General features: G+C 64.0%; 223 protein-coding genes, 4 tRNA genes and 1 pseudogene (2 of these 228 only partly in view). 121 read left to right on the top strand and 107 right to left on the bottom strand.

Features of this window, described 5'->3' with window-relative positions; all coding sequences use genetic code 11:
• The 11 genes from nuoH to AAG591_RS04155 form a co-directional block, all read left to right on the top strand.
• Positions 1-940: the 3' portion of an NADH-quinone oxidoreductase subunit NuoH gene (nuoH, locus tag AAG591_RS04205; protein ID WP_342529736.1), read on the top strand. The gene continues 116 nt to the left of window position 1, outside the view; only the last 940 of its 1,056 coding nucleotides appear in the window; the start codon falls outside the window, past its left edge; it ends in the stop codon at positions 938-940.
• Positions 937-1,422 (top strand): NADH-quinone oxidoreductase subunit NuoI, encoded by a 486-nt coding sequence (nuoI, locus tag AAG591_RS04200; protein ID WP_342529735.1) that lies wholly within the window; start codon positions 937-939, stop codon positions 1,420-1,422. Before nuoH ends, nuoI begins: the two co-directional genes overlap by 4 nt.
• A 39-nt stretch (positions 1,423-1,461) precedes the next feature.
• Positions 1,462-2,082, top strand: a complete 621-nt coding sequence (locus tag AAG591_RS04195) for an NADH-quinone oxidoreductase subunit J (RefSeq protein ID WP_342529733.1) — start codon at positions 1,462-1,464, stop codon at positions 2,080-2,082.
• A complete protein-coding gene (gene nuoK / locus AAG591_RS04190; RefSeq protein WP_342529732.1) occupies positions 2,079-2,384 on the top strand; it encodes an NADH-quinone oxidoreductase subunit NuoK in 306 nt (101 codons plus the stop codon). The genes AAG591_RS04195 and nuoK overlap by 4 nt, the downstream gene beginning before the upstream one ends.
• 121 nt (positions 2,385-2,505) lie before the next feature.
• Positions 2,506-4,566: an NADH-quinone oxidoreductase subunit L gene (nuoL, locus tag AAG591_RS04185; protein ID WP_342529731.1), complete on the top strand. Its 2,061-nt coding sequence runs from the start codon at positions 2,506-2,508 to the stop codon at positions 4,564-4,566.
• Positions 4,566-6,161 carry an NADH-quinone oxidoreductase subunit M gene (locus AAG591_RS04180; protein ID WP_342529730.1) on the top strand — a complete coding sequence of 532 codons (1,596 nt, stop codon included), beginning with the start codon at positions 4,566-4,568 and terminating at the stop codon, positions 6,159-6,161. The genes nuoL and AAG591_RS04180 overlap by 1 nt, the downstream gene beginning before the upstream one ends.
• Positions 6,161-7,624 (top strand): NADH-quinone oxidoreductase subunit NuoN, encoded by a 1,464-nt coding sequence (nuoN, locus tag AAG591_RS04175; RefSeq protein WP_342529728.1) that lies wholly within the window; start codon positions 6,161-6,163, stop codon positions 7,622-7,624. The genes AAG591_RS04180 and nuoN overlap by 1 nt, the downstream gene beginning before the upstream one ends.
• 22 nt (positions 7,625-7,646) lie before the next feature.
• On the top strand, positions 7,647-8,366 hold the full coding sequence (locus AAG591_RS04170; RefSeq protein ID WP_342529727.1) for a biotin--[acetyl-CoA-carboxylase] ligase: 720 nt from the start codon (positions 7,647-7,649) through the stop codon (positions 8,364-8,366).
• Entirely contained in the window at positions 8,366-9,148 is a 783-nt protein-coding gene (locus AAG591_RS04165) for a type III pantothenate kinase (protein WP_342529726.1), read from the top strand. The genes AAG591_RS04170 and AAG591_RS04165 overlap by 1 nt, the downstream gene beginning before the upstream one ends.
• A 1-nt stretch (position 9,149) precedes the next feature.
• Positions 9,150-10,799 (top strand): ribonuclease J, encoded by a 1,650-nt coding sequence (locus AAG591_RS04160; RefSeq protein WP_342529725.1) that lies wholly within the window; start codon positions 9,150-9,152, stop codon positions 10,797-10,799.
• A gap of 1 nt (position 10,800) precedes the next feature.
• The gene (locus tag AAG591_RS04155) at positions 10,801-11,079 is read left to right on the top strand and encodes a DUF1467 family protein (RefSeq protein WP_342529724.1); all 279 of its coding nucleotides are present in this window, start codon (positions 10,801-10,803) and stop codon (positions 11,077-11,079) included.
• 31 nt (positions 11,080-11,110) lie between these two features.
• Here the strand turns inward: AAG591_RS04155 and AAG591_RS04150 are convergent, their stop codons facing one another.
• Positions 11,111-13,570, bottom strand: a complete 2,460-nt coding sequence (locus AAG591_RS04150) for a coiled-coil domain-containing protein (protein ID WP_342529723.1) — start codon at positions 13,568-13,570, stop codon at positions 11,111-11,113.
• A gap of 71 nt (positions 13,571-13,641) precedes the next feature.
• Here AAG591_RS04150 and AAG591_RS04145 point away from each other — a divergent pair, with 71 nt between their 5' ends.
• From AAG591_RS04145 to AAG591_RS04135, 3 genes are all read left to right on the top strand, one after another.
• Entirely contained in the window at positions 13,642-13,953 is a 312-nt protein-coding gene (locus AAG591_RS04145; RefSeq protein WP_342529722.1) for an Hpt domain-containing protein, read from the top strand.
• Between the two features lie 198 nt (positions 13,954-14,151).
• Positions 14,152-15,126: a hypothetical protein gene (locus AAG591_RS04140; protein ID WP_342529721.1), complete on the top strand. Its 975-nt coding sequence runs from the start codon at positions 14,152-14,154 to the stop codon at positions 15,124-15,126.
• Positions 15,127-15,131: 5 nt separating this feature from the next.
• Positions 15,132-16,514, top strand: coding sequence for a sensor histidine kinase (locus AAG591_RS04135; protein WP_342529720.1), 1,383 nt, complete (start codon positions 15,132-15,134; stop codon positions 16,512-16,514).
• Positions 16,515-16,579: 65 nt separating this feature from the next.
• On the opposite strand, the gene AAG591_RS04130 is transcribed toward AAG591_RS04135, so the two are convergent.
• The gene (locus AAG591_RS04130) at positions 16,580-17,866 is read right to left on the bottom strand and encodes a citrate synthase (protein WP_342529719.1); all 1,287 of its coding nucleotides are present in this window, start codon (positions 17,864-17,866) and stop codon (positions 16,580-16,582) included.
• 11 nt (positions 17,867-17,877) lie between these two features.
• Positions 17,878-19,323, bottom strand: coding sequence for a glutamate--tRNA ligase (gene gltX, locus AAG591_RS04125; protein WP_342529717.1), 1,446 nt, complete (start codon positions 19,321-19,323; stop codon positions 17,878-17,880).
• 30 nt (positions 19,324-19,353) lie between these two features.
• Between gltX and AAG591_RS04120 the strand changes: the two genes are divergently transcribed.
• A complete protein-coding gene (locus tag AAG591_RS04120) occupies positions 19,354-21,579 on the top strand; it encodes a ComEC/Rec2 family competence protein (RefSeq protein ID WP_342529716.1) in 2,226 nt (741 codons plus the stop codon).
• A 35-nt stretch (positions 21,580-21,614) separates the two neighbouring features.
• Here the strand turns inward: AAG591_RS04120 and lexA are convergent, their stop codons facing one another.
• The 10 genes from lexA to AAG591_RS04070 form a co-directional block, all read right to left on the bottom strand.
• The gene (gene lexA / locus AAG591_RS04115; RefSeq protein WP_342529714.1) at positions 21,615-22,301 is read right to left on the bottom strand and encodes a transcriptional repressor LexA; all 687 of its coding nucleotides are present in this window, start codon (positions 22,299-22,301) and stop codon (positions 21,615-21,617) included.
• Between the two features lie 76 nt (positions 22,302-22,377).
• Positions 22,378-23,565, bottom strand: coding sequence for a molybdopterin molybdotransferase MoeA (locus tag AAG591_RS04110; RefSeq protein WP_342529713.1), 1,188 nt, complete (start codon positions 23,563-23,565; stop codon positions 22,378-22,380).
• A complete protein-coding gene (gene moaC, locus AAG591_RS04105; RefSeq protein WP_342529712.1) occupies positions 23,562-24,044 on the bottom strand; it encodes a cyclic pyranopterin monophosphate synthase MoaC in 483 nt (160 codons plus the stop codon). The genes AAG591_RS04110 and moaC overlap by 4 nt, the downstream gene beginning before the upstream one ends.
• A gap of 180 nt (positions 24,045-24,224) precedes the next feature.
• Positions 24,225-25,013: an indole-3-glycerol phosphate synthase TrpC gene (trpC, locus tag AAG591_RS04100; RefSeq protein WP_342529709.1), complete on the bottom strand. Its 789-nt coding sequence runs from the start codon at positions 25,011-25,013 to the stop codon at positions 24,225-24,227.
• Between the two features lie 117 nt (positions 25,014-25,130).
• Positions 25,131-26,123 (bottom strand): anthranilate phosphoribosyltransferase, encoded by a 993-nt coding sequence (gene trpD / locus AAG591_RS04095; RefSeq protein WP_342529708.1) that lies wholly within the window; start codon positions 26,121-26,123, stop codon positions 25,131-25,133.
• Entirely contained in the window at positions 26,120-26,725 is a 606-nt protein-coding gene (locus AAG591_RS04090; protein WP_342529986.1) for an anthranilate synthase component II, read from the bottom strand. Before AAG591_RS04090 ends, trpD begins: the two co-directional genes overlap by 4 nt.
• A 119-nt stretch (positions 26,726-26,844) precedes the next feature.
• Positions 26,845-27,801, bottom strand: a complete 957-nt coding sequence (gene pip / locus AAG591_RS04085) for a prolyl aminopeptidase (protein ID WP_425341638.1) — start codon at positions 27,799-27,801, stop codon at positions 26,845-26,847.
• Positions 27,801-28,676, bottom strand: coding sequence for a phosphodiester glycosidase family protein (locus tag AAG591_RS04080; RefSeq protein WP_342529706.1), 876 nt, complete (start codon positions 28,674-28,676; stop codon positions 27,801-27,803). The genes pip and AAG591_RS04080 overlap by 1 nt, the downstream gene beginning before the upstream one ends.
• Positions 28,673-30,076 (bottom strand): anthranilate synthase component I family protein, encoded by a 1,404-nt coding sequence (locus tag AAG591_RS04075; RefSeq protein ID WP_425341637.1) that lies wholly within the window; start codon positions 30,074-30,076, stop codon positions 28,673-28,675. The genes AAG591_RS04080 and AAG591_RS04075 overlap by 4 nt, the downstream gene beginning before the upstream one ends.
• 116 nt (positions 30,077-30,192) lie before the next feature.
• On the bottom strand, positions 30,193-32,127 hold the full coding sequence (locus tag AAG591_RS04070; RefSeq protein WP_342529704.1) for a peptidyl-prolyl cis-trans isomerase: 1,935 nt from the start codon (positions 32,125-32,127) through the stop codon (positions 30,193-30,195).
• 257 nt (positions 32,128-32,384) lie between these two features.
• Here AAG591_RS04070 and tpiA point away from each other — a divergent pair, with 257 nt between their 5' ends.
• The 3 genes from tpiA to AAG591_RS04055 all read left to right on the top strand — a co-directional run bounded on the left by tpiA (position 32,385) and on the right by AAG591_RS04055 (position 35,358).
• Entirely contained in the window at positions 32,385-33,155 is a 771-nt protein-coding gene (gene tpiA / locus AAG591_RS04065; protein WP_342529703.1) for a triose-phosphate isomerase, read from the top strand.
• Positions 33,156-33,235: 80 nt separating this feature from the next.
• Entirely contained in the window at positions 33,236-33,631 is a 396-nt protein-coding gene (secG, locus tag AAG591_RS04060) for a preprotein translocase subunit SecG (protein WP_342529702.1), read from the top strand.
• 92 nt (positions 33,632-33,723) lie between these two features.
• On the top strand, positions 33,724-35,358 hold the full coding sequence (locus AAG591_RS04055) for a CTP synthase (RefSeq protein ID WP_342529701.1): 1,635 nt from the start codon (positions 33,724-33,726) through the stop codon (positions 35,356-35,358).
• Between the two features lie 334 nt (positions 35,359-35,692).
• On the opposite strand, the gene AAG591_RS04050 is transcribed toward AAG591_RS04055, so the two are convergent.
• Positions 35,693-36,181: an Hsp20 family protein gene (locus tag AAG591_RS04050; RefSeq protein WP_342529700.1), complete on the bottom strand. Its 489-nt coding sequence runs from the start codon at positions 36,179-36,181 to the stop codon at positions 35,693-35,695.
• 144 nt (positions 36,182-36,325) lie between these two features.
• Between AAG591_RS04050 and grxC the strand changes: the two genes are divergently transcribed.
• The 5 genes and pseudogenes from grxC to AAG591_RS04025 all read left to right on the top strand — a co-directional run bounded on the left by grxC (position 36,326) and on the right by AAG591_RS04025 (position 38,977).
• Positions 36,326-36,586: a glutaredoxin 3 gene (grxC, locus tag AAG591_RS04045; protein ID WP_342529699.1), complete on the top strand. Its 261-nt coding sequence runs from the start codon at positions 36,326-36,328 to the stop codon at positions 36,584-36,586.
• A 12-nt stretch (positions 36,587-36,598) separates the two neighbouring features.
• Complete coding sequence (locus tag AAG591_RS04040) at positions 36,599-37,426, top strand: carbon-nitrogen hydrolase family protein (protein WP_342529698.1); 828 nt, start codon at positions 36,599-36,601, stop codon at positions 37,424-37,426.
• Positions 37,423-37,893, top strand: a pseudogene (locus tag AAG591_RS04035) (DUF1178 family protein). The gene AAG591_RS04040 and the pseudogene AAG591_RS04035 overlap by 4 nt, the downstream one beginning before the upstream one ends.
• Before the next feature lie 44 nt (positions 37,894-37,937).
• Positions 37,938-38,014: transfer RNA gene (locus AAG591_RS04030), tRNA-Arg, on the top strand.
• A gap of 228 nt (positions 38,015-38,242) precedes the next feature.
• On the top strand, positions 38,243-38,977 hold the full coding sequence (locus AAG591_RS04025; RefSeq protein ID WP_342529696.1) for a DUF1499 domain-containing protein: 735 nt from the start codon (positions 38,243-38,245) through the stop codon (positions 38,975-38,977).
• Positions 38,978-38,981: 4 nt separating this feature from the next.
• Here AAG591_RS04025 and AAG591_RS04020 read toward each other — a convergent pair whose 3' ends face one another.
• The 3 genes from AAG591_RS04020 to hppD all read right to left on the bottom strand — a co-directional run bounded on the left by AAG591_RS04020 (position 38,982) and on the right by hppD (position 41,792).
• The gene (locus tag AAG591_RS04020; protein WP_342529694.1) at positions 38,982-39,905 is read right to left on the bottom strand and encodes a mechanosensitive ion channel family protein; all 924 of its coding nucleotides are present in this window, start codon (positions 39,903-39,905) and stop codon (positions 38,982-38,984) included.
• A 54-nt stretch (positions 39,906-39,959) separates the two neighbouring features.
• The gene (locus AAG591_RS04015) at positions 39,960-40,550 is read right to left on the bottom strand and encodes a VOC family protein (protein WP_342529693.1); all 591 of its coding nucleotides are present in this window, start codon (positions 40,548-40,550) and stop codon (positions 39,960-39,962) included.
• Positions 40,551-40,673: 123 nt separating this feature from the next.
• On the bottom strand, positions 40,674-41,792 hold the full coding sequence (gene hppD / locus AAG591_RS04010) for a 4-hydroxyphenylpyruvate dioxygenase (protein ID WP_342529692.1): 1,119 nt from the start codon (positions 41,790-41,792) through the stop codon (positions 40,674-40,676).
• A 234-nt stretch (positions 41,793-42,026) separates the two neighbouring features.
• On the opposite strand from hppD, the gene AAG591_RS04005 reads away from it, so the two are divergent.
• The 3 genes from AAG591_RS04005 to AAG591_RS03995 all read left to right on the top strand — a co-directional run bounded on the left by AAG591_RS04005 (position 42,027) and on the right by AAG591_RS03995 (position 45,074).
• Positions 42,027-42,386 (top strand): FtsB family cell division protein, encoded by a 360-nt coding sequence (locus tag AAG591_RS04005; RefSeq protein ID WP_342529690.1) that lies wholly within the window; start codon positions 42,027-42,029, stop codon positions 42,384-42,386.
• A 187-nt stretch (positions 42,387-42,573) separates the two neighbouring features.
• Entirely contained in the window at positions 42,574-43,662 is a 1,089-nt protein-coding gene (pdhA, locus tag AAG591_RS04000; RefSeq protein ID WP_342529689.1) for a pyruvate dehydrogenase (acetyl-transferring) E1 component subunit alpha, read from the top strand.
• Positions 43,663-43,664: 2 nt separating this feature from the next.
• A complete protein-coding gene (locus AAG591_RS03995) occupies positions 43,665-45,074 on the top strand; it encodes a pyruvate dehydrogenase complex E1 component subunit beta (protein ID WP_342529688.1) in 1,410 nt (469 codons plus the stop codon).
• Between the two features lie 12 nt (positions 45,075-45,086).
• Here the strand turns inward: AAG591_RS03995 and AAG591_RS03990 are convergent, their stop codons facing one another.
• Genes AAG591_RS03990 through AAG591_RS03980 form a run of 3 tightly spaced genes read right to left on the bottom strand, consistent with a single transcriptional unit; the run spans position 45,087 to position 48,150 of the window.
• Positions 45,087-45,776 carry a TadE/TadG family type IV pilus assembly protein gene (locus AAG591_RS03990; RefSeq protein ID WP_342529687.1) on the bottom strand — a complete coding sequence of 230 codons (690 nt, stop codon included), beginning with the start codon at positions 45,774-45,776 and terminating at the stop codon, positions 45,087-45,089.
• A complete protein-coding gene (locus AAG591_RS03985; protein WP_342529686.1) occupies positions 45,767-46,357 on the bottom strand; it encodes a TadE/TadG family type IV pilus assembly protein in 591 nt (196 codons plus the stop codon). The genes AAG591_RS03990 and AAG591_RS03985 overlap by 10 nt, the downstream gene beginning before the upstream one ends.
• A gap of 17 nt (positions 46,358-46,374) precedes the next feature.
• On the bottom strand, positions 46,375-48,150 hold the full coding sequence (locus AAG591_RS03980) for a TadE/TadG family type IV pilus assembly protein (protein ID WP_342529685.1): 1,776 nt from the start codon (positions 48,148-48,150) through the stop codon (positions 46,375-46,377).
• A 169-nt stretch (positions 48,151-48,319) separates the two neighbouring features.
• On the opposite strand from AAG591_RS03980, the gene AAG591_RS03975 reads away from it, so the two are divergent.
• Both AAG591_RS03975 and AAG591_RS03970 read left to right on the top strand, forming a co-directional pair.
• On the top strand, positions 48,320-48,994 hold the full coding sequence (locus tag AAG591_RS03975; protein WP_342529684.1) for a hypothetical protein: 675 nt from the start codon (positions 48,320-48,322) through the stop codon (positions 48,992-48,994).
• Positions 48,995-49,034: 40 nt separating this feature from the next.
• Positions 49,035-49,493, top strand: coding sequence for an EF-hand domain-containing protein (locus AAG591_RS03970; protein ID WP_342529984.1), 459 nt, complete (start codon positions 49,035-49,037; stop codon positions 49,491-49,493).
• Here the strand turns inward: AAG591_RS03970 and trmFO are convergent.
• Positions 49,490-50,857 carry a methylenetetrahydrofolate--tRNA-(uracil(54)-C(5))-methyltransferase (FADH(2)-oxidizing) TrmFO gene (trmFO, locus tag AAG591_RS03965; RefSeq protein WP_342529683.1) on the bottom strand — a complete coding sequence of 456 codons (1,368 nt, stop codon included), beginning with the start codon at positions 50,855-50,857 and terminating at the stop codon, positions 49,490-49,492. The two genes, AAG591_RS03970 and trmFO, sit on opposite strands and share 4 nt — an antisense overlap.
• A gap of 78 nt (positions 50,858-50,935) precedes the next feature.
• Between trmFO and AAG591_RS03960 the strand changes: the two genes are divergently transcribed.
• Positions 50,936-51,580, top strand: a complete 645-nt coding sequence (locus AAG591_RS03960; RefSeq protein WP_342529681.1) for a lysoplasmalogenase family protein — start codon at positions 50,936-50,938, stop codon at positions 51,578-51,580.
• A gap of 84 nt (positions 51,581-51,664) precedes the next feature.
• On the opposite strand, the gene gyrA is transcribed toward AAG591_RS03960, so the two are convergent.
• The gene (gene gyrA / locus AAG591_RS03955) at positions 51,665-54,490 is read right to left on the bottom strand and encodes a DNA gyrase subunit A (protein WP_342529680.1); all 2,826 of its coding nucleotides are present in this window, start codon (positions 54,488-54,490) and stop codon (positions 51,665-51,667) included.
• A gap of 302 nt (positions 54,491-54,792) precedes the next feature.
• Here gyrA and AAG591_RS03950 point away from each other — a divergent pair, with 302 nt between their 5' ends.
• Positions 54,793-56,085, top strand: coding sequence for a tetratricopeptide repeat protein (locus AAG591_RS03950; RefSeq protein WP_342529679.1), 1,293 nt, complete (start codon positions 54,793-54,795; stop codon positions 56,083-56,085).
• A 59-nt stretch (positions 56,086-56,144) separates the two neighbouring features.
• Here the strand turns inward: AAG591_RS03950 and AAG591_RS03945 are convergent, their stop codons facing one another.
• Positions 56,145-56,861 (bottom strand): NYN domain-containing protein, encoded by a 717-nt coding sequence (locus tag AAG591_RS03945; protein WP_342529982.1) that lies wholly within the window; start codon positions 56,859-56,861, stop codon positions 56,145-56,147.
• A gap of 93 nt (positions 56,862-56,954) precedes the next feature.
• On the opposite strand from AAG591_RS03945, the gene lipA reads away from it, so the two are divergent.
• Together lipA and AAG591_RS03935 are read left to right on the top strand one after the other, a co-directional pair.
• The gene (lipA, locus tag AAG591_RS03940; RefSeq protein WP_342529678.1) at positions 56,955-57,911 is read left to right on the top strand and encodes a lipoyl synthase; all 957 of its coding nucleotides are present in this window, start codon (positions 56,955-56,957) and stop codon (positions 57,909-57,911) included.
• Complete coding sequence (locus AAG591_RS03935) at positions 57,911-58,369, top strand: type II toxin-antitoxin system RatA family toxin (protein WP_342529677.1); 459 nt, start codon at positions 57,911-57,913, stop codon at positions 58,367-58,369. The genes lipA and AAG591_RS03935 overlap by 1 nt, the downstream gene beginning before the upstream one ends.
• Here AAG591_RS03935 and AAG591_RS03930 read toward each other — a convergent pair.
• Genes AAG591_RS03930 through AAG591_RS03920 form a run of 3 tightly spaced genes read right to left on the bottom strand, consistent with a single transcriptional unit; the run spans position 58,330 to position 60,562 of the window.
• Positions 58,330-58,830 carry a CinA family protein gene (locus AAG591_RS03930; protein WP_342529676.1) on the bottom strand — a complete coding sequence of 167 codons (501 nt, stop codon included), beginning with the start codon at positions 58,828-58,830 and terminating at the stop codon, positions 58,330-58,332. The genes AAG591_RS03935 and AAG591_RS03930 overlap by 40 nt on opposite strands.
• Entirely contained in the window at positions 58,827-59,396 is a 570-nt protein-coding gene (locus AAG591_RS03925) for a hypothetical protein (protein ID WP_342529675.1), read from the bottom strand. Before AAG591_RS03925 ends, AAG591_RS03930 begins: the two co-directional genes overlap by 4 nt.
• Positions 59,393-60,562 (bottom strand): bifunctional 2-C-methyl-D-erythritol 4-phosphate cytidylyltransferase/2-C-methyl-D-erythritol 2,4-cyclodiphosphate synthase, encoded by a 1,170-nt coding sequence (locus tag AAG591_RS03920; protein WP_342529674.1) that lies wholly within the window; start codon positions 60,560-60,562, stop codon positions 59,393-59,395. Before AAG591_RS03920 ends, AAG591_RS03925 begins: the two co-directional genes overlap by 4 nt.
• Positions 60,563-60,622: 60 nt before the next feature.
• On the opposite strand from AAG591_RS03920, the gene dusB reads away from it, so the two are divergent.
• The 6 genes from dusB to AAG591_RS03890 all read left to right on the top strand — a co-directional run bounded on the left by dusB (position 60,623) and on the right by AAG591_RS03890 (position 68,339).
• Complete coding sequence (gene dusB / locus AAG591_RS03915; protein WP_342529672.1) at positions 60,623-61,642, top strand: tRNA dihydrouridine synthase DusB; 1,020 nt, start codon at positions 60,623-60,625, stop codon at positions 61,640-61,642.
• A gap of 116 nt (positions 61,643-61,758) precedes the next feature.
• Positions 61,759-63,978 carry a sensor histidine kinase gene (locus AAG591_RS03910; RefSeq protein ID WP_342529671.1) on the top strand — a complete coding sequence of 740 codons (2,220 nt, stop codon included), beginning with the start codon at positions 61,759-61,761 and terminating at the stop codon, positions 63,976-63,978.
• Positions 63,979-64,006: 28 nt separating this feature from the next.
• Positions 64,007-65,386, top strand: coding sequence for a nitrogen assimilation response regulator NtrX (gene ntrX / locus AAG591_RS03905; protein ID WP_342529669.1), 1,380 nt, complete (start codon positions 64,007-64,009; stop codon positions 65,384-65,386).
• Positions 65,387-65,550: 164 nt separating this feature from the next.
• Positions 65,551-66,159: an RNA chaperone Hfq gene (gene hfq, locus AAG591_RS03900; protein ID WP_342529667.1), complete on the top strand. Its 609-nt coding sequence runs from the start codon at positions 65,551-65,553 to the stop codon at positions 66,157-66,159.
• A 44-nt stretch (positions 66,160-66,203) separates the two neighbouring features.
• The gene (hflX, locus tag AAG591_RS03895; RefSeq protein WP_342529666.1) at positions 66,204-67,526 is read left to right on the top strand and encodes a GTPase HflX; all 1,323 of its coding nucleotides are present in this window, start codon (positions 66,204-66,206) and stop codon (positions 67,524-67,526) included.
• Positions 67,527-67,556: 30 nt separating this feature from the next.
• Positions 67,557-68,339, top strand: a complete 783-nt coding sequence (locus AAG591_RS03890) for a Stf0 family sulfotransferase (protein ID WP_342529665.1) — start codon at positions 67,557-67,559, stop codon at positions 68,337-68,339.
• On the opposite strand, the gene mazG is transcribed toward AAG591_RS03890, so the two are convergent.
• The 10 genes from mazG to AAG591_RS03840 form a co-directional block, all read right to left on the bottom strand.
• Complete coding sequence (gene mazG / locus AAG591_RS03885; RefSeq protein ID WP_342529981.1) at positions 68,336-69,103, bottom strand: nucleoside triphosphate pyrophosphohydrolase; 768 nt, start codon at positions 69,101-69,103, stop codon at positions 68,336-68,338. The two genes, AAG591_RS03890 and mazG, sit on opposite strands and share 4 nt — an antisense overlap.
• Positions 69,104-69,213: 110 nt before the next feature.
• Positions 69,214-69,381, bottom strand: coding sequence for a hypothetical protein (locus AAG591_RS03880; protein ID WP_342529664.1), 168 nt, complete (start codon positions 69,379-69,381; stop codon positions 69,214-69,216).
• On the bottom strand, positions 69,378-70,145 hold the full coding sequence (locus AAG591_RS03875; RefSeq protein WP_342529663.1) for an MBL fold metallo-hydrolase: 768 nt from the start codon (positions 70,143-70,145) through the stop codon (positions 69,378-69,380). Before AAG591_RS03875 ends, AAG591_RS03880 begins: the two co-directional genes overlap by 4 nt.
• Complete coding sequence (locus AAG591_RS03870) at positions 70,142-70,936, bottom strand: TatD family hydrolase (RefSeq protein ID WP_342529662.1); 795 nt, start codon at positions 70,934-70,936, stop codon at positions 70,142-70,144. Before AAG591_RS03870 ends, AAG591_RS03875 begins: the two co-directional genes overlap by 4 nt.
• Positions 70,936-72,498 carry a methionine--tRNA ligase gene (gene metG, locus AAG591_RS03865; RefSeq protein ID WP_342529661.1) on the bottom strand — a complete coding sequence of 521 codons (1,563 nt, stop codon included), beginning with the start codon at positions 72,496-72,498 and terminating at the stop codon, positions 70,936-70,938. The genes AAG591_RS03870 and metG overlap by 1 nt, the downstream gene beginning before the upstream one ends.
• The gene (locus AAG591_RS03860) at positions 72,491-73,450 is read right to left on the bottom strand and encodes a DNA polymerase III subunit delta' (RefSeq protein WP_342529660.1); all 960 of its coding nucleotides are present in this window, start codon (positions 73,448-73,450) and stop codon (positions 72,491-72,493) included. The genes metG and AAG591_RS03860 overlap by 8 nt, the downstream gene beginning before the upstream one ends.
• Entirely contained in the window at positions 73,447-74,106 is a 660-nt protein-coding gene (tmk, locus tag AAG591_RS03855; protein WP_342529657.1) for a dTMP kinase, read from the bottom strand. The genes AAG591_RS03860 and tmk overlap by 4 nt, the downstream gene beginning before the upstream one ends.
• Positions 74,103-75,281: a D-alanyl-D-alanine carboxypeptidase family protein gene (locus AAG591_RS03850; RefSeq protein WP_342529656.1), complete on the bottom strand. Its 1,179-nt coding sequence runs from the start codon at positions 75,279-75,281 to the stop codon at positions 74,103-74,105. The genes tmk and AAG591_RS03850 overlap by 4 nt, the downstream gene beginning before the upstream one ends.
• Positions 75,282-75,341: 60 nt before the next feature.
• The gene (locus AAG591_RS03845) at positions 75,342-76,478 is read right to left on the bottom strand and encodes an SPOR domain-containing protein (protein WP_342529655.1); all 1,137 of its coding nucleotides are present in this window, start codon (positions 76,476-76,478) and stop codon (positions 75,342-75,344) included.
• Positions 76,462-77,481 carry a lytic murein transglycosylase gene (locus AAG591_RS03840; protein WP_342529654.1) on the bottom strand — a complete coding sequence of 340 codons (1,020 nt, stop codon included), beginning with the start codon at positions 77,479-77,481 and terminating at the stop codon, positions 76,462-76,464. The genes AAG591_RS03845 and AAG591_RS03840 overlap by 17 nt, the downstream gene beginning before the upstream one ends.
• Before the next feature lie 230 nt (positions 77,482-77,711).
• Here AAG591_RS03840 and AAG591_RS03835 point away from each other — a divergent pair.
• Together AAG591_RS03835 and AAG591_RS03830 are read left to right on the top strand one after the other, a co-directional pair.
• Positions 77,712-77,801 (top strand) — tRNA-Ser (locus AAG591_RS03835).
• A 97-nt stretch (positions 77,802-77,898) separates the two neighbouring features.
• The gene (locus tag AAG591_RS03830; RefSeq protein WP_342529653.1) at positions 77,899-78,054 is read left to right on the top strand and encodes a DUF1328 domain-containing protein; all 156 of its coding nucleotides are present in this window, start codon (positions 77,899-77,901) and stop codon (positions 78,052-78,054) included.
• A 34-nt stretch (positions 78,055-78,088) separates the two neighbouring features.
• On the opposite strand, the gene AAG591_RS03825 is transcribed toward AAG591_RS03830, so the two are convergent.
• The 6 genes from AAG591_RS03825 to AAG591_RS03800 all read right to left on the bottom strand — a co-directional run bounded on the left by AAG591_RS03825 (position 78,089) and on the right by AAG591_RS03800 (position 82,689).
• A complete protein-coding gene (locus AAG591_RS03825) occupies positions 78,089-78,280 on the bottom strand; it encodes a hypothetical protein (protein ID WP_342529652.1) in 192 nt (63 codons plus the stop codon).
• Positions 78,281-78,311: 31 nt separating this feature from the next.
• Complete coding sequence (gene lpdA, locus AAG591_RS03820) at positions 78,312-79,724, bottom strand: dihydrolipoyl dehydrogenase (protein ID WP_342529651.1); 1,413 nt, start codon at positions 79,722-79,724, stop codon at positions 78,312-78,314.
• Between the two features lie 158 nt (positions 79,725-79,882).
• On the bottom strand, positions 79,883-80,302 hold the full coding sequence (locus AAG591_RS03815) for an acyl-CoA thioesterase (protein WP_342529650.1): 420 nt from the start codon (positions 80,300-80,302) through the stop codon (positions 79,883-79,885).
• 88 nt (positions 80,303-80,390) lie between these two features.
• The gene (locus AAG591_RS03810; RefSeq protein WP_342529649.1) at positions 80,391-80,855 is read right to left on the bottom strand and encodes an endonuclease domain-containing protein; all 465 of its coding nucleotides are present in this window, start codon (positions 80,853-80,855) and stop codon (positions 80,391-80,393) included.
• Positions 80,855-81,391, bottom strand: a complete 537-nt coding sequence (locus AAG591_RS03805) for a hypothetical protein (protein WP_342529648.1) — start codon at positions 81,389-81,391, stop codon at positions 80,855-80,857. The genes AAG591_RS03810 and AAG591_RS03805 overlap by 1 nt, the downstream gene beginning before the upstream one ends.
• Entirely contained in the window at positions 81,388-82,689 is a 1,302-nt protein-coding gene (locus tag AAG591_RS03800; protein ID WP_342529647.1) for a pyruvate dehydrogenase complex dihydrolipoamide acetyltransferase, read from the bottom strand. Before AAG591_RS03800 ends, AAG591_RS03805 begins: the two co-directional genes overlap by 4 nt.
• A gap of 151 nt (positions 82,690-82,840) precedes the next feature.
• Between AAG591_RS03800 and AAG591_RS03795 the strand changes: the two genes are divergently transcribed.
• Positions 82,841-83,299, top strand: a complete 459-nt coding sequence (locus AAG591_RS03795; RefSeq protein ID WP_342529980.1) for a universal stress protein — start codon at positions 82,841-82,843, stop codon at positions 83,297-83,299.
• A gap of 28 nt (positions 83,300-83,327) precedes the next feature.
• Here the strand turns inward: AAG591_RS03795 and rnr are convergent, their stop codons facing one another.
• From rnr to radA, 9 genes are all read right to left on the bottom strand, one after another.
• Entirely contained in the window at positions 83,328-85,685 is a 2,358-nt protein-coding gene (gene rnr, locus AAG591_RS03790) for a ribonuclease R (RefSeq protein WP_342529646.1), read from the bottom strand.
• A gap of 84 nt (positions 85,686-85,769) precedes the next feature.
• Positions 85,770-86,312: a DUF805 domain-containing protein gene (locus AAG591_RS03785; protein WP_342529645.1), complete on the bottom strand. Its 543-nt coding sequence runs from the start codon at positions 86,310-86,312 to the stop codon at positions 85,770-85,772.
• Between the two features lie 21 nt (positions 86,313-86,333).
• Positions 86,334-87,878: a proline--tRNA ligase gene (gene proS / locus AAG591_RS03780; protein WP_342529644.1), complete on the bottom strand. Its 1,545-nt coding sequence runs from the start codon at positions 87,876-87,878 to the stop codon at positions 86,334-86,336.
• Positions 87,879-88,027: 149 nt separating this feature from the next.
• Positions 88,028-88,597 (bottom strand): polyhydroxyalkanoate synthesis repressor PhaR, encoded by a 570-nt coding sequence (phaR, locus tag AAG591_RS03775; protein ID WP_342529643.1) that lies wholly within the window; start codon positions 88,595-88,597, stop codon positions 88,028-88,030.
• Positions 88,598-88,617: 20 nt separating this feature from the next.
• Positions 88,618-89,727, bottom strand: coding sequence for an alanine racemase (gene alr / locus AAG591_RS03770; protein ID WP_342529642.1), 1,110 nt, complete (start codon positions 89,725-89,727; stop codon positions 88,618-88,620).
• Positions 89,724-91,358: an MFS transporter gene (locus AAG591_RS03765; protein WP_342529641.1), complete on the bottom strand. Its 1,635-nt coding sequence runs from the start codon at positions 91,356-91,358 to the stop codon at positions 89,724-89,726. The genes alr and AAG591_RS03765 overlap by 4 nt, the downstream gene beginning before the upstream one ends.
• A 33-nt stretch (positions 91,359-91,391) precedes the next feature.
• Complete coding sequence (locus AAG591_RS03760; RefSeq protein ID WP_342529640.1) at positions 91,392-91,817, bottom strand: iron-sulfur cluster assembly scaffold protein; 426 nt, start codon at positions 91,815-91,817, stop codon at positions 91,392-91,394.
• A gap of 8 nt (positions 91,818-91,825) precedes the next feature.
• Positions 91,826-92,386, bottom strand: a complete 561-nt coding sequence (locus AAG591_RS03755) for a CvpA family protein (protein ID WP_342529638.1) — start codon at positions 92,384-92,386, stop codon at positions 91,826-91,828.
• A 40-nt stretch (positions 92,387-92,426) separates the two neighbouring features.
• Positions 92,427-93,788 (bottom strand): DNA repair protein RadA, encoded by a 1,362-nt coding sequence (radA, locus tag AAG591_RS03750; protein ID WP_342529637.1) that lies wholly within the window; start codon positions 93,786-93,788, stop codon positions 92,427-92,429.
• An 85-nt stretch (positions 93,789-93,873) separates the two neighbouring features.
• Here radA and AAG591_RS03745 point away from each other — a divergent pair, with 85 nt between their 5' ends.
• Positions 93,874-96,195 carry a patatin-like protein gene (locus tag AAG591_RS03745; protein WP_342529636.1) on the top strand — a complete coding sequence of 774 codons (2,322 nt, stop codon included), beginning with the start codon at positions 93,874-93,876 and terminating at the stop codon, positions 96,193-96,195.
• Positions 96,196-96,231: 36 nt separating this feature from the next.
• Here AAG591_RS03745 and dnaJ read toward each other — a convergent pair whose 3' ends face one another.
• Positions 96,232-97,350 carry a molecular chaperone DnaJ gene (dnaJ, locus tag AAG591_RS03740; RefSeq protein ID WP_342529635.1) on the bottom strand — a complete coding sequence of 373 codons (1,119 nt, stop codon included), beginning with the start codon at positions 97,348-97,350 and terminating at the stop codon, positions 96,232-96,234.
• A gap of 83 nt (positions 97,351-97,433) precedes the next feature.
• Complete coding sequence (dnaK, locus tag AAG591_RS03735) at positions 97,434-99,386, bottom strand: molecular chaperone DnaK (protein WP_342529634.1); 1,953 nt, start codon at positions 99,384-99,386, stop codon at positions 97,434-97,436.
• Between the two features lie 172 nt (positions 99,387-99,558).
• On the opposite strand from dnaK, the gene AAG591_RS03730 reads away from it, so the two are divergent.
• From AAG591_RS03730 to AAG591_RS03720, 3 genes are all read left to right on the top strand, one after another.
• Positions 99,559-100,023: a copper chaperone PCu(A)C gene (locus AAG591_RS03730; RefSeq protein ID WP_342529633.1), complete on the top strand. Its 465-nt coding sequence runs from the start codon at positions 99,559-99,561 to the stop codon at positions 100,021-100,023.
• A 22-nt stretch (positions 100,024-100,045) separates the two neighbouring features.
• Positions 100,046-100,573 (top strand): vgr related protein, encoded by a 528-nt coding sequence (locus AAG591_RS03725; RefSeq protein ID WP_342529631.1) that lies wholly within the window; start codon positions 100,046-100,048, stop codon positions 100,571-100,573.
• Positions 100,574-100,652: 79 nt separating this feature from the next.
• Positions 100,653-101,828, top strand: a complete 1,176-nt coding sequence (locus AAG591_RS03720; RefSeq protein WP_342529629.1) for a PrnB family protein — start codon at positions 100,653-100,655, stop codon at positions 101,826-101,828.
• A gap of 53 nt (positions 101,829-101,881) precedes the next feature.
• Here the strand turns inward: AAG591_RS03720 and AAG591_RS03715 are convergent, their stop codons facing one another.
• The 5 genes from AAG591_RS03715 to AAG591_RS03695 form a co-directional block, all read right to left on the bottom strand.
• On the bottom strand, positions 101,882-102,175 hold the full coding sequence (locus AAG591_RS03715) for a hypothetical protein (RefSeq protein WP_342529628.1): 294 nt from the start codon (positions 102,173-102,175) through the stop codon (positions 101,882-101,884).
• 70 nt (positions 102,176-102,245) lie between these two features.
• Positions 102,246-102,860, bottom strand: coding sequence for a nucleotide exchange factor GrpE (locus AAG591_RS03710; protein ID WP_342529627.1), 615 nt, complete (start codon positions 102,858-102,860; stop codon positions 102,246-102,248).
• Positions 102,861-102,882: 22 nt separating this feature from the next.
• Entirely contained in the window at positions 102,883-103,923 is a 1,041-nt protein-coding gene (gene hrcA / locus AAG591_RS03705) for a heat-inducible transcriptional repressor HrcA (RefSeq protein WP_342529626.1), read from the bottom strand.
• Positions 103,924-103,971: 48 nt separating this feature from the next.
• The gene (locus AAG591_RS03700; protein WP_342529625.1) at positions 103,972-104,451 is read right to left on the bottom strand and encodes a hypothetical protein; all 480 of its coding nucleotides are present in this window, start codon (positions 104,449-104,451) and stop codon (positions 103,972-103,974) included.
• A gap of 36 nt (positions 104,452-104,487) precedes the next feature.
• Positions 104,488-105,006: a DUF6438 domain-containing protein gene (locus tag AAG591_RS03695; RefSeq protein ID WP_342529624.1), complete on the bottom strand. Its 519-nt coding sequence runs from the start codon at positions 105,004-105,006 to the stop codon at positions 104,488-104,490.
• 112 nt (positions 105,007-105,118) lie between these two features.
• Here AAG591_RS03695 and rph point away from each other — a divergent pair, with 112 nt between their 5' ends.
• From rph to AAG591_RS03675, 4 genes are read left to right on the top strand one after another with little or no spacing between them, the layout of a single operon-like run.
• Positions 105,119-105,832, top strand: a complete 714-nt coding sequence (gene rph / locus AAG591_RS03690; protein ID WP_342529623.1) for a ribonuclease PH — start codon at positions 105,119-105,121, stop codon at positions 105,830-105,832.
• A gap of 9 nt (positions 105,833-105,841) precedes the next feature.
• Positions 105,842-106,468: an RdgB/HAM1 family non-canonical purine NTP pyrophosphatase gene (gene rdgB / locus AAG591_RS03685; RefSeq protein ID WP_342529622.1), complete on the top strand. Its 627-nt coding sequence runs from the start codon at positions 105,842-105,844 to the stop codon at positions 106,466-106,468.
• 40 nt (positions 106,469-106,508) lie between these two features.
• The gene (hemW, locus tag AAG591_RS03680) at positions 106,509-107,672 is read left to right on the top strand and encodes a radical SAM family heme chaperone HemW (protein WP_342529621.1); all 1,164 of its coding nucleotides are present in this window, start codon (positions 106,509-106,511) and stop codon (positions 107,670-107,672) included.
• A complete protein-coding gene (locus AAG591_RS03675; RefSeq protein WP_342529620.1) occupies positions 107,669-108,577 on the top strand; it encodes a tyrosine recombinase XerC in 909 nt (302 codons plus the stop codon). Before hemW ends, AAG591_RS03675 begins: the two co-directional genes overlap by 4 nt.
• Here the strand turns inward: AAG591_RS03675 and AAG591_RS03670 are convergent.
• Positions 108,574-109,179: a DedA family protein gene (locus tag AAG591_RS03670; RefSeq protein ID WP_342529619.1), complete on the bottom strand. Its 606-nt coding sequence runs from the start codon at positions 109,177-109,179 to the stop codon at positions 108,574-108,576. The genes AAG591_RS03675 and AAG591_RS03670 overlap by 4 nt on opposite strands.
• Before the next feature lie 206 nt (positions 109,180-109,385).
• On the opposite strand from AAG591_RS03670, the gene AAG591_RS03665 reads away from it, so the two are divergent.
• Positions 109,386-110,126, top strand: coding sequence for an SIMPL domain-containing protein (locus AAG591_RS03665; RefSeq protein ID WP_342529618.1), 741 nt, complete (start codon positions 109,386-109,388; stop codon positions 110,124-110,126).
• Positions 110,127-110,251: 125 nt separating this feature from the next.
• On the opposite strand, the gene gshB is transcribed toward AAG591_RS03665, so the two are convergent.
• From gshB to rsmI, 3 genes are all read right to left on the bottom strand, one after another.
• Positions 110,252-111,232: a glutathione synthase gene (gshB, locus tag AAG591_RS03660; RefSeq protein WP_342529617.1), complete on the bottom strand. Its 981-nt coding sequence runs from the start codon at positions 111,230-111,232 to the stop codon at positions 110,252-110,254.
• A 113-nt stretch (positions 111,233-111,345) separates the two neighbouring features.
• The gene (locus AAG591_RS03655; RefSeq protein ID WP_342529616.1) at positions 111,346-111,702 is read right to left on the bottom strand and encodes a YraN family protein; all 357 of its coding nucleotides are present in this window, start codon (positions 111,700-111,702) and stop codon (positions 111,346-111,348) included.
• Positions 111,699-112,565 (bottom strand): 16S rRNA (cytidine(1402)-2'-O)-methyltransferase, encoded by an 867-nt coding sequence (rsmI, locus tag AAG591_RS03650; protein ID WP_342529615.1) that lies wholly within the window; start codon positions 112,563-112,565, stop codon positions 111,699-111,701. The genes AAG591_RS03655 and rsmI overlap by 4 nt, the downstream gene beginning before the upstream one ends.
• A gap of 27 nt (positions 112,566-112,592) precedes the next feature.
• Between rsmI and AAG591_RS03645 the strand changes: the two genes are divergently transcribed.
• Positions 112,593-113,810 carry a penicillin-binding protein activator gene (locus tag AAG591_RS03645; RefSeq protein ID WP_342529614.1) on the top strand — a complete coding sequence of 406 codons (1,218 nt, stop codon included), beginning with the start codon at positions 112,593-112,595 and terminating at the stop codon, positions 113,808-113,810.
• Between the two features lie 79 nt (positions 113,811-113,889).
• Complete coding sequence (gene parE / locus AAG591_RS03640; protein ID WP_342529613.1) at positions 113,890-115,878, top strand: DNA topoisomerase IV subunit B; 1,989 nt, start codon at positions 113,890-113,892, stop codon at positions 115,876-115,878.
• A 100-nt stretch (positions 115,879-115,978) separates the two neighbouring features.
• Here parE and AAG591_RS03635 read toward each other — a convergent pair whose 3' ends face one another.
• Complete coding sequence (locus AAG591_RS03635; protein WP_342529612.1) at positions 115,979-116,320, bottom strand: endonuclease domain-containing protein; 342 nt, start codon at positions 116,318-116,320, stop codon at positions 115,979-115,981.
• Positions 116,321-116,450: 130 nt separating this feature from the next.
• Between AAG591_RS03635 and AAG591_RS03630 the strand changes: the two genes are divergently transcribed.
• Positions 116,451-116,966: an RNA polymerase sigma factor gene (locus tag AAG591_RS03630; protein WP_342529611.1), complete on the top strand. Its 516-nt coding sequence runs from the start codon at positions 116,451-116,453 to the stop codon at positions 116,964-116,966.
• A complete protein-coding gene (locus tag AAG591_RS03625) occupies positions 116,963-117,535 on the top strand; it encodes a hypothetical protein (RefSeq protein WP_342529610.1) in 573 nt (190 codons plus the stop codon). Before AAG591_RS03630 ends, AAG591_RS03625 begins: the two co-directional genes overlap by 4 nt.
• Positions 117,536-117,543: 8 nt before the next feature.
• Here the strand turns inward: AAG591_RS03625 and AAG591_RS03620 are convergent, their stop codons facing one another.
• The gene (locus tag AAG591_RS03620) at positions 117,544-118,755 is read right to left on the bottom strand and encodes a bifunctional alpha/beta hydrolase/OsmC family protein (protein ID WP_342529609.1); all 1,212 of its coding nucleotides are present in this window, start codon (positions 118,753-118,755) and stop codon (positions 117,544-117,546) included.
• Between the two features lie 90 nt (positions 118,756-118,845).
• Between AAG591_RS03620 and AAG591_RS03615 the strand changes: the two genes are divergently transcribed.
• Both AAG591_RS03615 and AAG591_RS03610 read left to right on the top strand, forming a co-directional pair.
• Complete coding sequence (locus tag AAG591_RS03615) at positions 118,846-120,159, top strand: serine hydrolase (RefSeq protein ID WP_342529608.1); 1,314 nt, start codon at positions 118,846-118,848, stop codon at positions 120,157-120,159.
• 71 nt (positions 120,160-120,230) lie between these two features.
• Positions 120,231-121,079 (top strand): AAA family ATPase, encoded by an 849-nt coding sequence (locus AAG591_RS03610; protein ID WP_342529607.1) that lies wholly within the window; start codon positions 120,231-120,233, stop codon positions 121,077-121,079.
• A gap of 16 nt (positions 121,080-121,095) precedes the next feature.
• Here the strand turns inward: AAG591_RS03610 and AAG591_RS03605 are convergent, their stop codons facing one another.
• Positions 121,096-122,133 (bottom strand): L,D-transpeptidase family protein, encoded by a 1,038-nt coding sequence (locus AAG591_RS03605; protein WP_342529606.1) that lies wholly within the window; start codon positions 122,131-122,133, stop codon positions 121,096-121,098.
• A 364-nt stretch (positions 122,134-122,497) separates the two neighbouring features.
• On the opposite strand from AAG591_RS03605, the gene AAG591_RS03600 reads away from it, so the two are divergent.
• Together AAG591_RS03600 and AAG591_RS03595 are read left to right on the top strand one after the other, a co-directional pair.
• Complete coding sequence (locus AAG591_RS03600) at positions 122,498-123,385, top strand: DUF817 domain-containing protein (RefSeq protein ID WP_342529979.1); 888 nt, start codon at positions 122,498-122,500, stop codon at positions 123,383-123,385.
• The gene (locus AAG591_RS03595; protein ID WP_342529605.1) at positions 123,385-124,569 is read left to right on the top strand and encodes a vWA domain-containing protein; all 1,185 of its coding nucleotides are present in this window, start codon (positions 123,385-123,387) and stop codon (positions 124,567-124,569) included. Before AAG591_RS03600 ends, AAG591_RS03595 begins: the two co-directional genes overlap by 1 nt.
• Positions 124,570-124,596: 27 nt before the next feature.
• Here the strand turns inward: AAG591_RS03595 and AAG591_RS03590 are convergent, their stop codons facing one another.
• From AAG591_RS03590 to AAG591_RS03580, 3 genes are read right to left on the bottom strand one after another with little or no spacing between them, the layout of a single operon-like run.
• Positions 124,597-125,850, bottom strand: a complete 1,254-nt coding sequence (locus AAG591_RS03590) for a M24 family metallopeptidase (protein WP_342529604.1) — start codon at positions 125,848-125,850, stop codon at positions 124,597-124,599.
• Positions 125,851-125,863: 13 nt separating this feature from the next.
• Positions 125,864-127,060: an exo-beta-N-acetylmuramidase NamZ family protein gene (locus AAG591_RS03585; protein ID WP_342529602.1), complete on the bottom strand. Its 1,197-nt coding sequence runs from the start codon at positions 127,058-127,060 to the stop codon at positions 125,864-125,866.
• Complete coding sequence (locus tag AAG591_RS03580; protein ID WP_342529601.1) at positions 127,057-127,620, bottom strand: DOMON-like domain-containing protein; 564 nt, start codon at positions 127,618-127,620, stop codon at positions 127,057-127,059. Before AAG591_RS03580 ends, AAG591_RS03585 begins: the two co-directional genes overlap by 4 nt.
• Before the next feature lie 49 nt (positions 127,621-127,669).
• Between AAG591_RS03580 and tyrS the strand changes: the two genes are divergently transcribed.
• From tyrS to cysK, 4 genes are all read left to right on the top strand, one after another.
• The gene (gene tyrS, locus AAG591_RS03575; RefSeq protein WP_342529600.1) at positions 127,670-128,893 is read left to right on the top strand and encodes a tyrosine--tRNA ligase; all 1,224 of its coding nucleotides are present in this window, start codon (positions 127,670-127,672) and stop codon (positions 128,891-128,893) included.
• Positions 128,894-129,033: 140 nt separating this feature from the next.
• The gene (locus tag AAG591_RS03570) at positions 129,034-129,366 is read left to right on the top strand and encodes a PilZ domain-containing protein (protein ID WP_342529599.1); all 333 of its coding nucleotides are present in this window, start codon (positions 129,034-129,036) and stop codon (positions 129,364-129,366) included.
• Between the two features lie 71 nt (positions 129,367-129,437).
• On the top strand, positions 129,438-130,757 hold the full coding sequence (locus tag AAG591_RS03565; RefSeq protein WP_425341632.1) for an MFS transporter: 1,320 nt from the start codon (positions 129,438-129,440) through the stop codon (positions 130,755-130,757).
• A complete protein-coding gene (gene cysK, locus AAG591_RS03560) occupies positions 130,754-131,674 on the top strand; it encodes a cysteine synthase A (RefSeq protein WP_342529597.1) in 921 nt (306 codons plus the stop codon). Before AAG591_RS03565 ends, cysK begins: the two co-directional genes overlap by 4 nt.
• A 112-nt stretch (positions 131,675-131,786) precedes the next feature.
• Here cysK and AAG591_RS03555 read toward each other — a convergent pair whose 3' ends face one another.
• From AAG591_RS03555 to AAG591_RS03535, 5 genes are all read right to left on the bottom strand, one after another.
• Positions 131,787-132,569, bottom strand: a complete 783-nt coding sequence (locus tag AAG591_RS03555) for a class I SAM-dependent methyltransferase (protein WP_342529596.1) — start codon at positions 132,567-132,569, stop codon at positions 131,787-131,789.
• A gap of 166 nt (positions 132,570-132,735) precedes the next feature.
• Positions 132,736-134,541, bottom strand: coding sequence for an acyl-CoA dehydrogenase C-terminal domain-containing protein (locus tag AAG591_RS03550; protein WP_342529595.1), 1,806 nt, complete (start codon positions 134,539-134,541; stop codon positions 132,736-132,738).
• 30 nt (positions 134,542-134,571) lie between these two features.
• The gene (locus AAG591_RS03545; RefSeq protein ID WP_342529594.1) at positions 134,572-135,021 is read right to left on the bottom strand and encodes a MerR family transcriptional regulator; all 450 of its coding nucleotides are present in this window, start codon (positions 135,019-135,021) and stop codon (positions 134,572-134,574) included.
• A 31-nt stretch (positions 135,022-135,052) separates the two neighbouring features.
• On the bottom strand, positions 135,053-135,433 hold the full coding sequence (gene hisI / locus AAG591_RS03540) for a phosphoribosyl-AMP cyclohydrolase (RefSeq protein WP_342529593.1): 381 nt from the start codon (positions 135,431-135,433) through the stop codon (positions 135,053-135,055).
• A gap of 294 nt (positions 135,434-135,727) precedes the next feature.
• Positions 135,728-136,510, bottom strand: coding sequence for a ComF family protein (locus AAG591_RS03535; protein ID WP_342529591.1), 783 nt, complete (start codon positions 136,508-136,510; stop codon positions 135,728-135,730).
• Positions 136,511-136,654: 144 nt separating this feature from the next.
• On the opposite strand from AAG591_RS03535, the gene AAG591_RS03530 reads away from it, so the two are divergent.
• Positions 136,655-137,305: a hypothetical protein gene (locus AAG591_RS03530; protein WP_342529590.1), complete on the top strand. Its 651-nt coding sequence runs from the start codon at positions 136,655-136,657 to the stop codon at positions 137,303-137,305.
• A gap of 8 nt (positions 137,306-137,313) precedes the next feature.
• Here AAG591_RS03530 and ppdK read toward each other — a convergent pair whose 3' ends face one another.
• From ppdK to AAG591_RS03510, 4 genes are all read right to left on the bottom strand, one after another.
• On the bottom strand, positions 137,314-139,986 hold the full coding sequence (gene ppdK / locus AAG591_RS03525) for a pyruvate, phosphate dikinase (RefSeq protein ID WP_342529589.1): 2,673 nt from the start codon (positions 139,984-139,986) through the stop codon (positions 137,314-137,316).
• 162 nt (positions 139,987-140,148) lie between these two features.
• On the bottom strand, positions 140,149-142,698 hold the full coding sequence (gene glyS, locus AAG591_RS03520; protein WP_342529588.1) for a glycine--tRNA ligase subunit beta: 2,550 nt from the start codon (positions 142,696-142,698) through the stop codon (positions 140,149-140,151).
• Complete coding sequence (locus AAG591_RS03515) at positions 142,695-143,480, bottom strand: alpha/beta fold hydrolase (protein WP_342529587.1); 786 nt, start codon at positions 143,478-143,480, stop codon at positions 142,695-142,697. The genes glyS and AAG591_RS03515 overlap by 4 nt, the downstream gene beginning before the upstream one ends.
• Positions 143,477-144,412, bottom strand: a complete 936-nt coding sequence (locus AAG591_RS03510; RefSeq protein ID WP_342529586.1) for a glycine--tRNA ligase subunit alpha — start codon at positions 144,410-144,412, stop codon at positions 143,477-143,479. Before AAG591_RS03510 ends, AAG591_RS03515 begins: the two co-directional genes overlap by 4 nt.
• A 201-nt stretch (positions 144,413-144,613) precedes the next feature.
• Here AAG591_RS03510 and AAG591_RS03505 point away from each other — a divergent pair, with 201 nt between their 5' ends.
• The 15 genes from AAG591_RS03505 (at position 144,614) to AAG591_RS03435 (ending at position 155,776) form a co-directional block, all read left to right on the top strand.
• A complete protein-coding gene (locus AAG591_RS03505; RefSeq protein WP_342529585.1) occupies positions 144,614-145,534 on the top strand; it encodes a TraB/GumN family protein in 921 nt (306 codons plus the stop codon).
• Between the two features lie 187 nt (positions 145,535-145,721).
• Complete coding sequence (locus tag AAG591_RS03500) at positions 145,722-145,847, top strand: hypothetical protein (RefSeq protein WP_342529584.1); 126 nt, start codon at positions 145,722-145,724, stop codon at positions 145,845-145,847.
• Positions 145,848-145,849: 2 nt separating this feature from the next.
• Entirely contained in the window at positions 145,850-146,236 is a 387-nt protein-coding gene (locus AAG591_RS03495) for a hypothetical protein (RefSeq protein WP_342529583.1), read from the top strand.
• The gene (locus AAG591_RS03490; RefSeq protein WP_342529582.1) at positions 146,233-146,430 is read left to right on the top strand and encodes a helix-turn-helix transcriptional regulator; all 198 of its coding nucleotides are present in this window, start codon (positions 146,233-146,235) and stop codon (positions 146,428-146,430) included. Before AAG591_RS03495 ends, AAG591_RS03490 begins: the two co-directional genes overlap by 4 nt.
• A gap of 52 nt (positions 146,431-146,482) precedes the next feature.
• Entirely contained in the window at positions 146,483-147,418 is a 936-nt protein-coding gene (locus AAG591_RS03485; RefSeq protein ID WP_342529581.1) for a TraB/GumN family protein, read from the top strand.
• Positions 147,419-147,425: 7 nt separating this feature from the next.
• Positions 147,426-148,334: a TraB/GumN family protein gene (locus AAG591_RS03480; RefSeq protein WP_342529580.1), complete on the top strand. Its 909-nt coding sequence runs from the start codon at positions 147,426-147,428 to the stop codon at positions 148,332-148,334.
• Positions 148,335-148,457: 123 nt separating this feature from the next.
• Positions 148,458-149,135: a 50S ribosomal protein L25/general stress protein Ctc gene (locus AAG591_RS03475; protein WP_342529579.1), complete on the top strand. Its 678-nt coding sequence runs from the start codon at positions 148,458-148,460 to the stop codon at positions 149,133-149,135.
• 148 nt (positions 149,136-149,283) lie between these two features.
• Positions 149,284-149,670: a hypothetical protein gene (locus tag AAG591_RS03470; RefSeq protein ID WP_342529578.1), complete on the top strand. Its 387-nt coding sequence runs from the start codon at positions 149,284-149,286 to the stop codon at positions 149,668-149,670.
• 31 nt (positions 149,671-149,701) lie between these two features.
• Entirely contained in the window at positions 149,702-150,271 is a 570-nt protein-coding gene (pth, locus tag AAG591_RS03465) for an aminoacyl-tRNA hydrolase (protein WP_342529577.1), read from the top strand.
• Positions 150,272-150,279: 8 nt separating this feature from the next.
• Entirely contained in the window at positions 150,280-150,894 is a 615-nt protein-coding gene (locus AAG591_RS03460; RefSeq protein WP_342529576.1) for a CPBP family intramembrane glutamic endopeptidase, read from the top strand.
• A gap of 64 nt (positions 150,895-150,958) precedes the next feature.
• Positions 150,959-152,059, top strand: coding sequence for a redox-regulated ATPase YchF (gene ychF, locus AAG591_RS03455; protein ID WP_342529575.1), 1,101 nt, complete (start codon positions 150,959-150,961; stop codon positions 152,057-152,059).
• Between the two features lie 52 nt (positions 152,060-152,111).
• Positions 152,112-153,668 (top strand): alkaline phosphatase D family protein, encoded by a 1,557-nt coding sequence (locus AAG591_RS03450; protein WP_342529574.1) that lies wholly within the window; start codon positions 152,112-152,114, stop codon positions 153,666-153,668.
• A gap of 51 nt (positions 153,669-153,719) precedes the next feature.
• Positions 153,720-154,526 (top strand): DUF1206 domain-containing protein, encoded by an 807-nt coding sequence (locus AAG591_RS03445; protein WP_342529573.1) that lies wholly within the window; start codon positions 153,720-153,722, stop codon positions 154,524-154,526.
• A 31-nt stretch (positions 154,527-154,557) separates the two neighbouring features.
• Entirely contained in the window at positions 154,558-155,295 is a 738-nt protein-coding gene (locus tag AAG591_RS03440; RefSeq protein ID WP_342529572.1) for a MauE/DoxX family redox-associated membrane protein, read from the top strand.
• A 19-nt stretch (positions 155,296-155,314) separates the two neighbouring features.
• Positions 155,315-155,776, top strand: a complete 462-nt coding sequence (locus AAG591_RS03435) for a MaoC family dehydratase (RefSeq protein ID WP_342529571.1) — start codon at positions 155,315-155,317, stop codon at positions 155,774-155,776.
• Between the two features lies 1 nt (position 155,777).
• Here the strand turns inward: AAG591_RS03435 and AAG591_RS03430 are convergent, their stop codons facing one another.
• From AAG591_RS03430 to mutL, 3 genes are all read right to left on the bottom strand, one after another.
• Complete coding sequence (locus AAG591_RS03430; protein WP_342529570.1) at positions 155,778-156,296, bottom strand: hypothetical protein; 519 nt, start codon at positions 156,294-156,296, stop codon at positions 155,778-155,780.
• Between the two features lie 178 nt (positions 156,297-156,474).
• Positions 156,475-157,113 (bottom strand): DUF3885 domain-containing protein, encoded by a 639-nt coding sequence (locus AAG591_RS03425; protein ID WP_342529569.1) that lies wholly within the window; start codon positions 157,111-157,113, stop codon positions 156,475-156,477.
• Positions 157,114-157,223: 110 nt separating this feature from the next.
• Positions 157,224-159,080 (bottom strand): DNA mismatch repair endonuclease MutL, encoded by a 1,857-nt coding sequence (gene mutL / locus AAG591_RS03420; protein ID WP_342529568.1) that lies wholly within the window; start codon positions 159,078-159,080, stop codon positions 157,224-157,226.
• A 191-nt stretch (positions 159,081-159,271) separates the two neighbouring features.
• Here mutL and AAG591_RS03415 point away from each other — a divergent pair, with 191 nt between their 5' ends.
• The 9 genes from AAG591_RS03415 (at position 159,272) to AAG591_RS03375 (ending at position 167,345) form a co-directional block, all read left to right on the top strand.
• Positions 159,272-160,315 (top strand): rod shape-determining protein, encoded by a 1,044-nt coding sequence (locus tag AAG591_RS03415; protein ID WP_342529567.1) that lies wholly within the window; start codon positions 159,272-159,274, stop codon positions 160,313-160,315.
• 30 nt (positions 160,316-160,345) lie between these two features.
• Complete coding sequence (gene mreC / locus AAG591_RS03410; protein ID WP_342529566.1) at positions 160,346-161,284, top strand: rod shape-determining protein MreC; 939 nt, start codon at positions 160,346-160,348, stop codon at positions 161,282-161,284.
• On the top strand, positions 161,281-161,838 hold the full coding sequence (gene mreD, locus AAG591_RS03405; RefSeq protein ID WP_342529565.1) for a rod shape-determining protein MreD: 558 nt from the start codon (positions 161,281-161,283) through the stop codon (positions 161,836-161,838). Before mreC ends, mreD begins: the two co-directional genes overlap by 4 nt.
• Positions 161,838-163,910, top strand: a complete 2,073-nt coding sequence (gene mrdA / locus AAG591_RS03400; RefSeq protein ID WP_342529563.1) for a penicillin-binding protein 2 — start codon at positions 161,838-161,840, stop codon at positions 163,908-163,910. Before mreD ends, mrdA begins: the two co-directional genes overlap by 1 nt.
• Entirely contained in the window at positions 163,907-165,028 is a 1,122-nt protein-coding gene (gene rodA, locus AAG591_RS03395; RefSeq protein ID WP_342529561.1) for a rod shape-determining protein RodA, read from the top strand. The genes mrdA and rodA overlap by 4 nt, the downstream gene beginning before the upstream one ends.
• A 107-nt stretch (positions 165,029-165,135) precedes the next feature.
• Positions 165,136-165,211 (top strand) — tRNA-Lys (locus tag AAG591_RS03390).
• Between the two features lie 73 nt (positions 165,212-165,284).
• Positions 165,285-166,553 (top strand): 3,4-dihydroxy-2-butanone-4-phosphate synthase, encoded by a 1,269-nt coding sequence (ribB, locus tag AAG591_RS03385; protein WP_342529559.1) that lies wholly within the window; start codon positions 165,285-165,287, stop codon positions 166,551-166,553.
• 4 nt (positions 166,554-166,557) lie between these two features.
• A complete protein-coding gene (gene ribH, locus AAG591_RS03380; protein WP_342529557.1) occupies positions 166,558-166,980 on the top strand; it encodes a 6,7-dimethyl-8-ribityllumazine synthase in 423 nt (140 codons plus the stop codon).
• 56 nt (positions 166,981-167,036) lie between these two features.
• Positions 167,037-167,345, top strand: coding sequence for a hypothetical protein (locus AAG591_RS03375; RefSeq protein ID WP_342529556.1), 309 nt, complete (start codon positions 167,037-167,039; stop codon positions 167,343-167,345).
• A gap of 24 nt (positions 167,346-167,369) precedes the next feature.
• On the opposite strand, the gene AAG591_RS03370 is transcribed toward AAG591_RS03375, so the two are convergent.
• On the bottom strand, positions 167,370-169,454 hold the full coding sequence (locus AAG591_RS03370; protein WP_342529555.1) for a M13 family metallopeptidase: 2,085 nt from the start codon (positions 169,452-169,454) through the stop codon (positions 167,370-167,372).
• 128 nt (positions 169,455-169,582) lie between these two features.
• Positions 169,583-170,869 (bottom strand): phosphopyruvate hydratase, encoded by a 1,287-nt coding sequence (gene eno / locus AAG591_RS03365; protein WP_342529554.1) that lies wholly within the window; start codon positions 170,867-170,869, stop codon positions 169,583-169,585.
• A gap of 165 nt (positions 170,870-171,034) precedes the next feature.
• Here eno and AAG591_RS03360 point away from each other — a divergent pair, with 165 nt between their 5' ends.
• The 6 genes from AAG591_RS03360 to AAG591_RS03335 all read left to right on the top strand — a co-directional run bounded on the left by AAG591_RS03360 (position 171,035) and on the right by AAG591_RS03335 (position 173,751).
• Positions 171,035-171,580 carry a hypothetical protein gene (locus AAG591_RS03360; protein WP_342529552.1) on the top strand — a complete coding sequence of 182 codons (546 nt, stop codon included), beginning with the start codon at positions 171,035-171,037 and terminating at the stop codon, positions 171,578-171,580.
• Between the two features lie 23 nt (positions 171,581-171,603).
• Positions 171,604-172,047, top strand: coding sequence for a phage holin family protein (locus tag AAG591_RS03355; RefSeq protein WP_342529551.1), 444 nt, complete (start codon positions 171,604-171,606; stop codon positions 172,045-172,047).
• Positions 172,044-172,352, top strand: coding sequence for a hypothetical protein (locus AAG591_RS03350; protein ID WP_342529550.1), 309 nt, complete (start codon positions 172,044-172,046; stop codon positions 172,350-172,352). Before AAG591_RS03355 ends, AAG591_RS03350 begins: the two co-directional genes overlap by 4 nt.
• Positions 172,353-172,431: 79 nt before the next feature.
• Positions 172,432-172,911, top strand: coding sequence for a hypothetical protein (locus AAG591_RS03345; protein WP_342529548.1), 480 nt, complete (start codon positions 172,432-172,434; stop codon positions 172,909-172,911).
• Positions 172,912-173,009: 98 nt separating this feature from the next.
• Positions 173,010-173,255 carry a DUF4170 domain-containing protein gene (locus AAG591_RS03340; protein ID WP_342529547.1) on the top strand — a complete coding sequence of 82 codons (246 nt, stop codon included), beginning with the start codon at positions 173,010-173,012 and terminating at the stop codon, positions 173,253-173,255.
• Between the two features lie 7 nt (positions 173,256-173,262).
• A complete protein-coding gene (locus AAG591_RS03335; RefSeq protein ID WP_342529546.1) occupies positions 173,263-173,751 on the top strand; it encodes a GNAT family N-acetyltransferase in 489 nt (162 codons plus the stop codon).
• Between the two features lie 34 nt (positions 173,752-173,785).
• On the opposite strand, the gene greA is transcribed toward AAG591_RS03335, so the two are convergent.
• The 5 genes from greA to carA all read right to left on the bottom strand — a co-directional run bounded on the left by greA (position 173,786) and on the right by carA (position 179,452).
• Entirely contained in the window at positions 173,786-174,253 is a 468-nt protein-coding gene (gene greA / locus AAG591_RS03330) for a transcription elongation factor GreA (RefSeq protein WP_342529544.1), read from the bottom strand.
• 120 nt (positions 174,254-174,373) lie between these two features.
• Positions 174,374-177,694 carry a carbamoyl-phosphate synthase large subunit gene (gene carB, locus AAG591_RS03325; protein WP_342529543.1) on the bottom strand — a complete coding sequence of 1,107 codons (3,321 nt, stop codon included), beginning with the start codon at positions 177,692-177,694 and terminating at the stop codon, positions 174,374-174,376.
• Positions 177,694-178,044 (bottom strand): hypothetical protein, encoded by a 351-nt coding sequence (locus tag AAG591_RS03320; RefSeq protein ID WP_342529542.1) that lies wholly within the window; start codon positions 178,042-178,044, stop codon positions 177,694-177,696. Before AAG591_RS03320 ends, carB begins: the two co-directional genes overlap by 1 nt.
• Positions 178,044-178,268 (bottom strand): hypothetical protein, encoded by a 225-nt coding sequence (locus AAG591_RS03315; RefSeq protein WP_342529541.1) that lies wholly within the window; start codon positions 178,266-178,268, stop codon positions 178,044-178,046. Before AAG591_RS03315 ends, AAG591_RS03320 begins: the two co-directional genes overlap by 1 nt.
• Before the next feature lie 2 nt (positions 178,269-178,270).
• Positions 178,271-179,452, bottom strand: coding sequence for a glutamine-hydrolyzing carbamoyl-phosphate synthase small subunit (gene carA, locus AAG591_RS03310; protein ID WP_342529540.1), 1,182 nt, complete (start codon positions 179,450-179,452; stop codon positions 178,271-178,273).
• Between the two features lie 176 nt (positions 179,453-179,628).
• On the opposite strand from carA, the gene AAG591_RS03305 reads away from it, so the two are divergent.
• From AAG591_RS03305 to rpoD, 5 genes are read left to right on the top strand one after another with little or no spacing between them, the layout of a single operon-like run.
• Complete coding sequence (locus tag AAG591_RS03305; RefSeq protein WP_342529539.1) at positions 179,629-180,081, top strand: GatB/YqeY domain-containing protein; 453 nt, start codon at positions 179,629-179,631, stop codon at positions 180,079-180,081.
• Positions 180,078-180,791, top strand: a complete 714-nt coding sequence (locus AAG591_RS03300) for a hypothetical protein (protein ID WP_342529538.1) — start codon at positions 180,078-180,080, stop codon at positions 180,789-180,791. Before AAG591_RS03305 ends, AAG591_RS03300 begins: the two co-directional genes overlap by 4 nt.
• A gap of 59 nt (positions 180,792-180,850) precedes the next feature.
• The gene (locus AAG591_RS03295; protein ID WP_342529537.1) at positions 180,851-181,165 is read left to right on the top strand and encodes a GIY-YIG nuclease family protein; all 315 of its coding nucleotides are present in this window, start codon (positions 180,851-180,853) and stop codon (positions 181,163-181,165) included.
• A 10-nt stretch (positions 181,166-181,175) separates the two neighbouring features.
• Positions 181,176-183,077, top strand: coding sequence for a DNA primase (gene dnaG / locus AAG591_RS03290; RefSeq protein WP_342529536.1), 1,902 nt, complete (start codon positions 181,176-181,178; stop codon positions 183,075-183,077).
• Positions 183,078-183,080: 3 nt separating this feature from the next.
• Positions 183,081-185,078: an RNA polymerase sigma factor RpoD gene (rpoD, locus tag AAG591_RS03285; RefSeq protein WP_342529535.1), complete on the top strand. Its 1,998-nt coding sequence runs from the start codon at positions 183,081-183,083 to the stop codon at positions 185,076-185,078.
• Positions 185,079-185,115: 37 nt separating this feature from the next.
• On the opposite strand, the gene AAG591_RS03280 is transcribed toward rpoD, so the two are convergent.
• Positions 185,116-185,655, bottom strand: a complete 540-nt coding sequence (locus AAG591_RS03280) for a hypothetical protein (RefSeq protein ID WP_342529534.1) — start codon at positions 185,653-185,655, stop codon at positions 185,116-185,118.
• A 92-nt stretch (positions 185,656-185,747) separates the two neighbouring features.
• Here AAG591_RS03280 and AAG591_RS03275 point away from each other — a divergent pair, with 92 nt between their 5' ends.
• The 5 genes from AAG591_RS03275 to AAG591_RS03255 are packed head-to-tail and all read left to right on the top strand — an operon-like array spanning position 185,748 to position 189,587.
• Positions 185,748-186,845, top strand: a complete 1,098-nt coding sequence (locus AAG591_RS03275) for a winged helix-turn-helix domain-containing protein (protein ID WP_342529533.1) — start codon at positions 185,748-185,750, stop codon at positions 186,843-186,845.
• 26 nt (positions 186,846-186,871) lie between these two features.
• Entirely contained in the window at positions 186,872-187,321 is a 450-nt protein-coding gene (gene rpiB / locus AAG591_RS03270) for a ribose 5-phosphate isomerase B (RefSeq protein ID WP_342529532.1), read from the top strand.
• A 4-nt stretch (positions 187,322-187,325) separates the two neighbouring features.
• Positions 187,326-188,648 (top strand): serine hydroxymethyltransferase, encoded by a 1,323-nt coding sequence (gene glyA / locus AAG591_RS03265; RefSeq protein WP_342529531.1) that lies wholly within the window; start codon positions 187,326-187,328, stop codon positions 188,646-188,648.
• Between the two features lie 4 nt (positions 188,649-188,652).
• Positions 188,653-188,874: a hypothetical protein gene (locus AAG591_RS03260; protein WP_342529530.1), complete on the top strand. Its 222-nt coding sequence runs from the start codon at positions 188,653-188,655 to the stop codon at positions 188,872-188,874.
• A 14-nt stretch (positions 188,875-188,888) separates the two neighbouring features.
• Positions 188,889-189,587 (top strand): RNA methyltransferase, encoded by a 699-nt coding sequence (locus AAG591_RS03255; protein WP_342529978.1) that lies wholly within the window; start codon positions 188,889-188,891, stop codon positions 189,585-189,587.
• Here the strand turns inward: AAG591_RS03255 and AAG591_RS03250 are convergent.
• A complete protein-coding gene (locus AAG591_RS03250) occupies positions 189,584-189,856 on the bottom strand; it encodes a chorismate mutase (RefSeq protein ID WP_342529529.1) in 273 nt (90 codons plus the stop codon). The two genes, AAG591_RS03255 and AAG591_RS03250, sit on opposite strands and share 4 nt — an antisense overlap.
• Positions 189,857-190,115: 259 nt before the next feature.
• Between AAG591_RS03250 and rpsD the strand changes: the two genes are divergently transcribed.
• On the top strand, positions 190,116-190,730 hold the full coding sequence (gene rpsD, locus AAG591_RS03245; RefSeq protein WP_342529528.1) for a 30S ribosomal protein S4: 615 nt from the start codon (positions 190,116-190,118) through the stop codon (positions 190,728-190,730).
• 55 nt (positions 190,731-190,785) lie between these two features.
• On the opposite strand, the gene AAG591_RS03240 is transcribed toward rpsD, so the two are convergent.
• Positions 190,786-191,823, bottom strand: a complete 1,038-nt coding sequence (locus AAG591_RS03240) for a hypothetical protein (RefSeq protein ID WP_342529527.1) — start codon at positions 191,821-191,823, stop codon at positions 190,786-190,788.
• A gap of 47 nt (positions 191,824-191,870) precedes the next feature.
• Between AAG591_RS03240 and AAG591_RS03235 the strand changes: the two genes are divergently transcribed.
• The gene (locus AAG591_RS03235; RefSeq protein ID WP_342529526.1) at positions 191,871-192,827 is read left to right on the top strand and encodes a TauD/TfdA family dioxygenase; all 957 of its coding nucleotides are present in this window, start codon (positions 191,871-191,873) and stop codon (positions 192,825-192,827) included.
• On the opposite strand, the gene tgt is transcribed toward AAG591_RS03235, so the two are convergent.
• Positions 192,824-193,948: a tRNA guanosine(34) transglycosylase Tgt gene (tgt, locus tag AAG591_RS03230; RefSeq protein ID WP_342529525.1), complete on the bottom strand. Its 1,125-nt coding sequence runs from the start codon at positions 193,946-193,948 to the stop codon at positions 192,824-192,826. The two genes, AAG591_RS03235 and tgt, sit on opposite strands and share 4 nt — an antisense overlap.
• 110 nt (positions 193,949-194,058) lie before the next feature.
• On the opposite strand from tgt, the gene AAG591_RS03225 reads away from it, so the two are divergent.
• Positions 194,059-194,568 carry a hypothetical protein gene (locus AAG591_RS03225; protein WP_342529524.1) on the top strand — a complete coding sequence of 170 codons (510 nt, stop codon included), beginning with the start codon at positions 194,059-194,061 and terminating at the stop codon, positions 194,566-194,568.
• Positions 194,569-194,628: 60 nt separating this feature from the next.
• On the opposite strand, the gene AAG591_RS03220 is transcribed toward AAG591_RS03225, so the two are convergent.
• From AAG591_RS03220 to AAG591_RS03175, 10 genes are all read right to left on the bottom strand, one after another.
• Positions 194,629-195,183 carry an outer membrane protein gene (locus AAG591_RS03220; protein ID WP_342529523.1) on the bottom strand — a complete coding sequence of 185 codons (555 nt, stop codon included), beginning with the start codon at positions 195,181-195,183 and terminating at the stop codon, positions 194,629-194,631.
• Between the two features lie 238 nt (positions 195,184-195,421).
• Positions 195,422-196,366 carry a DUF481 domain-containing protein gene (locus tag AAG591_RS03215; protein ID WP_342529522.1) on the bottom strand — a complete coding sequence of 315 codons (945 nt, stop codon included), beginning with the start codon at positions 196,364-196,366 and terminating at the stop codon, positions 195,422-195,424.
• Positions 196,367-196,384: 18 nt separating this feature from the next.
• Entirely contained in the window at positions 196,385-197,152 is a 768-nt protein-coding gene (locus AAG591_RS03210) for an ABC transporter permease (RefSeq protein ID WP_342529521.1), read from the bottom strand.
• On the bottom strand, positions 197,149-198,096 hold the full coding sequence (locus AAG591_RS03205) for an ABC transporter ATP-binding protein (protein ID WP_342529520.1): 948 nt from the start codon (positions 198,094-198,096) through the stop codon (positions 197,149-197,151). The genes AAG591_RS03210 and AAG591_RS03205 overlap by 4 nt, the downstream gene beginning before the upstream one ends.
• A gap of 61 nt (positions 198,097-198,157) precedes the next feature.
• Positions 198,158-198,778 (bottom strand): hypothetical protein, encoded by a 621-nt coding sequence (locus AAG591_RS03200; protein ID WP_342529519.1) that lies wholly within the window; start codon positions 198,776-198,778, stop codon positions 198,158-198,160.
• Positions 198,775-199,824 carry a tRNA preQ1(34) S-adenosylmethionine ribosyltransferase-isomerase QueA gene (gene queA, locus AAG591_RS03195; RefSeq protein WP_342529518.1) on the bottom strand — a complete coding sequence of 350 codons (1,050 nt, stop codon included), beginning with the start codon at positions 199,822-199,824 and terminating at the stop codon, positions 198,775-198,777. Before queA ends, AAG591_RS03200 begins: the two co-directional genes overlap by 4 nt.
• Before the next feature lie 33 nt (positions 199,825-199,857).
• Positions 199,858-200,538: a peptidylprolyl isomerase gene (locus AAG591_RS03190; RefSeq protein ID WP_342529516.1), complete on the bottom strand. Its 681-nt coding sequence runs from the start codon at positions 200,536-200,538 to the stop codon at positions 199,858-199,860.
• Between the two features lie 91 nt (positions 200,539-200,629).
• Positions 200,630-201,142 (bottom strand): pantetheine-phosphate adenylyltransferase, encoded by a 513-nt coding sequence (coaD, locus tag AAG591_RS03185; RefSeq protein ID WP_342529515.1) that lies wholly within the window; start codon positions 201,140-201,142, stop codon positions 200,630-200,632.
• Positions 201,139-202,065: a polyprenyl synthetase family protein gene (locus AAG591_RS03180; protein ID WP_342529514.1), complete on the bottom strand. Its 927-nt coding sequence runs from the start codon at positions 202,063-202,065 to the stop codon at positions 201,139-201,141. Before AAG591_RS03180 ends, coaD begins: the two co-directional genes overlap by 4 nt.
• Entirely contained in the window at positions 202,062-202,313 is a 252-nt protein-coding gene (locus AAG591_RS03175) for an exodeoxyribonuclease VII small subunit (protein ID WP_342529513.1), read from the bottom strand. Before AAG591_RS03175 ends, AAG591_RS03180 begins: the two co-directional genes overlap by 4 nt.
• 71 nt (positions 202,314-202,384) lie before the next feature.
• Here AAG591_RS03175 and AAG591_RS03170 point away from each other — a divergent pair, with 71 nt between their 5' ends.
• The 3 genes from AAG591_RS03170 (at position 202,385) to AAG591_RS03160 (ending at position 206,189) form a co-directional block, all read left to right on the top strand.
• Positions 202,385-203,032 carry a hypothetical protein gene (locus AAG591_RS03170; protein ID WP_342529512.1) on the top strand — a complete coding sequence of 216 codons (648 nt, stop codon included), beginning with the start codon at positions 202,385-202,387 and terminating at the stop codon, positions 203,030-203,032.
• A gap of 45 nt (positions 203,033-203,077) precedes the next feature.
• Positions 203,078-205,330: a phosphoribosylformylglycinamidine synthase subunit PurL gene (purL, locus tag AAG591_RS03165; protein WP_342529511.1), complete on the top strand. Its 2,253-nt coding sequence runs from the start codon at positions 203,078-203,080 to the stop codon at positions 205,328-205,330.
• Between the two features lie 187 nt (positions 205,331-205,517).
• Positions 205,518-206,189, top strand: a complete 672-nt coding sequence (locus AAG591_RS03160) for a nitroreductase family protein (RefSeq protein WP_342529509.1) — start codon at positions 205,518-205,520, stop codon at positions 206,187-206,189.
• 90 nt (positions 206,190-206,279) lie between these two features.
• Here the strand turns inward: AAG591_RS03160 and AAG591_RS03155 are convergent, their stop codons facing one another.
• Together AAG591_RS03155 and serB are read right to left on the bottom strand one after the other, a co-directional pair.
• Positions 206,280-207,131: a Coq4 family protein gene (locus tag AAG591_RS03155; RefSeq protein WP_342529508.1), complete on the bottom strand. Its 852-nt coding sequence runs from the start codon at positions 207,129-207,131 to the stop codon at positions 206,280-206,282.
• A 77-nt stretch (positions 207,132-207,208) separates the two neighbouring features.
• Positions 207,209-207,988: a phosphoserine phosphatase SerB gene (serB, locus tag AAG591_RS03150; RefSeq protein WP_342529976.1), complete on the bottom strand. Its 780-nt coding sequence runs from the start codon at positions 207,986-207,988 to the stop codon at positions 207,209-207,211.
• 97 nt (positions 207,989-208,085) lie between these two features.
• On the opposite strand from serB, the gene miaA reads away from it, so the two are divergent.
• From miaA to AAG591_RS03135, 3 genes are all read left to right on the top strand, one after another.
• Positions 208,086-209,021, top strand: coding sequence for a tRNA (adenosine(37)-N6)-dimethylallyltransferase MiaA (miaA, locus tag AAG591_RS03145; protein ID WP_342529507.1), 936 nt, complete (start codon positions 208,086-208,088; stop codon positions 209,019-209,021).
• 226 nt (positions 209,022-209,247) lie between these two features.
• Complete coding sequence (locus tag AAG591_RS03140) at positions 209,248-210,303, top strand: amidohydrolase family protein (protein WP_342529506.1); 1,056 nt, start codon at positions 209,248-209,250, stop codon at positions 210,301-210,303.
• 71 nt (positions 210,304-210,374) lie between these two features.
• Complete coding sequence (locus tag AAG591_RS03135; RefSeq protein ID WP_342529505.1) at positions 210,375-211,355, top strand: NAD(P)H-dependent flavin oxidoreductase; 981 nt, start codon at positions 210,375-210,377, stop codon at positions 211,353-211,355.
• On the opposite strand, the gene AAG591_RS03130 is transcribed toward AAG591_RS03135, so the two are convergent.
• Positions 211,352-212,104: a hypothetical protein gene (locus AAG591_RS03130; RefSeq protein ID WP_342529504.1), complete on the bottom strand. Its 753-nt coding sequence runs from the start codon at positions 212,102-212,104 to the stop codon at positions 211,352-211,354. The two genes, AAG591_RS03135 and AAG591_RS03130, sit on opposite strands and share 4 nt — an antisense overlap.
• A 105-nt stretch (positions 212,105-212,209) precedes the next feature.
• A complete protein-coding gene (locus AAG591_RS03125; RefSeq protein WP_342529503.1) occupies positions 212,210-212,695 on the bottom strand; it encodes a flavodoxin family protein in 486 nt (161 codons plus the stop codon).
• A 108-nt stretch (positions 212,696-212,803) separates the two neighbouring features.
• Here AAG591_RS03125 and recJ point away from each other — a divergent pair, with 108 nt between their 5' ends.
• The 9 genes from recJ to AAG591_RS03080 all read left to right on the top strand — a co-directional run bounded on the left by recJ (position 212,804) and on the right by AAG591_RS03080 (position 221,610).
• Positions 212,804-214,579, top strand: a complete 1,776-nt coding sequence (gene recJ / locus AAG591_RS03120; RefSeq protein ID WP_425341630.1) for a single-stranded-DNA-specific exonuclease RecJ — start codon at positions 212,804-212,806, stop codon at positions 214,577-214,579.
• A 107-nt stretch (positions 214,580-214,686) separates the two neighbouring features.
• Positions 214,687-214,761: transfer RNA gene (locus tag AAG591_RS03115), tRNA-Glu, on the top strand.
• Between the two features lie 142 nt (positions 214,762-214,903).
• Positions 214,904-216,142, top strand: a complete 1,239-nt coding sequence (locus AAG591_RS03110) for a sensor histidine kinase (RefSeq protein WP_425341636.1) — start codon at positions 214,904-214,906, stop codon at positions 216,140-216,142.
• Between the two features lie 185 nt (positions 216,143-216,327).
• Complete coding sequence (gene pstC, locus AAG591_RS03105; protein WP_342529498.1) at positions 216,328-217,713, top strand: phosphate ABC transporter permease subunit PstC; 1,386 nt, start codon at positions 216,328-216,330, stop codon at positions 217,711-217,713.
• Positions 217,713-218,978: a phosphate ABC transporter permease PstA gene (gene pstA / locus AAG591_RS03100; protein WP_342529497.1), complete on the top strand. Its 1,266-nt coding sequence runs from the start codon at positions 217,713-217,715 to the stop codon at positions 218,976-218,978. The genes pstC and pstA overlap by 1 nt, the downstream gene beginning before the upstream one ends.
• 14 nt (positions 218,979-218,992) lie before the next feature.
• Entirely contained in the window at positions 218,993-219,763 is a 771-nt protein-coding gene (gene pstB, locus AAG591_RS03095) for a phosphate ABC transporter ATP-binding protein PstB (RefSeq protein WP_342529975.1), read from the top strand.
• Positions 219,760-220,431 (top strand): phosphate signaling complex protein PhoU, encoded by a 672-nt coding sequence (gene phoU / locus AAG591_RS03090; RefSeq protein ID WP_342529495.1) that lies wholly within the window; start codon positions 219,760-219,762, stop codon positions 220,429-220,431. The genes pstB and phoU overlap by 4 nt, the downstream gene beginning before the upstream one ends.
• A gap of 55 nt (positions 220,432-220,486) precedes the next feature.
• On the top strand, positions 220,487-221,176 hold the full coding sequence (gene phoB, locus AAG591_RS03085; protein WP_342529494.1) for a phosphate regulon transcriptional regulator PhoB: 690 nt from the start codon (positions 220,487-220,489) through the stop codon (positions 221,174-221,176).
• Positions 221,173-221,610 (top strand): hypothetical protein, encoded by a 438-nt coding sequence (locus AAG591_RS03080; RefSeq protein ID WP_342529493.1) that lies wholly within the window; start codon positions 221,173-221,175, stop codon positions 221,608-221,610. The genes phoB and AAG591_RS03080 overlap by 4 nt, the downstream gene beginning before the upstream one ends.
• Here AAG591_RS03080 and AAG591_RS03075 read toward each other — a convergent pair.
• On the bottom strand, positions 221,607-222,371 hold the full coding sequence (locus tag AAG591_RS03075) for an extensin-like domain-containing protein (protein WP_342529491.1): 765 nt from the start codon (positions 222,369-222,371) through the stop codon (positions 221,607-221,609). The genes AAG591_RS03080 and AAG591_RS03075 overlap by 4 nt on opposite strands.
• A 2-nt stretch (positions 222,372-222,373) precedes the next feature.
• On the bottom strand, positions 222,374-225,829 hold the 3' portion of the coding sequence (locus tag AAG591_RS03070; RefSeq protein ID WP_342529489.1) for an error-prone DNA polymerase. 216 nt of this gene lie beyond the right edge of the window; only the last 3,456 of its 3,672 coding nucleotides appear in the window; the start codon falls outside the window, past its right edge; the stop codon is at positions 222,374-222,376.

Genomic DNA, 225,829 nt, shown 5'->3' with positions numbered 1-225,829 from the left:
CCTGATCGACCGCAAGGTCTGGGCCGCGATCAACCTGCGCAAGGGCCCCAATGTGGTCGGCCCGTTCGGCCTGCTGCAGAGCTTTGCCGACGGTCTGAAGGTGTTCCTGCAAGAGACCATCATTCCAAGCGCGGCGAACAAGGGCATCTTCATCATCGCGCCGATCATCACCTTTACGGTGGCGTTGGCGGCATGGGCGGTGATCCCGTTCGCAGACGGGGTCGTGCTGGCGGACATCAATGTGGGCCTGCTCTACATCCTCGCGATCAGTTCGCTGTCGGTTTACGGCGTGGTGATGGCCGGGTGGGCGAGTAACTCGAAATACCCGTTCTTCTCCGCGATGCGCGCCGCGGCGCAGATGATCAGCTACGAAGTCTCGATCGGCTTCATCCTGATCTGCGTCGTGCTGTGGGCGGGCAGCTTCAATCTGACCGCAATCGTCGAGGCGCAGCGTGGCCATGGCCTCGGCATCGTCAACGGATTCTATTTCAACCTGCTGCTGTTCCCGATGTGGGTGGTGTTCTTCATCTCCAGCCTCGCGGAAACGCAGCGTGTCCCGTTCGACCTGACCGAGGCGGAGAGCGAGCTGGTTGCCGGGTACCAGACCGAATATTCCAGCATGGCCTTCGCGCTGTTCTGGCTGGGTGAGTACGCCAACATCCTGCTGATGTGCGCGCTGAACACTCTGCTGTTCTTTGGCGGGTGGCTGCCCCCGATCGACTGGGCACCGCTGTACTGGGTGCCCGGAATCATCTGGTTCCTGCTGAAGACGCTGTTCTTCTTCTTCATGTTCAGCTGGGTGATGGCGACCGTACCGCGCTACCGCTACGACCAGCTGATGCGGCTTGGCTGGAAGGTGTTCCTGCCGATGAGCCTGATCTTCGTTTTCGTCATCAGCGGCTACCTGATGGCCACCGGACATTTCGGAACCCCCGCATGAGTATCGCCCAGACCATCAAGGCTTTCACCCTCTACGAGTTCGTGAAGGCCCACGCGCTGACGCTGAAGTACCTCTTCAAGCCCAAGGCGACGATCAACTATCCGTTCGAGAAGAACCCGCTGAGCCCGCGTTTTCGCGGTGAGCATGCGCTGCGTCGTTACCCCAACGGGGAAGAGCGCTGCATTGCGTGCAAGCTGTGCGAGGCGGTGTGTCCGGCGCAGGCGATCACGATCGAGTCGGAGCCTCGGGCGGACGGTTCGCGCCGCACCACGCGCTACGACATCGACATGACCAAGTGCATCTATTGCGGTTTCTGCCAGGAAGCGTGCCCGGTTGATGCGATCGTCGAGGGTCCGAATTTCGAATATTCGACGGAAACCCGCGAAGAACTGCTTTACGACAAGGCCAAGCTGCTCGCCAATGGTGACAAATGGGAACGTGCCATCGCAGCCAACCTTGAAGCCGACGCGCCCTACCGCTAGGCGCGCCACAGACCACTCGCGGGGCACTTTTTCAAAGCCATGATCCAGGCCATAGCCTTCTACCTTTTCGCAACGATGGTGATCGCCAGTGGCGTGCTTACCATCATGAGCCGCAATCCGGTGCATTCGGTGCTGTGGCTGATCCTGGCGTTCTTCAACGCGGCGGGCCTGATGGTGCTGCTGGGCGCGGAATTCATCGCGATGCTGCTGGTCGTTGTTTACGTCGGTGCCGTGGCCGTGCTGTTCCTGTTCGTGGTGATGATGCTCGACGTCGACATGGCGGAGCTACGCGCCGGGTTCATCAAGAACTTCCCGCTGGGGATCGCGATCGCGCTGGTCCTGTTGGCGGAGCTGGTGCTGGGCATCGGCGCCTTGCGTGCAGGTGCGCTCGAGCTGGGCACGGCGACGGGCGAGAACGCGCCGAACCTTGCGGTCAGCAACATCACCAATATCGGTGCGCTGCTCTATTCGAAGTACATCTTCGTGTTCGAGGCGGCAGGCCTGATCCTGCTGGTGGCGATGATCGGCGCGATCGTGCTGACCCACCGCGACCTCAAGACCACGCGCGGCCACCAGAACATCACCAAGCAGGTGCGTCGCAACCCGAAGGAAGCAACCCAGATGAAGCAGCCGACGATCGGCGAGGGGGTCGAGCTATGATCGGCATCCAGCATTACATCATCGTCAGCGCGATCCTGTTCGTGCTCGGCGTGCTTGGCATCTTCCTCAACCGCAAGAACGTGATCGTCATCCTGATGGCGATCGAGCTGATCCTGCTGGCGGTGAACATCAATCTCGTCGCGTTCAGCGCCTTCATGGGCGACCTGACCGGCCAGATCTTCGCGATGTTCGTGCTGACCGTGGCGGCGGGCGAAGCGGCCATCGGGCTGGCGATCCTCGTCATCTTCTTCCGTGATCGCGGGACGATCGCGGTCGACGATGTGAACCGGATGAAGGGGTGATCGGTATGGAACCCCACGATCCGTTCGCCCTGAGCTTGTCGAAGGGCTGTTCTTCACTTTTGGCCCGAGAAACAAAGAAAAAGCAGTGCTTCGACAAGCTCAGCACGAACGGAGTCTCTAGGTGAGTACCCAGATCCTCCTCATAGTCTTCCTGCCCCTGCTGGCTGCCGCGATTGCGGGCCTTTTCGGCGGCGTTCTCGGCAAGACAGGTTCCAAGCTGATCACCACCGGCGCGCTGTTCGCGTCGTGCGCGCTGAGCTGGCCGATCTTCCTCGGCTTCCTCGGCGGCACTGCCGAAGCGCAGGTCGTCACCGTGCTGCAATGGGTCGCCTCGGGCGATCTCGCGTTCGACTGGGCGCTGCGCGTCGACACGCTGACCGCGGTCATGCTGGTGGTCATCACCAGTGTCTCCGCACTCGTCCACCTCTATTCGTGGGGATACATGGACGAAGACCCGAACCAGCAGCGCTTCTTCGCGTACCTTAGCCTGTTCACCTTCGCGATGCTGATGCTGGTGACGGCGGACAATCTGGTGCAGATGTTCTTTGGTTGGGAAGGCGTCGGCCTCGCGTCCTACCTGCTGATTGGCTTCTGGTACAAAAAGCCCAGCGCCAATGCCGCCGCGATCAAGGCCTTCGTGGTCAACCGCGTGGGCGACCTCGGCTTCATGCTCGGCATTTTCGGCACCTTCCTCGTGTTCGGTACAGTCTCGATCCCCGCGATCCTCGAGGCGGCGCCTTCGATGAGCGGCAGCTCGATCACCTTCATGGGCATGCGCCTGATGACGATGGACATCCTGTGCCTGCTGCTGTTCGTCGGCGCGATGGGCAAGTCTGCACAGCTGGGCCTGCACACCTGGCTGCCCGACGCGATGGAAGGCCCGACCCCGGTATCCGCGCTGATCCACGCCGCCACGATGGTGACCGCGGGCGTGTTCATGGTCTGCCGCCTCTCGCCGATGTTCGAAGCCGCACCTGTGGCGCTGACCGTCGTCACGGTCGTTGGCGGGGCAACCTGCCTGTTCGCCGCGACGATTGGGACCACGCAGTGGGACATCAAGCGGGTGATCGCCTATTCGACCTGCTCGCAGCTCGGCTACATGTTCTTCGCCGCCGGCGTCGGCGCATACGGTGTGGCGATGTTCCACCTGTTCACGCACGCCTTCTTCAAGGCGCTGCTGTTCCTCGGCGCGGGCGCGGTGATCCACGCGATGCACCACGAGCAGGACATGCGTTACTACGGCGCGCTGCGTAAGCGCATCCCGATCACCTTCTGGGCGATGATGGCGGGTACGCTCGCGATCACCGGCGTTGGCGTGGTCGATGTGTTCGGCTTCGCGGGCTTCTATTCCAAGGACGCAATCCTCGAAGCGGCATTTGCGCGCGGCACCAGCGCTGGCAATTTCGCCTTCTGGGCTGGCGCGATCGCGGCGATGCTGACCAGCTTCTATTCCTGGCGTCTGATGTTCCTGACCTTCTGGGGCAAGCCGCGCTGGGCCGATAGCGAGCATATCCAGCACGCTGTCCATCATGGTCATGACGAGCCGGAAGACCACAATCCTGCGGCGCAGGAAGATGCCGGGCACAGCGTTGCGCACCACGTTCCGTCCACCGACGAGAAGGACGGCACCGCCGGTTACCATCCGCACGAGGCACCGTGGGTGATGCTGATCCCGCTCGTCGTGCTGAGCATGGGCGCGATCTTTGCCGGTTTCGTGTTCTACGAGCCCTTCGTGAATGCCGAAGGCTTCTGGAACGGTGCGGTGTTCTTCAACGAGAACCTCGTCCACACGATGCACGGCGTGCCGATGTGGGTGAAGCTGACCGCGACGGTTGCGATGCTGCTTGGCCTGCTGACCGCATGGTATTCCTACATCCGCAACCCCGATGTGCCTGAGGCTGCGGCACAGCAGCTCGGCCCGATCTACCGCTTCTTCCTGAACAAGTGGTACTTCGACGAGCTGTACAACTTCCTGTTCGTGAAGCCTGCCTTCTGGCTGGGCCGCGTATTCTGGAAGGTGCTCGACATCGGGATTATCGATCGCTTCGGGCCTGACGGCGCGGCGTGGGTGGTCCGCCAGGGATCGGTCGGGGCCAAACGTTTCCAGTCGGGCATGCTCAATACCTATGCGCTGATCATGCTGCTCGGCCTTGTCGCCGCTATTACCTGGGTGCTGCTGTAATGGAGGGCTTCCCGATCCTTTCGCTGATGCTGCTGGTGCCGCTGGTCGGCGCGCTGCTGTGCATGTTCGTCAATGCGTCGACCGCTCGCTGGGTCGCGCTGATCGCCACGCTGATCGATCTGGTTCTGGGCATTATCCTGTGGGCGAGCTTCGATATCGGCGGCGCGCAGTGGCAGTTCACCGAGCGCGCGAACCTCTTCGCGGGCTTTGAATACAAGCTGGGGATCGACGGTATCGCGCTGATGCTCATCATGCTCAGCGTGTTCCTGATGCCGATCTGTATCCTCGCCAGCTGGACCAGCATTACCAAGCGTGTCGGCGAATACATGGCGGCCTTCCTGGCGATGGAACTGCTGATGATCGGCGTGTTCGCCGCGCAGGACATCATGCTGTTCTACATCTTCTTCGAAGCCGGCCTGATCCCGATGTACCTTATCATCGGCATCTGGGGCGGGGCGGACCGCATTTACGCGAGCTTCAAGTTCTTCCTCTACACGCTGCTCGGTTCGGTCGTGATGCTGATCGCGATGCTGTGGATGATCAACACAGCGGGCACGGGGGACATCCCGACGCTGCTGCAGTACGATTTCCCGCCGGAGGCACAGACCTGGCTGTGGCTGGCCTTCTTCGCCAGCTTCGCGGTGAAGATGCCGATGTGGCCGGTCCACACCTGGCTGCCCGCCGCGCACGTGCAGGCACCGACCGCCGGTTCGGTGATCCTCGCAGGCGTGCTGCTGAAGCTGGGCGGTTACGGCTTCATCCGCTTCAGCCTGCCGATGTTTCCCGAAGCCTCCGCGCAGTTCATGTGGCTGGTTTTCGGCCTCAGCATGGTTGCGGTGGTGGTCACCAGCCTGATCGCGCTCGTTCAGCACGACATGAAGAAGCTGATCGCCTATTCGTCGGTCGCGCACATGGCGATCGTGACCGCGGGCCTGTTCGCCTTCAATTCGCAGGGCATCGAGGGCGCGATGGTAATGATGCTGTCGCACGGTCTCGTCTCGGGCGCGCTGTTCCTGTGCGTGGGCGTGATCTACGACCGGCTGCACACGCGTGAGATCGACCGTTACGGCGGGCTTGCGACCAACATGCCGCGTTATGCGCTGTTCTTCATGCTGTTCACCATGGCGAGCATCGGCCTGCCGGGGACCAGCGGCTTCGTCGCGGAGTTCATCAGCCTTGCCGGCGTGTACCAGGCGTCGAGCACAACAACCTTCGTGCTGACCACCGGGATCATCCTGGGCGCAGGTTACATGCTGTATCTTTATCGCCGGGTCGTGTTTGGCGAACAGAAGAACGCAGACGCCGCCGCAATGCCCGATCTGAACGCACGCGAGTGGCTGATGCTCGCGCCCGTTGCTGCTGCGGTGCTGTGGATGGGCGTCTATCCCGAGAGCTTCCTCGCGCCGATGCGGACCGATATTGCCGCGATCGAGGCACGCATCGCACGCGCTGCGCCGCAGGGCGACGCAGAGCTGGTGGCGGGTAAGCCGAACGCGCACGAAGCGAATTACATCGCTGGCGAGCATGGCACTGGTGAACATGGCTCCGGCGAGGGCGAACATGGCGGTTCCGATGGAACCGAGGGCGAGCATTGATGGATTACGCAACTTCCTTTGGCCGGGTCATTCCCGAGCTGGTGCTGACCGGCTCCGGTCTGGTGCTGCTGATGATCGCAGCTTTCGGCGGCGAGAAGGCGAGCCGTCTCGTCTCGATTCTTGCAGCAGTGGCGCTTGGTCTGGCTGCGGCCCTCACAATTCCCGCGCTGGCGAATGGTGCGGGCGGTGAAAGCGCGAGCGCGTTTTACGGCCAGATCAGCGCGGACGCCTATTCCTCGTTCGCAAAGCTGCTGATCTATCTCGCGGCCATCGCCTGCCTGATGATCGCACCGGCGTTCTTCACCCGGCTGCGCTCGATGCGGCCCGAATACCCGGTGCTCGTGGTGTTCGCGACGCTCGGCATGAGCATCATGGTTTCCGCAACGGACCTGATGACTCTCTATGTCGGGCTCGAGCTCAACAGCCTCTCGGCGTACGTGCTGGCCAGCTTCCTGCGCAACGACAGCCGTTCTGCCGAGGCGGGCCTCAAGTATTTCGTGCTCGGCGCGCTTGCGAGCGGCATTCTTCTCTACGGGATCAGCCTGACCTACGGGTTCACCGGCACGACCAGCTTTGCGGGCATTCGTGCGGCGCAAGAGGCCGGCCTTTCGACCGGGGCGCTGTTCGGGCTGATATTCGTGCTTGCCGGACTCGCGTTCAAGATCAGTGCCGTGCCGTTCCACATGTGGACGCCGGACGTCTACGAAGGCGCGCCGACGCCGGTGACGACTTTCTTCGCCACTGCGCCCAAGGTGGCAGCGATTGCCCTGACGGCGCGCGTCGCGCTCGACGCGTTCGGATCGCAGGCCGACGCGTGGCGGCAGATTGTGATCTTCGCCGCGCTCGCCTCGATCGTGGTCGGCGCGCTGGGCGCGATCGGCCAGAACAACCTCAAGCGGCTGCTCGCCTACTCCTCCATCAACAATGTTGGCTTCATCCTGATCGGGCTCGCTGCTGCGACACCCGCCGGGACCAGCGCGATGCTGTTCTACCTCGCGGTCTATGTCGTGATGTCGCTCGGTAGCTTTGCGGGCATCCTGATGTTGCGGAACGGCGATGGCGACAACCTCGAAACCTTCGATGATATCGCCGGACTTTCCAGCACGCGGCCCGCTATTGCATGGTGCCTGCTCATTTTGATGTTCAGCCTGGCGGGTATTCCGCCGCTGATGGGCTTCTTCGCCAAGCTGGAGGTGTTCCGCGCTGTGGTCGAGGCCGATCTGATCCCGCTCGCGGTGATCGGGATCGCGGCCAGCGTGATCGGTGCGTTCTACTACATCAAGTTCGTCAAGGTGATGTTCTTCGACGAAGCGGTGGACCGCGTGACCAAGAGCGCAACCGCATCGCAGTGGGCGATCCTCGGCATCTGCACGATCCTGATTTCGCCGGTGGGCTGGTTCCTCTCGCGCGGGCTCGAAACGATGACCACGGCCGCGGCTGCGGGGCTGTTCGCAGGCGTGTAAGCCTGCCGACGCCCGCCGCGCCTTGATCCGAACAGTCCCCGAAACCGGCTCGACCAACGCCGACCTTCTCGCTGCGCTACGCAGCGGCGAGCCACTGAACGAGGGCGACTGGTTGATTGCAGACCGCCAGAGCGCCGGTCGCGGTCGTCAGGGGCGGGGCTGGCAAGATGGCCATGGTAACTTCATGGGGTCGACGATCGTTCGCACTCAGCCGGGCCAGCCGCCTGCGCATACCCTGTCGCTGCTCGCGGCAGTCGCGCTGTTCGATACGATCCACGCGCTACTCCAGAGGCCACATCGGCTTGTGCTCAAGTGGCCGAACGACCTTCTGATCGGCGATGCAAAGCTTTCTGGCATCCTGCTTGAGGCAGAGCGCGACGCGGTCGTTATCGGTATCGGTGTCAATCTGGTGTCCGCTCCCGACCTGCCCGACCGCAAGAGCGCGGCGCTCACCCAATTCGGTCCCGCGCCCGATCGTGACGCTTTCGCCGAAACCCTCGCCGCGCATTTCGCGACCGAACTGCAACGCTGGCGCACCTACGGCCTCGAACCGCTTATCCGTAGCTGGAACGCGGCGAGTATGCCCAAAGGTACGCCTATCAGCGTGCATGAGCCCGATGGAGGTCAGGTTGGCGGTCTTTTCGACGGGATCGAGCCCGACGGATCGATGCGACTGCGCTTGGCCGATGGCAGCGTGCGTGTCATTCACGCAGGCGATGTGATCCTGGCGGAGAACAACTGATGCTTCTCGCAATCGATGTCGGCAATACCAACCTCGTCTTCGCGCTGTTCGACGGCGACGATCTGCGCGCGCGCTGGCGGATTTCGACCGATGGCCGCCGCACTGGCGACGAGTATGCGGTGTGGCTGTTGCAGCTGCTTTCCGTCGAGGGCGTTGCCAGGGAAGATATCACGCATATCATCTTCGGCTCGGTCGTCCCGCGCGCGAACCATAATCTGACTACCCTGTGCGAAAAGTACTTCGGGATCACGCCGATCGTAGCAGGGCAGGGCGACGCGGCGTGGAATTTCGAGATCGACGTGGATTTGCCCAGCAGCCTCGGCGCCGATCGCGCGCTCAACTGTATTGCAGCGCACGAGCTGGTCGGCGGGGACATGATCGTGGTCGATTTCGGCACCGCGACCAAGTTCGAGGCGGTCGATTTCAACGGTGCCTACAAGGGCGGGATCATCGCGCCCGGCATCAACCTGTCGCTCGACGCGCTTGTCGGCAAGACCGCGAAGCTGCCGCGTATCGCCATCCACGCGCCCGACACCGACAGCGTGATCGGCCGTAATACCGAGGATCAGATGCTGATCGGCGTGTTCTGGGGCTATGTCGCGATGATGGAAGGCCTGATCGCGCGGATGAAGAAAGAGATCGGTCGCCCGGTCAAAGTGGTCGCTACCGGGGGCCTCTCGGTCTTGTTCGACGACCATACCGACATATTTGATGTGGTAGACACCGATCTGACGATCCGTGGCCTGCACCTGCTTGCCCGTCGTACGATCGCCAAAGGATAATATGAAAAAGAACTTCAAGCCGGAGAACGAGCTGCTCTTCCTCGCGCTCGGTGGATCGGGCGAAATCGGGATGAACGTCAACCTCTACGGCTGCGATGGCAAGTGGTTGATGGTCGACTTGGGTATGACCTTCGGTGCCAACGAATACCCCGGGATCGAGCTGGTTTTCGCCGATCTCGAATTTATCGAGGAACGGGCCAAGGATCTGCTCGGCATCGTGCTGACCCACGCGCACGAGGATCATATCGGCGCGGTCCCATATTTTGCCGCCGATCTCGGCGTGCCGCTCTACGCAACCCCGTTCACTGCCGAGCTCGTCCGCCGCAAGTTGCAGGAAGCAGGCTTGCAGGATGAGGTGCCCCTGTATGTCGTCCGCGAAGGCGACGATGACATGCAGATCGGGCCTTTCGGCATTCGCTACCTGCCGCTGGCGCACTCGATTGCAGAGGGCAATGCGCTGCTGATCGACACCCCCTACGGCAAGGTCTTCCACACGGGCGATTGGAAGCTCGATGAAGATCCGATCATCGGCGAGCCGACCACCGAAGAGGAACTTCGCGAAATCGGCGAGGAGGGTGTGCTCGCACTGGTGTGCGACAGCACCAACGTCTTCAATCCGGAGGCGAGCGGATCTGAAGGGGCCGTGTTCAAGGGCCTGCTGGAGCAGGTGCAGAACTGGCCCGACCGCCGCGTCGTCGTCACCACCTTCGCCTCCAACGTCGCGCGCCTGCATACGCTGGGCGAGATCGCCAAGGAAACGGGCCGCGAGGTCGTGATCGCGGGCCGCTCGCTCGACCGGATCATCGAAGTCTCGCAAGGCTGCGGCTATCTCAAGGATTTCCCGCAGCCGGTGGACTGGAATACCGCGATGGGCATGCCGCGCGGCAAGGTGTTGATCCTTGCCACCGGCGGGCAGGGCGAACCGCGCGCCGCGCTTGGCCGGATGGCGGACAACAACCACCCGCTCGAGCTTGCGCGGGGCGATGTGGTGCTGTTCTCCAGCCGCCAGATTCCTGGCAACGAGATCGCGATCGGCAAGGTGATGAACCAGCTGGCCGAGCGCGGGATCGTGATGGTCACCGACCGGCAGAGCATGATTCACGTATCAGGCCACCCCGGACGCCCCGAATTGCAAGCGCTTTACGAGTGGCTGAAGCCCGAGGTGCTTGTGCCTGTGCACGGCGAAATCCGCCACATGCAGGAACAGGCGCGGCTCGGCTTGGCGGAAGGCATTCCCCACGCAGTTTTCCAGAAGAACGGCGACATCGTCAGCCTGGCTCCGGGCGAGCCGGGCAAGATCGCCAAGGTGCCGACCGGGCGCCTGGTGCTTGATGGGGACATCATCGTCCCCGCCGATGGCGGTGCGATTACCGAACGTCGGCGCCTTGCCCGCGACGGAGTGCTGATCGTGGTGCTCACCGGCAAGGACGACATTACGATCCGCGCGCTGGGCATACCGCTGGACGAAGACTTCGACGATTTCGTGGCCGAGGCGACCAGCGATGCGCAAGCCGCGCTGCGGCGTTTGCGCGGTCGCGAAGCAAGCGAGCCCGGGGCCCGGCAGGAAGCCGTAAGGCTCGCGACACGGCGCGCGGCAAACCGCTGGTCTGGCAAGCGCCCGCAGGTTCAGGTCGTAATCCCGGAGGCGTGATATGCAATTCTGGTCGATCGTTGCGATCTACTTCCTCGTCTGGATTTTCGTCGCGTTCGTGATGCTTCCCTTCGGCGTGCGCACGCACGAAGAGATGGGAGAGGAACTGACTCCAGGTCAGGCGGAGAGTGCGCCGGCCAATTTTCGTCCGTGGCGACTGATCGTGCGGGCGGCGGTGATCGCCGCTGTGTTGACCGCGATCTGGGTGCTCAACTGGGAAAATGGCTGGATAACCCGCAGCACGTTCGACTTCATGCTTCCACCCAGCCAGCGAAGCTAACCGGCGATCGGAAAGCCAGCGCAGGTGCGCGTCAGGCGGTGCGCAGTCGCTCCAGTGCCTGCGCCATCGCAACGTAAAGCTTGCCCACTTCCGACCCCAGCAGCGTTACCGCGAGTGCATTGCCGTCGCGCGTCGACAGGAGCGTGCGCAGCATAGCCTCGAAATCGTGGATGTAGCGATTGACGTTGGCCCGGAAATCATCGTCCTCGTCATAGAGTTCGGCAATTTCGCGCGCCTGCATGTTGTCGAGGAGCCGCACCGCACGTCGGGTGAAGATGCCTCGATCGCCCCGAAGATAGCTCGCCCACGCCGTGTCCGTGACCTCTTCCGAGAGCGATTTGGCGATGTCGATCGAATTGGAATTGAGGCTTTCTGTAATCAGCGCCACCCGGCGGGCGAAGTCATTGTCGACCTGTTCTTCGGCACGCTCGCGCGCAACCGCGACGCGCGTTTCCAGATTACCCGCAAGCTCGTTCACGAGTGCGAGCTGATCGCGCAACTGACGGGCTGCTTCCCGCGCCGCATCGGCCGAACGTGCGGTGGCCTCCCGCAATTCTTCGATCGCTCCGTCGGCTTGCGCGCGGATTGCCGACGAAACGGCGTCGCCAGCGTTCTGACCGATCTTGTCGCCCAGTGCCTTTCCATCTTCGTCAGAGTATTTTTGCATCGCATCGCGCGCGCGTTCCGCAGCGGTTTCCAGCTGGCCGACGGCATCTGTCAGGTTCTTGGCCAGCTCCTCTGAAACTACGCCTGCCTCTTCTTCCAGCAGGGCGAGGGCGGTGCGCAGGGAGGCAATATTCTCCGTCATCGTATCGCGTGTTTTCGCAAGGCGATCGTCGATCCGATCCGCGACACCGAATATCTCTTCACCCTTTTCGCGTGTTTCGATCACGTAAGCGGACAAATGCTCGCTGCGTTCGACTCCCTCGTCGATGGTCCGGCGCAATTTTTCGCCGCTTTCCTGCAGCGCTACCAGTCTCGCCTCGGCGACCGCCATCGCTTCGGGCAAGACGTCGCGGCTGTGTTCCGCGCCTGCCTGGATCAGCTCGAGCAGGCGAACGCTTGCCTCGGTCGCTGTATCCAGCGTGCCTTGCAGCGCGGCCAGATCGGTGGCGCCGCTGTCCAGCCGCCCTTCCAGCGAATCGGTCGCTGCAAGCACCGTGTCGCGCGCGTCGGTCGCGGTAAATGCGATCTCCGCCATTCGCTCGCTCGCCTCGGCGAGACGTGTCGCTGCCGCATCGCCAGCTTCGGCGATATCTCTTGCGATGGCGGCGTGGCTCTCCCGTCGCTCTTCGACTGCGCTGTCGATCGATGCGAGCCGCACTTCGAGCGCCTCCAGCGCGAGCTGCTCCACCTCGTTCAGCCGGGCCCGCCGTGCATCGACCCACTCCACGAACTCCTTGTCGCGAGCCTTCATCGAAGTGTCGATCTGTTCCGCTTCCGCGCGCAATGCCGAAAGGCGCGCCTGCGCAGATGCCATAGCACCATCGTCGATCGCCTGTACTTCCCCGATCGCGTCGGTCAGCCGTTCGCGTAGTTTCTCGATCCGGCCCTGAGCAGCGGCAAGCGCCTCCACTTCGCGGCCATCGAGATCGGCACGGAAACTCTCGCTCTGTTCGCGGAGAGCAGTGAAGCGAGCATCTGCCATCGCTTCCAGTTCGGATACGCGGTCGGCCAGCGTTGTCAGTGTGCGGTCCACCTGGCTGCGGAAATGTTCGACATGTCGATCGCTCGATGCGCCGAATTCGTTGATCTGCGTAAGCCCGGTTTCCAGCTGCCTGAGCGCGGTTTCCGCACGCTCACCCGCCGATCCGACGGCATTGGCTGCATCGCGCGAAGCGCTGGTGATGACCGGCAAGTCGTCGCGAAGCCGCGTCATGTTGGCGAGCGCGGTTTCCGATACCCGCGCGATCCGCTCTACCTCTTCGCCATTCTCGGCCACCAGCGTTTCTATCCGATCCGCATTTTCCGTCAGACGAGAGGCGGCAACCCGGCCCAGCGATTCGAGCTCGCGTGCCTGCTGTCCGAGAAACTCACGAGCCAGGCTGAGTTCGCGGTTGATTTTCGAGAGTCGGCCTTCCAGCTCCGTAACGTCGGACGCGGCGGCCGCGGCGATGCCCCGGACCAGCGCGCTTTGCCTGCCGATCCGCTGGCTCACCGCATGCCATACGAACACGATGAGCAGCGAAGGGACGGCCCAGGCGGTGATCGCCTCGCTCCATCCCGGCAAATCCATCGAGACGAAGCTTTCCGGACTGCGGGCGATGACGAAGAAGGCCGTCCATCCGACCAGCGCCAGCAGCGCGATTCCTGCGGCCACAGGACTGACGATCAAGGGCGTGCGGGGCGCGGTACTCTCTGGTGCGTCATCGAATGCATCATCTTCGGTAAGGCTCAGCGGTGAATCTTCCGTACGCGGCGCGTCCGCTGCTGCACCCTCTGCCACGGGCCCATCCTGCCCTACCGCTCTGATCGACGAACCCCCGCTCATACCTAACGACCTATCATGTTTCCAATGGGGTTAAACCCCGCGTTAACCGTTCGGTCCGTACTGCACGGCCTATGGCTTTCGAAAATGCCGCCTTCGCCGCCACCTTGTCCGCTGCCGCGGGAGACGACCCCGTGCTGCTCGCAGAGCTGCGCGGTGCATTTCGTGAAAGCCTTGCTCAACAGATCGATCTTCTGCGCCGCGCGCGCTGCGATGGCAACTGGTTGATCGCAGCCCAGCGGATCAAGGGCCTCGCCGCTACCTTTCACGCGGACGAGCTGATCGGCCTTGCGCAGGGCGCCATCGACGCTGCACCGGGCGATCCGGTCGCGCTGCGCGGGCTCGATGCCTTCCTTGCCGATTTCGACAAGGTGGCTGTCGGTTAAGCCGATATTGCGTTTGCCATCGACTGGTTTGATCGCAGCGAAATCATCCTAAATTCCGGTATATCGAAAGATGCACAGGCACGACAGCGCAGGGCCTGCGCTGTTTCTCTGCATGTGCTAAGGGAATGCGCGCTTTCGATCAGGGATAATTCGCCCTTAACGATAGCAGGCTAAGCAAGGACGGTGACAGAAAGTCAGATGACCAGCGTGCCGGATGCGATCCCCGAATCGATCCACGCCGACCAGCAGGTCGACGCGTCGCTGCGTGCCGAATTGGCGCGCGGGGATATGGCGCTGTCTACGCTCACCCCCGTTCTCACTCATTTCCTCAATACGCAGGACCGGTCGCTGTTCAGCGATTCGATTGTCGCGCGCGTACGCGGGATGCTGCGCAGCGCGTCGTACCGGTTGCTCAGGGTCGAAGCCGAAGAAATCGGCGCCAATGATGTGTTCGCCTATGCCGAGGCGCGGGCCGACATGCTTGCCGAAGAACTGGCGCGCCATGCGGGCTTCCTCGGCCATTGCCACGCGTTGTCGATCGAGTGGCAGCTGGCCGACCGGTTGCGCTCGCGCAATGGGATCGATCCGATCCTGTCGCCCCTGCTGCAATCGCTGATCGCCACGGGAGACGCGCAATTGTCAGACGCGGCGATGGGGACGCTGGCGGCTCAGGCGCGTTTCATCGAACAGCAAAAGCGCATGGAAATGCCGCTGGCAGAGCTGCCGGAAGAACAGTTCGTCAACTTCATTTCGGTCTGGCGCCGTCAGCGCGAGGATCTGAGCGACGATCTGGCCGGCAGCGTCGAGACGCGCATCCGCCAGATGCGGGCGGATAACGAGGCGCGCCTCTCTTTGCTCGAACGCACGGCGGCGGGCCTTGGCGCGCGCGCAGACGTGGCACTGTCGCTGGCCCATGCCGGTGCCGCACTGTTCCTGACCACGCTCGCGCACAAGGCGGGGCAGGACCGCGACATTGCCGTAGTGTCGACCAATGATCGCCAGCTGGTGCGGTTTGCGCTTTCGCTGCGCGCCGCGGGGCTCAGCCCTGCGGAAACTCGCGCGCAACTGCGCTGCCTGCATCCGGATGCCTCAATGCCTGCCGCAATCGCGCAGGTCAGCCGCGCGGATGCGCGCGCGCTTCTCGAATCTTCGCCCTTCGGGCATGCCGAGTAGGGACGATGGAAGAGCAGACGTATATTGCGCACGCGCGCACCGACGCAAACGACCGCCTGGTGGCCGCCGATGAGCCTCTGGCCGCGTTGCAGCGCCGTTGCGGGGGCGAAATTCCCGGAACGATCGCCATCCCCGAGCTGCGCGAACAGGTGCGCAAGGCGCGCCGCACCAACCTGCGGCTAGGGCGCACAATCCACGCATACGACGGCAGCGACCGGATCAAGGCGTGGATGGAGATCGTGCCCGGCGATCAGGGCGACAGCCGCGAGACGGGCTGTTCCATCGGCATCGTAACCTGGCAGGCCAGTCCGCCTCCGGTAGAGCGTGACGACGACGCAGCCCAACGCCGCGATGCGATCGACGATGCGTTGGCCGAACTCCATGCGCGGCTTGACCCGGACCAGCGGGTACTAACGGTTCATACCGAAGCGGAGGATCTAAAGCCTCTCTATGCCCGGATGAGCGAGAACCTGGGCAAGGTGTGGACCGATTTCGTCCAGATCGACGGCAGCCAGCACGCGCAGCCGCTGCACTGGAGATTGCTCGACCAGGCGCGAGTCGTGATCGACGGCAGTCCGCGCAACTGGACCGCACGGTTGATACCGCTGGGCGAGCCGACGCCCGGATCGCAAGGTTTCGAGCTATACCTGATCGCCAATCGCGCGTGGGTTCACCGTGCCGAACGGCGCGATCGCCGGGCCGAGGACGGGGCGTCCATCGGCCGTGACCTCACCCCGATCCTGCGCCAGCCGATTGCCCGCATCGTCGCCAATGCAGAGACCATCCGTTCGCGTCTCGCAGGCCCTATCGGCGACGAGTACAGCGACTACGCGCGCGACATCGTCAACGCCGGGCAGCATCTGCTTTCGCTGGTGGACGACCTGACCGACCTCGAAGTGGTCGAATCCGACGGCTTTCGCGCGGCACCCGACGCCATCGATCTGGCTGACGTCGCCCAGCGCGCAGCGGGCATTTTGGCGGTCCGTGCACAGGAGAAGCGCATCACCATCGCTGCGCCCCCGCAAGGAGCCACGCAGCCTGCTACTGCGGAATTTCGCCGCGTGCTGCAAGTGCTGCTGAACCTGGTCGGCAATGCTATCCGCTATTCGCCCGAAGGGTCGACGATTACCATCGCGCTCGGTAGCGACGGTGCGAAGGCGCATGTGTCCGTGCGCGACGAGGGACCGGGGCTCGACGAGCAGGCACAGCGGATCGTGTTCAACAAGTTCGAGCGTCTGGGCCGCAGCGGTGGCGGCGGCTCGGGGCTAGGGCTCTATATTTCCAAGCGGCTCGCGCACGCAATGGGCGGCGATCTGACCCTGCAAAGCAGGCCGGGGGAGGGCGCGACCTTCACGCTCTCCGTTCCGATCGGGGATGCTGCGGGCTAGCTGCGAGGGGCTTTTTCCGCTCATGAACGGTAAATGGGCCAGACATCTCTGCCTGGCCCATCAATTCAACGCTTGTCGACCGGCACGTAATCGCGCTGCGTCGGGCCAGTATAGAGCTGGCGCGGACGGCCGATGACCTGCGCAGGATCGGAAATCATCTCGTTCCACTGCGCGACCCAGCCCACGGTACGGGCCAGCGCGAACAGGGCGGTGAACATGGTGGTCGGGAAGCCGATCGCCGACAGGATGATGCCCGAGTAGAAATCGACGTTGGGGAACAGCTTCTTCTCGATGAAGTAGTCGTCGTTCAGCGCCATTTCTTCCAGCCGCAGCGCGGTTTCGAACACGGGATCGTCCACCTTGAGCGCGTTGAACACCTCGCGCACCGTATCCTGCATCACGGTCGCGCGGGGATCGTAGTTTTTGTAAACGCGGTGGCCGAAGCCCATCAGGCGGAACGGATCGTCTTTGTCCTTTGCACGCTCGATATAGTGCGGAATCTTGTCGGGCGTACCGATCTCGCGCAGCATGTTCAGCGCGGCTTCGTTCGCCCCGCCATGCGCCGGGCCCCACAGGCAGGCAATGCCCGCAGCGATACACGCGAAGGGGTTCGCGCCCGACGATCCGGCCAGACGAACCGTGCTGGTCGATGCGTTCTGTTCGTGGTCGGCGTGGAGGATGAAAATCCGGTCCATCGCCTTTTCGACTTCGGGAATGACCTCATATTCCTCGGCCGGGACGCCGAAGGTCATGCGCAGGAAATTGCCCGTGTAGCTGAGCGAATTGTCCGGCTGCATGAAGGGCTGGCCGATCGAGTACTTGTACGCCCAAGCTGCAATGGTCGGCATCTTTGCGATCAGGCGGTGGCTCGAAATCTTGCGATGCTCGGGATCGGCGATGTCGGTGCTGTCGTGATAAAACGCGGAGAGCGCGCCGACGACGCCGCACATGATCGCCATCGGGTGCGCATCGCGTCGGAAACCCTGATAAAACTGGCGTAGCTGATCGTGCAGCATGGTGTGCCGCGTGATCGTGTAGGTGAACTCGTCCAGCTCATCCTGGCTCGGCAGCTCGCCGTTGAGCAGCAGGTGGGCGACTTCCATGAAGCTGGAATGCTCGGCCAGCTGCCCGATCGGATACCCGCGGTGGAGCAGGACGCCTTCTTCACCATCGATGAAGGTCAGCGCGCTTTCACATGATGCGGTTGACTTGAAGCCGGGATCGTAGGTGAACTTTCCGGTGCTGCCGTAGAACTTGCGGATATCCATCACTTCGGGGCCGCAACTCCCTTCCATGATCGGGAATTCCTGCGTGGTTCCGGCAATGTCCAGCTTCGCGGTGTTGTCCGCCATGGGGGTTCTCCTTAGTCGTGTGTCTGATCTGCCCGAGCCGCCTGCGCTTCGATCCGCGCGAGCGACTCTTCTTTTCCAAGAAGGGCGAGAACGTCGAAAATTCCTGGGCTTGTCGTGGAACCGGTCAGGGCCGCCCGAAGCGGCTGCGCCAGCTTTCCGAGACCGAGCTCAAGCCGCTCCGCAAGCGCTTTCGTGGTCGCTTCCAGCCCGTCGGTCGTCCAGTCGGTTTCAGCCGCCAGCGCATCATGAACCTGCCCCAGCCGCACGCGCGCCTCGTCATCGAGCAGGGCAGCGGCCTTGTCGGTCATCTGAAGCGGGCGCTTGGCGAAGAGGAACCGGGCGTTTTCAGTAAGTTCGTGCGTATCCTTCGCACGCGTCTTCAGCACCGGCATGGCCCGCGCCAGCAGCTCGCGATCGATATCACCGGTACCGCTGGTCGCCAGCTCGGCGGCGACGAGATCGGCCAGTCGCGCATCGTCCGCCTCGCGGATGTAGTGCCCGTTCAGGTTCTGCAATTTCTTCAGATCGAAGCGCGCGGGGCTCCTGCCCACGCCATCCAGATCGAACAGCTCGATCGCTTCGGCCTGCGTAATTTCCTCGCGGTCGCCGTGGCCCCAGCCAAGACGCAGCAGGTAGTTGAACAGCGCCTCGGGCAGCACGCCCAGCTCATCGCGATAGGCCTCCACACCCACCGCGCCGTGGCGCTTGGAAAGCTTGGCCCCGTCGCTGCCGTGGATCAGCGGGACGTGCGCGTAGACGGGATCGTTCCAGCCACCTTCGATCTGCTGCATCGCGCGGTAGATCGGCAGCTGACGGAAGGCATTGTTCAGGTGATCGTCGCCGCGGATGACGTGGGTGACGCCCATATCGTGATCGTCGACCACCACCGCGAGCATGTAGGTCGGCGTGCCATCGGCGCGCAGGATGATGTAATCGTCGATTTCTTCGTTCTTGACCGTCACCGTCCCCTGGACTTCGTCGACGATCTTCGTCTCGCCTTCTTTGGGCACTTTCAGACGTACCGTGAAGGGTGCACCTTCCTGTTCGGGGCCGGGCTCCCGATCACGCCAACGCCCGTCATACCGCATCGGCTGCTTGTTCGCGCGCTGTTCGGCGCGCATCGCCTCCAGCTCTTCCGGCGTGGCGTAGCAGCGATAGGCGTGGCCATGATCGAGGAGCATGTGCGCCACTTCGGCATGGCGCTCGGCCCGGTCGGTCTGGAAAACCGGAGGCCCGTCGAAATCGAGCCCGAGCCATTCTAGTCCGGCGAAAATCTTGTCGATCGCATCCTGGGTGGAACGTTTCGCGTCGGTATCTTCGATCCGAAGCAGCACCTTGCCGCCGTGATGGCGCGCGTAGAGCCAGTTGAACAGCGCGGTGCGGGCGCCGCCAAGATGCAGGTAGCCGGTCGGCGATGGGGCGAAGCGGGTAATGATCGTGCCGGTTTCGCTTGCCATCGAAGCGTGCTTCCTTTCCATTTCGCGATTATGGCGACGCAGCACCCGTATGATCCAACGAACGGTCGCGAAACTCGATCCGAACTCGCGGTCCGCGCGGGCAATGGTGCAGCGCAGCGGCGGCTTTGGCAGGTGGTCGGGCTCGTGTCCAGCCCGGCGGCATGGGCTCGCCGTCTACCGAACCTCGTCGATGCTGCACTTTCGCGCGCCGGGCTGGAGCGGGGGCCGTGGCTGATCGTCGCAGCGATTGCCGGAGTGTCGCTGTGGTTCGTTCTGCCTGACGCTACGGCTTGGCTGATCTCGCTCGCCGCGGCGCTGGCAGTCGCGGGCCTGGGGGCATGGCTTCTGGCAGTGAATCGGGTCCCCGATCTGGCACTGGCACTGCTGGGTGCGGGGCTCGCCATAGCTTTCGGAATTGGGCTCATCTGGGCTCGTTCGGAGGCCGTCGGGGTGTCTGCGACCGAGCATCCGCAAATGCAGACGATGAATGCGCGAATCCTCGAGCGGGAGGAGCAGCCTGCGCACGACAGGATCAGGCTGATACTGGCGGCGCGCGAGCGGGACACTGGTGAAGCGATCAAGCTGCGGGTCAACGTGCCGCTCGACACGATAGGCCTCGATGCTGCGCCCGCTTTGCAGAAGGGCGCAGTGATCCGTCTGACCGCGCGGCTGATGCCACCCGCACCGCCGCTCGTCCCCGGGGCCTACAACTTCGCGCGGACCGCATGGTTCGAAGGGCTGGCGGCAACCGGATCGCTGGTCGGCCCGATAGAGGTGATCGAGCCGCCACCGCCGGGGTGGGGCGGGATCGCCCAGGTGCAGCGCGATCTCTCCGCACATGTGCGCTCGCAGCTGGGCGGATCGGCGGGGACTATCGCAGCGGCTTTTGCCAGCGGAGACCGCGGCGCGATTGCCGAGTCCGATGAAGAGGCAATGCGCGATGCAGGCCTCACCCACCTGCTGTCGATCAGCGGGTTGCACGTGAGCGCGGTGATTGCCGCGGCGTATTTCCTCGCGATCAAACTGCTCGCCCTGTGGCCGTGGCTGGCGCTGCGCGTTCGCCTGCCGGTGGCAGCGGCGGCGTTCGGCGCGCTCGCAGGGCTGGGATACACCCTGCTGACCGGTGCCGAGGTGCCGACGGTACGAAGTTGCACCGCTGCCGTGCTCGTCCTGATTGCACTGGCGTTGGGGCGAGAGCCGCTGACCTTTCGTCTGCTGGCAGTGGCGGCGGGCTTCGTGCTGCTGCTGTGGCCGGAGAGCGTGGTGGGGCCGAGCTTCCAGATGAGCTTTGCCGCCGTGCTTGCCATCGTCGCCCTGCACAACAGCGCACCGGTGCGCGCGTTCCTCGCCCCGCGGGAGGAGCCATGGTGGATGCGTCCGCTGCGCGGTGGGGCGATGCTGCTGGTGACGGGGCTGGTGATCGAAATTGCCTTGATGCCGATCGTCCTGTTCCACTTCCACCGTGCAGGGATGTACGGGGCGCTGGCCAACATGGTGGCCATTCCGCTGGTCACCTTCGTCTCGATGCCGCTGATCGCGCTCGCGCTCGTGTTCGACCTCGTGGGAGCGGGTGCGCCGGTCTGGTGGCTCGCGGGCCGGTCGCTCGACCTGCTGCTCGGCATTGCGCATCTCACGGCGGGCCAGCCCGGTGCGGTCAAGCTGGCGCCGCATATGGGTGGGCTGCCCTTCTTCCTGTTCGTGTGCGGTGGACTATGGCTAGCCTTGTGGAGCGGGCGGGGGCGCTTCTGGGGGTTTGTTCCCGTCGCCTGCGCGACTGTCCTCACCATCGCCACGCCGCGGCCCGACATCCTCGTCTCGCGCGATGGGCGCGACATCGCGATCATCGAGGACGACACGCTCCTGAGCCTGCGCGAGAGCCGATCCTCCTACGCGAGCGACACGCTGGCCGAACTCGGTGCGCTCGACGGGCCGCCGCACCCATTGGCGCAATGGCCTGGAGTGCGGTGCAGCGCGGAGTTCTGTATTGCGACCGTAGAGCGCGATGGCCAGACCTACCGCCTGCTGCTCGCGCGCGGCCGCGAATACGTGACCGAGCGCGATCTGGCGGCGGCCTGTGCGCGGGTCGACATCGTAGTTGCGGACCGCTGGCTGCCGTGGAGCTGTCGCCCGCGCTGGCTCAAGGCCGACCGGCGGATGCTGGAGCAGACTGGCGGGCTCGCGATCCACCTGGCTTCGCGCGAGGTCGAGACGGTCGCGCAAGGGCAGGGCGAGCATGGCTGGTGGCGCGGAGGCTAGGAAGCGCGTCCGCGCCCACCGACCAGCAATCGCCCTTAGTGATAGCGGCGCAGCAGCCCCGCCAGCTTCCCCTGAACCTGCACGCTGCGCGCATCGTAAACCTGCGGTTCGTAGCTCGCGTTGGCCGGATCGAGCCGCACCTGGCCGCCTTCGCGCCACAGGTACTTGAGCGTCGCTTCCTCGTTATCGACCAGCGCGACCACGATATCGCCATCGCGCGCGCTGTCGGCGCGGCGAATCAGCGCGTAGTCGCCATCGAAAATGCCCGCTTCGATCATCGAGTCGCCGGACACTTCCAGTGCGAAATGCTCGCCCGGGCCGAGCAGCGCGGCAGGCACCGGCAGGCTGCGATGCTCTTCCAACGCCTCGATCGGGGCGCCGGCGGCAATCCTGCCATGGAGCGGAATGTCGATCACATCGTTCGCCGCCTCGGGAATGTTGGCGGGTACGCTCGTGGTCCGCGCGCCCAGATCGTTGGCCGGCTTGGGCATCGACCCTGCCACCGCGCTCTCGGGCATCTTGAGCACTTCCAGCGCCCGCGCACGATTGGCAAGACGGCGGATGAAACCGCGTTCCTCCAGCGCCGAAATCAGGCGGTGAACGCCCGACTTGCTCTTGAGGTCGAGCGCCTCCTTCATCTCCTCGAAAGAGGGCGAGATGCCGGTCTCTTCCAGACGATCATGGATAAACCGGAGCAATTCATGCTGCTTGGCCGTCAACATCGCGTCCACTCTCCGCGTAACCTGTTCGCATCAGTGCGAACGAATGCGGAACAATTAGGCAACCCTTTTTTGCAAGTCAAGCATATGCGCCATTTCGGAGCGGATAACATGGAACAAACGCACCCGTCTCCATGGCATCGGCATGGCGCGGCCGGTCGATCAGGACGTCAGCCTGGGCGAGGGGGACGAGTGCCGAGCTGTCTTGCTGGGGAAACGCTCGCACACCCTCTGCACTCCATGCGGCGCGCAGGAATTCGCGGCGCCCGCCACCTTCGGGTATCGGCTCGGCAAGCGGCAGGGCGAGTGCTCGTGGCAGGCAGTCGCGCGCACCGGCGAGCTTCAGGATCGCAGGGAGCATAAACAGGAAGCCGGTGACGAAGCTCGACACCGGATTGCCAGGCAGGCCGAGGACCACCGTATCCCCGCGCCGCGCCACCAGCAGTGGCTTGCCCGGCTTGATCGCCACCCGCCAGAACTCGAGCGTGAAGCCCGCAGCTTCGAGCGCCGGTTTGACCAGATCATGCGGACCCACCGATGCACCCCCGCTGATCACCACCAGCGCCGCGTTCCCGCTTGCCTCCAGGATCGTGCGGGTGATGGCGTCGGCATCGTCGGGCAACGGGCCGTAACGAGCGATATCCGCGCCCGCATCGCGCGCCATTTCCCCCAGCATCGCACCATTGGTCGAAGGGATCAGACCGGGCGGGCAGTCGGTGGGGTCCGCGCAAAGCTCGTCCCCGCATTCGATGATCGCCACTTTGGGCCGATCATGCACCACGACCTGTGACAAACCTCCCGTGCGAGCGAGCGCGATCTGTGCAGCGCCCAGACGCATGCCGGGTTCCAGCAGCGTGGCACTCGCCTGGAAATCGAACCCGGCACGGCGGATGTTGCGCGGCGTCGGCGGCTCGATCGCGACCAGTCGATCATCCTCGATCCGCGCGTTCTCCTGTATCAGCACCGCGTCCGCCTTGAACGGCATCTGCGCGCCGGTCGAGATGCGCACGGCCATGCCATTGCTCAGGGCCTTGGGAAACGGCGCGCCGGCCCGCGATTCTCCTGCCAGCTCCCACGGGCCATCGCCGACGGTCGCGTAACCATCCATCGCGGACAGGTCCGTCGGGGGCTGGGAGCGTCGTGCCGTGACCGGCTCTGCCAGGAACAACTGCGCCGCGGAGTCGACCGGGCGAGGGCGCGAAGCCCTGGGCGATAGCAGGTCGAGCAGCCGCTCCCGCGCGTCTTCGAGTTCGAGCGGCGCGATCATCCTCGCGCCTCGTCCGCGCGCCAGTCGCCCGATTTTCCGCCGGTTTTGGAAAGCAGGCGCACCTCCTGGATGACCATGCCTTTGTCGAGCGCCTTGGCCATGTCGTAGATCGTCAGCAGCGCGACGTTGCACGCGACCATCGCCTCCATCTCGACCCCGGTCTTGCCGGTGAGCGAAGCGGTCGCAGTGACGCGCACGGCATTGTCTTCCACCGTGCAATCCACGCGCACGCTATCGAGCGAAAGCGGGTGGCAGAGTGGGATCAGCGAGCCGGTTTGCTTGGCAGCCATGATACCCGCGATGCGCGCTGCGGCGAAGACATCGCCCTTGGGCACGGCATCGTCGCGGATCGCAGCAATCGCGCCCGGGTTCATGGTGATGCGCCCAGTCGCAGTGGCGGTGCGGGCGGTTTCGGCCTTGTGACCGACATCGACCATGCGCGCCGAACCCGATTCGTCGAGATGGGTGAGGCCGGTCAAAGGAACGCTCCGTGGTGGGGCCTGACACACCTGACACAGTGTCCAGGGGCGAAAAAACTCTCCCGCCTGTCAGGGGTGAGACGTGGAGCGATGGAACGGCGATTGGGCGGTGTTCGGGCCATGCACCGATTATGTCACGAGCGAAGCGCGTAGGACAGGGCCTCGAAAGCGGACAGGGATCTATCGGGCAAGCAGTGCGCGCGTCGCCGCCTCGACATCCGCCTGCCGCATCAGGCTTTCCCCGACGAGGAAGCCGTGCGCGCCTGCCGCCTCCAGCCGCGCACAATCCGCCGCCGTGGCAATGCCGCTTTCCGAGACAAGGAGTGCGCCTTCGGGGGCAAGCGGGATCAGCGCTTCGGTAGTTGCAATATCGGTCGTGAAGCTGCGCAGGTCGCGGTTGTTGACCCCGATCAGGCATGACTTGAGTTTGTGCGCGCGCTGCATCTCGGCTGCGTCGTGGACCTCCACCAACACGTCCATGCCCAGTTCGATTGCGGCCTCTTCAATCTCGGCGGCTTGCGTATCGGACAGCGCGGCGACGATAATCAGGATCGCGTCCGCGCCCATCGCGCGCGCTTCGCCGCACTGCCACGGGTCGACCATGAAATCCTTGCGCAGCGCGGGGAGGTCGCATGCCTCGCGCGCAGCTTTCAGGTAGTCGGCGTGGCCCTGAAAATAGGGCGCGTCGGTGAGTACGGAGAGGCAGCTCGCGCCCGCAGCGGCATAGGCCTTCGCGTGCTCGGCGGGCTGGAAATCCTCTCGAATCAGGCCTTTGGAGGGCGAAGCTTTCTTGATTTCTGCGATCAGCGCGCGGTGGCCATCGGCGTGCTTCTTGCGCAGCGCAGCCTCGAACCCGCGCGGCGGAGCCTGCGCGGTAATGCGGGCGATCAATTCGCTGACTTCGGTTTGCGCCTGCCGCTCGGCGACTTCGTCACGCTTGGTGGCGCAGATTTCTTCGAGTTTGTTCATATCAGAGCTTCGTCACCCCCGCGCAGGCGGGGGTCCCGCTGACTTCGGTCTGGCAATGTCGTAGGTTAAGCGGGATTCCCGCCTGCGCGGGAATGACGAACGAGGGGCCAAGATGTCTCACTTCGCCATCGCAATCCAGCGCTCGAGCAGCCGCTGCGCGCCGCCGCTGTCGATCGCCTCGGCAGCAGTAGCGACGCCCTCCTTCCAATCCTCGGTCTCCCCCGCCGCGATCAGTGCGGCGGCGGAGTTGAACAGCACCGCATCGCGGTACGGCCCCGCCGTGCCTTGGAGCAATGCGCTGAGCGCCTTGGCATTGTGTTGCGGGTCGCCACCCCGGATCGCCTCGACCGGCGCATGTTCGAGGCCCGCCATCCCAGCATCGACGCGGCGCATCGCGAATTCATGGCCGGTGACGTCCGCCATCTCGTTCCCGCCGGCGAGGCTCAACTCGTCGAGACCTTCGTCGCCCGAGACGATCAGCGTGCGCTCGGTACCGAGGCGTGCTGCCGCTTCGCCATAGATCGAGACATAGCCGGGGCGCGCGATGCCGATCAGTTGGCGCTTGACGCCGACCGGGTTCGACAGCGGGCCCATCAGGTTGAAGATCGTGCGGCGGCCCAATTGTTTGCGGATCGGCTGAATGCGCCGCATCGCCGGGTGATGATTGGGCGCGAAGAGGAAGCAGATGCCGATCTCGTTCAGCGTCTTTTCGGCGGTATGCCCGGCGGCTTCCATGTCGAGGCCGAGCACTTCCAGCGTGTCCGCCACGCCAGAGAGAGAGGAAATCGCGCGATTACCATGCCGCGCCACGGGCACGCCGCAGGCCGCGACCACCAGCCCGACGGCGGTCGACACGTTCAGAGTGTGGTGCCCGTCGCCGCCGGTGCCGCACACGTCGATCGCGTTATCGGGACCATTTACCGGGATGTAGCGCGCGCGCAATGCCCGCGCGGCGCCCGCGATCTCGTCGGCGGTTTCGCTGCGTTCGGTCATCGCGAGCAGGAAGCGGGCGATTTCCTGATCGCTGGCTTCCCCGTCGAGGATCCAGCCGAATACCTCCTCGGCCTCGGCCTCGCTCATGTGCGGGACGGCGAGCGGGAGCGATTTCATGCCGCCTGCCTTTCGCGCGCTTCGATGCCGCAGATTGCGAGGAAATTGGCGAGCAGATCGTGCCCGTGCTGGGTGGCGATGCTCTCCGGGTGGAACTGCACGCCGTGGATCGGCAGCTCGGCGTGGCGGAAGCCCATCACGCTGGTGCCGTCGAGCCCGGGTGTCTCGCTGGTCGCGTTGACCTGCAATGCCTTGGGAATGTCCTCGACCACCAAGGAGTGATAGCGGGTGGCGTTGAAGGGGCTGGGGAGCCCCGCAAACACGCCGCTGCCGTCATGCGTCACCGCGCTGGTCTTGCCGTGCATCAGCCCGCCCTGAACCACGCGCCCGCCGAAATGCTGCCCGATCGCCTGATGGCCAAGGCACACACCCAGCAGAGGGAGCGCCGCATCGGCGCAGGCAGCCACGGTATCCAGCGTGATGCCCGCCTCGGTCGGCGTGCGCGGGCCGGGCGAGAGCAGAATACCCTTCGCCCCGCTACCCACTGCCTCACGCGCGGTTAGCGCGTCGTTGCGCTCCACCCGCACCTCGGCTCCCAGTTCCTGCAGGTAATGGACCAGGTTGAAGGTGAAGCTGTCGTAATTGTCGATGACGAGGATCATGGGTTTATCGAGTTCTTCGCTTTCCATTCCGTTCGCCCTGAGCTTGTCGAAGTGCTGCACTTTTTCTTCAACAAATACAGTGCTTCGACAGGCTCAGCACGAACGGATCGAGGGATTGGCTAGTTGCCCGCCAGCTTGTCCGTCGCGCGCACCAGGCCGTCGATGATGCCCGGCTCGCCCGCCGAGTGGCCACCATCGTGGACGATCCACAGCTCGGCTTCGGGCCAGGCCTTCTTCAGTTCCCATGCGGAGACGGGTGGGGTGCAGACGTCGTGGCGGCCCTGCACTATGATGCCGGGAATGCCCTTCAGCTTGCCGACATCGCGCAGCAGCTGGCCTTCTTCGAGGAAGAAATTCTCGAGGAAGAAGCGTGCGCAGATGCGGGCGAAGGGGACGGCCTTGGCGGGGCTGGCGAAGTTGTCGAGCAGTTCCTTGTTGGGCAGCAGCGTCACGACGTTGCCTTCCCACAGCGACCATTGCTTCGCCGCGGCGAGGCGGGTTTCCTCGTCTTCGCTGGTCAGCCGCTTGTGGTAGGCCGCAACCAGATCGCCGCGCTCTTCCTCGGGGATCAAGCCGGTGAACTTGTCCCACTGTTCGGGCATGATCTCGCTTGCGCCGTAGGTGTAGAGCCAGTCCTTTTCCTTCTGGCGACCGAGGAAGACGCCACGAAGCACGATCTCGCTGGTGCGTTCGGGATAGGTCTGCGCGTAGGCGAGAGAGAGCGTCGCGCCCCAGCTGCCGCCGAAGACCTGCCATTTCTCGTGCCCGCACATTTTGCGCAAGCGCTCGATATCCTCGACGATCCGCCAGGTGTCGTTGTTCTCGATCTCCGCAAACGGCGTGGACTTGCCGCAGCCGCGCTGGTCGAACAGCAGGACGTCGTACTTCTCGGGGTTCCACTGGCGGCGGTGGTCGGGGCTCATCCCGCCGCCGGGGCCACCGTGGAGGAACACCGCAGGCTTCGCACCCGGCGTGCCGACCCGCTCGTAATAGAGCGAATGGCCTTCGCCGACATCGAGCATGCCGGTCTCGTAAGGTTCGATTTCGGGATAGAGGGTGCGTTCGTATTCCATCATCATTCCTTGGTTTCGACGACCACCAGCGGGCCGAGGTCGGCGCGGGTGTCCATGCGGCCTCGCGCAGGGTCCCACAAAGAGGACACGGTGCCGTCGAGATAGAGCGCGTTGGGCGTCTTCGCCACATCGCGGAAATAACGCGCGAACTGCCCGAAGCTGACCGGGCTGGCGGTGATGACGAAATGCGCCTTGCCGTCCCTGTCGACGCCCACCCCGTTGCGGATGCGCTTGGAGGGGCCGTCTTCCGAAATCTGCGGATGGACCTTGCCCTCGATCAGCAGCATCGGGCCGCTCTGCGTGCCGAAATCGGGCCGGTCGCCAACGGTGCTGTAGAAATCCTCGCTGGTCTTGATCCGCCAGGTGCCTCCGGTACCGTAGAACACGCCGTTGGGCTTCATGTGGAAATTGCCCGACCCGTCGTTGAGGTTAAGCTCGTGCAACCGCTCGCGGTTCTCGACGAAATAGCCGATGGCCTTGCCTTCGCCGTCGAACATGCCCGCGTTCATCGCGAAGACGACCGGCGGGGCATCCTTCGCCAGCGAGGCGGAGAATTTCGCGAGGCTGCGGTAGGGCGGCGAGCCGAGCACCATGCGCACGTGATGTTTGGCCGGGTCAGCGACGCATTCGGTGAACATCGCATCTTCGAAGCGAACCGGCTTGCACGCGGAATCTTCCGGCGTGGCGGTTTCGCTCGGCGTGGCGGTCGGGCTGGGGGATGGCGCAGCCTTCGTACTCTCGTCGGCGCGTGCGATCTCCTTGCCCTTCTCGCCGCTGATGTCGGTCCGGATGACCGGGTCGCCGGGTTGGGGCTGGTCGCATGCGGACAGACCGAGGACCAGGATGCAGGCGGCTAAGAGAGGCTTTGTGTGGATCATTGCCCGAACCCCGGTTCGTTCGCTACCCGAACGGCCTCGCGCGCTGCGGCAAGCAGCGCGCCGGCCTTCGCCTCGCACTCGCGTTGCTCGGACGCCGGATCGCTGTCCGCAACGATGCCCGCCCCGGCGGTCACGTGCAGCGTGCCGTCCTTCACCAGCCCGGTACGTAGCACGATGCACGAATCGAAACTGCCGTCGGGCGCGAAATAGCCTACGCCGCCTGCGTAGGGTCCACGCTTTTCCTGCTCCAGCTCGGCGATGATTTCGCATGCGCGGATCTTGGGCGCGCCGCTGACCGTGCCCGCGGGGAAGCCCGCAAACAGCGCGTCGAGCGCATCCTTGCCTTGCGCAATGCTGCCGGTGACGTTGCTGACGATGTGCATGACGTGGCTATAGCGCTCCACGGCGAAACTGTCCGTCACTTCCACGCTTCCCGCTGTAGCGACGCGGCCCACATCGTTGCGCCCCAGATCGAGCAGCATGAGGTGCTCGGCGCGTTCCTTCGGGTCGGCCAGCAGCTCGCGCTCCGCCGCTCGGTCTGCCTCCGGCGTTGTGCCGCGCGGGCGCGTGCCCGCGATCGGGCGCACCGTCACCTGGTCTTCTCTGAGCCGGACGAGGATTTCCGGGCTCGATCCGACGACGCCGACGTCAGGCAGGTCGAGCAGGTAGAGGAAGGGCGAAGGGTTCACCCGCCGCAATGCGCGGTAAAGCGCCATCGCGGGCAGCGCAAAGGGGGTGGTGAAACGCTGCGCCAGCACCACCTGAAAGATGTCGCCCGCGACGATGTAATCCTGCGCGCGTGCGACCCGCGCCGCGTAATCCTCGGCAGCGACCGTGGGAGTGAAGCGAATGTCGTCAACCGAAATCTGCGGTGCAGACGGGCCGCTTTGTGCCGCGCCAACAGGCTGTGCCAGCCGCCGGAGCGCCTCCTCGATCCGTTCGGACGCTGCCTCCAGCAGCGCATCGGGTTCGCCCTGCGATGGCCAGACCGGGGCGATCACGAAGACTTCATCTGTCAGCGCATCGAACACCAGCACGAGCCCGGGCCGGGTGAAGACCATGTCCGGCAGGTCGAGCGGGTCGGCCTCGGCGCGCGGCAGCTTCTCGACCAGCGCGATCGTCTCGTAACCGAAATACCCCACGAGGCAGGCGAGTGCGGGGGGCAGCGCCTCGGGCATCGGCATGGAAATTTCCGCAAGCAGCGTCCGCAAAGCGGAAAGGCCATTGCCCGATGCCTCGGTGAAGGCGGCACGGTTGGCGCGCCAGTCGCGATTGATCCACGCGCTGTCGCCTTCGGCCCGCAGCACGAGATCGGGATCGATCCCCAGCAGGCTGTAGCGCCCGCGAATCTCTCCACCCTCGACCGATTCGAGCAGGAAGTCGCCCCGGCCTTCTTCCATCAGGGCCAGTGCGGCACCCACCGGCGTCACCGTGTCGGCGACATGCCGCTGCCACACCAGTGCGGGCAGGCCTTGGGACAGCCGCTCGCGCGCTGCGTCGAGGTTGTCCGGCACGCCTAGCGGTTCGCGCCGGTCAGATCGCGCCGGACGGTTTCGATGGCATCGGGGTTGCGCTCGACACCCACTTCCTTGCGGATGGCGATGCGCAGCTGATCGCCAAGCTCGCGGCTCAGGATGTTCCCGTAGCCGGTGGCTGCCTGCTTGATCAGCGGATCGTCTTTTTCGACCTTGCCGGCGATGATCTTGTCCAGCGAGACGAGGTAATAGCCCGCGTCTGCCGAAGCCGCGAGCCGCTTGGCGCTCTTCGCGGACATGGCAAACATCAGTGCGAGCGGGGGGCTGCCCTGCTGCTGCATCAGCTCTTCGCGCGAGACGTTGACCGGCTGCACGCCGGGAAGGGGCTTCTTCTCGGCTCGCACCGCCTCGGCCAGCGTGCTTCCCTCGCGAACCCGCTTGAGGATGCGATCGGCAGCCTTTTTCGCTTCCTTCGCGCCCTCGGCCAGCTTCCAGCCGTCGACGACCTCGTCGCGAATTTCCTTGAGCGGCGGGGTCGCGGCTCCGGTAATTTCTGACGCTTCGAAAAGGGCGAAGGCCTCGCCGGGGCGAACCTCTGCGATCTGGGGCTTGCCCTCGCGCATCTGGAATGCGGTGGAGACCAGCGGCATCACGATGTCGGGCGCACGTTCTCCGCGTGCGCCGTCGAACACCGCGCCCGACGACAGCAGTGGATCGGTGGTCTTCACGTCGAGCTTCAGGCCCTTGGCGATATCGTTCAGCGATTCGCCGCTATTGACCCGCGATTCGATGTTGGCGGCCAGTTCGGTGAGCGCGGTGCGCTGCTTTTGCGCGCGCAGTTCGTCCGCGATTTCCGAGCGTACCTGGTCGAGCGTGCGGGCGCTGGTGCGCTTCACATTGTCGATCCGGACGACGTGATAGCCCAGCGGGCTGCGCGCGACCTTGGCCACACCGCCATCCGCAGCGGCGAACACTGAGTCGGCGACCGCGCTGTTGGTGGAACGCGACAGATCGTCCTTGGTTACCGGGCCGATGCTGGCGGTTTCCAGTCCGGCTTCCTCGGCGACCTGGCCGATCGAGGCCCCGTCGGCGATCCGCTTGGCAAAACTTTCGGCGGCCTGCCTGGTGGGCACGATCACCTGGGTGAAGGTGCGTTCTTCGCGCGCGGCATAGGCGCTGGCGTTGGCCTTGTAGCGCTGGGCGATCTCCGCGTCGGTCGGCTCGATATTCGCGCTGACAGCCTCGGGACCGAACTCGGCATAGCGAATCGTGCGGCGTTCGGGCCGGCGGAAGTCTGCCTTGTTCGCCTGGTAGAAGGCTTGCAGCTGCTTGTCGGTCGGATCGGCGTCGGGCGCATAGGCGGCGGCGGGAATGATCCCGATCGATCCCTCGCGCCGTTCCTTGAGCTGGCTGACATAGCGAGTGACCATCGAATCGGGCAATTTCGCGCCGAACACTGCCGGTATCAGCACCTGACGGGCAATCAGCCCGTCGGAAAGGTCCTCCCGCACGATCTGATCGGTCAGGCCCTGGCCGCGCAGCGTCGCCCGGTAGACGTCATCGCTGAAATTTCCATCGGGGCCGCGAAACGCCGGGATCATCTGGATTTCGCTATTGATCAGGTTCGTCCCCGCGCGCAGCCCCAGCATTTTCCCGAACTCTGTCACTGCCGCCCGGTCGAGCAATGTGTCGAGCACCTGCTTCAGCCCGCCCTCGGCAAGGAAGCTGTCGATCGTCGTGGTCGGATTTTCGCTCTGGACCTGGCGCAAGGCGTTGGTTGTCGCTTCGCGCAGTTCGGCGGTGGTCACATCCTCATCACCCACAACCGCGACGCTGTTCGTGCCGGAAAGTCCCCCGAACGTACCCGTGTTGCCGATGTCGCCCGCGGCAAACGCCAGCGCAATCAGGACGAGGAAGCCGATCGTCAGCCCGAGGCCGAGCTTGGACTGGAAGAACGAGCGGAAAAAATTGATCATCGAATGGTGGGCCTTGGCGGTAGGGCGGGGCTGGCGGGTTCGAGGCTGCCTTCACGGGGAAATATAGCCCGCGCAAGCTGGCGCGACCCTTAATTCGGCAGCGGTGTTGCCGCAAGGCATGCGTTAGGCGATTCGACGGGGGTGATCGTCCAGAGGGTTTTGACTGTCTGCGCGACCTTCGCTACCGAGCCGCTCTCGTGTTTGGGTATCAGCCCCATCGCGGCTATATTTCTTAAAACAACAGGACACTTACCGGAATGGCGAGCCGCCCTTTCATCGTTGGCAACTGGAAAATGCACGGCACGCGCGCGATGCTGTCGGAAGCGCGCGCGATCGATCGCGCAGCGCAACGGCTCATGCAGGTCGAAATCGCGCTTGCCCCGCCGTTCACCCTCATCCACCCCGTCCGCCGCGAAGCCGAGCAGATCGGCGTCGGTGCGCAGGATTGCCATCCCGCGGACGGCGGCGCGCATACCGGCGATATTTCCGCCGCGATGGTCGCCGATGCGGGCGCGGGCTTCGTCATCCTCGGACACAGCGAGCGCCGCGAGGGGCATAACGAGAAAGACAAGCTGATCGCCGAAAAGGCCGCCGCTGCGTTCGACGCGGGCCTGAAGGTCATTCTCTGCTGCGGCGAACCGATGGAGAAGCGCGAGGCAGGCAAGGCCGTCGATCACGTGCTGCGCCAGCTCAAGGCTTCGCTGCCCGACAACGTTCCCGAAGCGGGCGAACGCCTGACGGTCGCATATGAACCGATCTGGGCGATCGGCAGCGGCGAGGCTGCGAGCATTGAAGATATCGTCGCGATGCACAGCGCGATTCGCGAATTCCTGGTGAAGACCTTCGGCGAAGAGGACGGGACTGCGATCCGCATCATCTACGGCGGCTCGGTCAATCCGGAGAACGCCGCAGAAATTATCGCCGGGGACGAAGTCAACGGTGCGCTGGTCGGCGGGGCGAGCCTGTCTGCCGAGAGTTTCATGAATATCGTGCTGGCCGCGCAGGACGTTATCGCCAGCCAGTCCTGAGCAACGGGACACCCGCTTGCGCTGTGCGCGGCGGGTTCCTAATTGCCGCACAACCAAGTTTTCCGAAAGCAGCTATTCCGATGTTCCTTTTTCTCACCGTCCTTCAGGCCCTGGTCGCGGCAGCGCTGGTCGGGGTCATCCTGATGCAGAAATCCGAAGGCGGTGGCCTGGGGATCGGTGGTGGCGGTTCGCCCGGCGGGATGATGAGCGCGCGCAGCGCGGCCGATTTCCTGACTCGCGCGACTCGCTGGCTGGCTGGTGCTTTCGTGGTGCTGTCGATCGTCCTCGCCGCCATGGCGGTGGATATGTCGGGCGGCGATGCGATCGAATCGACGCTCGACCGGACGGTCGCCCCTGCGGCTCCGGCCGACCCGCTGGCGCAGGATGACGCGCAAAGCGACGCGGCTCCCGCCGATTCGGCCCCCGCAGCCACTCCGTCGGGCAACCCGGACCCGCTCGGTAGCGCAACCGACTAAGCCCCTTTTTTCCAAAATGCGGTGAATTGCCGGGCGATTATCGTCGCGACGGCTTGCGTTCGCCCGCTTTTCCCCCGTAAGGCCCACCTCCCATGGCGCGGTATATTTTCATCACCGGCGGCGTGGTTTCCTCGCTCGGCAAAGGTCTCATGGCGGCATCGCTCGGCGCGTTGCTGCAGGCACGCGGCTACAAGGTCCGCATTCGCAAGTTCGATCCCTATCTGAACGTCGATCCGGGGACGATGAGCCCCTATCAGCACGGCGAGGTCTACGTGACCGACGACGGCGCGGAAACCGACCTCGACCTCGGCCACTACGAACGCTTCACCGGTGTTTCCGCGCACCAGGGCGACAACATCACGTCGGGCCGCGTCTACCAGGACATCATCGCCAAGGAACGGCGCGGCGATTACCTCGGCGCGACGGTGCAGGTCGTCCCGCACGTCACCGATGCGATCAAGGAATTCGCGCTGGCCGACCAGGGCGACCACGATTTCATCCTGTGCGAAATCGGCGGGACGGTGGGCGACATCGAATCGCTGCCTTTCATGGAAGCGATTCGCCAGCTGCGTAACGAGCTGGAGCCGATGCAGACGCTGAGCGTCCATGTGACGCTGGTGCCCTATATCGCTGCCGCCGGTGAGCTGAAGACAAAGCCCACGCAGCACTCGGTTCGTGAACTTGCCAGCCTGGGCATCAAGCCCGACGTGCTGCTGTGCCGCGCGGAACATCCGATTCCCGACAGCGAACGTCAGAAGATCGCCAATTTCTGCAACGTGCGCCAGCAGGCGGTAATCCCGGCGCTTGATGCCAAATCGATCTACGCGGTGCCGCTGCAATACCACGAGGAAGGGCTCGACGCCGAGGTTCTGCGCGGTTTCGGCATCACCGACGCGCCCGAACCCGACCTTACGCCGTGGCGCGAAGTCACCGACCGTTATTTCCACCCCGAAGGCGAAGTCACCATCGGCGTGGTCGGCAAGTATGTCGGCCTGAAGGACGCCTACAAGAGCCTCAACGAAGCGCTCGTCCACGGCGGCATGGCGAACAAGACGCGCGTGAAGGTCAAGTGGATCGACGCCGAGATTTTCGAACGCGACCCCTCCGAGATCGTCGCCGAGCTTGAGCCGCTGCACGGTATTCTCGTGCCCGGCGGCTTCGGTGAGCGTGGCAGCGAGGGCAAGATCGCCAGCGTCCGCTTCGCGCGCGAGCGCAACGTGCCCTTCTTCGGCATTTGCCTGGGCATGCAGATGGCCTGCATCGAGAGCGCGCGTGCGGCAGGTGTCGAAGGTGCATCCTCGACCGAGTTCGGCGAAACGAACGAGCCGGTGGTCGGCATCATTACCGAGTGGATGACGCAAGAGGGCCTTCAGAAGCGCGAAGAGGGCGGCGATCTGGGCGGAACCATGCGGCTTGGCGCCTACGATGCGAAGCTGCAAGCGAACAGCCATGTCAGCGCGATCTATGGCGGCGCGACCGAGATTTCCGAACGTCACCGCCACCGCTACGAAGTGAACGGTGCCTATCGCGATCGGCTGGAACACGATGGCCTGGTCTTCTCGGGCATGTCGCCCGATGGACTGCTGCCTGAAATCGTCGAGCGGCCCGATCATCCGTGGTTCGTAGGCGTGCAGTTCCACCCGGAGCTGAAGAGCCGCCCGTTCGATCCGCACCCGTTGTTCGCGGGCTTCGTCGCGGCAGCACTACGGCAATCGCGCCTCGTCTAAGGCTTTAAAAGCAAAACCTAATTTGGATTAGGTTATGACGAAGTCGAACCCCCCTTTATTTTAACCATGTTTTGCGTCATAGCCGCCGCTCGCGTTGTGGGGGCAACGCTGTATTTGGGGGTTTCCAAATTCAAGAGCTTGTCCCGGGTTTGATCGTCTTCTGCGACCCGGACGGCCAGACTCGGTCAAGGCGGCAAACGCCGTGGGGCGGTTCCTTCGGGGGCCGCCCCGAATAGTATCAAATAGTTAAATCCGAAAAAGAAAACCCGCCCCTCTTTCTGGTAAGAGAGGCGGGTTCCATTCCCACGCGCCAGCCACGCAGGCGCAGGATCGGTTACGCCGCGTCGCGATCCGATTCGTCGTCGCTCGATTCTTCGACCAGGCCCAGCGAGGGCGTCTGCTGGCCGTTGATGGCGATCTTCTTCGGCTTCATCGCTTCAGGCACTTCGCGCACAAGGTCGATCACCAGCAGACCGTCGGCAAGGTCGGCATTGGCGACGCGCACGTGGTCGGCCAGTTCAAAGCGACGTTCGAACCCGCGGTTGGCAATGCCGACATGCAGCATTTCGCTTTCCGCAGCGCGCGCTTCTTCCTGCTTGCGACCGGTGACGGTCAGCAGGTTCTGCTGCGCGGTGATGTCGATATCCTGGGGCTTGAAGCCCGCAAGCGCCAGCGTGATGCGGAAATCATCGTCGCCCCGCTTCTCGATGTTGAAAGGGGGGTAATTGTCGCCGGAGTTGCGGACCGAGCTTTCGAGCAGGTCGAACAGGTGGTCGAAGCCCACGGTGCTGCGGCGATAGGGGGTGAAATCGATACGTGCCATTGAAACAAATCCTCCATTGAGCGATTCTGTTAGTTACATGGTGTCCGGATCGACCCATTGTGGCATCGCCGGACACGACAAATGTAGGGTGCACCCGATGCGGTGCAAGAGCCCTCTCACGACAGGAAACGAAGGACGATACCAGTGGCAGCGAAGGTCGATATCTATACGAAGTTCGGTTGCGGTTACTGCTACCGCGCGAAATCGCTGCTGGAAAAGAAGGGTGTCGAATTCAACGAATACGACATCACGATGGGCGGTGAAAAAAGGGATGAGATGCAGGAACGTGCGCCGAACGCGCGCACCGTGCCGCAGATATTCATCGGCGATACTCACGTGGGTGGTTCTGACGAACTCGCCGCGCTGGAGCGCGAGGGCAAGCTTGACGCGCTGCTCGAAGGCTGAACCGCCGCAGCAATGTCCAGGATCGCGGTTTTCCAGATGACTTCGGGCATCGACCCGGAGGTCAATTGCAGCGCGATTATCGCGGCGATGGCCGATGCGCGCGAAGGCGGAGCGGACATGCTATTTGCGCCCGAGATGGCGCTGCTGCTCGACCGCGACCGTCAGCGTGCGGCGCAGACCATGGGTGAGGCAGGCTATGCCGGCCTTGTCGACCGGCTTTGCGCGGCCGCGAAAGAGCACGCGATCTGGGCGACCTTCGGTCTGCCGGTGCGGTTGGAGAACGGCAAGCTCGCCAACCGTTCGCTACTGATCGCGCCCAGCGGGGAGATCGCGGGGCAATACGACAAGCTGCACATGTTCGATGTCGACCTCGACAGCGGAGAGAGCTGGCGCGAATCGAACGCCTATCAGCCGGGTGGGGCGCTGTCCGTCACCGACGGCACGCCTGCCGGCCGGCTCGGCCTGACGATTTGCTACGACATCCGCTTTCCCGCTCTGTTCGATGCGCTGGGCCATGCGCAGTGCGACATGATCGCGATCCCTGCCGCCTTCACCGTGCCCACCGGTACCGCGCACTGGCACACGCTGGTCCGCGCCCGCGCAATCGAGGCGAGCGCGTTCGTGGTTGCGGCGGCGCAGGTCGGCGAACATGCCGACGGGCGCACGACCTATGGCCACAGCCTCGTGGTCGATCCGTGGGGCGAAGTGCTGCTCGACATGGGCGGCGAGGCGGCGGGGCTGGGCTTTGCAGAGATCGACGCGGATCGGATCGCCAAGGCCCGCGCGCAGGTGCCGAGCCTTGCCAACCGGCGCGCAATTCCCGATCTGGCGTTGCAATGATCGTATTCGACCTCTCGTGCGAAAGCGGCCACCGCTTCGAAGCCTGGTTCCGCTCTTCTTCCGCGTTCGAGGAGCAGGGCAGGCAAGGGCTTCTGGTCTGCCCGCACTGTGGATCGAACGAGGTCGCGAAGGCTCCAATGGCCCCCGCCGTGCCCGTGAAAGGCAACGCGCGCGCCGACGCACCCGCAAAGCGGGAGCAGGAGACCGCCAGGCAGGGTGGAGCGCTTCCACCCGCGATCCGCTAGGCAATGCAGAAACTCGCCACGTTGCAGGCCGAGACGATCAAGCAGAGCACCTATGTCGGCGACCGGTTCGCGGAAGAAAGCCGCGCCATGCACTATGGCGAAAAGGACAAGGCGCTGATCCACGGCAAGGCCGATGTCCACGAAGCCCGCGAGCTTATGGAAGAGGGCATTACCGTCGCCCCGCTGCTGATCCCCTTCACTCCGCCTGAAGAGACCAATTGAGCGCGTTGCGAGCGCGGTCATGTGCGGTTATGGCAACGCTTGGCGCGCCCGTAGCTCAGTCGGATAGAGCATCAGATTCCTAATCTGGGGGCCACAGGTTCGAATCCTGTCGGGCGCACCATTTCCGCTCGCTTCGAAGAAGCGGGCTGAAATGGTGGGTCATCCCAGGGGCGAACTTCGGACTCGCTGCCGCGCAGCGGCGAGAGGGGGCGAGCGAAGCGAGGCCCAATCCTGTCGGGCGCACCATTTCCGCTCGCTTTGAAGAAGCACTATTACGGGCCATCTTCCACAAGCCGTTCACGCCGCCTGCTCGCGTCGCTATAAGCGGCAACAAGATTTGGGGGCATCGATGACGCACAAATGGACCAGGGGCCTGTCTTGGCTCGCACTCGTGCTGGCGCTTGGCGCGACGACTGTCGCGTTTACGGGGATGACGCTCGCGCGGGTGGACCGGATCGGCAAGCTGGAAGGCTTCAGCTATCTCTACCAGTCCGCGCCGGTAGCGGCAGGTGCGCTGGTTATCGCGATCATCGCGCTCTTCCTGAACTGGCGGGCAGGCTGGCCTGCACGGCGCGCCGCGCTGATCGGATTTCTTTTCGCGGCCGGTTTCGTAGGATCGCTGGCGATCCGCGTGGCGATGGCGGGCGGGGCACCGATGATCCACGACGCGACCACCGATCTGGCTGACGTTCCGCAATTCGAGGCAATCGAACTGCCGGACGACAATCTGCGCGGCGTCGACACAGAAGCCAAGTGGATCGCGTTGCACGAGCAGGGCTATCCCGAGCTGCGTAGCGTCGTGCTCGATCGGTCGATCGAACAGACGATCCGCGATGCGGAAACGCTGGCTAAGGAACGCGGTTGGACGATCCGCGCGGTCGATCCCAAAGCGGGGCGGCTGGAGGCCACGGCCTATGCGTCGTACATCCGGTTCGAAGACGAGGTGGTGATCCGCGCCCGGCCCGATGGGGCAGGGCGCAGCCTGGTCGACATGCGTTCAGTCAGCCGGGTGGGTATCGGCGATCTCGGCGTCAACGCGCAGCGGATTCACGATTTCCTCGAAGATCTCGCTGCGGTGAGGTGAGGGGCTAGCCTTCTACAGCCTCGCCGGGATCGCGGCCAAGCGGCACACGCTCCTTGAAGGTATGGGTGATGTACGGGAACGGGATTTCGATCCCCGCATCGTCTAGCGCGCGCTTGATCGCTCTGATCACCTTGTCCTTGCTTTCCCACATGTTGCGAGGGGTGGATCCGGCCCACCAGCGGACCTTGAAATCGACGCTGCTCGAATTGAACTCGACTGCGAAGACGTCGATGCCCTTGTCGCGTTCGACCACATCGACGCTCTCGACCGCCTTGCGGATCACTTCCGCCGCGTGGTCCAGATCGGTGTCGTAGGAGACGCCTGCGATCACCTCGTGTCGACGCATCTGCTCGTCGGTCAGGATCTCGACCGGGTTCTTGAACAGCATCGAGTTGGGGACCAGCGTGACCTCGCCCGACAGCTTGCGCACATGGGTTTCGCGCAAGGTAATATGCTCGACCTTGCCGATGATCCCTTCGCACTCGATCACATCGCCGATGCGCATCTTTTCGCGCAGCATTATGAGCACGCCGGCCAGGAAATTCTCGAAGATATCCTGAAACGCGAAGCCGATCGCGACGGCGCCGATGCCGAGCCCGGCGATCAGGCTGGCGGGCGTCATCCCCGGCATGACCACGATCAGCGCGATCATCAGGCCGACGATCCAGATGCCGAGCTTTACGACGGTGTCGATCAGGTTCTGCAAGGAAGGGCGCATATCGGTCTTGCCGATGGCGCGGCTTACGCCCCGCATGGCGACGCGCGCCACGATCCAGGTGATCACAATGATCACGAGGGCTATCGCCAAGTTGGGCAGGGCGCGGACAAACCCCTCCGCCATGTCGACCAGCTGGTCCTGCAAGGTGGCCAGCGTGTTGACGGTCTGGTCGTAGGTCTCGCCCGAAGGCGTCGTCGTCGGTGTGGTCATTTAAATCCCCGTTTTGCGCCATTAACGGCGCAAAAACAGGGACGGTTCCGAGATTCAGGGCAGATCGGGCTCTTGTGCGGCCTTCGCCTTCGCATGTTCCTCGCGCGCGAGTTCGTGCAACCATGCGGCGTGCTGGGGTGCCTTCTTGGTCTCGCTCCACTCGTCGAGCATCGGCATCGCGACGCGCTTGAGCTCGGCATATTGCTCGTCGGTGCCGATATCCGCGGCTAGCTCGACCCGGTGGCCGTTGGGGTCGAAGAAGTAGATCGACTTGAAGATGCCATGGTGCGTGGGGCCGAGCACATCGATGCCGAGCCCTTCGATATGCGCCTTCGCCGCCAGCAGCGCATCTTCGTCGGCAACCTTGAAGGCGAGGTGCTGGACCCAGATCGGCGTGTTCTCGTCGCGGCCCATATCCTTCTGGTTGGGCAGTTCGAAGAAGGCGAGGATGTTGCCGTTACCAGCGTCGAGGAACACGTGCATGTACGGGTCGTACTCGCCCGTCGACGGCACGTGATCCTCCGAAAAGGCGCTGGTATATTCCATCCCCAGCACCTTCTCGTACCACTCGACGGTCTCTTTCGCGTCCTTGCAGCGATAGGCGGCGTGGTGGACGCCGCCGAGAGCGATAGGGTGTTCGGCCATTGCAAAACTCACAACCGTTCGCCCTGAGCTTGTCGAAGGGCTGTGTTTCTTTTTCGCCGTCGCCCTCGAAAGGAGGGCAGGGCTACGACAAGCTCAGCCCAAACGGAATCTGCAGGTGGAGCGTTACTCCGCCGGTTCCGACACGGTTTTCGCGTCTTCGACGTTGAGAACGCCGCGGCGGACCTGGTCGCGCTCCATGCTTTCGAAGAGCGCCTTGAAGTTGCCTTCGCCGAAGCCTTCGTCACCCTTGCGCTGAATGAATTCGAAGAACACCGGCCCGACCTGCGCTTCCGCGAAGATTTGCAGCAGTAACCGCGGCTGGCCGCCCTCGGTCGTGCCGTCGAGCAGGATGCCGCGCGCCTTCAGTTCCTCGACCGGCTGGCCGTGATCCGGCAGACGCTCGGGCAGCATTTCGTAGTAGGTTTCGGGCGGCGCGGTCATGAAGGGCACGCCGAACTGCTTGAGCCTGTCCCACGCGGCGATTAGATCGTCGCAGATCAGCGCGATATGCTGGATGCCTTCGCCGTTGAATTCGCGCAGGAATTCCTCAATCTGGCCGCCGCCACCCTTCGCTTCCTCGTTCAGCGGAATGCGGATCTTGCCGTCGGGCGCGGTCAGCGCCTTGGAGGTCAGGCCGGTATATTCGCCCTTGATGTCGAAGAAGCGGATTTCCTGAAAGTTGAACAGCTTCTCGTACCAGTCGGCCCAATAGGCCATCCGCCCGCCGTAAACGTTGTGCGTCAGGTGATCGATGCGCTGGAAGCCTGCGCCCGCCGGGAATTTCTCCACCCCGTCGAGATATTCGAAATCGATGTCGTAGATCGACATGCCGTCCGCGCCTTCGTCGGCATAGCGATCGATGATGTAGATCAGCGCGCCGCCGATGCCCTTGATGGCGGGGATCGAGAGTTCCATCGGCCCGGTCTGCGTATCGACCGGCTCTGCACCGGCCTCCATCAGCCGTGCCCATGCCTGCGAGGCGTCTTTCACGCGGAAGCCCATGCCGCACGCGCTCGGCCCGTGCTCGCGCGCGAAATACCACGCCGCGCTCATCGGTTCATAGTTGGTGACCAGGTTGATGTTGCCCTGCCGCCAGAGCTGGACATCCTTGGAACGGTGGTTGGCGACGTGGGTAAAGCCCATCGCCTGGAATACAGGCTCGAGCACGCCTTTTTCGGGCGCGCTGAATTCGACGAACTCAAACCCGTCGAGACCCACGGGATTTTCGAAAAGGTCGGCCATGCTCGGCATCCTCCAGTGAATGGTGCAATCTGTCGTGGCGGGCAGCGGCAGCGCAGTGCGGGGGAGGCGTGCCCGGAATGGGGCGGAGCTAGGTCTGCAATGCCAGCCTGTCAATCTTAGGAACGGTTGCGCAGTCGGCTCGGTTCCGTGCTGGCGCGCGCAGCGGGCAACTCGGCGCTGACGCTACGCTTTTGGGGCTTGCCTCTAAGACTCGCTTATGATTCAAGGGACTGCATGAACATTGGCAGGCAGGCCCTCGTAACGCAGGGCATGGTGAAACAGAACAAGGCGGCGCGGCGCGAGCGGCTGACCCAGGGGCTGGCACTTGCGGCCCTCTTGCTGATGGGCGGAATGGCCGTCGCCGGTCCCAGTGGCATCTTCGCGTGGAGCGATGCTTCCACTGCGCTGGCGCAGCGTGAGGCGCGCATTGCCGATCTGCGCAAGGAACGCGACGAGCTCAAGCAGCGGGTCGACGCGCTCGACCCCGACAATGCCGATCCCGACATGGTGATCGAAACCATGCGCCGGAATTTGAACGTGGTCCATCCCGACGATGTGATCCTGCCCAAACCGAAAGCCGATCCGGCCCGATAGGCCATCGCAAGATTCTGCGTCGATGCCGGTCACGTGCGCAGCCATTCGCCGTGCATTCGATTTCACGAGCCTCGCAACCATTGCAAGCTGGCGGACGTTACGTCATGGGCATGGGCTCAGCGTTGTGCCATCTTTTTTGAAGGCGTGATTGGGCCCGAACCGGGTCGGCCACGCGAAGGAGTACCACTTGGCCAAGAAACCCGCCGCGAAGAAGCCCGCCGCCAAGGCACAAAGCCCGGTAGATGCTCAGGACGAAGATTTCGTTCTGCACTCCCTGCAGGAAGAGTTCGACAAGAACCGAACCTTCGATGCCGATCCCGAGCAGATGATGCGCTTCTACGAACAGATGCTGCTGATCCGACGGTTCGAAGAGCGTGCCGGACAGCTGTACGGGCTCGGCCTGATCGGCGGGTTCTGCCACCTCTATATCGGGCAGGAAGCGGTCGCCATCGGGCTCCAGTCCGCGCTCGATAACGACAAGGATTCTGTCATCACCGGCTATCGCGATCACGGCCACATGCTGGCCTACGGGATCGATCCGAAGGTCATCATGGCCGAGCTGACCGGGCGCCAGGCTGGGATTTCGAAGGGCAAGGGCGGCTCGATGCACATGTTCAGCACCGAGCATAAGTTTTACGGCGGGCACGGCATTGTCGGCGCGCAGGTGCCGCTGGGGGCGGGGCTCGCGTTCGCGCACAAGTACAACGAGGACGGCGGCATCTGTCTCGCCTATTTCGGCGACGGCGCAGCCAACCAGGGCCAGGTCTACGAAGCGTTCAACATGGCCGCGCTGTGGAACCTGCCGATCTGCTTCGTCGTCGAAGACAACCAGTATGCGATGGGCACCGCGACCAAGCGCTCCAGCGCGGAGACGCGGTTCTACCGCCGCGGCACCAGCTTCCGCATTCCCGGCATGGAAGTCGACGGCATGAACGTGCTCGAAGTGCGGCAGGCGGCCGAGGTCGCGTTCAAGCATATTCGCGAGGGCAACGGCCCGGTGCTGATGGAATGCAACACCTACCGCTACCGCGGGCACTCGATGTCCGACCCGGCGAAATACCGCACCCGTGAAGAAGTGCAGGACCAGAAGGATCATCACGACCCGATCGAGCGGATCAAGAAGACGCTGATCGAACAAGGCAAGAGTGAAGACGAGTTGAAACAGATCGACAAGGGCATCCGCTCGCAGATCGCCGAAGCGGCCGATTTCGCAGAGAACTCGCCCGAGCCAGAGGCGGCCGAACTCTACACCGACGTTCTGGTGGAGGAGTACTGAGCATGGCGACCGAACTGAAAATGCCCGCGCTCTCCCCCACGATGGAGGAAGGCACGCTCGCCAAATGGCTCAAGTCCGAAGGCGACAAGATCGAGATCGGCGACATCATCGCCGAGATCGAGACCGACAAGGCGACGATGGAATTCGAAGCTGTCGACGAAGGCACGCTGGCGAAGATCATGGTCGATGAGGGCACCGAAGGCGTCGCCGTCGGCACCGTCATCGCGATGATGGCCGACGAGGGCGAGGATGTCGGCGATGTCGAAGCGCCCGCCGCGAAGTCCGATGACTCTTCCGACGAGAAGGACGACGTCGAGGGCGAGGGCAAGGATGTCGGGCGCGAACCGTCCGAAGCCGAAGTGACGCAAGCGGCGGAGAAGCCGACCCGCTCGCCCGCCAGCGATCCGGCAATCCCCGAAGGCACCAACATGGTCTCGACCAGCGTGCGCGAAGCTTTGCGCGATGCAATGGCCGAGGAAATGCGCCGCGACGAGCGCGTGTTCGTGATGGGCGAGGAAGTTGCCCAGTATCAGGGTGCCTACAAGGTCACGCAAGGCCTGCTCGACGAATTCGGCGACAAACGCGTGGTCGATACCCCGATCACCGAATACGGCTTTGCGGGGCTCGGCACGGGCGCCGCGATGGGCGGCTTGCGCCCGATCGTGGAGTTCATGACCTTCAATTTCGCGATGCAGGCGATCGACCACATCATCAACTCGGCTGCGAAGACCAACTACATGAGCGGCGGCCAGATGCGCTGCCCGGTCGTGTTCCGTGGCCCCAACGGTGCGGCGTCGCGCGTGGGCGCGCAGCACAGCCAGAACTACGGACCGTGGTACGCCAGCGTGCCCGGCCTGATCGTGATTGCGCCTTACGATGCGGCTGACGCGAAGGGCCTCATGAAGGCCGCGATCCGCAGCGAAGACCCGGTCGTCTTCCTCGAAAACGAACTCGTCTACGGGCGCAGCTTCGACGTGCCCGAGCTTGACGATTACGTGCTGCCGATCGGCAAGGCGCGGATCGTGCGCGAAGGCAGCGACGTGACCATCGTCAGCTATTCGATTGCGGTCGGCCTGGCGCTCGAAGCGGCGGAGAAGCTGGCCGAAGACGGGATCGACGCCGAAGTGATCGACCTGCGCACGCTGCGTCCTCTGGACAAGGAAACCGTGCTCGAAAGCCTCAGGAAGACCAACCGCATGGTGGTTGCCGAGGAAGGCTGGCCGACCTGCTCGATTTCCAGCGAGATCGTCACGATCTGCATGGAAGAAGGCTTCGACTATCTCGACGCGCCGGTGCTTCGGGTCACCGACGAGGACGTCCCACTGCCCTACGCCGCCAACCTCGAAGCAATGGCGCTGATCGACAGCGACCGGATCGTGAAGGCGGTCAAGAAGGTCTGCTACGCGGACTAGGGAGAGAGTGCGTCAGCTGGCGCTGTAGACGTTGCAGGCGGGGTCGGCGGCCCCGTCGTTGGCGACCTGCGCGCTCAGATTGCGATCGTCGCGAATCGGGAAGGCAGCTTCCTGCTTGATGACCTTGTTCGGCAGAAACATGTCGCCGAACAGACCCTGATATTCGTAGAAGATTTCGACATACATCACGGCATCGCCGTTCGGCGCCCTGATCTCGCGTCCGGGTGGGCCCATCCCCACGAAGCTCCTATTACTGGATTCGTTGGTATTTTCCGGCCCATAGGCGGAGTTGTAGTGCTTCATCCCCTTGCACCTTTGCCACCGGATCGTTTGTTTCCCACTGGCACCCAGGGTCTCGAGGCTGGAAAGGACGATACGCCCGTTCTGCAACAGATCGATATTCTCGCCCTGCTTCGCGGCACCTGCAAAGATCGAATTGATGTCGGAACGATAGATCGTTTTGGTCGCGCTGCTGCTGCCGGTCTGTCCCATGCGCGCCGCATTATCGGCGATTGTCAGCGAAATCTGGCTGACGTTCATGCTGGTGACCGCAAACCAGGCGACCTCGACGCCGAACATTCCCAGACCGAGAAAGAGCGGAAGACTGAGCGCGAATTCCAGCAGCGCGAGACCGCTGGTATCGCCGCGGAGGTGACGCGTGAACCTGCGGAAGCGGCGGATGTGGGGCAGCCTCAGGGGCATGGCTTGGTCTCCGGCGTCGCTTGGTCGCCCTGCTGGCCATAGGGCTGGTTCTTGAGCACCGTGCTGATGCTCATTTTCCCTTCCTGGCTCATCCCGAGCAGGCCATACAGGGGGAAGAGTTTGTCGTAAGTGACGGTCACCGTGTACATCACGATGTCTCGCGGGCCGCCGAAACCGATCGCGCCGACGTCGGAATCCCATATATTGTTGCCGTTTTCGTCTTCGAACGTTTCGCCGGTATCGCATTTGCCATTCGCCGGCGCGTTCTCGTTGATCGTCTCGGCACGTTCGACGTCGGTAAAATCGTAGTAGCTCTTCCGGTCGAAATCGACCTTCGCACTCTTCGCGATGTCCTGGACGATCGACTCTACACGGTCGTCAATGGCAGCCTCCGCAGCCTTCCCCGTTTCCAGCGTCGAGTCGCGCGCCGCCTCGTGGATGGAGCCGTTGAGCACGGCGCGCAGATAGACCGAATAGCCAAGATCGAACGCGCCCATCAGCATGATCATGAAAGTCGGCGCGATGATCGCGAATTCGACCAGTGTCGCCCCCGCCTGATCGCGGCGAAGGGCCCGGATCATGGAGCAAAGCCGCAGCATCAGTCGGTCAGCCTCAGATCCGCGATCTGTTCCGCAATCTTTTGGAACGCGGTGTTCAGGCCGGCAGAATTGTTTGCGGTAAAGCTGCTGTTGGGGCTCGCGCAATTGGTCATGTCGGTCGTCAGCGTGGTGTTGAACGCTACGACCCACAGGCGAATGCCCTTTGCCTTGATCGCCTTGCACAGCTCTTTGTACCGCGTCGTATGCCGCGCGGTCTGGGAGCTCTCGATGGCGTTTCCGTCGGTCGAGGTGTTCATGCCGGTAATCCGGCCGTCATGGCGCTCGATCCCGTAGGCGTTGTAGTAGTTGTTACCTGCCGACATCTGGCCATCGGTCATGAAAACGATGTGCCTTCCGACATACTGATTATTGGTCGGCGCTTGCAGCACGTTGCTCGAGAAAATGCCGTCTTCGGAGCTCAGGCGTGCGCCCCACAGCAGGCCGATGTCATGGTACGTACCCCCATCGGGTGCGAGATTGGTGGTGTAGGACTGGAAGTTCGACAGGTTGGCATATTCGGCGAGCAGCTTGCTCTTGTAAGGGCAGCTCGTTTGCGGAGAGGTTCCGCTAGTGGCCGTGGTCGTGTTGTACCCGCGATAGAACGTCACTTCTGGCCAATAGGGCCGCCACTTGGTCGCCGCGTTGGTTGGCGCACTGTCGATGTCGAGATCGTAGAGGCCGGACGGACTGAACGTCTCGGTGCTGGAATTGAAGGCGATCGAACCGGAGGCGACGGTATCGCGCTCCATGATGCATCCATCCCACTTGTAATTGTTGCTTGTTACACCGGTGGGGTCGCTGGTCCACGCGAAGGTCTTGTAGGTCGAGGTCGGATGGGTGACCGCCTTGTAATTGGTCTCCCAGTTGGTGGTCGCCGGGTGCAAGTCCTTCCATACGCATCCGCGGTAGCTGCTGTCGTATTGGCCATAGATGCGGTCACCGTGCCAGGTGCCGTAGAAGTTGCCGCAATTCGACGTATAGTAGCTGTTCTGGCTCTGGTAGTGAATTTCGTAGGCCGCGGGCGTCGTTACCTGCTCGCGCTTCCGCGATTGGTAGGTCACGCTGTCGGCAATATAGTTTTGTGGCAGCAAGGCACCGACGTTGACCGTACCGGTATAGGGCACGAAGGCATACCGGATTCGCGCACCGCTGTTGGCGGCTGCCGACTTCAGCGTCGTGTAGAATCCGTCCATCGCAGTTTTGAGCGCACTCATCCGTGACGTTGTGGAGAGCGAACCATAACTGCGACCCTGTTGAGTGCCGTAGTAAGAGAAATAGCTGTTGCACTCAGTATCGTTGGAATCGCTTGGACATGCCATCGAACCGGTGGTGTCGAGCACGAAAGTGACGTCCGAGTTGGCGACATCGAACTTCGCCTCGCACGACACGGAGACCGCGAGATTGTCGATCGTGAAGAAGTTCATGATCACCGTGGGCACGTCGACCGAGGCCACCCCACGCACATTCGATGTGCCGCTCGGGTTTGTGGGGGTGAAGCTGACGTCAGACGTGCCGAGATAATCGCTCGCGAAGTTGACTTCGAAATAGTCGACTGCGGCGTCGTGGGCGGCGGTATTCCAGCCCCCGTCGGCCATTTCCTTGCGCCCGGCGAGCACGCCTGCGTCGCACGCTTGCTGCAAGCGCGACTGAACCATGTAGGCGCGGCTCATATCGACTCCGCTGCCGATCATGGCAACCAGCGGGACCATCGCGGCCGCGACGATGGCAAGCGTGTTCCCCGCGACATCGCGGCGCAGGCGCGTCAGGAATTTCAATTCTGCCCCCATGTCGTCATGCCGATGATTAAGACTCTTGCCTGCGGTTCGATCGTGCCGGGGTTGGATTTCCGAAGCCCTTGTTCTCTGCCCGGAAAATCCACCCACTCTCGGATGCATTTGACGGATCAGGGTTGAAGACCCGTTAAGACCCGCGCATGCGCGGGCGATGGCACAGGATCGGACAACGGCATTGAATGGGTTCGAAGGCGATCCTGCGATCCAGCTTGCGCTCGCTTACGCGCGAGCCAGCGATCGTCCGTTGTTCGAGGCGCTATTCGCGCTCGACCGCCGACTCGCCGATGCGGTGCGGCAGGCGAGCGAGCCGATCATCGCGCAAATGAAGCTTGCCTGGTGGCGCGACCGGTTTGCGCAGGATCGCGCCGAGTGGCCGAAGGGCGAGCCACTTTTGGAACGGCTGGCAGGCTGGAGCGCCGATGTCTCGCGTCTCGGCCCTCTCGTCGACGGGTGGGAGGCACTGCTTCAAGAAGGACCGCTGAACGACGAAGCGATCGCAGCGTTCGGGGAAGGGCATGCTATGGCGTGGAGCGTCGCCGCCAAAGCGGTCGGTCAGGGTGAAGGTTCGCCGCGATGTGTCGCATTACTGTGGGCCTATGCCGATCTGGCGGCGCACTGCTCATCGCCGGAGGATGCCCAGCGGGTCCGGGAAGTTGCGCGAAAGGAGGGTCTGCTCGATCAAGCTCCGCCCCATCTCCCGCGCCCACTGCGAACCCTTGGTGTCATGGGCGCGCTAGCGCGGCGCAGCCTGCGTAGCGGCCGCCCGATATTGTCGGGCGGGGGAGACTTCCTCGCTGGGGTCCGCACGGGTATGCTAGGCCGCTGAGGCGGCTTTCGGGGGGAACGCATAGGTGAAGGGGCAGGGGCTGGATCGCTTGGTATTGGGGACCGTACTCGGCCTCGTGCTCGCGGGCGTCGGCATATTCTGGTGGCAGGGGCGCGCTCAGGTCGAGCAGTCGGCCCCGCCGCCGCCTTCCCTGGAGGAGGCGCCGGGTGAGGATGAGCTGCCCCAGGCCGATCCCGCTGAGATGACCGGCCCGGCACCCCCAGAAGCGACCGAGCTGACACGCGAACAGCGACGCTTCTTCCGCTACGATCGCAACCGCGACCTCAAGATCACGCGCAACGAAATGCTCTCGACCCGCAGCGATGCGTTCCGCAAGCTCGACAAGGATGGCAACAACCTGCTCGATTTCGAGGAATGGGCCGTGGCGACGGTCGACAAGTTCGAGGGTGCCGACGCGGATGGGAATCGCGTGCTGACGCAGGCCGAGTTCGCAACCACCGCGCCCAAGCCGAAGAAGAAACCGCGCTGTAGCTGCTAGGCGGGCACACGCTCGCGCGCGGCAAGCCACTCGCCCAGGTCCGCCTTGGCGCGACTGGTGTAGGCTTCCTTGCGCTGTTTCTTCTTCACCTCGTGCAGCGGAGGGAAGAGGCCGAAATTGACGTTCATCGGTTGGAAGGTCTCGGCCTCGGCATCACCGGTCACGTGGCTCAGAAGCGCGCCCAGCGCTGTCGTGCGCGGGGGAGGGGACCAGTCCTCGCCGCGATGTTCCGCCGCAACCATCAGGCCCGCCAGAAGGCCGATCGCCGAGCTTTCGACATAGCCCTCGCACCCGGTAATCTGTCCGGCGAAGCGGATGTGGCCAGCGTTCTTCAGGCGCAATTGCCGGTCGAGCACCAGCGGGGAGTTGATGAAGGTGTTGCGGTGCAGGCCCCCCAGCCGTGCGAACTCGGCGTTCTCGAGCCCTGGGATCGTGCGGAAAAGCTCCACCTGCGCGCCGTATTTGAGCTTGGTCTGGAAACCGACCATGTTCCACAGCGTGCCCAGCTTGTTGTCCTGCCGCAGCTGGACGACCGCATAGGGCCAGCGGCCCTGCGGGTGCTCTTCGCTGGTGTCGTAAGGATTGTCGAGCCCGACGCCTTTCATGGGGCCATAACGCAGGGTCTCGATCCCACGCTCCGCCATCACCTCGATCGGCATGCAGCCGTCGAAATAAGGGGTGTCCGCCTCCCATTCCTTGAACTCGGTCTTCTCGCCATCGACCAAGCCTCGCACGAAGGTCTCGTACTGCTCCTTGGTCATCGGGCAGTTGATGTAGTCGCCGTCTTCGTTGCTGGCCTCGGTCCGCTTGTTCCAGCGGCTCTGGATCCAGCACTTGCTCATGTCGATCGAGTCGCGGTGGACGATGGGGGCGATGGCGTCGAAGAACGCCAGCCGGTCCTCGCCGGTCGCCTGCACGATGCTTTGGGCCAGGTTCTGCGCAGTCAGCGGCCCGGTGGCAACGATGGTGAGGCCGGCATCTGGCAGCGTATCGACCCGCTCGCGCACCACGGTGACGTTGGGATGCTCGGCCAGCCTGCGCTCGACCTCTGCCGAGAACACGTCGCGGTCGACCGCCATCGCGCTGCCCGCCGGCACCCGCGCCTTTTCTCCAGCGGACATGACGATCGAATCCAGACGCCGCATCTCGTCGTGCAGCAGGCCGACCGCGTTCTTGTCGCTGTCGTCCGAACGAAAGGAGTTGGAGCAGACCAATTCGGCCAGCCCGTCGGTCTGGTGCGCTGGTGTCAGCTCCCCGCTTCCGCGCATTTCCGACAGGCGAACCTTCAATCCTGCCTGCGCCAGTTGCCACGCCGCCTCGCTTCCCGCGAGACCGCCGCCGATGATGTGTACGTCATGTGTCATTGCCAGCGCACCTAGGCGCAGTGCAGCAAAAGTTCAAAGCATGTGGCGAGGAGGCGACAGCCGCGTTAGATGCGCCCCATGCCCCGTCGCGCCCTCGTCCAGCATCGCCCCTGGCTCGCCCTGAGCCTGATCGCAGCCATCGCGTTGCCGGTATTAGAGAACACTGCGATGGGCGGGCTATGGCTGATGGCGATCAAGACCTCCGCGGTCGGCTTCCTGGCGGTTTACGCTGCGCAACGCACCAAGGGGCTGCGCGCGGGGCTGTTCGTGCTGGCGCTGGGGCTGAGTGCCTTGGGCGATCTTGCGATCGAATTGTCCCTGACAGCCGGCGGAGCTGCCTTCTTTGCCAGCCACCTCGCCGCGATCCTGTTCTATCGCCGCTACCTTCGGCCCGAGCCGACCATCGCACGCAAATGGGGAGCGCTTGCGCTGTTTATTGCGGTTCCGCTGATCTGCTTCGCGCTAAGCGGGCAGTGGACCATCGCGCTTTACGGTCTGGCGCTTGGCGGGATGGCGATGGCTGCCTGGCTCAGCCTGTTCCCACAGTGGCGGGTCGGGCTGGGCGCGCTCCTGTTCGTGCTATCCGACTGGTTGCTGTTCAGCCGAATGGGGCCGGTCGATCTGGCTCCGCTGCCCGATCTGCTGGTGTGGCCGACCTATTACGTCGGCCAGCTGCTGATCGCGACCGGCGTCGTGCAGACGCTGAGACGGTTTCGGCGGTAGGCTCCTCACGCAAAGTGAAAAGCCCGCTCGCCTTCTGGAATTCCTTGGGCGAGCGGGCTTTTCAATTGAAGCGGGCGCTTAGGCCTATACGTCCGTCGGTGTCGGATCGTCCCGGTCGAGCGTTGTGTGGGGCGATGTCGTCTGGTATTCGCGCGCCATGCGTTCGTCCATGATGGCTTCTTCGGCAGGGTTCTCGGGGTCGGCATCCTCGTCGATCCGCGCTGCGCCGACGATATGTTCGCCCTTGGCAACGTCGAACACCTTCACCCCCGAAGAGCCGCGACCGTAGATCGACCAGCCCTTGTGATTCTCGAACCCATCCGGGATCAGGTGGCGGAAATCGATCGGCAGGCGGATCAGCTTGGCCTGGTCGGTCACCAGCATCAGCTGCATGCCGTGGCGAACGGGGAAGCTCGCGACGACCGGGCCGTTGCGGCTCGCATCGCTCGGTTCGCCGATATTGGTAATCCCCTGGCCGCCGCGCCCGATGGTGCGGTACTCGTAGGCCGAGGAAATCTTGCCGTAGCCATTGGCGGTGAGGGTGAGGATGAACTCCTCGTTCTCCTCCATCTCCTGCGCGATCTCGGCGTCGAGCGTGTGATCGTTGTCGTTGTTCTTCCACACCGCGCCGCGCAGATATGCCTCGCGCGTTTCCATATCGTGGCTGAGCGGGTGGAGCACGGCGAGGCTGACGACCTTGTCGCCTTCCTTCAGCTTCATTCCGCGCACGCCGATGCCCGTGCGGCTCTTGGTTTCGCGCGCGTCGGTGGCGGCGAAGCGGATCGCCTTGCCCGCATCGGATGCGAGGAAGATCTCCTGATCCTCATTCAGCAGGCGCACCCCGATCAGTCGGTCGCCACTGCCTTCGACGAAGCCCATCGCGTATTTGCCGTTCGACGGCACGTTGGTGAAGGAATCCATCGAGTTGCGGCGGACCATGCCTTGCTCGGTCGCGAACACGATGTTGAGCGCGCTCCACTCCGCCTCGTCCTGCGGCAGCGGGAGAACATTGGTCACGCGCTCGTCTTCGCCCAAGGGCAGCAGGTTGACCATCGGGCGGCCCTTGGTGGTCGGGCTCCCTTCGGGCAACTTCCATACCTTCAGGCGATAAACGCGGCCCGTATTGGTGAAGAAGAGCACCGGATTATGGGTGCTGGTGACGAACATCTCGACCACCGCATCCTCATCCTTGGTGGCCATCGAACTGCGCCCTTTGCCCCCGCGCGCCTGTGCGCGGAAGGCATGGAGGGGGGTGCGCTTGATGTAGCCGCCGTGCGTGACGGTGACGACCATGTCTTCCTGTTCGATCAGGTCTTCGTCGTCGACGCCGTCCCACGCGGGCGCGATCTCGGACATGCGTGGGGTCGCGTATTGTTCGCGAATCGCTTCGAGCTCTTCGCGCATCACCTGGTAGAGCTTGCGGCGGTCGGCCAGGATCGAGAGGTAGTATTCGATCTTGGTCGCCAGGTCCTTCAGCTCGTCACCGATCTCGTCGCGGCCCAAAGCGGTCAGGCGGTGCAGGCGCAGGTCGAGGATGGCTTTCACCTGCCGTTCGGACAGGCGGTAGGTGCCGCCATGCTCGTCCGAAGTCGGCTCGATCGCTTCTACCAGCGCGATGTATTGCGCAATATCGCCGATCGGCCATTCCTTGCGCAGCAATTTGCCCCGCGCTTCGGCGGGATTGGAGGCACCGCGGATGATCGCAACGACCTCGTCGAGGTTCGACACCGCAACCACCAGGCCGAGCAAGATGTGCGCGCGGTCGCGGGCCTTGTTCAGCTCGAACTTGGTGCGACGGGTAATGACCTGTTCGCGGAACTGGATGAAGGCCTGGATGATGTCGCGCAGGCTGAGGACTTCGGGCCGGCCGCCACGGATCGCGAGCATGTTCGCCGGGAAGCTGGCCTGCGCCGGGCTGTAGCGCCACAGCTGGTTGAGCACGACCTCGGGCGAAGCATCGCGCTTGAGGTCCACCACCACGCGCACGCCTTCGCGGCTCGATTCGTCGCGGATGTCGGAAATGCCCTCGATCCGCTTGTCCTTCGCGGCGTCGGCGATCCGTTCGACCAGCATGTTCTTGCCGACCTGGAAGGGGATTGAGGTGAGCACGATGCTCTGGCGGTCGTTGCGCCCGGTTTCGATCTCGTGCCGGGCACGCATCATGATCGAACCGCGGCCCGTGGTGTAGGCCGAACGTGCGCCCGACTGGCCGAGGATCAGCGGCGCCGTCGGGAAATCGGGGCCGGGGATGTATTCGATCAGCTCTTCGGTGGTGATCGCCGGGTTGGCGATGAAGGCAAGACAGCCGTCGATCACTTCGCCCAGGTTATGCGGCGGGATGTTGGTCGCCATGCCGACCGCGATGCCGCCCGCGCCATTGACCAGCAGGTTGGGGAAGCCCGCCGGCAGAACGGTCGGTTCTTCGCGCGAACCATCGTAGTTCTCCGCGAAATCGACCGTATCCTTGTCGAGATCGTCGAGCAGCGCGTTGGCCACTTTCTCCAGCCGCGCCTCGGTATAACGCATCGAGGCGGGCGGATCGGGGTCCATGCTGCCGAAGTTGCCCTGGCCGTCGATCAGCGGAACGCGCATCGACCAGCTTTGCGTCATGCGGGCGAGGGCATCGTAGATCGCGCTGTCACCGTGCGGGTGGTAGTTACCCATCACGTCGCCGACGATCTTGGCGCTCTTGCGATAGGGCCGCCCGGAGACGAAGCCGCCTTCCTGGCTGGCAAAGAGAATCCGGCGGTGGACCGGCTTCAACCCGTCGCGCACATCGGGCAGCGCACGGCTCACGATCACGCTCATCGCGTAATCGAGATAGCTCGTCTTCATTTCATCGACGATGTCGATGCGATCATACTCGCCCATGGGGCTGGGCGGGGTCAGGGTATCGGTCTCGTCGCTCAAGGGAGGTCCGCTCGCTTAGATTTTTGGGTGCGTCTGACGCGCAATGGCAGGAGGCTAGGGGAAAGCCGCCGGGGGTGCCACCAGAGGTGACCTAAGATGGGGGCTGAGGCACGATTTTTCCACATTTTTGGCGGAGTTTTGCGCTTATTTTGCAAGGTGCGTCATTCAAGCACGGTTCAACCGGTTCGTGCAACTGTCTGGACCTTCCCGCGGCACTATCGCATAGGCCGCGCGTATTTTTCATAGGAACCCCCGGTAACCCCCGGGCCCGCGCATCGCGCGGTGCCAAACAGGAGAGAATAATGCCCTTTTTCGTACCCAGTTCGCGCAAAGCGTCCAAGCTCGCCCTGGCGGCAGCCATCATGGGCGTCGGCGCGTTCGGCCTCACGGCGTACGACGCACCCGCCTACGCCAAGAAGGACGAAAAGAAGAAGTCCAGCGCCCAATTCTCGGAAGCCTTCCAGAAAGCTTACCCGCCCGTAGAGGAAGCCATGAAGGACAAATCGATCGCGCAAGAGAAAATTCTGCAGATGATCCTCGATACCGAAAGCGCGGTATCGACTCCCGATGACCAGCTCGTATTCGGCAACGGCCTGTACAACACCGCGCTCGACCTCAAAAATTATGAGCTGGCAGGCAAGGGCATGGAGATGATGCTCGACAGCGGAAAGCTGCCGTCCGAGAATGTGGCGCAATACAGCTTCACCGCTGGGCAGCTCGCCTACAACAATCACGACTACGCCAAGGCGCGCCAGCGTTTGCAGGAAGCTGCGGATCTGGGGTTCGACGATCCTGAGCTGAGCCGACTGATCGCGCAAAGCTTTGTCCTCGAAGATAATCAGGAAGGTGGCCTGACCTACCTCGACGGTGTGATCGGAGGACAGATCGACGCCGGCACGACGCCGACCGACGAGATGCTCGAACTGGGCTTTTCGCTCGCTTACGAAAACGGCTCTTACGACAAAGCCGCAGACTACGCGCTGATGCGGGCGGAGTACTATCCGTCCGACACGACGTGGCGCAATGCGATCGCCGTGGAGCGTAATTTTGGCGAGTTCAGCGACGCCGAGATCCTCGATCTGATGCGCCTGATGCATATCACGGGTACGATGACCGAGGGCAACGAGTACGCCGACTACATCAACGCCGCGAATTATCGCCGTCTCCCGGCCGAAGTGCTCGAGATTGCCGAGGAAGCGGTCGCCAAGGGCCTGCTCGACCAGAACGACACGCTGGTTGCCGAGGCGATGAACGAAGGTCGCGAACGTTCGCCGGGCCTGCGTGCCGACATGGCCGAGCTTGCAAGCGACGCCAAGGCTGGTGGCGCGAGCGGCAGCCTCGCGATTGCTGCGGGCGATGTTTACCTCAACTTCGGCGAGCCCGCAGACGCGGCAGAGCTGTATGAAGTGGCGCTGACCCGTCCCGATGTCGATCGTAACACCGCGCTGACCCGGCTCGGCATTGCCCAGGTCGAGACTGGCGATTTCGCTGCGGCACAGGAGACCTTCGCCAAGGTGCAGGGCAATCGCGAATCCATCGCGAAGCTGTGGGCCGCTTACGCCGCGCAGGAAGCGTCGGCCGGCATGGACAGCTAAGTCTAAAGACTAATTTGAAAGATTGGCGGCGCGGGGGCGAAAGCTTCCGCGCCGTTTTTCTATCGCAAGCGCCGGACGTAGAGCTGTTCGTCCTGCCCGCGCTTCATCTCGAACCGGTCGAGCGAACCCACCAGCTCTGACAACCGCTTGAAGCCGTAGTTGCGCACATCGAAACTGGAGCGGTTGCCCGCGATCTGGCCGACTTCGTGCAGGCGCGCGAACCCGGCATCGTCACGGCTGGAGGCTTTCCATGCTTCGCCGAGCAGCTGGATCAGCTCATCATCGACGTCGACCTTTTCGGTCTTGCTGTCGCTCACCGAATCGCGCGATTGACCGCGCACCAGCTTGGCAGTGTCGATGAAGCGCGTGCAGGCGCGTTGCAGCGCCTGCGGGGTCTTCGCATCGCCGAAACAGTACACCGGCAGCCCATCCTGCCGCAGCCGCGTGACCAGCGGGGTGAAGTCGCTGTCGGAGCTCATGATCCCGAACCCGTCGACCTTGCCCTGATACAGCAGGTCGACCGCGTCGATGGTCATCGCCATGTCGGTGGCGTTCTTGCCGCGCGTCAGGTCGAACTGCTGGTGCGGCCTGATGCCGTAACGATTGGTGATGTCGCCCCACCGCTTCAGCGCGTCCTTTGCCCAGTTGCCGTATGCGCGGCGGATGTTCACCTGCCCAAGCTCGGCAAGGACGGTGAGCACCGCGTCGATCCCGCTGGGGTCGACATTGTCGGCATCGATGAGAAGGGCGATGTTGTGGGCCTGCATTTCTGACATGCCCGCCACATGGCCTTCGTCGCCTGCGCTGGCAAGCCACCCCATCGGTACATGCCATTGCTACATTACGGGCAGGCTCCTAGATGGCGGGTCATGAACGACCTTTCCTCCGCTCCCGAACCGCAAGACAACCGCGAACCCCGCCAGCGCAAGCCCGACTGGATCAGGGTCAAGGCACCGGTCAGCAAGGGCTATCACGAGACGCGCCGCCTGATGCGCGATCTCAGCCTGAACACCGTGTGCGAAGAGGCCGCTTGCCCCAATATCGGCGAATGCTGGGAGAAAAAGCACGCCACCGTCATGATCCTCGGCGATGTGTGCACGCGCGCCTGCGCGTTCTGCAACGTCAAGACCGGGATGCCGCGGCTGGTCGATCCGATGGAGCCCGAAAACGTCGCTGTTGCGGCGGGCAAGATGGGGCTCGAACACATCGTCATCACCAGCGTCGACCGCGACGACCTGCCCGATGGCGGGGCGGGGCAGTTCGTGAAGGTGATCCAGGCGCTGCGCCGCGAAACGCCGAACACCACGATCGAAATCCTCACGCCCGACTTCCGCGGCAAGATGCGCCCCGCGATCGAGGCGATCTGCGAGGCTGGACCGGACGTATTCAATCACAACCTCGAAACCGTGCCGAGGCTATATCCGACAATTCGCCCCGGCGCGCGCTACTACGCCTCGCTCCGGCTGCTCGAAGAGGTGAAGTCCCACGATCCGCTGATCTTCACGAAGTCGGGCATCATGCTCGGTCTCGGCGAGCAGCGTTTGGAAGTGCACCAGGTGATGGACGACATGCGCAGCGCGGATGTCGATTTCATCACGATGGGCCAGTACCTCCAGCCGACGCCCAAGCACGCCAAGGTGGAGGATTTCGTGACGCCCAAGGCGTTCGACGCTTTCGGTTCGATTGCGCGGGCAAAGGGCTTCCTGCAGGTCGCGGCGAGCCCGTTGACCCGATCGAGCTATCACGCTGGCGACGATTTCGCCCAGATGAAGGCGGCGCGTGAAGAACGCCTGACGCGCGAGGCTGCGCGCAAGGAAGCACGCTGATGCCGGGCATCCACCAGAAACGGGTGCTGCCTTACTCTTGCGAGCAGATGTTCGATCTGGTCGCGGATGTGCGCAGCTATCCCGATTTCCTGCCGTGGGTGATCGCGACGCGGATCACGTCGGACAGCGACACCGAAATGGTGGCGGACATGGTGGTCGGCTTCAAGGCAATCCGCGAGAAGTTCACCTCGAGAGTCGAGAAGAAGCGGTCAGAAAGCATCCACGTGCATTACATCGACGGGCCGCTCAGCGATCTGCACAATGCGTGGGAGTTCACCGAGGTGGAAGGTGGATGCGAGATCGACTTTTGCGTCGATTTCACATTCAAGAACAAGATTTTCGAGCGTCTGGCCGGGGCTTATTTCGACCGCGCTTTCCGCATGATGATGACCGCGTTCGAAAAGCGCGCGGACGAACTTTATGGCAATAGCAGTTCGAGCGCGCACAGCGTCGCCTGACGGCGCACCTCCGCGCGGCCGATTTCGCCGAACGACTTGAGCTCGCCTTCGGGCTGGTCTTCCTGGCCGCGGGTTGCGCGAGCGAAAACCACCGTGCCGACCGGTTTCGTCGGCGTTCCTCCGCCGGGTCCCGCGACGCCGCTGATCGCAACCGCGACATCGGCCTTGCTGTTGGCAAGCGCACCCTGTGCCATGGCCCACACGCATGCGATGGAGACCGCGCCGAATGTTTCGATGATGTCGGACGACACGCCCAACAGCTCGATCTTCGCTTCGTTCGAATAGGTGATGAAGCCTCGATCGAGCACCGACGACGATCCGGCGATCTCGGTCACCGCGCCGCATACCAGCCCGCCGGTGCAGCTTTCCGCGAGCGCTATCGTGCGCCCGGCCTCGCGGTTCTGTTCGACCACGCGCGTGGCAAGCTGGACGATGTCGGACGAGAGAAGGGCGTCGGTCATTCCGGTAGCACCTCGCAAATTTGCATCTCGCCTTCCTTCTTCCCGACGAACCCCATGACCGTCGCCACCAGAGCGCCGTAGTTCTCGGGTGGGAGCGGGGCGAGCAGTGGGAGGAGGGCATTCGCCTTGCCACATGTGTCGGGTTCGATTGCTTCCGCGATAAACTGCAGAGCAAGAGCATCGACGAAGGGGCGCAGCGCGTCACCCTCCATCCGCATAAGCGTTTGCATGATGCCGCCCGTGCCCGGTCCGGCCTGATCGGCCCATTCGCGCTTCGCGCCTGTCTTGCTCTCGATTGCTCCCACCAGCAGCCGCCGCGCACCTGGCCACGCGCTATCGCGGAGCGGCTCGAACTCGGCCGAGAGATCCGCGCCCTCGTTCATGATGAAGCTGTTGGCAGGAAGCACCTCGGCGCAGCGCGATTGCAGGGCTTCGATGGCCAGCGGCATGGCATAGGTTGCGGCATCCGCAACATCCGCCTGCTGAACGCAACTGCCCTGCGCGAGTACGGGTTGGGATAAAGCGAGCATTGCGGCAGTCGCAGTGAGGCGAAGCGGCAGTCTCATTCGAAGTCCTCCCTGATCAGGGTTGCGGCGGCCTGAGCGGCAATTCCTTCGCCGCGCCCGGTGAAGCCGAGCTTTTCGGTCGTGGTTGCTTTTACGCTTATCGCATCGACCTGAACACCGGCCAGTTCGGCGATCTTTTCGCGCATCGCATCCTTATGTGGCCCGATCTTCGGCGCCTCGCAGATGATCGTGAGGTCCAGATTGCCGACCCGGTATCCCGCATCGGCGGCGAGGCTGACCGCATGCGCGAGGAATTGGCCCGACTCTGCGCCGCGCCATCTTTCATCGCTGGGCGGGAAATGCGTGCCGATATCGCCATTGCCGATCGCGCCGAGAATGGCGTCGACCAGCGCGTGCAGCGCCACGTCGGCGTCGCTGTGCCCGGCCAGCCCCTTGTCGTGGTCGATCTTGATGCCGCCGAGCCACAATTCCTCACCCTCGGTAAGCTGGTGGACATCGAACCCGGTGCCCATGCGGACGGGCGCTGCCTGCATGGCGAAATCCTCTGGAAAAGTCAGTTTGGCGAGTTTTGTAGACCCCTCGACCACGGCGACGTCTCCGCCATTGGCGCGGAGAACCTGAGCATCGTCGGTCGGCTCGCTGGTGCTATCCCACGCGCGATGCGCAGACAGGATGGCGTCGAACGCGAAACCCTGCGGTGTCTGGACCCGGGCAAGAGTGGTGCGGTCCTCCTGCCCGGTCATCACGCCTTCCTTGGTGCGCGCGATCGTGTCGACCACGGGCAGTGAGGGGATTGCGCCGGGATAGGTGTCGAGCGCCGCCAGCACCCGGTCGATCACCGGCTGGGGCAGAGTGGGGCGCGCGGCATCGTGGATCAGCACGCGCTCCGGTGCGTCGATCGCGAGCGCTTCCAGCCCCGCGGATACCGACGCGCGGCGGGTGTCGCCGCCATCGATCAGCATGATGGAATCGAGCCCTGCGAGCGCCTCGCGCGCCATGTCCGCCGCATCGGGCGCAATGGCGACCACAAGCGGCGCAGCTCCGGCGGTGAGCAGCGACTCTGCCGAGTGGCGCAATACCGGCTTGCCGCGCCAGCGGACATATTGCTTGGGGATCGCCTGCCCGGCGCGCGTGCCGGTGCCTGCGGCAACGATAATCGCGGCGAAACGGGGCAGGTCTGCGGGAGGGTGACGGAGGTGGGCCATCGGTGTCCGGGCTACGCGCTTGCGAGAGCGGCGGCAATCCACTATTTGCCGCGCTTCCCCATGCTTGAAGTACCGACCCCTCCTTCGGCTCCGAAGCCGATCGCCATCGGCGACGTGCGCGTCGAGACGCCTGTCGTCCTCGCGCCCATGACAGGCGTGACCGATATGCCGTTCCGCACGCTGGTGCGCCGCTACGGCTCCGGCCTCAACGTGACCGAGATGATCGCGAGCGAGGCGGCGATCCGCGAGACGCGCCAGAGCGTGCAGAAGGCTGCATGGGACCGGATCGAGGAACCCGTTTCGATGCAGCTGGTCGGGTGCGACCCGACGAGCATGGCCGAGGCTGCGAAATTGCAGGAAGGCAATGGCGCGGCGATCATCGACATCAATTTCGGCTGTCCGGTGCGCAAGGTTGTCGGCCAGCTGGCGGGCAGCGCGCTGATGCGCGAAGTGCCGCTGGCGACGAAGCTGATGGAAGCGACGGTCAAGGCGGTGGACGTGCCGGTGACCGTCAAGATGCGCATGGGCTGGGATCACCAGAGCCTCAACGCTCCCGAACTGGCGCGGATTGCCGAGGATCTGGGCGTGAAGATGATCACTGTCCACGGCCGCACACGCAACCAGATGTACAAGGGCAGCGCCGACTGGTCGTTCATCCGCAAGGTGAAGGACGCAGTGAGTATCCCCGTGATCGTCAACGGCGATATTTGCGGCATCGACGATGCGGCCAAGGCGCTGGAGCAATCGGGCGCGGACGGGCTGATGATCGGGCGCGGGGCCTATGGTCGTCCCTGGCTGCTCGGCCAGGTGATGCATTGGTGGCAGACCGGCGAGAAGCGCTTTGACCCGCCGCTGAACGAACATTACGCGGTGGTGGTCGAACATTACAAGCGGATGCTCGATTACTACACGCCACCGGTCGGGGTGAAGATCGCGCGCAAGCACCTTGGGTGGTACACCAAGGGGCTCTACGGCTCGGCCGACTTCCGCAAGACGATCAACTTCATCGACGATCCCGCGCAGGTGCTCGGCGAGATCGATCGCTTTTTCGAACCCTTCCTAGTCCGCGACGCCGCCTGAGCCGAGCGGTTTTGGTAGCGATTGCCACAAGGCGTTGCCGAAATGCGACGCGAAGTGGGACGACACAGCCTTTGTAACTTGTATTGCGGCAACAGCGATGTTGTAAGTCGGCAACGATGGCGACCTCTCCCGTCAAGACGATACGCGGTTCTCGCTTTGCCCGGCGGATGGTCGTCGCTTCGCGGCGCGCCAACCTGTTCCGGTTGCTGGAGATCGGTGCGGCGGTCGCGCTGGCGATCATGGTCTTCGCTACCTGGAGCGCTTTCGCGAAGACGCCTGACGAGACCGATCTGCTCCCGACCCGGCAGATTTCGATCCTCCTGATCGGCGCGCTTGTCCCGGCAATGGCGCTGCTCGTCCTGCTGGGTCGCCGACTGGCGCTGCGTCGTGCCGCTGGCAGCACCGCGCGGCTGCATGTGCGCCTCGTCTTCGTATTCTCGCTGATTGCTGCGGTTCCGACGCTCCTCGTCGCGACCTTTGCCGGGGTGCTGTTCCAGTCGGGTGTCGATTTCTGGTTTTCGAGCGATTCACGCGGCCTGTTCGAGAGTACGAACGAATTTGCGGAGAGCTATTTCGAGCAGAACCAGTTCGAGGTCGCTCAGGAAACCCGCACGATGGCGGGTGACATGCTCTACCTGCTGCAGGGCCGCGATGCGGACGATCTGGCCAGCCGCGAGTTCCAGGAGGATTATCTCTACCAGATGCAGGCCCGCGACATCAGCGAGAGCGCGATCTTGCAGGCCTTTCCCAACGGCACGGTGACAACCGCAGTGGCGATCGGGATCGTCGCCGGCAATCAGCCTGCAGAGGCGGGCGCCCGCGCGCTGCCAAAGTTCAAGGCAGGCGAGAACGAGGTTATCTTTGCTGATCAGCAGCGGATCGAGGCGATAACGCCGATCGACCGCGCTGCGGGCATCTATCTGTACAATGCACGCAACACCACCGCTCTGTCGTTCACCAATTTCCAGCGCGCGACCGACATCATGGTGCAATATCGCGAGCTGACCCAGCGTGCCCGCGCGCTGCAACTGCGCTTCAATCTGGCATTGTTTTTCGTCAGCCTTGCGCTGGTGGGATTCGCGGTGTGGTTCGCGCTCCGCTTTGCGGACCGCCAGGTCGAGCCGCTGACCGATCTGGTCGCGGCGGCGCGCAAGGTCGGGGCGGGTAATTTCGCGCTGCGGATCGAAGGGCGGACCGGTGCCGACGAGATCGGGCTGCTCAACCGGGCATTCAACCGGATGACCGCGCAGCTCGAAACGCAGACCGACGATCTGATGCGGGCAAACCGCGAGATCGACGAACGGCGCGCCTTTATCGAGGCGGTGCTCGAGTCGATGAGTGCAGGCATTGTCTCGATCGACCGGGATGGCGCAATCCAGCTGATGAACACCTCGGCACGGCTCCTGCTGTTCGAGGATGCGACCGAGGAGGGGAGGGGCAAGGCCTTTGCCACGGCCGCGCCGCAGATCGCCTCGCTGCTCGACAAGGGCGTTGAAGGCGGCATCGTGACAGTAACGAAGGGTGCCGACCTGCTGACTCTGGCGGTGCGGATCGCCCCCGCAACGGGCGGTCACGTGATCACCTTCGAGGACATCACTCGCCAGCTATTGGACCAGCGCCGCGCTGCCTGGTCCGACGTCGCTCGCCGGATTGCGCACGAGATCAAGAACCCGCTCACTCCGATCCAGCTCGCAACCGAACGTCTCAAGCGCCGCTACGGCAAGAAGGTCGGCGACGACGATACGCTATTCGACGAACTGACAAGCACCATCGTGCGCCAGGTCGGCGCGCTGCGTGCGATGGTCGACGAGTTCTCCTCTTTTGCCCGACTACCGAAACCGGTTTTCCGCGACGAAGACGCGATCGATCTGGTTCGTCAGGCAGTATTCCTTCAGGAAGTCGCGCATCAGGACATCGCGTTTCATGTCGAGGCGCAGGATGGTAACGTGCCGCTCAGCTGCGATCGTCACCAGTTCGGCCAGGCGATGACCAACGTTCTGAAGAACGCGGTCGAGGCGGTGCAGGCCCGTGCATCCGACGAAGGTGCCGGTTTTGCCGGGCGGATCGCGGTATCGATCGAACAGGGCGACGATCTTGTCGAAATCCGGATTGCGGATAACGGCGTTGGCCTGCCAGCCGAACGGGACAGGATCGCCGAGCCTTACGTGACCACCCGCGAAAAGGGCACCGGACTGGGGCTCGCGATCGTCAGCAAGATCGTGGAGGAGCATGGCGGCGACATGTCCTTCACGCCCGTCGCGGAGGGCGGAACCCAGGTCATCCTTCGTTTCGCCCGCAATCCCGAGCCCGCAGCATCCGAGGAGCAGGCGGCATGAAACAGACACACCCCAAAAGGAGGCGCTGATGGCGCTTGATATCCTGGTCGTCGACGACGAACGCGATATTCGCGAGCTGGTTTCCGGCGTACTGACCGACGAAGGCTACGAATGCCGCGTCGCGGGCGACAGCGGAACTGCGCTGCAAATGGTCGACGAGCGGCGGCCGAGCCTCGTCCTGCTCGATGTGTGGCTGCACGGCAGCCCGATGGACGGACTGGAAGTGCTCGATGCGATCAAGGAGCGCGAGCCGGAGCTGCCGGTGATCATCTTCTCCGGCCACGGCAATATCGACACCGCAGTCTCCGCGGTCAGCCGCGGCGCGATGGACTTCATCGAAAAGCCGTTTGAGACGGAGCGCCTGCTGCTGCTGGTCGAACGCGCGACCGAAACCGAGCGCCTGCGGCGCGAGAACACGCGTCTGAAGCAGGATAATGGTGGCCCGGGCGAGGAATTCACCGGCAACTCCGCGCCGGTCAACCAGGTGCGTGCTACGCTGAAGAGGGTCGCCAATACAGGCAGCCGGGTGCTGATCAGCGGCCCCGCCGGATCGGGCAAGGAAGTCGCCGCACGGATGCTGCATAGCTGGAGTGGGCGTTCGTCCGGCGCCTTCGTGACCGTCAATTCCGCGCGGATCACGGCAGAGCGTTTCGAGCAGGAGCTGTTCGGCGAAGAGGCCGATGGCAATCTGATCCGCCCGGGACTCCTCGAAATGGCAGATGGCGGCACGCTGTACCTCGACGAGGTCGCCGACATGCCGCTCTCCACGCAAGCGCGGATCCTGCGTGTGCTGACCGAGCAGAGCTTCGTGCGTGTGGGCGGCAATCGCCAGATCGGGGTCGATATGCGGGTTGTCAGCTCGACCTCGCGCGATTTGCAGGTCGAAATCGAGGAAAAGCGGTTTCGCGAAGACCTGTTCTACCGGCTCAATGTCGTCCCCGTGACCATTCCGTCGCTGGCCGACCGGCGAGACGATATTCCGGCGCTGGCGACCCATTTCTTCGCCCGCTACGCGACCGAGCAGGGGCTGCCGCCACCCGAGATCAGCGAAGAGGCGCTCGCCACGTTGCAAGCCTACGACTGGCCCGGCAACGTGCGCGAATTGCGCAATGTTGTGGAACGCACGGTGATCCTGTCGCCGCGAGACAAGTTGAACGTCATCGAACCCGAGATGCTGCCTGTAGAGATAACCGAGGGCGGGGTGAAGGGCGGTATCGGGCTGTCCAGCCTGATGGGCGTACCGCTGCGCGAGGCACGCGAGGAATTCGAGCGCGAATATCTCGCGATCCAGATCCGGCGCTTTTCGGGCAATATCTCGAAGACTGCCAATTTCATCGGGATGGAGCGGTCGGCGCTACACCGGAAGCTCAAGATTCTCGGGATGACCGATCGCAAGGACGAGGGCTGAAACGTCCTGCGTCCAAGCCACTGGAGGAAAATGACGAGTCGCGACAGCGGAACGCAAGTCCGCAGCAAGCATTTTTCGAGATAAGTGCTGCTCTCGAACGGGCAGATGAATAGAGCGATGCTACACCGCTCCTCGCACGTGTGGCCAAGAACAGGAACAGGGTTATGCCTGCAGGAAAAACGCTTTCGATTAAGACCAAGCCAAAGGCCGAAGATGAAGCGCCCGAGCGCGCAGCTGCGACCAAGACCACCCAGAAGCGTGCGCCCTCCCGCAGCGAGGCAGGCTCGACCGACAAGCAGCCCGGGCTCCAGGACGGTTTCCTGAACATCCTTCGGCGCGAGAAGGCGCCGGTCACGGTGTTTCTGGTCAAGGGTGTGAAGCTGCAGGGCATCATCACCTGGTTCGACAATTTTTCGCTGCTGCTGCGGCGCGACGGCCAGTCGCAGCTTGTCTACAAGCACGCGATCAGCACGATCATGCCCGCGCAGCCCATGGATGCCGAACAGTTTGCCAATCGCGACGGTGGCAAGAAGCAGCGCCAGTTGCAGGATGTGTTCCTGGGGCGCGTCAGCGAGGCCGAAGTTCAGGTAACCATGTTTCTGGTCAACGGTGTGATGCTGCAGGGGCGGATCGCGGCCTACGACCTGTTCTGCACGCTGCTGGAGCGCGAAGGATACGTACAGCTGGCATACAAGCACGCCGTTTCGACCATTCAGCCGTCCGAGCCTGTCGACCTGAGCGATTGGGAAGACGACGAGGATGACTACGACTAGTAAGCGAGGACCGCTAGATTTTCGAAGATGACCTGCAAGGCGAGGTGACGCGCGGAGCGCGCGCGCTCGTCATCTGTCCCGACATTCGTGGCCAAGCGCACGATCTGCCAGCCGAGGAGCGGCTTGCGGAGGCGATCGGCCTTGCCAATGCCATCGGCATCGTCGTCGCGGAAAGCTATATCCAGCCCGTGCGCGATGTGCGGCCCGGGACGCTGTTCGGGGCAGGGCAGGTCGAACAGATCGCGACGCAGGCCGAATTGGCCGAAGCGGAGCTTGTCATCGTCGACGGCGCGCTCTCGGCGATCCAGCAGCGCACGCTTGAAGAAAAACTCAAGCGCAAGGTGATCGACCGAACCGGACTGATCCTAGAGATTTTCGGTGAACGCGCGGCGACCGCAGAAGGCCGCTTGCAGGTTGAGCTGGCGCATCTCGATTATCAGGCGAGCCGCCTGGTGCGCAGCTGGACTCACCTCGAACGGCAAAGGGGCGGCTTCGGTTTTCTCGGTGGCCCCGGCGAAACGCAGATCGAGGCGGACAGACGGATGATCCGTTCGCGCATGGCGCGACTCCGCCGCGATCTGGAACAGGTGCGCAAGACCCGTGCGCTTCATCGGGAACGCCGCACCCGCGCGCCGTGGCCCGTGATTGCGCTGGTCGGCTATACCAATGCGGGCAAGTCGACGATTTTCAACCGCCTGACCGGCGCGGACGTGATGGCGGAAGACCTGCTGTTCGCCACCCTCGACCCCACCATGCGGGCGATCGGCCTGCCGGGGGTCGAAAAGGCGATCCTGTCCGACACGGTCGGGTTTATTTCCGACCTGCCGACCCAGTTGGTCGCTGCGTTCCGGGCGACGTTGGAGGAGGTAACCAACGCCGACCTGATCCTGCACGTGCGCGACATCGCAAATCCCGCCAGCGCTGCGCAAAAGACGCAGGTGCTGGAGGTGTTGCGCGGACTAGGCGTCTTTTCTGAGGGAGAGGAGGGCGAAGAGCCCGTCAGCGCGATTCCGATCCTCGAAGTGTGGAACAAGTGGGATCTGCTCGCGGAGGACGCGCGCGAGGACTTGGCCGCCCGGGCCGAAGAGGACGAAACGGTCGTGCCGCTCTCGGCTGAAACCGGCTTCAATATCGATGCTCTGGAAGCGCGGATCGGCCAGGCGCTCACGCGCGAGGCAATCATCCGTGAAATCGTGCTGCCAGCGTCCGCGGGACGCGAGATCGCATGGCTTCACGCCCATGGTGATGTGCTGGAGGAAGAGGAAATCGCCGATCAGCAAGGCTTGCCACAACACCGGCTGGTCGTTCGGCTTGGCCCCAAGGAATTGGGCCAGTTCGAAACAATGGGCGCCGACGCCGCCGGTTGACTGTAACCGCGCCTGTGCCGAGAATAGGGCATGATCGACGGGCTCACTACCGGGCATGAGCCCGCTTTCGATTTCCCGCGTTTCGCCGGTCTGCCGGCCACACCTTACCTTGTGGCAACCACGCCACGATCGGGCAGTTCGTGGTTTGGTCACCGTCTATGGGAAACCGGCTGCCTGGGCGCGCCGATCGAGTATCTGAACTTCGCTCCGGGCGGCCCGCTCGGGCAGCTTTCGGAGGATCGGGGGGCGCAGGAGCGCCATTGGCAATCCGTGCTGGCAACGCGCACATCGCCCAACGGCGTGTTCGGCCTCAAGGCTTTTCCACTGCAATTTGAAGACCTTGGCGCTTTAAATTCACATCTTCTCGACGCGGTGATGCGCTTCATGCTGGCGCGCGGAGCGGATACGCGCGTCATCCACTTGGTCCGCCGTGATCGGAAGGCGCACGCAATATCCTATGCCCGCGCATCGCTTTCGGGCCGCTGGCGTGCGTCGCAGGAGGGGGAAGGGCAGGCCGAGCCACCATTCTCGCGTCGGGCAGTCGACAATGCCGCTCGCCTGATCGAACGACAGGAGAGCACCTGGGCCGCCATGTTCCGCGATCTTCGGATTGCGCCGTTGCGGATTGCCTATGAGGATGTGCGGAGCGATCCGGCGAGCGCGCTGGCTGCGGCGGCGGATTATCTTGGCGTCACCATCGATCCGGCGGCGCGGGTGAGCGTCCCCGAGATCGAGCGTCAGAACCAGGACGGCGCGCGTGTCTGGGCCGAAGCCTATGACGCGGGCGACGATGCTGGGGAGGGGAGCGCCTAGCCGCGCTCCTGCCGCTTGACCGCCTGCCAAAGCGCTTCCTGCGCGTCGAGATCGAGCGAAGAGAACCCGCCGTCTGCCAATGTTTCCATGCCGCGATAGCGCCGCTCGAACTTGTCGTTGGCGGCGCGCAAGGCAGCTTCGGGTTGAATTCCGTAAGCGCGAACGACGTTGACCGCCGCGAACAGCAGGTCGCCCGCTTCCTCTTCGCGCGTCGCGTCGTCAGCCTCCGCCAGTTCGGTCGCTTCCTCGGCCAGCTTGTCGGCCGCGCCCGAGGGATCGGGCCAGTCGAACCCGTCGCGGGCGGCGCGCTTCTGCAGCTTCTCTGCGCGAAGCAAGGCGGGAAGCGCGCGCGCGACTCCGTCCATCGAGCTGGCCTGGCCCTTTGCCTCGCGTTCCTGCGCCTTCAGCGCCTCCCAGCGTGTTTCGTCCATCGTGCCATCGGCCGAGCCGAAGATGTGAGGATGACGGGCCTCCATCTTGTCGGAGATGACCTGCGCGACGTCATCGAATGAAAACAGTCCGCGTTCTTCCGCCATGCGCGCGTGGAAGACGACCTGGAATAGCAGGTCGCCCAGTTCTTCGCGCAGCTCATTCATTTCGTCACGCTCGATAGCGTCGGCGACCTCGTAGGCTTCCTCGATCGTGTATGGTGCGATCGTCCCGAAATCCTGCGCAAGATCCCATTCGCATCCGCGTTCCGGATCGCGAAGCCGCGCCATGATGGCTAGAAGTCGGTCGATTGGGCGTGATGGCGTGATGTTCATGGAAGGGGCATAGGGCTCCGCAGCCACGCCGTCAGCACATCCATAAGATGGATAATATATATTATGTAAAATAAGGTGTGCGTTCGGGCGGTGGCGGGTCGTGCCTGGCCCTACTGGATTGCGGTGATCAGCAGCATCAGTCCCGTGATGATAACCGCCCAGATCAGCACGTGCCGTAGCGAGCTTTTCCAGCTCAGTCCGTACGAAGCGAAAGCGCTGACCGCCAAGATCAGCCAGCCGACCAGCGCGATGATCTGGACGATATCGAACTGGCTCATGCCGAAACCGTCAGTCCATCATATCCCACGATCACGCCCTTCGGAACTTCGTCCTGTAAAGTTCTGTAATCCATGCTTTTATCGAGGTGGGTCAGGACCAGCTTCCGGACGCCGCAACGCTTTCCCAGATCGAGCGCCATGGCGAGGTTTGCGTGCGTGGGATGCTCTTCTCGCCTGAGGCAGTCGCACACCAGCAAATCCACGCCTTTGAAGAGCTCAACCATTCCAGAGGTTATTTCACTGAAATCAGTGGCATAGCCGATGGATTTTCCATCGCACCCGAAGCGAAAGCCGGTGCTTTTGGCCGGGCCATGCGGCATCACGGTCCAGCCGACCGTGAAGCCCGCGAACAGGCGCAACCGATCGAGCACCTCGATATTCACGATCGTCGGATAACCGTGTTCGCCCGCAAAGACATAGCTGAAGCGCGCGCGTAGCCGTCGGACGGTTTCCTCCACGCCATAGCCCGGTAACGGCCCGCTGCGGCCGTATCTGAGCGATCGGAGATCATCGATGCCGTGGCAATGGTCGGCATGGTCGTGCGTCCAGAAGACGCCATCGATATTGTCTATTCCGCAGCGCAGGAACTGGTCGCGCAGGTCCGGCGGTGTGTCGACGAGCACGCGGCTGCCGGCGTCATTTTCGACAACGATAGCTACACGGGAGCGGCGATTGCGCGGCTCTGAAGGATCGCACGCGCCCCAGTCGCCATTGATACGCGGAACGCCGGTCGACGTGCCCGAGCCGAGCAGCGTGACCTTCACGCCGGCGCCTTGTCTTGCTGGCGCGTTTTCGAGAACAAAGCGTGGAAATTGCGGGTGGTCTGCTTGCCCAGCTCTTCCACGCTGGTGCCGCGCAGATCGGCCACGAATTGCGCCGTGTTCGCGACGTAGGCCGGTTCGCAGGTCTTTCCGCGATGCGGCACCGGCGCAAGAAACGGGCTGTCGGTTTCGACCAGCAGGCGATCCGCCGGGATGACCTTGACGACTTCCTGCAGATCCTTGGCGTTCTTGAAGGTCACGATCCCTGAAATTGAAATCGTGAGGCCCAGATCGAGCACGCGCTGGCCGAATTCTGCCGACGCGGTGAAGCAGTGGATCAGGGCGGGGTAGGCCCCCTTCCCCATCTCGTCTTCGAGGATCGCTGCGGTGTCTTCCTCGGCATCGCGCGTATGGATGATCAGCGGCAGACCGGTCTCGCGCGCGACATCGATATGCATGCGGAACAGCGCCTGCTGCGTCGTGCGGTCGGACTTGTCGTAGAAGTAATCGAGCCCGGTCTCTCCGATCCCGACCACCTTGGGGTGCTGCGTCGCCTTGAACAGCGTCTCGCGCGCGAGATCGGCGTGGCCATCGGCGTTGTGCGGGTGAATGCCGACACTCGCCCACACGTCATCCTCACGCGCGGCGGTCGCGACGACCTGGTCCCACTCGGCCTGCTTGGTCGAGATATTGAGAAAGCCTTGAACCCCCGCATCGCGGGCGCGGGCGAGCACCCCGCCCTGATCGTCGACCAGACCTTCATATTCGAGGTGGCAATGGCTATCGATCAGCATCAGCTGGCCTCTGCAGTTTCCGGCAGCTCTAGACGCGGGAAGAGCGGTGTCGGCGGCTCAACGCGGTAACCGGTGGCGATCAGCGCGCCGTACCAGCCTTCGTCGGCCATATCCTCGTAAGTGCGCGCATCTTCGGCAATTCCCAGCATGGTCAGCAGATGGCCCGCCTTTTCGGGAATGACAGGCTGGATCGCGATGGCGAGGTCTCGCAGCGCGATGAACAGCGTCTGCAGCACGGTACGCATCCGCTCCGGATCGGTCTTCTTGAGCGCCCACGGGGCCTGCTCGTCGACATACTGGTTGCAGGCGTAGACCGCCTTCATCCACGCATCGATCCCGACCGAGAATGCTAGCTTTTCGAACTGCTGCGGGAAGGCTTCGCGGCATGCGTCCTGCACGGTCGTCAGCAGCGCCTTGTCGTCGCCTTCTGGCGAGTAGTGGCCGAGCTCTCCATCGAGGTTCTTGGCGATCATCGACAAGGTTCGCTGCGCCAGATTGCCGAAGCTGTTCGCGAGCTCCGCATTCGCCCGGGTGACGATCGCTTCGGGCGAATAGCTACCGTCCTGCCCGAATGCGATTTCGCGCATCAGGAAATAACGCAGTGCATCCACGCCGAACTGATCTGCCAGCGCGACCGGATCGGTCACATTGCCGAGCGATTTGCTTTCCTTCTGCCCGCGGTTGAGCAGGAAGCCGTGGCCATAGACCTGCTTGGGCAATTCCACGCCCGCGCTCATCAGGAAGGCCGGCCAATAGACCGTGTGGAAGCGAATTATGTCCTTGCCGATCAGGTGCAGGTCGGCCGGCCAATATTTCCAGTTTGCGCCCTCTTCGGGGTATCCCAGGCCGCTGATGTAGTTGGTCAGCGCGTCGACCCACACGTACATCACATGGTCTTCGCTGCCGGGGACGCGCACGCCCCAGTCGAAGCTGGTGCGGCTGACCGAGAGATCGCGCAATCCGCCTTCTACGAAGCGCATCACCTCGTTGCGGCGGCTGTCGGGCTGGATGAAATCGGGCTGCGAGGCGTAGAGGTCGAGCAGCTTGTCCTGATATTTCGACAGGCGGAAGAACCAGCTTTCCTCGACCGTCCATTCGACCGGGGTGCCCTGCGGAGAGAGTTTTTCCCCCCCCTCCCCTTCGACCAGTTCCTTCTCGTCGTAGAAGGCTTCGTCGCGGATCGAATACCAGCCCTCGTAGCGGTCGAGATAGAGATCGCCACTGGCCTCCATCGCGCGCCACAGTGCCTGGCTGGCGCTGTGATGCTCGGGCTCGGTCGTGCGGATGAAGCGATCGTAGGAGATGTTCAGCCGGTCGAACAGATCGCGGAAGTACCCGCTCATCTCGTCGGCCAGTTCGCGCGGGGTCTTGCCCTGCTCCTCTGCCTTGCGCGCCATTTTCAGGCCGTGCTCGTCCGTGCCCGTCTGGAAGCGCACATCGCGGCCCTTCAAGCGCTGGAAGCGTGCAATCACGTCGGCGGCAACCGTCTCGTAGGCGTGGCCGATGTGCGGCTTGCCGTTGGGATAGTGGATCGCGGTGGTAATGTAGTAAGGATCAGCCATTGCGCGTGGCTGTATGCGGGGCAGCCGATGCGAGCAAGGTGCCGATTTCCATCGCGAGGAAACCGGGGTCGAAATTGTAGCTTTTCGCCTGGCCGGAGATCGTCACCAGACGCGCGTGCGCTTCGACCAGCGAGGGGATGCCTGCCCGGTCCGGGTTATCGAGCTTTTGTGCAAGCACCGTGCGCGCCAGATCGAGCGTGATCGCGAGACGTTCACGGTCCGGACGGGCTCCGATCTCTTCTCCCAGCTTGCCGCGAAGCGTGAAATCCGGGTCGCCATCCGATGCGATCTTCCGCATCAGCGCTTCGGCCGGACCCAGCTGTTGCGCCAGGAAAGCCAGCCCCGCGCCCGTGGCGCCGCCGGAGGCGCGCGCTGCCAGCGATATGTCGCCCGGGTCGGCATCGGGAGCTTCAGCCTGCAAGGCGGCCTCTACCTGACCCGACGGCAGTGGGGCGAACCGCAGGATGCGTGCGCGCGAACGGATCGTGGGCAGCAGCATGCCGGGGCGGTGCGTCACCAGGAGGAAGAATGTGCCGGCGGGCGGTTCCTCCAGACTTTTGAGCAGCGCATTGGCAGCATTGCGTTCCAGATCGTCCGCCGGGTTGATAATGATCGCGCGGTAGGCGCCCAGCGTGGGACGTGTCGTGAGCCGGGCCTGCATCGCGCGCACCTGGTCGATCGCGATATTGCGCTTGGTTTCGAAAGCCTCACCCTTCTCCGCCTTCTTCGCTTCCTTGTCGTCTTTCGGCAGGTGGGTCAGCACCTGCACGTCGGGATCGTTCTCGGAGACGGGCGTATCGCGTCCGGTTGCCACCAGCTCGCGTGCGGCGGCAAGTGCGAAATCGTGCTTGCCGAGGCCCCTGCGGCCGGCAAGGATCCACGCATGGTGCATCCGCGGGCTCGCCAGCGCCGCACGCCAGCTGCGCCACTGGGCCCCGTGCGGATCGCTCACGATGCCGGGACGAGCAGTGGCTCGATATTGTGCATCACGGCGGCATGGACCTCGTCCTCACTGCCCGATGCGTTGATCTGGATGATCGATTCATCGTCTTGCGCCAGACCGGCGAAGCCGCGCGCGACATCCGCGTGATACTTGGCGTTGCGGCCCCCGATGGCGTCGGCCTCGTCGCCATCGCGCTTGCGCAGGCGTTCGGTGACCTGATCGCCGGGAGCCTCGAGCAAGAAGGTGCGGCAAGGCTGGAGACCCCCGCTGCCGATGCGGTGAAGCGTCTTCACTTCCTCGTCGCCGAGCCCGCCGGCAAGGCCCTGATAGGCGCGGCTCGAGAGTACGAAGCGATCGCAAACCACCCACTTGCCTGCCATCAGCGCCGGCTTGATCGCCTTGGCTACATGGTCCGATCGTGCCGCAGCAAACAGCATGGCCTCCGCCTGCACCAGCCATCCCGTGCCCGGCGGATCGAGCAAAAGCTTGCGGATCATCTCCGCCCCGGCGGTCCCACCCGGCTCGCGCGTCAGCAGCGCCTCGATCCCGCGTTTCGCGAGTGCGGCGACGAGGCGTTTGGCCTGGGTCGACTTGCCGACCCCTTCACCTCCCTCGAAGGCAATAAAGCGCGCTTTGACCGCTGGCTGTTCTGCGGGGGCGTTCATCCGAACAGACCTGCGAAACCATTGGCAATCCGACCGAACATACCGGCCTCCTTCACCTCTTGCGATGCGTAGAGCGGCAAGGTGGCTGTTTCCATGCCGGGAACTGCGATTTCGAGCGTGGCAACTGCTTCACCCTTGGCGATCGGTGCGCGCAGCGGTCCGTCGTAATGGATGGTGAGTTCCGCCTTGGCGCGGTCGCCGCGCGGCACGGCCACGCGGATGTCCTGATCCGCGACCAGAGGCACTTCGCCGAGCGAGCCGTTCTGCACCCGGGCGGAAGCGATCGGCTGGCTCTTGCGGGCCAGCAGGCGGCTGTCGAACGCTTTGAAACCCCATTCCATGAAGGCGCGGGACGCGCGGTTTCGCTCGCTTCCCCGGTCGGCCCCTGCAACCACCATCACCAGGCGGCGCCCATTGCGTTCGGCGGTGCCGAGGAAGCCATAGCCCGCCTGGTCGGTGAAGCCGGTTTTCAACCCGTCTGCGCCCTCCACACGGCCCGTGATCGGATCGTGATTGTCCTGCGCGATGCCATAGGCCTTGAGGCCGCGCCGCCCGTAATAGAAATCGAACTTCTCGGGATGCTGGCGCAGGATCCGCTCGGCCAGCGTTCCCAGGTCTCGGGCGGTGACGAAGGTGCGTCCTTCGTCCGGCCACCCATTGGGCGTGCCGAAATGGCTGTCGTGCATGCCGATGCTGTGCGCGGTCGCGTTCATGCGCTGCGCCCACTTTTGAACGCTACCGGCGGCCCCTTCGGCCAGCACTACCGAAGCATCATTGGCCGAAACCGTCGTGATTCCGATCAGAAGCTCCTGCACCGTAGGGCGCGCGTGGGCGGGCAGGAACAGGGTCGACCCCTTCCGGTGCCATTCCTTGAAAGTCTCGTCGCGATAGGGAACGCGCTGGTCGGGACGCAACTTACCGTCGGCAAGCATGTCGAACGCAACCAGGGTGGTCATCACCTTGGTGATCGAGGCTGGAACGAAGCGCCGGTCGATGTCGCGCGCGTACAGGGTCTGCCCGCTCGACAGGTCGATCATGTAGGCGATCGGGGCCTGCTCGGGCGTCGGAGGAGCCGGACGCTGGGGCGACTGGGCGCTGAGATTCGTCGGCAGGACGAGCATCATGGCCGCAACCAGTGCGGTCGCACGATGTCGCTTCACCAGAATCTCCGCCAATGCCGCCGCTCCTGTGCGCGTTGTCGCGCGCTCAGCCTCACGGGGCGCCGCGACGAATGCCTATTCGCTCGTATCTACGAACGCGTCCCTATATCCGGCATTGCGGGCTTTGGCGAGGGCAGCATCGGCTTCTCCACGACTGACGAACGGGCCCAATCGGGTGCGATAATATCCGCCGGCAGTTACGACGAACCCGGCGAGATCGTCGGCGGCGCGTATGGCATTGGTCTTGCTCGAAAAGGTTGCGACCTGGACGATATACCGCCCTCGGCGAGGCGGTGCCTGCGTCGTCCGTGTCGGCGCTGGCGGTGCGGCGCGAGAGGTGCCGACCGTAGGCTCTGGCATGCTCCGACGCGGCGACTCGGGAAGTCGCGCAACCTCGACCGGGTCGGGACGCGGCGCGCCTCCGGTCGGTCGGTCGCCGATCGGCGCAAGCGCGTAGGTTGTGCTGCGCGGCGTGGTGGGGACGGATGGCGTACGATAGTCGTCGAAATTGTCCGCGACCGCACTCGATGGGCCAGGCTCGATCTCGGCGAAGGCGCTGTCGAAGTCGCTGTCTCGCGCCGATCCGCGTGGATCGGTTCTGGCAAGATCGACCGACCCGTAGGCGGGCAACTGCTTCCGCAAGACCGTCAGCAAGGTGTCCGGCGTATCGAGTCGGGCGCCGGCGGGCTGCCCCGACCGCAGGGCAGCGCGTTCGTATTCCGGCGGGTTGACGCGGCGCACCCGGATCGGGGCCCCCTCGCCCACACCCAGTTCGCGCGCGGCACCTTGCGAGAGACCCACGATCCGGCTTGACGTCATCGGACCCCGTCGCTCTGCGCGTGCCAGGATCGTCTTGCCGGTATCGAGCGACGTCAGTTCGACGTAGCTCGGCAGCGGCAGCGTCTTGTGCGAAATCGTGACGCCGCCCGTCTCGCCCCTCTCGAGCGTGGCATAGCCGACCGCATCGTAGCTGAGCACATCGGCCGGGGTGAACGTTTGACCGTCGACCACGTATGGTTCGCCCAGGACCTGCGGATAGTCCGCCTGCGGGCCGCGGTAGGCCCCATCCGGGCTCTGGCCCGCGCCGTTTCCGGCGTAGTAATCCGCGCCGGATGCCAGATTGTAATCCGCGCTACCAGTGGCGCAGGCGGAAAGCGATGCGATCAGTCCGATCGCGATCCCAAGTTTCCGGACATTACCGGGCAATCTCATCGGCCAGAAGCCCCACACTCATCGCGTAATAGTTGGAGCAGTTATATTCGAGGATAACGCGATAATTTGAGGTTAACAGCCACGCAGGAGTTCCCGGCCCATCGGGCTGGAACAGGCTGACCAGCGTACCGGGCGGCAAGCTCCGGTAAGGCGTCACACCAAGCGCCCGCCATTCTTCCACCGTCTTCCACTGGCTGTGGCGCTCGTGCACGCGCGAGCAGACGGGTGCGACCAACTTCGTGCGATAGGCATCGACATCGAAACCGGCGGGGATACTCGCGCCCACGCCCCACGGGATGCCCGGTCGCCAGCCCGCATCCTGAAAATACCGCGCGATAGAGGCCATCGTATCGGCCTGGTTGGTGAAGATGTTCGCCATGCCGTCACCATCGCCGTCGGTCGCAAGGCGCAGGTAGACGCTCGGCAGGAATTGCGGGTTGCCGAAGGCTCCGGCCCAGCTGCCGACCAGCCGTTCGCGCGAATAGCCCTTGTCCGCCACTTTCAGCAGCGCGATGAACTCGCTCTCGAACAGCTCGCGGCGGCGCCCTTCCCACGCCAGCGTGGCGAGCGAGCGGGCGAGGTCGAAATTGCCGCGATAGCTGCCGTAGTTCGTTTCGTGACCCCAGATCGCGATGACGATCTCTGCCGGCACCCCGTATTTCTGGAGAAGGTCACCGTGCAGCCGCGCCGTTTCGTTATAGACCGCACGACCGCCGTTGATTCGCGCTGTATCGACATGCGTGTCCAGATAAGGCTGCAGCCGCGGATAGCCCGACGATGAAGACGAGCCGGGTTGAGACTGGTCTAGCTCGATCACACGTGGATTAGGCGTGAGATCGGACGTCATGCGCTGGATCGTGCTTTCGCTCACGCCCTGCGCGCGAGCCTTGGCAATCACCAATTGCATATAAGCGTCGAAAGGAAGGTCCTGCGCCGCTGCGGGAACGGCACAGATCGACGCGGCGGCCGCCGCAAGGGCGAAAAACAGGCGTGGGAATCTCATGCCTCAGGTATCTGTCACAGTGGACATGACTCGCCAATGACTTAGGCGCTCGAAAACGCGCATGCGTGCCGGAGAGTGACAAATGCCAGCCGAGGCGTTAGCCGACGCGCTGCGAGTAGGACAGGTGGCCGAGTGGTTTAAGGTAGCGGTCATGGAGTCGGAGGCGAAGCCGGAGACGTCACCGCAGGTGACAAAACCGCCGTTCGGCGTTAGCCGACGCCTCGCGAGTAGGACAGGTGGCCGAGTGGTTTAAGGCAGCGGTCTTGAAAACCGCCGTGGGTTTACGCTCACCGTGGGTTCGAATCCCACCCTGTCCGCCAGCGCCCAGCACGACGCCGGCCAACTTAACAAAGGTTTATAGCGAGCCCGCTCTGCCCCTCCCGGCATATCGCCTAGGTTCAACAAGGGGAAAACCTAATGCTACGCTGGGCCATCATCTTCCTGATTATCGCGCTCGTTGCTGCCGTACTCGGCTTTGGCGGGATTGCCGGAGTATCTTCCAACATCGCGTGGATCCTCTTCGTCGTATTCCTGATCCTGGCGGTGATCGCGTTCCTTCGCCGGAACGTCTGACCACAGCCTCAGACCGAGAAGCCAAGCGGCGCGATCAGTTCGACTGGTCGCGCCGTTTGCTTTTGTCGACCAGAGACTGCGCCTCGCGTTCGCTTTCCGGGTAGTCCTCCGGCTTGGTGGAGCCCTGGTTCATCAGAGCGCGATGCTCCTTCACCACTTCGCTGTCGTTCTTGCCATCGGGCTTGTCGCCGCGCGGCGGGGTGCTGCTCTTGTCCTGTTCGCTCATACCCCACCAACGGGCAAGGCAGCGGCAAGTTTCAGACGTGCAGCACGCGCCCGTAGCTCGCGAGCACGCTTTCGTGCATCGATTCCGAGATCGTCGGGTGCGGGAAGATGGTCTGCATCAGCTCGGCCTCCGTCGTCTCGAGCGTCTTGCCGATGACGAAGCCCTGGATCATCTCGGTCACTTCCGCGCCGACCATGTGCGCGCCCAGCAGCTCTCCGGTCTTCGCGTCGAACACGGTCTTGGTGAAGCCTTCCGCCTCGCCAAGCGCGATCGCCTTGCCGTTGCCGATGAAGGGGAAGGTGCCCGACTTCACTTCGTAGCCCGCTTCCTTCGCCTTCGCCTCGGTCATGCCGACGGACGCAATCTGCGGGTGGCAGTAGGTGCAGCCGGGGATGTTGTTGCGGTCGAGCGGGTGCGGGTGGACGTCCTTGTTGCCCAGTTCCTTTGCGATAGCCTCGGCCGCGGTAACGCCCTCGTGGCTTGCCTTGTGCGCCAGCCACGGGCCCGGCGTGCAGTCGCCGATCGCCCACAGCCCCTTGGACTTGGTGCGGCCGTAAGGATCAACCTGGATGAAGCCGCGGTCCATCTCGGCCAGCTTTTCCAGCCCGACATTCTCGGTATTGGGCACGATCCCGATGGCGACGATGCAGTGCGAGAATTCGCTCTCGGCAACCTTGCCTTGCCTATCCTTGATCTTGGCCTTCACGCCCTTGTCGGAGACCTTGATGTCCTCCACGCCCGCGCCGGTCATGATCGTCATGCCCTGCTTTTTCAGGCTCTTTTCGAGGAAGGCGGACACGTCCTTGTCCTCCACCGGCACGATCCGGTCGAGCATTTCGACCACGGTCACTTCGCAGCCCATATCGTTATAGAAGCTGGCGAATTCGATCCCGATCGCGCCCGATCCGATCACCAGCAGCTTCTTGGGCATTTCGGGCGGCGTCATCGCGGTGCGATAGGTCCACACGCGCTTCCCGTCGGCCTTCGCGAACGGCAGATCGCGCGCGCGGGCACCGGTGGCGACGATGATGTGCCTGGCTTCGAGCTTTTCTTCGCCCTTCTCGCCTTTGACGGTGAGCGTCGTCGGGCCGGTCAGCTTGCCCTCGCCCATGTGCACCGCGATCTTGTTCTTCTTCATCAGGTGCGTGACGCCCTGGTTCAGCTGTTTCGCAACGCCGCGCGAACGCTTCACCACGGCTTCCAGATCGGCCTCGATGCTTCCTGCGATCTTCAGGCCGTAATCCTTCGCGTGCTGCGCGTAGTGCAGGATTTCGGCCGACCGCAGCAGCGCCTTGGTCGGGATGCAGCCCCAGTTGAGGCAGATCCCGCCGAGCAGCTCGCGCTCCACGATGGCGACCTTCAGCCCCAGTTGCGCCCCGCGAATCGCGGCGACGTAGCCGCCCGGTCCGGAACCCAGAACGATAAGGTCGTATTTCTCAGCCATGGAAGCCTCTTGCTGGTTTGTCTGACACACCTGACACAGTGTTCAGGGGCTAAAAACTTGCCACCCTGCGGATGGCGAAAAACGGTGTGCAGCACAGGATGGAGCGAGCGATCGGCATCGCGCCATCATGGCTGTTCCGATGGGTGTAGGACAGCGCCTCAGCCATCATTGTCCGATGCACGTTCGGGCGCGGGGTTTGCCGCAGCCGCATGCAAACGCACGGGGCGCGGGTTACCGTCGTCGTCGGCCAGCACGAACACGAAGGTGCCCTTGCAGACGAGCTTGGTCTCCTCACCATGACGTGCGCGGGCGATCCCCTCGGCGGCGATGGTGATCGAGGTGTTTCCCTCTTTCACGATCTCGCAATAGATGTTCAGCTCGTCGCCCAGCGCCATTGCAGCGGGGAAGCCGAAATCGCTGGCCGCCACCACATTCGCACGGCCCTGCCCTTCGCGGCTCGCCAGCGAGCCCGCGCCAAGCGCCATCTGGCTCATCAGCCAGCCACCGAACACGCCCCCATAAGGGTTCATGTCGGTCGGCATCGCGGTCACGCGGATTTGGGGGGAGCGTTCAGTCATAGCCCCTCTCCAAGCTTCGATATCTCGCTGTGCGAGGAAACTGCGCTATCCTCTTCCGCACAGGGAGAGAAGAAAATTGCCACTGCGCTCATAGCCCCTCTCCCCTTGTGGGAGAGGGGTTGGGGAGAGGGGTTTCCAACGCAGCAAGAATTGCCGCCAATACCCCATCCTCATTTTGCAGGACGTCGTTGTTCCAGAAACGCAAAACTTCGAAACCCTTTAGTTTGAGCCACGCATCGCGTGCCTTGTCCTCGGCACTCTCGAAGTGCTGCGAACCGTCGACTTCGATCACGAGACGGCGCGAAAAACAAACGAAGTCAACGATATAATCGCCGATTTGCTCCTGCCGTCTGAACTTGGCTCCGTTCAGGCGCTTGGAACGGAGATGGCCCCATAATTTGCGTTCGGCGTCGGTCGAGCCCCGTCGGAGGTTTTTTGCCAGCGCGCCAAGGTCGTGCTGGTCCCCTCTCCTTCCCACGCCCTGGCGGGCGCGGGCCCCTTCCTCTCCCGCAAGGGGAGAGGAGATACGCTCTTGAGGCTGCCGCAAGCCCATCACCCCGCCGTGATCTTGACGAACTTCTTGCTCACCCAGCCTTGCGCGCAGGGGCCGGTGTAGTTGCGCGGCTTGTCGACCGGGCTGTCGGTTTCGCAATCGATCCCGCTGTCGCCTTCGATGTCGTAGACGATGCCGTACCAGCCATTGCTCTCCGCACAGATGTGGACCTTGTGGCCCGCACCGATCCGGTCGCGTTCCTTTACCTTGTCGCTCGGCGCATCGCGGACCGACAGGTAGTTGTCGCCCTTGGGATCGAGGCCGGTGACTTCGCCATAGCTGGCGCAGGAATCGGCTTTCGGTCCGTCGGTGCCGATGCGGATCGGCATCGGGATCGGGCCGGTGTAGCCAAGATCGGGCGATCCCGGCGCATCGGTGGGTGCGGGCTTGCGTTCAGCCGGGGCAACGATGTCGGACGGGGCCTTGGTCGCGGTTTCTTCGGATGCCGGTTGCTCGGTCGTGCCGTCCGCCGGTGCCTGCTGACAGGCGGCGAGCGCGAGCGCGCTTGCAGCGATTACGATAATGCCGGTTTTCATAGCATCATTCCCATCGGTTGTTCGCACATCTGCTTGAACGCTTCCATCAGCTGCGCCCCTTCGGCGCCGTCGATCGCGCGGTGATCGAACGAACCCGACGCCGTCATCACCGTGGCGGGCACGATCTGGCCATCCTTGACCCACGGGCGCTGCTCGCCCGCGCCGACCGCCATGATCATGCCCTGCGGCGGGTTGATGACCGCGTCGAACTGTTTGATCCCGAACATGCCGAGGTTGGAGATGCTGGCGGTGCCGCCCTGGTATTCGTGCGGCTGCAGCTTGCCCTCGCGCGCCTTGCCCGCGAGTTCCTTCATCTCGGTCGCGATCTCGGGCAGGCTCTTGCGATCCGCGCCGCGAATGATCGGGGTGATGAGGCCCTTGGGCGAGGCGACCGCGACGCTGATGTCGGCGCGGCTATAACGGTGCAGCGTCTCTCCCTGGAAGCTGACATGCGCCTGCGGGGTGCGCATCAGCGCCTTGGCCAGCGCCTTGATCAGCAGATCGTTGACAGAGAGCTTCACGCCCTCGGCCTCCAGCATCTTGTTGAGGTCGGCGCGCGCGGCGAGCAGTGCGTCGAGGTTGATGTCCACGCTGAGGTAATAGTGCGGCACTTCCTGCTTCGCGGCGGTGAGCCGCTTGGCGACGACCTTGCGCACGCCGGAGACCTTTTCCTCCTCGAAGGGCGCATCGCCATCCATCGTTACCGGAGCGGCTGCGCCAGCTTGGGGCGCGGCGGCCTGCTGGCCGGGCTTCGCGCTTTCGACATCGGCCTTCACGATTCGCCCGCGCGGTCCGCTGCCCTTCACCGTCGTGAGGTCGAGGCCCTTGTCCTCTGCGATCCGCCGCGCGAGCGGCGAGGCGAACACGCGGTCTCCGTCCTTCTCGGGCGCGGCCTTCGCCTGCGTGGGAGCCTTCTGCGGCTCGGCACTTTCGCGCGGGCTTGCCTTGGCGGGCTCGGCCGGCGCATCGTCTTTCTTGGCGTCGGTCTTGTCTTCGGTTTTCTTCGCTTTGGATTCGTCGGCGGGCGCGGCCTTGGCGGCGTCTTCCACGCTCTCGCCCTCGCCTGCCAGCATCGCGATCACGGTGCCCACGGCGACGCCTTCGGTCCCCTCTTCGATCTCGATCGAGGCAATGGTCCCTTCGTCGACGGCTTCGAACTCCATCGTCGCCTTGTCGGTCTCGATTTCTGCGAGCAGGTCGCCCGCTGCGACCGTGTCCCCGGCCTTGACCAGCCACTTTGCCAGCGTGCCCTCCTCCATTGTCGGGGAAAGCGCGGGCATCTTGATCGGTGTTGGCATGTAGGTGTCCTGCGATTGCGTGTGCTAGGGCGGCGGCTCTGCCGTAGCGGCATGGTCTTGTGTCAGGCCGCTTTGGCCAATTTGCCCTAGCGCTGCAAGCACCTTGCCTCTGCATACGAATTGTGTCGATAGCCCGGGTGGGAGAATGAATATGGGCGTCTATCTGGTCATCGTCGACGAAACGGACGAAGCGCGCAAAGCGCTGCGCTTCGCGATGGGTTGGGCTTCGAAGAGCGGCGGGTCGGTACAGATCCTCGCGATCGTGCAGGCGGAAAGCTTCAGCGCCTTCGGTGCGGTGCAGGCCACGATCGAGCAGGAAGCGCGCGATCGCGCCGAAGCGATCGCCACCAGCGCGGCGGGCAATGTCTATTCCGAGAGCGGCAAGATGCCCAATATCGCCGTGAAAGTGGGCGATGGCGACCGGATCGTGCGCGAGTACCTGACGGAAAATCCCGAAGTGATCGCGCTGGTGCTGGGCGCAGCCGCCGAAGGGCCGTCGGGGCCGCTGGTGACGCACTTTTCGGCGCACACCGGCAGCCTGCCGTGCCCCCTGGTAATCCTGCCGGGCAAGATGTCGAACGAGGATATCGACCGGATCGCAGGCGCCTAGCCCTTGTATCGGGGCAGCCGCCCTTTCCCTATTTCTTCCGGCCGCGCCCCTGATGGCGGATATTGCCCGGCCGGCCACGCTTGCCCACCTGGTGCTTGCCCGCCTTATCCTTCCGGGGTCCGGCCTTTTTCGGGCCGCCCTTCTTCGCCACATCACCCCGGTTGTGTTTGGGGCCACTTCTGAGCGGACGCCCCTCGCGCGCCTTCGACGCATCACCGCCCGGCACCTCGAATCGCAAGGCCCCTGTTAGCGGGTTGGCTTCGACCAGCTTCATCTTCAGCCGCTGCCCGGTTTCGTAACGCGTGCCGGTGTCCGCGCCGATCAGCGCCTTGGCCGCCTCGTCGTAGTGGAAATATTCGTCGCCGATGGTGGAAATCGGGACCAGACCGTCACCGCCCAGCCCGACGATGGTGGCGAAGAAGCCGAAGTTCTGCACGCCCGTGATGCGCGTCTCGAAGGTTTCGTCGACGCGCCCTGCAAGCCATGCGGCAACGTAGCGGTCGATCGTATCGCGCTCCGCCTCCATCGCGCGGCGTTCGGTGCGGCTGATCGCCTCGCTGATCTTGCCCAGATCGTCGCGGTCGAAATCGCTGAGTCCGCTGTTTTCCGGCAGTTTGCTTTTCGGTTTTGCCTGTTCCAGCCCGAAAGCGTCGACCAGTGCGCGGTGGACCAGCAGGTCGGAATAGCGGCGGATCGGCGAGGTGAAGTGGGCGTAACTGCCCAGCGCGAGGCCGAAATGCCCCTGATTATCCGGCCCGTAATAGGCCTGGGTCTGCGTACGCAGCACCGCCTCCATCAGCAGCGCCTTCTCCTGCTCGTCGCTGACATCCTTCAGGAAGCGGTTGAACAAGGTCGGCGTGATGACCTGACCCATGGCCAGCTTCATATCCAGCGTGCCGAGATATTCCTTGAGCGCCAGCAGCTTTTCCCGGCTCGGCTGTTCGTGCACGCGGTAAACCACCGGCGAGTTTTTGGATTCGAGCGCCTTCGCCGCCGCGACATTGGCCGCGATCATGAATTCCTCGACCACGCGATGCGCATCCAGCCGCTCGCGAACGGCGATTTCCTTGATCCCCCCCTCTTCGTCGAGGATCACGCGGCGCTCGGGCAAATCGAGGTCGAGCGGGTCGCGCGCCTCGCGGGCTTTCCACAGTGCTCCCCAGGCTTTCCACAGGTTGTCCAGGCGTTCGTCCCCAGCCTTGTCATCGATCCGGCGCTGGGCTTCTTCGTAGGCCATCACCTCGGCAATCCGCACGATGGCGCGGCTGAAGCGCCACTTGAGCAGCTTGCCCTGCGGCGAAATCTTCAGGTGGCAGACCATCGCCGCCCGATCCTCGCCCGACTTGAGCGAGCACACGTCGGTGGAGAGGACCTCGGGCAGCATCGGGATGACCCGGTCGGGGAAATAGACCGAGTTTCCACGCTTGCGCGCTTCCTTGTCGAGCGCGCTGCCCGGCCGCACGTAGTACGAGACATCGGCAATCGCGATCAGCGCGCGGAAACCGCCCGCGTTGTTCTCGTCATCGTCGGGTGCAGCCCAGATCGCGTCATCGTGGTCGCGCGCGTCGGCCGGGTCGATCGCGACGATCGGCACATCGCGCAGGTCTTCGCGCCTGTCCGCGGTTACCGGCAGCTTCGCCGCGAGAGCGGCTTCCCCGATCACCGCCTCGGGGAAAACGTGCGGGATGCCCTGCTTGGCGATCGCGATCATGGAGAAGCTGTTGGGGGCGAGCGGATCGCCCAGCACTTCGGTCACGCGCACGCCCGAGCGGGTGCCGCGCCCGACCGGTTCGGCGGAAACCAGCTGGCCTTCCTCGGCGGTGCCGACATCGGATATAGGCGAGGAACTGCGGACCTTCTTGTCCACTGGCGCGAGCCAGAACTTGCCGCGCCCGTCTTTCTCCACCACCCCGATCAGCCCTTCGGTCTGCTGGGCCAGCTTTTTCATCGGATGCGCGCGCCAGCCCTTGGGGGTTTCCTCGGTGCGCGAGAGAATCCGGTCGCCCACCTTGAGCGCGGGCATCCCTTTAGACCCCCGACCCCTGCTTTTCTCGACCACGGTGAGCCGCGGCGGCGCGGCGCCATCGTCGGGCTCCCACTTTTCGGGCACCGCGATAGCCTCGCCATCGTCGATCTCGGCGATCCGCAGCACGGTCACTTTGGGCAGGCCACCCATGCGATGGAAGGCGGTCTTCTTGCCGTCGATCAGGCCATCTTCGGCCATGTCCTTCAGCAGTTTCTTGAGGGCGATCTTCTCCTGCCCCTTCAGGCCGAAGGCTCTCGCGATCTCGCGCTTGCCGACCGTACCATCGGACGTTTCGATGAATTCGAGGACCTGCTTCTGGGTGGGCAGGCCTTGGGGGAGGTTTTTCGCGCGTTTTGCCATGTCAGGGCTGTAAACGCATGGGAGGGGCGCTGCTATCCCGCAGCGCGCCCCTGCCCCCCGATCAATCGTCGGTGCGGTTAAGGATCAGTTGGCGTTCCTGCTCGGGATAAGTCCGCACACGATCACCACCAGGTAGCCGATATAGGCCACCAGACCGAGGCCGGGCTTGGTCGCAGCCTCGTCCATGGCCTGCACATCCCCGCTCATCATGAGTTGCTGCATCTGCTCGACGCCGGCCACGCTCGCATATGCTGCGATCAGGGTCGCGATGACCGGGACGATCGCGATCAGCACGGGCAGGCCCGCATCGCGCAGGCGGCGCACGAAGGAGGCGATCAGGAGGGCCAGCCCGATCAGCGAGATTGTCACCCCGATCCATGCCTGCGTTTCCAGACTGCCAGCCATGTTGCGCATCATGTCCGCCTGAATCTGCTCCTGCTCGATGCCAGCCGCACCGGCCTGCATCGCGCTGCCCATCGACCCGACGGCAAAGACGATGCCGGAGATCATGCGGAGGCCGAAAACCACGACGGCAATAAGGAGGACCCACCACCAGAACAGCGTGCGGCTGTCGCGGCCCGCAAAGTTCGTCAGGTTCGCAAAACCGTGTTTGATCGCCTCGCCCATGATACTCCCTCCCTTGGTAAATCAGTATGCCCGCGCGACGTAGACCCGCTCGGTCGCAGGTTCGCCGGTAAAGATGCAGGTGCCGTTTGCGGGCGTCGCATCGCGCGGCACATTGCGCACGGTCAGCTTCTGGTCCTTCAGCTTCTCGACCACCTGCTCCAGCGCATCGCCGGTCGGCTTGGCCCACTGCACCTCGACCCAGCCGGGATACTTGCCGTTACTGGCGAAGAACTCGACCACGCCATCCCAACTGTCGATCCCGGTCGCAATGTTGGCGTCGCGGCGCTCGGCGGCCTCGATAAACAGCGCCTGCTGGATGTCGCCGAGCACGCCGGGGATCGTCTGGCCGGCGATCTCGCGCGTCGGGGCCTGCGCGTTAAGCTTGCCCGTTTCCATGTCCCACAGCTGGTCGCGCCGGATCAGCGTGACGACGCCGTTCTCCATGTCGCGCCCGCCAACCTCGACGATCACGGGAGCGCCCTTGCGCACCCAGTCCCACCGCTTTTGCGCAGGCTTGCCGGGCTTGGTGTCGAGCAGCACGCGCACCGGCTCACCCAGCGCATGTTGCCCGGCGAGCGTGGCGCGCAGGCCGTCGCAATAGTCGATCAGCGCAGCATCGTCGTCGTTACCGCGCAGCATTGGCAGGATCACCACCTGCCACGGTGCGATGCGCGGCGGCACGCGCAGCCCGTCATCATCGCCGTGGGTCATGATGATACCGCCGATCAACCGGGTCGAAACGCCCCAGCTGGTGGTGTGCGCGAATTGCTCGCCGCCTTCCTGCGCCTGATACTTGATGCCCGAAGCCTTGGCAAAATTGGTGCCGAGATAGTGGCTCGTGCCCGCCTGCAGCGCCTTGCCATCCTGCATCATGGCCTCGATCGACCACGTCTCGACCGCGCCGGGGAAACGCTCGTGCTCGGGCTTCTCCCCAGCGATTACCGGCAGCGCGAGATCTTCTTCCGCCATCGCGCGATAGACTTCGAGCATGGTCAGCGTGTGGTCCTTCGCCTCTTCGGCGGTGGCGTGCGCGGTGTGCCCTTCCTGCCAGAGGAATTCGCTGGTGCGCAGGAACATGCGCGTGCGCATTTCCCAGCGAACGACGTTGGCCCACTGGTTGAGTTTCAGCGGCAGGTCGCGCCAGCTCTGCACCCAGCGCGCCATCGCATCGCCGATGATCGTTTCGGAGGTCGGCCGCACCACCAGCGGCTCTTCCAGCTTCGCGTCGGGATCGGGGATCAGCCCGCCCTTCCCGTCCGCGATCAGGCGGTGGTGCGTGACGACGGCCATTTCCTTGGCGAAGCCTTCGACATGATCCGCCTCACGCTCGAAATTGGAGAGCGGGATGAATAATGGGAAATAGGCATTGTCGTGGCCCGTCGCCTTGATCCGGTCGTCGAGCAGGCGCTGGATTCGTTCCCAGATGCCATAGCCCCACGGCTTGATGACCATGCACCCGCGCACCCCCGATTCCTCGGCCATCTGCCCTTCGGCAATGGCGGCCTGATACCAGGCGGCGAAATCGTCTTCGCGTTTGACGGAGAGGGCGTGGCGGATGTTGGACACGATGGATTGGCCTCATGCAATGCACCCCGATCCAGCCCACACCCGTTCGTGCCGAGCCGGTCGAAGCACTGTCTTTCTTGATGCGAAGCGGCGCTAAAAGAAGTGCAGCCCTTCGACAAGCTCAGGGCGAACGGTTGCCCGGTTTTCGATTACTTGCCCAGCTCGTCGAGCTTCTTCTGCATCGCGGCCATCTGGTCGCGCATCGAGGCAAGCTCGTTCGCAGTATCGTCCGAAGTGTTCTCGGCGCGGGCCGCGCTCTTGCTCGGGGTCGACTGGCCGGTCAGCGCGTCGGTCGCGGCGCGCATCATTGCAAGGTTGGTTTCCGCCATCTTGGCGAATGGGTTGCCCGCCATGCCGCTCTGCCATGCTTCGGCAATCTTCGCCTGATTGGCGCGGAAATTGGCCATGCTCGCTTCGAGATAGCTCGGCATCATCGACTGCATCGAATTGCCGTACATCGAGATCAGATCGCGCAGGAAGCTGACCGGCAGGATATGCTCTCCATTGGCCTCTTCCTCGACGATGATCTGCGTCAGGATCGAATGGGTAATGTCCTCGCCGCTCTTGGCGTCGACCACGTTGAACTCCAGCCCCTGCCGGGTCATCTGCGCCAGATCTTCCAGCGTGATGTAGCTCGAGGATTGCGTGTTGTAGAGCCGCCGGTTGGCGTATTTCTTGATGACGATGGGTTCGCCTTCGATATGCTTCTTGCTCGTCATGTACCTAGCGGGGCTCCGAATTAATGCTGCGCAGCATTGGGCTTAGCACTTGCAGCATTGTTCGCGCAATCCGCGCTGGTGATGCGCGCGAAACGGTTGCCGAGCGCGGTGAGGAGTTCGTACTGCGACAGGCCCGAATGCTGCGCTGCCTCGGGCAGGTGATAGGGAACGTCGAGCCAGTCGCCGATCATGGCGCCGGGCGCATCGGCGAGGTCGACCACCACCATGTCCATCGACACCTTGCCGAGCAGGCGCAGCTTGCGTCCCTGCCGGGTCAGGTATCCCTTCGCCCCCCAGCTGCGCAGAAACCCGTCGGCGTAGCCGATCGAGACCGTGCCGACGCGCATCGGGCTGCTTGCGGTGAACTCACGGTTGTAGCCGACCGTCTCGCCTGCGCTCAGGTCATGGATATGGATGATCGCCGCCTGCGGAAACGCGACCTGCCGGATGTGGCCGGCAAGGTCGGGCGTCGGAACGCCGCCGTATAGAGCCAGGCCCGGGCGTGTGAGATCGCAATGAAAATCAGCGCCCAAGGCAATGCCAGCACTGTTCGCGAAACTCGTCGCCCGGTGCGCGACCAGTGGCATCGCTGCGCGGAAGGTTGCCAGTTGTTCGGCATTGGCCGGAGTGTTTTCCTCTGCCGAAGAGAGATGCGACATCAGCACCTCCACATCGAGTTGCTGTATCGCCGGGTCGCTCAGCTCGGCTGGGGCGACGCCGAGGCGGTTGATCCCGGTGTCGATCATCAGGTGGCAGGTTCCGCCGCCTGCCTCGCTCCACACGCGCGCCTGGTGGAGCGAGTTGATCACGGGGATCACGCCAGTCGCCTTCGCGTAGGCTGCTTCTTCGGCAGTATTGGCCCCGTGGAGCACCGCGACTTGCTGGGGTGGGACGAAGGCCAGGAGGTCCGCAACCTCGCTCCAGTGCGCGACGAAGAATTGCTCGCAACCCGCATCCAGCAGCGCGGGCACGCAATGTTCGATGCCCAGCCCATAGCAATCGGCCTTAACCGCCGCCCCTGCCCTGCCCGGTCGCGAGAGCGCATCGAGCGCGCGCCAGTTGTCCGCCAGCGCGGCGGTATCGATGGTCAGACGCAGAGTCGGCGGGGGCGGTGCGGGTGTATCGGTCACCGGTCCTCGAAATCACGTGGCGGCCCGCTCGGCAAGCCAAACCATGCGACGACGACGCCGAAAGCGACGACAATCCACGTATACCACAGCCCTGCGTAGATATCCCCGGTCCGCGCGACGATGATCCCGGCAATCAGCGGCAGGAACCCGCCGAGGTAGCCCGCGCCGATGTGATAGGGAATCGACATCGAGGAATAGCGGATGCGCGGTGGGAACATCTCTGCCAGCAGGGCCGCGACCGATCCGTAGGTAAGCGCGGAGAGCATCCCCATCACCAGCAGCAGCGCCACGATGCCGATGATGTTGGCCAGAGGCGGTGTCTGCGGCGAGAAGTCGAACCCGCGCTGCGTTAGCGCGGCGCGCACGCCTTCGCGCAGCGCGGTGCCGTCGGCATACCAGCCGTCGGCCAGCGCCACGGGCTCTCCGCCAACGCTCAGGCCCAGCGCCCCGCCATCGCGCAGTTCGTAACGCACCCCGCTGGAGGTCAGCGTGTCGAGAAGCTTGCCGCAGTCGCTCTGCTCGCGACCGAACAACTCGGCGAACGGGTCGGGTGTGCAGTTTTGCCCGGTCACCACCACCGGAGTGTGCTCCGCCGCTTCGGCGAGGCCCGGATTGGCAAGCTGGCCCATTCCCCAGAACACCGGGAACAGCAGGATCAGCGAAAGGCCTGCGCCCAGGATGATCGGGGCCTTGCGCCCGATCCGGTCCGACCAGCGCCCGACGACGATGTAAAAGCTCATCGCGATCAGTCCGGCGACCAGCAGCATCCATTCGACGACGCCCTCGTCCACCCGCATGGGCCCACGCAGAAATGAGAGGCCGCTGAAGAACGCGGTATACCAGATCGTGGTCAGCACGCCGGTGATGCCGAACAGCGCAACGAAGATGCGCCGCTTGTTGCCGGGGTAGGTGAAGCTTTCGACGAAGGGATTCTTCGCCGTCTCGCCCGCCGCTTTCATTGCCTGAAACACCGGGCTTTCGGAAAGCTTGAGCCGCATCCATAGCGAGATCGCCAGCAGCACGATCGAAAGCAGGAACGGTACGCGCCACCCCCACGCAGCAAAGTCTTCTGGCGGGATCAGCGCGCGGCAGCTTAGCACTACGATGATCGACAGCACGAAGCCGCCGACGACGCTTGCCTGGATGAAGCTGGTGTAGAAGCCACGCTTCTCGGGCGGGGCATGTTCGGCAACGTAGATCGCCGCGCCGCCATATTCTCCGCCAAGCGCGAGGCCCTGAAGGATACGGAAACCGATCACGATAATCGGCGCCGCAATGCCGATGGTCGCCGCGTCTGGGATGAGCCCGACCCCGGCGGTGGCGATGCCCATCAGCGTTACCGTCACGAGAAAGGTATATTTGCGCCCCAGACGGTCCCCTAGGAAGCCGAACAGGATCGCACCGAGCGGCCGGAAGCCGAAGCCGACCGCAAAACCGGCCCACACCAGCAGAATTTGGAGGGTTTCGTTACCGCTGGGGAAGAACGCCGCGCCGATCAGGCCGGCGAGCGTTCCGTAGATGAAGAAATCGTACCATTCGAAGATCGTGCCCGCGGAACTCGCCGCGATGACCAGACGGATTTCCTTGTCGGTCGGTTCACGACCCATGGTGGCGGCGTCGGACGCGCTCATTGTTCGAATTTCCCCTCCGGCTTTTTCGCCGATCTAGCGCGCGAGCGGCTCCTTGCAAAGCGCGTCGACGGCTGCCCGCCACGGCAGCAGGATCGCCCCGTGACGCGCGGGAAAGGCGGTCGCGGGTTCGAGCACTGCGATGCCCGGCCAATTGGGGAGCGGCCCGCCGTCCGAGAGCCAGGTCTCGATTTCGCCCGAGGCCGCGAGCATTTCTTCGGCGGCCCTGCCGCGCGCTTCTCGCGCAAAGATCGCAGCCGCCGCCTGCCCGATCGCGCAGGCCGACACGCCAAGCCCCAGGGCATCCACCCTCCCCTCGCCGTCGAGCGCGAGGTCGAGCGTCAGCGTTCCGCCGCAGGTGCGCGAGCGGGCTTCGGCAGTGCGGTCGGCCAAAGCCAGCCGGGGATAGTGCGCCAGCTCGACCGCAAGGCCAAGGATTTCGGGGGTGTAGAGCTTGGTCACGTACGGATTTACTCGGTCACGGACGAGCCCGTCACCGATTGCGTGCCGTCGTCTCCCGCCGCGCCGTCCTGCCGCAGGCTGGCGCGCCGTTCCTGGATGTAGCCGACCAGCGCCTCGCTGCCTGCATTGATCGAGGCATAGGTGCGCGCGTTGTGGATCCATGTCGGGCGGCCCTGTTCGCCCCACACCGTGTCGTAACCCAGCACCAGCAGCGAAAAGCCCACCACCACGATGATGGCGCCCTTGATCGCGCCGAAGCCGAAGCCGAGCACCCGGTCGAGCGGGCCGAGAAGCGATTCGCGCGCCTTGGCCCCCACCAGCGATGCGATCAGCTTCACCGTCGCGTAAGGGATCAGCAGCAGCAGCGCGAAGGCGAGGATGGCGGCGGTCGTCGAGGAGTCCACGCGCGGTTCGATGAAGGCCTGCAACGGCGTATGCAGCTGCCGGATCGCGAGAAGCGCGAGGATCCAGGCCGCCAGCGAAAGCACTTCCTGCACGATCCCGCGCGTAAACCCGCCTATCGCGGCAATCGCGACGATCAGCAGGACGATAATGTCGAAACCGGTCATCGTTCTTCAGACCACCATGCTTTTGTCAGAGCCACGACTTCTAGCGCATCACACGATCCACCAATTGCGCCAGTTGCCTAATTCCTGCGAATTGAATGCCGGGTGAAGCCTTTTCTTCCTTTAGCGGCCCATAGGCGCTCGAAAAACCCAGTTTCGCCGCCTCACGCAGGCGCAGCGCCGAGTGCGCGACGGGGCGGATTTCACCCGCCAGCGATACCTCGCCGAACCACACCGACCCATCGGGCAGCGGCTTGTCGGCAAGCGCGGAGACCAATGCGGCCGCCACGGCCAGATCCGCAGCGGGATCGGCGAGGCGGTATCCACCCGCTACGTTGAGGTAAACTTCCGCCGCGCTGAAATTCAACCCGCAGCGCGATTCCAGCACCGCGAGCAGCATGGCGAGGCGGCCATTATCCCAGCCCACCACGGCGCGGCGCGGGGTTGCGCCCGATTGCAGCCGCACAATCAGCGCCTGAATTTCTACCAGCACGGGGCGTGTGCCCTCCATGGCCGGGAATACCGCGCTGCCTGCGAGCGGCGCATCGCGGCCCGAAAGGAACAGCATGGAGGGGTTCTCGACCTCCTCCAGCCCCTCGGTCGCCATCGCGAAGACGCCGATCTCGTCGACCGCGCCGAAGCGGTTCTTGAGCGCGCGCAGAATGCGGTACTGATGGCTGCGTTCGCCTTCGAAGCTCATCACCACGTCGACCATATGTTCCAGCACACGTGGGCCCGCGATATTGCCGTCCTTGGTCACATGGCCGACCAGCACCAGTGCGGTGCCGCTTTCCTTGGCGTAGCGGATCAGTTCGAACGCGCAGCCGCGTACCTGGCTGACCGTGCCGGGCGCACCCTCGATCGTGTCCGAATACATCGTCTGGATCGAATCGACGATCAGCAGGTCGGGCGGATCGCCTGCTGCCAAGGTTGTCAGGATGTCGCGCACATTGGTGGATGAGGCGAGGCGCACGGGCGCGTTTGCCAGACCGAGCCGCTCGGCGCGCAAGCGGACCTGCGCCGCAGCTTCTTCCCCGCTGACATAGACGACGTCCTGTCCTCGCGTTGCGACTGCGCCTGCGGTCTGGAGCAAGAGCGTCGACTTGCCGATACCCGGATCGCCGCCGATCAGGATCGCAGCACCCGGCACCAGCCCGCCGCCCAGCGCACGGTCGAATTCCTTCAGCCCGGTGGTTGCCCGCTTGGGCGGCTCGACCGCTTCGGAAAGCGAGGCGAATTGCAGCCGCCTCCCCCCGCCCGACAGGTCGTGCTTCATGCTGAACACGGTCGCGGGGGCTTCCTCGACCAGCGTGTTCCATTCCGAACAGTCGGCGCACTGGCCCTGCCAGCGGTGCGACACCGCCCCGCAAGCCTGGCAGACATAGCGTTTCTTGGGTTTGGCCATGCCACCTCCTTAAAACGGGGACGTAGGAGGAACATTTGCGGAACGCAAGTTGCCTTGTGCGGCCTTTCCCCGCTAGTCTCTGCCCATGCGTCAGAAGGAACTGAGGATCGGCCTTGTCTGCTACGGCGGGGTGAGTCTGGCAGTCTACATGCACGGCGTGACCAAGGAGGTCTGGAATCTCGCGCGCGCCAGCCGGGGCTTTCAAGCAGGCGAAACCAACAGCACCGGTGTCGCAGCCGAATATCGCCGCTTGCTGGAGATCCTCGCAGACGAGCACGAACTGCGTCTGAGAGTGATCCCCGACATCTTCAGCGGCGCGAGCGCGGGCGGCATCAACGCCGTGTTCCTCGCGCAGGCGGTCTATTCGGGCCGGTCGCTCGAACCGCTGACCAATCTGTGGCTCGACAATGCGGATATCGACCGGCTGACGGCGGAGGATGCACGGATGGGCTGGCGCTTTGCCAAGCTCTGGGCGCAGCCGCTGGCAAACTTCGTGCTGAGGCGACCGGGCAACCTCGTTTCTGAAAGCGTCGCCCCCGAAACGCGCGAGGAAGTGCGCGAGAAGGTTTCCAAGCTGGTGCGCGGGCGCTGGTTCCAGCCGCCCTTCTCGGGCGAGGCGATGTCGAAGATGCTGCTCGACGCGCTCGAAGCGATGGATGGTGCGCTGGCCGATGGTCCGCTGTTGCCACCGGGCCACCCGATCGATCTTTACGTGCCGACGACCGATTTTCATGGTTACCTTTCGACCCTTCGCCTCCACAGCCCGCCCATCGTGCAGGAGAGCGAGCACCGCATGCCGATCGGCTTTACCGCCCGCACGCCCGAAGTTTCTGGCGCGTGGCTGGCCGATCCGCTGGAACTGGCGTTCGCCGCGCGCGCGACGGCGAGTTTTCCCGGCGCCTTCCCGCCGCTCCAGGTGGGGGAGATCGACAAGCTGGCGGATGAGGCGGGGCGCGACTGGCGAAACCGCGATGCCTTCCTGCGACGGATCATGCCCGCCCATTGCGACAATGGTTCGGCAGACGGCGTATCGCTGATCGACGGTTCGGTGCTGGTCAATCGACCGTTCGAAGGGGCGATCGAGGCGTTGCGCGGTCGCCCCGCGGTGCGCGAGGTGGAACGGCGCTTCGCCTATATCGACCCCCGACCCGACCGCTACATCCGCGACGAAGAGAAGGCGCATGCGCCGGTCGGCTTCTTCGAGAATATCTTCGGCTCGATTTCGACGCTGCCACGCGAACAGCCGATCCGTGACAACCTGGAGCTGATCAGCGAAGAATCACTGCATGCCGAGCGTTTGCAGACGATGATCGTGAAGCTGCGGCCCGAGGTGGAGGCGGCGGTCGAAAAGCTGTTCGACCGCACGGTGTTCTTCGACCGGCCCACGCTGCGGCGTCTGGCCAGCTGGCGGGGCAAGGCGCAGCAGGCAGCCGCCACGCAGGCCGGTTATACCTTTGCCGGTTATGCAGAACTGAAATTCGCGGGGATTTTGGAGCGGATCGCCGATCTGGTGCGGCAGGCGGCGCCCAAGAACGAGGGCGAGCTGGATACGCATATCGTCGCCGCGCGGCTGCGTACCGAGATGCACGATCGCGGGCTTACCAGCCTCGTTGCGACCGGAGCCGGCGCGAGCGAGGAGGCCATCGCGTTCTTCCGCAGCTTCGACCTGGCCTTTCGCATTCGTCGCCTGCGACTGCTCGCCCGGCGGACCGCCCGCGACTGGGAGGCGGACCCCGACATTCCCAACGAAGCACTCGATCGTGCGCGCGAGGCGATTTACGAAATCCTCTCGATCTATTTCGAGCGCGACGGGGTGAAGCCGCTGGGTTCGGATTTCGCCCCCCTCGCCGGCAACGTCATGGAGGATCCGGGCGCAGTGCTCGATCATGTGGCGAAAGCGCGCGACCTTGCGACGCTCGACACGCTGGCCGAGCAGGCGCTCGTCGCTGCGCTGGGCGAGATGCCGCGCGAGCTGCGTCGCCGGATGATGTATGCCTATCTCGGTTTCCCGTTCTACGACGTCGCCACGCTGCCGATCCTCGGAATGCGCGGGATGAACGAGTTCGAGCCGGTCAAGGTCGACCGGATCAGCCCGGAAGACGCGACGGCGATCCGCAAGGGCGGCACGGCAGCCACGCTGCGCGGGATCGAGTTCTACGATTTCGGTGCGTTTTTCAGCCGCGCCTACCGCGAGAACGATTACCTTTGGGGCCGACTGCACGGATGCGAGCGGATGGTCGACATGGTGCTGTCGACCAGCGATCACCCTGTTTCCGTCGACGAGAGACGCGATATCCTGCGGCGCGCCTTCCTCGCGATTATCGATGAAGAGCGCGAGGCGGAGCGCTGCGCGGGCGGGCTGCTCGACTCTTTGGCCGTTGAGATCGAAGCGAAGCTGATGGCCTAGCGCCCGGCGGCAAATTACGCTGCCGCCAGAGCCAGGTCAGGCTCCAAACGCATCCTTGATCCGGTCGAAGAAGCCACGGCTTTCGGGGCACTCGTCGCCCGTCTCTGTCTCGCGGAATTCTTCGAGGATTTCCTTCTGCCGCTTGGAGAGCTTGGTCGGCGTCTCGACCGTGATCTCCGCGACCAGATCGCCGCGTCCGCGCCCTTGCAGAACGGGCATGCCCGCGCCGCGCTTGCGCAGCTGCTTGCCCGACTGGATGCCTGCGGGAATGTCGATCGTGTTGCTCGACCCGTCGAGGTCGGGGATTTCGACCTTGCCGCCCAGTGCTGCGGTGGTGAAGCTGATCGGCACGCGGGCCACCAGGTTCGATCCGTCGCGCGCGAACACGCCGTGCTGGCGGATGTGAATGAAGATGTAGAGGTCGCCCGATGGTGCGCCGCGCGGCCCTGCTTCGCCCTTGCCGGTCAGGCGGATGCGGGTGCCGGTATCGACGCCGGGCGGAATGTCGACCGACAGCGATTGCGGGGCATCGACGCGGCCGTCGCCACGACAATTGCGGCACGGGCTCTCGATCACTTCGCCGCGGCCATGGCAATTGGGGCATGGGCGTTCGACCACGAACAGGCCCTGCTGCGCGCGCACCTTGCCATAGCCAGAGCACATGTTGCAGGTCCGCGTCCCGGTGCCGGGTTCGGCGCCGGTCCCGGTGCACACGTCGCATTGCTGCGAGACTTCGATTTCGATCGTCGTCGACTTGCCGTGGAAGGCATCTTCCAGCGTGATTTCGAGATCGTAGCGCAGGTCCGCCCCGCGCCGGGCGCCCTGCCGCATGCCGCCGAACGCGCTGCCGAAGATGGTTTCGAAGATGTCGCCGATATCGCCGAAATCGCCATGCGGCCCTCCGCGACCGCCGCCGCCCCCGCCCTGCTGGAAGGCGGCGTGGCCGTACTGGTCGTAGGCGGCGCGTTTCTGCGGGTCTTTCAGAACCTCGTACGCCGCGCCGATCGCCTTGAAGCGCGCTTCTGCCTCGGCATCGCCGGGATTTCGGTCCGGGTGATACTGCATCGCCATCTTGCGATAGGCAGACTTGATCGCCGCCGCATCCGCATTGCGCGGCACGCCGAGCAGTTCGTAAAGATCGGGTTCGGAAGCCATTACTAAAGCACCAGGTCTATATCAAAACGAGGCCGCGCAAACCGGAGTGGTTTGCGCGGCACCGTCGTTCCATCGTCGCAGGATCAGGCGCGACCGGCGTCGCCACTGTCGTCGCTGGCGCCATCGTCGACTTCGGAGAATTCCGCGTCGACGACGTCGTCGTCTTCCGCCTGCGTGGCCGCAGCATCGGCTGCCGCTGCGTCGCCGCCGCCGTTTGCCTGCTCCTTCTCGTAGATCTGCTGGCCCATCTTCATGGCCAGCTCGGTCAGGGCCTGCGCCTTGGCGTTGATCGCGTCGGAATCGTCACCTTCCAGTGCGGTCCGCGTTTCGGCGATTGCGGCTTCCACATCGGACTTGAGCCCGGCGTCGATCTTGTCGCCGTTCTCTTCCAGCTGCTTGGCAGTGGCATGGACGAGATTGTCTGCCTGGTTGCGTGCCTCGGCCGCTTCGCGCCGCTTCTTGTCTTCCTCGGCGAACTTCTCCGCGTCGCGGACCATCGATTCGATGTCATTGTCGCTGAGACCGCCCGAAGCCTGGATGCGGATCTGCTGTTCCTTGCCGGTGCCCTTGTCCTTGGCGCTGACGTTCACGATGCCGTTTGCGTCGATATCGAACGTCACCTCGATCTGGGGCACGCCGCGCGGGGCGCTGGGGATGCCGACAAGGTCGAACTGGCCGAGCATCTTGTTGTCCGAAGCCATCTCGCGCTCGCCCTGGAACACGCGGATCGTCACCGCCTGCTGGTTATCCTCGGCAGTCGAATAGACCTGCGTCTTCTTGGTCGGGATCGTCGTGTTGCGGTCGATCATCTTGGTCATGATCCCGCCGAGCGTTTCGATGCCGAGCGAAAGCGGCGTCACGTCGAGCAGCAGCACGTCCTTGACGTCGCCCTGCAGCACGCCCGCCTGAATGGCGGCGCCCATGGCAACGACTTCATCCGGGTTCACGCCGGTATGCGGCTTCTTGCCGAAGAATTCTTCCACCACATCGCGAACCTTGGGCATGCGGGTCATCCCGCCGACCAGGATCACTTCGTCGATGTCGCCCGCCTTGAGGCCGGCGTCTTCCAGCGCCTTCTTGCACGGGTCGAGCGTGCGCTTGACCAGATCGCCCACAAGCTGTTCCAGCTTCGAGCGGGTCAGCGTTTCGACGAGGTGCAGCGGGGTGGAGCTGCCGCCTTCCATGCGTGCGGTGATGAAGGGCAGGTTCACTTCGGTCTGCTGCGCGCTCGAAAGCTCGATCTTCGCCTTTTCGGCCGCTTCCTTGAGGCGCTGCAGGGCCAGCTTGTCCTGCTTCAGATCCATGTTTTCCTTGGATTTGAACTGGTCGGCCAGATATTCGACAATCGCGCTGTCGAAGTCTTCACCACCCAGGAAGGTGTCGCCGTTGGTCGACTTCACCTCGAACACGCCGTCACCCACTTCGAGCACGGAGATATCGAAGGTACCGCCGCCAAGGTCGTAGACCGCGATGGTCTTGTTCTCGTCCTTGTCGAGCCCGTAGGCGAGCGCGGCAGCCGTCGGCTCGTTGATGATGCGCAGGACTTCGAGACCTGCGATCTGGCCGGCGTCCTTCGTCGCCTGACGCTGCGCGTCGTTGAAATAGGCAGGAACGGTGATGACCGCCTGCGTCACCTTTTCGCCGAGATAGCTTTCGGCGGTTTCCTTCATTTTCTGGAGGATGAAGGCGGAAATCTGGCTGGGCGAGTAGCTTTCGCCGCCCGCGGAAACCCACGCATCGCCGTTGTTGCCCTTGACGATGTTGTAGGGGACCAGCTCCATGTCCTTCTTGGTCATGGGGTCATCGAACCGGCGACCGATCAGGCGCTTCACCGCGAACACGGTGTTGTCCGGGTTGGTGACGGCCTGGCGCTTGGCCGGCTGGCCGATCAGGCGCTCGTTGTCCTTGGTGAAGGCGACGATCGACGGCGTGGTGCGTGCACCTTCCGCATTTTCGATCACCTTGGGCTTGCCACCATCCATGACCGCGACACACGAGTTGGTCGTACCGAGGTCGATACCGATTACTTTTGCCATGATACCCCGCATCCTATTGGCTATGTTGGACACTGCCCCTCGCACCACCCCATCCAAGGGCGATGGTGCTCGGCAGCTCAGTTCAGCCGCGGATATAGGTGCGCTTGTTCTTGGCACAAGAGATGCCAGCGCCTAGTCGTGAAGTGAGACATTCGAGAGGGAGAAGCTTGAGATGAAATCGATTTACGCCGCTGTCGCACTGGGCCTGGGTACTGTCGTACTTGGCGGGTGCTCGGAAAAGCCTGCCGAAACGCAGGAAGCGGCATCGCCACTCAGCGCGACCGACGGCAAGCTGTTCCTGCCCGCCGTGGAAGGCAATCCGGCTGCGGTCTACTTCAACCTGAAGAACGACAGCGACCGCGCGATTGCAGTCCGCCGCGCCGACGTGGAAGGCGCTGCGCGGGCCGAATTGCACGATTATATGGAATACGACGATACCGAGATGGGATCGATCGGCATGGTCACGATCGAGCCGGGTGACACCGTCAAGTTCGAGCCGGGCAAGAAGCATGTGATGGCCTACGATCTGTCCCCCGATCTCAAGCCGGAAAGCGTCACCTCGGTCACTCTGACGATGGCCGGTGGCGACACCATGTCGTTCGACGTCGACGTGCTGCCCGCCGACGCGGAACGCTGATCGACCGCATTCGACGAACGCGATGGATCATCCGATCGACGCCGTGGCGCATGATGCGCCGGCCGCTCCCTGCCCTGCGGGTGGGGAGCGACGGCTGACCACGGGAGAGGTCGCGCTGGCGCAATCGGTGTTCGGCACCGCGATCGATTATCGCAAGGTCACGATCCGGCGGCGCAAGTGGGCGTTCTTCCAGCCGCGCAACGTCACCATGGCGCCGCGCGGGCACCTGCACTTCCATCCCGATGCCGCTGGATATTGCGACGATTTCTCTGCCGGAAACCACCACTCGCAGGGCCATTTCATCCACGAGATGACGCATGTCTGGCAGAGCCAGACCAAGGGCGAATGGTACCTGCCGCTACACCGCCACCCCTGGTGCCGATACGATTACAGCCTGAAACCCGGCTGGACCCTCGAAAAATACGGGATCGAGCAGCAGGCCGAAATCGTGAAGCACGCCTTCTGGCTGCGCAACGGCGTGCGCGTGGCGGGCATCGCCAACCCCGAGGCCTATGCGTTGCTGGTGCGATTCCCCGGCGCGAGTGGATGACGTAGCGTCACGGCTTGAGCGGCCCCTCGCCGCTTGATAGTCAGCGTGCCGTCCGGGCGGCCCAACCCGCGCCCGGCGAATGGTCCCAACAATGGAGCTGAGCAATTACGGCATGTCGCGGGAACGCGGCTACCTTTCGCATTACGAAATCGATTCGATTACCCTCCCCTCCCAATTCGAGCCGATCGTGCAGGCAGCGGGCAATCTTTCCGCGCTGCTGACCACTGGCCGCGTGCGCCACTGGCTGGATGCGCTGCCCGACCCGCAGATAGGCGCATGGGCCAAGGACGCGCCCGAGGAAGAGGTCCGCACCGCGATGGTGCACTATTCCTTCCTGGTGCAGGCCTATGTCTGGGGAGAAGACGATCCGCCCGCACACCTGCCTGCCAATCTCTCCCGACCGATGGTTGCGCTGGCCGACCGGCTCGGCCAGGCACCATTGCTGCCCTATTCGGGCTACGTGCTCGACAACTGGTACCGGCTCGACAAGTCCAGCCCGATCACGCTCGACAATATCGCGATGCACCAGAACTTCTACGGCGGCGCGGACGAGAACTGGTTCGTGCTGGTCCACGTCGCGATCGAGGCAGAGGCGGGCGTGCTGCTCGACAATGCGGCGAAGCTGGTCGGTGTGTGCCGCGACGGGGACGAGGATGCTGCGCTCGCTCTGCTGCGCGAGATGGATGAAGCGTGGGAGCGCATCTACGCGCACTTTGCGCGGATGCCCGAGCGGTGCGATCCGTACGTCTATTTCCACCGGGTGCGCCCCTACATCCACGGCTGGGCAAACAACCCCGCGCTGGATGGCGGGCTGGTGTACGAGGGAATCGAAAAGTTTGGCGGCAAGCCGCAGGCGTTTCGTGGGCAGACCGGATCGCAGTCCTCGATCGTTCCGGCGATGGATGCGCTGTTCCAGGTCGGCCATTCGGACGACCCGCTCAAGAGCTTCCTCGACGAACTACACGCCTACCGCCCGGTCGAGCATCGGCGCTTCATCGAAGACCTTGCCGCGCAATCCACGCTGCGCAGCTTCGTGGCGGGCAGCGGCAATGTTGCGCTGAAGGAGGCGTTCAATGCGTGCCTCGAACAGGCGGCGCGGTTCCGCACGCGGCATCTCGAATACGCGGCGAGCTACATCAACAAGCAGGCGGGCAGCATTGCCGGAAACGACCCCGATGTCGGCACCGGCGGCACGCCGTTTATGAAGTATCTCAAGAAGCACCGCGACGAGAATCGCGCGCAGGTGGTCGACTGATACGAAAAGGGCCGCCCCTTGCAGGGCGGCCCTTCATTCAACGCATTGCGCGATTAACGACGCGGGTCGGCCGGGTAGCCTTGCGTGCCGAAGCAATCCTCATCGAGATAGCCGTCGCGGTCGTAACCGTCGCAACCATCGTTCTTGTCGACGAAATAGCCAGCAAGCGCACCCGCAGCAGCGCCGGCGAGCGCATAGCGGGTAATATCGCCACCGGTTACGGCGGCAACGCCCGCACCAAGTGCCGCGCCGCCAAGACCGCCTTCTGCGGAATAGTTTTCCGCACAGGCGCTCAGCGACAGGGCGGAAATCAGGGCGACCGGAATAAGAGCGAAACGCGATTTCATGGGGGTTCTCCTCTGGACCTCGATGTTTACCAAAGTCCCGAGAGAACCCCTTGGTTCCGTAACGAAAAGATCAGTCCGGCTTCTTGGCCACACCTACCAGCGCAGGACGCAGCAGCCGGTCGCGGATGAGATACCCCGCCTGCATTTCCTGAATGACAGTGCCCGGCTCCGCATCGTCGCTGGGGATTTCCATCATCGCCTGGTGCACATTGGGGTCCAGCGGCAGGCCCTTGGCGGCCACGCGCGTCACGCCGTGCTGGCTGAAGACGCGCTCCAGCTCGCGCTGGGTCGCTTCGATCCCGGCGACGAGTCCCTTGAACTTGTCGTCATCGCGTAGATCCTGCGGTATGGATTCGATCGCCCGTACGAGATTGTCGGACACCGACAGGATGTCGCGGGCAAAGCCGGTTGCGGCATAGGCGCGCGTGTCGGCAATGTCCTTTTCCAGACGCCGGCGCACGTTTTGCGTCTCGGCGCGGGCGTAGAGCACTTCCTGCCGCGCGGTATCGAGATCGCCCTTCAGTTTCGCGAGGGCCTCGCCAAGATCGGAGTCTTCGCCATCCTCGTCATCGTCGCTCTGGTCGCGCAGATGCTCGGGCACGCCCGCCAGCTCGCGCTCGGCCTCTTCGTCGAGCTTGATTTCTTCGCTGACAGCCTCGTCCTTAGGTTCTTTTTCTTCTTGCATAGCTTTTCGTGAAACTGCCCTGTTAGCCAGTCAATCGTCCCAGTGATTGCGCGGTAAAATCGACCATGGGAACGATCCGTGCGTAGTTCAAGCGCGTGGGGCCGATAACCCCCAGGACGCCGACAACGTTCCCATCGCGGTCGCGGAAGGGCGAGGCGATAACAGACGAACCGCTAAGAGCGAAGAGGCGATTTTCGCTACCGATGTAGATGCGTGCCGCCTGCGCTTCGCGAGCGCGCTTCAGCACCTCGGCAACGGCGCGCTTGTTTTCCAGTTCGTCGAGCAATTGCCGCACGCGTTCGACATCGCCGACCGCCTCGTCGTCGAGCAGTTTCGCCTGTCCGCGGACGATGAACACCGGGCTGCGGTCCGCATCCTCGCTCCACATCGCAATCCCGCGCTGGACGAGGTCAGCGGATACTTCGTCGAGCGCGCTCCGCCCGCTCGCAATCTCCGCCTCGATATCCTTCAGCGCTTCGCCGAGGCTGCGATTGGCAAGGCGGGCCGACAGGTAGTTCGAGGCACTGTCGAGCGCGGCGCGATCCACCCCGGCGATCGCGATCAGCCGGTTTTCTACCTGCCCGTTGGCATCGACCAGCACGGCGAGCGCGCGCGTGCCATCGAGCGGGACGAAACTCATCTGCGCCAGCCGCCGCTCCGCCGTGGGCACCAGCACCATGCCCGCCGCGCCCGACAGGTCGGACAGCATCGCGCTAGCCGCTTCCAGCCGCTGCTCCAGCGGGCCGGGATCGCCCAGTTTTGCTTCGATGGCGCGCCGCTCGTCCTCGCTCGGCTGGGTGATCTGCATCATCCCGTCGACGAACAGCCGCAATCCGCTCTCGGTCGGCTTGCGCCCGGCGGAGACATGCGGCGCCGCGAGCAGGCCGAGCTTTTCGAGATCGGCGAGGACCGAGCGGATCGAGGCAGGCGACAGGTCCACCGCCCCACCCTGCGCCAGAGTCTTCGAGCCGATTGGCTGCCCGGTCGCAAGATACTGCTCCACCACCAGGCGAAAGATATCGCGCGTCCGGTCGGTCAGTTCGGTGAGCGGTGGGGTGGCCATCGGAGCCAAATCTGGGCGATCATCCGAAACGATGCAATCCTTGCGATTTCAGTTCCCGTCCGGATTGACGATGGCGGTGTACGCCTCCTCCGCATCGGCCAGTGGATCGAGCGAGCGATCGACGCCGTAACAGCCGTAATAAACGCTGATCCGGTTGCCGTCGTCCCAGGTGTACGCGCCATAGGGCCCGTCGGACGGAGCGCCTTTGCAGAAGATTGACCGGTTTTCCGCATTCTCGAGCGGCTTGAGCGCGGCATAGGCGGCGCGGTAGCCCTTCACCCCCAGCTCGCGCCGGGTCGTCTCGGTCACCTCGCCCGAGTTGAAGTCGAGCCTTTCTGCAACGAAAGACCCGTCGGGCTCCAGTTCGGAGTGGTACACCTGACGTCCCCATGAGGTCACCTCGTGGAAAATCACCGGGCACTGCGCGCCGCAATCGGTGGTTACGCTGTCGGTGTTTGCTCCTGCAGCATTGTCGGTCACCCCGACGCAGCCGGCCAGTAGCAGGGCAATGGCAATTGGAAACCGCATTCTCATTCTCCCCACATAGCCCTGCGGCCGCGATGTCTACTCGCCCCGTCGGCCGAAATTCTGCCTGTCTTCATCAGCCCCGACCAGCGCGTCCACGGGCAATTCCTCCCATGCCTTGTAGATCGCTTCGCTCTTGTCGGCGAGGCCGGGCTGGCGGCATCCCATGTACCAGTTGAGCGTCACCGGCTCGTCGCCCGGATCGCGCCAGGTCACCGTCACGCTGGGGGAGTCGGTTGCAACGGGCCCATCACAATTGTCGTAGCCATAGCTGACCGACTTTTCGGGGCGGAACGGCGCAAGGCGACGTGCGAAGGCGCGATAATCCTCTTCGCTGGCGACGAACCGCGCTTCGCCCCGCTTGGCGACGAAATTATGCCCCTCGTACGTCCCCTCGCCCTGCGGCGTCACGGAGAGTGCGAAGTCGGGGCAGAAGCCGAAGCACGGGCTGACAGCGAAGTCGATCGTCGCTTCGGATTGCGCATCCGATCCCTCGCCCGGCGTGACACAGCCGGTGAGCACGAGAGCGGCGATGGAAATCGGTACAAATCGGATCATGAGCGATGCCTTTCATGCCTCGGAGCGAGCCCTGATGCAGCACATCCACTGGCCACCCGATGAATAGGCCGCTAGGGCGCTGGCGACCATACAGATCAGAGGATTTCCCCCAATGCGACCTTCAGGCCGTGCGCCAGACGAAATGCGCGCCATTACAATCGAAACCGGGTTCACCAAGCATGCAGAGGGCAGCTGCCTGATCAGCTTCGGCGATACCCGCGTGCTGTGCACCGCCAGCGTCGAAAACAGCGTGCCGCCATGGATGCGCGGCAAGGGAGCGGGCTGGGTCACCGGTGAATACTCGATGCTCCCGCGCGCGACGCACACGCGCGGCAGTCGCGAGGCGGCGCGCGGCAAGCAGTCGGGCCGGACGCAGGAAATCCAGCGGCTCATCGGGCGTTCCTTGCGCTCTGTCGTGGACATGAAGAAGCTTGGCGAACGACAGATCACGCTCGATTGCGACGTGATCCAGGCCGATGGTGGCACGCGTACCGCCTCGATCTCGGGCGCGTGGGTCGCGCTGCGACTGGCGATCGACAGCCTCAAGAAGTCGGGCGCGATCCTCGAAGACCCGATTACGGGCAAGATCGCCGCGGTGTCTTGCGGCATCTACAAGGGCACGCCCGTGCTCGACCTCGATTACGACGAAGACAGCTCGGCCGATGCCGACGCCAATTTCGTGCTGATCGAAGGCGGCAAGATCGCCGAAGTGCAGGCCACCGCCGAAGGCGCGACCTATGACGAAGAAGCGCTGCTGCGCCTGCTGCGCCTTTCGCAGATGGGCTGCGGCGAGATCTTCAAGGCACAGGACGCGGCGGTGAAATGAGCCCCTCCAATGACTAGGCGCATCGGCTCGGGCAAGCTCGTCATCGCGACGCATAATGCGGGCAAGCTGAAAGAGATTTCGGCGCTGCTCGCGCCTTATGGGGTCGAGTGCATCTCCGCCGGTGCGCTCGGCCTGCCCGAGCCGGAGGAAACGGGCACGACCTTCGTCGAGAACGCGCTGATCAAGGCGCGCGCTGCGGCGCAAGGGTCCGGCATCGTCAGCCTGGCCGACGACAGCGGGCTGTCAGTCGCCGCGCTCGATGGCAGGCCCGGCGTCTACACGGCCGACTGGGCCGAGCGACAGTGGTTCGAGGGCGAACCGGGCCGCGACTGGTATATGGCGATGGGCAAGGTCGAGGGCCTGCTCGCGCAGCAGGGACCGGACGTGGACCGCAGCGCGGCGTTCCACTGCACGCTGGCGCTGGCATGGCCTGATGGCGAATACGCGGTCTACGAAGGCATCGCACCCGGTTCACTCACCTGGCCGCCGCGCGGGCAGCTGGGATTCGGCTACGATCCGGTGTTCGTGCCGCAGGGCCGCGAGCAGACCTTCGCCGAGATCGAGCCTGAGGAAAAGCACACGATCAGCCACCGCGCGGATGCCTTCGCCAAGCTGGTGGCGGAGCAGTTTGGCTAACGCGCTGGCCATAGTGGCCTGCGCACCCTAGATTCTTGCCATGCCCGCCGCAGACGATCTTGCGCTCTATATCCATTGGCCCTTCTGCCTGAAGAAGTGCCCCTATTGCGACTTCAACAGCCATGTTCGCGATGCTGTGGATGCCGATGCGTGGCAGGCGGCGCTGCTGGCCGATCTTGATCACGAGCACACGCTGACGGATGGCCGCCGGGTCGGGTCGATCTTCTTCGGCGGCGGCACCCCTTCGCTGATGCCGCCCCCTCTGACGGGCGCACTGATCGACCGCGCGGCGAGCCTTTGGGGCCTCACGCCCGACGCCGAAATCACGCTTGAGGCGAACCCGACCTCCTACGAGGCAGGCAAGTTCGCCGATTTCCGCGCCGCCGGGGTCAATCGGGTGTCGCTGGGCGTGCAATCGCTCCATGACGAGGCGCTGGCGTTCCTCGGGCGCGAACACAGCGCCGGCGAGGCGATGGCGGCGGTCGAGAGCGCGCAGGGCCTGTTCGGGCGCGTCACCTTCGACCTGATCTATGCCCGCCCCGGCCAGACTGCCGAGGCGTGGGAAGCCGAACTCACGCGCGCCCTGGCCTTTGGGACGGAGCATCTCTCGCTCTACCAGCTCACCATCGAACCGGGCACGGGCTTTGCCGGAGCGGTCGCACGCGGACGTTTGCACCCGATGGACCCGGACGAGGCCGCCGATCTGTTCGTCCAGACGCAGGAGCAGATGCAGGCGGCGGGCCTTCCGGCTTACGAGATCAGCAACCATGCGCGTGCTGGCGCACAGAGCCACCACAACCTCACCTACTGGCGATACCGCGATTACGTCGGGATCGGGCCGGGCGCGCATGGGCGGCGCGGCGGGATGGCGACGATCCGCCACAAGAAGCCCGAGGCGTTCCTGCGCCGTGTGGCGGAGAACGGGCACGGTATGGCCGAAGAGCGCGCGCTGGGCTGCGAGGAGCAGCTGAGCGAAGCGATGCTGATGGGCCTGCGGCTGGCCGAAGGGCTCGACCTAGAAGCGCTTGCCGCGCGGTTCGGCACAACGCCCGACGCGCTGGTCGATGCAGGCCGCGCCGCCTTCTACGCCGATCTCGGCTTCGTCGAACGCGACGGACACCGGCTGACGATCACGCCGCAGGGCATGCCGCTGCTCGATGCTCTCCTGGCCGAGCTGGTCCCGGCGCACCTCGTCGCCGCATGAGCGGCCTGCTCGCCCGCTGGGAAAGCCATCTCGCGAGCGAGCGCCGCCTGTCGCCCCATACCGTGCGCGCCTATGTCCGTGCTGCCGAACGGCTGCTGGAGGAGACGGATGCGACCGACTGGCAGGCTGTCGCCAGGCTGGAGGCCCCGGCCCTGCGCGCCCAGCTCGCCCGCCGCCGTGCCGATGGCCTGTCCAACCGCTCCGCCGCGCGCGAACTCTCCGCACTGCGCGCGTTTCTCGCTTTTGCGCGAAGCGAGGCAGGCTTCGACGAAGCGCAGGCTCCGCGTCTGCGCGGCCCGCGGATCAAGCGCACCCTCCCCCGCCCGGTCACGCCCGACGATGCGGTCCAGATCGCCGAGAAGGTGGGTGAAAAGCGGCGCGAGGAGTGGACCGGCCTGCGCGACCGTGCGGTCTTGCTTCTGCTCTACGGCGCGGGAATGCGGCTTGGCGAGGCGCTGTCGCTGACCGGAGAACATGCGCAGATCGGCGAGACGATCCGCGTCACCGGCAAGGGGGGCAAGACCCGCGTGGTGCCGATCCTGCCCGCGATCCGCACTGCCATCGCCGCCTATGTCGCCGCCTGCCCGCACGACCTTGCAACGGACAAGCCGCTGTTTCGGGGCGCGCGTGGGGGGCCGCTCTCGCCCGGGCTGGTGCAGAAGGCGATGGCGGAGGTGCGCGCCGAAATCGGTCTGCCCACAAATGCCACCCCGCACGCGCTGCGCCATTCCTTTGCGACGCACCTGCTCGGTGCGGGTGCGGATTTGCGCAGTCTGCAGGAATTGCTGGGCCACGCGAGCCTGGGCTCGACGCAGATCTATACCGAAGTCGATGCGGCGCGCCTGCTCGATACCTATCGCAATGCGCACCCCAGGGAAGCCGAGGGGCGCGGTCGCGGCGACTAGCGCTGGGCGCGCGGCTTCCACGTTGCCAGGCGCCACAGGTAGGCCCCCGCCGCAATGACGAAGATCGCGACCATGCCCCAGCCGAGCCAGGTCTGCGCCTCCGCAAAGCTCTTTGCGATCCACACCGTCCCTGCAATCAGCAGCCCGTTCCAAATCGCCGCTCCGGCAGCGGTGAAGATCAGGAAGCGCCACACGTTCATGTGCGCGAGACCCGCGGGTAGCGAAATCATCGTCCGCATCACCGGCGTCGCGCGCAGGACGAACACCGCCCATTGGCCGTGCCGCTGGAAGAAACGGACGGTGCGCTCGACATCTTCCCATTCGATCGTCAGCCACCGGCCCCATCTGTCGACCAGCGGGCCGAGCCGTTCGTAACCCACCCGGTCGCCCAGCACGTACCATGCGTAGTTCCCCGCAAGCGTGCCGAGGGTGCCTGCGATCAGCAGTGGCCAGAAATGCATCTGGCCGTTGGTCATCGCCAGAGCGCCCGCACCCATGATTACTTCGGAAGGGAGCGGCGGGAAGATGTTCTCCAGTGCCATCAGAAAGGCGATCCCGGCATAGCCGAGCATTTCGACGATCGAGAGGATTGCGCTTTCCATGGCTGCCCAATGCCCGCCAGCGCCGAAAGTTGCGCCCTACGACGGCAGAAGATGCGATGGGGAGAGTGAAGAACTCATTTCGTCGATGCGATAGAACGTTTCATCGCAGGTTCAGCTCAACTCGTCGATATCAATGCACGGTTGATCGCAGAACGCTCCGGCCAATGGGGGCCGCGCCGCTGCCAACCTGTCGAGGAGAATGAGGGATGGCCGGGTTTATCGAAGATAATCGTTTCGTGGTGCTGGGTTCGGTCGCGATCGTGATGGTCGGGCTGATGGGCAGCGGCTTCCTGCTCGGCGATGGATTGCGCCGCGCGAAGGAGGCCGACCGCGAAGTGACCGTCAAGGGCGTGTCCGAACGCGACGTCACCGCCGATATCGCCACCTGGACCGTATCCTTCTCCGACAATGGCAGTGATCTGGCGAGCGTGCAGGGCTCGGTCGATCGGCAGGCGCAATCGGTGCGCAAATTCTTCACCGAAGCGGGTTTCAAGCCAAGCGACTTTACCGACAGCGACATCTCGCTGATGCGCGAACAGCCGCGCGATGCCTACGGCAACCCGCTGCCCGAGAACCTCACAGTCTCGCGCTCGATCCAGCTACGCACGAACGACGTCATGAAGGCGCGTGCGGCCTATGCGAAGCAGGCCGACCTGCTGCGTGCGGGGGTCGAGATGGGCGGCGGTTCGGTCAACTATACCTTCACCGGACTGAACGACCTCAAGCCGGAAATGATCGCCGAGGCCAACCGCAGTGCGCGCGAAAGTGCGCAGCAATTCGCCAACGACAGCGGCGCATCGGTGGGCAAGATCAAGACCGCCAGCCAGGGCTATTTCTCGATCAGCGCGCGCGACGGCGTCGACTGCGAATATTGCGATTCGAGCGGCGCGAACACCCCGTTCCAGAAGGTCCGCGTGGTGACGACGGTGGCGTATGAGCTGAACTGAGGCGGTGCGGGAGCCACAAGAAGTTAGCCTGGCCCCGGATCAAGTCCGGGGCGACGAAGAAGGAGAAGGCAAGCCCTTCCACCTCCGTCATCCCGGGCTCGACCCGGGATAAGGCTTTTTTCTGGTCAGTCCTTCGGCATATCTGCGTGCCGCCGCTCGACCGCATCCCACAGCGCGCCCGGTGTGTCGGTGCCGTTGAAGCGGTCGATCGCGACGATTCCGGTGGGCGAGGTAACGTTGATCTCGGTCAGCCACTCGCCGCCGATCACGTCGATCCCGACGAACACGAGGCCGCGGCGCTTCAGCTCGGGCCCCATTGCGGCGCAGATTTCCTCCTCGCGCGCGGTCAGCCCTGCCGCCTCGGCCGAGCCACCCTGCGCGAGGTTAGAGCGGAACTCGCCCTCGCCCGGCTTGCGATTGATTGCGCCCGCGACTTCGCCGTCGACCAGCACGATGCGCTTGTCGCCCTCGCTCACCGTGGGCAGGAACGCCTGCACCATGTGCGCTTCGGGCCATTGCTTGTCGAAGACCTCGGACAGCGCCGAAAGGTTGGTGCCGTGCTCGTCGATCTTGAAGATCGCCTTGCCGCCATTGCCGTGCAGCGGCTTGACCACCACCGCGCCGTGTTTCTTCTGGAAGGCCTGAATATCGGCGAGCCTGCGCGCAATCAGCGTCGGCGGCATGAAGCGCGCGTAATCGAGCACGAACATCTTTTCGGGCGCGTTCACCACCTCGCGCGGGTCGTTGACCACCAGCGTGGTGCCTTTCAGCCGGTCGAGCAGGAAGGCGGCAGTGATGTAGCCGAGGTCGAAGGGTGGGTCCTGCCGCAGCCAGACGACGTCGATTTCCTTCGCAAGGTCGATCGTCCGGCGCTCGCCCAGCCATTCGTAGTGATCCCCCTCGACGCGCTGCACACGCACGGGCCGCGCGAAGGCGGTGATCTTCCCGGCAGGCGAGCCGTCGCTTTCCCACGCGAGGCTCTTCACATCATAGTGCCAGACTTCGTGGCCGCGCTCCTGCGCCGAAAGCATCAACGCGAAGCTGGAATCGCCCGCGATCTTCACGCTTTCGATCGGGTCCATCTGGAAGGCGGTTTTGAGTGGCATCGAAAAATCCCCGTTCGGGCTGAGCTTGTCGAAGCCCTGCACTTTCTTTGATGGACGGTCCGAAGATGAAAAACAGCCCTTCGACAGGCTCAGGGCGAACGGACTTCTTCGAACTAAGGCATCCAGGCATTGGCGATGTGGCGAGGCTGCGCGCCGGGTGCAAGCAGGATCACGTCGATCCTGATATCCTCTCCACCGGTCGCGTATTCATGCGCGACCGCTCCCACCGCGGCAGCGACGCGCGCGAGCCGTCGCTCGTCTATGGCGAGGTCGAGATCGGCCACGCTGCGCCGCCACTTGACCTCCACGAAGGCGACTAGCCCCTCCTGCCGCGCGATCAGATCGATCTCGCCCAGCTTCGTCTTGCGGCGCCGGTCGACAATCTCCCAGCCTTCGCTTTCGAGCCAGCGTGCCGCCTCTTCCTCGCCGCCCCGGCCCGCCTTTTCGGCGCGTTCCCGCTTGGCGGTCATCCGCGCAGTTCCAGCGCGCGCGAATAGAGCGCCTTGCGGTCCGCGCCGGTCGCCTTCGCCACCTTTGCCGCAGCCTGCGAAGGCTTGTCCGTCGCCAAAGCCTCGCGCAGCATCCGGTCGACATCTTCTTCGCTGGCCTCCTGCTCCTCGGGCGGTTCGACCAGCAGGACGATCTCCCCCTTGGGCGGCTTGGCTTCGTAATGCGCGATGAGGGCGGCGGGCGTATCGACCCTGCATTCCTCGTGTATCTTGGTCAGCTCACGCGCGACGCCAACGCGGCGACCGGGCAGCGCAACGCCGATTGCGGCGAGTGCCTTGGTCAGCCGCCCCGCGCTTTCGTAAAACAGCAGCGTGGCGTCGATCCCGCCAAGCTCGGCCAGCATATCGGCCCTCGCCTTTTCCTTTACAGGCAGGAAGCCCGCAAAAAGGAACCGGTCGCTCGGCAATCCGGCCAGCGTGATCGCGGCGATGGCGGCGCAGGGTCCGGGAATGGTCTGGATGTAAATTCCGGCCTCGCGCGCGGCGTTGACCAATTGGTAGCCGGGGTCCGAAATCAGCGGGGTGCCCGCATCGCTCACCAGCGCGACCGCGCGGGTGCCCATGCTCTCGATCAGGCGCGCCCGGTTGCGCGCATCGGTATGGTCGTCGTAGCGCCAGAGCGGCTTCGATAGGCCCAGATGCCGCATCAGCTTGCCGGTCACCCGAGTATCCTCGCACGCTACGGCATCGCAGCGCTTCAGAACGTCGACCGCACGCAACGTGATGTCGTTCAGATTGCCAATAGGTGTCGCGACGATATACAGGCCGGGCGCAAGGGCGGGGTGAGAGGCTGCATCGCTGGTGTCGTTCACGTATACCGCCATGGACCAACGCAAGGGATATTCGCAAGCATGATGGGCCTTCGCCACTGCCGCCGCCTGATCCTCGCCATGGGGGCAGGCCTGCTGCTCGCCGGCTGTCAGATCATTCCGCAGGTCGAAGCGCCCACCAGTCCGCCGCCGCCAACATCGCAGCCCAACACCTCGACCCGGACGGATGCGGCGACGCCGCCGCCCATCCCCCGGCCCAACACGCCCGCCCCGCTCCCGCAGGATGGGCAGGCGCGGCATCGGATCGCCCTGCTGGTGCCCACCAGCGGGGTGAACGAGCGCGTCGGCCAGTCGATCGCCAATGCGACCACCATGGCGCTGCTCGATACCAATGCCAGCAACCTGCGCATTACCACTTACGATACCGCCAACGATCCGGCCGGCGCTGCACGTCGCGCGCTGGCAGAGGGCAACGAGCTGATCCTCGGCCCGCTGCTTGGCAGCAATGTCGAAGAAGTCGTCGGGCTGGCGCGCGCGGCGGGCATTCCGCTGATCTCTTTCTCCAACGACGTCAGCGTATCCGCGCCCGACGTGTACCTGATGGGTCTCACGCCGTCGCAGTCGGTTCACCGCACGGTTGCCTTCGCCCGCACCCAGGGCGCGCGCAACTACGCCGCGCTGGTGCCCGAAGGCGAGTATGGCCGACAGGCGGAGTTCGCGCTGATTTCCGCCTTGCGCGAAATCGGCGGCACGCTCGTCGCCACTGAACGCTACACCCGCAACGAGGGTGCAGCGGCGAGTGCGGCACGGCGCCTGCGCGCGCGCGGCGGCTTCGACACGGTTCTGATTGCCGACAGCCCGCGCCTCGCGATTTCCGCCGCTGCCGAACTGCGGACCGAAAACAGCCTGATGCCGCGCCTTCTCGGCACCGAGCTCTGGAGTGGCGAGGCCGATATCCCTGCGGCGGGCGTGATGCAGGGCGCACTGTTCTCCGCCGTCTCCGATGCGCGGTACCGCAACTTCTCGGACAGCTACCGCAACCGTTTCGGCAACGCGCCCTACCGGATCGCGACGCTCGGCTACGACAGCGTGCTGCTCGCGCTGAGGGTGGCGGGCAATAATACCTGGCGTCCCGGCACGCCCTTCCCCACCTCCGAACTGACCGCTCGCGGCGGGTTCCTGGGCCTCGACGGCGCATTCCGCTTCGAAGCCGATGGGACGGCGCAACGCGCGCTGGAAGTGCGCGAGGTTCGCGACGGACAGGTCGTGGTCGTATCCCCGGCGCCCGACAATTTCTGAGCAGAACCACGCGCTGAATTCTGCGGACAGACCGCGCGTTTCGCTTGTCTAGCGGTACGCGCGGTCCCACTGTTGCCCCATGTCCGATGATCTGTTCGACGGTACGCCCACCTCCAGCGGCGATTACGATTCCTCCTCCATCGAGGTGCTCGAAGGGCTAGAGCCCGTGCGGCGCCGCCCCGGGATGTATATCGGCGGGACGGACGACCGCGCGCTGCATCACCTCGCTGCCGAAGTGCTCGACAATTCGATGGACGAGGCGGTGGCGGGCCACGCATCGCGGATCGAGGTTCGGCTTGAGGAAGGCAACCGCCTGACCATCGCCGACAATGGCCGCGGCATGCCGGTGGACGAGCATCCCAAGTTTCCGGGGAAGTCGACGCTCGAGGTGATCCTGTCGACGCTCCACTCGGGCGGCAAGTTCTCAGGGAAAGCCTACGCGACCAGCGGCGGCCTGCACGGTGTCGGCGTCAGCGTGGTCAACGCGCTGTCCGAGCATACGCGGGTCGAGGTGGCGCGCGACAAGACGCTGTACGCGCAGGAGTTTTCGAAGGGTCAGACGCTGGGGCCGATCGAGACGGTGGGTGCAGCCCCCAACCGGCGCGGCACCACGGTCAGCTTCACACCCGACCCGGAGATTTTCGGGGAGCGCAAGTTCAGCGCGAAGCGGCTGTTCCAGCTCGCGCGGTCGAAAGCCTACCTGTTCGCAGGCGTGGAAATCCGTTGGAAATGCGCGCCCTCGCTCGCCACCGACGATGTGCCCGAGGAGGATACGTTCAAGTTCCCCGGCGGTCTCGCCGATCACCTCACGCAGCGCGTCGCCGGGCGCGAGTGCGTCACCGCGGAACCCTTCGCCGGAAGCCAGGATTTCCCGGAGCAGAATGGCATCTCGCAGGGCCGTGTCGAATGGGCGATTGCCTGGCCGCTGTTCTCCGAAGGCGCGACCAGCTGGTACTGCAACACCGTGCCCACGCCCGATGGCGGGACGCACGAGCAGGGCCTTCGCAATGCGCTGACCAAGGGCTTGCGCGCGTTCGGCGATCTGGTCGGGCAGAAGAAGGCGAAGGACATCTCCGCCGACGACGTGATGGCGGGCGCCGAGGTGCTGCTGTCGGTCTTCATCCGCGATCCGCAGTTCCAGAGCCAGACCAAGGACCGGCTGACCTCGCCCGAGGCCGCCAAGCTGGTCGAGAACGCAGTGCGCGACCATTTCGACCACTTCCTCGCCGACAATATGGATCGCGGCAAGGCGCTGCTGGGCGAAGTCATGGAGCGCATGGACGAGCGCCTGCGCCGCCGCGCCGAACGCGAGGTGAAGCGCAAGACCGCCACGAATGCCAAGAAACTGCGCCTGCCGGGCAAGCTGACCGATTGCTCGGGCGAAACCGGCGCGGAGACCGAGCTGTTCATCGTCGAAGGCGATTCCGCGGGCGGCAGCGCGAAGCAGGCGCGCGACCGCAAGACGCAGGCAATCCTGCCGATCCGGGGCAAGATCCTCAACGTCGCGAGCGCCAGCGCCGACAAGATCCGCGCCAACAGCGAAATCGCCGATCTGATCCTCGCGCTAGGTTGCGGGGTGCGCAAGGATTGCGACGCCGACCAGCTGCGCTACGACCGTGTGGTCATCATGACCGACGCCGACGTCGACGGCGCGCATATCGCGACGCTGCTGATGACGTTCTTCTTTCAGGAAATGCCCGACATCGTCCGCAAGGGGCACCTGTTCCTGGCCCAACCGCCTCTCTATCGCCTGACCTCTGGCAAGGAGAGCCGCTATGCGCGCGACGAGGAACACCGGCGCGAGCTGGAAGAGACCATCTTCAAGGGCAAGAAGATCGAGATCAGCCGCTTCAAAGGCCTCGGCGAAATGAACCCCGCGCAATTGCGCGAGACCACCATGCACCCCGAGAGCCGCAGCCTGATCCGCATCACCCTGCCCCCCGAATTCGAAGATCGCGCGGCGGTGAAGGAGCTCGTCGGCCAGCTGATGGGCCGCAACCCCGAACACCGCTTCCAGTTCATCCAGAACAAGGCGGGCGATCTGGATCGGGAGTTGATCGATGCGTGAGGTCTATGCCCCCTCATCCAGGCGTCGCTAGTCACTCGCGTGACAAGCTCCGCCATCCTTCTCCCGAGGGAGAAGGATATGCAGGCTTGGCGCGAAGCGCTTAGCCGGAGTTGGATGAGGGCCTGATGTGTCGCTCCAGCTCCACGAGAACGCCATCGAGGTTCTCCAGCAGCTCGTTATTCCAGAAGCGCACGATGCGGTAGCCTTCGCTTTCGAGCCATTCCGTTCGCGACTGGTCGCCCTCCTCGGAATGCTGCCCGCCATCGACTTCGATGATGAGCTGCAATTCGTGGCAATAGAAGTCGACGATGAAGCGGCCCAGCGGAACCTGCCTGCGGAATTTCAGGTTGCGGAACTGGCGGTTGCGCAGGCGCGACCAGAGCCGCGCCTCGGCGTCGGTCGAGTCCTTTCGCAGGGCACGGGCACGTTTGATCTGCTTCATCAATTTACCCCCCTCATCCAACTCCAGCTAGGCTCCTCACGTCGCCAAGCTCTGCTTGGATGAGGGGCGAGCTTACAAAAAACTCACTCACCCCCTGTAAGAAATCTCACCGCTCGGCGACTAAAGGGGCATGACCGGGCAACAGGCCACTCTCTACACCCAGGCGGGCGAGCAGTTCGCGCCTGCAATCGCTCGGCTCGCCCGGGCGATGGAGCGCGATGTCGAGAAGGCGCGCGATCTGGAGCAGGATATTCACCTCGAACTGTGGCGCAGCTTCGAACGCTTCGACGGCAATTGCGCGCTCAAGACGTGGGTGTTCCGCGTCGCGCATAATGTCGCTGCCGATCATGCCGGCCGCCACAGCCGCCGCCCTGCCACGGTCGATATCGACGAGATCGACACACTCCCCGCCACCAATGCGGGAGAATCGACGCTAGCGGAAAGCCACGCGCTGACCCGCCTCCACGCGATCATCCGCACCCTCCCCTTGCTCGACGCGCAGGTCATCCTGCTGTGGCTGGAAGGGCATTCGGGCGCCGAGATCGCCGAGGTCACCGGGCTTTCCACCGGTGCCGTCGCCACCCGGCTTTCGCGCCTGCGCGACAGGCTCGCCGCCCAATTCGAACTCCCGGAGGATCGAACATGACCGATAATCTCCAGACCCTGTGGCACGCGCACGCGGCCGAGAACGCATTCACTCAACCGGAGGACCTGATGAACCGGACCAGCAGTTTCGAGCGGCAGGTGCGCCGCCGCAATGTCATCGAGTATCTCGCAGGCGCGCTTGTGATTGCGCTGACCATCCCGATGGTGGCGCTTTTCGTCAGCATCGGCTTTACCGGCATGGCGCTGTCGATGGCGCTGGTCGCGCTTGGCGTGATAATCGTCCTGTGGAACCTGCGTCGCCGGGCTTCGGCAGAGGTGCGGCGCCCCGAGGTGGAATGCCGCACCCATCTGCTCGCGCAATACCGGCGCCAGGCCGATGCGCTGCGCAAGGTGCCGCTGTGGTATATCGGTCCGCTGATCCCCGGCGTGCTGGCGGTTTATGCCACGATCGGTCTCAGGGCAGTCGGGCAGGTCGAGGCGTGGGACATCGTTCGAAACCTCGGAATTCCACTGGCTGCGACGCTGGCCTTCTTCGGCTTTGTCATCTGGCTCAACCTGCGCGCCGCGCGCAAGCTGGCGGAGCAGGCGAAGGCGCTGGACGAGGCGTGAGCCTAGCCCTACCCCACCTCGGTATGGATGTGCAGATGGCCTTCCAGCGTCCCGTGGACCGGGCACTTGTCCGCGATTTCGATCAGCTTGCTGCGCTGATCCTCGGTCAGCTCGTCACCCAGCAGCGTGATGACGCGGTTGAGCGCCTGGACCTGCATGCCCTCTTCCTCGCAATGGTCGCAATCCTTCGCGTGGTCCCGTTCGTGCGTCACCGCCACCCGCGCGCCCTCGAACGGGATGCCCTTGCGATCGGCGTACAGCTTCATCGTCATCGCGGTGCAGGTGCCGAGCGCGGCGCCGAGCAGGTCGTAGGGCGTGGGGCCGGTATCGTCGCCGCCATGGCTGCGGGGCTCGTCGACCACGAAGCGGTGCGATCCGGTGTGGACTTCGGTGCCGAACTTGCCGTGGCCGGTGCAGGCAACGATGCCTTCCTCGGGCAAGGGCCAATCGTCCTTCATCGGCATGTAGCGTTCACCCCACGCAGCGATGATATCCGCGATGAATTGCGCGTCGTCGGGCCTGGTCAGCAGGTGATCGGCATCGGCAAGACTGATGAAGCTCTTGGGATGTTTGGCAGCCTCGTACAGCGCAGACGCATTCTCGATCCCGACGATCTGGTCGGTCGGGGAATGGGCGATCAGGATCGGCAGCTTCAGTTTCCCAACCTCGCTCGGCAAGTCGATGTCGCGGGTCTTCGCCAGAAATTCGCGGCTGAGGTGGAAGGCGCGCCCGCCGATGGTGACTTCGCCCTGCCCATCCCGCTCGATCGCGGCGAGATCGCCCTTGATGTTGCCGAGCACGTGCGGAACGTCCGCCGGAGCGGCGATCGTGGCAATCCCGGCGATCCGGTCGCGGCCGATCATGCCCGCCGCCGCCAGCACTGCGGCACCGCCAAGGCTGTGGCCGACCAGCAGGATCTTGCCGCCGAACCGCTCGCCCAGATGATGCGCGGAGGCGACGAGGTCTTCGACGTCGCTGGCAAACCCTGCGCGCCCGAAATCGCCGCCGCTGCCGCCCAGCCCAGTAAAGTCGAACCGCAGCGTCGCGATACCATGCCGCGCCAGCGCGCGCGTCACCGCGACCGCCGCCTTGCTCTGCTTGGTGCAGGTGAAACAGTGCGCAAACAGCGCCGCACCGCGCACCAGCCCCGTCGGCAATTCGAGCGCACCGGCCAGTTCGTAGCCGCGCGCGGTCGGGATGGTGATGTGTTCGGTCGGCATTATTGCGCGGCTCCAATGGACATTGTGTCGGGTTTAGCTGTTTCGCTAAATCCCGTATCGTGGTAATGGGACGGTGAAGGGAGAACTAACATGCAGATCAAGAGAACGCGTGCAATCATGATGGGTGCCGCAATGGCACTGGCAAGCCTGGGCACGGGAATTGGCCCTGTGGCATATCCCGCCATGGCGCAGGAGGTGCCCGCCGAGCAATCGCCGCTGGGCGCGCGTGCAGCCGATGTGGTGGATCTGATCAAGGGCGAAGGCGATGCGACGGATGTGTTCTCCGACGCCTTTCTCGCGAAGGTTTCGGCCGAGACGTTCGCCCAGATCAGCCAGCAGCTGACCGCGCAGCTGGGCCCCATCGTAGGGGTTGAATCGGTCGAACCGACAGGCGCGTACAAGGCGCAAATCACCCTGCGGTTCGAGAACGCGCTGGCGGCGGGGCCGATGACCCTGTCGGCCAGCGAGCCCTACAAGATCGAAGGGCTGCTGCTGAACGACATCAAGCCTATCGCCACCGGGCCGGAGAGCATTTCGGCAGACATGGAAGCGCTCCCCGGCAGCAAGGCCGCGTGGTTCGGCCCGCTCGATGGCGACCCGATCTTCGCTTACGGCGATGCAAGCCAGCCCTTCGCGCTGGGATCGGCCTTCAAGCTCTACGTGCTCGCCGCGCTGGCACGCGCTGTGGACGAAGGGCGGCTGTCGTGGGACGATGTGGTGACGCTCGACGCGAAGAGCTTTCCCAGCGGGATCATGCAGAACTGGCCCGACGGATCGCCGGTCACGCTGCACACGGCGGCCACGCTGATGATCTCGATCAGCGACAACACCGCAACCGATCTGGTGCTGCACACGGTGGGCCGCGACGCGGTGGAGGCGGAGATGCGCGCGAGCGGCAATGCTCACCTCGCCAAGACGCTGCCATTCCTTTCGACGCGCGAGATGTTCGCCATCAAGGCCAGCGGTGTGGGGGGTGATTATGCCGCCGCCGATGAGGCGGGACGCCGTGCCATTCTCGCCTCGCTCGATCTGGACAACATCGACGAACAGCAGTTTCTCGACACCTTTACCTCTGGCACGCCCGTTCTGATCGACGATATCGAATGGTTTGCCAGCATGGCAGACGAACGCGCGCTGATGCGCGTGCTGGCCGCCCTGCCCAACGATACCGCGCGCCAGATCATGACGGTCAATCCGGTGTTCGATGAGAGTGAGACCGCGAACTGGGATTATGTGGGCTACAAGGGCGGGTCCGAGCCCGGCGTGCTCAACATGAGCTGGCTGCTGCGCGACGATGCGGGCCAGTGGTACATGCTCGCGATCAGTCAAATGGACCCGGCAAGCGAGGTCGACACCACCGGCCTGTTGCTGGTGGCCAAGCGGATCGTCGCGCTCGCAGACTGAGCGTGCCCCTTGCGGCGGACTGCCAGCATCCCTAGCAGGTTGCGAAACAGGACTGGAAAGCGGGCTCCCCAATGATCGAGCGTTTCGAAGGCACCAAGGACTATATCGCAACCGACGACCTGAAGGTGGCGGTCAACGCGGCGGTGACACTGCGTCGACCGCTGCTGGTCAAGGGTGAACCGGGCACGGGGAAGACCGTGCTGGCGCACGAGATTGCGAAGGCGGTGGATGCTCCCCTGATCGAGTGGAACGTGAAGTCGACCACCAAGGCGCATCAGGGCCTTTATGAATACGACGCGGTCGCCCGCCTGCGCGACGGCCAGCTGGGTGACGAGCGGGTCCACGACATCTCCAACTACATCAAGAAGGGCAAGCTGTGGGAGGCATTCGAAGCGCCTCAGCTGCCCGTGCTGCTGATCGACGAGATCGACAAGGCCGACATCGAGTTCCCCAACGACCTGTTGCAGGAACTCGACCGCATGAGCTTCGACGTTTACGAAACGCAGCAGCGGATCGAGGCGAAGGAGCGCCCGATCGTGGTCATCACCTCGAACAACGAGAAGGAACTGCCCGACGCCTTCCTGCGCCGCTGCTTCTTCCACTACATCTCCTTCCCCGATCGCGACACGATGCGTGACATCATCGAGGTGCACTTCCCCGGCATCCAGAAGAACCTCGTCAGCAAGGCGATGGAGATCTTCTACGATATCCGCGAAGTTCCGGGCCTGAAGAAGAAGCCCAGCACCAGCGAACTGCTCGACTGGCTCAAGCTTCTGCTGAACGAGGATATGCCGGTCGAGGTGCTGCAGGATGCGAACCCGAACAAGGCGATCCCCCCGCTCCACGGCGCGCTGTTGAAGAACGAGCAGGACGTGATGCTGTTCGAACGGCTCGCCTTCATGAGCCGGCGGCAGAGCTGAACGGTCTTCCGGTCCGTCAGACCGGGAAGCAGTCCGCGCCTGAGCGTTTGAGCGAGGTGCACATGTCCCTCGCACCCGGGCCCGTCACCCGCAGGCGATAATACTGCTTGGAATAGACCACCGCCGGGATGATCGCCTTTTCGTAGCGTTCCAGCTCCGGGAAACGTGCGCTGATGCGCGACCAGTAGGCTTCGGCCTCGCTTGCGCTGCTCTTCGCCGCCAGCTGGATTGTTTGGCCCTTGGCGACCGGGCGCGGCTGTGGCTGGGTCTGGGCGAGCAGATTGGTGGGCGGCGGTGCCGAGGTAGTCGCAGCGACAGGGCTTGCGGGCGAAGTTGCGGTTGGCATGGGGGCCGGTGCATCCAGCTCAGCCAGCTTTGGTTCGGGCCGCTGAAGCAGGTGTCCGCGCTCGCCCGGCGAAGGCATCGGCATCGCCACGGCCAGTCGCTTCGCCTGCCCTTCCGATGCCAATGGATTGTCGGTCACGATCACCGTCGTCGATGCCGGATCGGTTTCCGCGAACAGCGCCTTGGCGAAGGCGGGCGGCAGGCGGATGCAGCCGTGCGATGCCGGATAGCCGGGCAGCTTGCCCGCATGGATCGCGATTCCGCCCCAGGTCAGCCGCTGCATGTGCGGCATCGGCGCATTGGAATAAATGTTCGACCGGTGGAAGACGCGCTTCTGCAGGATCGGGAACATGCCTGTCGGGGTTTCCTTGCCCGGCTTGCCGGTGGAGACGGGCGAGGTGTCCCACAGGGCGCCGTCCTTGAAGACATACATCTGCTGCGAGGCTTTGCTGATCACGATCAGCGTTCCCGATTGCAGCACCTGCGCGACCGGCGGCGGCATTCCTGCCTGTGACTTTTTTGGCGGCGGCGGCCGGGGTGTGGGCGAAGGGGGAGCCTGCTGGACGACCGGATCGGACACGAATACGACGTCCTGCATCGGCCCGGCGGAGGCCGTTTCCTGCAAAAGGACGCGCGTCGGATTGAATAGAACGAAGGCCGCACAAAGTACGGCGAGCGTACACACGATCGTAAACGCGCCTTTAACCATATTTTGAGTGTGGTCCCGAGAAGCGATTCGGTTCAACCGAATTTGTCTCCCCGCGCTATTTAGATGGCGACCACTTACCCCTTGCCGAGCTTCTCCCGAACCCCACGATGCCGAGAGGAACCACCCCTGCACAAATGGCCGGGTCTTCGAAATGCCAGATAAAGCACGGGCTTGACCCCCGCGGTTGATCCCCAGGCGTAAGCCGGAGGTGCCGGGGCAAAGGGCATTCGCAGGGCGTTTCGCTGCCCGGGTTCTTGTGGCAGGGAGGCCACAATGACGGACAGATTTTCCGAGCTGACTTGCCGTTCCGCAACGTCGCGCCAGACCATGCGGGCCATCATCGCGCTCGGCAAGAGGGGCTAGGATACTGGATACGCCGCGCGAAACCCGGTTCGCACAGATCCGCAAGCGGCTCGAAAGTTTCGAGCCCAGGCCGGGCGTGTACGCCTGGGGCTACGAGTTTGCGCTGTTCGGGCTCAAACAGGGATGGGCCTGCCTGTTTGGGGCGCTGATGCTGGCGCTGCTGGTGGCGACGCACCTGTTCTACCCCGACGGTGCGGCTCTCGCGCGGTACGATTTCCTGACGCTGGCCGCGCTCGCGATCCAGATCGCGATGCTCGCCTTCAGGCTGGAGACGTGGGGAGAGGCGAAGGTGATCCTTGCCTTCCACGTCGTCGGCACGGTGATGGAGCTGTTCAAGACTGCGCAGGGTTCCTGGATTTATCCGGAGGCAAGCGTGCTGCGGATCGGCGATGTGCCGCTGTTTTCCGGCTTCATGTATGCCGCCGTCGGCAGCTACATCGCGCGGGTCTGGCGGATATTCGACTTCCGTTTCACCGGCTATCCACCGCGTTGGGCGGCGTGGCTGCTGGCCGCCGCGATCTACGTCAATTTCTTCGCGCACCACTGGCTGCCCGACATTCGCCTGGGGCTGTTTGCGGCGCTGTTCCTGCTGTTCGCCCGCACCCGCATCTGGTTCACCGTCTGGCGCACGCCGCGCTGGATGCCGCTGCTGCTGGGCTGGTTCCTCGTCGCGCTGTTCATCTGGTTTGCCGAGAACCTGGGCACCTTCGCCCGCGCATGGACCTATCCGGAACAGGCCGATGGCTGGAGCATGGTCTCGCCCGCAAAACTGGGCGCGTGGTATCTTCTTATGTATATCAGCTTCGTGCTGGTGAGCTGGGTCGCGCGCGTGCGTGCGCCCTCCCCCCGATCCCCCACCGCAACTGCGGGCAGGCCACTGGAAAGCTGATGTTCTTAAACTTCGTCGACGAATTGCGAGCCGCGGGCATCTCCGCCAGCCTGAAAGAGCATCTGACGCTGCTCGAAGCGCTCGACAAGGATGTGATCGAGCAGACGCCCGAGGCGTTCTACTACCTCGCGCGCGCCACCTTCGTGAAGGACGAAGGGTTGCTCGACCGGTTCGATCAGGTGTTCTCCAAGGTCTTCAAGGGGATCATGACCGATTACGGCCAGGACCAGGTCGAAATCCCCGAGGACTGGCTGAAAGCGATTGCCGAGAAATACCTCACCGAAGAGGAAATGGCGCAGATCGAGAAGATGGGTTCGTGGGACGAGCTCATGGACACGCTCAAGAAGCGGCTCGAGGAACAAAAGGAGCGCCACGAGGGCGGCAACAAGTGGATCGGCACGGGCGGCACCTCGCCCTTCGGCCATTCCGGCTACCACCCCGAAGGCGTGCGCATCGGCGGGGAGAGCAAGAACAAGCGCGCCGTCAAAGTATGGGAAAAGCGCGAGTTCAAGAACCTCGACAACACCAAGGAACTGGGCACCCGCAACATCAAGATGGCGCTGCGCCGCTTGCGCCGCTTCGCGCGCGAAGGGGCGGCGGACGAGCTCGATATCGACCAGACGATCCGCGGCACCGCCAAGCAGGGCTGGCTCGACATCCACATGCGGCCCGAGCGCAGGAATGCGGTCAAGCTACTGCTGTTCCTCGATGTCGGCGGATCGATGGACCCGTTCATCAAGGTGACCGAAGAGCTGTTCAGCGCGGCCACCAGTGAGTTCAAGAACCTCGAATTCTTCTACTTCCACAACTGCCTCTACGAAGGCGTGTGGAAGGACAATCGCCGCCGCTGGCAGGAGCGGACGAAGACCTGGGACATCCTCCACAAGTTCGGCCACGACTACAAGATCGTGTTCGTCGGCGATGCCGCGATGAGCCCGTACGAGATCACCCACCCGGGTGGCTCGGTCGAGCATATGAACGAGGAAGCCGGTGCCACCTGGATGCAGCGGATGACCAACACCTACCCCGCGACCGTGTGGCTCAACCCGATTCCGGAGAAGCAGTGGAGCTATTCGCAGTCGACCAGCATCATGAAGCAGCTGGTCAACGACCGGATGTACCCGCTGACGCTCGACGGACTGGATGATGCGATGCGTGAGTTGAGCCGTAAGCACGGGGCGTAAAGTAGCGCCTCCGGTTGGCGGTGCGCGCTACCCGATCGGATCGTCGATCGAATTGGGCGGCGTGCTGAACCAGCGCGGGCCGTTTTCGGTCATGTGGAAGCAGTCCTCCAGGCGAATGCCGAAGTCGCCGGGAATGTAGATGCCCGGTTCGTCGGAGAAGCACATGCCGGGGGCCAGCTTCGTCGTTTCGCCGTGAACGAGATTGACCGGTTCGTGCCCGTCGAGCCCGATACCGTGCCCGGTGCGGTGCGAAGTGCCCGGCAGTTTGTAGCCCGGCCCGTAGCCGAGCGTTTGGTAATAAGTGCGCACCGCGTCGTCGACCTTGCCCGCCTCGGTGCCGACCTGCGCGGCCTCGAACGCGATCTGCTGGCCCTTGCGCATCCTGTTCCACACAAGCCGCTGTTCGTCGCTCGCTTCGCCGAACACGAAACTGCGCGAGATGTCCGACTGGTAGCCGTGCACATTGCACCCGCAATCGAGCAGCACGACCTCGCCCTCGCGAACCTCCTGCGGCTTGCCGGTGCCGTGCGGATAGGCGCTCGCCTCGCCCAGCAGGACCAGTGCGAATTCCGGGTTGCCGCCCATTGCCACGGTCGCCCCGTTGATCAGCTTGCCGACATCGGCCGGCGTCATGCCCGCTTCGATCTTGCGGTACATATGGCGATAGGCGGCCAGCGTGATGTCGTTGGCGACCTGCATCAGCGCCAGCTCGGCGGGCGACTTGATCATCCGGCACCCGCGCACGACCGGATTGGCGCTGACCAGTTCGGTATCGGGAAGCGCATGCTGGAGGCCGTCGACCGCGAAATAGCGCACGGTTTCCTCGATGCCGATCTTGCCCTTGGCGAGCCCGCGCTTGCTAAGCCAGCCGCCGATCAGCGCGAGAGGATCCTCATCCTCGTTCCAGGTGAGAACCTGCGCATCGAGCTCGAGCGTTTCGCGCACCGAAGGCTCTTCGAAGAACGGCGTGACCACGGCGATTTCGCCCTCGCGCGTGATGACCGCACCGGTCAGCCGTTCGCTGCGCCACCAGTGGATACCGGTGAAATAGACCAGGCTCGACCCTGCCTCGATCAGGACCGCATCGATATCGTTCGCGCGCATCAGCGCCCCGGCCTTGGCCACGCGGGCGCGACGCTCTTCGGCGGAGATCGGCTTCGCATCGGCGGCAAGGTTGCGCAGACCGTCTGCGTCGGCACCCGTCTGAGCGGCGGCGAAGCCTGGCATCATTGCGGCCGTGCCGCCCATCACGGCAAGCTTGCCGAACTGGCGTCTGTCCATGGGCGGGGTCCTCTCAATATATCAGGTGCGGCGCGATGGTTTCGCGCCATTCGTTCTCGTCGTTGGCGGCCATCCGGTCGAGGTCGACCGGCGAGGCCGCAGGGTTGTCGACCCATTCGCGCAGCGCCGGGCCGCCGTTGATCACGTCGATCGCCAGCCGTTCCAGCTCGTACTCGTAGGGGAAGTCGCGCCAGAGGTCGTAATCGGGGTAGAGCGTGCGGATCGCCTTGAACACGAGCGCCTGCAGCCGCCAGGGACGGAACTGGTGGTGATCGTAGAACGGCCCCTCGGCGTGGATCATCAGCCCGTTGCACAGCTGGCCGGCGTGCTTGTGGAATGTCGGCTCGAACCAGCATTCGCGAAGCGCGCAGCCCTTCAGCCAGTTGGGTGCGACCCGCCGCATCTCTGCCAGCACCGCCTTGGCGTCGAGATCGGGCGCGCCGAACAGCACTTCGAGCGGGCGAGTGGTGCCGCGTCCTTCGGAAACGGTGGCGCCTTCGATCATCACCGTGCCCGCGTAGGCGCGCGCCATGTTGACGTTGGCGGCGTTGGGCGACGGGTTGATCCAGATGCGATCGGTGGGCCAGCCGAAGCCGGGCCCCTCAGGCTCCCAGCCGTCCATCGCGATCACGCGGTAATCGACGTCGAGCCCGAAGTGATCGATGAACCAGTGGCCCATCTCGCCCATCGTCAGCCCGTGCCGCATCGGCATGGGGCCTGCGCCGACGAAGCTTTCCTGCCCCGGCACCAGCAGCGTGCCCTCCACCGGGCGTCCGGCGGGATTGGGCCGGTCGAGCACCCAAACGGATTTGCCGTGCTTCGCACCCTCTTCCAGCAGGTAGAGCAGCGTGGTGACGAAGGTGTAGATGCGGCAGCCCAGATCCTGCAGGTCGAACAGGAACACGTCCGCGCTCGACATCATCTGCCCGGTGGGGCGGCGCACCTCGCCATAAAGGCTGAACACGGGGATGTTATAGGTGGGGTCGGTCTCGTCCGCCGTCTCCACCATGTTGTCCTGCTTGTCGCCCTTCAGGCCGTGCTGCGGCCCGAACGCGCTGGTGATGTTGACACCTGCGGCGATCAGTGCGTCGAGGCTGTGTTCCAGATTGCTCGTGACCGATGCCGGATGGGCAACCAGCGCGACCCGTTTATCTTCAAGCGGTTTGCGTAGGTCCGGCTCGGTAAGAAGCCGGTCGATCCCGAATTTCATGCGTGCTGGAGGGCCTGTTTTGGTTTTGCCGGTTCGCTCTGGCCGAAACGGATAGCAAAGCTCATCGGGTCGTGGAAGTCCGGCTCCTCACGGCGGTGCGTCAGCGACCACAGCGAGTGATGGCCGCCCTCTTCCTCGACCACGGCGCACAGCGATGCCGACTTCACCCCGTCGAGCAGGCGCGCAGGCAGGCGCACCGTGACGGTCATCATCTGCGGGCCGCGCTGGAAATCGATCTTGGGTGCGACTTCGGGCACGTAGTCGCCGATAAGCTTGCGGTAGGATGCGAACTGGAACGCAGCCCAGTCGCCCGCAGGTGCGAAGTTGAACTCGCGATAGCGGCCGTTCTGGTCGTAGAGGAAAAGTTCGAGGCAGGTGCGCCGCCAGAGATCTTCCTGGCTGCGGTGCGAGAAGCCGCGCGGAACGACCACCTTGCTCGACTGATTCATGCGGTAGCGCAGCAGCAGCTCGCCACCCATCAAACGCATCATCGTCACCGATATTTCGCTCACTTCGAGCGGCGGCGTGTTTGGATGCGGAACCAACCTGTACGTTTGCATTTACGACCCCCCATGCTAGCGGGCCCGATCTTTCCCCCCGGAGGAATCAGTGCCCGCTTATCGATCCGAACTTCTGAACGTGCTCGACCAGAGGCACTATACGCACCAAATCACGGATGCGGAAAGACTTGATTTTCTTGCCTCGGAGCAAATTGTCCCAGGATATGTCGGATTCGATCCGACCGCCCCGTCGCTGCACGTCGGCAACATGGTTCAGATCATGCTGCTGCGTCGCCTCCAGCAAACCGGGCACAAGCCGATCGTCGTCATGGGCGGCGGGACGGGCAAGGTCGGTGATCCCTCCGGCCGGGACGAATCCCGCCAGCTGATGACGGACGAGGTGATCGCGCAGAATATCGCGTCGCAGCGGCCCGTATTCGAACGGCTGCTGACCTTCGGCGACGGGCCGACCGATGCGATTATCGTGAACAACAACGAATGGCTGAGCGGGCTCGGCTATCTCGATCTGCTGCGCGACATCGGGCCGCATTTCACGGTCAACCGCATGCTGACCTTCGATTCGGTCAAGACCCGGCTCGACCGCGAGCAGCCGCTCACCTTCCTCGAATTCAACTACATGATCCTGCAGGCCTACGACTTCCGCGAGCTGGCAGAGCGGTACGGCTGCCGCTTGCAGATGGGCGGCAGCGACCAGTGGGGCAATATCGTCAACGGGATCGAGCTGACCCGTCGCACCGGCGGGGAAGAACTCTTCGGCTTCACCACCCCGCTGCTGACCACCGCAGACGGCAAGAAGATGGGCAAGACCGCCAACGGGGCGGTCTGGCTCAACGAAGACATGCTGCCCGCCTACGATTTCTGGCAGTTCTGGCGCAATGTCGACGATCGCGACGTGGGCCGCTTCCTGCGCCTGTTCACCGATACTCCGCTAGACGAGATCGAGCGGCTCGAGCGGCTCCAGGGTTCGGAGATCAACGACGCCAAGGTTGCGCTTGCCAATGCGGTGACTGCGCTGGTCCGAGGCGATGATGCCGCGGCCAAGGCCGAGGCTACCGCGCGCGAAACCTTTGCCGGTGGGGCGGGCGAAGACCTGCCGACGCTGGCGGTGGGCGACGGAATGTCGCTGCCCGCAGCGCTCACCGCGATCGGCTTCACCGCGTCCAACAAGGAAGCCAAGCGCAAGATCGCGGAGGGCGCGGTGCGTCTGGACGATGAAGTGTTGAGCGATCCCGGGATGATCCTGACGGTCGAGGACGACCAGCAGCGTCGGCTTTCGCTCGGACGTAAAAGGCACGGTATCCTCGTACGTTAGGTTCGCGCGACTAAGTTGTTCGAAAAGGGCCGTTTTGTCCCGAATTAGGACAGCGGGGTTTAACGCAAAATCAGCCTTTGGGCGAGATAATCGGTCTCCTAGGCAGGGTTGATCCTCGACCCTCGGGAGGACGTTTGACTGTGGCATCGCATCTGAGTGTAACCGATCAGCGGGCGGCGATCCGCCATCCGGTCGATTATAACGTGATCGCGGACTATTTCGACCGCGGTGACGTGCCTTTCCATGTCAGCAACGTCTCGGCCAACGGCTTCATGATCGACAATGCCGAGGGTGGATCGCGTGGCGACCGCGTGATCGTCAGCTTCCCTGTGATCGGACGGATCGAGGCCTATCTGATCTGGACCAAGGACAATCGCGCGGGCTTCCAGTTCGAGCGGATCATCCGCGTGGACGATTTCCTCGTCATGATCGACGAACTGCAACCCAACCCGCGCCTGCGCCGCCGCCACTGATCGCGCCACGCCCAAGCTGGGCTTGATCCCCGCAATCGAGAATTTGCTTTTGTAGCGGTTACGCGCCTGTCATGGCGTGCTGCGTGAACGCCGACCAGACCACGCTCGAAACATCCCCCCTGCGAATCCATAATTTCCGCGCCTATCTGCTGGCGCGGTTCACGATGATCGTCGGCCAGTACGGCATGATGTTGATCATCGGGTGGCAGACTTACACCATTGCGCGCGGCAACGGGCTCAACGCGTTCGAGGCTTCCGGCCAACTGGCGTTGATCGGCCTGCTGCAGTTCCTGCCGCTATTCGTGCTCTCGCCCTTCTCCGGCCTCGCCGCGGACCGCTTCAATCGCAAGACCGTGTCGCGTCTGACCATCGGGCTCCAATTTCTGGGCGCGGCCTTCCTCGCGTGGACGACCTATACCGGACATATCAGTCTGACTGCGCTGTTCTCGGTCGCGGTGCTGCTGGGTGTGGTGCGTGCGTTCAATGGACCGGCGCTGTCGGCGCTGGCCCCCAACCTCGTGCCCAAGGCGATCCTGCCCAACGCGATCGCGCTGTCCTCGATCGCATGGCAGACAGGGATGATCGTCGGCCCCGCCGTGGGCGGCTATGCCTACGACGCGGCCCCCGCCCTGCCCTATGCCATCGCCAGCGGCCTGTTCCTGATCGCGATCATCTCCATCAGCACGATCGGCAAGGTGCCGCGCTCGCCGATCTCGGGTGCCCAGCGCCCCATCGGCCAGATCGTCGATGGCTGGCGCTACGTGATCCATAACAAGATGGTGCTCGGCGCCATCACACTGGACCTGATGGCGGTGTTCCTCGCCGGCGCCACCGCCCTGTTTCCGCCCTTCGCCTACGACATCCTGAAGGTGGGCGAGACTGGCCTTGCGCAGCTCGCCGCCGCCCCCGCCATCGGCGCGGCGGTGACCGCGCTGTGGTTCAGCTTCCGCCCCTTGAAGACCAATGTCGGCCCCAAGATGCTCTGGGCGGTGGCGCTGTTCGGCCTCGCCACCATCATCTTCGGCTTTTCGCGTTTCATGCCGCTCAGCCTCGCGATGCTGGTGATCGTGGGCGCGGCGGACATGTTCAGCGTCTATATCCGCCAGTCGCTGATCCAGCTGCACACACCCGATGAAAAGCGCGGTCGCGTATCCTCCGCCAGCCTGCTGACCATCAGCGCGTCGAACGAAGGGGGCGACGCGTTCTCCGGCTTCCTCGCCAGCGTCATCGGCCCGGCGGGCGCGGTCATCTTCGGCGGGGTCGGCGCGATCGTGACTGTCGCGATGTGGAGCCGCATTTTCCCCGTCTTGCGACATACGCGGACCTTCGACCCGCCTGCTTCGTTGAGAGAAGAAACCCCCGAAGAGATTTTGCAGGAGAAGATTCCATGAAAGCCGACTCGATCCTCCAGACCATCGGCAACACGCCGCACATCCGCCTCTCACGCCTGTTCCCCGACCATGACGTGTGGGTGAAAAGCGAAAGGTCCAATCCCGGCGGTTCGATCAAGGACCGTATCGCGCTCGCGATGGTCGAGGATGCGGAAAAGGCCGGCAAGCTGAAGCCCGGCGGCACGATCATCGAGCCGACCAGCGGCAATACCGGTATCGGCCTCGCGATGGTCGCCGCCGTGAAGGGCTACAAGCTGGTGCTCGTCATGCCCGAAAGCATGAGTATCGAGCGGCGTCGCCTGATGCTCGCCTATGGCGCAACCTTCGACCTGACTCCCAAGGAAGGCGGGATGAAGGGTGCCATTGCCCGCGCGCAGGAACTTGTCGAGCAGGACAAGGGCGCATGGATGCCGAGCCAGTTCGATAACGAGAGCAACTGGCAGGTCCACGCGCGCACCACCGCCAAGGAAATCCTTGGCGACTTCGTGGACAAGCCGGTCGATGCACTGATCACCGGCGTCGGTACCGGCGGCCACCTCACCGGCTGCGCCGAGGAACTGAAGCGCCACTGGCCCGAGATGAAGGCCTGGGCGGTCGAACCCGCAGGCTCCCCCGTCATCAGCGGCGGCGAGCCCGGCCCGCACCCGATCCAGGGTATCGGCGCGGGCTTCGTGCCGAAGAACCTGCACACCGATGCGATCGACGGCGCGATTCCCGTCGATCCCGAAGACGCCAAGGAAATGGCCCGTCGCGCAGCACGCGAGGAAGGGATGCTGGTCGGCATCTCCAGCGGCGCGACGCTGGCCGCGATTGCCAAGAAGCTGCCCGACCTTGCAAAAGGCTCGCGCGTGCTGGGCTTCAACTACGACACCGGCGAGCGGTATCTGTCGGTGCCGGACTTCCTGCCTGAGGCGTGACCCTGTTACTCCCCTCCCTTGAGGGAGGGGTCGGGGGTGGGTGTTCGGCATTTGCGGGACGCGCAGAGGCCCCCACCCCGACCCTCCCCCTCAAGGGGGAGGGAGATAAGGTTCAGCCACTCTTCCCGATCACGAGCCGCAACGGCCCGTCGAAGAACGGTTGCCTACGCAGGTGCCCGTATTTCTCATCCCACCGTCCGCTTTGCAGATCGGCGGACAAGGCTGCTTCGAAGCGTTCGACCGCATCCCGTGGCACAAGGCTCCAGCTCGAACAGGCTAGCCGCGCGTCTTCATCGAGAAACGCCTCGGGTCGGCCATAATACGCCTCGTTGAAGCCATCCCGGCAGTCGAGCGGGACGGGAACCTGCTCCACCACCACCCTGCCCCCGAGCGCGGCAACGATGCGCTCCAGCGACGGGAAACGACTCGCCTCGATCTCACGAACCTCGGGGATGTAGTCGGCCAGCCAGTAGTCCATCATCGCTGCGGGATCGCATACCAGCAGGACCACGGGGCCGCGCGTGACCCGCCGCATCTCGGCAAGCCCCGCTTCGAGGTCGGACCATTGATGAACCGTCACGGATGCCATCGACGCATCGAAGCTCTTGTCCTCGAAGGGCAGACTTTCAGCGACGGCGTCGATTGCCCGGGTGAGGTGTGGTGGACGCTGCGCCAGCATCGAGGCCGAAGGTTCGACCGCCGTCACCTCGCAATAAGTCGGCTCGTACGATCCGGCACCCGCGCCGACGTTCAGCACGGTTTTCGCGTCGCCGAGCGCGCGGTGGATTTGCGCCTCGATCTCGGGATCCGGCTGCCGGTAACGGCTATAGGTGCCGCCGATCTCACCATAGTCGACGTCCCCCGCGCTGCCATCGCTTTGCCGTCCCCGGCTCATTGCCCGTCCTCCGCCAGAGATTTTCCTACTCACCCCGCCGCTGCTAGCTTCGCATCGGCTTTTTGAACCCTCAATATAACGACAAACGCGGGATGCCCTATGGGAAGGGCACCCCGCGTCTGCACTTCATCAACTAGGTCACAGCGTGACGCTGCGACTCGGGCGATCAGGAAGCGGTGGCGAAGGCCTCTTCGCCCAGCGCCATCATCGATTCGCTGCCGCTTTCGATCTTGCGACGCAGTGCACCGGCATCGGGCACGAAGCGGTCGGCGAAGTAGCGGGCGGTGGCGATCTTGGCTTCGTAGAATGCCTTGTCGTCGCTACCCTCCGCCAGCGCGGCCTTGGCGATGCGGGCCATCTTGACCCACATCAGCATCAGGCAGGCGATGCCCATGATGTGCATGTAGTGATGCGCGCCCGCGCCCAGGTTGTTGGGGTTGGCCATCGCGTTCTGCATGAACCACATGGTCGCAGCCTTCTGCTCGCCGACGGCCTTCTCCAGCGCCGCCGCCAGCTCGGCCATGCCTTCTTCGTCCTTGGCCGCCGCGACTTCATCGTCGACCAGTTTGAAGAACGCCTGCACCGCGCGGCCGCCGTGCATCGCCAGCTTGCGCCCGGCGAGGTCCATCGCCTGAATGCCGTTGGTCCCTTCGTAGATCATCGCGATCCGCGCATCGCGCACGAACTGCTCCATGCCCCACTCGGCGATGTAGCCATGCCCGCCGTAGACCTGCTGCATGTTGTTGGCGACGTCGTAGCCCTTGTCGGTGCCGTAGCCCTTGATGACCGGGGTCATCAGGCCGACGAGGTCGTCCGCCAGCTGACGCTCGTCCTCGTCCTGCAGCGCGTGGCTCAGGTCCTGCTGCAGCGCGGTCCACAGCGCAAAGGCGCGCATGCCTTCGTTAAAGGCCTTGGCGTCCATCAGCATGCGGCGCACGTCGGGGTGGACGAAGATCGGATCGGCCTTCTCCTCCGGCTCGGCCGGGCCGGTCAGCGCGCGACCCTGACGGCGGTCCAGCGCGTAGGTCACCGCGTTCTGGTACGAGACTTCCGCCTGGCTGAGGCCCTGGATGCCGACGCCGAGGCGCGCGGCGTTCATCATGATGAACATCGCGGCGAGGCCCTTGTTCTCCTCGCCGACCATCCAGCCTTTCGCATCGTCATAGTTCATGACGCAGGTCGAGTTGCCGTGGATGCCCATCTTGTGCTCGATCGAGCCGCACATCACGCCATTGCGCTCACCCACCGAGCCGTCGTCATTGACGAGGAACTTGGGCACCACGAACAACGAGATGCCTTTCGAGGAATCGGGCGCACCCGGCGTTTTTGCCAGCACGAGGTGGATGATGTTCTCCGACATGTCGTGCTCACCGGCGGAGATGAAAATCTTGGTGCCGGTGATCGCGTAGCTGCCATCGGCCTGCGGTTCGGCCTTGGTGCGGATGAGGCCCAGATCGGTGCCGCAATGCGGCTCGGTCAGGTTCATCGTGCCGGTCCATTCGCAGCTGACCATCTTGGGCAGGTACTTTTCCTTCTGCTCCTGGCTGCCCTTGGCGATCAGCGCTGAAATCGCACCGTTGGTCAGACCCGGATACATGCCGAAAGCCTGGTTGGAGGAGCTGATCATCTCTTCCATCGCGAAAGCGACAACGTGCGGCAGGCCCTGCCCGCCGAATTCTTCCGGCATGGAAAGCGTGCCCCAGCCCGCTTCGCGGAACTGGTCGAACGCTTCCTTGAACCCGGTCGGGGTGGTTACCGAGCCATCTTCATGGCGGGTGCAGCCTTCCTGGTCGCCGACCTGGTTGAGCGGCTGCAGCACTTCGGCGGTGAACTTGCCTGCTTCGTCGATGATCGAAGTGACCATGTCTGTCGTCGCGTTCTCGAAGCCGGGCAGGTTGCCGTAGCTTTCAAGATCGAGCATCTCATTGATGATGAAGCGGAAATCGCGGGTCGGTGCGGTATAGCTGGGCATCCGGGGTCCTTCGGGTCGGGTAGTGTGGGGTTAGTCCTGATCGGTCTGTTCGACCTGCTCGACATGAGCGATGAAATCGGTGAGTTCCTTGATCGAGGAATCGATATCGTCGCGCTGCTGCTTCAGCTTGGCGACGTGCGCGCGGCACCGTTCGATGGTGACGCGGCGCTGTTCGACCCGGCCATCGCCAAGGTCGTACAGGTCGATCATCTCCTTGATCTCGGCAAGGCTGAAGCCGACGTTCTTGGCCCGCATGATCCAGGCCAGCCTGGCCCGGTCACGCTTGGAGTAAACGCGTGACAGCCCGTGGCGGGTCGGTTGGATCAGCCCTTCGTCCTCGTAAAAGCGAAGCGCCCTGGCGGTACAATCGAACTCGGCGGTCAGGTCCGAGATCGAATAGGTTTCTCGCGCTTGGGCATCGGGACGCTCAAGGTGGGCCCCTGCACCCGAATACGCGCTCTTGGCGGCGGCTTGGGTCATGCCCACCCTATAAATGCCCTTTACGTAAAGGTCAAGCATCCGACTCCATCAACCGTCCGTGCGCGTCGAGTTTGCGATAGAAGCAACTGCGTGCCCCTGTGTGGCATGCAGGGCCAGCAGGCTCGGCAACGATGACAATCGCGTCCTGATCGCAGTCGACGAGGATATCCTGCACCTTCAGAACATTTCCGCTCGTCTCCCCCTTGCACCACAGCTTTCCGCGCGAGCGTGAGTGAAAATGGGCAAGACCGGTTTCACGAGTAGCGTCCAGCGCCTCCTGGTCGAGATGGGCAACCATCAGCACCTCGCGACTCGAGGCATCGACTACCACTCCGGTGAGCAGCCCATCGGGCCCGAACTTGGGCATGAAGACCTCGCCTTTTTCCCTGAGATCGGCGTCGTGCTCGGGCATCGTTCCATTCCTGTCGTGGCGTGGCCGCTACGCGACCGAATTGTGTCAAAAGCATCACACTCGTGAGCGAATCCTTTCTCTAGTACAACGACTCCTTTGCCAGCGGCCCCGAATTTGGAAAAACTCCTGTTTGTGATCGGAGACGGTCACCCTTCAGGCCAAGGCGCCGCCTACGACGCGCCGGGTTCAGGGGGTGCACACCCGGATGGGGGTTTTCCGGGGGTGTTAAGACGAGGGTTTTGGATTGCCGATCGGCTTTTCGGGGGAACGGCCGGGCAGTCCTTGTAAGTTTCGTCACGCGGCGCCCGGGATCGTAATGGTCCCGGGCGTTTCGTTTTCTGCCCAACTCTTCTCGGCAACGCGGGCGAAACAGGCAATACGGACGCTTCCGGCCCCCGCGTCGAGCAATACGCGCGCGCATTCGCCCGTCGTCGCTCCACTCGTCAGCACATCGTCGATGAGGATGACGTCACGGCCAGCGAGAGCGTGGGTGGCGGAACGACGTACACGGATCGCCCCGCGCAAAGTTCGCGCCCTCGCTGTTCGACCCAGACCGCCGAGCTTGGGCGTGTGCCTGGTTCGCTGTAGAGCGTCGACCATCACCGCATGGCCGTTGTGACGCGCAATTGCGTCGGTCAGCAGGGCCGACTGGTTGTAGCCGCGTAACCACAGCCGGGTGCGATGCAAGGGTACGGGCACGAGGATGGCATCCTCTGGCGCGCCGGACAACCGGGCCGCAATCAACCGCCCCATCAGGCCGGCGAGGCCGATTCGTCCGCCGTGCTTGAACCTGAGGACCAGTTGCCGCGCGGGATCGTTGTACAAGACCGCCGCGACGATGCCCGAATGACGAGGCGGTGTGGTGCGGCATGCGTGACAGATGTCGTCACTCTCGACCAAGGAGAGCGGTGTCTGGCAGCGCATGCAGGCGGGTTCACCGGGAAACTCGAGCGTATCCCAGCAGGCCGCGCACAAGCCCGGTCCCGCGGCGATCCCCTCCCCACATAGCGGGCAGCGCGGTGGGTAGACGAAGTCGACCAGCGGCCTGAGGGCGGAGGACAGGGTGTTGCTGGTCATCGCGGGCTATGCTGCCCCCCTGCCCCCATGTAGGCAAGCGCCATGAACGAACGGACTGTCCCTCGCATCTTTTCGCCCGAGCGCAGACGGGCTCGCTATCATCGCGCCCTTGCCCGACAGCAGGCACACGACGCCGCGCGCTTCGTGTTCGATGACATGATCGAGGATATCCTCGAACGGCTCGACTTTACCCGCGCCGAACCGGGATCGACGCTGGTCATCGGCGATATCACCGGACAGCTGGCGCCCGCGCTCGGTTCGCGGGGATTCGCCGTCGAGAGCGTGGGGCCGGACGAGCTCGACGAGGAGCAGCCCTACCCTCGCACCTACCGCTACCTGCTCAGCCTCGGCGCGCTCGACACCCTCAACGACCTGCCGGGTGCGTTGATGCTGATGCGTCACGCGCTGGAGCCGGGCGGGATGATGATCGCCCAGTGCCTTGGCGCGGGCACCCTGCCGGCGATGCGGCAGGTGGTGCAGGTTGCCGACGGAGAGCGGACCCATGCCCGCATCCACCCGCAGATCGACCGGCCTGCTGCAAGTGGCCTGCTGAGCCGTGCGGGGTTTGCCAAGCACGTGGTCGACAGCCGCAGCCTTCGGGCGCGCTACGGCGCGTTCGATCGCCTCGTTTCGGACCTGCGCGATCAGGGGCTAACCGGCGTGCTCGCCGATGCCCCGCCCGCTTTCACCCGGTCCAGCTGGGCGCGCGCGCAGGCTGGCTTCGTGTCGCTGAGGGAAGACGACGGGAAGGTCACCGAGACCTTGGAAATCCTCTCCCTCACGGGTTGGGGTTAGTCTTTCCGCTAAGCCGAAGCTTTCAGGGCAGCCTGGGCCGCCGCAAGCCGCGCGATCGGCACGCGGAAGGGTGAGGCGCTGACGTAGTCGAGCCCGACCTGCTCGCAGAACCCGATGCTGGCGGGGTCGCCGCCATGTTCGCCGCAGATGCCCAGCTTGAGCTTCGGGTCGGCTGCGCGCCCGCGCTCCGCAGCCAGTTCGACCAATTGGCCCACGCCGTCCACATCGAGGCTGACGAAGGGATCGCGCGCGAAGATGCCGCGATCGACGTAAGCCCCGAGGAACCGACCCGCGTCGTCGCGGCTCAGGCCCAGCGTGGTCTGCGTAAGGTCGTTGGTGCCGAAGCTGAAGAAGCGCGCTTCTTCGGCAATCTCGCCCGCCATCAGTGCGGCGCGCGGCAGCTCGATCATCGTGCCGACCAGATATTCGACCCGCGTGCCCTTCTCGGCGAACACCTCTTCGGCCACCCGATCGACCAGCGCGCGCAGGATCTCCAGCTCGCGCTTGGTCGCGACCAGCGGAATCATCACTTCGGGCAGAGGCGCCTCGCCGCTACGATCCTTCACGGCGCACACGGCTTCGAAGATGGCGCGCGCCTGCATCTCGTAGATTTCGGGGAAAGTGATTCCCAGGCGGCAGCCGCGATGGCCCAGCATCGGGTTGAACTCGTGCAGCTCGCTCACCCGCTGTTTGAGCCGCTCGGTCTCCATTCCCGTTGCCTCGGCCAGCTCCGCAAAGTCGCCCTCTCCCGACGGCAGGAATTCATGCAGCGGCGGATCGAGCAAGCGAATCGTGCACGGCAAGCCCGCCATCACCTCGAAAATCGCCTCGAAATCGCTGCGCTGTTCAGGCAGCAGCTTGGCGAGGGCCTTGCGCCGGCCGCCTTCGGTTTCGGAGAGGATCATTTCCCGCACCGCCATGATGCGGTTCGCATCGAAGAACATATGCTCGGTCCGGCAAAGGCCGATGCCTTCCGCGCCAAAGCTGCGCGCGGTCTTGCAGTCTTCAGGCGTTTCGGCGTTGGTCCGCACGCCCATCCGGCGCGCTTCGTCGGCCCATTCCATGATGGTGCCGAAATCGCCCGCCAGTTCGGGTTCGATCGTCGGGACGAGCCCGCGCATCACCTGGCCGTTGCCACCGTCGAGCGTGAGGACGTCGCCTTCGGAAAGCTCGGCCTGGCCGATCCGCAGGGTACGCGCCTGCCGGTCAATCGACACGCCGCTCGCGCCGGAAACGCAGGGGCGGCCCATGCCGCGCGCGACCACCGCTGCATGGCTGGTCATCCCGCCGCGCGCGGTGAGGATACCCTTGGCCGCGTGCATCCCGTGAATGTCCTCGGGCGAGGTTTCGACCCGCACCAGGATGACCGCGTCGCCGCGATTGGCCCATTGCTCGGCCGTATCCGCGTCGAGCGCGATCTTGCCGCTCGCCGCGCCCGGCGACGCGGGCAACCCGCTGGTCAGCACATCGCGCGGCGCATCGGGATCGAGCGTGGGATGGAGCAGTTGATCGAGCGCCATCGGATCGACGCGCAGCACGGCAGTACGCCGATCGATCAGCCCCTCGCCCTCCATATCCACCGCCATTTTGAGCGCGGCCTTGGCGGTGCGCTTACCGTTGCGGGTCTGCAGGAGGAACAGCTGGCCCTGCTGCACGGTGAATTCGATATCCTGCATGTCCTTGTAGTGCTTTTCGAGCAGGTCGAACACGCGCGCCAGTTCGGCGTAGGCTTCGGGCATGGCCTCTTCCATGCTCGGCTTGTCGGCCCCGGCTTCCTCGCGGCGCGCCCTGGTGAGGTATTGCGGCGTGCGGATGCCTGCGACCACGTCCTCACCCTGCGCGTTCACCAGCCATTCGCCGTAATAGTACTTCTCACCGGTCGAGGGATCGCGGGTGAAGGCGACGCCGGTGGCGCTGCTATCGCCCATGTTGCCGAACACCATCGCCTGCACGTTCACCGCGGTGCCCAGATCGTGCGGGATGTCGTTCAACCGGCGGTAGATCTTCGCCCGCTCGCTATCCCAGCTTTCGAACACCGCGCGGATCGCGCCCCACAGCTGCGTTTCCACATCCTGCGGGAAAGGCTCGTCCTGCTCGTTCGCGACGATCTTCAGATATTCGCCGACCAGTGCTTCCCAGTGCTCGGCCTGCATCTCGGTATCCGAGTAGAACCCGTTATCCTCGCGCATGATCTCCAGCGCTTCCTCGAACAATCCGTGATCGAGGCCGAGGACGACGTCCGAGTACATCTGGATGAAGCGGCGGTAGCTGTCCCACGCGAAGCGCGCATCGCCGCTGGTTGCCGCGAGGCCCTTCACCGTCTCGTCGTTGAGGCCGAGATTGAGGACCGTGTCCATCATCCCGGGCATCGAAATCGCCGCGCCCGAGCGGACCGAGACGAGCAGCGGATCGCTCGCATCGCCCAGTTTCTTGCCAACGGTCTGTTCGACATGGGCGACGCCCTGCGCCACCGCGTCGCGCAGCTTGTCGGAAAATTCGTGCGCACCGTCGAGATAGGCCAGACACTCTTCGGTCGTAATCGTGAAACCGGGAGGCACCGGGAGGCCGATGCTCGCCATTTCGGCAAGGTTCGCGCCCTTGCCGCCGGTGATGGTCTTGTCCTTCTGGCGCGGATCCGAATGGTCTGCGTTGCCGCCGAAGTGGTAGACTGTCTTGCTCATGGCGTTGCGCTGTTCCTTGTCGATCACTGTGCTTACGCTGACACTTCCTGCTTACGGGGGTGACACGTGTCACCCATGTGTCACCCTGAGCAAAGCTTTGTGTTTCAACGACAATCCGCCCTCAGGGTGACAGATTCCGCTTTTTTGACGTTTTTTCCGGCCTTATCCCTCGATCTTCGAGAAATCGGCGACTTTGTGCACTGCGTCACGGAAATGCGCGAGCAGGGCAAGACGTGCCGATCGCTTGGCGGCGTCTTCGTCGTTCACGGTCACACTGTCAAAGAACGCGTCGATCGGTGCGCGCAAACTGGCGAGCGCGGCCATCGCGCCTTCGAAGTCTTCGGCTTCGATAGCGGTGGTGGCCTTGGGCCCGGCAGCGTCGAGCGCATCGATCAGCGCCTTTTCGGCCGGTTCGGGCGTGTAGGACAGCGAATTCGCTGCGAGCTTGCTGGCGCGGTCGGTCAGCCCTGCGGCGACGATATCGCGCATGTCGGGATCGTCGACCAGCGCCAGCGGGTCTTCCTCGCCGGTGTGCGGCGCATCGTCGTCTTCCGAAGCCCCTTCGCTTGAGGGAAGGGGTTGGGGATGGGTGTTCGACGCCTCGGACGTGGCACCCCCCACCCCCGGTCCCTCCCCCGCGGGGAGGGGAGATTTCTTCAGGATATTCGCCGCACGCTTGTAGCCTGCGAGCAGGTTGGTCCCGTCCTCGGTTTCCATAAAGGACTGGAGCGCGTGGACGCGGGCGAGCAGGCGAACGAGATCGTCCTCGCCCCCAAGCGCGAACACTGCGTCGATCAGGTCGTGCCGGACGCCCGCCTCGCGCTGCTGGACCTTGAGACGGTCGGCAAAGAAGTCGAGTAAATCACCCGATCCCGCTCGCCCTGAGCCTGTCGAAGGGCTGTCCTTCCCTTGGGAAGAGAAGTGCAATGCTTCGACAAGCTCAGCATGAGCGGAAGAGATGTTGAGGCGCAGAGCGTTGCTGTCGAGAAGGCGGATCACCGAAAGCGCCGCCCGACGAAGTGCGAACGGATCTTTCGAGCCAGTCGGCTTCTCGTCGATCGCGAAGAACGAAACCAACGTATCCAGCTTATCCGCCAAACTCACCGCCACCGTCACCGGCGCAGTCGGCACCTCGTCGCCCTGCCCGACCGGCTTGTAGTGATCGCGGATCGCGTCGGCGACGGCATCGGGCAGGCCCTCGGCGCGGGCGTAGTAGCCGCCCATCAGGCCCTGCAGCTCGGGGAATTCGCCGACCATTTCGGTGACGAGATCGGCCTTGCACAGCCGCGCGGCCTGTTCGGCCCAATCCGCAAGTTGAGCAGTGTCGGCCACAGACGCCCGATCCTCCCCCGTCGGGGGAGGGGGACCATCCGCAGGATGGTGGAGGGGCACGTTCCCTGCACTCGCGCCGTCGTCGGTCGGAGCGGCTGACGGTGCCCCTCCACCACCCCGGATCAGGTCCGGGGTGGTCCCCCTCCCCGTTTCGGGGAGGATTATCCCCTCTTCCACCAGCCAGCGGGCGAGCTTGGCCACGCGCTCGACCTTGTCGGCCACGGTGCCCAGCTTCTCGTGGAAGGTGATCCGCTTCAGGCCCTCGGCGTGCTGTGCCAGCGTCTTCTTGCGGTCCACATCCCAGAAGAAACGCGCGTCGGAGAGCCTTGCGGCGAGCACCTTGCGGTTGCCGTCGACAATGGCCGCCCCGCCATCCTCCGCCTCGATATTGGCGGTGCAGATGAAGGCGTTGGCCAAACTCCCCCCCTCCTCTTCAGGGGAGGGGGTCGGGGGGTGGGGCTGGCCTTGAGCATCGTTCGAGGCCCCCTCACCCAACCCTCTCCCCCCGGGGGGAGAGGGCTTACGGCACACGAAATACTTCTGGTTGACCCGCGCGGTGAGCTGGATCGTCTCGGGCGGGACTTCGAGGAAATCCTCTTCGAACCGGCCGAGCAGCGGTATCGGCCATTCGGTCAGGCCCGCATTCTCGACCACCAGACCTTCGTCCTCGACAAGGCTCAGCCCCGCTTCGGAGGCAACCTTCGCCGCGCCTTCGCGGATCAGCGCAGCGCGTTCCTCGTGATCGACGATCACATGCGCGGCGCGCAGCTTGACCGCGTAGTCGTCCGCATCGCCGATGGTAATGTCGCCCGAGTGGTGGAAGCGATGCCCCAGCGTGACCGCGCCGGAGCTAACGCCATGCACCTCGCACTCGACCACCTCGTCGCCCAGCAGCGCCACGATACCGTTCAGCGGCCGCACCCAGCGCATGCTTTCGGTGGAGATCGAGGCCGCGCCCCAGCGCATCGACTTGGGCCAGGCGAAGTCGCGGATAATGGCGGGGATCGCCTCGGCCAGCACATCGCGCACCGCCCTGCCCGGCGTGTCGATCACCGCGAACCAGGTCTCGCGGCCCTTCACGTCGCGCACTTCCAGCTGGTCGCGGGTCACGTTGTTCTTGCGGCAGAAGCCGTCGACCGCCTGATCGGGAGCGCCCACGGGCGGCCCCTTGGCCTCTTCGCTGACGGCCCGCGTCTCGGTCGGCAGCCCGCGCGCAATCAGCGCGAGGCGGCGCGGGGTCGACCACACGGTGATCTCGCCTATGGAAACGCCCGCAGCATCCATCTCGCGCCGGAACAGCTTTTCGAGTTCCTTGCGCGCACCCGCCTGCATCCGGGCAGGGATTTCTTCGGAGCGCAGTTCGAGGAGAAAGTCGTTCATTTGTCGCTGCTGATCGGTTTCAGGGTCAGCCCTGCTTCACGGATGGTCGGACGCGGGTCTTTGCCCGACAGGCATTGAGCGAAAACCTCGCCCAGCACCCCCGCCTCCTTCAGCTTCGCCGCGGGCCCGTGCCCCGAATCGGCGATGACCACGTTCAGGATGTTGGGCCGCTCGGGAAACTGGTGGTAATGTTCGCTGTCGGCATCGCCATGGAATACGAAGTAGTCGGTTCCATCCGCGAAAGAATCCAGCAAGCTCGGCACGCGCCACTCGCTGATCCGGTTGCGCCATTCGGTCCAGCGCGTCTCGCCCGGGACGATGTCGGGGTGGACCGAAAATTGCGGCGCGAAAGCGATTGCGCGTTCGGCTCCGAGCCATTGCGCGGCCCAGATGGCGCCGAAACCGCCCATCGAATTGCCCAGCGTGATCACCCTGCGGCCCTCGACATAAGGGCGCAGGATCGTCTGGAGGTGTTCGGGCGGGAAGCCGTTGTACCAGGATCGCTGGAGATCGCTGACGAAAAGCGCGGTGTGCCCTTCGCGCCTCGTCGACCCGACGAATTCCTCGGCGCCCAGCCCGCCCAGGCCCTGTTTGATGCCGGTGAAACACACGAAGACGGTGTGCGCATCGCTGTCCGCATCGTCCGCCAGCCGCGTCACGCGCAGATGTTCGTCATGATGCAAGGCCTCGAAGCCGTCGTCGCGCGAGGCGCGTTTCATGAGCCAGATCTTCATGCCCGAGGGCATGTATTCCCCCACCAGTGCGCGCAGCTTGGCGTTCATAATGACCACTCCGGGTATTGCTCGGCCCACTTCGGCGCCATCAGTTCTGCGTACTTCTCGCACGAACCGCGCGCCAGATCGCGCACGCGGCCCATGTAGCTCGCGCGTTCCTGTACGGAGATCACGCCGCGCGCCTGCAGCAGGTTGAAGATGTGGCTCGCCTCGACCGCCTGTTCGTAGGCGGCGATGGGGACGTTGTTGGCGAGCGCGTTCTCGCACTCCTTCTCCGCTTTGGCGAAGAGGTCGAACAGCGCATCCGTCTCGGCGACCTCGAAGTTCCATTTCGACATCTGTTTCTCGTTTTCGAGGAACACGTCGCCATAGGATACGCGCCTTTTCTGGCCTACCGCTTCGCTACTTGAGGCCGTACCGCCGTTGAAGTTCAGGTCGTACACGTTGTCGACGCCCTGGATATACATCGCGAGGCGTTCGAGCCCGTAGGTCAGCTCGCCAGCGACCGGCTTGCAGTCGAACCCGCCCATCTGCTGGAAATAGGTGAACTGCGTCACCTCCATCCCGTCGCACCAGACTTCCCAGCCCAGCCCCCATGCGCCCAGCGTGGGCGATTCCCAGTCATCCTCGACGAAGCGGATGTCGTGCTTGAGCGGATCGATCCCGATCACCCGCAGCGATTTCAGATAGAGGTTCTGGATGTCGGGCGGGCTCGGCTTCAGGATCACCTGATACTGGTAGTAGTGCTGCAGCCGGTTCGGGTTCTCGCCATAGCGGCCATCCGTCGGCCGGCGGCATGGCTGCACGAAGGCGGCGTTCCATGGCTCCGGCCCCAGCGCGCGCAGCGTGGTCGCGGTGTGGAACGTCCCCGCCCCCATCCGCATGTCGTAGGGCTGCAGGATGACACAGCCTTGCGCCGCCCAGAAATCATGCAGGGCGAGGATCATATCCTGGAAAGACGATTGCGGGTTCCGTTCCATGAAGCGGCGCAATGGCTGATGCGCGATGGGGGGTCAATCCTGCGCGGGCGACAGGGCGAGAATGACGCGCAACCTTGCCATTGTGGAAAGGCTCGTTGACTCAGACAATCGTCCCATACATATGGTCAACCGTCCTTGACAAAGATCAGGGGTCGCGACGCGGCACCTCCCGCGTCACTCGCAACAAAAGGAAGCAATTTCGTGAAACGTTTCAAGGCAGGCATCGCCGCACTTGGTGTCCTTGCATTCTCGCTCCATTTCGGCGCCGCCGTGCCAGCCCTCGCCGCCCCCGAAGAGGCGGAGGCAACCGCTCCGCTCGTCGGCAAGCCCGCGCTCTGGAAGATCGCCGACGAGGATACCACGGTTTACCTGTTCGGCACGATCCACGCCCTGCCCGAGGGTGCGCGCTGGTCCGATGGACCGATCGAAACCGCGCTCGCCGGGGCCGACGAGTTGGTCACCGAAATCCCGATGGACGCCGCCAAGGACCCTGCCGCCCAGCAGATGGTTATGGGCAAGGCCATGCTGACGGACGGTTCGACACTGCGCGACCGACTGAGTGAAGAGGACCGCGCCAGTTACGAAGCCGCGCTCGCCACACTGGGGATGCCGGTCGCAACGTTCGACCGCTTCGAACCGTGGTTCGCAGGTATGAACATGGCGATGATCCCCCTGATGAAGGCGGGTTATTCGATGGAGAACGGCGTCGAACTGGCGGTGGACCAACTTGCGGCCGACGACGCGATCCGCACCGGTCTCGAAACGCTCGACCAGCAGATCGACATGTTCGATTCGCTTCCCGAGCAGTCGCAGATCGCCTTCCTGATGGCTCCAGCCGGCAATATCGATCAGATCGCGCCGCTGATGGAACGGATGACCAGCGCCTGGCTGGAAGGCGATTCAGACAGACTGGCCGAGCTGATGAACCTCGGCCTCGACGATGAGCACCTGGCTGACGCGCTGCTCTACAAACGAAACGCAAAGTGGGCCGCGTGGGTCGACGATCGGATGGATCGACCCGGCACCGTCTTCATTGCGGTGGGCGCAGGACATCTCGCGGGGAGCAAAAGCGTGCAGGATTTCCTTGGTGAACGGGGGGTCACGGTTACGCGCGTCCAGTAAGGACGGCACATTGCCAGCTTGGGAGGGAGGTGCGGAAACGCGCCTCCCTTTTCGTTTTTGGGCGTTGGCTTGCCTCACGTGCGTCCCCGAGTGTCAGGAGTTCGCGTCTCCATGTCAGGTATTATTGACATAGACAGCGAATCGCGACATATAGTCAGCATAACCTGACAACCGCAGAGAGTGTCCCATGCATATCGACCTGAAAAAGCCATCGACTTACGCGATCGCCGCAGTCGCCCTCTCGTTCATATTTCTTGCCGGATACGGTGCCGGAACACTTGCGGTCAGGCTGCTGCAAGCGGTGGGGGCGTGATCATGACCCCGCAGAAACGGACACGGATGTACCTCACATCGGCCGTCATGGGCTTCGTGGCGACGATCCTCTACATCCTCGCCGCGACGCTCGACTGGCCAGATTTCATCAGAGGCCTGTCGATCGGCGTCCTTCTGGTCAGCCTGCTCATGCTGCTGCTGCGCCGGATGCGCGACGAGTATATCGAGCAGCTGTGGAGCGCCGGAACCGGCCTGGCGTTCGCCGCGGTCGTCGTGATCTTCCTCGCCGCGCCCTTTGTCGAAGGGTTCGTCGACGGGTTCAACGGATCGATCCGCGATCAGGCGATCACGGCTGATTTCGTGGGCCCGGCGGCCCTGCTCGCCTTCTTCGTGGGCTTCCATATCAAATGGCTGCGGAGCAGCCTGTGAGGAACCGCCTGAAGGTGCTTCGCGCAGAACGCGACTGGAGCCAGGCCGATCTCGCCGGTCAGCTTGAGGTCAGTCGGCAAGCGGTCAATGCGATCGAAACCGGCAAGCACGATCCCTCGCTGGGCCTCGCATTCAAGATCGCGCGCCTCTTCGGCATGCCGATCGAAAGCATCTTCGTCGAAGACGAAGCCTGACACGCAGGCCCAGCCGCCAAATCATCAACCTTTGCCAAGGAAGGCCGATCCCATGAAACCGAACAAAATCCTCTCAGGCATAGTCACGCTTGCCCTGGCGGCCAGCACGATGGCGTGCGCGCAGACGCAGGAGCACCCCGCCCCTGTTGCAAGCACTCTTGCCCCGGCAAGCGATATCGAGCTTGGCAAACCGGCGCTGTGGAAGGTCGCGGACGACGATACGACGATCTACGTTTTCGGCACCGTCCACGTCTTGCCCGACGATGTCGACTGGTACAGCGGCCCGGTGAAGACCGCGCTCGATTCCAGCGAAACACTGGTGACCGAAATCGACATGTCGCCCGCCGCGCTGGCGCAAGTGCCAGTCATCGTCCAGCAGACCGCAATCCTGCCCCAGGGCACCACCGTCCGCAGCCTGATGAGCGACGACCAGCGCACGACGTACGAAGCAGCCCTCGCAGAACTTGGCATGCAGCCCAACGCGCTCGACCAGATGGAACCGTGGTTCGCGACGCTCCAACTCAGCCAGATCGCCTATGGCAAGGCCGGGTTCGATCCCAGCAACGGCACGGAGACCGTGCTCGGCCGCACGGTGGGCGACCGGATGGGGCGCGATTCGCTCGAAACCATGCAGATGCAGCTCGCGATCTTCGACGAACTGCCGCAGGACGCGCAGCTCGACTACCTGATAGAAACTGCCGAAAGCATCGACCAGATCGCCCCGACATTGCAGGCCATCATCGATGAATGGGCGGTGGGCGATGTCGACGATCTGGGTGCCATCCTCAACGAAGCGTTCAAGGCGGACCCGGTGCTGGCCGACAGGATGCTCTATTCACGCAATGCCAACTGGGCGGCGTGGATCGACAACCGGCTCGATCAGCCGGGCACGATCTTCATGGCGGTGGGCGCAGGCCACATGGCCGGGAACCAGAAATTGCAGGACAAGCTGGCCGAACGCGGTATAAAGATGACGCGTATTCAATGAGGGGTTCATGATGCTCCGCACCGTTATCCTTGCATTCCTTGCCTGCCTGACCGCAGCCTGCGGCGGGCAACCGGACGACCGCAAGGATGACCGGTCCGACAAGGGCAATCCCCTGTTGTGGGAAATTGCCCGCGCCGACGGAACCACCGAAGGCTGGCTGATGGGCACGATCCATGCGCTTCCCAACGATGCCAGGTGGCGCACCCGGGAAACGGATAATGCGATCGCGCGGGCCGATGTGCTGGCGGTCGAAGTGGCCGATGTCGGCGATGGCCGCGCGATGGCGAGTGCGTTCCTGCCGCTCGCCATGTCCGCTGGCCAACCGCCGCTGACAGAGCGTGTCCCGCCCCGGCAGCGGAAAAAGGTGGCGGAGCTGGTCGGCAAGACGAGCTATCGCCTCTCAGACTTCTCCCGGATCGAAAGCTGGGGCGCGGCGCTGATCCTGTCGCAGGCCGTGAAGACGGGCGCCAAGAGCGAAAACGGCATCGACCGCGCGCTGATTGCGGATTTCGCGAAACGCCGCGTGGTCGAGCTGGAAGGCGCCCCGGCGCAGTTTGCCGCCTTCGACGGATTGTCCGAACAGGCGCAGCGCGCGATGCTGGCCGCGATCGTAGAGGATTCGGGGGAATCGCCCGAGAAGCTTCGTGAACCGATCGATCTGTATCTCGCCGGCGATGCGGAGGGGCTCGAGAAGCTCACCCACGAAGGCATGCTCCGCAACCCCGAAATCCGCACCACCCTGCTGACCCGGCGCAACGCCGACTGGGCGGGAAAGATAGAGCGAATGCTTGCCGCAGAGCCGCTGCCGCTGGTCGCGGTGGGTGCCGCGCACATGGTGGGCGAGGATGGCCTTGTCGCCCAGCTGGAGGCTAAGGGATACCGCGTCACGCGTATCGGTGGGCGCGCCACGCCCTAGTGCCAAGCTTTACGGTTGCTTTTCTGCGCTGTTGCCCGTAACAGCGCGCGCCTCGGCGCCATGTGCATCCCTGGAGGCGTGGCGAGACCGAGCATAAATCCGTATTTCGAAAGGTAGTATACGATGAGCGACGCTCTGACCCTGCCGGCCGAGACGCGCGAACGGGCTGGCAAGGGAGCCTCCCGTGCACTGCGTCGCGAAGGCCGTGTCCCCGCCGTGATCTATGGCGGCAAGGAAGAACCCACCACGATCCACGTCGAAGAGCGCGAACTGGTCCGCCAGCTTGATCTCGGCCACTTCATGAACTCGATCATCGAGATCGAGATCGACGGCAAGAAGGTGCGCACCCTGCCCAAGGATGTGTCGCTTCACCCCGTGACCGATCGCCCCGAACACGTCGATTTCCTGCGCCTGTCGAAGGGCGCCAAGGTGGATGTGAGCGTCCCCGTCGTGTTCGTCGACGAAGAAGCTTCGCCCGGCCTCAAGAAGGGCGGCGTGCTCAACATCGTGCGTCACGAGCTCGAACTGGTCTGCGACGCGGACAAGATCCCGTCCGAGATCACGATCAGCGTCAAGGGCAAGGAAGTCGGCGACTCGATCCACATCAGCGAAGTCGAACTGCCCGGCGGCAGCGAGTCCGCGATCACCGATCGCGACTTCACCATCGCCACCTTCGTCGCTCCGTCGGCGCTCAAGAAGGCCGAAGGCGAAGGCTCCGATGAGGTTACCGAGACCGAAGTCATCGAACAGAAGGCCGACACGGTCGAAGGCGAAGACGACCAGGTCGTCGACGGCGAATAAGCCGCCCTTCCCTGCATTTCCGGAACGCCGGGCCTCATCGCGAGGTCCGGCGTTTTTGTTTGCCAAGACTGCGGGGCTGACGGGCTTTGTCATTTGTACCGCGCAGGTCTGCTTGGTAGCGTCGAGGCGACCTCATGAAAGGTATGCCATGCGGAATTTCTGGATTGCCGGAGTGCTCGCGAACCTGGCCATAAGTGCATCGCTGGCGCAGGCGCCGTCGAACGATGCCGCAATGGACGACCAGGATTATGCCGTGACCTATGCGGGAGAGATCGGCGTCGATCCCGCGGTTCTGTGCGAATATTTCTATCACCGCCAGCGCGCCGATTTCGTCCCGAGCGGAAACGCGATCGTCGATGCCGCGCTCGACGGTTACGTGGAAAGCGCAAGGCTTCTGAAGTCCGACATCCGTAAACGCTTGAAGCCGGATGCGTATGATCGGCAGTACGCGCTGGTCAAAACGACGCTGGATGGCGAGAAGATCGGCCTGTTCGACTGGAGCTGCAATCGGCTGCGTTACCGAGTGTCGGGGTGACGTTTCGATTCCGAGGCCGTAAGGCCCGGTCATGCAAATCTGGACCGGCCTCGGCAACCCTGGACCGCGCTACGCGCTTCACCGGCATAATGTCGGCTTCATGGCGTGCGACGTCATCGCCGAAAGCCACGATTTCGGCCCCGTGCAGAAGAAGTTCCAGGGCTGGGTGCAGGAAGGCCGCATCGGATGCGAGAAGGTGCTGCTGCTCAAGCCCGCGACCTTCATGAATGAGAGCGGCCGCGCGGTTGCAGAGGCGCTGCGCTTCTACAAGCTGGAGCCCGACGCGCTGACCGTGTTCCATGATGAGCTGGACCTTGCCCCGTTCAAGGTGAAGGTCCGGATGGGCGGCGGACTTGCCGGACACAACGGCTTGCGCAGCATCAACCAGCATCTCGGCCCCGATTTCCGCCGCGTGCGGATCGGCATCGGCCATCCGGGGCACAAGGACCGGGTGACCGGCCACGTACTCGGCAATTTCGACAAGGCGGAAATGGACGATCTGGCGGGCATGCTGGGCGCGATGGCGAGCGAGGCGCAGTGGCTGGCCGAGAGCGACGATGCGCGCTTCATGAACGATGTTGCGCTCAGGATGCAGGACTGAGGCCCGCGATGCCGGGCCGCGCGACACTGTTGTTATTGCTGACCGGGCAAACGCTGCTTTTTACGGCGATCGGCGTGGGTTTGTGGGTCGTGTCGGGTCGCCCTGCCCGATCCTTCGTCACCTTCGGGGCGGATGAATTCGCCGCGGGCGCATCGCTCGCCGGGGTACTCGTCGTGCTGGCGGCAGCGGTCTATTACGGCTTGCCGAAAGTCTCCGAATACCTCGTGCAGGCGCAGGCGAAGAACTTCGCGTTCCTCGAAAAGCGCCTGCCCCTCCCGGCCATTGTCTGGGTGGCTTTGGGCGCAGGGATTGGTGAGGAGGCGCTGTTTCGCGGCGGTGTGCAGACGATTGCTGCGGACTATGTCGGCATGCCGCTGGCCATCGCATTCGCCGCCGCGCTCTTTGCCGTGGTCCACTTTGCCCGGCCGCTGATTGCTGCGGTCATCTTCGCCATCGGCATTGTGTTCGGCTCCGTCTTCTGGATCACCGGCTCGCTGCTGACGGTGATGGTGGCGCACGCGCTCTACGATGTGTTCGCGCTGTGGTATGTCCAAAAGGAAATGCACCGGCTCGGCGTGTTTGCAGGCGAAGAAGGTATCAGCGCCGAGACAACATCGGACTAGGCATTGGCGGGCGCGGGCGTTACCAGCGGCCCCAACTCCATCCCCACCCCGACCAAGGATTATCATGGGTTTCAAATGCGGTATCGTAGGCCTGCCCAATGTCGGCAAGTCGACGCTTTTCAACGCCCTCACGCAAACGCAGGCCGCGCAGGCCGCGAACTATCCGTTCTGCACGATCGAGCCCAACGTGGGCCAGGTCGCGGTGCCCGACGAGAGGCTCGACACAATCGCCGCCATCGGGAAGAGCGCGAAGATCATCCATACGCAGTTGGCGTTCGTGGACATTGCGGGTCTGGTGAAAGGCGCGAGCAAGGGCGAAGGCCTGGGCAACCAGTTCCTCGCCAATATCCGCGAGGTCGATGCGATCGTCCACGTGCTGCGCTGCTTCGAGGATGACGACATCCAGCACGTGAGCAACAAGGTCGATCCCATCGCCGATGCCGAAGTGGTCGAGACCGAGCTGATGCTCGCCGACCTCGAAAGCGTCGAGAAGCGGGTCGAGAATGCCAAGCGCCGCGCGACCAGCGGCGACAAGGAGGCCAAGGCCCTGGCCAGCGTGCTCGGGCAGGCGCTCGAGTTCCTCAAGGACGGCAAGCCCGCGCGTCTGGTCGAACCGGGCGATGACGAGGAAGCGCGGCTGTTCGAACAGGCGCAGCTGCTCACCGCCAAACCGGTGCTCTACGTGTGCAACGTGGCCGAGGAAGACGCGGCCGAGGGCAATGCCCTGTCCAAGCTGGTCGCCGCGAAGGCCGAGGCCGAAGGCGCGCAGTCGGTCGTCGTTTCTGCCGCCATCGAATCCGAACTGGTCGAAATGGAACCGGAAGACCGCGCCGAATATCTTGGCGAGCTGGGCCTCGAAGAAAGCGGCCTCGCGAAGATCATCCGCGCCGGATACAAGCTGCTCGGCCTGCAGACCTTCTTCACCGTCGGCCCGAAGGAAGCGCGCGCGTGGACCTTCCCCGCCGGCGCCAAGGCCCCGCAGGCGGCGGGCGAAATCCACACCGATTTCGAACGCGGCTTCATCCGCGCCGAAACCATCGCCTTCGACGATTACGTTGCGCTGGGCGGCGAAGCCGGGGCGAAGGAAGCCGGAAAGCTGCGGCAGGAGGGCAAGGAATACCTCGTGCAGGATGGCGACATCATGATGTTCAAGTTCAACGTGTGACCGGCTAGCGCTGACACGCACCTGTCATGACCAACCCATAAGGGCCCGAAACATGCTCACCCGTCGCGCGCTCATCCGCTCCACTGCCGCAGGCGCCGCCGTGGCGGCATTCTCGTCTCCGTCGATCCTGCTCGCGCAGAGCTGGTTCCGCGAATACCCCTTCAAGCTGGGCGTCGCGTCGGGCGACCCGGCGAGCGACGGGTTCGTGATGTGGACCCGCCTTGCGCCCGAACCTTTCGAACCGCACGCGGGCGTGCCGATGTCCGCCCTCCCCGTCGACTGGGAAGTGGCGGAGGATGATCGCTTCCGCACCGTGGTCGCCAAGGGCACCGAGCTTGCCCGGCCCGAACTGGGCCATAGCGTCCATGCAGAGGTGTCGGGCCTCAAGCCAGATCGCCCCTACTGGTATCGCTTCACCATCGGTGCGGATCGCTCGCTGGTCGGGCGTGCGCGTACGCTGCCTCCTGCGGGTGCCGCCGTCTCGCAGCTGCGCTTCGGCGTGTGCGGATGCCAGCATTACGAGAGCGGCTTCTACACCGCCTACCGCGACATTGCGGAAGACGATCTGGCCTTCGTCTACCACTATGGCGATTTCATCTACGAGTACTCGTACGACTACAATTACGGGCCCGAGCGGCTGCCCGTCCCCAAGGTGCGCGAGCATCGGCTGCGCGAGGTCATTTCGCTGGACGACTATCGCCAGCATTATGCGCAGTACCTGATGGACCTCGACTTGCAGGCGGCGCGATCCTCGCAGGTGTTCCTGCAAAGCTTCGACGATCACGAGGTGGAGAACAACTGGGTCGACGATTACGCGCAGGACGGCTCGATCCCGCAGGACGTCTTCGCCCTGCGGCGGCAGGCGGCGATGCAGGCCTGGTACGAGAATATGCCGGTGCGCCGCCGGGCACTGCCGCATGGCCCGCTGTCGCTCGCCAACCGTCGGTTCGCTTTCGGCGATCTGGCATCGATCAGCGTGCTCGATACGCGCAGCTTCCGCTCCGACCAGCCGTGCGACGATCGCTGGGGCGTCGAGCCGTGCGAGGGCGTGTATGATCGCAACGCGACCGTGCTGGGCGCGGCGCAGGAAAAGTGGCTCGACGAGAACCTGATGCGCAAGGATGCCCGCTGGAACTGCATCGCGCAGCAGATCATGATGATGCCGCTCAACCGCCGCACCTACGACGACCAGCCCGAGCTGATGTACAACCTCGATAGCTGGGCCGGCTACAACACTCCGCGCGAACGGCTGATGAAGCGGCTCGCCAAGGTGGACAACGCCGTGGTGCTGACCGGAGACGAACATCAGAATTACGCCGGACTGCTGATGTCCGACGACAAGCCAGTGGGCGTCGAATGCGTGCTGACCTCGATCAGCAGCGGCGGCGACGGGCAGGACCAGCGCCCGGGCAGCGACCGCATCCTTGCCGAGAACCCGGAGCTCAAGTTCATCAACGACCAGCGCGGCTACGGCGTGTGCGAGGTGACGCCCGAAAGCTGGCGCACCGATTTCCTCGTCCTCGATCAGGTGTCGACGCCGGGCGGCACGCTTAGCCGCCGCGCCAGTGCCGAGGTCGAAGCCGGTTCGGCAAATCTCGCAATTACTTAAGTCCGGGCACAATAGCGCATCTGCCCCGTTGGCCATGAGAACCAAGGGGAGATGTTCGTGGTCGACAAGTCCGAAAAATTCAGCTGGCTCGTGCGGGTGGGCTATTTCAGCCGAGCGGTGCTCTATACCGTGGTGGGCCTGATCGCGCTGACCAGCGCGGGGCGTATTGCCGAAGGTACGGCAGGCATCTTCAAGGCGATCGAGGATTTCCCGGCGGGCGTCGTGATCCTGTGGATCATGGTGTTCGGCCTGTTCGGCTACGCGCTGTTCCGCTTCTGCTCTCCGTTGTTCGATATCGAGAACGAAGGCAGCGACGCCAAAGGCTGGGGCAAGCGGATCGGCCATGCGGGCAGCGCCATCGGACACCTCGCGCTGGCATGGTCCGCCTTCAAGTTCGCGACCAACAGGAATTCCGGTGGCGGCGGCGCGCAGGAGGCTGCAGCCGGCGTATTGGGTGTCGAGTTCGGCGGGGTCCTGATCGGCCTCCTCGGTCTCACCTTCTTCATCGCAGCGTTCAATCAGGCGAAGAAGGGCATCACCGGCAGCTTCATGAACCGTATCAGCCCGCAAGCGCCCGACTTCACCCGCTGGATCGGCGGTGCGGGATATCTTGCACGGGCGGTGGTGTTCGTCGTCATCGGGTGGTCGCTGGTCGGCGCCGGGTTCATGTCCAAGGGCAGCGATCAGGTGAAGACTATCGGCGATGCCGTGGCGAGCCTGGCGGATAACGGTATCTGGTTCACTATCACCGCGATCGGGCTGCTGCTGTTCGGCCTCTTCAGCTTCATTCTTGCCCGTTACCGGATCATTCCGGACCTTGGCAGCGAGGGCAAGGTACCCGAATTCCGGGCCGGTTGAAATATACCCCTGGGGGGTATATCTGAGTTCCATGGCAAAGACTGCAAAACTCTACCGCATGGTGATGGACAAGCATGTCTGTCCCTATGGCATCAAGTCCAAGGCGCTGCTCGAAAGCAATGGCTACACGGTCGAGGACCACCACCTCACCACGCGGGAAGAGACCGATGCGTTCAAGGCCGAGCACGATGTAAAGACGACCCCGCAGACCTTCATCGATGGTGAGCGGATCGGTGGTCACGACGATCTGCGCCGGTACTTCGACAAGCCGGTGAAAGACCCGGACGAGACCAGTTACCGCCCGGTGCTCGCCGTATTCGCCGTGGCGGCGGCGCTCGCGGTCACGCTCAGCCTGGGCGTGCTCGACGGTCTTTCGGTCCGCACGATCGAATGGTTCGTCGCGTTCTCGATGGCGATGCTCGCCATGCTCAAGCTGCAGGACGTCGAGCAGTTTTCGACCATGTTCGTCGGCTACGACCTGCTGGGGCGAAAGTGGGTGCCCTATGCCTATGCGTACCCGTATTTGGAGGCGCTGGCGGCGGTACTTATGGTGGGGCACCTGCTGCCCTGGCTGTCGATCCCCATCGCGCTGTTCATCGGTACGGTCGGCGCGGTCAGCGTGTTCTATGCGGTCTATGTGCAGAAGCGCGAGATCAAGTGCGCCTGCGTCGGCGGTGGCAGCAATGTGCCGCTTGGCTTCGTTTCGCTGACCGAGAACCTCGCGATGATTGCCATGGGAATCTGGATGCTGCTACGCGCACTCCTCTGACCACCCGAGGGCGTTATCCATGCAGTATTTCGAGGATCTGGAAGTCGGCACCAAGGCGTCTTTCGGCCATTACGAGGTTACCCGCGAAGAGGTGATCGAATTCGCCTCCAAGTACGATCCGCAGCCCTTCCATCTCGACGACGAGGCGGCGGCGCAGACCTATTTCGGGCGGCTATCGGCCAGCGGATGGCACACCTGCGCGATGACTATGCGCATGATGGTCGAACATTTCTCGACGCAGCAGATGGCTTCGCTCGGGTCGCCGGGAATAGACGAGATGCGCTGGCACAAGCCGGTCTATCCGGGCGACACGCTGCGGGTGGAATCGGAGCTGATCGAGAAGCGGCAATCCAAATCGAAGCCGCACATGGGCTTCACCAAGACGCGCCAGACGACGTTCAACCAGCACGACGAACCGGTGATGTCGATGGTGGGCAACGGGATCATTCGCGTGCGCGATCCCGAAGCCCCCACTGACTGACCTATCCGCCGCAGGCGACGCGGCCCTCGCTGCTCGCCACTTCGCGGTCGTAACCGTCGAGCATCGTGAGCGACGCGGGCGCGACCCAGTTGTTGTCGCCCTCGCCAACCTCTTTCGCGGCTTCGTCGATCGTCATGCGCAGCGAATAATTGCGCCCGTCGTATTTCACCCGCGTTCCAAAGGGGCCTTCCTTGCTGCCCGCGTCGGCGGCAAGCCGCTGGATGCTGCCTTCGAACTTCACGAAGCCCATGCTGTCGCCTAGGATGGCGAAGGGGTCTTCCTCGCCGCCGGGCGTGAAGGAGCACCCTGCCCCCTCCATCGCGCTGTTTTTGGTGATGTCCTCGTAAGTGATCGGCTGAAGCGCCAGTTCGACGGGCGGCGGCGTCTGCTGCGCGATCACCTGCGCCACGGCTTCCGCATCGGCGCGATCCTTCGCCTCGGTATCCCCCGGCTCGTTAGAACACCCCGCAATGCCCAGTGCTGCGACCAGCCCGACTCCAAACCCCATCCCCAAACGCATCAATGTCTCCCCCGAGCATTTTATCTAATGTGTTGGATGACAGACCATTTTCGCGCCGCGAGAGCAAGGGCGGGGTGCGCTTTTCGATGCGCCAGAGTCGTCGGTCGCTTCGAGGCTCGGAGGGGGGAACCTGCTACGTCAGGTTATGGGGTGGCAAGCGGACTTCCCCGGCGGTGCATTAAACCGCGAACTTCGCGTCCATCTCGGCGCGGTCATAGTCTAAGAGCCATGAATTGAACTCTCTGTAAATCGACGAAAGCGCCGAGCCAGTCGGTCCAATCACATCCATCCCTCTGTCGTCATAAGCAGTGAGAGCGAGCCGCTTATGGATGTCGGCTATGTGAATCGTATCAATCCAACGCGCCTTGGGCCTGATATCCATTTCTCGAGCGACACTTGCCCACAGAAGAGCGGTGACCGATGCTTCGTCATTGGTAAACTGCGCCGCATACCAATAACGATAGAGGTCTCCGCCGAACTCGGCGATATGATCCTGATCGTTTTCCGCGACCTTGGCAGGCGTCCCAAAAGGATGCCGAAAGCCAATCTGCTCCAACTGCCGGATCGCCGCCAACTGCCGTCTCGTAGCGCATTTCTCTCCGTAGACAGAAACTATCGCAACCAGTGTGTCGGAATCTAGAAATAGGGATGAAGCGACGGTTCTCGCGCGGTCGAGAGCTTGGAGGAAGCGGAGCGTCCCCTCCAGTTCGCCGCCCAATTCAAATCGGAGGCCAAACGGAGCGTGATAGAACATGCCGCCGGGAAAGCCCCGCCAACCAAAAGCAGTATCTATTGTTTTTATTGGGTCCGAGATCATTTCCCCGACTTAATGGATCGTCCTGAGTTCCGCTATGGTGTCGATAGCCGACAGTCCGTTTCCCGAACGAAAGCCGATCACGGGATCCTGTCTCGCCCCCCTCCGCGCGCCTAATGCCGGCCGAACAGTTTCTCGACTTCTTCCATCGACAGCTTCACCCAGGTCGGGCGGCCGTGGTTGCATTGGCCCGAGCGCGGGGTGCGCTCCATTTCGCGCAGGAGCGCGTTCATTTCCTCGACGTGCAGGGTGCGCCCTGCCCTGACCGATCCGTGGCACGCCATGGTCGCGAGGACGTATTCGATCTTCTCGGTCAGGAGGAGCGAGCCGCCCCCCTCGCCCGAACCGTCGATTCCGTTCTTCGCCAGATCGTCGGCAATGTCGCGCAGCAGCGCGTGCGGGTCGGCCTTGGGCAGTGCGTGCGGCAAGCTGCGCACGAGCATGGCGGCGGGGCCGAAGCGTTCGATCGCGAGGCCCATCCGGTCGAGATCGACGGCGATCGCTTCGAGCCTGTCGCACTCGGCCTCCGACAATTCGACGACCTCGGGCATCAGCAGCGCCTGGCTGCGTGATGCGGCGGCGCCCGCATCGGCATTGCGCAGCCGTTCGAGCGTCAGCCTTTCGTGCGCCGCGTGCTGATCGACCAGCACCAGCCCGTCGGCCGCTTCGGCGACGATATAGGTGTTGGCGATCTGCCCGCGCGCGATGCCGAGGGGATAGTCGGGCGCGTCTTCAAGCGGGGCCTCCGCTTCGATCGCGCGGCCTTGCGGCGCGCCGAATGCCAGTGAAGCTTCGCGCAACAAGAGCCCCTCCCCTTGAGCGAAGGGGGTGGGGTGAGGTGTGCCAGGCCATGCGGGAGAAGGCGCAGCCCCCTCCCCTAACCCCTCCCCATATGGGGAGGGGGATAGCGGCTCGGCCTGCCACTTCGCCATCGCCGAGGCATCGGGTGCCTGTGCGCTGCGCTTGTCTCCGGTGGAGAGTGCCGCGCGCAGTCCGCCGACGATCATCCCGCGCACGCCCTGCGGATCGCGGAAGCGCACCTCGCTCTTGGCCGGGTGGACGTTCACGTCGACATCTTCGGGCGGCAGGTCGAGGAACAGCGCGAGCACCGCGTGACGGTCGCGCGCGAGCATTTCGGCATAGGCCCCGCGCACCGCGCCCACCAGCAGCCGGTCCTTCACCGGGCGTCCGTTGACGAACAGGTACTGATGGTCCGCCACGCCCCGGTTGTAGGTCGGCAGGCCCGCGAGCCCGGTCAGCGTCATATCGCCGCGCGCGAGGTCGATCGGCACCGAATTGTCCTGCAACTCGCGCGCGATCAGCTGGACCACGCGATCGGGCAGCGACTCGCCCCGCTGGAGCTGGAGGCTTCGGCGGCCATTGTTGGAGAAAGTGAAGCCCACCTCGGGCCGCGCCATCGCGAGGCGGCGGACGATATCCTGACACGCGGCATATTCGCTGCGCGGGGTGCGCAGGAACTTGCGGCGCGCGGGCACCTCGCGGAAGAAATCCTCGATCCGCGCACGGGTGCCGGGCGGGAGCGCGGCAGGCTTGTCTTCCAGCACGCGCCCGTGATCGACGACTCGCCGCCAGCCCTGCTCCGCATCGTGCGGGCGACTTTCGAGCGTGAAGCGCGCCACACTGGCAATGCTCGGGAGTGCCTCGCCGCGAAAGCCGAGCGTGGCGACTCGCTCCAGCGCGTGCCCTTCCCCGACCAGGTCTTCGGGCAGTTTCGAGGTTGCATGCCGTTCGAGCGCGAGCGCGAGCGCGCCCTGATCCATCCCGCAGCCATCGTCGACCACTTCGATCGCACCGATCCCGCCATCTTCCAGCGACACGGCAATGCGCGTCGCCCCGGCGTCGATCGCATTCTCCAGCAATTCCTTGAGTGCGGCGGCCGGACGCTCGATAACTTCACCCGCAGCAATGCGGTTGATCAGCGCTTCTGGCAGTCGTCTGATGGTGGGCATTTGCCGTGGGATAGTCGAAGCGGTGGAAAAATTCGACGGGCTCCGCGCACTTACGCCCATTTTCTGCTTAAAAGCATCGCGTTTTTCGCTAGGGGACGATAGAGGCCTCGCTTGCAAGCCCGGCTGAACCGGCTCGTCCCTTCAACCCCAGTCAAGGCCGATCGCGCAATCGGTACGGAATACATATAGCTATGGGTTTCTTCTCGAATCTTCTGAAGTTCGGTACGCAGAACATGGCGATCGATCTCGGCACCGCAAATACGCTGGTCTACGTGCCCGACCAGGGAATCATCCTTAACGAACCTTCGGTGGTTGCCATCGAGACGCTCAACGGGATCAAGCGGGTCAAGGCCGTTGGCGACGATGCCAAGATGATGATGGGCAAGACGCCCGACTCGATCGAGGCGATCCGGCCGCTGCGCGATGGGGTGATCGCGGACATCGAAATCGCGGAAGAAATGATCAAGCACTTCATCCGCAAGGTGCACGGGAAGCGCAGCCTGTTCCGCTATCCCGAAATCACCATCTGCGTCCCCTCGGGCTCGACCTCGGTCGAACGTCGCGCGATCCGCGATGCGGCGAGCAACGCCGGCGCGAGCGCGGTGTACCTGATCCTCGAACCGATGGCCGCCGCGATCGGCGCCGACATGCCCGTGACCGAGCCTGTGGGTTCGATGGTGGTCGACATCGGCGGCGGCACGACCGAAGTCGCGGTGCTTTCGCTGCGCGGTCTCGCCTACACCACCTCGGTCCGCACCGGCGGCGACAAGATGGACGAGGCGATCGTTTCCTACGTGCGCCGACACCATAACCTGCTGATCGGCGAATCGACCGCAGAGCGGATCAAGAAGGATTATGGTGTGGCCGTGGCCCCCGCCGACGGGATCGGTGAATCGATCACGATCAAGGGTAGGGATCTCGTAAATGGTGTTCCGAAAGAGATCACCATCAATCAGTCGCATATCGCCGAAGCGCTGAGCGAGCCTATCGGTGCGATCGTCGAAGGCGTCCGGATCGCGTTGGAAAACACCGCACCCGAACTCGCTGCCGACATCGTGGACCAGGGAATCGTCCTCACCGGCGGCGGTGCGCTGATCACCGGGCTGGACGAGCACCTGCGCGAAGAAACGGGCCTGCCCGTCAGCATCGCGGAAGATCCGCTTTCGTGCGTCGCGATCGGCACCGGTCGGGCGATGGAAGACCCGGTGTTCCGCGGCGTGTTGATGACAGCCTGAGGCGGCAAGCCTTAACGGTACGGAGGGAATATGGCCCTGTCGGGGTCGAAGCAGCGGATATCGGGGCACTCCAAGAAGGCCCAGTACGGGGCCTTCACCGGCTACGTGCTGGTCGTGCTCGCGATTCTTCTCGGCATTGCGCTGCTGACGGTCTCGCTGGTCCAGCCGACCACGTTCAGCGGGCTGCGCGGGCTGTTCAGCGATGCGACGCAACCGGTATCGCGCGCCAACGCGGCGGGCCGGAGCGGCGGGCGCGGCTTTATCGACTCGGTCCAGGGCTTCCTGGAAGCAGGCCAGCAAAACGCCGATCTCAAGAAAGAGGTCGAGATTGCGCGCATACGCCTGGCCGAAGCCAAGGCGGTCGAGGAAGAAAACCGCCGCCTCAAGGCATTGCTTGGGCTGCAGACGACCGACGTGAAGCCGGTTGCGGTCGCGCGCCTGGTCGGGTCGAGCAGTTCGAGCACGCGCCGCTTCGCCTATCTCGGCGCAGGCCGGTCCTCGGGCGTCAAGCCCGGCATGCCGGTGCGCAGCGAGCGCGGTATCGTGGGCCGCGTGCTGGAGGCTTCGCGCAGTTCGGCGCGGGTGCTGCTGATCACCGATAGCGAGAGCGTGCTGCCCGTGCGCCGCGCGGGCGACAACACGGTCGCCTTCGCCGAGGGGCGCGGCGACGGCCTGATCAACATTCGCCTGATCAATCTCGGCATCAATCCATTGAAGCGAGGCGACGTGTTCGTGACCAGCGGCGCTGGCGGTCTCTACCGTCCGGGCATCGCGGTCGCCATCGTGACCCGCCTGACCGACGACGGCGCCGTCGCGCGGATCATCAGCAATCCCGCCGCGACCGACTTCGTGGCGGTCGAGCCCCTGTGGCAGCCGGACGCGCGGCGCGGCGCGGCAACCCCGATCGAGGAATCCCTGGGCACCAACGACACGGTCGACGGAGGGGCGCAAGAGCCCGAGGCCCAATGATCGACCGGCGCGCCTACAAGACCCGGCGCGGCAAGAGTGGTCGCCAGATCAACCGGGATCAGTCGCCGTTCCTGCTCGTCGTCGTTCCGTGGGCGACGATCCTGCTCGCGTCCTATTTGCAGAGCATCCCCATCGCCACCGCCGGGCCGCTCCTGCCGCCGCTCGGTTTCCTCTTCCTGCTCGCCTGGCGGCTGCTGCGCCCCGGCGTACTTCCGATCTGGTCGGGTATCGTTTTCGGCATGTGCGACGATCTGTTCAGTGGCCAGCCATTCGGCTCTGCTATCCTCCTGTTCTCCGCAACGATGCTGGTGATCGAGATCATAGACATTCGCTTCCCCTGGCGCGGTTTCGCCCAGGATTGGGCGATCGCAGCGGGTATCGCCGTGGTCTACATCATCGCGACCACGCTGGTTTCGGGCAGCCGGCTTACGCTGCCGCTATTCGCCAGCGTCGTGCCGCAATTGCTGCTCTCCATCGTCGCCTACCCCTTCATCGCGTTCATCGTTTCGAGACTGGACAGACTTCGTAATATGCGTTTGCGGACCATCGCCTGATGCCCCTCGGCCTGACCAAGAAAATTCTCAACGAAAGCGTGCTGACCGACAGTTTCGACCGGCGCAGCTTTGCGCTCGGCCTGGGCGGTCTGTCGGTGGGCATGCTGCTCGCCGGGCGGATGGGCTATCTCGCGATTGCCGAGAACGACAAATACGCGGTCGAAAGCGAGAGCAACCGCGTCAACCTGACGCTGATCCCGCCGCGCCGTGGGTGGATACTCGATCGCAATGGCGCACCGCTCGCCTCGAACCAGGCCGACTTCCGCGTCGACATCATTCCGGAGCGTTTGCAGGACCGCGTGCGCGAGCTCGACACGCTGGGCAAGCTGCTGGGTCTCGACGAAGCCAAGATGCGCGATCTGCATGCCAAGATCGACGAATCTGCCGGCTATGCGCCGATCGAGGTCGCCAGCGGGCTCGATTACGACAAGTTCGCCGCGGTCAGCATCCGCCTGCCCGAGCTGCCCGGCGTCGTCCCGCAGCGCGGCTTTTCGCGCTACTATCCCACCGGCCCCTCTGTCGGGCACCTGATCGGCTATGTCGGCGCAGCCAGCCGTGAGGAGTTCGAGAAGGACCGCAGCCCGCTGCTGATCACGCCGGGTTACAAAATCGGCAAGGACGGGCTCGAAAAGCAGTTCGAGCAGACGCTGCGCGGCAAGCCCGGTGCTCGGCGTGTCGAGGTGACCGCCTCGGGCCGGATCGTGCGCGATCTCAGCACCCGTCCCGATGTGCAGGGCGACCCGATCAAGCTGACCATCGACGGCCCCTTGCAGGATTATGCAGCGCGGCGTCTGGGCCTGGAAAGCGGATCGGTGGTGGTGATGGATTGCCGTAGCGGCGATCTGCTCTGCATGGCCTCGATGCCCAGTTTCGATCCCAACAGCTTTTCCGACGGGATCGGCAGCGTCGAATACGCGATGCTGAGCGAAAACGACCGGGTGCCGCTGCGCAACAAGGTGCTCAAGGGCCTCTACCCGCCCGGATCGACCGTGAAGCCGATGCATGCCATGGCGTTCATGCACGAAGGCATCGACCCCGATGAAACGATCATCTGCGGCGGCGGGCGGCGGATCGGCAACCGCTTCTTCAACTGCTGGAGCAACCACGGCCGCGTCGACATGGCCAAGGGCATCTACCAGAGCTGCGACAGCTATTTCTATCACTTCGCGCAGAAGGTCGGGTTCGACAAGGTCGCAGATTATGCCCGTCGCTTCGGCCTCGGGCAGGAATTCGACCTGCCCGTCGCCAGCCAGTTTTACGGGACCGTCCCCGATCCGGCGTGGAAGCTGAAGAAATACGACCAGCAGTGGCAGCCCTACGACACGGTCAACGCCTCGATCGGCCAGGGCTATTACCTTGCCAGCCCGTTGCAGCTGGCGGTCATGGCAACCCGTATCGCGACGGGCCGCCATTTCGAACCGGCCCTGATCAAGACCGACAAGCCCAAGCCCGCGCCATCGCTCGATTTCAAGCCCGACCAGATCGCCTATATCCGCAAGGCGATGAGCGATGTGGTCAACGGCCCGGGTACGGCGGGCCGCGCCCGTTTGCCGATCGAGAACGTCCTGATCGCGGGGAAGACGGGGACGGCGCAGGTCGTCTCGCTGAGCATTTCCAACGGCAAGACCGGCCCGTGGAAATATCGCGACCACGGCCTGTTCATCTTCTTCGCCCCGTTCGACAATCCGCGCTATGCCGGTGCGGTGGTGATCGAGCACGGCGGCGGTTCTGGCGCGGCCTACCCCATCGCTCGCGACGTGATGACCTTCATGTTCGACCCGCAAAAAGGCCTCGATGCGCTGACCGCGCTGGAGAAGGAATGGGGCGGCACCGCGCAGGAACGGCTCCAGCGCCGCTACGCCGAATACGCACGCGCAGCGGGCGAGGCGGTCCCGGCCAGCCCGCCCGCCGATCGCGAAATTCAGGCGCGCGTCGACGCCGAAGCCCGGCTTGAGGCGCAGCGCAGCGAAGCGTTCGCGCGCAAGAATCCGCGCCGTGCTCGCCGCCCCGAAGAGCCCGATCAGCAGGCGCCGGGCACCAATCAGCAGGCACCTGCGGGAGACGCGGAATGAACTCTGTAATTCCGGCACCCGTCGCCAATCAGCCATGGTCGATGCTGATTCCCCTGATCCTGCTGACCTGCTTCGGCTCGGCCGTGCTGTATTCGGCGGCGGGGGGCAGCTTTTCGCCTTTCGCATCGACACATCTGCTGCGCTTCGCGATTTTCATGGTGGTCGCGCTGGTCATCGCGAGCCTGCCGCGCGATTTCGCCAAATTCGTCGCCTATCCCGCTTATGTCGCCGTGCTGGTCCTGCTGCTGGGCGTTGAGGCGATGGGTGCGGTCGGCGGGGGGAGCCAGCGCTGGCTCGAGATCGGACCGATCCGTATCCAGCCTTCCGAATTGATGAAGCCGACGGTGGCGCTCGCCCTCGCCCGGTTCTACGATACGCTTCCGACGGGCATGTTCTCGTCCTGGCGGGCGCTGCTGCCCGCCGGGGTGATCATCGTGATGCCCGCGCTGCTCGTGCTGATGCAGCCCGATCTGGGTACCGCGCTGGCGATTGTATTCTCTGGCGCGGTGGTGATGTTCCTCGCAGGCCTGCCGATGAGCTGGTTCCTGGGCGCCGGTGCCGCTGCCGCAGTAGCCGTGCCGCTGGCGTACAACTTCGCGCTCAAGCCCTACCAGCAGCGGCGCGTGACCACCTTCCTCGATCCCGAAAGCGACCCGCTGGGAAGCGGCTATCACATCACCCAGTCCAAGATTGCGATCGGATCGGGCGGGTTCACCGGCAAGGGTTTCAACGAAGGCTCGCAGAGCCACCTGCAATACCTGCCCGAACCGCACACCGACTTCGTCTTCGCGACGATGGCGGAAGAATGGGGCTTCCTTGGCGGGGTGTTCGTGCTCGTCTGCTTCGGCCTGATCCTGTATTGGGGCCTGAAAGTCGCGCGCAACGCCAACAACCGGTTCGACCGGCTGCTGGCGGCGGGCATGGTTGCGACGATGTTCTTCTACATCGCGATCAATCTGATGATGGTCATGGGCATGGCGCCCGTGGTGGGCATCCCCCTGCCCTTCATGAGCCACGGCGGTTCGTCGATGATGACCAACATGCTGTGCCTCGGCGCGCTGATGATGATCCATCGCTGGACGACGCAGGGTCGCGGCGGCGGCCTGTTGTCGACCTGAACCGAGCCGTTCGGGCGATTGCGGTAATTTGGGGGCTTGCACCTTTCGCCACAGCGATTATGTGCACCGCTCCGCCGACGAATCGGCGCGCGGTTTTGCCCGCATGTGGACGCATAGCTCAGTTGGTAGAGCAGCTGACTCTTAATCAGCGGGTCCTAGGTTCGAGCCCTAGTGCGTCCACCATTTCCCTCCTTTGTGATCAGAATGTGATCCGAGGGTTCCGTAATCACATTCTAATGTGATACCTGTCGCCGCCATGAGCGAATCAACCATCATCCGCGTCCGCGACGCTATCGCGTCCGGCGCCATGACCCGCGCCGCTCTCGCCCGTGCGGCGGGGCTTCATGCGAACACGCTGCGCGACTGCGCCGAGCCGGACTGGAACCCCACGGCCGAAACGCTGCGCAAGCTCGACGCCTTTCTCGACGCGCAGGAAGACGCGCCGGTGCTGGTCGGGATCGAGGAGATCATCGAGGAAGCTCGCAACGGCCGCATGTTCGTGCTGGTCGACGACGAGGACCGCGAGAACGAGGGCGATCTCGTCATCCCCGCGCAGATGGCAACGCCCGATGCGGTCAATTTCATGGCGACCCACGGACGCGGTCTGATCTGCCTGACGCTGCAGCGCCAGCGCGTCGAGGCACTCGGCCTCGAACTGATGAGCCGCAGCAATGGCAGCCGCCACGAAACCGCCTTCACCGTCAGCATCGAAGCGCGTGAAGGCGTCACCACCGGGATCAGCGCCGCAGACCGCGCGCGCACCGTTGCCGTGGCGATCGACCCTACGCGGGGCGCGCAGGATATCGTCACCCCGGGCCACGTTTTCCCGCTGATTGCGCGCGATGGCGGCGTGCTGGTCCGCGCTGGCCATACCGAGGCGGCAGTCGATATCTCGCGCCTTGCCGGGCTCAACCCTTCGGGCGTGATCTGCGAGATCATGAACGACGACGGCTCGATGGCGCGTCTCGAAGACCTGATCGACTTTGCTCGCCGCCATAAGCTCAAGATCGGGACGATCCGCGACCTGATCGAATACCGGATGAAGCACGACCATCTGGTCGAGCGCGCGGGCGAGAGCACCTTTACCAGCCAGCATGGCGGCGAATGGCGCGCGATCAATTATCGCAGCACGGTCGATGGCAGCGTGTCCGTGGTGCTTCAGAAGGGGCGTGTGCTGCCCGATGAGCCGACGCTGGTCCGCATGCATCGCATCTCGCTGTTCGACGATGTGCTCGGCCGGGAGGGCGACAAGCGCGACACCCTGCAGCGCGCAATGCGCGTAATCGGTGAGGAGGGAAGCGGGCTGATCGTGTGCCTGATGCCCGGCCAGCCCGAAAACCTGCGCCGCGAAGTGGCAGGCACGCCGGAGTCGGGCGAAACCTTGCGCGAATACGGTATCGGCGCACAGATACTTGCCGATCTCGGCGTGTCCGAAATGACCCTGCTTTCCAATTCCCACCGCAATGTCGTCGGCCTTGAAGGCTACGGCATCTGTGTAGTGGGCGAACGTCCTATTCCGGAGTGATCCTGTGGCAAAATTCCTGATCGTCGAAGCGCGCTTCTACAGCCATCTCAATGACCAGCTGATCGAAGGCGCGCGCGCGGCGCTGGAGGAAGCCGGGCACCAGACCGAGGTGCTGACCGTCCCCGGTGCGCTCGAAATTCCCGGTGCCATCGCGCTGGCGGCGGAGAGCGGCCAGTACGACGGCTTCGTCGCCATCGGCGTGGTGATCCGGGGCGAGACCTATCATTTCGAGATCGTCGCTGGCGAGAGCGCGCGCGCGATCATGGCGCTGACGATGGACGGGATCGCGATCGGCAACGGCATCCTGACCGTCGAGAACGAGATCCAGGCGCAGGTCCGCGCCGATCCGGCGCAGAAGAACAAGGGTGGCGAGGCTGCCCAGGCCGCCATCGCGCTGCTCGACATTGCGCAGCGGTTCACGCGCTGAAGCTAACCTTTGCGTAATCGAGTGCCGTAGCCCGCCCCTCGCGAATTGGGGTGGCCATGAACGGACCGCTCGAATGGATCGCCGCCATCGGCACGATGATTGCCGCCGGGATGATTGCCGCAGACCTTGGCCGCAAGGCCACCGGTTGGGGCTTTGTGCTGTTCTGCGCGGTGGCGGTGACGTGGGTGGTGTCCGGCATCATCGAAAATGCGATGCCGATCGCAGCGATGAACGCGATCCTGCTGCTGATCAACGCATGGGGCGTGTGGCAGTACCTGCTCAGCCCGAAGAACCGAAAGAAGATCGAGAAGCTCGAAGAGCTCGAGCAAGAGGCCGAAGAGGAAGTGGAGGCGGAGGAGAGCTAGCCCCCCTCCCCCGCCGATTTGGGATTACCAGATCTTCACGCGCTGGTCGGGCGCGAGGTACAGCTTGTCGCCTTCCTTCACATCGAACGCCTTGTACCAGGCATCCATGTTGCGCACGGTCAGCGCACGGTACTGGCCCGGCGCATGGCCGTCGGTCGCGATCCGCTGGCGCAGCGCCTCTTCGCGCATCTTGGTCGCCCAGGTCTGCGCGTAGGCGATGAAGAAGCGCTGGTCGCCGGTGAAGCCGTCGATCACGGGCGCTTCCTTGCCACCGAGCGATGCGTGATACGCATCGTAGGCAGCCTGCAAACCTGCCAGATCGGCGATGTTCTCGCCCAGCGTCAGTTCGCCCTTCACGTTGACACCGGGGTACGGCTCGTACGCGTCATACTGCTTGGCCAGCGCCAGGCCCGCTTCTTCGAACTTCTTGCGGTCGGCATCGGTCCACCAGTCGCGCATCGCGCCGGTGGAATCGAATTCGGCCCCATTATTGTCGAAGCTATGGCTGATCTCGTGGCCGATGACCGCGCCGATTGCGCCGTAGTTATAGGCCGGGTCCGCCTTGGGATCGAAGAACGGAGGCTGGAGGATCGCCGCCGGGAAGTTCAGCGCGTTCTGAACCGGCAGGTTCACCGCGTTGACCAGCTGCGCGTTCATCCACCACTCACCCTTGTCGAGCGGCTTGCCCACCTTGGCAAGCTGCTGCTTGTAACGCAGCTTTTCGGCTGCCTGTACGTCGCCGTAGGCATCGCCTTCCTTGATGGTCAGCTTGTCGTAGTCGGTCCAGGTGTCGGGATAGCCGACACCCACTTCCATGGTTTCGACCTTCTTCTTGGCTTCGGCCTTGGTGTCGGGCGCCATCCATTCGACCGCGTCGATCCGCTTGGCGAAGGCATCCTTGATATTGTCGGTCATGCCCTTGATCTCGGCCTTGGCCGAGGCGGGGAAGTACTTCTCGACATAGAGCTTGCCCAGCGCATCGCCCATGTAGGCGTTGACCGCAGCGAGAGCGCGCTTGTCGCGCGGGCGCTGCTGTTCGGTGCCGGACAGGGTCATGCCATAGAAATCGAAGCTCAGCTGATCGAGCTTGGTCGGCAGAACGGAGGTGTTGGAATTGATCTGGTGGAACACCAGCCAGTCCTTCCACGCGTCCAGCGGCTCGCTTTCGACCAGCTTGGAAAGCCCGGTGATCGCGCTCGGGTGATAGGCGTCGAAGGTCTTGAAGCTTCCGAGCTGCGCGGCCTTGAAGAACGCGTCCCAGTCCATGCCCGGCGCCTTCGCCTTGAAATCGTCCTGCGACCAGAGCGAGCTTGCGGTGGCCCAATCGTCGCTGGCTTCGCGGCTGACGTGGGCCTTGGCGATCTTCATTTCCAGATCGTAGATGCGCTTCGCCTTGGCATCGGCATCCTCGACCTTCGCCGCCTTCAGCAGGTTGGCGATGTAGGTCTGATAGTCACCGCGCAGGCTGGCCATCTTGGCGTCTGAGGAGAGGTAATATTCCCGCTCTGGCAGGCCGAGGCCGCCTTGCAGGATGTAAGGCACCACTTCGCCGCCCTTCAGCGCCTGCGTCACGAACACCCCGAACAGGTTTTCGGTCGCGAAATTGGTCGCGTTGAGCGGGTCGACATCGGCGCGCACCTGGCTGCCGAGTACCTTGGCCAGCTGCTGCTTGTCCGAAATGCCCTCGAAACGGTTGAGGTCGGCCTGGATCGGCTTCATGCCCGCAGCGTCAATCGCCTTGGTGTCGAGGAACGCCTCGTAGAAGTCCTTCACCTTGGCCGCATCGGTGCCCGGCTTGGGATCGGATTTGACGATCTCGTCGATCAGCGCGGCAATGTTCTTCTCGGTCTGCTGGTCGGCGATGTAGAATCCGCCGACGCTCGATCGGTCTGCCGGAATCTCGGTTTCGTCGTACCACTTGCCGTCGGCGTAGCGGAAGAAGTCGTTACCCGGCTCGACCGATGTGTCCATCCAGTCCTTGCGGATGCCAAGCTCGGTGCCGGGGGTTGTCGCGACCTCTTCGCTCCCGGGCAGATCCTTGCAGGCAACCGGGCCAAGCGTTGCGACGGCGGTGCCGAGCATCAGCGCGGCAATTAGGCGTGTTTTCATGGGGAATCCCTCGCGGCCCGGCAGAGTGTCGGGTCTTCTGCGGCCATCGACTTAAGCTTCGCGCAACCGCGCAGCAATCGCGGCTCGTCGAAAACGCAGGGGGATTGGTCGAATTTCCTGCCGCGCAATCAGCGCGACAGGCGACCGAAACAGGCGTGGCCGGCAAAGTGCGCGCTGTCGCCCAGCTCTTCCTCGATCCGGATCAGCTGGTTGTACTTGGCGAGCCGGTCCGACCGGGCAAGGCTGCCGGTCTTGATCTGCCCGCAATTGGTCGCGACGGCGAGATCGGCGATGGTCGAGTCTTCGGTTTCGCCCGAACGGTGGCTCATCACGGCGGTGTAGCCCGCACGGTGCGCGATATCGACCGCGTCGAGCGTTTCGGACAGCGTGCCGATCTGGTTGACCTTCACAAGCAGCGAATTGGCAAGGCCGCGCGAAATACCGTCGCGCAGGCGCGCGGGGTTGGTCACGAACAGATCGTCGCCGACCAGCTGGACTTTGTCGCCGATCTTGTCGGTCAGGGCCTTCCAGCCTTCGAAATCGTCTTCGGCCATGCCGTCTTCGATCGAACGGATCGGGTAGTCGTTGCACAGCGCGGCAAGGTAGTCGGCCATTTCGGCCGCACCGTAGGTCGCGCCCTCGCCCGACAGGACGTACTGGCCATCCTTGAAATACTCGGTCGCGGCGCAATCGAGCGCGAGCGCGATGTCGCTGCCCGGGGTAAAGCCCGCCTTCTCGATCGACTGCATGATGAAGTCGAGCGCATCGCGCGTGCTGCCGATATTGGGCGCAAAGCCGCCTTCGTCGCCCACGGAAGTGGAAAGCCCCTTCGCGGAAAGGCCCTTCTTCAGCGTGTGGAACACTTCCGCGCCCCAGCGGACTGCCTCCGCGAGCGTTTCCGCGCCGACCGGCATGATCATGAATTCCTGGATGTCGATCGGGTTATCGGCGTGTTCGCCGCCGTTGATGATGTTCATCATCGGCACCGGCAGGACATGTGCCGAGACCCCGCCGACATAGCTCCACAGCGGCAGGCCGCGCGCGTTGGCACCCGCCTTCGCAACTGCGAGACTGACGCCGAGCAGCGCGTTCGCGCCGAGGCGGCCCTTGTTCTCCGTGCCGTCGAGCGCGATCAGCATGGTGTCGACATCGCGCTGATCCTCGGCGTCGATGCCCAGAAGCGCGTCGGCAACTTCGCCGTTCACCGCGTCGATCGCCTTGAGCACGCCCTTGCCCAGATACCGATCGGCATCGCCATCGCGCAGCTCGACCGCCTCGTGTGCCCCGGTCGACGCGCCCGAAGGCACGGCAGCGCGGCCGAAGCTGCCGTCTTCCAGCAGACAATCCACTTCGACGGTGGGATTGCCCCGACTGTCGAGAATCTCGCGCGCGTGCAGGTCGATGATGGCAGTCATTGGGGCTCCGGTCGGATCGTGGTATTTCGGTCGGGTCGGCAAGGCATGGCCTCGCATCCCCGCGCGGCTTATGCGGTGGAACGAACCCATGCAAGGTGCGTTGCACAATCGAGGGCTGCGCCAGCTACGGCCGGTCGAACATGAATAGCAGAAAAGGGAAAACCCATGGCTGCCAACGATAAGACAAACGAGACCACGAGTGCCGTTCCCCTGACCACCGATGCCGCAGGTGCCGCAACCGGCTCTGCCGCTGCCGCCGGTGGTGGTGCGCAGGAGGCGAAGTCCCGCTTCAATTCCGCGCTGGACGAAGCCAAGGCCGGGGCGCAGGCGCTCCGCGGCGAAGCGAGCCAGCGCGCGCAGGCTTACAAGGAACAAGCGGCGACCAAGGGTTCGGCCTATGCCGAACAGGCCAAGGCCAAGGGCGGCGAGCTCGCCGTCGAAGGCAAGCACCGGGCCAGCGAAGCCCTGACCTCGCTCAGCCGTGTCGTGGCGGAAAATGCCGCCAAGGTGGACGATAATCTCGGCCCGAAATACGGCGATCACGTGCGCAACGCGGCGCGCGGATTGCAGGATGCGGCGACCCATATCGACACGAAGTCGTATGACGAACTGGGCGACGAAGCGCGCGAATTCGTGCGCAAGAACCCCGGTCTTTCGGTCGGCATCGCCGCCTTCACCGGCTACGTCCTCGCCCGCATGTTCCGCCGCTAAGGCGGACCGGCTGAGGAGGGGCTGTGCCGGATCAGTTCGATCATCATCCCGAGCCTGCCGTGTCGCCCGATGCGGCAGGCTCCCCAAATCCAGAGACAAGGCGCGTCGGCACCACCCGCGCGGACGAAGAGCCGCTCGGCTCGCTGTTCGACGACGCTTACGCGCTTTACGAAGACGGCAAGACCTATCTGGAGGCGGAAGTCGCGTTCCAGAAATCGCGTGCAGGATATGCCTCGCGCGAGACGGGTTCGGGCGTGGTCTTCGCGATGGCCGCGCTCGCATTCCTGCACCTCGCCCTGATCGGCCTGGTCGTCGGCCTCATCATCGCCCTCGCCCCCATCATCGGCCCATTCGTGGCCACGGCGGCGGTCGTAGGGACATTGCTTGTCCTGATGGTGATCGTCGGGCTGGTCGCCCGCGCACGCTTCAAACGTGTCAGTCGGGCGTTCAAGGGAGACGGTTCATGACCTCGCGCAAACTCCAGATGGAGGAAGATCGCGCCCTGCGCGACGCCGCCCGCGCGCTTGTCAAAGGCGACATCGCGCATCTGCGTGGCGACGTCGAGGAGAAGGGCGTCGCAGCGCGGGTTGCCAGTTCGATAAAGCTCGGCGCGTCCGACATTTTCCATGAGGGTATGGAGCTGGTCGAGCGGCACAAGCCTGCCTCGTACGGGCTCGGCGCAGTGCTCGCGGCAGTTGTGGGCTGGTGGGCGCTGGGCAGCAGTTCAGACGAATCCGACGATCAGGACTACGCGTGGGACGAAAACGGCTGATCCCGCGCGGAAACTCGGAACTCTCGGCCCTCCCCAGCGCTTGATTAACAAGGCACCATCAAAGGTTTGGAGAATACGCATGAGCACCCAGGAACAGCGCGACGAACTGCGCCGCAAGATCGAAGAGAGCGAACGCCGTAACGAAGAGCGCAGCATCGCGGACATCGCACGCGAAGCGACCGACAATGCGACCGAGTTCGTGAAGACCCACCCGATGATCACCGTTGGCGCGGTTGCGCTTATCGGCCTCGTTATTGGTTCGCGCACGTCGAAGGGCCGCGAACTGACTGGTCGTGCGGTCGGCTTCGCCGATCATCTGGCCGATCTTGGAATGGCGTACGCCGGTGGCATGGCAAGCCGCCTGGGCGATGCCACCCGCCACGGTGGCGATCGCCTGGTCGATTTCGGCGACGACGTTGCCTTCGGTGGCCGCGCCGCCAAGCGCAACGCGCATTATTTCGCGGAGCGCCAGAAGGATGCCGCGCGCCACGCAGGTCGCCGCGCCGCCCGCAAGGCGAGCCGCGGCTATCGCGACCTCAAGGCTTACTTGCCGCACTGATCGCGTGCATACGTAAAATGCAGGGCCGAGGCCTTGCCTGAAAGCCCGCGAGCGGTATTGCTCGCGGGCTTTTTCACATCCAGCAGAAAGTCTCCCCCATGTCGGACAACAAGGTACAGGAAACCACCACGCCCCAGCGCCTCCACCTCGTGATGGGCGGCCGCGTGAAAGACCCCCGGTCGGTCGAATTTCAGGACCCCGAAAGCATTCACGTCGTCGGCGTGTTCAGCACCTACGACCAGGCCGAAGAGGCTTGGCGCGCCAATGCACAGCGCACGGTGGACGATGCCGAGATGAAATACGTGATCGTGCATATCCACAAGCTGCTCGAACCTGCAGCCTGAGCCGTCCGTGGCCAGTCGTATCCGCCTATTCCGGGAGGACGACGCGGATGCGCTGGTGACGCTGGTGACACGTTCGATCAAGCAGATCGGACCGCGCAAATATTCGCGCGAACAAGTCACCGCCTGGGCGGCCCGTCATGAAGACGCGAGCCGCTTCGTGGAGCGGGCCCGCCAGGGGCAGACAATACTGATCGCTGCGGACGAGGCCGATCGTCCCATTGCCTACGCTATTCTGGAAAGCGACGGGCACCTCGATGACCTCTACAGCGACCCGGCTCATACCCGGCAGGGTCTGGCAGCCGCGCTACTTTGCGAGGCGGAGGCGACTGCGCGCCGATCCGGTATCGAACTGCTCTACACCGAGGCGAGCGAACTCGCCCGCGCGTCTTTCGAGCGCGCAGGATATCGCGTCACGCACAGGCGCGACTTCGAGATTTCTCACGAGGGAAAAGACATCCCCATCCACAATTATGCGATGGAAAAGCGACTGGCGTGAGTGGCCGCTTTCGCAGCAACTCACGCCCGATTGCTCAGATAAATTCGATCTTGTCGAGAAGGTAGAATTTGTCGCCCGACGGGACCGTCACTTCGATCTCTTCGCCCACCTTCTTGCCGATCAGCGCACGCGCCATCGGCGAGTTGTACGAGATGCGGCCCGATTTCGCGTCCGCTTCGGTCTGGCCGACGATCTGATACTTGATCGGCTTGTCGTCTTCGTCGAGCAGCGTCACAGTCGCCCCGAACACCACCTTGTCGCCCGACAAGGTCGAGGGATCAATGATCTGCGCACGACTTACCCTGTCTTCGATCTCGGCAATCTGCGCCTCGACCTGCCCCTGCCGCTCCTTCGCGGCGTGATATTCGGCGTTTTCCGAAAGATCGCCATGAGCACGCGCTTCTTCGATCGCGTCAACGATTTTCGGACGTTCCGCGCGCAGGGTTTTCAAGTCGGCGGTGAGCCGCTCGTAACCTTCTGCCAGCATCGGAACTTTTTCCATTGGGTACCCCCGATCTATCAAAATTGGCCTGACCACCGGCGCTTTTTCCGAAAGTCCACCTTACGCCGCGCCCTTAACGGGGCGGAGAAAACGGGAAGAGTTTTCGGGGAAGTACTGTCGTCAGGTCGCTGAATAATAGGACTGGAGCGACCGAACTTCAAGCGGCTGCGATGTTAGCGCTGTCATGGCCTCCACTGCAGCGCGCCCGGCAGAGGCCGTGGTGAAGTACGGCACCTTGTGTTCCAGCGCGCTCGCGCGGATCGACTGGCTGTCGCGCAGGCTCTGCCATCCTTCCGTCGTGTTCAGGATCAGGTCGATCTCGTGGTCGATGATCCGGTCCACGATATGCGGGCGGCCCTGGGCGACCTTGTTGACCAGCGTGACTGGCAGGCCCTGATCGACGAGGTAGGAATGCGTGCCGCCCGTCGCGACCACTTCGAATCCCAGATCGACCAGCCCGCGAACCGCCTCGACGATCGCGGGCTTGTCGCTGTCCTTCACCGAAACGAACGCCCTGCCCTTGCGCGGCAGCATCATCCCGGCGCCCAGCTGCGCCTTGGCGAAGGCCATTGCGAACTCGCTGTCGAGCCCCATCACTTCGCCTGTCGATTTCATCTCCGGGCTCAGCACGGGGTCAACACCGGGGAAACGGCCCCAGGGGAATACCGCTTCCTTCACCGCAACGTAGTCCAGCTCGCGCGTGATCGGGGGCAGGTCGGCAAGCTTTTCGCCCGCCATGATGCGTGCGGCGTATTTTGCGATCGGCTGCCCGATGGTCTTGGCGACAAAGGGCACCGTGCGGCTTGCGCGCGGGTTGACCTCGATCAGGTAAATCTCGCCTTCCTTCACCGCGAACTGTGCGTTCATCAGGCCGACGACGTTGAGCTCGCGAGCGAGGGCTTCGGACTGGCGCTCGATCTCCTCGACCACCTCCGCAGCCAGCGAATAGGGTGGCAAGGTGCAGGCACTGTCGCCCGAGTGGACGCCCGCCTCCTCGACATGCTGCATGACGCCGGCGACGACGATATCGGTGCCGTCGCACAGCACATCGACATCGCATTCGATCGCATCGCGCAGATACTGGTCGACCAACACCGGGCTCTCTCCCGAAACCTTCACCGCGCTGGCGATGTAATCATCCAGCTGCGCCTCGGAATCGACCACCTGCATTGCGCTGCCGCCCAGCACGTAGGACGGGCGCAGCAGCACGGGATAGCCGATGGTGCGTGCCGCAGCAGCGGCTTCGTCGCGGCTCTTGGCGATGCCGTTGTCGGGCTGCTTCAGCTTGAGCTTGTTGACCAGCTTGGCAAACCGCTCGCGGTCCTCGGCAAGGTCGATCGCATCGGGGCTGGTGCCGAGGATGGGAATCCCCTCGTCCTCCAGCGCCTGCGCCAGCTTGAGCGGGGTCTGCCCGCCGAACTGGACGATCACGCCGACCAGCTCGCCGCGAACCATCTCGCGGCTGAGGATTTCGAGCACGTCCTCTGCAGTCAGCGGCTCGAAATAGAGCCGGTCGGAGGTGTCGTAATCGGTGGAGACGGTTTCCGGGTTGCAGTTGACCATGATGGTCTCGAACCCGGCCTCGCTCAGCGCGAAGCAGGCGTGGACGCAGCAATAGTCGAATTCGATGCCCTGCCCGATGCGGTTGGGACCGCCGCCGAGGATGACGATCTTCTTGCGGTCGGAAGGATCGGATTCATCCGCCGGAGCGCCGAACGCGGGCGCTTCGTAGGTCGAGTACATGTAGGGCGTCGCCGCCTCGAACTCAGCCGCGCAGCTGTCGATCCGTTTATAGACCGGCAGCACGCCGAGCTTGTGGCGCAGCTGGCGGACTTCTGCGGCGCTGGTCGCTCCCGCCATCGCCTGCATCGCGTCGTGCAGCAGGCCGGAACGTGCCGCCACCGCGCCGCGCGCCGCGCCCACCGAGTCCACGGCCAGACGTGCCAGCTGCGCATCGGAGAAACCGAGAGCCTTGAGCTTGCGCAGCTCAGCGGCATCGCGCGGCAAGCCGTCGGCAGCCACGGTCTTTTCCGCTGCGATGATCGCCTCGATCTGGCGCAGGAACCACGGATCGTAGGTGGTCGTCTCGCGGATCGTTTCGAAGGGAATCCCGGCGCGGAAGGCCTGACCGATACCGAGCAGGCGCGAAGGTGTGCGGCGACTGATGACCGAAATGATCTCGTCCTGGCTGGCGTCTACCAGGTCCTCCACCGGATCGAGCCCGTCGAGCCCGGTTTCGAGCCCGCGCAGCGCCTTTTGCAGGCTCTCTGCAAAGCAGCGCCCGATGGCCATGACCTCGCCGACCGATTTCATCGCGGTGGAGAGGACGGGCTCGGCGCCCTTGAACTTCTCGAACGCGAAGCGCGGGATCTTGGTGACGACGTAGTCGATCGTCGGCTCGAAACTGGCGGGAGTCGCGCCGGTGATCTCGTTGGTGATCTCGTCGAGCGTATATCCCACCGCCAGCTTTGCCGCGACGCGCGCGATGGGGAAGCCGGTGGCCTTGGACGCAAGCGCAGAGGAGCGCGAGACGCGCGGGTTCATCTCGATCACAATCAGGCGCCCATCCTCGGGATTGACCGCGAACTGCACGTTCGACCCGCCCGTCTCAACCCCGATCTCGCGCAGCACCGCGATGCTGGCGGAGCGCATGATCTGGTATTCCTTGTCGGTCAGCGTCAGCGCGGGGGCGACGGTGATCGAATCGCCGGTATGCACGCCCATCGGATCGACATTCTCGATTGCGCAGATGATGATGCAGTTGTCGTTGCGATCGCGGACAACCTCCATCTCGTATTCTTTCCACCCGAGCAGCGATTCCTCGATCAGCACCTCGGTGGTCGGCGAGGCATCGAGGCCTTCGCGCACGATCCGCTCGAACTCTGACTTGTTATAGGCGATCCCGCCACCGGTGCCGCCGAGGGTAAAGCTGGGGCGGATGATCGAGGGGAGCCCGGTGCGCTCCAGCACGGCAAATGCCTCGTCCACCGTCTTGGCAACGCCGGAGCGCGCGCTTTCCAGCCCGATCTTGTCCATCGCCTCGCGGAAACGCTGGCGATTCTCGGCCTTGTCGATCGCGTCGGCATCGGCGCCGATCATCTGCACCCCGTGCCGCTCCAGCGCGCCGCTTTCGAACAGCTTGAGCGCGCAGTTCAATGCGGTCTGCCCACCCATCGTCGGCAGCAGCGCGTCGGGCTTTTCCTTGGCGATGATCTTCTCGACCACCTCGGGAGTGATCGGCTCGATATAGGTCGCGTCGGCGAACTCGGGATCGGTCATGATCGTCGCCGGGTTCGAATTGACGAGGATGACACGATAGCCCTCCTCCTTCAGCGCCTTGATCGCCTGCGTGCCCGAGTAATCGAACTCGCACGCCTGCCCGATGATAATGGGGCCTGCGCCAATGACGAGGATGGAGGAAATGTCAGTGCGTTTGGGCATTATTCGCTTTCGTCCGGAGTCACGTACTTTTCGTTGCCGACAAATCCGAACTTGGTCGTTCCGGATTCTTTGATCTTGTTGAGGACGCACGCTGAAGATTCGTAATCAGCGTTTAGGTCAGGCTCAAAGTAGATTTCGCCATCAGGCTTGACGGTAAGTGTCACGTCGGATGCCCCGCAGATACGCAGGATTGCGTCGGCATCGGATTGCTGAAAGCCATCGGTGAAATCGATGATGGGTTCTTGCTGAGCTGCTTCGGACTCTCTTCTAACGTCACTGCACGCTCCGAGCGCAATCGATGAAATAGCGCCGATGAAGAGGAAGGCAGAGAAGTCAGTGCGTTTGCGCATCAGAAATGTGTTTCACCAAGTTTTTTGAGTTGGTTAAAGGCAGCTTCGGTTAGCCGAAGCGACTGTGAGATCTTGTCCTGAAATTCTCGATCGCTTGATCCGTAAGTATCAATCTGAACATACTTCTCACCGGCAACCTCAACGGCTCGAATTGTGCCAGAGCATTCAGTATGGCCAACACGAGAATTCTGCGGCTCAACCCTAAAACTCTTGACCACCGCCATCTTTAGTCTCCCAACATCCCCACAAACTTCTCGAACAGGTAGAAGCTATCCTGCGGCCCCGGGCTCGCCTCCGGGTGGTACTGCACCCCGAACGCCCGCTTGCCCGTAATCGCGATCCCGCAATTGGTGCCGTCGAACAGCGAGACGTGCGTCTGCTCGACGCCTGCGGGCAGCGTGTCGCCATCGACTGCGAAGCCGTGGTTCATGCTGGTGATCTCGACCAGGCCGGTCGCATCGCCCCACCCTTCGCCGACGCGCTGGACGGGATGGTTCGCGCCGCGGTGGCCCTGAAACATCTTGCTCGTCTTCGCGCCCGCTGCGAGGCCGAGCAGCTGGTGGCCGAGGCAGATGCCGAAGATCGGGATGTCGCGCTCGAGCAGGCCCTGGATCACCGGCACCGCATAGGCAGCGGTCGCGGCCGGGTCGCCCGGGCCGTTGGAGAGGAACACGCCATCGGGTTCGTGCGCCAGCACATCCTCCAGCGAGGTCTCGGCGGGCACCACAGTCACCCGCGCACCCGCGCGGACCAGCTGGCGGAAGATGTTGTCCTTGGCGCCAAAGTCGATCGCGACCACGTGCGGCTTCTCCGCCCCGCTCTCGCTGTAACCCTTGCCCAGTTCCCACGCGCCGCCGCGCCAGCCCTCGTGCGCCTTGCGGCTGACCCGGCGGGCGAGGTCCATGCCTTCCAGCCCCGGCCACTCACGCGCCTTCTGCAACAATGCATCGAGATCGAAATTCCCGTCGGGCGCGTGCGCGATCACCGCGTTGGGCGCGCCGTTCAGGCGAATGAGGCGGGTCAGTGCGCGGGTATCGACGCCCGCGAGGCCGATCTTGCCCTCGTCCTTCAACCAGGTGTTGAGATCGATCGTCGAGCGGAAATTGCTCGGCCCGGTCGGCACTTCGCGCATCACGCAGCCGAGCGCGCTTTCCACCTTGCTCTCGATATCCTCGGGGTTCGCGCCGACATTGCCGATATGCGGGAAGGTGAAGGTGACGATCTGCCCGGCATAGCTCGGGTCGGTCATCACTTCCTGATAGCCGGTCATGCTGGTGTTGAAGCACACCTCGCCCACGGCGCTTCCTTCGGCTCCGCAGCCAATGCCCCAGAGCGCCGTTCCATCGGCAAGAAGCAACACCCCGGTCGCGCCTGAAGGTTGCGCAGGGGTAATCTCGGCAGAAGCCATGGGCCTGTCCGTTCCTATAAGTGTTCCGGCGATGTGCGCTAAGCCATCCGGCTAGGCCTGCGGTTCCCGCCCGTCAAGCGCCCAGCTTGCGCTTTTGACCATCGACGGTTGGCAAGCGGAACATTTGTTATATGCGGGCGTCTGTTGAGTCAGATACAAAGGTAAATCGGTAAACCATGATACGCGAGACGATCCAGAAGGAAGTCATCGCCGCGATGAAAGGCGGCAACAAGGAGCGTACGGCCGCGCTCCGCCTGATCCAGGCGAAGATCAAGGACCGCGATATCGAATTGCGCACAGCCGAGAAGAAGGGCGAGGATGACGAGATCGTCACCGACGTGCTCCTGAAAATGGCCAAGCAGCGCAAGGAATCGATCCAGATGTACCGCGATGGCGGGCGTGAAGAGCTTGCCGCGCAGGAAGAGGCCGAGCTGGCGGTGATCGAGGAATTCCTCCCCAAACAGATGGACGAGGCCGAAACCAAGGCCGCGATCGAGCAGGTCAAGGCCGATACGGGCGCGTCCAGCATCAAGGACATGGGCAAGGTCATGGCCGAGCTAAAGAACCGCCACGGCGCGACGCTCGACATGAGCCGCACCAGCGGTTGGGTGAAGGAATCGCTCCAGTGAAATATGCTCTCGCCGCCTGTCTCGCAGCGCTCGCGCTTGCAGGGTGTTCGGGGGAGCCGGACGAACCGGCACCCACGCCCACACCCGAGGAGACGGCGGCTGCCGATGCTCCCACCGAACCGCGCACGCTTGTCGCTGCGGATCTGGGGGAAATCCGTCTTGGTGCGAAGATCGAAGGGCCGGTCGGTCCCGAAGTGGAGGCATCCATCGTCGCGGGCGGTCGATCCATCGGCGACATCGTCAGTTTCGTCGCCTGCCCCGCCGAATACGACACCTGCGACCCCGAGGATATGCCTGAAGGCACGGTGTACACCTACGTCATCACGGTGACGCCCGGGGTCGACAAGCCCAACGATCCGCCCTTCAACCGGCCCGTGGGGCTCGACGAGGTCGAGGCGGCCAGCGTCTTCAGCACGGTGCGGCAGGCAAGCGGTTTCACCGGCGCGATCGGGTATGATTTCAAGCAGGCCGAGGAGGCTCTCGGTCCCGACGGGGCGATCCGCGTGCAGGACGACAACGGCACCTTGGTGTGGCGCGTGGTCGGCGGGGATGGCTGGCAGACGGGCGAGCCGATGACGTTCTTCTGGCAGAGCACGCTGGCTCCGGACGGCGCGGCCGAAGCCTATTCGCTGCGCGCCGACGAAAAGATCGCAATGGCCAGCGGCCCGTTCCCGCCCAAGGAAGAGGATGCGGGCAGCGACAAGCCGTAGCGATAGAAGTTCCCCGTTCGTGTCGAGCGAAGTCGAGACACCGCTATCAGGGCAGTAAGATGGCCTTCTGGTGCTACATTCTCAAATGCCGCGACGGCAAATTCTACACCGGCCATACCGATGACCTCGACCGCCGCGTGGCTGAGCATCGGCAAGGCGGCTATTGCGAATTTACGAGCCGCAGGCTGCCGGCGTTTCTCGAATGGGCGCAGGATTTTCCGAGTCGCGCCGAGGCGCTTGAAGTCGAGTTGCGAATCAAGAAGTGGTCGTGGGCAAAGAAGAACGCCCTGATTGCGGGAGATTGGGCGCGCCTCTCATATTTTGCACGGCCCCCGCGCGAGCGTGTCTCGACTTCGCTCGACACGAACGGCTAGACTCAGGCCAATGGCGCTTTCCCCACAATGGCTCGATCAGCTGCGCACCCGCGTGACGCTTTCCAGCGTCATCATGCGGACGACCAAGCTGCAGCGCGCAGGCCGCGAGTGGAAGGCGTGCTGTCCGTTCCATGACGAGAAGACGCCCAGCTTCACCGTCAACGACGAAAAGGGCTTCTATCACTGCTTCGGCTGCGGTGCGCATGGCGACGTGATCCGCTGGATGACCGACCAGCGCGGATTGCAGTTCATGGATGCGGTGAAAGAGCTGGCAGTGGTCGCCGGGCTGGAAATGCCCGCGCCGGACCCACGCGAGGCGCAGAAGGCGAAACGCCGCGCCGGGTTGCACGACGCGATGGGCGCGGCGCAGCAGTTCTTCGTGTCGGAACTTTCCACCCAGCGCGGCGCCGCCGCCCGCGAATACCTCAACAAGCGCGGCTTCTCACCCGCCATCATGCGCGAATTCGGCTTCGGTTACGCGCCGGACGAGCGGCAGGCTCTCGCCACCGCGCTCGGGACGCTGCCGCCGCAACTGCTGGTCGAGGGCGGCCTGCGCATCGCGATCGACGGCAAGGACCCGTACGACCGCTTCCGCGACCGGCTGATGCTGCCGATCCACGATGTACGCGGCCGGGTAATCGCGTTCGGCGGGCGCATTCTGACGGCAAAGGAAGGCGCGCCAAAGTACCTCAACTCGCCCGAGACGCCTTTGTTCGACAAGGGCCGCACCCTCTACAACATCCACCGCGCCGGGCCAGCCGCACGCAAGAGCGACCGGATCATCGTCGTCGAAGGCTATATGGATGTCATCGCGCTCGCCAATGCGGGGATCGCGGAGGGCGTCGCCCCGCTCGGCACCGCGCTGACCGAGAATCACATTGCCGAGCTGTGGCGGCACGTCCCCTGCCCCATCCTGTGCTTCGATGGCGACGCGGCGGGGCAGCGTGCGGTACGCCGGGCGATCGAGCGTTCGTTGCCGCTGCTGAAGCCCGGCCACACGCTCAAGATCGCGTGGCTGCCCGCCGGGCTCGACCCCGACGACCTGATCAAGGCGAAAGGTGTTGCCGCTTTCGAACAGGTGCTTGGAAAAGCGCAGCCTCTGCTGGAGGCGCTGTGGACGCTCGAAGCGCGTGCCACCCCGCTCGACAGCCCCGAGGCGAAGGCGGGTTTGAAGGCGCGGCTGATGGCGCATATCGAAGCGATCGAAGAGCCCGATGTGCGCGCGCTCTACCGCCGGGACCTGCTCGACAAGTTCTCTGCCTTCGCCTTCCCGAAGCGCGAGAAAGCGCCGTTTACCCCGCGCAAGGATTGGCGGCGCGATCGCGAGGAGCCGCTTTCGCCAGAGCTTGCACGCAGGCTTGCCAACCTTGCGCAAGGTGGTTCGCGCCAGCGCCTGACCGCCAGTGTGATGGAGCAATTTGCGCTCTATCCGGAGCTGGCAGAGCACCACAGCGCAGCTCTGACAGAGCTCGCAGAGAACGACCCGTCGGTGGCAAGTTTGGTCGATCGAGTACTTGCGCGCTCACAAACGCTTGAAGCCGACGACAAAAACGCCATATTCGACGCGCGCTGGGGCTCCCGGTCCGCTGAACAATCCGCACCTGGCTTACCTAGAGAAGCCCAAGATGCAGCGACCGCGCGCGAGGACCTGGCCGAAGCCATCGCGTTGCTGGTCGAAGGGCCGGCGCTCGACAAGGCACTGGCCGCCGCTACGGAGCGCTTCGAGCACGATCCGGAGGGGGCGTTCGCCGAGCAACAGCGTCTGCTGAAGCGGAAGCTGGCGTTCGATGCGCGCTTGGGCCAGATGGCGACGAGGCGGATCGCGAGAGCGACACCGATTACAGATTCAAAGGCCGCTGCGGCTCCATCGGAAGACGGGGAACGCATCGGTCAGGAAACGGATTTTCAATAGCCCATGGCGACCAAAGAGACCGAAGACGCTCCCCTGATCGACCTTAACGAAGCGTCGATCAAGAAGCTGATCACGAAGGCGAAAAAGCGCGGCTACGTCACCTATGACGAGCTGAACGAAGCGCTGCCTCAGGGGGAGATGAGCTCCGACCAGATCGAGGATATCCAGGCCGCGATTTCCGAAATGGGCGTCCAGATCGTCGAATCGGATGACGAGGTCGAAGCCGAAAAGGACGAAGTCGAAGAGATCGCGCCCGATTCGGGAGCCAAGAAAGACACCAAGTCCACCGCCGCCGCCGCGCCGAAGAAGACGGTCGATGCCCGCACCGACGATCCGGTGCGCATGTACCTGCGCGAAATGGGCGCGGTCGAACTGCTCAGCCGCGAAGGCGAAATCGCCATCGCCAAGCGGATCGAGGCCGGTCGCGACACGATGATCATCGGGCTGTGCGAAAGCCCGATTACCTTCCACGCGATCATCCAGTGGTCCGACGCGCTAAATGAAGGCGAGATGCAGCTGCGCGAGATCCTCGATCTCGACGCGATGCTCTCCAAGGAACCTCCCGTCGACAAGATGGAGGAGGAGAACGAAGACGACAGCGGCGAGATTTCCGAGGAAACCGCCGGCCCGACCATCCGCGAAGACGACGATGACGAAGACGACGATGCGGAAGACGGCGACGAAGACGGCGACGGCGAAACCAAATCGCGCCGCGACGACGACGACGAAGAAGACAACACGATGTCGCTCGCCCAGATGGAGGCGGCACTCAAGCCCGACGCGCTGGAACGCTTCGCGCGTATCACCGACCTGTTCAAGAAGTTCGAAAAGCTTCAGGAAGAGCGCGTCGACACGCTTGGTCGCGGCGACGTGTTCCCGCCCGCCAAGGAAAAGAAGTACGAGGATCTGCGCGAACAGCTGACGGCCGAAGTCGAAAGTGTGCAGTTCCACGCGACCAAGATCGAATTCCTGGTCGACAACCTCTACGCCTTCAACCGTCGCCTGACCGCACTGGGCGGCCAGATGCTGCGTCTGGCAGAGCGTCACAAGATCAAGCGGATGGACTTCCTCGACGCCTATCTCGGCAACGAGCTGGACGACGATTGGCTGACCAGCCGCACCAAGGACAAGAAGTGGGCCGCCTTCGCCGAGAAGGAAGGCGATTCGGTTGAACGTATCCGCCAGGAAATCAGCGACATCGCCAGCCAGACCGGCATGGCGCTGCCCGAATTCCGCCGGATTGTGAACATGGTCCAGAAGGGCGAGCGCGAGGCGCGCATCGCGAAGAAGGAAATGGTCGAGGCGAACCTGCGCCTCGTGATTTCCATCGCCAAGAAATACACCAACCGCGGGCTGCAGTTCCTCGACCTGATTCAGGAAGGGAACATCGGCCTGATGAAGGCGGTCGACAAGTTCGAATACCGCCGCGGTTACAAGTTCAGCACCTACGCGACGTGGTGGATCCGGCAGGCGATCACCCGCTCGATCGCCGACCAGGCGCGCACGATCCGCATCCCGGTCCACATGATCGAAACGATCAACAAGCTGGTCCGCACTTCCCGCCAGTTCCTGCACGAGCAGGGCCGCGAGCCCACGCCCGAGGAAATGGCAGAGCGTCTTTCCATGCCGCTCGAAAAGGTGCGCAAGGTGATGAAGATCGCCAAGGAACCGATCAGCCTCGAAACGCCGATCGGCGACGAGGAAGATTCGCACCTGGGCGATTTCATCGAGGACAAGAACGCGATCATCCCGGTCGATGCCGCGATCCAGAGCAACCTCAAGGAAACCGTCACCCGCGTGCTCGCCAGCCTGACGCCGCGCGAAGAACGCGTGCTGCGCATGCGCTTTGGCATCGGGATGAACACCGATCACACGCTGGAAGAGGTCGGCCAGCAGTTCAGCGTGACGCGCGAACGTATCCGCCAGATCGAGGCAAAGGCGCTGCGCAAGCTCAAGCACCCGAGCCGCAGCCGCAAGATGCGCAGCTTCCTCGATCAATAACCAGATAGGCCCCGGCAATTGCCGGGGCCTTTTTGCGTCAACCCAGAGCTGCCTTGCGGAACAGCGCTGCGAGGGCGAGCCAGCCTAGGCAAAACACGCCGGTTGCAACCCATTCGAAACCGATGGGCTGCCGACCGATCAACAGGATAGCCAGCTGAGCCACTGCGCACAGCAGCATCAGCACGGCCATCGCGGAGGCGCGGAAGCGGAAAATGGCTCCGCCGATCAGAACCGCCGCCAGCATGGCAAAGTATGCAAGGTTGAGCGGATTGTCCTCGTTTCCGATGAAACCCACCGCCAGATTGATCCAGACCAGCAGAAACGCGCCCAGCGCGGCTCCGGTAGCGGCAAGCCGGTAGCTCCATTTGTTCGACGCGCGAAAGCCCAGTTCTATCAGCGCGCCCAGAACGCACAGCGCCACCGCGGCCAGGGCGAAGTCCCCCGCAGACCACCCCATCTCCGGCAGCACGATCTTTGCGGTGACGGGAATGGCAAATATCGCCACCAGTGCACCCCACAGTGCGACCCTTAGCGGGAGCGGCATGGCGGTTCGGGCGTTCGGTGCGTGGTCGGTCATGAAAAAAGTCCTCGCTGTGTAAGTGTTGCGGGACATCATTTGCCAAGCGCGCGGGTGAGCGGCATGAGCGCAAGGTGAGGATCATCTGAGCAATGGCTTCGACGCGTTATCTGTTCGGCGAATTCGCGATCGATTGCGATCAGCGCATCCTGCTGGGTGCCGCTGGTCCGGTGCCGCTCAATGCACGCTATTTCGATGCGTTGGTCCTGCTGGTCGAAAACGCAGGGAGCCTGATTTCCAAGGACCGGTTCAACGAAGAGGTCTGGCGTTCGATGCCCGTCACGGACGAGGCGCTGACGCAGTGTATCCGTTCGCTCAGAGCAGCGCTGGGCGACAAGGCGCGCGATCCGCGCTTCATCGAGACCGTGCCCAAGCACGGCTATCGCTTCATCGAAGAGGTTCGACGCGAATATGTCGCCGACGACCCCTCGCCGAAGCGATCCGACGAGGCAGACCCCCTTCATTTGGCTCTCGCACTGCTCTGGCGCGCCACGATCGGCGGGACCGGGGCCGGTATCATCGGAGGTGTGCTGTATGGCATGATCGGCCTGCCAGATGCGCCCGGTGCCCTTTCGGCCCTGCTGGTGATGGTTGCGCTGTGCGGGGTGGTCGGCTTTCTCGCAGGCCTCGGCGTGGGGGCCGGCCTGGGCGTCGCGGCCACCTTCGCGCCCCGCTCCCGCGCTTGGCAGGTGGGCGGCGCGGCGCTTGGTGGCGGGCTGGTAGGCGCACTGAGCGAGTTGCTGGGCGTCGATGCCTTCACCCTCCTGTTCGGGCGCGCACCATCCGATATGACGGGCCTGCCGGAAGGGCTGACCCTAGGCTGCGCCATTGGATGCGCGTTGCTGGTCCAGCCGCGGGAAAGCGACGGACGCCGTAGTTTCATGCCGGTTGCCGTCGCGGTGCCGCTTGGCCTCGTCTCCGGGGCGCTGATCGCATTTGCGGGCGGGCGTCTGATGGCGGGAAGTCTGGAAAAGCTGGCCGAGGCATTCGGCGACAGCCGGATCGGGCTCGGCAGGATTGCCGCGATGTTCGGCGAGCACGCCTTCGGTCCGCTCTCTCTGGCTTTTACCACGGCGTTCGAGGCGATGCTCTTCGTCACCATGGTGGTCGCAGCAATTCGCCTGTTGCCGGACGGGCGGGAGACCGGAACGCCCGCCGGGGATGCGGGCCGATATGCGGGTAGCGTCTGACCGCACCTGCGACTATGTGCACGGCCATGCGTATCGCGATAGCTTCAGACCATGCCGCGCTCGAAATGAAGGCGGCGCTTCACGAATGGCTCGTCGAGAAGGGGCACGAGGTCGCCGACCTTGGCCCGCACACCTCCGACAGCGTCGATTATCCCGATTACGGCTACAAGCTAGCCAGCGTCGTTGCCGACGGCACCGCGATGCGCGGCATTGCGCTGTGCGGGTCGGGCATCGGCATCTCGATGGCGGTCAACCGCAATCCGCAGGTTCGCTGTGCGCTCGTATCCGAACAGCTATCGGCCAAACTGGCGCGCGAACATAACGACGCGAATGTCATCGCGATGGGCGCGCGGCTGATCGGGATCGAGCAGGCCAAGGCCTGCGTGCAGACCTTCCTCGAAACCGCGTTCGCGGGTGACCGGCATCAGCGCCGCGTCGACAAGCTCTCCAACCCCCAGATCAGTGAAAGCGCCTGACACCATGGCCACTCAGACCGCGCCCAATTCCGCTCAGACCCGCGACCCGATGGACCGTTTCTGGCATGACAGCCTGGCGGACGCCGACCCTGAAATTGCCGCCGCGATCGACAGCGAGCTCAACCGCCAGCGCGACAAGATCGAACTGATCGCGTCGGAAAACATCGCCAGCAGCGCGGTGCTGGAGGCGGCAGGCAGCGTCTTCACCAACAAGTACGCCGAAGGCTATCCGGGCAAGCGCTATTACGGCGGCTGCGAATATGCCGACGTCGTTGAAACGCTGGCGATCGACCGCGCGAAGGAACTGTTCGGCTGCAACTTCGCCAATGTGCAGCCGAATTCGGGCAGCCAGATGAACCAGGCGGTGTTCCTCGCCATGCTGGAACCTGGCGACACCTTCATGGGGCTCGACCTCAATTCGGGCGGCCACCTGACGCACGGATCGCCGGTGAACATGAGCGGCAAGTGGTTCAATCCCGTAGCCTATGGCGTGCGCGAGGGTGACGAGCTGATCGATATGGACGCGGTCGCGGAAATTGCGCGCGAACATAAGCCCAAGCTGATCATCTGCGGCGGCACTGCCTATTCGCGCGTGTGGGACTTCCCAGCCTTCCGCAAGATTGCAGACGAAGTGGGCGCGATCCTGCTGTGCGATATGAGCCATATCTCGGGGCTCGTCGCGGGCGGTGCTCACCCCTCCCCCTTCCCGCATTGCGACATCGTCACCACCACCACGCACAAGAGCTTGCGCGGCCCGCGCTCGGGCGTGATCCTGTGGAATGACGAGAAGTACTCCAAGCCGCTCAACATGGCGGTGTTTCCCGGCCTTCAGGGCGGCCCGCTGATGCACATCGTCGCCGCAAAGGCGGTCGCGTTCCGCGAAGCTTTGCGCCCAGATTTCAAGGATTACGCCGCGCGCGTGGTCGAAAATGCCCGCGCATTGGCCGCCAGCCTCGAAGACAACGGGTTGCGGATCGTTTCGGGCGGGACGGACAACCACTCTATGCTGGTCGATCTGACGGCCAAGGACGTGACCGGGAAGGATGCGGAAAAGGCGCTCGATCGCGCCTACCTCACCTGCAACAAGAACGGCATCCCGTTCGACAAGCGCAGCCCCTTCGTCACCAGCGGGCTCCGCCTCGGCAGCCCCGCGGGCACGACGCGCGGCTTCGGCCCGGCGGAATTCACCAAGATCGGCGAGCTGATCGCACGCGTCGTCGAAGGCCTTGCCAAGAACGGGCCCGAGGGCGATGGCCAGATCGAAGCCGCCGTGCGCGCCGAAGTCGGCGAATTGTGCAGCGCGTTTCCCGTCTATCCGGGGAGATAAGACAATGAACAATAGTGATCCCGACAACGGGCAGGACTGGGTGGAAGACGCCCGCAACGAGCTTTCGGGCATGTTGAAGGAAGGGATGGAGCATCCCTCCACCAAACCCGTGCTGACCGGTGCCGCCGTCGGTGCGGTCGGTGCGATGCTTCTGCCGGTCATCACGTGGCCGGTCGGCCTCGCTGCCGGCGCAGGCTACATGCTTTACCGACGGATCAAACGCTGACTCCACCTCCTGCAATCGTCCTCGTCCGGCCGCAACTGGGCGAGAATATCGGCAAGGCGGCGCGCGCGATGGCCAATTTCGGCCTTCGCGAGATGCGACTCGTCACCCCGCGCGATGGCTGGCCGAACCCGTCGGCCGGGCCTGCCGCGGCGGGTGCGGATTTAATCCTCGACACAGCGAAGGTGTACGAAAGCACCGCCGATGCGGTGGCCGACTGCGCGCATGTTTTCGCGACCACGGTGCGCAAGCGGGGCGTGACCAAGCCTGTGCTGACGCCCGAGGAAGCCGCCGACGCAGTCCACGGCGAACCCGGGAAGAGTGCGATTTTGTTCGGGCCTGAACGTTCAGGGCTGGAGACCGAGGACGTTGCGCTCGCACGGACCATCGTGACGGTACCGATCGACCCCGAATTCGGGTCGCTCAACCTCGCGCAGGCGGTGATTCTGTGCGCCTACGAATGGTCGAAGCGCAAAGGGCTGGCACAGCCCCCGAAGGAAGACCTGCTGCCGCCCGGCCCGCAGGATGAACTCGACGGACTGATCGCACATCTGGAACGGATGCTGGAGCCCAAGGGCTATTTCCTGCCCGAAACGCGCGCCGAGGCGACGCGCCGCACGCTGCGCGGCGTACTGACCAAGCCGGGCTGGAACCACCTCGAACTGCGCACCTTGCGCGGGGTGCTTTCCTCGCTTGAGCGACAGCCGCGCGACTAGCTGCGCAGACGCTCCCACTCGACCATTTCGTAGGCGATGGAGGCTTCGACCAGGCGATCCCAGATCGCGGCAAGCTCTTCCTCGGGCAAGGCTTCACGCCGCGCATCTTCGCGCACGTTGTCGATCACCTGAGCCTTGCGCGCCTCATCGCGCACATGGCCGCGTTCGGGCTTGATCCGCGCCGCGGCGCGCATGTAGCCGAAGCGCACCGCAATCAGGCGCATCAGCTCGCGGTCAAGGCTGTCGACGCCGACCCGAACTTCGGCCATGGTTTCACAATCTTCGGGTGATTTCGCGGGGGTCATCATGCCGTGCCTGTGCCCTGCGCCCGCGTCCGTGTCGAGACCTTGACGATCCGGCCAATATTGATATGTGCGCGCTTCGCTTCGCGAGCTTTCCTTAAAAGCTTCACGAAATTGGCCCCGCATCCCGGTGAAGCGGTGGCCGCGACAGGTATCTGGCCTGTCGGTGCGATGCCGGGTTCAACGGCTGCGAATGGCGCAGTCCAGCAAATTGAAGGAATGGATTATGTCGAAGCGCAAGAGCGCCAAGTACAAGCTCGATCGCCGGATGGGCGAGAACATCTGGGGTCGCCCGAATTCGCCGGTCAACAAGCGTTCTTACGGCCCCGGCCAGCACGGTCAGCGCCGCAAGGGCAAGATGTCCGACTTCGGCCTGCAGCTTCGCGCCAAGCAGAAGCTGAAGGGCTACTACGGCGACGTCACCGAAAAGCAGTTCAAGCGCACCTACCAGGAAGCCGCGCGTATCAAGGGCGATACCGGTCAGAACCTGATCGGCCTGCTCGAACAGCGCCTCGACATGGTCGTCTACCGCGCCAAGTTCGCGCCGACGATCTTCGCCGCGCGCCAGCTGGTCAGCCACGGCCACATCACCGTCAACGGCACCAAGTGCAACATCGCGAGCCGCCGCGTCGTCGTCGGCGACGTGATCGGCCTGGGTGCGAAGGCGAAGGACATGGCGCTGGTCATCGAAGCGCAGAGCCTGCCCGAGCGTGAAATTCCCGACTACGTCGCGCCCGACGGCACCGACAAGGTGACCTTCACCCGCGTGCCGAAGCTCGACGAAGTACCCTACCCGGTCACCATGGAACCGAACCTGATCGTCGAATTCTATTCGCGCTGATCGGTCCGGCTACGGAACAGCAAGAGGGCGGTCCTGCGGGGCCGCCCTTTTCGTATCAGCCGAGCAGGGAGACCGGGTCACCGACAAGCGGCTTGCCGAGTGCCTCGGGCAGTCCTTCGCGATTGGCAGCCGCAGCCACCCATTTGCGGGCGCTGTCGATTTCCGGCGCGAGCCGGGCCATCGCCTCTGCTTCACGGGCAATGCGGACATCGGGATCGTAATCGAGCGCGGGGTTCTTCGAATATGAATGGAACAGCTCGCTCGCCGCGATAGCTTCGACCTCGCCTGGCTCCATTTCCACACCGAACAGGCGTGCGGCTGTGTCGATCACCGGGATCGGATCGTCGAACAGCCTTGCGGCGTCGAGCGACCGGACGTTGGGAAAGGCATCGATCAGCGTCTCGAACCGCTTCATCTGGCAAAACCACAGGGCCGCCGCCTTCTGCGCGGGATCTTCCGTTGGCAGTTCCTGGCACAGCGCGGTCTGACCGAGCCGCAGTTCCCCGAAAACACGCTCGGTCCAGTCGACATGACCCGGCGTCCGCATGATCGCAGCGACGTAGTTCGCCAAAGGGAAATGGAGGATCACGGCCGGCGCGTCAGGCTCCATCGCCATCAGATCGTGGGCGATGAAATTGACCGGAACGGTCGCCTTGACGATTGCCGGGCGATCCTCTTCCCAGCGCTTGCCCAGCAGATCGCGAACCACCGGCAGTAATTCGCGGCTTTGCGCAGGCAGGTCGCCTTCGCCACCCGCCGCCACACCCAGCCGCCTGAGCGCCGCCGGTTCGCGCAGCACGAGACTGCGCCCGGGATGGTCGAGCGCCCGCGCCAGCAAGGTCGATCCGCATTGGGCCACGTGGAAGATCCAGCCGAGCGGTCGGCGTTGTGGGGCGACCTGCCGGTAAGCCTCGGCAAGCTGCGGGATCGGGACCCGGAAGCTCTTGCGGTTCCCGTGCCGGATACGCCCGTCGAGGAAGATCGAACGCGCGATGTCCTGCCGCGTCATGGGCTGGAAAATGGCGAATGAATCGTCGAGCTCGTACAGGAAAAGCGCGGGATCGGCGAACAGCGCTTGCGGAGTGATAGCCATGGACGGCGGCCTAGCATGGGATCGGACAAACGGCTATCTGCCTGGCGATGCCGACACTCACGAACCGATCGGGCCCCGTGCCACCGCACACCATCCATTCGGACGGAGCGTCTCTGCAAAACGCGGATCGTGCGGAAATCAGGGCAGCGATCGAACGTCACGGCGCGCTTCTCCTGCGTGGATTTGCGACGACGGTGGAGAATTTCGGGGAGCTCGGCCTCGATCTGTGTTCGGCGCCCTCCTACAACGAAAGCCCCCATCGCGAGGTGTTGCAGGGCGACAGTTCGGTCCAGACGGTCAATCTGGGAGTTGACCCCTTCCCGCTTCACCCCGAGCTGTCGCGCGAGCCATGGCGGCCCGATCTTGCGATGTTCGCCTGCTTCGATCCGCCGGAAGTGGGCGGCCAGACCAACATCTGCGACGGGATTGCGATTGCCGAGAACCTGCCGGCAGAGCTGCATTCCGAGCTTGCAGATGCGAACCTGTTCTACATCCGCCCCGCGTCGCCCGAAATGCTGCGCTTCTGGCTCGGCACCGACACGCCGGACGATGCGCTGCTTAACAATCCGCCCGAGACGTGCCCTTACTGGTTCCGGCGGTCGGGCGACCGAATCCTGCGCGGGTTTACTCGCCCCGCGCTCGAGCCGACGCTGTTCGGCCATGGCAAAGCCTTTGCGAACTTCATCCTGTTTGCGCGCGATTACCTGCGGATGCCGAATATCCCGCTGCTGGATGGAAGGCCGATCTCGGACGACATGGTCGACGACATCCGCTCCACTGCCCGTGCGCTGACATATTCGCACGAATGGCAGCACGGCGACGTCGTGCTGCTCGACAACAGCCGGTTCATGCATGGCCGCAAGGCGATCGCCAGTGTGGAGAGCCGACGCATCGCGACGTTCTTCGGCTACCTGAAGGGGATCGAGCGACGCGAAGGGGAACCGCCCGATCCGATCTGGCGGCGCGAGACATTCATCCCGCCCGATCTTCCCGAAGGTACCTAGCCGAGATAGTCACGGCGAAAATCGGTTGCGAATGCGGCGAACCGATCCTGCGCGATCGCCTCTCGCATCGCGGCCATCAGCTGCTGGTAGAACCCGATATTGTGCTCGGTCAGCAGCATCGCGCCGAGCATCTCGCCTGACTTGATCAGGTGGTGCAGATAGGCGCGGCTATAGGTCGCGCAGGTGGGGCAGGTGCAGCGATCGTCGAGCGGGCCGGTATCCTCGGCAAAGCGGGCATTGCGCAGGTTGAGCGCACCGTTCCAGGTGAACGCCTGCCCGTTGCGGCCCGATCGCGTCGGCAGCACGCAGTCGAACATGTCGACTCCGCGCTCGACCGCGCCGACCAGATCGTCGGGCTTGCCGACCCCCATCAGGTAGCGCGGCGCATCGTCGGGCAGCTGGCCCGGTGCGAAGTCGAGTGTGGCGAACATCGCCTCCTGCCCCTCCCCCACCGCAAGCCCTCCAATGGCGTAACCGTCGAAGCCGATCTCGCTCAGCGCATCGGCAGAACGCCGTCGCAGATTCTCATTGAGCGCGCCCTGCTGGATGCCGAACAGCGCCGCCCGTTGCGCGTGCTCGCCGCCCGCATCGAAGGCGTCGCGGCTTCGTTTCGCCCAGCGCATCGACATTCCCATGCTCGCCTCGATCTCCGCAAGCGGACGGTCGGCGCGCGGGCATTCGTCGAACGCCATCACGATGTCGCTGCCGAGCAGGCGCTGGATTTCCATGCTGCGTTCGGGGCTGAGCATATGCTTGGACCCGTCGAGATGGCTGCGGAATTCTACGCCTTCCTCCGTCAGCTTGTTGAGGTCGGACAGGCTCATCACCTGATAGCCGCCGCTATCGGTCAGGATCGGGCGATCCCAGTTCATGAACTGGTGCAGCCCGCCGAGCCGGGCGACCCGTTCCGCGCCGGGGCGCAGCATCAGGTGGTAGGTATTGCCAAGGATGATGTCCGCACCCGCCGCGCGGACGCTTTCGGGTTTCATGCCCTTCACCGTCGCCGCGGTACCGACCGGCATGAACGCGGGCGTGCGGATATCGCCGCGCTGCATGCGGATCTTGCCGGTGCGCGCGAGCCCGCTGCGCGCAGAAATCGTAAAATCGAAACGTGTCGTCATCGGCCAGTCCGCTAGTGCAGCATCCGCTCTGAGTCGATGCATGCGTTCACGCATTGCTCACCGCTGGCGGGGCAAGGATCTGGCCCCAACGGGAAAGGGATTGCCCAACGATGTTCCGCAAGATCGCTGCCGCCGCCTGTCTGCTCGCCGTCGGCTCCACCGCCACCGCGCAAACACAGGCCCGCCCCTGTATCAGCGCGGCGGAAAACGAGGCGGTGGTTGCCTATGTCATGCCCGACCTGGTCGGAGCGCTGGAGAACCGGTGCGCGCGCGTACTGCCGGGCGATGCCTTTCTCGGCACGCGGTCCGGCGCGCTCAAGAGTCGGCTTCAGCCACAATCCGATCGGGCGTGGCCGCAAGCGCGCAAGGCGGCGCAAAGGATTACCGGTACCCCCATGCCGGTGGAGGGACCGCTCGCGAATATCGCGAAGAAGGCGCTCGCCCCGACCGCTGCGCTATCGATCGCGCAGGGTTTCGATGCCGAGCGATGCCGGATCGCGGATCGTCTGCTGGCGGAACTGGCACCGCTGCCGCCCGAAAATCTTGCGCGGGTGATGGCGCTGTTCATCGAACTGGGCAGCGCGACGAGCGAGGAAGTGCCGTTCCGCGTTTGCTCATGATGCAGGAAAGGGGCCGCCCGCCCTCCCGGACAGGCGACCCCTTTCGTCAGGCTCGAGCGCTTAGAAGCGGAAGCCGACGCCTGCCGTCGCGCGCAGCGTGTCGAACGAAATCGTGTCGACATTGACGCGGAACATGGCCTTGCTACCGATCGGAACATCGACGCCACCGCCGACGAGGTAGTCGCCAACGGTATCGTCGAGCCCGGCGGGGATCGCCGATTTGTCGACGTTCAGCATGTTGGCGTAGTCGAGTTCGACCCACTGGTAGCCGCCACGGACATAGACCTTGGTGCCGTTCTGGGTGCGGTAGCCGAGACGGGCCGAGGCGCCGTAATCGGAATCGATTGCGTCGGTCCCGATGCTGAGGTTGCCTTCGGCGCCGATGAAAATGCTGTCGCTGACGGGAAAATCGACCGAAGCGAAGCCGCCGAAGATCGGGCTGCCATCATCGACTTCCACGCCCGTGAGGTCGTAGACTTCGTCCGAAATGCCCAGATCGTGATAGCCGGCGGTGACACCCAGGGTCACTTCAGCCGGGGTCGCGTCCTGCGCGAAGGCAGCCGAGGGAAGCAGCGCGCCTGCAAAGGCGGCCGCGATGAAATAAGCGGGTTTCATTTTAGTTGTTATCCTCACCTAAATACCGCCTTGATGGCGATAGCCGCCATTTAGTGCTGGCTTAGAGGTTCGGCAATTCTGCACGAATAGCGCATTCGCTTTGCCCCGCTTCTGTGGCGGGCGAACAACAGTTTGATTAATCAAGCGGAAAGGTAGAAAATTCCCCTGTGAGAGACCGATCTACTCTTCCCGTCTCGTTTGGCCGAAATAGCCTTTATCTTTCCAACACTTGTCGGCGTCAGAAGCCGTAGACGAGAGAGAAGCGCGTCAGCGTGTCGGTCTTTTCGGCGCCCGGGCCGGGATTGCTGTCGTACTCGATATTGTAAGTCAGGCGCGACCGAAGACGATCGCTGACCTTGAAATCGATCCCGCTGGTCAGGTTGAGCGTCGTGTTCGCGCTATCGACAACCAGCAGCGCTTCTGTCCCCGTCTCGGCGACCGCGTTGGCATCCTGCGTAAAGGTGACGCGGTCCGCGATTTTCCAGTCGAAATCGGCACCGAACAGTCCGGCGAGGCGATTGATCGTCTCACCCGTGGTGCGCTCGGTCACGCGGTAAGCCGGGCCCGCCTTGACCGAGAGTGTGGCTGAATCGCTATCGAGAAGCTTGTAGCCGATGCCGCCCGACACGGCATAGCGATTGTAGAACCCCTGGAATCGGTCGCGTTCGTATTGCGTCAGACCATAGGCGAAAATGTTCTCGTTTATCTGGAAGCGCGGCTCGTAGGCGGCAAGGAACTGCTCGCGGCTCGTTACCCCGCTGGAGCGCTGGAAATCAGCGGTACCGCGCAGCGCATGGGACCAGCGAATGCCGTCGCGCTTGAGCTTCACTGCGAGCGAGAGGCCCATGTCATCGCTGTTGCCGGTGGAAAGGAAGGCGCCGATCTGCCCTTCCCCGCTCCACATGTCGAACATGCCGGCTTCGCGGATTTCCTCCTTCTTCTTCGCCTCCGCAAGCCGTTGTGCTTCCGCACGCTCTTTGCGCCAGGCACCCGCAATCGCCTCGATCTCGTCGGCACTGTCGGGCTGGGTCTGCTTGGCGAGTTCGATCACCGTCTCGATCTTCTTCGCATCGCCCGTGGCCATCGCTGCATCGATCATCGCCTGCACATCGGGCGGAATTTGCGCGACGGAGGGTGTGGCGATCAGGCAGGCGCCGGCGAAGACGGAAGCGGGTCGGAACATGGCGCGAAAGCTAGCGGCTCAATCGCGCAATCGCCAGCCTGTCTTGAAGATGTAGGCGATAATGGCGGTACAGATCGCGAGGAACGCCAGCGTCAGCGAAAGCGATAGCCAGATGCTGACATCGGCGGACCCATAGAACGTCCAGCGAAGACCGCTGACGAGGTAGACGATCGGGTTGGCCAGCGCGATGGTGCTCCACGGCGCGGGGAGGTCCGCAATCGAGTAGAACGTGCCGCCCAGGAAAGTGAGCGGGGTCAGGATCAGCATCGGAATAATGCCCAGCTTCTCGAAACTATCCGCCCAGATGCCCAGGATGAAACCAAACAGGCTGAAGCTTGCTGCGACCAGCAGGATGAAGACGAAGGCGAAGAATGGGTGGGCGATTTCGTACGGGACAAAAATTCGCGCGGTCGCCATGATGATCGCCGCTAGGATCAGGCTTTTGGTTGCCGCCGCGCCGACGAAACCGACCAGCGTCTCGCCCACGCCCACCGGCGCGGAGAGCAGTTCGTAGATCGTGCCGGTGAAGCGCGGCATGTAAATACCGAAGCTGGAATTGCTGGTGGTTTCCCCGAGCAGCGTCAGCATCAGCAGGCCGGGAATGATGAAGGCACCATAGTCGACTGAGCCCATATCGGGCATCCGATCGCCGATCGCACTGCCAAAGACGAGGATGTAGAGCGATGTGGTGAGCACCGGGGCGAGGACGGACTGAAACGCCGTGCGCAGGAAGCGCCACAGCTCGCGCCGGTAGATCGACCAGGCGGAACGCGCGTTGAAGATCATGCCGCCTGCTCCTCTTCTTCGCCGAGCAAGGAGACGAAAATATCCTCCAGGCTGCTTTCGCGCACATCGATGCCGACATAGTCGATCCCGCTCGCGATCAGCGCCTTGGTCAGCTCGGCCACTTCCTCGCGGCCCTTGCCCGTGCCGTCGCCGCCGCGATAGCAGATCGACCGTCCGCCATCTTCCAGCTCGACCGGGAAGGAAGCGATGGCAGGCGGCAATGCGTCGAGCGGTTGTGCCAGCATCACATGCGCCTCGGTCCGGCCGAGCCGCGCCATCATGGCATCCTTCTGGTCCACCATCAGGATCTTGCCGCCGCGGATGATGCCGACCCGGTCGGCCATCTCCTCGGCTTCCTCGATATAATGTGTGGTCAGGATCACGGTGACGCCGCGCGCGCGCATCATGTCGATCTGGTGCCACATGTCCTTGCGCAGTTCGACATCGACGCCCGCAGTCGGCTCGTCGAGGAACAGCAGGTCGGGCTCGTGCGCCATTGCCTTGGCGATCAGCACGCGGCGCTTCATGCCGCCCGAAAGCTCCATGATGCGATTGTTTCGCTTGTCCCACAGGCTCAGCGAGCGAAGGATCTCCTCGATCCGTGCAGGATCGGGCGCCAGGCCGAACAGCCCGCGCGAATATTCGACAGCATGCAGGACAGGCTCGAACATGTCGGTGGAGAGTTCCTGCGGCACCAGCCCGATCCGTGCGCGCGCCTGCCGCCAGTCCTTCTGCAGATCCTGGCCGAAAGCGCGCATCGTGCCGCTGGTGGGCCGCACCAGCCCGCAAACCGCGCCGATCAGCGTGGTCTTGCCCGCGCCATTGGGCCCCAGCAGCGCGAAGATCTCCCCGCGATTGATCGTCAGATCGACATCGTCGAGAGCCTTGAGGCCCCCGGAGTAAATCTTGGTGAGGCCGGAAAGCTCTAGGATCGGTTCGGACATGGCGGGCAATTTGGCGCAGCCGGCAAGTTTTACAAGAGAACCTGTTTGCCTTTGTGCGGGCCTATTCGTCTATCCCAGCCTTCTCCGCACGCTCGCGCAGCTGCGCGAGGCCGCGTAACACCTTGGCGCGATTGGTGGATGCCTTCATCCAGCGCGGCAGCTTCGCCATCATGGTGAGGCCCGGCTGCGGCCCGCGCTCACGCACTTTTGCACCGAGCCAGTCCTCCAGCGCATCGAGATGGGCGAGATTTTGGACCCACAAGGTTTCGCCCGCCACTTGTGTGGCGAGGAACAGCGGCGGCCCTGGTTCATACCCGAAGCGCTGCGTGGTCCAGCCGGGGCGGGCCGGATAATCGTCCGTCTCTCCGCAGTGAGGGCACCGCACCTGCAGGAAGAGCTCGCCGTCCTTCGTGCGCGCTGTCGGGCGATCCTCGTTGCCGATCGCTTCGCCGCAATGGGTGCATTTCTGCTTCGAGGAAGCGGGTGTTGCCCATCTATTGTTCGACGGTTTGCGGCTCTGGATCGTGGTGTGGCCGCAATGATTGCAGTTGACGCCGTGGTTGTCCTTCTTCGCCGCCTTGTCGCACTCGGGGCAATGCACCCAGATAACCTTGCCGAAACTCCAAAGCCGTCCCCCCGGGTCCTCTGCGCGGTGATGGATGGGAAGGTCTCGCTCGGTCATCGTGGTGGCAATAGTAACGAGGAATCGCCGTAGGAATAGAAGCGGTAGTCGTTCGCGATCGCGTGCGCGTAAACCTCCATCATCCGCTCGCGCCCCATCAGCGCGCTGACCAGCATCATCAGGGTCGATTTGGGCAGGTGGAAATTGGTCATGAGCCCGTCCACCGCGCGGAAGCGATAGCCCGGGGTGATGAAGATATCGGTGTCGCCGGAGAATGGCTGGATCGTGTCGGTTTCGTCCGCCGCGCTTTCGAGCAGGCGCAGGCTGGTGGTGCCGACCGCGATTACCCGGCGGCCTTCCGCACGCGCCGCGTTGAGGCGTGCTGCTGCCTCGGCGCTGATCTCGCCCCACTCGGCGTGCATCTTGTGCTCGGTGGTGTCGTCGGCTTTCACCGGCAGGAAGGTGCCCGCGCCGACATGCAGCGTCAGCGTCTCGCGACCGATCCCTGCTGCATCGAGCCGCTCGACGAGTTCGGGGGTGAAATGCAGCGCGGCGGTGGGTGCGGCGACCGCGCCCGCCTTGTCGGCGAACAGCGTCTGGTAGTCTTCCGCATCGCGCTCGTCCGCGGCGCGGCGCTGTGCAATATAAGGCGGCAGTGGCATGGCCCCTGCCCGGTGGAGGAGAACTTCGACCGGCTCCTCGCCAAGGAAGGCGAGCGTCCAGCTGCCATCCTCGCCGCGCGCCTCTGCGATCGCGGCGACACCTTCGGGAAACTCGATCCGGTCGCCTTCGCGCAACCGCTTGGCATTGCGGACGAAGGCCTGCCAGCGGCGCGCGTCGATCCGCTTGTGCAGCGTCGCGCCGATGGCCGCGCCGCTCGCGCCTTCGCGCACACGCTCGCCTTCGAGCCGGGCAGGAATCACGCGGGTGTCGTTGAAGACGAGGATATCGCCCGCGCGCAGCAGATCGGGCAGGTCGCGCACTTGCTGATCGGCGAAGGGCGCGTTGCCGTCGACCACCAGCATCTTCGCCGCATCGCGCGGGCTTACCGGGCGCAGCGCGATCCGGTCTTGCGGAAGCTCGAAATCGAAGAGGTCAACGCGCATCGTAAAGGCCGCTCGCGCGCAGGTTGGCTGCGATCACTCCCCGGCGGGAGCGGTCAGGTCGGTTGCGGTGATCGAAGCCGGGTTCGAGGCGGCGATTTCCTGCGGGGTCGGCGCGGGCTTGTTGTCCGACGCGATAGAGGCCTGCACGATGCGCGTGGGATCGCGCGGCGGCTCACCCCGGTGGATCGCATCCACCGCATCCATGCCCGCGATGACGCGCCCGAAATTGGTGTATTTCTTGTCCAGGCTGAAGCGCGGGTAGAAGACGATGAAGAACTGGCTGTTCGCGCTGTCTTCGGCCTGCGCACGCGCCATCGAAACGGTGCCACGCACGTGCGGCATCGGATTGAATTCCGCCTGGAGGTCGGGAAGCTCGGACCCGCCCTGCCCGGTGCCGGTCGGATCGCCGGTCTGCGCCATGAAGCCTTCGATCACGCGGTGGAAGATCACCCCGTCGTAAAAGCCCTGGCGGGCCAGCGTCTTGATCCGCTCGACATGCTCCGGCGCCCAGTCGGGCATCAGGCGGATGGCCACGCGCTTGCCGTTGGAAAGGTCGAGAAACAGGATGTTATCGCGATCGTCCTGCAGGTTGTAGTCGATCGTCGCATAGGCCGATGCAGGGCGCGGTGCCGGTGCGGCCTCTTCGTCCTGCGCGATAGAGGGCGTTGCGACCAGCACTGCCAGGGCAGCGGCGGAAAGAATGTTCTTGAGCATGTTTCTCACAGGCGAATTTCCTAGGATCACCGGCGCGATACAAACCGTGCGCTGTCGGTGCAATGAACGATTTGGTTCGCAGGCGGTCGACCTAGAAGTCGCCCTTCACGCCGATCTTGTTGACCCGCTCTGCCACATCGTCGCGCACGGCGGGGCTGACGAAGGCACCGATGTCTCCCCCATACAGCGCGATCTCCTTGACCAGCTTCGACGCGATCGGCTGAAGCGAGACGTCCGCCATCAGGAACACGGTCTCGATCTCGTCGTCGAGCTGCTGGTTCATTCCCGCCATCTGGTATTCGTATTCGAAGTCCGCGACCGCCCGCAGCCCGCGTACGATCACGCTGGCCCCTTGCGCCTTGGCGAACTTCATCAGCAGCGCGTTGAACCCGACCACCTCGACATTGGCGAGATTCATCGCCGCGACCTCGCGCTTGACCATCGCAAGCCGTTCGTCGGTATCGAACATCGGGTTCTTGGAGGGATTGGTGGTGACCCCGATGATCAGCCGGTCGACCAGCCGCGACGCGCGGCGGATGATATCCGCATGCCCGCGCGTGATCGGGTCGAAGGTGCCGGGATAGATGCCTATGCGTTCGGTCAACGATCTCGCTCCACAATATACCGCGCCAGATCGCACAGCACGCCCGCATCCTCGCCGTAATGCGCGAGGTGGCCGCAGGCCTGGTCGATCAGCGCCTTTGCCTGGCTGCGCGCGGCGTCGGCGCCCATCAGCGAGACGAAGGTCTGCTTGCCCTGCTCGTCATCCTTGCGCAGCGCCTTGCCCGCCTTGTCCTCGTCGCCTTCGTGATCGAGCAGGTCGTCCACGATCTGGAAGGCGAGGCCGATGTCGCGCGCATAGCTGAGCAGCGGCGCACGCGATTCAGGCGGCACCCGGCCAACGATCGCGCCCATCTCCACGCTCGCGGTCAGCAGCGCGCCGGTCTTCAGCTGTTGCAGCCGGGTGATCGTGTGCAGATCGTAGGTCGCGCTGTCGGCGGCCATGTCCATCGCCTGACCGCCCGCCATGCCGCTCATCCCGCTCGCCTTCGCGAGACAGCGCACCAGTTCGGCCTGGATGAACGGATCGGAACTCACGGATCTGTCGGTCAGGATATCGAACGCAAGCACGTGCAGCGCATCGCCCGCGAGCACTGCCGTCGCCTCGTCGAACGCCTTGTGCACGGTCGGCTTGCCGCGGCGCATGTCGTCATCGTCCATGCACGGCAGATCGTCGTGGATCAGCGAATAGACGTGGATCGCTTCCACCGCCGTACCCGCCAGCACCGCCGCTTCGCGCGAAACGTTGAACATCGTCGCCGTGGCGACCAGCAGCAGCGGGCGCACGCGCTTGCCCCCGCCGATGGCGGCATGCCGCATCGCTTCGACCAGCGGGGCGCGGGTATCGTCGGGGACCGGCAGCCATTGATCGAAGGCCGCGTCCACATCCGTGCGGATCGTGGCCAGCGCCATGCGCAATCGCGCGCCAGGTGTGTCCTCGAAATCCATCTCAGGCACCTGGCTCATTCCGCGCCATCGAAGGCCTTCGTGCCGGTGGGCTGGCCTTTTGCGTCGAGCACGATCGCCTCGATCCGTGCCTGCGCCGCATCGAGCCGCGCCTGACAATGCGCGCGCAGCTTCTCGCCGCGCTCGTAAAGCGTGATCGACTGGTCGAGCGGCACTTCGCCGTCTTCCAGCTGCCGCACGACTTGCTGAAGGGCCCTGAGAGCTTCCTCGAAGCTCATGTCCGCGATGTTTGCTGCATCCTCTGCCATTGCGCGCGAGCATTGACGCGGCTCCGGTGGCGGGTCAAGCAAACGCACGCATCCTTTGGGGGGAGAAGCGCATGTTTATCGGTCATTTCGCGCCTGCGCTGCTGGCGGCTGCCGTCACGCCGCAGCGGCCAAGGCTCGGCATGTACTTCATTGCCGCGCAGCTGGTCGACTGGGCGTTCTTCGCACTGCTGCTGCTTGGGGTGGAAAACATGCGCGTGGTGCCGGGGATCACCGCGATGAACCCGATGGACCTGTACCACATGCCCTATACGCACAGCCTCGTCGGGAGCGCGTGCTTCGCCATCGGATTCGCCGCCATCGTGTGGCTCGCAACGCGCGATCGAAGGGTGAGCCTGCTGGCCGGACTGGTGGTGCTGTCGCACTGGTCGCTCGATCTGCTGGTCCACCGCCCCGACCTGACCATTGCAGGCGATCCGCCGAAATACGGCGTCGGGCTGTGGAACTATCCGGCGATCGAGATGCCGCTCGAATTGCTCCTCACCTTCGGCGCGCTGGCGGTGTTTCTGGCGCGCACGCGCGGCCCCGCCCTGCCCGCCATCGTCCTGGGTGCGGTGCTGTTGCTGGTCCAAGCGATCAACTGGTTCGGGCCGGAGCCTGAGGCGGTCACCCCTGCACTCTCCTACACCGCGTTCTTCGCCTATGGCCTGACCACCCTCGCCGCGTGGTGGCTCGGGCGCACGCGGCGTGCGAAACCCTAGCACCGGGACTGGCGCTGGCGCGCGGAGCGGTTTAAGCGCGCCCGCATGGCTACTACCACATCCGAGATCACCCCAGACATCGTCGAACAGCACGGGCTGAGCCCCGAGGAATACGAGCGCGTATTGAGCGCGCTGGGGCGCGAGCCGAACCTGCTCGAACTCGGCATATTCTCGGTCATGTGGAGCGAGCATTGCTCGTACAAATCCTCGCGCCTGCACTTGAAGAAGCTGCCCACCGAAGCGGAGTGGGTCATCTGCGGGCCGGGTGAGAACGCGGGCGTGATCGACATCGGCGACGGACAAGCTGCGATCTTCAAGATGGAGTCGCACAACCACCCTTCGTATATCGAACCCTATCAGGGCGCGGCGACGGGCGTTGGCGGCATCCTGCGCGACGTCTTCACCATGGGCGCGCGACCGGTGGCGAACGCCAACGCGCTGCGCTTCGGGCGGCCCGACCATCCCAAGATGAAGCATCTGGTGCAGGGCGTGGTCGCCGGGATCGGCGGCTACGGAAATTGCGTGGGCGTGCCCACCGTTGCGGGCGAGACCAATTTCGACCCGGCCTATGATGGCAATATCCTGGTCAACGCGATGACCGTTGGCGTCGCCGACGCGGACAAGATCTTCTATTCCGCCGCGACGGGCGTGGGCAATCCGATCGTCTATGTCGGCTCCAAGACCGGGCGCGACGGCATCCACGGCGCGACCATGGCGAGCGCGGATTTCGAGGAAGACGCCGAGGCCAAGCGCCCCACGGTGCAGGTCGGCGACCCCTTCACCGAAAAGCTGCTGATCGAAGCCTGCCTCGAACTGATGGCCACCGATGCGATCGTCGCGATTCAGGACATGGGCGCGGCAGGGCTGACCAGCTCCAGCGTCGAGATGGCCTCCAACGGCGGCGTTGGCATTCGGCTGAAGATGGACGACGTGCCGCAGCGCGAAGAGGGGATGACGCCCTACGAAATGATGCTGAGCGAAAGCCAGGAGCGGATGCTCATGGTCCTCAAGCCCGGCAAGGAAGAGATGGCGCGCGCCATCTTCGAAAAGTGGGAACTGGACTTCGCGGTGATCGGCGAAGTGACCGATACAGGCCGCATGGTGCTCGACTTCGAAGGCGAGACCGTGTGCGATATTCCGCTCGGGCCGCTGGCCGACGATGCACCGCTGTATGATCGCCCCTACCTGAGCCTTGAGGAATATACTGACTGGGCGAAGATTACGCCCATGACTAACGTACCCGACAGCGCGGATGTGGGTGCGGACCTGCTCACGCTGATGGGCAGCCCCGCCCTCGCCTCGCGCCGGTGGATCTTCGAACAATACGACCGGCAGGTGGGCGCGGATACGCTGCAGACCGGCGGCGATGCGGGTGTGGTGCGCGTGCACGGGACGAAGAAGGCGCTGGCGATCAGCACCGATTGTACCCCGCGCTATGTCTATGCCGACCCGTTTGAGGGCGGCAAGCAGGCGGTGGCCGAAGCCTACCGCAATCTGTGCGCGGTCGGCGCGAAGCCGCTCGCGATCACCAACTGCCTCAACTTCGCCAACCCGCAGCGCCCCGAGATCATGGCGCAGATCGTCCACGCGCTGAACGGCATGGGCGAGGCGTGCCGCACGCTCGACTTCCCCGTGGTGAGCGGGAATGTGTCGCTCTACAACGAAAGCAAGGCGACCGGCGGCGGTTCGGCGATCCTGCCCACCCCGGCCATCGGCGGGGTCGGGCTGGTTGCCGATTACGACAAGCTGGTGAACATCGCTTTCAAGAACGAAGGCGACGCGATCTACCTGATTGCGCCCGAGTTCTGGGCCAAGCCCGATCCGGTCCGCTCGCACCTCGGCAAGTCGCTGTGGCTCAAGGAAGTTCATGGCCGCGACGAGGGCCGCGCGCCGCCTGTCGATTTGCTGGCAGAACGCGGCGCAGGCGAGATCGTACTCAAGCTGATCGACGAAGGCCTGCTGAGCGCGGTGCACGATTGCTCCGACGGCGGGCTCGCCGTGACGCTGGCCGAAATGGCGCTCGCGGGCGGGATCGGCGCAGAAGTCACCGCGAACGAAGCCTACACCGCTGCACAATGGTGGTTCGGTGAAGACCAGAGCCGCTACGTCGTCACCGTCAGCCCGGACAAGGTCGAAGCCTTCAACGCGATCGTCGCCGAAGGCCCCGAAAGCGAAGCCGCCGCGCTGGTCGGTTTCCGGCGTCTGGGCACGGTCGGTGGCGACAGCCTGCTGGGCGTGAAGGTCGATGAGCTACGCGCTGCAAACGAGGCGTTCTTCAAGGAGTGGATGGAAGAGTAATGGTTGTCCCCTCTCCCCAGACGGGGAGAGGATACGAAGGCTTGGCGCTGTAAGCGCCTAGCCGCGGTTGGAGAGGGGAGTACCACGAGCCGATGTCGAGCGCCCCTCACCAAGCTTCGCTACCTCCTTGCAGGAGCAAGCTGTGCTATCCTCTCCCCGCACGGGGAGAGGGAATTAGGCGGACAGAATGAGCGAGCCGCACCTGCCCTTCCCCGCGCTGCCCGAACTGACCGACGAAGAGCGCATTGCGCGCGCCCGCGCCGCCTACGAGCGGCTCAAGACGCGCCATACCTGCCGCAGCTTCACCCATGCGCCGGTGCCGCGCGAGGTGATCGCGGCGGCGATTCAGGCGGCGGGCACCGCGCCCAATGGCGCGAACCATCAGCCGTGGCATTTCGCTGCGGTCTCCTCGCCCGAGAAGAAGCGCGCGATCCGCGAAGCCGCGGAGGCGGAGGAGCGGGCGTTCTATGCCGGCAAGGCGAGCGACGAATGGCTCGATGCGCTCGCCCCGCTGGGCACGGATGCAGACAAGCCCTTCCTAGAAACCGCGCCGTGGCTGATCGTGTGCTTCGCGCAGCGCAAGGGCGGGATCGAGGAGGATGGACAGACGCAGAATTACTACGTCACCGAAAGCGTGGGGATTGCCTGCGGCCTGCTGATCGCGACGTTGCACGAGGCGGGGCATGCCACGCTGACGCACACGCCATCGCCGATGGGGTTCCTGCGCGAGATCTGCGGGCGGCCCGAGTGGGAGAAGCCGCTGATGATCGTCGTCGTCGGCCATCCTGCGCCCGACGCGACCGTGCCCGAACACGCGACGCGCAAGAAGCCGCTGACGCAGATCGCCAGCTGGCTTTGAATGGCACCTGAGACCCAGCGAAAGCTGGGACCTTCTCACAACGGAGTGCTCTTGCCGATGCAGGTCCCAGCTTTCGCTGGGACTCACGGGTTAGGCGGCGGCGGGCACCCCGCCCTCGACCTTCTCGGTGCCGAGCAGATCGTAGGGGTCGATCCCTTCCTCGCGCCACACGCGGTGGCATTCGCGGTACCAGTGCGGCTCGGGAATGTTCAGCTTCGCGCGCGCTTCCTGCAAATCCATCGCCAGCAGCTCGCGGATCGACATCTCGACCAGCGGCGGGCACGCGGTGCCGGTCTTCTGTGCCTGGCGGACGGCGCGGAACACAGGTGCCTTGCTGCCCTTCACACCGCGCTTGATGTTGTACGCACCGGCATAGCCGATCAGCAGGTGGCCGTGGCTCGGCTGCTGGCCGTGGGTGAACAGCAGGACGCATTGTTCGCCCAGCGCATCGCGGCCGTATCCGGTCAACACGTGCATCAGGTCGTGCGTGTCGCGGTTGCGGAAGCCGAACCATTCGACGAGGTCGCCGAACTTGCGGCGGCCCAGCTTGTCCGCTTCGGCCACCAGTCCGGCAGCGGACAGGCCTTCGCTTTCCATGAAGTCGCAATAGGCGTGCGCCACCGTGCCCTCGGGCAGTTTGCGCAAGGCCTCGTGATCGTCGAGGATCGGCGGCAGGTACGGCTCCTCGGCCCGCAGGCGTTCGCCGTGCTCGCTCAATACGAGCCGCCTCACGCGAGGCATGAAGCTTTTGTGCGGCAGAGCTTCGAAGATGCGGAAGACGTGGGAGGTATCCTCCTTATCCTTTAGCAGCTCGCGGAAGTGATGATAGGCGACCAGCGGCCGGTACTTGGGGATCACCCGGTCGGGATGGCGCAGCGGGGTTCCGTCGCGCGCCGTTTCGACCGAAGCCGAGTGATCGGAGATGGTAGTAATATTGGTCATGGGACTTTCCTTACTGACAGGAATGTCAATAAGTCCTGAACGAGCCCGTTTCAAGCCCCCTTTTTTCGCGCGGGACGCTAGCGCATCACCCACTTATCCCGCTCGATGCCGAGCAGCAGGAGGAGCGCGGTGAGGTCGTCAATGTCGATCCAGCCATTCGCGGCGGCGCGGGTCTTGGGCTTCGCCTTGTAGGCGATGCCGTAATCTGCCGCGACGATCATTGGCGTGTCGTTCGCGCCGTCGCCGATCGCCAGGGTGCGCGCGCCCTCGCCCAGCCTGGCCGCTTCTTCGGCGAGAGTGGCTTTCTTGGTCGTGCTGTCGCAGATCGGTTCCTGCACCTTGCCGGTCAGCTTGCCGTCCGCGATCAGCAGGCGATTGCCGACCACCCGGTCGAACCCGAGCCGCTCCGCAACCGGATCGGCGAAGCGGTGAAAGCCGCCGGTCACCAGCACGCTATGCGCGCCGTGCGCTTTCAGCGTCGCGATCAGCGTGGCGGCACCCGGCGTCGGAGAAATGCGTTCGTCGAGACAGCGCTGGATCGCGCCTTCGTCCAGCCCTTCAAGCAGACCGACCCGCTCCTTCAGCGCACCTGCAAAATCGAGTTCGCCGCGCATCGCGCGCTCGGTAATTTCGGCCACGCGCGGCTTCACGCCGGCGAAATCGGCGAGTTCGTCGAGACATTCCTGCCCGATCATCGTCGAATCCATATCGCTGACGATCAGCCGCGGAACCTCGATAAAGTCGTCGGCAAACAGCGCAGCCTGCGGTGCAAGGTGCTGTTCGACCAGCGGCGCGACCACCTCGCGGGTCCCCTCAGGGATTGCGATCTCAAGAACTTCGCCACAGAATTCCAGCATTGCGGCGCTGGCGAGCGGCTGCCCCGCCTCGACCAGCGCATTCTCCAATGCACTCAGGCTTGCCTCATCGGGCACTGGCTCTGCTAGGATGCGGACGATGAGCACTGACGAAATCTCCGGGGATACGCGAAAACCGCTCGCGCTCATCGCAGGGCCGACCGCCAGCGGCAAGAGCGCGCTCGCTCTCCGGTTCGCGGACACGCTGGCGGCACAGGGCCGCAAAGGCGTGATCGTCAATGCCGACAGCGCGCAGGTCTATGCCGACCTGCGCGTGCTGAGCGCCCGCCCCTCTCCCGAAGAAGAGGCGCGCGCAGAGCATCGGCTGTTCGGTGCCTGGGATGGATCGCAGGCGTGCTCTGCCGCCGAATGGGCCGATGCCGCCAAGCGCGAGATTGTCGACATCCATGGCGCGGGCAACGTGCCGATCCTGGTCGGCGGGACCGGGCTCTACATCCGCACGCTGCTCGACGGGATCGCGCCTATCCCCACGATCCCGGACCATGTGCGCGACGCCGTGCGGGCTTTGCCGACACCCGACGCATACGCGCAACTCGCGCTCGAAGACCCCGCAAGCCACGCGAGGCTCGACCCGGGCGATTCGCAGCGCATTTCGCGTGCGCTCGAGGTGGTGCGCGCCACGGGCCTGAAGCTGGGCGAATGGCAGAGGCGGCTTGAGGGCGGAATTGGCGATTCAGTCGCGCTGAATCCGGTCATCCTGCTGCCCGAACGCGAATGGCTCTATCGAAGGTGCGATGCGCGATTCGAGCAGATGCTGGATGACGGCGCAGTGGCCGAGGTCGAGGCGCTGCTGGCGCGCAAACTCGCTCCAGATCTTCCGATCATGCGCGCGATCGGGGTACGCGAAGTCGCCGGGTGGCTACGCGGCGAATGGTCGCGAGAAGAGGCGATCGCCAAGGGTCAGCAGGCGACGCGGAACTATGCCAAGCGACAATATACCTGGCTGCGCCATCAGCCCCCGTCGAAATGGCCGAGAGTGACGTTCGCGGACGAGGCGCTGGCCCTGCTGGAGTAAGGGCCTTTCCTACGTCGCATCCTTACGGCAGTCTCTGCTCCAAGGATCTACTTCACACAGAAGAGACCGGACAGAGGATGCAAACCAGACTTCGCCGACGACATGTGAAAGGTGACACAGGCCCTCACGATGCCTCGCCCAAGCTGCTGATATTCTGGCGAAATGCCGCTGCGGAGAGTTTTGCAAACATGGCCGGTCTCTGTGTCACACCGAGCAAGGAGACTGCATGACCCCGCCCGAAGCGATCATCGAACCCGATCTGCCGATCATCGATCCGCACCATCACCTGTGGGATCTTCGCCCGCTGGTCTCCGCCTTCCCCGAACCGCGCCACGACTTCATCGAAACTGTGGGGCGTTCGGCGCTGTACACCTTCGACCAGCTGCTCGCCGATACGCAGAGCGGGCACCGCGTCATCGGTACGGTCTTCATGGAATGCGGCGCGTTCTACGATCCGGCGCGCGGCGAGGCGATGAAGGTCGTGGGCGAAGTCGAGTTCGTGAACGGTGTCGCGGCGCAGGGCGCAAGCGGGCTCTACGGCGAATTCCGCCCATGTGCGGGGATCGTGGGCCACGCCGACCTGACGCTGGGCGCCGAGGCGAAGCCTGTGCTCGAAGCGCTGGTTGCAGCGGGCAACGGGCGCTTTCGCGGCGTCCGGCACAGCGCGGCATGGGATGCCGATCCGGCGGTGCTCGGCCCGCCGTTCCACGCGCCCGAGGGCCTGCTGCGCGACGACACCTTCCGCAAGGGATTCGCACAGCTCGGCGAACTGGGTCTGAGTTTCGACGCCTGGGTGGTCGAGCCCCAGCTGGGCGACGTGATCGACCTGGCGCGTGCCTTCCCAGAACAGCCGATCATCCTCGACCATTGCGGCACCCCGCTCGGCATTGCGTCCTACGAGGGCAAGCTGGACGAGAATTTCGAGCGGTGGCGCGGGTCGATCCGCGAACTGGCGAAATGCGAGAACGTCGTCGTGAAACTCGGCGGGCTGGCGATGCCGTTCTGCATGATGCCCCACCAGGGGCCGACGGAATCGGTTCCGTCGGAAAAGCTCGCCGAGATGTGGCGGCCCTATGTCGAAACCTGCATCGAGGCGTTCGGGCCGACGCGGGCGATGTTCGAGAGCAACTATCCGGTCGACAAATGGGCGGGCAGCTACGCAACGCTCTGGAATGCGTTCAAACGTCTGGCGTCGGGTGCATCGGACGAAGAGAAGCGCGCGCTGTTCGCGGGCAACGCAGCGCGCGTCTATCGTGTCGAAAACCTGCCCGGGTTGACGTAACGGCAATCTCGACACCGGGCACGGCGGGGCATAGACCCCCGGGCAACCACATAATTCCGGGAGAAAACCACATGCCCCTGCCCGCCCCGTTCGATCGTCTGCGCCTGCCCATCATCGGTTCGCCGATGTTCATCGTATCCGGCCCCGAACTGGTCATCGCCCAGAGCAAGGCGGGGATCGTCGGCAGCTTCCCGGCGCTGAACGCGCGCCCCTCCGGCGTGCTCGACGAATGGCTGCACCGGATTACCGAAGAACTGGCGGCGCATAACCGCGACAACCCGGATCGCCCCGCCGCGCCCTTTGCGGTCAACCAGATCGTCCACCGCTCCAACGCGCGGCTCGAGGAAGACATGCAGGTGTGCGAAAAGTGGCAGGTGCCGCTCGTCATCACCTCGCTGGGCGCGCGCGAGGAAGTGTTCCAGGCGGTCAAGAACTGGGGCGGGATCACGCTGCACGACGTGATCAACAACCGCTTCGCGCACAAGGCGATCGAAAAAGGCGCAACCGGCCTCATCCCCGTTGCTGCTGGCGCCGGCGGCCATGCCGGCACGCTCTCGCCCTTCGCTCTGATGCAGGAAATCCGCGAGTGGTTCGACGGGCTCATCGCGCTCTCCGGCTCGATTGCCACGGGTCGTGCGGTGCTGGGCGCGCAGGCTCTGGGGGCCGACTTCGGCTATATCGGCAGCGCCTTCATCGCGACCGAGGAAGCCAATGCCGAGCAGGGCTACAAGCAGGGTATCGTCGACGGCAGCGCGGAAGGCATCGTCTACACCAACCTTTTCACCGGCGTGCACGGCAACTACCTGCGCAGCTCGATCGAGGCGGCAGGGCTCGACCCCGACAACCTGCCCGAAAGCGACCCTTCGAAGATGAACTTCGGCAGCGGCGGCAATTCCAAGGCCAAGGCGTGGAAGGATATCTGGGGCTCGGGCCAGGGCGTCGGCGCGGTCAAGAACGTGGCGACTGTGGCCGAACTGGTCGACCGGCTGGAGCGCGAGTACAAAGAAGCGAAGGCAGCTCTGGCGGAGGCAAGCGCACCCTTCGGAGGCTAGCCCGGGGTTACGCGCACGTATCGGCCATCCGCGCTCGGCTCGATCCGGAGCGGGTGGCCATCGGGCGCGGTCAGCTGGCCGGATTGGGTCTGTTTGCCCGCGTAGAACAGGTGCGTGAACAGCAACCGCGCCAGCGCGTTGCCGTCGCCCTGAACCAGCGGCGGCTCGATGCGCAATTCCTGGCCGGTGAAGGTGTGGAGGCCGTGGCTTTGCAGCGCACCGTCTATCGTGGGCCGAAAGCTGGCGAGAAGGTTGACCGGCACATCGCCACGCAGCCCCCAGCTATCGATCTGACGCGTCAGGCTTTCCATCCCGATAACGACGCCGCCCGGCACCCAGCACACGCCTCCCGCACCAAAGCGTTGGCCGAGGTCCTGAGCGAGAGCAAACCATTCGCGCAGAACGACAAGTGTCCTCCGCCCCGCGGCGATATGCGGGCCCACCCGCAGGGAAAGGGCGCGGGTCTCGTGCTGCGTCGCGGTGTCGTCCACCCCCGCCCCTCCCAGATCGGGGATCGGCACCGCACGGCCGGGGGCGAGCCCGGCGAGATCGAAAGTCAGGCCCGCGCGTTGAAGTTCGATGACCCCATGCGCAGGATCGGCCAGCAGTTGCGGAGCGGCATCCATGAACGCCCCTCCATCGCACACGTCGCGCACCTGCTCGAAAGTCGGGCGCGGGTTGCGTTGAAAAAGGATCAGCAGATCGTCGGCAATCGCCTCACCCTCGGGCGAGCCCAGTTGATCGGACATGCGCTCCTCCCTTCCAGACGCCCGCTCGTCGATCCTGCTTTGCGTCTCCCGGGCGAGCGCGTCGAGGGGCAATGGTCCGCTTTGCTCCGATATGGAACCGTTTGGTCAGAAAACGCCCATCGCCAAACCCTCCGCCAGCGCCTCTCCCAGCGCGGCACATTCTTCGAGCCGTTCCTCGGGCACTGTCTTGCGGGCGAGGATTTCCTCGGGCGTCTGCGCTTCCATGTTCACGATCACCGGGTCCGCCACGCGCTTCAGTCGCCAGCCCTTGGCGATCCGGTCGATCTGCGCCTGCGCGCCTTCCCCATCGGAACCCGCAGCGATGATCGTCGCGAAGGAACGTCCCTCTATCTTGCCGAGCACGCGGTAGTAGCAGCGATCGAACATCTCTTTCATCATACCGGACATCGACGCGAGGTTCTCGGGACACACGAACAGGTATCCCCCGGCGCTCAGAATATTCTCGGGCGAAACATCCTGCGCCGCCATCAACTGCGCGCGATCTCCCGCCCCGCGAGCCGCCGCACGCGCCATCGCCTCGCTCGCGCCGGTACGGCTGTGCCATATGATGAGAAGGTGGGGCTCTGTCATACCCGACACCCTCGGGTGCCACTGTCGAAAGTCAACGGGTGCGCGCTTTGTTCTTCGCGCCCGGCACGCTAAGTTGACGCCATGGCGACCACGGCCCCTTCTTCCGGAATGACTTATGTATGCGGTGTCGAGCGATCGCTCGCCGGGCGCAGCTGGCGCTGGCGTGGCGGTCGCAACCAGTTCGAGGACAGTTCTGCAAGTCTGAGCGACGACATCCTCACGCAGATCCTGCTGGCGCGCGGTGTCGCGCGCGACGATCTGGAGCGGCAGCGGGAGCCAAAGCTGGCGACCTTCCTGCCCGACCCCGCAATCTTCCAGGACATGGAAGTCGCCGCCGAACGGCTCGCGCAGGCAATCCTCACCCGCGAGACCGTGACGCTTTACGGCGACTACGACGTCGACGGGGCGACCTCGGCTGCGCTGATGATTCGCCTGTTCCGGATGCTGGGGCACGAGGCTGGCTATTACATCCCCGACCGACTGCTCGAAGGTTATGGCCCGAGCGGCGAGGCGCTGGTGAAGCTGGGCGAGGAAGGCTCCAGCCTCGTCGTGACCGTCGATTGCGGCGCAATGGCGCACGAGGCCTTGGCGGCGGCACGAGACGCGGGCGTCGATGTGATCGTGATCGATCATCACAAATGTTCGCCCGAACGCCCCGCAGCGGTCGCGCTGGTCAATCCCAACCGCCTCGACGAGGATGACGATGCCGCGGCCCACGGCCATCTCGCGGCGGTGGGCGTCGCTTTTCTGGTCGCAATCGCGCTGGTGCGCAAATTGCGCGAGCGCGGCTATTTCAAGGATCGGCCAGAACCCGACTTACGCGGGTTGCTCGACCTCGTGGCGCTGGGCACGGTCGCGGATGTCGCCGCGCTTCACGGGTTGAACCGAGCGTTCGTCTCGCAGGGTCTCAAGGTTATGGCGCGGCGCGCGAATACCGGGATGAGCGCGCTGATCGATGCGAGCCGACTGATGCGGGCGCCAGTCTCTTCAGATCTCGGTTTTGCGCTCGGTCCGCGAATCAATGCAGGCGGCCGCGTGGGCGAATCGACCCTGGGGGTGCGGCTGCTCACCACCGAAGACGCCGAGGAAGCCGCGCAGATCGCCGCGCAGCTGTCGCAACTCAATGAGGAACGCCGCGCGATCGAGGCGGAGGTTCAGGAAGCAGGCGAGGCGCAGGTGGCGGGTCAGGCGAACCGCGCATTGCGAATCGTCCACGGGGAAGGCTGGCACCCCGGCGTGATCGGGATCGTTGCGGGGCGTATCAAGGAGAAGACGGGCAAGCCCACGCTGGTGATCGCTCGCGATGCGCAAAGCGGCCTCGGCAAGGGGTCGGGACGATCTATCCCAGGCGTGGACCTGGGCGCAGCGATCATGGCTGCGCGCGAGGAAGGCTTGCTCGAGGCCGGTGGCGGGCACGCGATGGCGGCGGGCCTGACCGTGCGCGAAGACAAGATCGAAGCGCTTGCCGAATGGCTGGAGGCGCGGCTCGAGCGGCAGGTTGCGGCAGCGAGCGCGGAGGCCTCTCTCGGTTTCGATCTTTCGCTCGGCCCGCGTGGACTGACGGTTGATCTGGTCGAAACGCTCGAACGGGGCGGCCCTTACGGCATGGGATGGCCGGGGCCACGAATCGCGATTGGTCCCGTGCACGTCGTGAAGATCGACCGGGTGGGTAGCGATCATGTCCGTCTTGTTGCGGGATCGCGCGACGGCGGCTCGATAAAAGCGATCGCTTTCCGGGTCGCGGATACCGAGTGGGGACAGGCTTTGCTGCAGCTCGCGCCGGGAACTCACCTGTGGCTCGCAGGGCGGGCAAAGGTGGATACCTGGGCCAATACCCCTCGTGCCGAGTTGCACCTGGAAGACGCCGCGCTGGTCGAGGTGTAATTTCGCATGATTGTGGGCTTGACCCCCCGCGCACACCCCCCTAAGTGCGCGGCTCGCTTCGGCGCTGTCGGTACTTCGCCGATCCGCCAAGAAGCCTTTCCGGATGTGGCCCCTTCGTCTAGCGGTTAGGACGCGGCCCTTTCACGGCTGAAACACGGGTTCGATTCCCGTAGGGGTCACCATTCGGAAAACTGGTGCGGGGCGACATGTTTGCCGGAGCGCCGCCCCCCCTTTCGAAAGGTTGGAGCGTCGATTGTGGCGCAGTTGCGCTGGCGCGCCCGAGCGCACTGGCGAAACTCTTCGAATCCCCCTAGGCCGACCGCCATGCACAAGTCGCATACCCTGCCCTGGGCTGGCCTGATGATCGCCGCAGTGGCCGCCGTACTGCTGATGGTGGCTGGTGTGCTCGCGCCTTACGCCATTGCCGTCTGGGTTGTCTGGTCGCTGACATTGCTGATCAGTCAGCCGCAGGAGCCGCTAGTGATCGCCGATCAGCGACAGGAAGGCATTTCTCGAGAGAACCTGATCGGGATGATCGAGAATGCGCATTCGCCGCTGTTGCTGGTGGACCGCAAAAGGGTGGTGATCGCCAACGCCTCCGCCCGCGCGCTTCTCGGGCGTCATGTCATCGGACAGGATGTGCGCGTTGCGATTCGCCATCCGCGCGCCATCGCGATGATGAACTCGGACACTCACGGTGAAGCGATCGTTTCCGGCCTGGTACGGCGCAAGGATGTGTGGCGGGTTAGCCGGTTTGCCGTCGACGACCGGACGTCTGTGATCGAACTGGTGTCAAAGACGGCCGAATCGGATGTGAGCCGCGCGCACACGGACTTCGTCGCCAATGCCAGCCATGAACTGCGCACACCGCTGTCGTCGATCATCGGCTACGTCGAAACGCTGAGCGAACATCCCGACGATATCGACAGCGAGACGGCGAAAAAATTCCTCGACACGATCCTGCGCGAAGCCCGGCGGCTGCAAAACCTTGTCAGCGACCTGATGTCGCTCTCTCGCGTGGAAGCGGAAAAGCACGACCGCCCGGACGAACCGGTGGCGCTCAACGCACTTGTCGAACGTGCCGCACGCGAAGGCGCCGGGCTCGATCGGGCCGAACGCGTACAATACTCGCAAGACGGCGATTTCGAAGTGCGGGGCGACCCTCAACAACTCGAGCAGCTTGTGCGCAACCTTGTGGACAATGCCTTGAAATATGGCCGCCCGGGAACGCCGGTGGATGTTCGATTGAGCGAATCTTCGCTCGGCGAGGCCAAGATCGAGGTCGAGGATCGCGGCGAGGGAATTGCACCCGAGCACCTGCCGCACCTTACACGCCGGTTCTACCGCACGGATCCCGGCCGCAGCCGTATGTCGGGCGGGACGGGACTGGGGTTGGCGATCGTGAAGCACATCGTAGAGCGCCATCACGGCAGGCTCGACATCGAAAGCGAACTCGGCCGTGGCACCACGGTCACAGTGCGCTTGCCACGTGACGGTATCGTCAAGTTTCCCGTCCCAACTCCAACCACGGAAACGGCTGGATCAAGCCAGGATGGAGGATAAGCTGGCTCATTCTTGCGAGACAATCCGGCCTGTTCGTGACCGACTGTCATCACACTGCCACATAGTTTCAACAACGCGAGCGCGCGCTTCATTTGAAAAGCGACGTTTCACCTGATTATGGACATTCGAGGGGCTGATCCGATGCGATGCTCCCCGATCGAGGATTGAGGGACCCCGCCCGCAGCATGTCTCCCGCATTTCTTTTCCTGCTTGCACTAGGCCTCGGTCTGGCGGGTTGGCTTGCCGGCCGCGCGAAGGCTCGTGCGTTCACGCGTGGGGCCGACCCCCGCCGTGTTTCCGCCCGTCCCGGTTATCACGCCTGGTTCGTCGCGATCTGGGTGGCCCTGCCGCTAACCGTGTTCGCGGTTGTCTGGACGACGCTTTCGCCCGCGCTTGTCGATCAATGGGTTCTTGCCTCACCCGCGGCGCAGGATCTTCCCGCCTTCGGTTTCGAACGCCAGTCGATTCTGGCCGAGGCACGCGCGGTCGCCAGTGGCAACGCCGCCGCAGTGTTCAACCCGGCCGCGCAGGGACTGGTTGAACCGTTTCGCGAGGCGCAGCAATTCTACAGCTTGGTCGGTCTCGCGTTTGCCATCGCCATGGCAATCATTCTCGGGCTGTGGGCCTATACCCGCGTGAAGCCTGCCTTTGCCGCGCGGGTAAAGGTGGAACGCACCGTGATGGGCCTGCTGCTGCTGGCCTCGCTGGTCGCGATCCTGACGACCTTCGGAATCCTGGCGAGCCTGGTGTTCGAGACGATCCGGTTCTTCGGCATGGTCTCCCCGATCGATTTCCTGTTCGGATTGAGCTGGAACCCCGATCCTATGGCGAACGCCGCTGCGCCGCAGGGCGATCGCTACGGTGCGATCCCGCTGTTCTGGGGTACGATCTTCATCGGTGCGATCATCGCCATGATCGTGGCCATTCCGCTCGGCATGATGAGCGCGATCTATCTGACACAGTACGCAAGTTCGCGCTGGCGCAAGATCATCAAGCCCGCGCTCGAGATTCTCGCCGGCGTACCGACGGTCGTCTACGGCTACTTCGCCGCGCTGACCGTCGCCCCGGCGATCCGCGATGCGGCGCAGGCAGTGGGCATATCCAACGCATCTTCGGAAAGCGCGCTCGCAGCAGGTCTGGTGATGGGGGTGATGATCATCCCCTTCGTTTCCTCGATGGCCGACGATTCGATTGCCGCCGTGCCGAGCGCGATGCGCGACGGAAGCCTGGCTATGGGTGCCACCCAGTCCGAAACGATCAAGAAAGTGCTGATCCCGGCCGCCCTCCCCGGGATTGTCGGCGGCGTTATGCTCGCCGTCAGCCGCGCGATCGGGGAGACGATGATCGTGGTGATGGCCGCCAGCACCGCCGCCAATCTGAGCGCTAATCCGCTAGAATCGATGACCACCGTGACGGTGCAGATCGTCGCCCTGCTGACAGGCGAAGGAAGCTTCGACCATCCCGCTACGCTCAGCGCCTTCGCGCTTGGCTTCGTGTTGTTCATGGTGACGCTGTTGCTGAACTTCATCGCGCTGCGTGTCGTCAAACGCTTCCGGGAGGCGTACGAGTAATGAGTGATCCCGCAATGACCGAGACGAGACAGCCGACTCGCACGAAGGCGTTCGAGAAGCGGCTGAAGGCGCGCTACGCGCAGGAGCGTCGATTCAAGATATTCGGACTGTTCGCGATCCTCATTTCGATCGCGATCCTGTTCGTGCTGCTCGGAAACATGACGATCAACGGCATTGGCGGCTTCCAGCGTGCCGAATTGCAGGTCCCGATCGATTTCGCGCAATCCGGCCTTGCAGGCGATCAAAGGTCGCTGAGCCAGCCCGGTGCGATCCAGACGCTAGAGATGCAGGGCTTGCCGCAGATTGTGCAATTCGCCGCCGAACAGCACCTCGGCGAGGCAGGTGCGCAGCAGTTGAGCGAACAAGCGTGGCGGGACGTTGCAGCGTCGATCACTGCCGATCCCTCGCTCATCAATCGGCAAGAGACCTTCTGGCTGCCGTCCAGCGGCGATCTGGCGATGGGAATGGATGGCGAAGGCTCGCCCGAAATGCAGGCCCTCGCCAGCCAGCTCGAAAACGCGGGCGTGCTGGAAAAACGTTTCGACTGGGGCTTCCTTACCCGATCGGATGCGACCGACCCCCAACAGGTCGGTGTCTGGGGCGCGCTCAAGGGCTCGATCCTGACTATGATCATCACCCTCGCGCTTGCCTTTCCAGTCGGCGTCCTAGCCGCGCTCTATCTGGAAGAATACGCGCCGCGGAACCGCTGGACCGACATTATCGAGGTTTCGATCAACAACCTCGCGGCGGTGCCCTCGATTATCTTCGGGCTGCTGGGGCTTGCGGTTTTCCTATGGATATTTCCGAATCTGCGCTCGGCACCGTTGATCGGCGGCATGACGCTCGCTTTGATGACGATGCCCGTGATCGTGATTTCTGGCCGCAACGCCATCAAGGCAGTGCCGCCATCGATCCGCGATGGGGCGTTGGCAATCGGAGCATCGCCCGTTCAGGTCGTCTTCCACCACGTCCTCCCGCTCGCATTGCCGGGGATTCTCACCGGCACGATCATCGGGATGGCGCGTGCGCTGGGTGAAACCGCACCGCTTCTCCTGATCGGCATGCGCGCTTTCGTGGCGACCCCGCCGGACGGGTTCACCTCGCCTGCAACCGTATTGCCGGTACAAATCTTCCTGTGGTCGGATGAAATCGACCGCGGTTTCATCGAACGGACCAGCGCGGCGATTATCGTGCTGCTCCTGTTCCTTCTGGTCATGAATGCCCTGGCCATCTACCTGCGCAACAAATTCGAGAAAAGCTGGTGACCGTAATTCACGAAATGGACGACACGGCCGACCCTAAGATGCGCGCTCGCGACGTCTCGGTATTCTATGGCGAAAAGAAAGCGATCGACGATGTCTCCATCGACATCCCGACCAAGTATGTCACCGCCTTTATCGGCCCATCGGGTTGCGGAAAATCGACTTTTCTGCGCACTCTCAATCGTATGAACGACACGATCCCTTCGGCCCGTGTCGAGGGCGATATCGAGCTCGACGGCGAGAATATCTATTCCAGCGGGATGGATGTGGTGCAGCTGCGCGCGCGGGTGGGCATGGTCTTCCAGAAACCCAACCCGTTCCCCAAGTCGATCTACGACAATATCGCTTACGGTCCCAAAATTCACGGCATCGCCGCCAGCAAGAACGAGCTGGACGAGGTCGTCGAACGATCGCTGCAACGCGCAGGGCTGTGGAACGAGGTAAAGGATCGGCTCGGTGAATCGGGCACCGCGCTTTCAGGCGGACAGCAGCAGCGCCTCTGCATTGCGCGCGCCATCGCGGTCGACCCCGAAGTGATCCTGATGGACGAACCGGCCTCCGCGCTCGATCCCATCGCGACCGCAAAGATCGAGGAACTGATCGACGAACTCGCGGGGCGCTACGCCATCGTGATCGTGACCCATTCGATGCAGCAGGCGGCACGCGTCAGCCAGCGGACGGCCTTCTTCCACCTCGGAAAGATGGTAGAATATGGCCCGACGGACCAGATATTTACCAATCCGCTCGAAGAACGAACCAAAGACTATATCACCGGACGATACGGATGATTGCCGAACACACAGTCAAAGCCTTCGACGAGGACATCACGCGGCTTCGCGGGCTCATCACCGAGATGGGCGGCCTTGCCGAGACCGCCCTGGAGGGTGCGCTCGACGCACTTATCCGCGGCGACGAAGAGTTGGCCGAGCGGATCGTGGCGGACGACCGCAAGCTCGACACGCTCGAGAGCGAGGTCGACAGGCTGGCCGTCAAGATCATCGCCCTGAGGGCGCCGATGGCCGACGATCTGCGCGAAGTCATTGCAGCGCTGAAAATCGCCGGCGTGGTCGAACGGATCGGCGACTATTCCAAGAACATCGCCAAGCGCGTGGGCCACATCGAAGGGCGTACCCGGTTCGAACCGTTGACCCTGCTGCCTGCGATGGGCGAGGTGGCCGCGGAAATGGTCCATGACGTGCTAACCGCCTATGCGGCGCGCGATCCGGCCCTGGCGCTCGAAGTGATCGCGTCGGACAAGAAGGTCGACGCGTTCTATAATTCGGTTTTTCGCAATCTTGTCAGTCATATGGTCGAAAATCCTGCGACGATTTCAAGCGCTGCGCAGCTGCTGTTCGTCGCCCGCAATATCGAGCGGATCGGCGACCATGCGACCAATGTAGCCGAGATGGTCTATTTTGCGGCCACGGGCGACTACCCGCTGGACGACGATAGTTGATCCCTCGTCACCCCCACCCAACGGGCAAGATAGCCCGCGGATTGCGAGACCTGCCGTGCCATCAGCCAAGCTGATCCTTGTCGAAGACGATCCGGCGCTCGCCGAGCTGCTCGAATTCCGGTTCGCCAACGAAGGCTACCAGGTGCGCGTCACCGCAGATGGTGACGAAGCGCTGCTGATGGCGAGCGAGGATGTGCCCGACCTCATCATTCTCGACTGGATGATCGAAGGCACCAGCGGGATCGAAGTCTGCCGCCGGCTGCGCCGCGACAAGGAAACCGCGCACGTGCCGATCATCATGCTGACCGCGCGCGAGGCGGAGGACGACCGCGTACGCGGCCTCGAAACCGGTGCCGACGACTATCTGACCAAGCCCTTCAGCCCGCGCGAGCTGCTTGCCCGGGTGGCGGCGGTGATGCGCCGCATCCGCCCTGCCCTTGCCGGGGAAGCGATCGAAGTGGGCGACATCCGGCTCGATCCGGTGGCGCACAAGGTCGAGCGGCGCGGGCGCATGCTCCAGCTAGGGCCAACCGAATACCGACTGCTCAAGTTCTTCATGGAAAGCCCCGGTCGCGTGTTCAGCCGTGGGCAGCTGCTCGACGGCGTATGGGGCACGGGCAGCGATATCGAGCTGCGCACGGTCGATGTGCACATCCGGCGCCTCCGCAAGGCGCTGGAACTGGAAGGCGCGAAGGACCCCATCCGTACCGTTCGTTCCGCCGGGTATGCGATCGAGGCGGTGTGACGGCGAGTCGTTGGCCGCGCTACACGGTCCCGGCAGTCTTGATCGCGGGTTGGACCCTTGCGCTGTTCCTGCCGGTAGCGACCACCGATCACGTCAACGAGGACCAGACATTTGCAGGTTGGATGGTGCTGTTCCTCGGCACGTTTTTGGGGTGGATGACCTTCCAGTTCGCGGCCTATGCCAACCCCGTCTTCCTGTTCGCTCTGATCTACGGCGCGTGGCGAGGCGAGGCGGCAAGGCGCCGAACCTTGCAGATCAGCGCCGTGCTGCTTGCACTGGCAGTCGTCAGCGCGTTGGCCTGGCGTAATATCCCGGACGATTCGGGCATGAATTCGATCGTCGCCTTCCATTCCGGATATTATCTGTGGCTTGGCGTGATGGTTTGCGCAGCCGGGTGGCTGTGGTTCTCCGCTTCGCGTAAGGCTGCGGACTAGCGGCACACGCCGCCCATTCCCCGCGGTTCCTGGTCCAGGTGAAAGTGATCGCTGTGCGCTTCGTTATAGTCGGGTGAGAGCACGGTGCCGAACGCTGGGCACGCGCCATCGCGCACACGACGGAGAAACCGGGCCTTGTCGCCATCGCCCTGCCAGTCGTTGACGACTGCAATGCGAGTGCCGTCTGCCAATACAAAGCCTGCAATGTCGATCGCGTTGCCGGTGGCGTGCTCGCTCCACGGGCCTTCGTCCCGGCCGTAGAGGCGGCGACAGCTGAAGCTGCCGAAATGGTCGATCCGCGCGACGTCCTGCCCGAAGATTTCGTGCGCGGCGGACTGCACGCTGTCGCGCCGCCATATCTCCAGCGCGGCGGCGACCGCGCAGCTGGTGTCGGGGCGGTCGCCAGCATAGGGGAACTCGCTTAGCAAAATGCGGTTCTCCCGCCGGCAAGCGCCCTCACCCACGGGATCTAGCGAGGTGAACGCGACTTCGCTCCGTTCCAGCACCGCGCGGCATTGCGCTGGGTCATCGCGCAAGGCTGCGATCTTGGTACGGGTTGCCCAGCCCGGCTCGTCGCGCAGGTCGAGCGGCGCCCACGGGTTGCTACCCGGATGCTCGGCAAGCCATGCGCGGCCTGCCACCAGCACGGCGATCAAGATGAGGATCGTGAGCACTCGCCGGTCGCTGCTGAACCGGGCGAACGGCCGCAGGAAGCGTGCGAGCGTTCTCAGCCTTTCAAAGTCGCGCGGAGTATGGGGCATCGTCAATGAAAGTCGCGCGACTTGGGAATGATCCGGACATTGCGAGGGTGCCCGCCGGTATTGGGCAATTCGTCGATCAGGTCGCGCGGCCGGATGGCACTCTGATGGGCAGGATCGTCGGCCCCCTGACGCAAGTCATCGCGCGGATTGATCTTCCCGCTCGGTAGCGGGCTGTTCACGTGGTCCGCGCGTGCCAGCTGGTATTGCAGCGTATCGTCCGACAGGCGCGAGAGCATGTGCGTCGCGTCGGTCATATGCTGGGCGATGACGTGGATCACCTCGTCATCATACTCGACCCGGCCGCGCACCTCCATCAGCCGCGCGCCCATTACCACCTTGCGCTGCTTTTCCTTGAGATCGGGCCACACGACCAGGTTCACCACCCCCGTCTCGTCCTCCAGCGTGATGAAGCACACCCCCTTGGCACTGCCCGGCCGCTGGCGGATCAGCACCACGCCTGCAACCTGCACCATGCTGCGAAACTTGCGCTCGCGCAGGTCGCACGCACGCACGAAGCCGCGCTCGGCAAGGTCTGCACGCAGGAACGCCATCGGGTGCGCCTTCAGGCTGAGCCGGGTGGTCTGGTAATCGGCGACCACTTCTTCGCTGAGCGGCATGAGGGGCAGCGCGGTGCGCGCCTTCTCCGCCCCCTCGTCACGCTCCGCCGCCGCGCGGAACAGCGGCAGGTCGGGCGCGGCGATCAGGCTGCGCGCGTCCCACAGCGCCTGACGGCGCGGCAGATTGAGCGACTGGAAGGCATCGGCGCTGGCAAGCCGCTCGACATGCGAGGGGGAAAGCCCCGCGCGGTCGCGCAGTTCGGCGACGTCGCGGTAGGGGCCGCGCTCTACCCGCTCGGCGACCAGCTTTGCCGCGATATGCTCGGGTAGGCCGTCGATCTGGCGCAGGCCGAGACGAAGCGCGATGTGGCGGTCGAGCCTTCCTCGATCCTCACCGCCACGGGGAGGGGGACCATCCGCAGGATGGTGAAGGGGCACGGGTGCAGTTTCGAACGATGCCCATCCCCCATGCTTCGCGCGGTCACCCTTCCCCGGTGGGGGAGGAATGTCCTCCAGCGTACAATCCCAGTCCGAGCAGTTCACATCCGCCGCCAGCACGCCGACGCCATGCTCGGCCGCATCGCGCACGATCTGTGCGGGGGCGTAGAAGCCCATCGGCTGCGAGTTGAGCAGCGCGCAGGCGAAGGCCGCCGGGAAGTGGCACTTGAGCCAGCTGGAGACGTAGACGAGGTGCGCGAAGCTGGCCGCATGGCTCTCGGGAAAGCCGTACTCACCAAAGCCGCGGATCTGGTTGAAGCACCGCTCGGCAAAGTCGCGGTCGTAGCCGCGGTTCACCATCCGCTCGACCATCATGTCTTGCAGTTCGTCCACCATCCCGCGGCTGCGGAAGGTCGCCATCGCCTTGCGCAAGCGGTTTGCTTCGAGGCTGGAAAATTTCGCGGCATCGAGCGCGATTTTCATCGCCTGTTCCTGGAAGATCGGCACGCCGAGCGTGCGTTCGAGAATGCTTGATAGCTCGTCCGGGGGCCCATGCCGCGGGCTCGGCGCGGGGATCACCACCTGTTCGGCACCCCGGCGCCGCTTCAGATAGGGATGCACCATGTCGCCCTGGATCGGGCCGGGCCGCACGATCGCAACCTGAATGACGAGGTCGTAGAACTCGCGCGGGCGCAGGCGCGGGAGCATGTTCATCTGCGCGCGGCTTTCGACCTGGAATACGCCCAGCGAATCCCCCTTGCGCAGCATCGCGTAGGTCTCCGGGTCTTCGCGCGGCACGGTGGCGAGTTGCAGCGGGCGCTGGTGGTGATCCTCCAGCAGATCGAAGCACTTCTTGATGCAGGTCAGCATGCCCAGCGCCAGCACATCGACCTTGAGGATGCCCAGCGCCTCGATATCGTCCTTGTCCCATTCGATGAAGCTACGATCGGGCATCGCGCCGTTGCCCACCGGCACGGTCTCGATCAGGTCGCCCTGCGTGAGAATAAACCCGCCGACATGCTGCGAGAGATGTCGCGGCATTCCAATCATTTGCTGCGTGAGTTTGAGAACACGTTTGAGGTGCGGATCGGTGACGTCCATGCCCGTTTCCGTCACATGTTTCTCGCCGATCTCGCGCCCCCAGCCACCCCAGACGGTGCGCGCGAGCGAGGCCGTGACGTCTTCCGACAGACCCATCGCCTTGCCCACCTCGCGGATCGCCATGCGCGGGCGGTAGTGGATGACGGTGGCGCACAGCCCGGCGCGGTGGCGGCCATATTTGCGATAGAGGTATTGGATCACTTCCTCACGCCGCTCGTGCTCGAAATCGACGTCGATATCGGGCGGCTCCTTGCGCTCCTCGGAAATGAAGCGGTCGAACAGCAGCGCGTGCTTGGCCGGATCGACGCTGGTGATGCCGAGTACGTAGCAAACCGCGGAATTGGCCGCGCTGCCGCGCCCCTGGCACAAGATCGGCGGATCAACGCCGGTCCGCGCGAAATCGACGATATCCTTGATAGTCAGGAAATAGCGCGCAAGATCGAGCTTGCCGATCAGCGCCAGCTCTTTCTCAAGCGTTGCACGAACAGTTTCCGGCAAGCCACTGGGATAGCGTCTTTTTGCGCCCTCCCAAGTCTCCTGTTCCAGGAAAGCCTGCGGGGCCATGCCATCGGGCAGGATCTCATCCGGATATTCGTATTGCAACTCGTCGAGCGAGAAGTCGCAGGCATCGGCGATATCGCGTGACGTCATGATGGCATGAGGCCAGCGGGCGAACAGACGAACCATGTCTTGCGGCGATTTCAGGTGCCGCTCGGCATTGGCATGGAGCAGTTGCCCGGCGGCCTCGACGGTCGTCTTGTGACGGATTGCCGTCATGACGTCATTGAGCGGACGGCGCTCTGGCGTGTGATAATGCACGTCGTTCGTGGCGAGCAGCGCGAGGCCGTGCGCGCGCGCCATGGCGTCGAGCCGGTCGATCCGCGCGATGTCGTCCCCACGATAGAGGTAGGCGGCAGCAAGGTGGCGCAGCGTCGGCAATTGTGCGGTCAGGTGCGGGAGGAGCTGCGGGAAAGGTGCAGTCAGCTCCACCTTGCCGTCATCCTGGACCTGCTCCGGGGTCTCGCCTCCCTGCTGCCGCTCCGACGAAGGCGTACGGAAGGGGACCACATTGCTCGGCACCGCAATCGTGAACCGCGCCTCCAGATCGTCGGGCGGCAGCAGGATCAGCTGCACACCCTCGCTGTGCGCGACGAGCATGGCGAGGTCGATCTCGCACACGCCCTTGTCCTGCCACTCGCCCGAAAGCGTCTGCATCCGGCCATGGCTGATCAGGCGGCACAGGCGACCGTAGGCGGCGCGGTCCTTCGGGTAGGCGAGGAAGGCGAGACCTTCGGCGGTCTCTATCCGGCAGCCGATTACCGGGCGCAGCTTGAGCGTCTTCGCCTCGGTATGCATGCGTAC

The organism is Citromicrobium bathyomarinum (assembly GCF_038594485.1).
GTDB classification, from domain to species: domain Bacteria; phylum Pseudomonadota; class Alphaproteobacteria; order Sphingomonadales; family Sphingomonadaceae; genus Alteriqipengyuania; species Alteriqipengyuania bathyomarina_A.
The sequence above is the reverse complement of the archived record's forward strand: the minus strand, read 5'-3'. Positions and strand labels throughout refer to the sequence as shown.

Coding starts and splice junctions, on each gene's coding strand:
- nuoI (WP_342529735.1), top strand. CDS start 937: ATGAGTATCGCCCAGACCATCAAGGCTTTCACCCTCTACGAGTTCGTG.
- AAG591_RS04195 (WP_342529733.1), top strand. CDS start 1,462: ATGATCCAGGCCATAGCCTTCTACCTTTTCGCAACGATGGTGATCGCC.
- nuoK (WP_342529732.1), top strand. CDS start 2,079: ATGATCGGCATCCAGCATTACATCATCGTCAGCGCGATCCTGTTCGTG.
- AAG591_RS04180 (WP_342529730.1), top strand. CDS start 4,566: ATGGAGGGCTTCCCGATCCTTTCGCTGATGCTGCTGGTGCCGCTGGTC.
- nuoN (WP_342529728.1), top strand. CDS start 6,161: ATGGATTACGCAACTTCCTTTGGCCGGGTCATTCCCGAGCTGGTGCTG.
- AAG591_RS04165 (WP_342529726.1), top strand. CDS start 8,366: ATGCTTCTCGCAATCGATGTCGGCAATACCAACCTCGTCTTCGCGCTG.
- AAG591_RS04160 (WP_342529725.1), top strand. CDS start 9,150: ATGAAAAAGAACTTCAAGCCGGAGAACGAGCTGCTCTTCCTCGCGCTC.
- AAG591_RS04155 (WP_342529724.1), top strand. CDS start 10,801: ATGCAATTCTGGTCGATCGTTGCGATCTACTTCCTCGTCTGGATTTTC.
- AAG591_RS04150 (WP_342529723.1), bottom strand. CDS start 13,570: ATGAGCGGGGGTTCGTCGATCAGAGCGGTAGGGCAGGATGGGCCCGTG.
- AAG591_RS04145 (WP_342529722.1), top strand. CDS start 13,642: ATGGCTTTCGAAAATGCCGCCTTCGCCGCCACCTTGTCCGCTGCCGCG.
- AAG591_RS04140 (WP_342529721.1), top strand. CDS start 14,152: ATGACCAGCGTGCCGGATGCGATCCCCGAATCGATCCACGCCGACCAG.
- AAG591_RS04135 (WP_342529720.1), top strand. CDS start 15,132: ATGGAAGAGCAGACGTATATTGCGCACGCGCGCACCGACGCAAACGAC.
- AAG591_RS04130 (WP_342529719.1), bottom strand. CDS start 17,866: ATGGCGGACAACACCGCGAAGCTGGACATTGCCGGAACCACGCAGGAA.
- gltX (WP_342529717.1), bottom strand. CDS start 19,323: ATGGCAAGCGAAACCGGCACGATCATTACCCGCTTCGCCCCATCGCCG.
- AAG591_RS04120 (WP_342529716.1), top strand. CDS start 19,354: ATGGCGACGCAGCACCCGTATGATCCAACGAACGGTCGCGAAACTCGA.
- lexA (WP_342529714.1), bottom strand. CDS start 22,301: ATGTTGACGGCCAAGCAGCATGAATTGCTCCGGTTTATCCATGATCGT.
- AAG591_RS04110 (WP_342529713.1), bottom strand. CDS start 23,565: ATGATCGCGCCGCTCGAACTCGAAGACGCGCGGGAGCGGCTGCTCGAC.
- trpC (WP_342529709.1), bottom strand. CDS start 25,013: ATGAACAAACTCGAAGAAATCTGCGCCACCAAGCGTGACGAAGTCGCC.
- trpD (WP_342529708.1), bottom strand. CDS start 26,123: ATGAAATCGCTCCCGCTCGCCGTCCCGCACATGAGCGAGGCCGAGGCC.
- AAG591_RS04090 (WP_342529986.1), bottom strand. CDS start 26,725: ATGATCCTCGTCATCGACAATTACGACAGCTTCACCTTCAACCTGGTC.
- pip (WP_425341638.1), bottom strand. CDS start 27,801: ATGATGGAATACGAACGCACCCTCTATCCCGAAATCGAACCTTACGAG.
- AAG591_RS04080 (WP_342529706.1), bottom strand. CDS start 28,676: ATGATCCACACAAAGCCTCTCTTAGCCGCCTGCATCCTGGTCCTCGGT.
- AAG591_RS04075 (WP_425341637.1), bottom strand. CDS start 30,076: ATGGAAGAAGGCCGGGGCGACTTCCTGCTCGAATCGGTCGAGGGTGGA.
- AAG591_RS04070 (WP_342529704.1), bottom strand. CDS start 32,127: ATGATCAATTTTTTCCGCTCGTTCTTCCAGTCCAAGCTCGGCCTCGGG.
- tpiA (WP_342529703.1), top strand. CDS start 32,385: ATGGCGAGCCGCCCTTTCATCGTTGGCAACTGGAAAATGCACGGCACG.
- secG (WP_342529702.1), top strand. CDS start 33,236: ATGTTCCTTTTTCTCACCGTCCTTCAGGCCCTGGTCGCGGCAGCGCTG.
- AAG591_RS04055 (WP_342529701.1), top strand. CDS start 33,724: ATGGCGCGGTATATTTTCATCACCGGCGGCGTGGTTTCCTCGCTCGGC.
- AAG591_RS04050 (WP_342529700.1), bottom strand. CDS start 36,181: ATGGCACGTATCGATTTCACCCCCTATCGCCGCAGCACCGTGGGCTTC.
- AAG591_RS04040 (WP_342529698.1), top strand. CDS start 36,599: ATGTCCAGGATCGCGGTTTTCCAGATGACTTCGGGCATCGACCCGGAG.
- AAG591_RS04025 (WP_342529696.1), top strand. CDS start 38,243: ATGACGCACAAATGGACCAGGGGCCTGTCTTGGCTCGCACTCGTGCTG.
- AAG591_RS04020 (WP_342529694.1), bottom strand. CDS start 39,905: ATGACCACACCGACGACGACGCCTTCGGGCGAGACCTACGACCAGACC.
- AAG591_RS04015 (WP_342529693.1), bottom strand. CDS start 40,550: ATGGCCGAACACCCTATCGCTCTCGGCGGCGTCCACCACGCCGCCTAT.
- hppD (WP_342529692.1), bottom strand. CDS start 41,792: ATGGCCGACCTTTTCGAAAATCCCGTGGGTCTCGACGGGTTTGAGTTC.
- AAG591_RS04005 (WP_342529690.1), top strand. CDS start 42,027: ATGAACATTGGCAGGCAGGCCCTCGTAACGCAGGGCATGGTGAAACAG.
- AAG591_RS03995 (WP_342529688.1), top strand. CDS start 43,665: ATGGCGACCGAACTGAAAATGCCCGCGCTCTCCCCCACGATGGAGGAA.
- AAG591_RS03990 (WP_342529687.1), bottom strand. CDS start 45,776: ATGCCCCTGAGGCTGCCCCACATCCGCCGCTTCCGCAGGTTCACGCGT.
- AAG591_RS03985 (WP_342529686.1), bottom strand. CDS start 46,357: ATGATCCGGGCCCTTCGCCGCGATCAGGCGGGGGCGACACTGGTCGAA.
- AAG591_RS03975 (WP_342529684.1), top strand. CDS start 48,320: ATGGCACAGGATCGGACAACGGCATTGAATGGGTTCGAAGGCGATCCT.
- trmFO (WP_342529683.1), bottom strand. CDS start 50,857: ATGACACATGACGTACACATCATCGGCGGCGGTCTCGCGGGAAGCGAG.
- AAG591_RS03960 (WP_342529681.1), top strand. CDS start 50,936: ATGCCCCGTCGCGCCCTCGTCCAGCATCGCCCCTGGCTCGCCCTGAGC.
- AAG591_RS03950 (WP_342529679.1), top strand. CDS start 54,793: ATGCCCTTTTTCGTACCCAGTTCGCGCAAAGCGTCCAAGCTCGCCCTG.
- AAG591_RS03945 (WP_342529982.1), bottom strand. CDS start 56,861: ATGTCAGAAATGCAGGCCCACAACATCGCCCTTCTCATCGATGCCGAC.
- lipA (WP_342529678.1), top strand. CDS start 56,955: ATGAACGACCTTTCCTCCGCTCCCGAACCGCAAGACAACCGCGAACCC.
- AAG591_RS03935 (WP_342529677.1), top strand. CDS start 57,911: ATGCCGGGCATCCACCAGAAACGGGTGCTGCCTTACTCTTGCGAGCAG.
- AAG591_RS03930 (WP_342529676.1), bottom strand. CDS start 58,830: ATGACCGACGCCCTTCTCTCGTCCGACATCGTCCAGCTTGCCACGCGC.
- AAG591_RS03925 (WP_342529675.1), bottom strand. CDS start 59,396: ATGAGACTGCCGCTTCGCCTCACTGCGACTGCCGCAATGCTCGCTTTA.
- AAG591_RS03920 (WP_342529674.1), bottom strand. CDS start 60,562: ATGGCCCACCTCCGTCACCCTCCCGCAGACCTGCCCCGTTTCGCCGCG.
- dusB (WP_342529672.1), top strand. CDS start 60,623: ATGCTTGAAGTACCGACCCCTCCTTCGGCTCCGAAGCCGATCGCCATC.
- AAG591_RS03910 (WP_342529671.1), top strand. CDS start 61,759: ATGGCGACCTCTCCCGTCAAGACGATACGCGGTTCTCGCTTTGCCCGG.
- ntrX (WP_342529669.1), top strand. CDS start 64,007: ATGGCGCTTGATATCCTGGTCGTCGACGACGAACGCGATATTCGCGAG.
- hfq (WP_342529667.1), top strand. CDS start 65,551: ATGCCTGCAGGAAAAACGCTTTCGATTAAGACCAAGCCAAAGGCCGAA.
- AAG591_RS03890 (WP_342529665.1), top strand. CDS start 67,557: ATGATCGACGGGCTCACTACCGGGCATGAGCCCGCTTTCGATTTCCCG.
- mazG (WP_342529981.1), bottom strand. CDS start 69,103: ATGAACATCACGCCATCACGCCCAATCGACCGACTTCTAGCCATCATG.
- AAG591_RS03880 (WP_342529664.1), bottom strand. CDS start 69,381: ATGAGCCAGTTCGATATCGTCCAGATCATCGCGCTGGTCGGCTGGCTG.
- AAG591_RS03870 (WP_342529662.1), bottom strand. CDS start 70,936: ATGCTGATCGATAGCCATTGCCACCTCGAATATGAAGGTCTGGTCGAC.
- metG (WP_342529661.1), bottom strand. CDS start 72,498: ATGGCTGATCCTTACTACATTACCACCGCGATCCACTATCCCAACGGC.
- tmk (WP_342529657.1), bottom strand. CDS start 74,106: ATGAACGCCCCCGCAGAACAGCCAGCGGTCAAAGCGCGCTTTATTGCC.
- AAG591_RS03845 (WP_342529655.1), bottom strand. CDS start 76,478: ATGAGATTGCCCGGTAATGTCCGGAAACTTGGGATCGCGATCGGACTG.
- AAG591_RS03840 (WP_342529654.1), bottom strand. CDS start 77,481: ATGAGATTCCCACGCCTGTTTTTCGCCCTTGCGGCGGCCGCCGCGTCG.
- AAG591_RS03830 (WP_342529653.1), top strand. CDS start 77,899: ATGCTACGCTGGGCCATCATCTTCCTGATTATCGCGCTCGTTGCTGCC.
- AAG591_RS03825 (WP_342529652.1), bottom strand. CDS start 78,280: ATGAGCGAACAGGACAAGAGCAGCACCCCGCCGCGCGGCGACAAGCCC.
- lpdA (WP_342529651.1), bottom strand. CDS start 79,724: ATGGCTGAGAAATACGACCTTATCGTTCTGGGTTCCGGACCGGGCGGC.
- AAG591_RS03815 (WP_342529650.1), bottom strand. CDS start 80,302: ATGACTGAACGCTCCCCCCAAATCCGCGTGACCGCGATGCCGACCGAC.
- AAG591_RS03810 (WP_342529649.1), bottom strand. CDS start 80,855: ATGGGCTTGCGGCAGCCTCAAGAGCGTATCTCCTCTCCCCTTGCGGGA.
- AAG591_RS03805 (WP_342529648.1), bottom strand. CDS start 81,391: ATGAAAACCGGCATTATCGTAATCGCTGCAAGCGCGCTCGCGCTCGCC.
- AAG591_RS03800 (WP_342529647.1), bottom strand. CDS start 82,689: ATGCCAACACCGATCAAGATGCCCGCGCTTTCCCCGACAATGGAGGAG.
- AAG591_RS03795 (WP_342529980.1), top strand. CDS start 82,841: ATGGGCGTCTATCTGGTCATCGTCGACGAAACGGACGAAGCGCGCAAA.
- rnr (WP_342529646.1), bottom strand. CDS start 85,685: ATGGCAAAACGCGCGAAAAACCTCCCCCAAGGCCTGCCCACCCAGAAG.
- AAG591_RS03785 (WP_342529645.1), bottom strand. CDS start 86,312: ATGGGCGAGGCGATCAAACACGGTTTTGCGAACCTGACGAACTTTGCG.
- phaR (WP_342529643.1), bottom strand. CDS start 88,597: ATGACGAGCAAGAAGCATATCGAAGGCGAACCCATCGTCATCAAGAAA.
- AAG591_RS03765 (WP_342529641.1), bottom strand. CDS start 91,358: ATGAGCGCGTCCGACGCCGCCACCATGGGTCGTGAACCGACCGACAAG.
- AAG591_RS03755 (WP_342529638.1), bottom strand. CDS start 92,386: ATGACCGGTTTCGACATTATCGTCCTGCTGATCGTCGCGATTGCCGCG.
- radA (WP_342529637.1), bottom strand. CDS start 93,788: ATGGCCAAACCCAAGAAACGCTATGTCTGCCAGGCTTGCGGGGCGGTG.
- AAG591_RS03745 (WP_342529636.1), top strand. CDS start 93,874: ATGCGTCAGAAGGAACTGAGGATCGGCCTTGTCTGCTACGGCGGGGTG.
- dnaJ (WP_342529635.1), bottom strand. CDS start 97,350: ATGGCTTCCGAACCCGATCTTTACGAACTGCTCGGCGTGCCGCGCAAT.
- dnaK (WP_342529634.1), bottom strand. CDS start 99,386: ATGGCAAAAGTAATCGGTATCGACCTCGGTACGACCAACTCGTGTGTC.
- AAG591_RS03730 (WP_342529633.1), top strand. CDS start 99,559: ATGAAATCGATTTACGCCGCTGTCGCACTGGGCCTGGGTACTGTCGTA.
- AAG591_RS03725 (WP_342529631.1), top strand. CDS start 100,046: ATGGATCATCCGATCGACGCCGTGGCGCATGATGCGCCGGCCGCTCCC.
- AAG591_RS03720 (WP_342529629.1), top strand. CDS start 100,653: ATGGTCCCAACAATGGAGCTGAGCAATTACGGCATGTCGCGGGAACGC.
- AAG591_RS03715 (WP_342529628.1), bottom strand. CDS start 102,175: ATGAAATCGCGTTTCGCTCTTATTCCGGTCGCCCTGATTTCCGCCCTG.
- AAG591_RS03710 (WP_342529627.1), bottom strand. CDS start 102,860: ATGCAAGAAGAAAAAGAACCTAAGGACGAGGCTGTCAGCGAAGAAATC.
- hrcA (WP_342529626.1), bottom strand. CDS start 103,923: ATGGCCACCCCACCGCTCACCGAACTGACCGACCGGACGCGCGATATC.
- AAG591_RS03700 (WP_342529625.1), bottom strand. CDS start 104,451: ATGCGGTTTCCAATTGCCATTGCCCTGCTACTGGCCGGCTGCGTCGGG.
- AAG591_RS03695 (WP_342529624.1), bottom strand. CDS start 105,006: ATGATCCGATTTGTACCGATTTCCATCGCCGCTCTCGTGCTCACCGGC.
- rph (WP_342529623.1), top strand. CDS start 105,119: ATGCGACCTTCAGGCCGTGCGCCAGACGAAATGCGCGCCATTACAATC.
- rdgB (WP_342529622.1), top strand. CDS start 105,842: ATGACTAGGCGCATCGGCTCGGGCAAGCTCGTCATCGCGACGCATAAT.
- hemW (WP_342529621.1), top strand. CDS start 106,509: ATGCCCGCCGCAGACGATCTTGCGCTCTATATCCATTGGCCCTTCTGC.
- AAG591_RS03675 (WP_342529620.1), top strand. CDS start 107,669: ATGAGCGGCCTGCTCGCCCGCTGGGAAAGCCATCTCGCGAGCGAGCGC.
- AAG591_RS03670 (WP_342529619.1), bottom strand. CDS start 109,179: ATGGAAAGCGCAATCCTCTCGATCGTCGAAATGCTCGGCTATGCCGGG.
- AAG591_RS03665 (WP_342529618.1), top strand. CDS start 109,386: ATGGCCGGGTTTATCGAAGATAATCGTTTCGTGGTGCTGGGTTCGGTC.
- gshB (WP_342529617.1), bottom strand. CDS start 111,232: ATGCCACTCAAAACCGCCTTCCAGATGGACCCGATCGAAAGCGTGAAG.
- AAG591_RS03655 (WP_342529616.1), bottom strand. CDS start 111,702: ATGACCGCCAAGCGGGAACGCGCCGAAAAGGCGGGCCGGGGCGGCGAG.
- rsmI (WP_342529615.1), bottom strand. CDS start 112,565: ATGGCGGTATACGTGAACGACACCAGCGATGCAGCCTCTCACCCCGCC.
- AAG591_RS03645 (WP_342529614.1), top strand. CDS start 112,593: ATGATGGGCCTTCGCCACTGCCGCCGCCTGATCCTCGCCATGGGGGCA.
- parE (WP_342529613.1), top strand. CDS start 113,890: ATGTCCGATGATCTGTTCGACGGTACGCCCACCTCCAGCGGCGATTAC.
- AAG591_RS03635 (WP_342529612.1), bottom strand. CDS start 116,320: ATGAAGCAGATCAAACGTGCCCGTGCCCTGCGAAAGGACTCGACCGAC.
- AAG591_RS03630 (WP_342529611.1), top strand. CDS start 116,451: ATGACCGGGCAACAGGCCACTCTCTACACCCAGGCGGGCGAGCAGTTC.
- AAG591_RS03625 (WP_342529610.1), top strand. CDS start 116,963: ATGACCGATAATCTCCAGACCCTGTGGCACGCGCACGCGGCCGAGAAC.
- AAG591_RS03620 (WP_342529609.1), bottom strand. CDS start 118,755: ATGCCGACCGAACACATCACCATCCCGACCGCGCGCGGCTACGAACTG.
- AAG591_RS03615 (WP_342529608.1), top strand. CDS start 118,846: ATGCAGATCAAGAGAACGCGTGCAATCATGATGGGTGCCGCAATGGCA.
- AAG591_RS03610 (WP_342529607.1), top strand. CDS start 120,231: ATGATCGAGCGTTTCGAAGGCACCAAGGACTATATCGCAACCGACGAC.
- AAG591_RS03605 (WP_342529606.1), bottom strand. CDS start 122,133: ATGGTTAAAGGCGCGTTTACGATCGTGTGTACGCTCGCCGTACTTTGT.
- AAG591_RS03595 (WP_342529605.1), top strand. CDS start 123,385: ATGTTCTTAAACTTCGTCGACGAATTGCGAGCCGCGGGCATCTCCGCC.
- AAG591_RS03590 (WP_342529604.1), bottom strand. CDS start 125,850: ATGGACAGACGCCAGTTCGGCAAGCTTGCCGTGATGGGCGGCACGGCC.
- AAG591_RS03585 (WP_342529602.1), bottom strand. CDS start 127,060: ATGAAATTCGGGATCGACCGGCTTCTTACCGAGCCGGACCTACGCAAA.
- AAG591_RS03580 (WP_342529601.1), bottom strand. CDS start 127,620: ATGCAAACGTACAGGTTGGTTCCGCATCCAAACACGCCGCCGCTCGAA.
- AAG591_RS03565 (WP_425341632.1), top strand. CDS start 129,438: ATGGCGTGCTGCGTGAACGCCGACCAGACCACGCTCGAAACATCCCCC.
- cysK (WP_342529597.1), top strand. CDS start 130,754: ATGAAAGCCGACTCGATCCTCCAGACCATCGGCAACACGCCGCACATC.
- AAG591_RS03555 (WP_342529596.1), bottom strand. CDS start 132,569: ATGAGCCGGGGACGGCAAAGCGATGGCAGCGCGGGGGACGTCGACTAT.
- AAG591_RS03550 (WP_342529595.1), bottom strand. CDS start 134,541: ATGCCCAGCTATACCGCACCGACCCGCGATTTCCGCTTCATCATCAAT.
- AAG591_RS03545 (WP_342529594.1), bottom strand. CDS start 135,021: ATGACCCAAGCCGCCGCCAAGAGCGCGTATTCGGGTGCAGGGGCCCAC.
- hisI (WP_342529593.1), bottom strand. CDS start 135,433: ATGCCCGAGCACGACGCCGATCTCAGGGAAAAAGGCGAGGTCTTCATG.
- AAG591_RS03535 (WP_342529591.1), bottom strand. CDS start 136,510: ATGACCAGCAACACCCTGTCCTCCGCCCTCAGGCCGCTGGTCGACTTC.
- ppdK (WP_342529589.1), bottom strand. CDS start 139,986: ATGAGCAAGACAGTCTACCACTTCGGCGGCAACGCAGACCATTCGGAT.
- glyS (WP_342529588.1), bottom strand. CDS start 142,698: ATGAACGACTTTCTCCTCGAACTGCGCTCCGAAGAAATCCCTGCCCGG.
- AAG591_RS03515 (WP_342529587.1), bottom strand. CDS start 143,480: ATGAACGCCAAGCTGCGCGCACTGGTGGGGGAATACATGCCCTCGGGC.
- AAG591_RS03510 (WP_342529586.1), bottom strand. CDS start 144,412: ATGGAACGGAACCCGCAATCGTCTTTCCAGGATATGATCCTCGCCCTG.
- AAG591_RS03500 (WP_342529584.1), top strand. CDS start 145,722: ATGCATATCGACCTGAAAAAGCCATCGACTTACGCGATCGCCGCAGTC.
- AAG591_RS03495 (WP_342529583.1), top strand. CDS start 145,850: ATGACCCCGCAGAAACGGACACGGATGTACCTCACATCGGCCGTCATG.
- AAG591_RS03485 (WP_342529581.1), top strand. CDS start 146,483: ATGAAACCGAACAAAATCCTCTCAGGCATAGTCACGCTTGCCCTGGCG.
- AAG591_RS03480 (WP_342529580.1), top strand. CDS start 147,426: ATGATGCTCCGCACCGTTATCCTTGCATTCCTTGCCTGCCTGACCGCA.
- AAG591_RS03475 (WP_342529579.1), top strand. CDS start 148,458: ATGAGCGACGCTCTGACCCTGCCGGCCGAGACGCGCGAACGGGCTGGC.
- AAG591_RS03470 (WP_342529578.1), top strand. CDS start 149,284: ATGCGGAATTTCTGGATTGCCGGAGTGCTCGCGAACCTGGCCATAAGT.
- pth (WP_342529577.1), top strand. CDS start 149,702: ATGCAAATCTGGACCGGCCTCGGCAACCCTGGACCGCGCTACGCGCTT.
- AAG591_RS03460 (WP_342529576.1), top strand. CDS start 150,280: ATGCCGGGCCGCGCGACACTGTTGTTATTGCTGACCGGGCAAACGCTG.
- ychF (WP_342529575.1), top strand. CDS start 150,959: ATGGGTTTCAAATGCGGTATCGTAGGCCTGCCCAATGTCGGCAAGTCG.
- AAG591_RS03450 (WP_342529574.1), top strand. CDS start 152,112: ATGCTCACCCGTCGCGCGCTCATCCGCTCCACTGCCGCAGGCGCCGCC.
- AAG591_RS03445 (WP_342529573.1), top strand. CDS start 153,720: ATGTTCGTGGTCGACAAGTCCGAAAAATTCAGCTGGCTCGTGCGGGTG.
- AAG591_RS03440 (WP_342529572.1), top strand. CDS start 154,558: ATGGCAAAGACTGCAAAACTCTACCGCATGGTGATGGACAAGCATGTC.
- AAG591_RS03435 (WP_342529571.1), top strand. CDS start 155,315: ATGCAGTATTTCGAGGATCTGGAAGTCGGCACCAAGGCGTCTTTCGGC.
- AAG591_RS03430 (WP_342529570.1), bottom strand. CDS start 156,296: ATGCGTTTGGGGATGGGGTTTGGAGTCGGGCTGGTCGCAGCACTGGGC.
- AAG591_RS03425 (WP_342529569.1), bottom strand. CDS start 157,113: ATGATCTCGGACCCAATAAAAACAATAGATACTGCTTTTGGTTGGCGG.
- mutL (WP_342529568.1), bottom strand. CDS start 159,080: ATGCCCACCATCAGACGACTGCCAGAAGCGCTGATCAACCGCATTGCT.
- AAG591_RS03415 (WP_342529567.1), top strand. CDS start 159,272: ATGGGTTTCTTCTCGAATCTTCTGAAGTTCGGTACGCAGAACATGGCG.
- mreC (WP_342529566.1), top strand. CDS start 160,346: ATGGCCCTGTCGGGGTCGAAGCAGCGGATATCGGGGCACTCCAAGAAG.
- mreD (WP_342529565.1), top strand. CDS start 161,281: ATGATCGACCGGCGCGCCTACAAGACCCGGCGCGGCAAGAGTGGTCGC.
- mrdA (WP_342529563.1), top strand. CDS start 161,838: ATGCCCCTCGGCCTGACCAAGAAAATTCTCAACGAAAGCGTGCTGACC.
- rodA (WP_342529561.1), top strand. CDS start 163,907: ATGAACTCTGTAATTCCGGCACCCGTCGCCAATCAGCCATGGTCGATG.
- ribB (WP_342529559.1), top strand. CDS start 165,285: ATGAGCGAATCAACCATCATCCGCGTCCGCGACGCTATCGCGTCCGGC.
- AAG591_RS03375 (WP_342529556.1), top strand. CDS start 167,037: ATGAACGGACCGCTCGAATGGATCGCCGCCATCGGCACGATGATTGCC.
- AAG591_RS03370 (WP_342529555.1), bottom strand. CDS start 169,454: ATGAAAACACGCCTAATTGCCGCGCTGATGCTCGGCACCGCCGTCGCA.
- eno (WP_342529554.1), bottom strand. CDS start 170,869: ATGACTGCCATCATCGACCTGCACGCGCGCGAGATTCTCGACAGTCGG.
- AAG591_RS03360 (WP_342529552.1), top strand. CDS start 171,035: ATGGCTGCCAACGATAAGACAAACGAGACCACGAGTGCCGTTCCCCTG.
- AAG591_RS03350 (WP_342529550.1), top strand. CDS start 172,044: ATGACCTCGCGCAAACTCCAGATGGAGGAAGATCGCGCCCTGCGCGAC.
- AAG591_RS03345 (WP_342529548.1), top strand. CDS start 172,432: ATGAGCACCCAGGAACAGCGCGACGAACTGCGCCGCAAGATCGAAGAG.
- AAG591_RS03340 (WP_342529547.1), top strand. CDS start 173,010: ATGTCGGACAACAAGGTACAGGAAACCACCACGCCCCAGCGCCTCCAC.
- greA (WP_342529544.1), bottom strand. CDS start 174,253: ATGGAAAAAGTTCCGATGCTGGCAGAAGGTTACGAGCGGCTCACCGCC.
- carB (WP_342529543.1), bottom strand. CDS start 177,694: ATGCCCAAACGCACTGACATTTCCTCCATCCTCGTCATTGGCGCAGGC.
- AAG591_RS03320 (WP_342529542.1), bottom strand. CDS start 178,044: ATGCGCAAACGCACTGACTTCTCTGCCTTCCTCTTCATCGGCGCTATT.
- AAG591_RS03315 (WP_342529541.1), bottom strand. CDS start 178,268: ATGGCGGTGGTCAAGAGTTTTAGGGTTGAGCCGCAGAATTCTCGTGTT.
- carA (WP_342529540.1), bottom strand. CDS start 179,452: ATGGCTTCTGCCGAGATTACCCCTGCGCAACCTTCAGGCGCGACCGGG.
- AAG591_RS03305 (WP_342529539.1), top strand. CDS start 179,629: ATGATACGCGAGACGATCCAGAAGGAAGTCATCGCCGCGATGAAAGGC.
- AAG591_RS03295 (WP_342529537.1), top strand. CDS start 180,851: ATGGCCTTCTGGTGCTACATTCTCAAATGCCGCGACGGCAAATTCTAC.
- dnaG (WP_342529536.1), top strand. CDS start 181,176: ATGGCGCTTTCCCCACAATGGCTCGATCAGCTGCGCACCCGCGTGACG.
- rpoD (WP_342529535.1), top strand. CDS start 183,081: ATGGCGACCAAAGAGACCGAAGACGCTCCCCTGATCGACCTTAACGAA.
- AAG591_RS03280 (WP_342529534.1), bottom strand. CDS start 185,655: ATGACCGACCACGCACCGAACGCCCGAACCGCCATGCCGCTCCCGCTA.
- AAG591_RS03275 (WP_342529533.1), top strand. CDS start 185,748: ATGGCTTCGACGCGTTATCTGTTCGGCGAATTCGCGATCGATTGCGAT.
- rpiB (WP_342529532.1), top strand. CDS start 186,872: ATGCGTATCGCGATAGCTTCAGACCATGCCGCGCTCGAAATGAAGGCG.
- glyA (WP_342529531.1), top strand. CDS start 187,326: ATGGCCACTCAGACCGCGCCCAATTCCGCTCAGACCCGCGACCCGATG.
- AAG591_RS03260 (WP_342529530.1), top strand. CDS start 188,653: ATGAACAATAGTGATCCCGACAACGGGCAGGACTGGGTGGAAGACGCC.
- AAG591_RS03250 (WP_342529529.1), bottom strand. CDS start 189,856: ATGGCCGAAGTTCGGGTCGGCGTCGACAGCCTTGACCGCGAGCTGATG.
- rpsD (WP_342529528.1), top strand. CDS start 190,116: ATGTCGAAGCGCAAGAGCGCCAAGTACAAGCTCGATCGCCGGATGGGC.
- AAG591_RS03240 (WP_342529527.1), bottom strand. CDS start 191,823: ATGGCTATCACTCCGCAAGCGCTGTTCGCCGATCCCGCGCTTTTCCTG.
- AAG591_RS03235 (WP_342529526.1), top strand. CDS start 191,871: ATGCCGACACTCACGAACCGATCGGGCCCCGTGCCACCGCACACCATC.
- tgt (WP_342529525.1), bottom strand. CDS start 193,948: ATGACGACACGTTTCGATTTTACGATTTCTGCGCGCAGCGGGCTCGCG.
- AAG591_RS03225 (WP_342529524.1), top strand. CDS start 194,059: ATGTTCCGCAAGATCGCTGCCGCCGCCTGTCTGCTCGCCGTCGGCTCC.
- AAG591_RS03220 (WP_342529523.1), bottom strand. CDS start 195,183: ATGAAACCCGCTTATTTCATCGCGGCCGCCTTTGCAGGCGCGCTGCTT.
- AAG591_RS03215 (WP_342529522.1), bottom strand. CDS start 196,366: ATGTTCCGACCCGCTTCCGTCTTCGCCGGCGCCTGCCTGATCGCCACA.
- AAG591_RS03210 (WP_342529521.1), bottom strand. CDS start 197,152: ATGATCTTCAACGCGCGTTCCGCCTGGTCGATCTACCGGCGCGAGCTG.
- AAG591_RS03205 (WP_342529520.1), bottom strand. CDS start 198,096: ATGTCCGAACCGATCCTAGAGCTTTCCGGCCTCACCAAGATTTACTCC.
- AAG591_RS03200 (WP_342529519.1), bottom strand. CDS start 198,778: ATGACCGAGCGAGACCTTCCCATCCATCACCGCGCAGAGGACCCGGGG.
- queA (WP_342529518.1), bottom strand. CDS start 199,824: ATGCGCGTTGACCTCTTCGATTTCGAGCTTCCGCAAGACCGGATCGCG.
- AAG591_RS03190 (WP_342529516.1), bottom strand. CDS start 200,538: ATGCTCAAGAACATTCTTTCCGCCGCTGCCCTGGCAGTGCTGGTCGCA.
- AAG591_RS03180 (WP_342529514.1), bottom strand. CDS start 202,065: ATGAGCCAGGTGCCTGAGATGGATTTCGAGGACACACCTGGCGCGCGA.
- AAG591_RS03175 (WP_342529513.1), bottom strand. CDS start 202,313: ATGGCAGAGGATGCAGCAAACATCGCGGACATGAGCTTCGAGGAAGCT.
- AAG591_RS03170 (WP_342529512.1), top strand. CDS start 202,385: ATGTTTATCGGTCATTTCGCGCCTGCGCTGCTGGCGGCTGCCGTCACG.
- purL (WP_342529511.1), top strand. CDS start 203,078: ATGGCTACTACCACATCCGAGATCACCCCAGACATCGTCGAACAGCAC.
- AAG591_RS03160 (WP_342529509.1), top strand. CDS start 205,518: ATGAGCGAGCCGCACCTGCCCTTCCCCGCGCTGCCCGAACTGACCGAC.
- AAG591_RS03155 (WP_342529508.1), bottom strand. CDS start 207,131: ATGACCAATATTACTACCATCTCCGATCACTCGGCTTCGGTCGAAACG.
- serB (WP_342529976.1), bottom strand. CDS start 207,988: ATGCTGGAATTCTGTGGCGAAGTTCTTGAGATCGCAATCCCTGAGGGG.
- miaA (WP_342529507.1), top strand. CDS start 208,086: ATGAGCACTGACGAAATCTCCGGGGATACGCGAAAACCGCTCGCGCTC.
- AAG591_RS03140 (WP_342529506.1), top strand. CDS start 209,248: ATGACCCCGCCCGAAGCGATCATCGAACCCGATCTGCCGATCATCGAT.
- AAG591_RS03135 (WP_342529505.1), top strand. CDS start 210,375: ATGCCCCTGCCCGCCCCGTTCGATCGTCTGCGCCTGCCCATCATCGGT.
- AAG591_RS03130 (WP_342529504.1), bottom strand. CDS start 212,104: ATGTCCGATCAACTGGGCTCGCCCGAGGGTGAGGCGATTGCCGACGAT.
- AAG591_RS03125 (WP_342529503.1), bottom strand. CDS start 212,695: ATGACAGAGCCCCACCTTCTCATCATATGGCACAGCCGTACCGGCGCG.
- recJ (WP_425341630.1), top strand. CDS start 212,804: ATGACTTATGTATGCGGTGTCGAGCGATCGCTCGCCGGGCGCAGCTGG.
- AAG591_RS03110 (WP_425341636.1), top strand. CDS start 214,904: ATGCACAAGTCGCATACCCTGCCCTGGGCTGGCCTGATGATCGCCGCA.
- pstC (WP_342529498.1), top strand. CDS start 216,328: ATGTCTCCCGCATTTCTTTTCCTGCTTGCACTAGGCCTCGGTCTGGCG.
- pstA (WP_342529497.1), top strand. CDS start 217,713: ATGAGTGATCCCGCAATGACCGAGACGAGACAGCCGACTCGCACGAAG.
- pstB (WP_342529975.1), top strand. CDS start 218,993: ATGGACGACACGGCCGACCCTAAGATGCGCGCTCGCGACGTCTCGGTA.
- phoU (WP_342529495.1), top strand. CDS start 219,760: ATGATTGCCGAACACACAGTCAAAGCCTTCGACGAGGACATCACGCGG.
- AAG591_RS03075 (WP_342529491.1), bottom strand. CDS start 222,371: ATGCCCCATACTCCGCGCGACTTTGAAAGGCTGAGAACGCTCGCACGC.